The 202500-nt window shown below is 38.5% G+C and carries 163 protein-coding genes, 8 tRNA genes, 2 rRNA genes, 2 pseudogenes, 1 riboswitch and 1 other annotated feature (1 of these 177 cut by a window edge); of the genes and pseudogenes, 151 read left to right on the top strand and 24 right to left on the bottom strand.

Annotation, left to right across the window (positions count from 1 at the left end; all coding sequences use genetic code 11):
- Nucleotides 1-3 precede the first annotated feature (3 nt).
- From CYK55_RS13265 to gor, 13 genes are all read left to right on the top strand, one after another.
- Nucleotides 4-76, top strand: a tRNA-Lys gene (locus CYK55_RS13265).
- 7 nt (nt 77-83) lie between these two features.
- Nucleotides 84-165 (top strand) — tRNA-Leu (locus tag CYK55_RS13260).
- A gap of 26 nt (nt 166-191) precedes the next feature.
- Nucleotides 192-264, top strand: a tRNA-Thr gene (locus tag CYK55_RS13255).
- 10 nt (nt 265-274) lie between these two features.
- A tRNA-Gly gene (locus CYK55_RS13250) sits at nt 275-346 on the top strand.
- Nucleotides 347-363: 17 nt separating this feature from the next.
- Nucleotides 364-449: transfer RNA gene (locus tag CYK55_RS13245), tRNA-Leu, on the top strand.
- A 10-nt stretch (nt 450-459) separates the two neighbouring features.
- Nucleotides 460-533, top strand: a tRNA-Arg gene (locus tag CYK55_RS13240).
- 17 nt (nt 534-550) lie between these two features.
- Nucleotides 551-624, top strand: a tRNA-Pro gene (locus CYK55_RS13235).
- 63 nt (nt 625-687) lie between these two features.
- A tRNA-Arg gene (locus CYK55_RS13230) sits at nt 688-761 on the top strand.
- A 164-nt stretch (nt 762-925) separates the two neighbouring features.
- Entirely contained in the window at nt 926-1393 is a 468-nt protein-coding gene (locus CYK55_RS13225) for a CtsR family transcriptional regulator (protein ID WP_010733901.1), read from the top strand.
- Nucleotides 1394-1400: 7 nt separating this feature from the next.
- Nucleotides 1401-3875, top strand: coding sequence for an ATP-dependent Clp protease ATP-binding subunit (locus CYK55_RS13220; protein WP_034689529.1), 2475 nt, complete (start codon nt 1401-1403; stop codon nt 3873-3875).
- Between the two features lie 370 nt (nt 3876-4245).
- Nucleotides 4246-5169: a peptidase U32 family protein gene (locus CYK55_RS13210; RefSeq protein WP_034689553.1), complete on the top strand. Its 924-nt coding sequence runs from the start codon at nt 4246-4248 to the stop codon at nt 5167-5169.
- An 18-nt stretch (nt 5170-5187) separates the two neighbouring features.
- Nucleotides 5188-6429, top strand: a complete 1242-nt coding sequence (locus CYK55_RS13205) for a peptidase U32 family protein (protein ID WP_019723386.1) — start codon at nt 5188-5190, stop codon at nt 6427-6429.
- Nucleotides 6430-6574: 145 nt separating this feature from the next.
- The gene (gene gor, locus CYK55_RS13200) at nt 6575-7921 is read left to right on the top strand and encodes a glutathione-disulfide reductase (protein ID WP_034689525.1); all 1347 of its coding nucleotides are present in this window, start codon (nt 6575-6577) and stop codon (nt 7919-7921) included.
- A gap of 82 nt (nt 7922-8003) precedes the next feature.
- Here the strand turns inward: gor and CYK55_RS13195 are convergent, their stop codons facing one another.
- On the bottom strand, nt 8004-9434 hold the full coding sequence (locus CYK55_RS13195) for a helix-turn-helix domain-containing protein (protein ID WP_126134418.1): 1431 nt from the start codon (nt 9432-9434) through the stop codon (nt 8004-8006).
- A gap of 472 nt (nt 9435-9906) precedes the next feature.
- Here CYK55_RS13195 and CYK55_RS13190 point away from each other — a divergent pair, with 472 nt between their 5' ends.
- The 10 genes from CYK55_RS13190 to CYK55_RS13145 all read left to right on the top strand — a co-directional run bounded on the left by CYK55_RS13190 (nt 9907) and on the right by CYK55_RS13145 (nt 25355).
- Nucleotides 9907-11328 (top strand): helix-turn-helix domain-containing protein, encoded by a 1422-nt coding sequence (locus CYK55_RS13190; RefSeq protein WP_034689522.1) that lies wholly within the window; start codon nt 9907-9909, stop codon nt 11326-11328.
- Between the two features lie 530 nt (nt 11329-11858).
- The gene (locus CYK55_RS13185; protein ID WP_126134417.1) at nt 11859-14675 is read left to right on the top strand and encodes a hypothetical protein; all 2817 of its coding nucleotides are present in this window, start codon (nt 11859-11861) and stop codon (nt 14673-14675) included.
- Between the two features lie 66 nt (nt 14676-14741).
- Entirely contained in the window at nt 14742-16427 is a 1686-nt protein-coding gene (locus CYK55_RS13180; RefSeq protein WP_404830927.1) for a VirD4-like conjugal transfer protein, CD1115 family, read from the top strand.
- Between the two features lie 413 nt (nt 16428-16840).
- Nucleotides 16841-17068: a hypothetical protein gene (locus tag CYK55_RS13175; RefSeq protein ID WP_034689518.1), complete on the top strand. Its 228-nt coding sequence runs from the start codon at nt 16841-16843 to the stop codon at nt 17066-17068.
- A gap of 34 nt (nt 17069-17102) precedes the next feature.
- Nucleotides 17103-17927 (top strand): hypothetical protein, encoded by an 825-nt coding sequence (locus CYK55_RS13170; RefSeq protein WP_034689517.1) that lies wholly within the window; start codon nt 17103-17105, stop codon nt 17925-17927.
- Nucleotides 17928-17936: 9 nt separating this feature from the next.
- Nucleotides 17937-18287 carry a PrgI family protein gene (locus CYK55_RS13165; RefSeq protein WP_019722807.1) on the top strand — a complete coding sequence of 117 codons (351 nt, stop codon included), beginning with the start codon at nt 17937-17939 and terminating at the stop codon, nt 18285-18287.
- Complete coding sequence (locus tag CYK55_RS13160) at nt 18284-20626, top strand: VirB4-like conjugal transfer ATPase, CD1110 family (protein WP_034689516.1); 2343 nt, start codon at nt 18284-18286, stop codon at nt 20624-20626. The genes CYK55_RS13165 and CYK55_RS13160 overlap by 4 nt, the downstream gene beginning before the upstream one ends.
- Before the next feature lie 174 nt (nt 20627-20800).
- Complete coding sequence (locus CYK55_RS13155) at nt 20801-23743, top strand: lysozyme family protein (RefSeq protein ID WP_241234780.1); 2943 nt, start codon at nt 20801-20803, stop codon at nt 23741-23743.
- A gap of 61 nt (nt 23744-23804) precedes the next feature.
- Nucleotides 23805-24740, top strand: coding sequence for a hypothetical protein (locus CYK55_RS13150; protein WP_126134416.1), 936 nt, complete (start codon nt 23805-23807; stop codon nt 24738-24740).
- Nucleotides 24741-25355 (top strand): hypothetical protein, encoded by a 615-nt coding sequence (locus CYK55_RS13145; protein ID WP_126134415.1) that lies wholly within the window; start codon nt 24741-24743, stop codon nt 25353-25355. It abuts the gene before it with no gap.
- 54 nt (nt 25356-25409) lie between these two features.
- Here the strand turns inward: CYK55_RS13145 and menA are convergent, their stop codons facing one another.
- From menA to pplA, 3 genes are all read right to left on the bottom strand, one after another.
- A complete protein-coding gene (menA, locus tag CYK55_RS13140) occupies nt 25410-26363 on the bottom strand; it encodes a 1,4-dihydroxy-2-naphthoate polyprenyltransferase (RefSeq protein ID WP_034689511.1) in 954 nt (317 codons plus the stop codon).
- Between the two features lie 12 nt (nt 26364-26375).
- A complete protein-coding gene (locus CYK55_RS13135; protein ID WP_126134414.1) occupies nt 26376-27473 on the bottom strand; it encodes an FAD:protein FMN transferase in 1098 nt (365 codons plus the stop codon).
- A gap of 229 nt (nt 27474-27702) precedes the next feature.
- Nucleotides 27703-28641: an extracellular electron transfer flavoprotein PplA gene (gene pplA / locus CYK55_RS13130; protein ID WP_126134413.1), complete on the bottom strand. Its 939-nt coding sequence runs from the start codon at nt 28639-28641 to the stop codon at nt 27703-27705.
- A 305-nt stretch (nt 28642-28946) separates the two neighbouring features.
- On the opposite strand from pplA, the gene CYK55_RS13125 reads away from it, so the two are divergent.
- From CYK55_RS13125 to CYK55_RS13110, 4 genes are all read left to right on the top strand, one after another.
- On the top strand, nt 28947-30878 hold the full coding sequence (locus CYK55_RS13125) for an NAD(P)/FAD-dependent oxidoreductase (protein WP_034689508.1): 1932 nt from the start codon (nt 28947-28949) through the stop codon (nt 30876-30878).
- Nucleotides 30879-31120: 242 nt separating this feature from the next.
- The gene (locus tag CYK55_RS13120; RefSeq protein ID WP_034689507.1) at nt 31121-31531 is read left to right on the top strand and encodes a NusG domain II-containing protein; all 411 of its coding nucleotides are present in this window, start codon (nt 31121-31123) and stop codon (nt 31529-31531) included.
- Between the two features lie 12 nt (nt 31532-31543).
- Nucleotides 31544-32110: a Gx transporter family protein gene (locus CYK55_RS13115; RefSeq protein ID WP_010733918.1), complete on the top strand. Its 567-nt coding sequence runs from the start codon at nt 31544-31546 to the stop codon at nt 32108-32110.
- 22 nt (nt 32111-32132) lie between these two features.
- Entirely contained in the window at nt 32133-33122 is a 990-nt protein-coding gene (locus CYK55_RS13110; RefSeq protein ID WP_034689506.1) for a polyprenyl synthetase family protein, read from the top strand.
- A gap of 471 nt (nt 33123-33593) precedes the next feature.
- Here CYK55_RS13110 and CYK55_RS13105 read toward each other — a convergent pair whose 3' ends face one another.
- Nucleotides 33594-35000 (bottom strand): hypothetical protein, encoded by a 1407-nt coding sequence (locus CYK55_RS13105; protein ID WP_126134412.1) that lies wholly within the window; start codon nt 34998-35000, stop codon nt 33594-33596.
- A gap of 304 nt (nt 35001-35304) precedes the next feature.
- On the opposite strand from CYK55_RS13105, the gene CYK55_RS13100 reads away from it, so the two are divergent.
- A complete protein-coding gene (locus tag CYK55_RS13100; protein ID WP_034689502.1) occupies nt 35305-35538 on the top strand; it encodes a hypothetical protein in 234 nt (77 codons plus the stop codon).
- A gap of 690 nt (nt 35539-36228) precedes the next feature.
- On the opposite strand, the gene CYK55_RS13095 is transcribed toward CYK55_RS13100, so the two are convergent.
- Entirely contained in the window at nt 36229-37212 is a 984-nt protein-coding gene (locus tag CYK55_RS13095) for a biotin--[acetyl-CoA-carboxylase] ligase (RefSeq protein WP_126134411.1), read from the bottom strand.
- A 479-nt stretch (nt 37213-37691) separates the two neighbouring features.
- Here CYK55_RS13095 and rpoB point away from each other — a divergent pair, with 479 nt between their 5' ends.
- The 3 genes from rpoB to msrA all read left to right on the top strand — a co-directional run bounded on the left by rpoB (nt 37692) and on the right by msrA (nt 45855).
- The gene (rpoB, locus tag CYK55_RS13085) at nt 37692-41309 is read left to right on the top strand and encodes a DNA-directed RNA polymerase subunit beta (RefSeq protein ID WP_010733925.1); all 3618 of its coding nucleotides are present in this window, start codon (nt 37692-37694) and stop codon (nt 41307-41309) included.
- Nucleotides 41310-41389: 80 nt separating this feature from the next.
- The gene (rpoC, locus tag CYK55_RS13080) at nt 41390-45043 is read left to right on the top strand and encodes a DNA-directed RNA polymerase subunit beta' (protein ID WP_126134410.1); all 3654 of its coding nucleotides are present in this window, start codon (nt 41390-41392) and stop codon (nt 45041-45043) included.
- A gap of 287 nt (nt 45044-45330) precedes the next feature.
- Nucleotides 45331-45855 carry a peptide-methionine (S)-S-oxide reductase MsrA gene (msrA, locus tag CYK55_RS13075; protein WP_034689496.1) on the top strand — a complete coding sequence of 175 codons (525 nt, stop codon included), beginning with the start codon at nt 45331-45333 and terminating at the stop codon, nt 45853-45855.
- 86 nt (nt 45856-45941) lie between these two features.
- Here msrA and CYK55_RS13070 read toward each other — a convergent pair whose 3' ends face one another.
- On the bottom strand, nt 45942-46616 hold the full coding sequence (locus CYK55_RS13070) for a prepilin peptidase (RefSeq protein ID WP_034689494.1): 675 nt from the start codon (nt 46614-46616) through the stop codon (nt 45942-45944).
- Between the two features lie 56 nt (nt 46617-46672).
- On the opposite strand from CYK55_RS13070, the gene CYK55_RS13065 reads away from it, so the two are divergent.
- Together CYK55_RS13065 and CYK55_RS13060 are read left to right on the top strand one after the other, a co-directional pair.
- Nucleotides 46673-48223 (top strand): gluconokinase, encoded by a 1551-nt coding sequence (locus tag CYK55_RS13065; protein WP_126134440.1) that lies wholly within the window; start codon nt 46673-46675, stop codon nt 48221-48223.
- Nucleotides 48224-48388: 165 nt separating this feature from the next.
- Nucleotides 48389-48856 (top strand): Dps family protein, encoded by a 468-nt coding sequence (locus tag CYK55_RS13060; protein WP_034689491.1) that lies wholly within the window; start codon nt 48389-48391, stop codon nt 48854-48856.
- Nucleotides 48857-48908: 52 nt separating this feature from the next.
- On the opposite strand, the gene argH is transcribed toward CYK55_RS13060, so the two are convergent.
- Nucleotides 48909-50291, bottom strand: coding sequence for an argininosuccinate lyase (argH, locus tag CYK55_RS13055; RefSeq protein WP_034689490.1), 1383 nt, complete (start codon nt 50289-50291; stop codon nt 48909-48911).
- 101 nt (nt 50292-50392) lie between these two features.
- A complete protein-coding gene (locus CYK55_RS13050) occupies nt 50393-51604 on the bottom strand; it encodes an argininosuccinate synthase (RefSeq protein WP_023520555.1) in 1212 nt (403 codons plus the stop codon).
- A 378-nt stretch (nt 51605-51982) separates the two neighbouring features.
- Here CYK55_RS13050 and rplM point away from each other — a divergent pair, with 378 nt between their 5' ends.
- The gene (gene rplM, locus CYK55_RS13045; RefSeq protein WP_153830627.1) at nt 51983-52411 is read left to right on the top strand and encodes a 50S ribosomal protein L13; all 429 of its coding nucleotides are present in this window, start codon (nt 51983-51985) and stop codon (nt 52409-52411) included.
- Between the two features lie 15 nt (nt 52412-52426).
- Nucleotides 52427-52819, top strand: a complete 393-nt coding sequence (gene rpsI, locus CYK55_RS13040; protein ID WP_010733940.1) for a 30S ribosomal protein S9 — start codon at nt 52427-52429, stop codon at nt 52817-52819.
- A 378-nt stretch (nt 52820-53197) separates the two neighbouring features.
- Here the strand turns inward: rpsI (CYK55_RS13040) and CYK55_RS13035 are convergent, their stop codons facing one another.
- Entirely contained in the window at nt 53198-54361 is a 1164-nt protein-coding gene (locus CYK55_RS13035) for a site-specific integrase (protein WP_126134409.1), read from the bottom strand.
- A 254-nt stretch (nt 54362-54615) separates the two neighbouring features.
- On the opposite strand from CYK55_RS13035, the gene CYK55_RS13030 reads away from it, so the two are divergent.
- Nucleotides 54616-55191: a tyrosine-type recombinase/integrase gene (locus tag CYK55_RS13030; protein ID WP_126134408.1), complete on the top strand. Its 576-nt coding sequence runs from the start codon at nt 54616-54618 to the stop codon at nt 55189-55191.
- 14 nt (nt 55192-55205) lie between these two features.
- On the opposite strand, the gene CYK55_RS13025 is transcribed toward CYK55_RS13030, so the two are convergent.
- A complete protein-coding gene (locus tag CYK55_RS13025; protein ID WP_241234779.1) occupies nt 55206-56126 on the bottom strand; it encodes a hypothetical protein in 921 nt (306 codons plus the stop codon).
- A gap of 749 nt (nt 56127-56875) precedes the next feature.
- Here CYK55_RS13025 and CYK55_RS13020 point away from each other — a divergent pair.
- The 21 genes and pseudogenes from CYK55_RS13020 (at nt 56876) to tkt (ending at nt 80041) form a co-directional block, all read left to right on the top strand.
- Nucleotides 56876-57448, top strand: a complete 573-nt coding sequence (locus CYK55_RS13020; protein ID WP_086311790.1) for a recombinase family protein — start codon at nt 56876-56878, stop codon at nt 57446-57448.
- A gap of 200 nt (nt 57449-57648) precedes the next feature.
- Nucleotides 57649-57864, top strand: a complete 216-nt coding sequence (locus CYK55_RS13015; protein WP_126134406.1) for a preprotein translocase, SecE subunit domain protein — start codon at nt 57649-57651, stop codon at nt 57862-57864.
- 22 nt (nt 57865-57886) lie between these two features.
- Nucleotides 57887-59311, top strand: a complete 1425-nt coding sequence (locus CYK55_RS13010) for a hypothetical protein (protein ID WP_126134405.1) — start codon at nt 57887-57889, stop codon at nt 59309-59311.
- Nucleotides 59304-59540, top strand: coding sequence for a hypothetical protein (locus tag CYK55_RS13005; protein WP_061053476.1), 237 nt, complete (start codon nt 59304-59306; stop codon nt 59538-59540). Before CYK55_RS13010 ends, CYK55_RS13005 begins: the two co-directional genes overlap by 8 nt.
- A gap of 1180 nt (nt 59541-60720) precedes the next feature.
- Nucleotides 60721-62640, top strand: a complete 1920-nt coding sequence (locus tag CYK55_RS13000) for a helix-turn-helix domain-containing protein (protein WP_126134404.1) — start codon at nt 60721-60723, stop codon at nt 62638-62640.
- A gap of 423 nt (nt 62641-63063) precedes the next feature.
- The gene (locus tag CYK55_RS12990; protein WP_126134403.1) at nt 63064-63282 is read left to right on the top strand and encodes a hypothetical protein; all 219 of its coding nucleotides are present in this window, start codon (nt 63064-63066) and stop codon (nt 63280-63282) included.
- Nucleotides 63283-63363: 81 nt separating this feature from the next.
- On the top strand, nt 63364-63585 hold the full coding sequence (locus CYK55_RS12985; protein WP_126134402.1) for a hypothetical protein: 222 nt from the start codon (nt 63364-63366) through the stop codon (nt 63583-63585).
- A gap of 80 nt (nt 63586-63665) precedes the next feature.
- A complete protein-coding gene (locus CYK55_RS12980) occupies nt 63666-65189 on the top strand; it encodes a type I restriction-modification system subunit M (protein ID WP_126134401.1) in 1524 nt (507 codons plus the stop codon).
- Nucleotides 65179-66447: a restriction endonuclease subunit S gene (locus tag CYK55_RS12975; protein WP_126134400.1), complete on the top strand. Its 1269-nt coding sequence runs from the start codon at nt 65179-65181 to the stop codon at nt 66445-66447. Before CYK55_RS12980 ends, CYK55_RS12975 begins: the two co-directional genes overlap by 11 nt.
- Nucleotides 66447-67835 carry a PIN domain-containing protein gene (locus CYK55_RS12970; protein WP_126134399.1) on the top strand — a complete coding sequence of 463 codons (1389 nt, stop codon included), beginning with the start codon at nt 66447-66449 and terminating at the stop codon, nt 67833-67835. Before CYK55_RS12975 ends, CYK55_RS12970 begins: the two co-directional genes overlap by 1 nt.
- A gap of 24 nt (nt 67836-67859) precedes the next feature.
- Nucleotides 67860-70937: a type I restriction endonuclease subunit R gene (locus CYK55_RS12965; protein WP_126134398.1), complete on the top strand. Its 3078-nt coding sequence runs from the start codon at nt 67860-67862 to the stop codon at nt 70935-70937.
- Nucleotides 70938-71188: 251 nt separating this feature from the next.
- Nucleotides 71189-71305: pseudogene (gene rpsI / locus CYK55_RS12960) on the top strand (30S ribosomal protein S9); the annotation flags it as partial.
- A gap of 945 nt (nt 71306-72250) precedes the next feature.
- Nucleotides 72251-73735 (top strand): BglG family transcription antiterminator, encoded by a 1485-nt coding sequence (locus CYK55_RS12955; RefSeq protein WP_034690837.1) that lies wholly within the window; start codon nt 72251-72253, stop codon nt 73733-73735.
- A complete protein-coding gene (locus tag CYK55_RS12950; protein ID WP_034690834.1) occupies nt 73725-74135 on the top strand; it encodes a PTS sugar transporter subunit IIA in 411 nt (136 codons plus the stop codon). The genes CYK55_RS12955 and CYK55_RS12950 overlap by 11 nt, the downstream gene beginning before the upstream one ends.
- A gap of 30 nt (nt 74136-74165) precedes the next feature.
- Nucleotides 74166-74477: a PTS fructose transporter subunit IIB gene (locus CYK55_RS12945; RefSeq protein WP_019722933.1), complete on the top strand. Its 312-nt coding sequence runs from the start codon at nt 74166-74168 to the stop codon at nt 74475-74477.
- A 15-nt stretch (nt 74478-74492) separates the two neighbouring features.
- The gene (locus CYK55_RS12940; RefSeq protein ID WP_034690833.1) at nt 74493-74942 is read left to right on the top strand and encodes a fructose PTS transporter subunit IIA; all 450 of its coding nucleotides are present in this window, start codon (nt 74493-74495) and stop codon (nt 74940-74942) included.
- Nucleotides 74943-74962: 20 nt separating this feature from the next.
- Nucleotides 74963-75277 (top strand): PTS fructose transporter subunit IIB, encoded by a 315-nt coding sequence (locus CYK55_RS12935; protein WP_010734014.1) that lies wholly within the window; start codon nt 74963-74965, stop codon nt 75275-75277.
- A 24-nt stretch (nt 75278-75301) separates the two neighbouring features.
- A complete protein-coding gene (locus CYK55_RS12930) occupies nt 75302-76402 on the top strand; it encodes a PTS fructose transporter subunit IIC (protein WP_034690830.1) in 1101 nt (366 codons plus the stop codon).
- Nucleotides 76403-76433: 31 nt separating this feature from the next.
- Nucleotides 76434-77087, top strand: coding sequence for a fructose-6-phosphate aldolase (fsa, locus tag CYK55_RS12925; RefSeq protein WP_034690828.1), 654 nt, complete (start codon nt 76434-76436; stop codon nt 77085-77087).
- Nucleotides 77088-77777, top strand: coding sequence for a D-allulose 6-phosphate 3-epimerase (gene alsE, locus CYK55_RS12920; protein ID WP_034690825.1), 690 nt, complete (start codon nt 77088-77090; stop codon nt 77775-77777).
- A gap of 269 nt (nt 77778-78046) precedes the next feature.
- Nucleotides 78047-80041 carry a transketolase gene (tkt, locus tag CYK55_RS12915; protein WP_126134397.1) on the top strand — a complete coding sequence of 665 codons (1995 nt, stop codon included), beginning with the start codon at nt 78047-78049 and terminating at the stop codon, nt 80039-80041.
- Between the two features lie 118 nt (nt 80042-80159).
- Here the strand turns inward: tkt and CYK55_RS12910 are convergent, their stop codons facing one another.
- Entirely contained in the window at nt 80160-81311 is a 1152-nt protein-coding gene (locus CYK55_RS12910; protein ID WP_034688674.1) for an ROK family transcriptional regulator, read from the bottom strand.
- 257 nt (nt 81312-81568) lie between these two features.
- On the opposite strand from CYK55_RS12910, the gene xylA reads away from it, so the two are divergent.
- The 27 genes from xylA to CYK55_RS12780 all read left to right on the top strand — a co-directional run bounded on the left by xylA (nt 81569) and on the right by CYK55_RS12780 (nt 113632).
- A complete protein-coding gene (gene xylA / locus CYK55_RS12905; RefSeq protein ID WP_126134396.1) occupies nt 81569-82876 on the top strand; it encodes a xylose isomerase in 1308 nt (435 codons plus the stop codon).
- Between the two features lie 103 nt (nt 82877-82979).
- Nucleotides 82980-84587 (top strand): glycoside hydrolase family 43 protein, encoded by a 1608-nt coding sequence (locus CYK55_RS12900; protein WP_126134395.1) that lies wholly within the window; start codon nt 82980-82982, stop codon nt 84585-84587.
- Between the two features lie 49 nt (nt 84588-84636).
- On the top strand, nt 84637-86148 hold the full coding sequence (locus CYK55_RS12895; protein ID WP_126134394.1) for a sugar ABC transporter ATP-binding protein: 1512 nt from the start codon (nt 84637-84639) through the stop codon (nt 86146-86148).
- 41 nt (nt 86149-86189) lie between these two features.
- Nucleotides 86190-87155: an ABC transporter permease gene (locus CYK55_RS12890; protein ID WP_126134393.1), complete on the top strand. Its 966-nt coding sequence runs from the start codon at nt 86190-86192 to the stop codon at nt 87153-87155.
- Between the two features lie 25 nt (nt 87156-87180).
- On the top strand, nt 87181-88230 hold the full coding sequence (locus tag CYK55_RS12885; RefSeq protein WP_034688669.1) for a sugar ABC transporter substrate-binding protein: 1050 nt from the start codon (nt 87181-87183) through the stop codon (nt 88228-88230).
- 92 nt (nt 88231-88322) lie between these two features.
- Nucleotides 88323-89807: a xylulokinase gene (gene xylB, locus CYK55_RS12880; protein WP_126134392.1), complete on the top strand. Its 1485-nt coding sequence runs from the start codon at nt 88323-88325 to the stop codon at nt 89805-89807.
- Nucleotides 89808-89851: 44 nt separating this feature from the next.
- Nucleotides 89852-90466 carry a ThuA domain-containing protein gene (locus CYK55_RS12875; protein ID WP_235186327.1) on the top strand — a complete coding sequence of 205 codons (615 nt, stop codon included), beginning with the start codon at nt 89852-89854 and terminating at the stop codon, nt 90464-90466.
- A gap of 92 nt (nt 90467-90558) precedes the next feature.
- Nucleotides 90559-92208 carry a MutS-related protein gene (locus tag CYK55_RS12870; RefSeq protein WP_126134391.1) on the top strand — a complete coding sequence of 550 codons (1650 nt, stop codon included), beginning with the start codon at nt 90559-90561 and terminating at the stop codon, nt 92206-92208.
- Nucleotides 92209-92404: 196 nt separating this feature from the next.
- Nucleotides 92405-93346: an ABC transporter ATP-binding protein gene (locus CYK55_RS12865; RefSeq protein ID WP_034688663.1), complete on the top strand. Its 942-nt coding sequence runs from the start codon at nt 92405-92407 to the stop codon at nt 93344-93346.
- The gene (locus CYK55_RS12860) at nt 93339-94109 is read left to right on the top strand and encodes an ABC transporter permease (protein ID WP_034688661.1); all 771 of its coding nucleotides are present in this window, start codon (nt 93339-93341) and stop codon (nt 94107-94109) included. Before CYK55_RS12865 ends, CYK55_RS12860 begins: the two co-directional genes overlap by 8 nt.
- 437 nt (nt 94110-94546) lie before the next feature.
- The gene (locus tag CYK55_RS12855) at nt 94547-95512 is read left to right on the top strand and encodes a tRNA dihydrouridine synthase (RefSeq protein ID WP_126134390.1); all 966 of its coding nucleotides are present in this window, start codon (nt 94547-94549) and stop codon (nt 95510-95512) included.
- Between the two features lie 343 nt (nt 95513-95855).
- Entirely contained in the window at nt 95856-97346 is a 1491-nt protein-coding gene (locus CYK55_RS12850) for a phytoene desaturase family protein (RefSeq protein ID WP_034688658.1), read from the top strand.
- Entirely contained in the window at nt 97333-98229 is an 897-nt protein-coding gene (locus CYK55_RS12845; protein WP_034688657.1) for a phytoene/squalene synthase family protein, read from the top strand. The genes CYK55_RS12850 and CYK55_RS12845 overlap by 14 nt, the downstream gene beginning before the upstream one ends.
- 364 nt (nt 98230-98593) lie before the next feature.
- Nucleotides 98594-99484, top strand: a complete 891-nt coding sequence (locus tag CYK55_RS12840; protein WP_126134389.1) for an Rgg/GadR/MutR family transcriptional regulator — start codon at nt 98594-98596, stop codon at nt 99482-99484.
- A gap of 141 nt (nt 99485-99625) precedes the next feature.
- Entirely contained in the window at nt 99626-99919 is a 294-nt protein-coding gene (locus tag CYK55_RS12835) for a WXG100 family type VII secretion target (RefSeq protein ID WP_034688655.1), read from the top strand.
- A 252-nt stretch (nt 99920-100171) separates the two neighbouring features.
- Nucleotides 100172-103558 (top strand): type VII secretion protein EsaA, encoded by a 3387-nt coding sequence (gene esaA, locus CYK55_RS12830; protein WP_126134388.1) that lies wholly within the window; start codon nt 100172-100174, stop codon nt 103556-103558.
- Between the two features lie 13 nt (nt 103559-103571).
- Nucleotides 103572-104057: a hypothetical protein gene (locus tag CYK55_RS12825; RefSeq protein WP_034688653.1), complete on the top strand. Its 486-nt coding sequence runs from the start codon at nt 103572-103574 to the stop codon at nt 104055-104057.
- Between the two features lie 13 nt (nt 104058-104070).
- Nucleotides 104071-104346: a hypothetical protein gene (locus CYK55_RS12820; protein WP_034688652.1), complete on the top strand. Its 276-nt coding sequence runs from the start codon at nt 104071-104073 to the stop codon at nt 104344-104346.
- Nucleotides 104343-105515, top strand: a complete 1173-nt coding sequence (gene essB, locus CYK55_RS12815; protein ID WP_034688651.1) for a type VII secretion protein EssB — start codon at nt 104343-104345, stop codon at nt 105513-105515. Before CYK55_RS12820 ends, essB begins: the two co-directional genes overlap by 4 nt.
- A complete protein-coding gene (essC, locus tag CYK55_RS12810) occupies nt 105502-109911 on the top strand; it encodes a type VII secretion protein EssC (protein ID WP_126134387.1) in 4410 nt (1469 codons plus the stop codon). Before essB ends, essC begins: the two co-directional genes overlap by 14 nt.
- Complete coding sequence (locus CYK55_RS12805; RefSeq protein ID WP_034688649.1) at nt 109908-110309, top strand: DUF4176 domain-containing protein; 402 nt, start codon at nt 109908-109910, stop codon at nt 110307-110309. Before essC ends, CYK55_RS12805 begins: the two co-directional genes overlap by 4 nt.
- An 11-nt stretch (nt 110310-110320) precedes the next feature.
- Complete coding sequence (locus tag CYK55_RS12800) at nt 110321-110575, top strand: hypothetical protein (protein ID WP_034688647.1); 255 nt, start codon at nt 110321-110323, stop codon at nt 110573-110575.
- 9 nt (nt 110576-110584) lie between these two features.
- Complete coding sequence (locus tag CYK55_RS12795) at nt 110585-110935, top strand: hypothetical protein (protein WP_034688645.1); 351 nt, start codon at nt 110585-110587, stop codon at nt 110933-110935.
- Nucleotides 110926-111645, top strand: a complete 720-nt coding sequence (locus CYK55_RS14025) for a hypothetical protein (RefSeq protein ID WP_318036149.1) — start codon at nt 110926-110928, stop codon at nt 111643-111645. Before CYK55_RS12795 ends, CYK55_RS14025 begins: the two co-directional genes overlap by 10 nt.
- A 15-nt stretch (nt 111646-111660) precedes the next feature.
- The gene (locus tag CYK55_RS14020; RefSeq protein WP_318036148.1) at nt 111661-112230 is read left to right on the top strand and encodes a hypothetical protein; all 570 of its coding nucleotides are present in this window, start codon (nt 111661-111663) and stop codon (nt 112228-112230) included.
- A 222-nt stretch (nt 112231-112452) separates the two neighbouring features.
- Nucleotides 112453-113307 (top strand): DUF4176 domain-containing protein, encoded by an 855-nt coding sequence (locus tag CYK55_RS13555; RefSeq protein WP_164546253.1) that lies wholly within the window; start codon nt 112453-112455, stop codon nt 113305-113307.
- Nucleotides 113300-113632: a DUF4176 domain-containing protein gene (locus tag CYK55_RS12780; protein ID WP_034688679.1), complete on the top strand. Its 333-nt coding sequence runs from the start codon at nt 113300-113302 to the stop codon at nt 113630-113632. Before CYK55_RS13555 ends, CYK55_RS12780 begins: the two co-directional genes overlap by 8 nt.
- A gap of 170 nt (nt 113633-113802) precedes the next feature.
- On the opposite strand, the gene CYK55_RS12775 is transcribed toward CYK55_RS12780, so the two are convergent.
- Nucleotides 113803-115410, bottom strand: coding sequence for an SWIM zinc finger family protein (locus tag CYK55_RS12775; protein WP_034688641.1), 1608 nt, complete (start codon nt 115408-115410; stop codon nt 113803-113805).
- Nucleotides 115411-115581: 171 nt separating this feature from the next.
- Nucleotides 115582-116049, bottom strand: a complete 468-nt coding sequence (locus CYK55_RS12770; RefSeq protein WP_019723027.1) for an Rrf2 family transcriptional regulator — start codon at nt 116047-116049, stop codon at nt 115582-115584.
- 121 nt (nt 116050-116170) lie between these two features.
- On the opposite strand from CYK55_RS12770, the gene CYK55_RS12765 reads away from it, so the two are divergent.
- Together CYK55_RS12765 and CYK55_RS12760 are read left to right on the top strand one after the other, a co-directional pair.
- Nucleotides 116171-117016 carry an SDR family oxidoreductase gene (locus CYK55_RS12765; protein WP_034688639.1) on the top strand — a complete coding sequence of 282 codons (846 nt, stop codon included), beginning with the start codon at nt 116171-116173 and terminating at the stop codon, nt 117014-117016.
- Between the two features lie 331 nt (nt 117017-117347).
- Nucleotides 117348-118508: a glycoside hydrolase family 73 protein gene (locus tag CYK55_RS12760; protein ID WP_126134386.1), complete on the top strand. Its 1161-nt coding sequence runs from the start codon at nt 117348-117350 to the stop codon at nt 118506-118508.
- A 67-nt stretch (nt 118509-118575) separates the two neighbouring features.
- On the opposite strand, the gene CYK55_RS12755 is transcribed toward CYK55_RS12760, so the two are convergent.
- Nucleotides 118576-121470 carry a glucosaminidase domain-containing protein gene (locus tag CYK55_RS12755; protein ID WP_126134385.1) on the bottom strand — a complete coding sequence of 965 codons (2895 nt, stop codon included), beginning with the start codon at nt 121468-121470 and terminating at the stop codon, nt 118576-118578.
- 152 nt (nt 121471-121622) lie between these two features.
- Entirely contained in the window at nt 121623-122066 is a 444-nt protein-coding gene (locus CYK55_RS12750) for a hypothetical protein (protein WP_164546252.1), read from the bottom strand.
- Between the two features lie 216 nt (nt 122067-122282).
- On the opposite strand from CYK55_RS12750, the gene CYK55_RS12745 reads away from it, so the two are divergent.
- Complete coding sequence (locus tag CYK55_RS12745; protein WP_019723030.1) at nt 122283-122723, top strand: DUF2798 domain-containing protein; 441 nt, start codon at nt 122283-122285, stop codon at nt 122721-122723.
- Nucleotides 122724-122807: 84 nt separating this feature from the next.
- A complete protein-coding gene (locus CYK55_RS12740) occupies nt 122808-123116 on the top strand; it encodes a hypothetical protein (protein ID WP_034688677.1) in 309 nt (102 codons plus the stop codon).
- 180 nt (nt 123117-123296) lie between these two features.
- On the opposite strand, the gene CYK55_RS12735 is transcribed toward CYK55_RS12740, so the two are convergent.
- Together CYK55_RS12735 and proB are read right to left on the bottom strand one after the other, a co-directional pair.
- The gene (locus tag CYK55_RS12735) at nt 123297-124544 is read right to left on the bottom strand and encodes a glutamate-5-semialdehyde dehydrogenase (RefSeq protein WP_034688634.1); all 1248 of its coding nucleotides are present in this window, start codon (nt 124542-124544) and stop codon (nt 123297-123299) included.
- Nucleotides 124544-125347 (bottom strand): glutamate 5-kinase, encoded by an 804-nt coding sequence (proB, locus tag CYK55_RS12730; protein ID WP_034688632.1) that lies wholly within the window; start codon nt 125345-125347, stop codon nt 124544-124546. Before proB ends, CYK55_RS12735 begins: the two co-directional genes overlap by 1 nt.
- A 215-nt stretch (nt 125348-125562) precedes the next feature.
- On the opposite strand from proB, the gene CYK55_RS12725 reads away from it, so the two are divergent.
- The 12 genes from CYK55_RS12725 (at nt 125563) to CYK55_RS12670 (ending at nt 136070) form a co-directional block, all read left to right on the top strand.
- Nucleotides 125563-126090 carry a dUTP diphosphatase gene (locus CYK55_RS12725; protein ID WP_034688630.1) on the top strand — a complete coding sequence of 176 codons (528 nt, stop codon included), beginning with the start codon at nt 125563-125565 and terminating at the stop codon, nt 126088-126090.
- 65 nt (nt 126091-126155) lie between these two features.
- Nucleotides 126156-127526, top strand: a complete 1371-nt coding sequence (gene radA / locus CYK55_RS12720) for a DNA repair protein RadA (RefSeq protein WP_019723034.1) — start codon at nt 126156-126158, stop codon at nt 127524-127526.
- A gap of 26 nt (nt 127527-127552) precedes the next feature.
- Complete coding sequence (locus CYK55_RS12715) at nt 127553-128701, top strand: PIN/TRAM domain-containing protein (protein ID WP_019723035.1); 1149 nt, start codon at nt 127553-127555, stop codon at nt 128699-128701.
- A 326-nt stretch (nt 128702-129027) separates the two neighbouring features.
- Nucleotides 129028-130488 carry a glutamate--tRNA ligase gene (gltX, locus tag CYK55_RS12710; RefSeq protein WP_010734061.1) on the top strand — a complete coding sequence of 487 codons (1461 nt, stop codon included), beginning with the start codon at nt 129028-129030 and terminating at the stop codon, nt 130486-130488.
- Nucleotides 130485-130716: a binding site (T-box leader), on the top strand. It overlaps the preceding gene by 4 nt.
- Before the next feature lie 82 nt (nt 130717-130798).
- Nucleotides 130799-131347 (top strand): serine O-acetyltransferase EpsC, encoded by a 549-nt coding sequence (epsC, locus tag CYK55_RS12705; RefSeq protein ID WP_034688627.1) that lies wholly within the window; start codon nt 130799-130801, stop codon nt 131345-131347.
- Nucleotides 131331-132743, top strand: coding sequence for a cysteine--tRNA ligase (cysS, locus tag CYK55_RS12700; protein ID WP_034688625.1), 1413 nt, complete (start codon nt 131331-131333; stop codon nt 132741-132743). The genes epsC and cysS overlap by 17 nt, the downstream gene beginning before the upstream one ends.
- Nucleotides 132740-133144: a Mini-ribonuclease 3 gene (locus CYK55_RS12695; protein WP_010734064.1), complete on the top strand. Its 405-nt coding sequence runs from the start codon at nt 132740-132742 to the stop codon at nt 133142-133144. Before cysS ends, CYK55_RS12695 begins: the two co-directional genes overlap by 4 nt.
- The gene (gene rlmB, locus CYK55_RS12690; protein ID WP_126134383.1) at nt 133128-133997 is read left to right on the top strand and encodes a 23S rRNA (guanosine(2251)-2'-O)-methyltransferase RlmB; all 870 of its coding nucleotides are present in this window, start codon (nt 133128-133130) and stop codon (nt 133995-133997) included. The genes CYK55_RS12695 and rlmB overlap by 17 nt, the downstream gene beginning before the upstream one ends.
- Nucleotides 133994-134524, top strand: coding sequence for an NYN domain-containing protein (locus CYK55_RS12685; protein ID WP_010734066.1), 531 nt, complete (start codon nt 133994-133996; stop codon nt 134522-134524). Before rlmB ends, CYK55_RS12685 begins: the two co-directional genes overlap by 4 nt.
- Before the next feature lie 77 nt (nt 134525-134601).
- Complete coding sequence (locus CYK55_RS12680) at nt 134602-135177, top strand: sigma-70 family RNA polymerase sigma factor (protein WP_126134382.1); 576 nt, start codon at nt 134602-134604, stop codon at nt 135175-135177.
- A gap of 116 nt (nt 135178-135293) precedes the next feature.
- Nucleotides 135294-135539 carry a Veg family protein gene (locus CYK55_RS12675; protein ID WP_010734068.1) on the top strand — a complete coding sequence of 82 codons (246 nt, stop codon included), beginning with the start codon at nt 135294-135296 and terminating at the stop codon, nt 135537-135539.
- 93 nt (nt 135540-135632) lie between these two features.
- Nucleotides 135633-136070 carry a GNAT family N-acetyltransferase gene (locus CYK55_RS12670; RefSeq protein WP_034688621.1) on the top strand — a complete coding sequence of 146 codons (438 nt, stop codon included), beginning with the start codon at nt 135633-135635 and terminating at the stop codon, nt 136068-136070.
- 33 nt (nt 136071-136103) lie between these two features.
- Here the strand turns inward: CYK55_RS12670 and mscL are convergent, their stop codons facing one another.
- Nucleotides 136104-136568 carry a large conductance mechanosensitive channel protein MscL gene (mscL, locus tag CYK55_RS12665; RefSeq protein ID WP_034688619.1) on the bottom strand — a complete coding sequence of 155 codons (465 nt, stop codon included), beginning with the start codon at nt 136566-136568 and terminating at the stop codon, nt 136104-136106.
- A 223-nt stretch (nt 136569-136791) separates the two neighbouring features.
- On the opposite strand from mscL, the gene yfmF reads away from it, so the two are divergent.
- From yfmF to CYK55_RS12615, 10 genes are all read left to right on the top strand, one after another.
- Nucleotides 136792-138060 carry an EF-P 5-aminopentanol modification-associated protein YfmF gene (yfmF, locus tag CYK55_RS12660; protein ID WP_034688617.1) on the top strand — a complete coding sequence of 423 codons (1269 nt, stop codon included), beginning with the start codon at nt 136792-136794 and terminating at the stop codon, nt 138058-138060.
- Nucleotides 138053-139342 carry an EF-P 5-aminopentanol modification-associated protein YfmH gene (gene yfmH / locus CYK55_RS12655; protein ID WP_034688616.1) on the top strand — a complete coding sequence of 430 codons (1290 nt, stop codon included), beginning with the start codon at nt 138053-138055 and terminating at the stop codon, nt 139340-139342. The genes yfmF and yfmH overlap by 8 nt, the downstream gene beginning before the upstream one ends.
- Nucleotides 139343-139636: 294 nt before the next feature.
- Entirely contained in the window at nt 139637-140527 is an 891-nt protein-coding gene (locus CYK55_RS12650; RefSeq protein ID WP_034688613.1) for a helix-turn-helix domain-containing protein, read from the top strand.
- A 171-nt stretch (nt 140528-140698) separates the two neighbouring features.
- Entirely contained in the window at nt 140699-141277 is a 579-nt protein-coding gene (gene pgsA, locus CYK55_RS12645) for a CDP-diacylglycerol--glycerol-3-phosphate 3-phosphatidyltransferase (RefSeq protein ID WP_019723896.1), read from the top strand.
- Between the two features lie 228 nt (nt 141278-141505).
- On the top strand, nt 141506-142750 hold the full coding sequence (locus CYK55_RS12640) for a competence/damage-inducible protein A (RefSeq protein ID WP_126134381.1): 1245 nt from the start codon (nt 141506-141508) through the stop codon (nt 142748-142750).
- A gap of 105 nt (nt 142751-142855) precedes the next feature.
- Nucleotides 142856-143896, top strand: a complete 1041-nt coding sequence (gene recA / locus CYK55_RS12635; RefSeq protein WP_010734076.1) for a recombinase RecA — start codon at nt 142856-142858, stop codon at nt 143894-143896.
- A 286-nt stretch (nt 143897-144182) separates the two neighbouring features.
- Nucleotides 144183-145739 (top strand): ribonuclease Y, encoded by a 1557-nt coding sequence (gene rny, locus CYK55_RS12630; protein WP_010734077.1) that lies wholly within the window; start codon nt 144183-144185, stop codon nt 145737-145739.
- Nucleotides 145740-145874: 135 nt separating this feature from the next.
- Nucleotides 145875-146351 (top strand): hypothetical protein, encoded by a 477-nt coding sequence (locus CYK55_RS12625; RefSeq protein ID WP_126134380.1) that lies wholly within the window; start codon nt 145875-145877, stop codon nt 146349-146351.
- Nucleotides 146352-146555: 204 nt separating this feature from the next.
- Nucleotides 146556-146774 carry a hypothetical protein gene (locus tag CYK55_RS12620; protein WP_034688605.1) on the top strand — a complete coding sequence of 73 codons (219 nt, stop codon included), beginning with the start codon at nt 146556-146558 and terminating at the stop codon, nt 146772-146774.
- 578 nt (nt 146775-147352) lie between these two features.
- Complete coding sequence (locus tag CYK55_RS12615) at nt 147353-147706, top strand: hypothetical protein (protein ID WP_126134379.1); 354 nt, start codon at nt 147353-147355, stop codon at nt 147704-147706.
- A gap of 133 nt (nt 147707-147839) precedes the next feature.
- Here the strand turns inward: CYK55_RS12615 and proC are convergent, their stop codons facing one another.
- A complete protein-coding gene (gene proC, locus CYK55_RS12610) occupies nt 147840-148634 on the bottom strand; it encodes a pyrroline-5-carboxylate reductase (protein WP_034688601.1) in 795 nt (264 codons plus the stop codon).
- Between the two features lie 342 nt (nt 148635-148976).
- On the opposite strand from proC, the gene mprF reads away from it, so the two are divergent.
- The 9 genes from mprF to thiT all read left to right on the top strand — a co-directional run bounded on the left by mprF (nt 148977) and on the right by thiT (nt 159849).
- Nucleotides 148977-151547 (top strand): bifunctional lysylphosphatidylglycerol flippase/synthetase MprF, encoded by a 2571-nt coding sequence (mprF, locus tag CYK55_RS12605; RefSeq protein WP_034688598.1) that lies wholly within the window; start codon nt 148977-148979, stop codon nt 151545-151547.
- A gap of 112 nt (nt 151548-151659) precedes the next feature.
- Nucleotides 151660-152508 (top strand): 4-(cytidine 5'-diphospho)-2-C-methyl-D-erythritol kinase, encoded by an 849-nt coding sequence (gene ispE, locus CYK55_RS12600; RefSeq protein WP_034688596.1) that lies wholly within the window; start codon nt 151660-151662, stop codon nt 152506-152508.
- 534 nt (nt 152509-153042) lie between these two features.
- Nucleotides 153043-153981: a metal ABC transporter substrate-binding protein gene (locus CYK55_RS12595; RefSeq protein ID WP_034688595.1), complete on the top strand. Its 939-nt coding sequence runs from the start codon at nt 153043-153045 to the stop codon at nt 153979-153981.
- Nucleotides 153982-153999: 18 nt separating this feature from the next.
- Nucleotides 154000-154680 (top strand): metal ABC transporter ATP-binding protein, encoded by a 681-nt coding sequence (locus tag CYK55_RS12590; RefSeq protein ID WP_010734086.1) that lies wholly within the window; start codon nt 154000-154002, stop codon nt 154678-154680.
- Nucleotides 154653-155474, top strand: a complete 822-nt coding sequence (locus CYK55_RS12585; RefSeq protein WP_034688593.1) for a metal ABC transporter permease — start codon at nt 154653-154655, stop codon at nt 155472-155474. Before CYK55_RS12590 ends, CYK55_RS12585 begins: the two co-directional genes overlap by 28 nt.
- A 175-nt stretch (nt 155475-155649) precedes the next feature.
- Nucleotides 155650-156468, top strand: a complete 819-nt coding sequence (gene purR, locus CYK55_RS12580) for a pur operon repressor (RefSeq protein WP_010734088.1) — start codon at nt 155650-155652, stop codon at nt 156466-156468.
- Nucleotides 156469-156622: 154 nt separating this feature from the next.
- Nucleotides 156623-157996, top strand: coding sequence for a bifunctional UDP-N-acetylglucosamine diphosphorylase/glucosamine-1-phosphate N-acetyltransferase GlmU (gene glmU, locus CYK55_RS12575; RefSeq protein ID WP_034688590.1), 1374 nt, complete (start codon nt 156623-156625; stop codon nt 157994-157996).
- Nucleotides 157997-158085: 89 nt separating this feature from the next.
- The gene (locus tag CYK55_RS12570) at nt 158086-159054 is read left to right on the top strand and encodes a ribose-phosphate diphosphokinase (protein ID WP_034688588.1); all 969 of its coding nucleotides are present in this window, start codon (nt 158086-158088) and stop codon (nt 159052-159054) included.
- Nucleotides 159055-159077: 23 nt separating this feature from the next.
- Nucleotides 159078-159180, top strand: a riboswitch (TPP riboswitch).
- Between the two features lie 84 nt (nt 159181-159264).
- On the top strand, nt 159265-159849 hold the full coding sequence (thiT, locus tag CYK55_RS12565; protein ID WP_034688585.1) for an energy-coupled thiamine transporter ThiT: 585 nt from the start codon (nt 159265-159267) through the stop codon (nt 159847-159849).
- 54 nt (nt 159850-159903) lie between these two features.
- Here thiT and CYK55_RS12560 read toward each other — a convergent pair whose 3' ends face one another.
- Nucleotides 159904-160680: a hypothetical protein gene (locus CYK55_RS12560; protein WP_034688583.1), complete on the bottom strand. Its 777-nt coding sequence runs from the start codon at nt 160678-160680 to the stop codon at nt 159904-159906.
- A 227-nt stretch (nt 160681-160907) separates the two neighbouring features.
- On the opposite strand from CYK55_RS12560, the gene CYK55_RS12555 reads away from it, so the two are divergent.
- From CYK55_RS12555 to CYK55_RS12475, 17 genes are all read left to right on the top strand, one after another.
- On the top strand, nt 160908-162599 hold the full coding sequence (locus tag CYK55_RS12555; RefSeq protein ID WP_034688676.1) for a patatin-like phospholipase family protein: 1692 nt from the start codon (nt 160908-160910) through the stop codon (nt 162597-162599).
- Nucleotides 162569-162787, top strand: a complete 219-nt coding sequence (locus CYK55_RS12550) for a YdbC family protein (protein ID WP_019722353.1) — start codon at nt 162569-162571, stop codon at nt 162785-162787. Before CYK55_RS12555 ends, CYK55_RS12550 begins: the two co-directional genes overlap by 31 nt.
- Nucleotides 162788-162805: 18 nt before the next feature.
- Entirely contained in the window at nt 162806-163696 is an 891-nt protein-coding gene (locus CYK55_RS12545) for a YicC/YloC family endoribonuclease (protein WP_034688581.1), read from the top strand.
- Nucleotides 163697-163953: 257 nt separating this feature from the next.
- Nucleotides 163954-164568 (top strand): guanylate kinase, encoded by a 615-nt coding sequence (gene gmk, locus CYK55_RS12540; protein ID WP_034688579.1) that lies wholly within the window; start codon nt 163954-163956, stop codon nt 164566-164568.
- A gap of 4 nt (nt 164569-164572) precedes the next feature.
- Nucleotides 164573-164878 (top strand): DNA-directed RNA polymerase subunit omega, encoded by a 306-nt coding sequence (rpoZ, locus tag CYK55_RS12535; RefSeq protein ID WP_010734097.1) that lies wholly within the window; start codon nt 164573-164575, stop codon nt 164876-164878.
- Nucleotides 164879-165068: 190 nt separating this feature from the next.
- The gene (gene priA, locus CYK55_RS12530; protein WP_034688578.1) at nt 165069-167477 is read left to right on the top strand and encodes a primosomal protein N'; all 2409 of its coding nucleotides are present in this window, start codon (nt 165069-165071) and stop codon (nt 167475-167477) included.
- Nucleotides 167478-167490: 13 nt separating this feature from the next.
- A complete protein-coding gene (gene def / locus CYK55_RS12525; RefSeq protein ID WP_034688577.1) occupies nt 167491-167982 on the top strand; it encodes a peptide deformylase in 492 nt (163 codons plus the stop codon).
- Nucleotides 167975-168919 (top strand): methionyl-tRNA formyltransferase, encoded by a 945-nt coding sequence (fmt, locus tag CYK55_RS12520; protein WP_034688576.1) that lies wholly within the window; start codon nt 167975-167977, stop codon nt 168917-168919. Before def ends, fmt begins: the two co-directional genes overlap by 8 nt.
- Nucleotides 168919-170277: a 16S rRNA (cytosine(967)-C(5))-methyltransferase RsmB gene (gene rsmB / locus CYK55_RS12515; RefSeq protein ID WP_034688575.1), complete on the top strand. Its 1359-nt coding sequence runs from the start codon at nt 168919-168921 to the stop codon at nt 170275-170277. Before fmt ends, rsmB begins: the two co-directional genes overlap by 1 nt.
- A gap of 12 nt (nt 170278-170289) precedes the next feature.
- On the top strand, nt 170290-171030 hold the full coding sequence (locus CYK55_RS12510) for a Stp1/IreP family PP2C-type Ser/Thr phosphatase (RefSeq protein WP_034688574.1): 741 nt from the start codon (nt 170290-170292) through the stop codon (nt 171028-171030).
- Nucleotides 171027-173075, top strand: a complete 2049-nt coding sequence (gene pknB, locus CYK55_RS12505; RefSeq protein WP_126134378.1) for a Stk1 family PASTA domain-containing Ser/Thr kinase — start codon at nt 171027-171029, stop codon at nt 173073-173075. Before CYK55_RS12510 ends, pknB begins: the two co-directional genes overlap by 4 nt.
- A 151-nt stretch (nt 173076-173226) precedes the next feature.
- The gene (gene rsgA / locus CYK55_RS12500; protein ID WP_200868963.1) at nt 173227-174126 is read left to right on the top strand and encodes a ribosome small subunit-dependent GTPase A; all 900 of its coding nucleotides are present in this window, start codon (nt 173227-173229) and stop codon (nt 174124-174126) included.
- Nucleotides 174127-174138: 12 nt separating this feature from the next.
- Nucleotides 174139-174789: a ribulose-phosphate 3-epimerase gene (rpe, locus tag CYK55_RS12495; protein WP_010734105.1), complete on the top strand. Its 651-nt coding sequence runs from the start codon at nt 174139-174141 to the stop codon at nt 174787-174789.
- On the top strand, nt 174789-175427 hold the full coding sequence (locus tag CYK55_RS12490) for a thiamine diphosphokinase (RefSeq protein WP_034688570.1): 639 nt from the start codon (nt 174789-174791) through the stop codon (nt 175425-175427). The genes rpe and CYK55_RS12490 overlap by 1 nt, the downstream gene beginning before the upstream one ends.
- Before the next feature lie 159 nt (nt 175428-175586).
- On the top strand, nt 175587-176441 hold the full coding sequence (gene mreC, locus CYK55_RS12485; RefSeq protein ID WP_010734107.1) for a rod shape-determining protein MreC: 855 nt from the start codon (nt 175587-175589) through the stop codon (nt 176439-176441).
- Between the two features lie 3 nt (nt 176442-176444).
- Complete coding sequence (mreD, locus tag CYK55_RS12480) at nt 176445-176969, top strand: rod shape-determining protein MreD (RefSeq protein ID WP_034688569.1); 525 nt, start codon at nt 176445-176447, stop codon at nt 176967-176969.
- Between the two features lie 361 nt (nt 176970-177330).
- Nucleotides 177331-178833, top strand: coding sequence for a PcsB-like coiled-coil domain-containing protein (locus CYK55_RS12475; protein ID WP_126134377.1), 1503 nt, complete (start codon nt 177331-177333; stop codon nt 178831-178833).
- 122 nt (nt 178834-178955) lie between these two features.
- Here the strand turns inward: CYK55_RS12475 and CYK55_RS12470 are convergent, their stop codons facing one another.
- Nucleotides 178956-180755, bottom strand: a complete 1800-nt coding sequence (locus CYK55_RS12470; RefSeq protein ID WP_034688566.1) for a M3 family oligoendopeptidase — start codon at nt 180753-180755, stop codon at nt 178956-178958.
- 122 nt (nt 180756-180877) lie between these two features.
- On the opposite strand from CYK55_RS12470, the gene CYK55_RS12465 reads away from it, so the two are divergent.
- Complete coding sequence (locus tag CYK55_RS12465; RefSeq protein WP_126134376.1) at nt 180878-181384, top strand: VanZ family protein; 507 nt, start codon at nt 180878-180880, stop codon at nt 181382-181384.
- 48 nt (nt 181385-181432) lie between these two features.
- Here the strand turns inward: CYK55_RS12465 and CYK55_RS12460 are convergent, their stop codons facing one another.
- Together CYK55_RS12460 and CYK55_RS12455 are read right to left on the bottom strand one after the other, a co-directional pair.
- Entirely contained in the window at nt 181433-182833 is a 1401-nt protein-coding gene (locus CYK55_RS12460; RefSeq protein ID WP_034688562.1) for a L,D-transpeptidase family protein, read from the bottom strand.
- Between the two features lie 295 nt (nt 182834-183128).
- Nucleotides 183129-184103 carry an L-lactate dehydrogenase gene (locus CYK55_RS12455; RefSeq protein ID WP_019722338.1) on the bottom strand — a complete coding sequence of 325 codons (975 nt, stop codon included), beginning with the start codon at nt 184101-184103 and terminating at the stop codon, nt 183129-183131.
- Nucleotides 184104-184449: 346 nt separating this feature from the next.
- Here CYK55_RS12455 and pth point away from each other — a divergent pair, with 346 nt between their 5' ends.
- From pth to CYK55_RS12385, 14 genes and pseudogenes are all read left to right on the top strand, one after another.
- Nucleotides 184450-185010, top strand: a complete 561-nt coding sequence (pth, locus tag CYK55_RS12450) for an aminoacyl-tRNA hydrolase (protein WP_034688561.1) — start codon at nt 184450-184452, stop codon at nt 185008-185010.
- A gap of 17 nt (nt 185011-185027) precedes the next feature.
- Nucleotides 185028-188549 (top strand): transcription-repair coupling factor, encoded by a 3522-nt coding sequence (gene mfd, locus CYK55_RS12445; protein ID WP_126134375.1) that lies wholly within the window; start codon nt 185028-185030, stop codon nt 188547-188549.
- A 15-nt stretch (nt 188550-188564) separates the two neighbouring features.
- Nucleotides 188565-190161 (top strand): annotated as a pseudogene (locus CYK55_RS12440) (putative polysaccharide biosynthesis protein).
- Nucleotides 190162-190170: 9 nt separating this feature from the next.
- Entirely contained in the window at nt 190171-190446 is a 276-nt protein-coding gene (locus CYK55_RS12435) for an RNA-binding S4 domain-containing protein (RefSeq protein WP_019722335.1), read from the top strand.
- Between the two features lie 63 nt (nt 190447-190509).
- Complete coding sequence (locus CYK55_RS12430; RefSeq protein WP_034688558.1) at nt 190510-190935, top strand: FtsB family cell division protein; 426 nt, start codon at nt 190510-190512, stop codon at nt 190933-190935.
- A gap of 46 nt (nt 190936-190981) precedes the next feature.
- Nucleotides 190982-191452, top strand: a complete 471-nt coding sequence (locus tag CYK55_RS12425; RefSeq protein WP_010734120.1) for a S1 domain-containing RNA-binding protein — start codon at nt 190982-190984, stop codon at nt 191450-191452.
- A 78-nt stretch (nt 191453-191530) separates the two neighbouring features.
- A complete protein-coding gene (tilS, locus tag CYK55_RS12420; RefSeq protein ID WP_126134374.1) occupies nt 191531-192961 on the top strand; it encodes a tRNA lysidine(34) synthetase TilS in 1431 nt (476 codons plus the stop codon).
- Nucleotides 192961-193506 carry a hypoxanthine phosphoribosyltransferase gene (gene hpt, locus CYK55_RS12415; protein ID WP_010734122.1) on the top strand — a complete coding sequence of 182 codons (546 nt, stop codon included), beginning with the start codon at nt 192961-192963 and terminating at the stop codon, nt 193504-193506. The genes tilS and hpt overlap by 1 nt, the downstream gene beginning before the upstream one ends.
- 90 nt (nt 193507-193596) lie before the next feature.
- A complete protein-coding gene (gene ftsH, locus CYK55_RS12410) occupies nt 193597-195693 on the top strand; it encodes an ATP-dependent zinc metalloprotease FtsH (RefSeq protein ID WP_034688556.1) in 2097 nt (698 codons plus the stop codon).
- Between the two features lie 152 nt (nt 195694-195845).
- Nucleotides 195846-196733: an Hsp33 family molecular chaperone HslO gene (gene hslO, locus CYK55_RS12405; protein ID WP_034688555.1), complete on the top strand. Its 888-nt coding sequence runs from the start codon at nt 195846-195848 to the stop codon at nt 196731-196733.
- A complete protein-coding gene (dusB, locus tag CYK55_RS12400; protein WP_034688554.1) occupies nt 196734-197732 on the top strand; it encodes a tRNA dihydrouridine synthase DusB in 999 nt (332 codons plus the stop codon). It abuts the gene before it with no gap.
- 115 nt (nt 197733-197847) lie between these two features.
- Nucleotides 197848-199344 (top strand): lysine--tRNA ligase, encoded by a 1497-nt coding sequence (gene lysS / locus CYK55_RS12395; RefSeq protein ID WP_010734126.1) that lies wholly within the window; start codon nt 197848-197850, stop codon nt 199342-199344.
- 914 nt (nt 199345-200258) lie between these two features.
- A 16S ribosomal RNA gene (locus CYK55_RS12390) occupies nt 200259-201819 on the top strand.
- A gap of 230 nt (nt 201820-202049) precedes the next feature.
- Nucleotides 202050-202500, top strand: a 23S ribosomal RNA gene (locus CYK55_RS12385); it runs 2464 nt beyond the window's last position.
- The 16S and 23S rRNA genes sit together here, the layout of an rRNA operon.

Genomic DNA, 202500 nt, shown 5'->3' with positions numbered 1-202500 from the left:
TATGAGCCGTTAGCTCAGTTGGTAGAGCATCTGACTTTTAATCAGAGGGTCACAGGTTCGAGCCCTGTACGGCTCATATTTTTGCGGGTGTGGCGGAATTGGCAGACGCACTAGATTTAGGATCTAGCGCCTTACGGCGTGGGGGTTCAAGTCCCTTCACCCGCATCATATGATTTATTCTATTTTTTTACGCCGGCTTAGCTCAGTTGGTAGAGCATCTGATTTGTAATCAGAGGGTCGAGGGTTCAAGTCCTTTAGCCGGCATCGTAAATACGCGGAAATAGCTCAGTGGTAGAGCACCACCTTGCCAAGGTGGGGGTCGCGGGTTCGAACCCCGTTTTCCGCTTTGCCAATGTACTACGCGCCGGGGTGGCGGAACTGGCAGACGCACAGGACTTAAAATCCTGCGGTGAGTGATCACCGTACCGGTTCGATTCCGGTCCTCGGCATTACAAATATGCGCCCATAGCTCAATTGGATAGAGTGTTTGACTACGGATCAAAAGGTTAGGGGTTCGACTCCTCTTGGGCGCGTAGTCTTTTTATTTTTTCGGGAAGTAGCTCAGCTTGGTAGAGCACTTGGTTTGGGACCAAGGGGTCGCAGGTTCGAATCCTGTCTTCCCGATTTTTTTTATTTGTTGCAAAGTTATACGTTCTATTGTATGATTATTTTTAATTAATTGAATATGCGCCCATAGCTCAATTGGATAGAGTGTTTGACTACGGATCAAAAGGTTAGGGGTTCGACTCCTCTTGGGCGCGTTGGAATAACTGGGACTTCATTGAATTCCTAGTTTTTTTATTTACATAAAAAAATCGTCGCTTATCGTTATTCTTCGAATCAAATATCTAACAAGCGTTCTCCTTTCATTCTACCTGTAAATTCGCTATAATTAAGGTCAATATTAGTCAAAGGAATGAGTGGGATGGCACAACAAAATACTTCGGATCTAATTGAATCATATATAAAAAAGATCCTGGAAAAAAACGAGATGATCGAGCTTCGAAGGATTGAATTGGCAGATCTATTTAACTGCGTTCCTTCACAAATCAATTATGTGATCAATACACGTTTTACGATTCAACGTGGCTATTTGGTTGAGAGTAAACGTGGTGGTGGTGGGTATATCCGCATTGCTAAAGTGAGGATGTCGGATAAAAAACAAATGCTTGAACGAATCAACTTGCTATTTGGCGAAACAATCAATGAAAAAAATGCCTACGCCATTATTCAGAAACTATATGAAGACCAAATCATTACCAAAAAAGAGGGAAACTTGATGTTGAGTGCGATTGCTAAAAATACATTGAACATCAACGAGACAGAAGATTATACGCGTGCTCGAATCTTACGAGCCTTTTTAGAACGATTAAGCTATGAAGACGGGGAGTGAAATTTAAATGGCAGAAATATTTACAGAAAGAGCACAACGTGTGTTAGAAATTGCCCAAGAAGAAGCAAAACGCTTCAAACATCAAACGGTAAGTTCAGAACATATATTATTGGCTTTAGTGATCGAACCCAACGGGATTGCTGGGAAAGTATTACGAGATATGAAATTGAATGAAAAAGATATTTATGAAGAAATCGAGCATTTAGTCGGTTATGGTACAGTGAAAACTTATGCAAAAGGTGTATTTCTTCCTTATTCTCCTCGAATGAAACAAACTTTTGCTTTGGCAAATAGCGAAGTAAATAAAATGGGTGCAAAAAAAGTGGGGACTGAGCATATTTTACTTAGTCTACTAAAAGATGAGAGTATCATGGCTACTCGTATCATGATCAACTTAGGAATCAGTTTGAGCAAAGTTCGTCAGTCTTTGAAGCGTACGATGGGTACGGACACGAGTACCGGTGGTATTCGCCGTCGAAATCCACAAGAAAAGCGGACAATGACACAAGGTACTCCTACGTTAGATTCATTAGCTAGAGACTTAACTAAGTTAGCAAAAGAAAACAGATTAGATCCAGTCGTAGGGCGTTCAAGAGAAGTCAAACGGTTAATCCAGATACTTAGTCGCCGAACAAAAAACAATCCTGTTTTAGTTGGAGAACCTGGGGTCGGTAAAACTGCGATTGCAGAAGGGTTGGCTCAAAAAATCATTTTAGGTGAAGTACCTGAAGAGATGAAAGCAAAACGGTTGATGATGTTAGACATGGGGGCGTTAGTCGCTGGGACGAAGTATCGTGGAGAATTTGAAGATCGAATGAAAAAAGTCATTGATGAAATTTATCATGATGGTCAAGTTATTCTCTTTATTGATGAATTACACACATTGATTGGTGCTGGTGGTGCAGAAGGTGCCATCGATGCATCGAATATTTTGAAACCAGCGTTAGCACGTGGAGAATTACAGACGATTGGTGCGACAACATTAGATGAATACCAAAAATATATTGAAAAAGACTCGGCATTGGAGCGACGCTTTGCACGTATCCAAGTAGATGAACCAACAGCAGATGAAGCGGAAGAAATCTTACGTGGTTTACGTTCACGCTATGAGGAACATCATCATGTTGAGATTACCGATGAAGCAGTACGAGCGGCAGTCAATCTTTCTGTTCGATATATCACTTCCAGACAGTTACCAGATAAAGCGATCGACTTGATTGATGAATCGGCAGCGAAAGTTCGATTGGAACAAGCGGACGATTTGTCAGAAACGGCGATACTGAAACAAGAAATCGATCAAGTGAATAAAGAAAAAGAACAGGCGATTCAAAAACAAGATTTTGAAACAGCTGCGCATTTACGTAGACAAGAAAAAAGCATAATGAAAAAACTAGAAAAACGTTTAGCGATTGAAGCAAAACATAAAAATGGCTTTGCGGATCGAGTGACTGAAGAAGATGTAGCTACTGTTGTTTCGGAGTGGACAGGTGTACCATTGCAACAGTTAGAAAAGAAAGAAAGTCAACGATTACTTGAATTAGAAGCATTGCTTCACGAACGTGTTGTTGGACAAGATGAAGCAGTCAAAGCTGTTTCTCGTGCGATCAGACGGGCGCGTAGTGGCTTAAAAGATCCAAATCGCCCGATTGGTTCCTTCATGTTTTTAGGTCCAACAGGAGTCGGAAAAACAGAACTTGCGAAAGCATTATCAGAAGTAATGTTTGGTGAAGAGGACGCATTGATTCGTGTCGACATGTCTGAATTTATGGAGAAGTATAGTACGAGTCGTTTGATCGGTTCGCCTCCAGGCTATGTGGGTTATGATGAAGGTGGACAATTGACGGAAAAAATTCGTCAAAAACCTTACTCAGTTATCTTGCTAGATGAAGTGGAAAAAGCTCATCCAGATGTCTTCAATTTATTATTACAAGTGTTAGATGACGGTCATTTAACAGATGCGAAAGGAAGAAAAGTAGACTTTAGAAATACGATCATGATCATGACTTCTAATATTGGTGCTACTCAAATCCGTGAGGAAAAAAATGTTGGATTCAACGTCCAAGATATTACTAAGGATCATCAAGCGATGCAAAAACGGATACTTGAAGAGCTGAAGAAAGCTTTTCGTCCTGAATTCTTGAACCGTATTGATGAGACAGTCGTTTTTCATTCATTAACAAAAGATGAAGTCCATGCGATTGTTCAAATCATGAGCCAATCGGTCGTCAAACGGTTGAAAGAACAAGATATCTTAGTGAAAATCACGCCAGCAGCAGTTGATGTGATTGGGAAAGTCGGTTTTGATCCAGAGTATGGTGCACGACCACTAAGACGGGCATTACAAAAAGAAGTAGAAGATCGTTTGAGCGAAGCTCTGCTTGGAGGAGAAATCCATTTAGGCGATCAAATCACTGTTGGCGCTTCGAAGGGCAAAATCACAGTGAATGTGCGTGAACCTAAGAAAATAACTGCTAAAGTATAATGATAGAGTAAGATTGCAACAGAAATAGCTAGCTCTGATAGACAAGCCAGAAGAGGTCGGGACAGAAGTGTTCAGCCTCGAGAAATAAGGCGCCATCCACGAAATTGTTTTTCAAATTTTTGTGGATGGCGCCTTATTTTCGAAGAGGTTACTTCTGTTCCCGCCGTTTATTCGGTTATAGGTGAGGGAGGTGAACGAATGTCCCACTCCCTTTTTGTTTTTTCTAAAGGGTTATTTCTAAATCAATAGGGACACAATTGATAAGACAGAAATTATTTTACAGTATCGTTACAATCAATAATAAATGTAAGAAGTATTGGAAAGTTTTCAGAGCTGTGCTACTATTATGGAGTTGTAGGAGGAGGAAATGATGATCGAAATCATAACTACTATAGAATCAATGAAACAAGCAGAAGAATTGCTTGAAGCAGGAGTGGATACCTTATATTTTGGGGAAGAACGCTTCGGCCTACGCTTACCAGCTTCTTTTACAAGAGAAGAACAACGCGAATTAGTTGCGCTGGCACATCGGTACGGTAAAAAAGTAAATATAGCTGTCAATGGGATCATTCATCCTGAAAAAATGAAAAAAGTTCCAGAGTATCTGCAATTTTTAAAAGAAATCAATGTGGACATGATCACAGTTGGTGATACTGGGATTATCTATACCATGAGAAAAAATCCAGAGTTGAGTATCCCTTATGTTTTTGATGCAGAAACATTGGTTACGAGTGCACGTCAAATCAATTTTTGGGCAAAAAAAGGGGCGATTTCTGCTGTTTTAGCACGTGAAGTGCCATTTGATGAGATGAAAGAAATGGAAAATAAGTTACAGATTCCTGTGGAAACACTTGTGTATGGAGCTACATGCATCCATCAATCGAAACGTCCACTATTACAGAATTACTATAACTACACGCAACAGGACGAAAAAAAAGATCGTGAAAGAGGACTCTTTCTCGCTGAACCTAAAAAAGAAGATACACATTATTCGATTTATGAAGATTCACATGGTACGCATATTTTTGCGAATAATGATATCAATTTAAGTAATGAACTCCCACAGCTTTATGCCCATCATTTCCGTTCCTGGAAATTAGATGGCGTTTTTACGCCTGGTGAAGCATTTGTTGAGATCACTAAATTATTTGTTGAGGCAAAAAAAGCATTATTAGCAGACACATGGACAGAAACCTTAGCGCAAGAGATGACGAATAAGATCATCGGATTACATCCAACAAATCGAGGACTTGATACAGGTTTCTTTTATATTGATCCTGAATCTATCAAGTAAGGAGTATGGTGAAATAAAATGACAACAAAAAGAAAATTAAAACGTCCGGAAGTTTTAGCACCAGCCGGCACGCTTGAAAAACTAAAAACAGCTATCCATTATGGCGCAGATGCTGTGTATATTGGTGGTAATGCTTATGGGTTACGTAGCCGCGCAGGAAACTTTACCTATGAAGAAATGGCAGAAGGCGTTGCATTCGCAAAAGAGCATCAAGCGAAAGTGTATGTAGCAGCAAATATGGTCACACATGAAGGAAATGACGAAGGAGCTGGTGAATTTTTCCGTAACCTGCGCGATGTGGGGATTTCAGCAGTGATCGTCTCTGATCCAGCACTTATTGAGATCTGTGCCACAGAAGCCCCTGGCTTACCTATCCATCTATCGACTCAAGCTTCTGCTACCAACTATGAAACATTGGAATTCTGGAAAGAAGAAGGCTTGGAACGTGTAGTTTTAGCTCGGGAAGTTTCGATGGAAGAAGTTGCTGAGATACGTCGACATACTGATGTAGAGATTGAAGCCTTTATTCATGGAGCAATGTGTATCTCTTATTCAGGACGTTGTACGTTGTCGAATCATATGTCAATGCGTGATGCCAATCGTGGAGGCTGTTCACAATCTTGTCGTTGGAAATATGAATTGTATGATTTGCCATTTGGACAAGAGAGAAACTCTTTGACAGATGCTGGCGAAATCGAAGAAGAGTTTTCGATGAGTGCAGTAGATATGTCGATGATCGAACATATTCCTGACTTGATTGAAAATGGCGTGGATAGTTTTAAGATCGAAGGTCGAATGAAGTCGATCCATTATGTATCAACTGTCGCAAATGTCTATAAAGCAGCTGTAGATAGTTATATGGAAGATCCTGAAAACTATGTTTGCAAACAAGAATGGATCGATGAATTATGGAAAGTAGCTCAACGAGAACTGGCAACAGGATTTTATTACGATACACCTAGCGAAAATGAACAATTATTTGGTGAACGTCGTAAGATCCCTGTGTATAAATTTGTCGGAGAAGTCTTATCTTATGACGAGGAGACGAAACAAGCGACAATCCGTCAGAGAAACCTCTTTTCTGTAGGGGATGAAATCGAATTTTATGGGCCTGGTTTTACTCACTTCAGTCAAATGGTTGAAGTGATGCACAATGAAGAAGGAGAATCCATTGATCGCGCACCAAATCCTATGATGATTTTGACCATGCCAGTCACACAACCAGTTAAACCTGGAGATATGATTAGAAAAAGAAAATAATTTTTTAAGCAATCAAGCGAAATGAGCATCTCGTCAACAGAATGACTAGAAACGTGCTACACTTATTTTTTGTAAGAGCTGATAAAAAAGTTTATTAAAAAATAAGCGGTAGAATATAGTATCAGCTGCTAAAAGGAGGAACAAGATGAAAATATATGATTATATTGTCATTGGCGGAGGATCTGGAGGCATTGCTTCAGCGAATCGTGCCGGTATGCATGGAGCGAAAGTATTATTGATTGAAGGCAATGAACTAGGTGGCACATGCGTCAATGTCGGATGTGTTCCAAAAAAAGTCATGTGGCAAGCAAGTACGATCTTAGAAACGATCGAACGTGATGCTTCAAGCTATGGTATCCAAGCAGGTGTCAAACATGTTGACTTTAAAGAACTGGTAGAGAAGCGTGAGAAATACATTGATTTCCTTCATGGCGCTTATCAAAGAGGCTTAGATAGTAATAACGTTGAAGCAATCAAAGGATATGCTCGCTTTGTAGATAGTCAAACCGTCGAAGTAAACGGTGAAAGCTATCAAGCGGATCATATTTTGATTGCTACCGGTGGAAAACCAAGCAAGATGACGATTCCTGGCGGTGAATATGCCATTGATTCAAACGGATTTTTTGCATTGACAGAATTACCGAAATCGACGATCGTATTAGGTGCTGGTTACATTGCAGCTGAACTTTCAGGTGTGTTAAATGGCTTGGGAAGTGAAGTGATGTGGGCGTATCGTAAAGAACGTCCATTACGTACGTTTGATAAAATGTTATCTGATAACTTGATTGAGATGTATCAAGAAGCAGGAATCCACACTTATGCAAACTTTACGGCTAGTGAAATAACAAAGAACGGGGATGTCTACACCGTTATCTTTGAAAATGGGGAAACACTAATGGCAGAGTGTGTGTTATTTGCTGGCGGACGTGTACCGAATACAGATGCATTAGGCATCGAAAAAACGAACGTTGAATTAGATGAAAAAGGATTTATCAAAGTGGATAAATTCCAAAATACAACCGATTCACACATTTATGCCATCGGTGATGTAATTGGTAAAATCGACTTGACGCCAGTAGCGATTGCTGCAGGTCGTCGTTTGTCCGAGCGGCTGTTCAATGGAAAAGAAAATTCTTATTTAGACTATGATTTAGTTCCAACAGTCGTCTTTACTCATCCACCGATTGCAACTATCGGATTGACCGAAGAGCAAGCGTTGGCGACATACGGTGAAGGACAATTGAAAATCTATCGTTCACGATTCACGCCAATGTATTTTGCTTTAAACGATTATCGACAAAAATGTGAAATGAAATTGATCTGTGTGGGTGAAGAAGAAAAAATTGTTGGGCTGCATGCCATCGGTGTAGGTGTCGATGAAATGTTACAAGGTTTTGCAGTAGCGATCAAAATGGGAGCAACCAAAGCAGATTTTGACAATACAGTAGCCATCCATCCAACAGGTGCAGAAGAATTTGTTACAATGCGTTAAGTCGTTAGTAAGTTGAGGAAATACCCATATCGAAAAAGCAGACGGAATATCCGTCTGCTTTTTCTGATTTATGCAGATAAAACTATGTATAAAGAACTGTTTCAATGTTATTCCAAAATGAGGTTGTTGGTATTTTAGAAATTTTAATTATTTTAGCTTTCGTTTTAGCTTGGTTCAGTTCGATGTCTGTTAAAACTAAATCATATTGATTGACTGTGTCGTAGTTTACTTGAAAAATGTTATCAGTATATGTATGGATCCTATGAATCACAGGGATTTTTTTGAATAACAGTTGCTTATACAGTGCAAGTGTTCTTTCTTCCTGATAAGAAACAATCAAGATAGACACCTTCTTTTTGTAAGGAAAAACGGTCGTCAGTAAAGCAGGTGACAATGAAATCAATTCTAATAGTAACTCTTCATAGAGTAATTGATTCCGTTTGATCATCATTAATCCAGCATAGTCAATGGCTTGATTATATACTTTTAGTATCTGAGGCGAATGCGTAAATAGGATTTCAGATAAAATCTGTAGATACGTTGTTTTAAAGAATTGTCGGTTTTTATTGTAATTGATTAAATCATTCAATTTCTGAATACCTTCTTGATTCAAAGAGAAGTCTTGGGATAAGGAACGATAAAAGTGTTCCGAAAATTGTCGAATCCGTTGATATTCCCCCGGACTATTAGGTGCTGACTGAACACAAGGGAAATAGATTTTTTTTTCTAATAGATTTGAGACAGTTGTGGTTGTCACATTGAAACCGTATTCTTTTTCAATGATTGAACAAAACACAGTATTATTTTTTATTATTTCAAAAAAAGAAGGATCGATGATTGGCTTTTCTTGATTTGGTGGTAACAAATGACCTTGTCCAATCCGAATGATTGCTGTGTAAAGATAAAAACTATTTATAATCACTTTATATGTACTAATTGTTTGATGTGTTGCTTGCTTTTTATAGTAACGTTGTAACACATCGAAGATATGATAAAAATGGGGCAATTGTTGTGGTGTATATTGCTCACGAAACATACTACAGAAGAATTGCCTGATGTAACTTTCATCCCCAATAATTTTGAGTTTTGAGGAGATATGTATGGATAATGGCGCATTGATCTCGCTGAAATAAGTATTGATGTTTGTAATGATCCGGCGAATACTTGTTTCACTTAAATATAATTTATTTGCTAATTTAGATAACGTTGGCTCTACTTCAAAAATCGTCTGTAGTATTTGTACATTTGTTGATTGATTGAGTATTTGCTTGATTAAATCTTCCAAATTGATCTCTGGTGGTAATAGTAAAGAAGCTACTTGATATTTATCGGTGTTGATGCGTACTGGTGAATATGTATGGTTAAAAAACACAATATCGGACAATAAAGTTTTTTTTGTTACTCCAAGTTGTTCTGCTAAAGTCGAACAGTCAATGGCAGCCATGCCTAAGAGTAAAGCTAGTTTAATCTGCCTTTCAGAAGTCTTTTCAAGCATATTTGTTCGTTTTATCATACTTTTCAGATCTTCTAAAAATAGAAAACCTGTTTTTTCACACCCTTTATTAATTTTATAAACATTATTTTATCATATTTTTCTAATTATTCGAGTTTTTCTTTTTGTTATATTCAATGGTTATTTTAAAGTAAGATTACCTTTTTTATTTAATAGACATTATTAAATAAAAAAAAGCATAAGATAACCTAAATAACTAGAAGTGGTCATTTGATCCACATGAAAGTAAAGTTTTCTGATACATGTTTTTTATTTCTATGAGTTAAATTTTTTTATCGAACAAAAAAAATTAAGAATAACATGTATCTATGGACTAAATGGTCTATTTCACTTACAAATCTTTAACTATAACATCCGAGCAATGTGATTATTGAACATGTTTTTTATAAAACAGAAAAACTAATATTAAGAAATTATCGAAAAAGCTGTACGATACAGTATAGGTTTTTAAAATGAAAGGAGCTTGTTGATTATGGGTGTACTTGAGAAACAATTAGAGAGACAAATTTCATTGCTTTATTTGCTAAATATTGAGCCATCGAATATTAGTAACCTAGCCAAAGAATTGAGTATTACAGATAAGACGATTGCGGCAGATATCGATAGTTTTAATACGGCTTGTTTTCCAGCTCGTATTGAAACCAATCAGTACAAAGAGGTATCGCTTTCGATACCAAAGAAATTGAACTTGGATGATATATTTGTCAGGATACTTAATAATTCAACAAATGTGAAAATTTTGAAGTACATATTCATTACAGAACCTTCTCTATCTGAGATTGCGACGAAATTATTTTTAAGTAAAACGAGTATCCGCAGGATCGTTGTCAAAATGAATACATATTTCTTGAAAGAAAAAATCAATGTCCAAATTAAATTAGAGAACAAATTAACGATCACTGGAAATGAAATCGAGATTCGACGTTTATTTGCTAGTATGTTCAAGGAAATTTATAAAGTAAAAGAATTTCCTTACTTCGATACGATTTATCAGATGCTCAGACGTTGTTTGAAGGTACAAAAAAGAACAATTAGTACACCAAAAGTGATTTATTCGGTGTATTATATTTATTCTTCGATTATTCGAATTGGTAATAAACATCTTATTCCTGAGAAAGAATTGATCGACAACGAGCAGATCGTAGGTACCATCTTGGAGATCATCCAAAGTGATACAGTTTTTTGTACGTTGATGAGTCAAAAATATAAATTCAATGTCACACAAAAAAATGTTTCCAATATTCTCACTTCCTATTTTGGCCTAATGTTTACAGAGATCCAACATCGTGATCAGAGATTAGAGCAGAATATTGAAAGGTTTCTTCAAAGTTTTTACAGTCTATTAGCAATTGATATGCCGATCAACACTACGGAAATCGAATATTTTTTTGATTTTATCAATTTTTATAAAGAATTAGCCATCTTCAAAGTAAGCTATGCCGATATATTTTATAAAAAAATGATGGAGAACAATCCTAAGATCTGGCAAGCCTATCAAAAATCTTTGCAAATTGCGCAATTAAATTTTGTCGAGCAAAGCGAACTATTACATAAAGAATTATTACTCGAATTAATCATTTCTTCAAATGATTTGTTACGAATGATTGAACCCAAAATACAAGAGAAGTCGATTTTATTATTAAGTTCTCAAGAAGTTGGCTTATCTCTTTTATATAAAAATTTGATTCTACATAAGCATCCATTTTTAAAAAATATTGATATCTATGAAAAGGACGTTTTTTCTATTGATTATCAATTAATCAATCAATACGATTTGATTTTGACTGATCTATCCTTAAATTTTGATCGGATCACCTCCGAAATTTTGAAAATCTCTAAAGTTCCTACTTCTATTTTTTGGAATAATTTTGAGCAGTGTCTCTATTCTTCTTAATAGAAAATCGTTATGTTGGACGTTTTTTTCATCTTTTTATCAATTTTGAAAAAATAGATAGTAGAGGCAGTCGAAACTCAGGTACGCTTAAAGCATCTGCTAGTTCGAGTTGGTTAGGGTAGGGATATTATAAAGAAAGTGAGCTGGGGAATTAAATGAATAAGTTAGCGATTTTTTTACTGGTTGGGGTATATAGTTGTGCATTCAAGGCGTTATTTTTAACTTTTAAAATACTTTGGGTAGTCACCAAAGCAATTGGGAAGTTCATTGGAAAGATGTTAAAAAAAGGATGGGAAAAAAGGACACAAAAAAAAGCGTTTGTACGTTCGCGTGGAGTAGCTTCACAACAGAGGGAAAACAACTTAGATCGTATGTCAATCCGCTCAAACATATCGCAAGATAGTCGATTGAATACGCGAGTATCACAAGCCCGGCAACAAACGAATCAGCTGCGCACCTATTCTGGCCAATCTCTAACGACAGGACACTCGAGATAATGCAAAGGAAAATGAGAGAGGAGTGAGTGATGGATGTCTATAGAAGATGTATCTAAAGAAAAGATGCTTAGAGAAGACAAGCTTAAAGAAAATAATAAAAGTAATATCAATGAATCATTTCTGTCTATATTTTCATATAAAAATGAAGCGATTATCAACAAAATCATTGGATCTCCAATTGATGAAAAAATCAGAAATGAAAGCAAAGACATAAATTTTGATACGACGCATAATGAGTTGATTCGTGATAAGAAAGAAAATATTACCAAAGAGCTTAAAATCCTTGATTTCCAATCAGAAATTATTCGTCTAGAACGGGACATAGCGACCATCAATGGGATTGGAGTCATCAGCTCTTCTAAGCAACAGGCTATCGACGATATGTATACCGAAAAACACGCGGGATTAACAAAAGTTCAATCAACCCTGGAAGGTCATCAAAAAGAATTAGACAAATATGGAAGTGCTCAAAGTGTTTTAAAAGCAAATACAAAAGACCAGCAAGTTGATTCAGCAATCGTTCTCGCATTGATCAAAAAAGACGAATTTAAAAAAGAATTGACCGCCCATAGAGTAGGACTAGTAGCGAAAGAAAATGAGGTCAATAAGTTAAGGGCTGAGATTGGAAAAATAAAGAAAAGTAAAAAGACAGTCCTTGAACAAAAGGTTCAATTAGCTGAAGAGAAGGTTAAAAAAATTGAGATCGTCCAAAAAGAATTAAAGGATAAGATAGAGAAGGTTGCGGTAGACACAGATCAACCAGAACCTTTGCGACGTTCTCATTCTTTTTCTGAATTTACGGCAAATAAAAATGATTCAGACGAAGTGTTAGTGTCAAAACTTCAAGCAATTAGTGCAATAAAAGAAGGATTTCAAAATGAAATTGCTGAAACAAAAGGGCTGATTGACTATACAGATAAGGTTGAAATAGAAGTCGTTCGTTCGGTAGAAGTGAAAGCAGAGCAAGCAAAGGAAGCTGTTGTCCTAAGTAAGGCTGATCGTGAGGCGACTATTACTACATCTAAGATTGAACGCGAACCAAATCTAGTGGTTGCGGAAGAACCAAAAAAAGATGAAGTAGATCGCTCTACTGTTGAAAAAAATCCACCTCCGATCGAGGTCAATGTGATCATGAACGAGGTTCCCCAAAAAAAGAAGCTACAGAAACCAATCGTAGAAGAACCAATAAAAGAATCAGTTATACGTGAAAATCTTGAGAGCAAAAAAGCAGATCTTATCAAAGCATATGTTGAAAATCTTCAAGCAAAAGTTGAGTTGCTTGAAGCTAAAAACAAGAATGCTGATGTTTTATTGAAGCGGATCAAACAGAGAAACACGACCGAAGACGTGCCATTTGCAAAGGAACTTAAGGCGGTTTTAGCGGATCCTGAAAAATTAAAAAAAATGACCAAAGATTTATCTGCTGAAAGTATCAAACAGATGGATAAAGATATCAAAGGATTACAGGAAGAAACTCGAGGAATAAAAGAACAAACGAAAAAGTTGAGTGAATTAAATCACTCAAAATTAAAACAATCATTTTTCAGAAACTCCCGAAAAATTCGTGCAGCTAGGTGGTTGCTTAATCTATGGCCGATTGCCATGTTACCGTTTGCTGTATCATGGGTTGGATCTATTTTACCATCTACAGCAATGGCTATTTTTGGGCAACAGTTTGTGAACGCTGCAGTTGGTTTTGTCACTGCCAGTTTTTTTGGTTCAAAAGCAATTATTTATGCGAAAAAGAAAATTCCTCAGCTATTTAATAAGTTAGTACAGAAATTTCCAAGAGTATTTGGGCCAATGGCTCGTGGATTGGCGAAAGTACGTGAAAAATTGCCGTTTGGGAAACAAAAGCAGCCAGCGGAACAAATGAAAGAAGCAATTCCAGTAAATGAAAAATTGGCAGAAGGAATAGAGAAATCTGAAGTAACAAAAGAAGGGTTAACTTCTAAGGATCTCAAAGGAAAAGACAAACTTGTAGGAATAGAAGTACCAACCAAAGAAGGTGCAAGTACAGCTGAAATAGAAGAAAAACAATCAAAATCGAAACGTGCATGGGAAACAATTCGCCATGCACCAAAACGGATGTTTGATTATGTCATGAAAAATAAATTATCTTTATTTATCATGTTGGCTGTACCACTGGCTCTAGGAATAGGTGGAATGTTTGCTCTATCTGCGTTAGTACCAATGCTAACAACTTCTATGGCTGCGCCATTCTTGATGCAGTTAGGCGTCGTGGCTTTGATTGGTGTCAGTATTGGAATTGGGATCCAATTATTAGACAAATTTGTTTTCAAACGACTTGAAAGCCGTGTAGCCAAAAGAGAGGATCTGGCATTTGAAAAAAAAGTGAATGAAAAAATTTTAGAATGCCAAGAGCTCGGAAAGTGCCAATCTTTAGATTCAAAAGAATTTAGGGAGAAAGTCTCTGCCATTGCAAGTCTTGAAGAGAAAACGAAAGCACCTGAGCAAGTCCTGACCAATGAGCAACAAAAAACGACAGAAAGACCTGAACGAACCTCTGAGACGGCGAAAGAATCGAAAGTCATTGAGATGAAATCAAGGGATAGTACAATACTTCAGCCAAATACATCGCAAACGAAGGTAGAACCAACACCAGCTGGCTTGAAAGAACCAGTCGCATTGACAAATAGAGAACATCCGTCAATCGAACGTCGTGCAAGCTTTTCCGGTACGAGTCCAGATATCGGACGACAAGCAAGCTTTGAGTCATTAAGAAGAAATTCGTTGCAATTATCAAATGAGCGAAATAACCGAGCGCGTAGTCAGCAAGCCCAGGCTCAAATTCAAAATAATAAGAAAACTAAAACGACACAATTATAAAAAATAACTTTGACTGAAAGGAAATAAAAAAATTTGAAAAATTCCCGGCAGCTTATGGTAGTGCATGTGTTAGTAATTGGTATTCTGCTTTATGTGGGTAATCGTATTGGTTATTTATTTTTAGCAGAGAATACTGGGAATTTATCATTTGTAGATAATTTACTAACAGCATTCAACCGAACATTTGAAGAACTTTCTAGATTTGCCCCACAATTTTCTTATGAACCAATGTCATTAGGGATAGCAGCGGTTGCTGCTATTTCCTATGTACTTTTTGTCTTATATAAGACGTTTGATGAGAAGAATACCCGCCCTAATGAAGAATATGGAAGTGCACGATGGGGAAAGTACAGCGACATCCGTGCATTTCTTGATAAGAAAAAAGACTTCAATATCTTGTTGACGAAGAGTGAAAGCTTATCATTATCAGGACGTATGAAGATTACACGAAACGATAATTTTAATCGAAATAAAAATGTCGTTGTGGTGGGAGGAGCCGGTAGTGGTAAGACGCGATTTTATGTAAAACCTAACTTGATGCAAATGCATTCCTCTTATGTCGTCAGTGATTCTAAAGGCTTATTATTAGCTGAAACAGGCAAAATGTTTGAAGAAGCGGGTTATCAAATCAAGATTTTTGACTTGATCAACCGAAGAGATACGCATCAGTACAACCCGTTTCAATATATCCAAACAGAGGATGATATCTTGAAAATCGTGAACAATCTTATCAAAAATACGACGAACCCAGATAAAAAAGGCGGAGACGATTTTTGGGAAAAAGCTGAAACAGCCCTATTGATGGCTATTTTTAGCTTTTTGATCCAAGAAGTAACCGCAGAAGATCGGACGTTAGGAAACGTGATTGAATTAGTCCGTTTAGCAGATATTGAAGAAGATGTGCCTGGCTATGTCAGCCCATTAGATATTTTATTCAATGAGTTAGAACAAAAAGATCCGACAAACTTTGCGGTATCACAGTACAAGATTTTTAAACTTTCTGGTGATAAAACGACGAAAAGTATCTTAGTCAGTCTAGGCGTGCGGTTGTCACCATTTGATATCCCAAGTATCAAGGAACTCGTTTCACAAGATACACTTGAGCTGGATACAGTTGGTGATGTCAAAACGATCTTATATATCTTATTGCCTGATACAGATACCAGTTTCAACTTTTTAGCGAGTATGATGTATCAGCAATTATTTGACATGTTAGTTTATAAAGCCGATAACGTTTATAAGGGACGATTACCTTGTCATGTCCGTTGTATCCTAGATGAGTTTGCCAATATTGGACAAATTCCTGATTTTGAAAAAGTGATTTCGGTTATTCGAAGCCGTGAAATCTCCACAAATGTTATTTTACAAAATATCAGTCAGCTAAAAACCTTGTATAAAGATACGTGGGAAACAATTATTGGGACCAGTGATGTCTTTTTATATTTAGGCGGAATGGAACAAAGTACGCATGAATATATCTCAAAATTGCTAGGGAAACAAACGATTGAACAAAGAAATACAAGTGTCACCAAAGGAAGCAATGGTTCCTTTAGTGAGAACTTCCAGAAATTAGGACGGAACTTGATGGACCCTGATGAAGTAGCAAGTCTCAAAGGACAGGAGTGTATCTTGAAAATTCGCGGAGTTCATCCGTTTTTATCAAAGAAATATGATATTATGAAACATAAAAACTATAAGAAGTTAGGCGATGTAACAAATTCCTATATGTATGAACGAAATTTATCTGCTTAACTAGTTCGATCAATGAATCACTCATAAATAAATAGAGAGCACCTTCATTCGAATGTTAGTTTGAGAATGTGGTGCTTTTTAGTAGCTAAAAATCAAGGATCACTGAAAAGAACAATGAAATTTGTTTATTTTAGTGATCGGACGTTGAAGCAATATAGAAATAGTCAGTAAGAATAACATGTGGGCGGTTTATTATCGAAGGTTAATTGTAAAGGATGGTTCTAGTCCTTAAAACAAAATTCATTTGCTAATAGGCGATTATCCAGTTCATCTACTAAAGGAACGGGCTCTATTTATTCTAAAATTTCTAATGGAAGAAATAACTGATACAAGTAAACAGAGAATTTCGCATATACTAAATTTATGAAATAAAATAAAAAATTATTTTTACAAAAAAGGAGATTAGCAAAATTATGGATGCACAATTATTAGAACAAGTATTTGGATTAGTTTCACAGTTTACATTAATTGGTGGTGGACTATGGTTGATTTGGGGAACAATTATCCTCGCTGGTGCGTTAAAAGATAAAAATGGCCCTCAATTACAACAAGGGATTTGGCAGATTGTTGGTGGTGGATTGATTCTAGTCGCTGCGGGTTGGTTTGCTACTTCATTCAACATTGGATCATTTTTACCATAATCGTTGCGCAAAAAGAAGAGTAGGAGTATAGCATATGGAATCTGCAATTATGACTATCTTTGATCAAATCATGACATTTCTTAATGGGGACGATTTAAAAAATGTTTTAGGAATGGATTTACGAAGTTACATATATGATGCCTACAGTTTAGTGGAACGACTACAGCAACACGTAGTTGGGCCACTTGCTTTATCCATTCTAGCAATTTTTATTCTATTAGAGTTTCAAAAAATTTCAACGAAAGTTGAAGGTGCAGGTGGAGCTCCCATGTTAGGATTTGAGATGATTATCAAAGCATTGATCAAATTCGTCATTTGTTACATAGTTATTTTAAGAATTCAAGATATTTTAGATGGTATGGTTATCATTGCCGGCAATCTAACCACTAGGATTTTAACAATTGGAAATGCTTCAACTGTAAGAGATACAGCAGATGCAGTCAGACAAGCGGTCTCTCAACTAAGTTGGTGGTCACAATTAGTCGTATTACTCGTGATGTGTATCCTGTTTTTAGCATCACTTGTTGTGCGCGTACTGGTTCAAGTTACCATTTATCTTCGTTTTTTGGAGATGTATATATTTTGTGCGATGGCCCCAATTCCGATGAGTGCTTTACCGAGTCAAGAGTTTTCCGTGATGAGCAAGGGATTCTTCAAAAATTTCGCTGCACTCGGTCTACAGGGAACATTCATCGCGTTAGTATTGGTAATTTATCCAACGATTTTTCATCGTATCATGGAAGAAGTTGGTTCAGGAATTTTTGGGATTATTTTAGGTTTGACAGTTTACATGATTGCTTTATTGCTTTCTGTAAATAAAACTAAGGGATGGGCAAAAACATTGATGTCAGCATCGTAAGGAGGAACTATGGCAGTTGAGGTAAAGATACCAAAGGATATTAAAGAATATAAAGAAAAGGTAATTGCAGGAATGAATTTAAAGCAGCTGCTTTGTTTAGCTATTGCAGCTGGAGTAAATGTCTTGATCAGTTTGATTTTCATTGCAGGATTAAAGATTCCTATGGAAATCACAAGTTGGTTTATGATTCTTTCATCCATTCCAATCGTTTCATTTGGTTGGTTTAAAAGAAATGGGTTGACATTTGACATCTATCTTAAACAATTTTTCAAATACCACGTGGCACCAGGGACACGAAAAAAGAAGCCTAAGGAAGAAATGAATAAAGAAATTGAAGATGTAGGCGGGCAAGAAACATGATGAAGTTAAAAGCACTCAAAGCGTTAAAACCAACTAAAAAAACAAAAGATGAGGAAAAAGAATTTATTAGTAAACCTAAATCAAAGAAGAAAGAGGATATTGATCCTTTTAGAGATACGTTTAGGTTTGAAGAGATTTATGAAAGTGGTATTTGTAAAATCGATGAATTTACCTATTCATTAACGCTTGAGTTACAAGATATCAATTATCAATTATCTTCTGACGATCATCAAATTGAAATTTTCTCTCAATACTGCGACTTTTTAAATTCATTGAGTAGTAAAACAAAGTTGCAACTCACTGTTTATAAAAAGAAACGACCGCTTGCTGATTTGCAATCGGTTCTTTATTACAAGGCAAAAAATGATTTCCTCGATTCATATCGTGAGGAAATGAATCAAGTCATTTCAAGGAAATTAGATGAAGAAAAAAATGGCTTCAAAAAAACGATCTTATTTACTTTTGTGCAGAAACATCCTACGTTGGAGATTGCGCAAAAAGAATTAGAGATGGTAGCAGATCGTTTTGAAATGTTTGCTAGTCGCTTAGGCAGTCAAGCAAAAAAGGTAGAAAAAACAAAATTATTACATATGATTTCTGAAATTTTATTAACGAATGATAAGACGGTTAAGACAGAAGTCGACGAGGTACTACCTGAAGTCATGGAATTTAAGGAAAACAAAAACCACGTAAAAATAGATGATCACTATACAAAAACATTATATTTACAAGAATACCCTTCTGAATTATCAGATACGTTTCTTTTTGAAATGTTAGAAATCCCTCGTGAAATTGTTGTATCTTTACATATTGAACCAATGGATCAAGATGAAGCCTTTGATTTAGTGAAGACGAAATTGGCTTTTATGGAACAACAAAAAGTGGATGAGCAGAAGAAGGCATTACAAAGTGGATATGACTTTGAGATGCTCTCTTATGAACTCTCTTACTCATTAACAGAAGCCAAAGGACTGGTGGATGACCTACAAAACAGGGGACAAAAATTATATGCGATAACAGGATCTGTCTATTTCCATTCACCCACGAAAGAAAAATTGGCTGAGGTCCATGATGAAATAAACTCAGTGTCTCGTCGCTTTGGATTTAAACTCATTGAATTGGAGTTCATGCAAGAAAATGGCTTGAATGCAACATTACCGTTGGGAATCAATGCGATTCCATTAGATCGAACACTTTCAACAGCAAGTACCGCCATTTTTATCCCATTCACGATTTCGGATTTGATTCAAGAAAATGGGAAGTATTATGGTGTCAATGCGATTTCAAAAAATATTCTTTCACTCGATCGAAAATTATTAAAAGCACCGAATGGATTCGTTCTAGGAACACCAGGTTCTGGTAAAAGTTTCTCAGTCAAACGTGAAATCGTCAATGTACTACTGCGCGATGCAGATGATGAAGTCATCATTATTGATCCTGAGCGAGAATATTCTGTTATTGGTCAAAATTTCAACGGTGAGATCATCAAAATCTCGAGTGATTCACCGACAACGATCAATCCCATGGATATCAATGAGAACTATGGAGATGATACTGATCCGGTCGTGCTAAAATCAGAGTTCTTGATTTCGTTATTTGACCTGATCATTGGTGGTGCCTTGGGGCTAAGTTCGGCACAAAAAACGTTGATTGACCGTGTTTGTCGTCGAACATATGAAGTGTTGAATGACCGTACGCCAACCTTCATTGACTTTTACAATATTTTAAAAGAACAAGAAGAAGAAGAAGCCAAGCAATTAGTCATGGATCTTGAAATCTATATTGAAGGAAGTTTATCGGTCTTTTCTGCCGAGACAAATGTCGACATTACCAAGCGTTTAGTGATTTATGATATCAAGGATCTAGGAAAACAATTGAAAACGATGGGGATGCTGATTGTATTAGACCAAGTGTGGAATCGAATCACGACCAACCGTGAACGTGGTGTTCGTACGTGGTTATATATCGATGAAATGCAGCTTTTGTTTACGAATGAATATTCTGAGAACTACTTCTTTGAACTATGGAGTCGTGCACGAAAGTGGGGAGCAATCCCGACTGGCATTACCCAGAACGTCGAAACCTTACTATTGTCCGATTTAGCTCGACGGATGTTGTCAAATAGCGATTTTATCATGATGTTGAATCAAGCAAAATCAGACCGCACACAGCTAGTTAGACTGTTTGATATTTCAGAAGAACAAGAAAAATACGTAGTGAACTCTCCAGAAGGGTATGGTCTAATGGTGTTTGGGGATACAACGTTACCCTTTTATGATCATTTCCCTAAAGATACGCAGCTCTATAAGATGATGTCAACGAAACCTGGAGAAACTTGATAGGCATACGGGAAAGGAAACAGGAAAGTGGCTGATTCAAAAATTTTAGACAAGAACAGGGCAGGTAAGAATGCTACAACTACCAGCACAAATAATAAAAAAATGGTAGTAAGAGGTAGCAAACTATCTTTAAAAAAAGATAATTCTATTAGTACTTCTCGAAGAAAAAAGCTGATGAAGTTATTGAATGGGAACAATCCTCGTATCAAAAGAAACTCCCAGCAAGCAAGTTTTCAGAGAAAGCAAAGAAAAAACGATAAGAATAATGTGAATCCGGAACCTTCAGATAGTACCAATAAAGGCAAATCGGTCAATACCCAGAGCATCCATCGACGAAAAAGAGTTCGAGAGAGTCGAAGAGATGAGCTAAAGCAACAGCAATATGATTCAATGATGCGCCCTAATAAAGTCGATCCAACCATCGCTCCTGCTCCTGTTACTAATAACAACACAGATCAAAAAAAAGAAAAAGCGAACACTCAAGCAATTTTTAATCAAAAGAACCGCCATCAACAGATTCGTGAACAACAAAAGAAAAATACTACCTACAAAGGATACACCAGTAAAGCAAAACTGGAAAAGCAACAAGGACAACAAGAAAAAATTAGTTCTAACACAACAAATATACGTCATAAAAATCAGAAAAGAGCCTTGCATCTTTCTAAAAATGAACAGCTTGAAAAAAAGAAAAGAAACAATAAGCGAAAAGAAGGAAAAAAGAAGGTTGCAGTTAAAAGGGATATGCGGACCAAATTAGATAATATGTTGAAAAATCAAATTTCACCCAAAAATCCTTTTAAAAATAAAATCAAAGACTTGATTATTGATAAGGTTGGACGAGATGAAGAGGGGAATTTGAATCTGGTTGGGATGATCATAACTGTTCTTCTTATGCTACAGTTACCCTTATTATTAAAATTAATTATTATTATTTTGATTGTTGCCGTGGTCATTGCAATCATTTCGATCTTTGTTTCTTTTTGGACAACGATTTTAAGTTTATTCGTAGTAAAAACCGAGTCGATGATGATTACCGAAGCATACAACTATGTCACATGGTTAGATACTTATAAAAACAAGGAGGTCTATGATACATACAATCGACTAGTTGATGATTCAGAGCATGATGAGGTTTATTTTGAAGTAAATGGGATAGAATCTGATCCAGAGCAGTTTATGTATATATCCAACGGAGATAACTATATCTACTATTTAAATGCAAAATTTGAAGATTATGATATCGGTAATATTGCCATTGCTACCTATCGAAAAAGAGTGGCAGAAAAAACAGATGTCTGGATTCCGTGGTCATTGAGAAATAGGACATATGCCGTTTTTCATGATGCACCTCATCCATTATCATCTGAACCTATCAAAGTATTCACGGTAAAAGATGAGATCCATGCATTACATGATATGGTCTACAACTACACGACCGTCATTGAAAAGGATAAAGAAGTTGAGACCATTGTAATAACGGCCGATAAAGAAACAGGTGAAGAGCATACAGAAGTAAAACGTGAGAAAAAAAATGTGGCTACCGTCAAAATAAATGTACAAACGATTGGGGAAATGTTTGACTCTGAACCTGAAGTAGAGGTCTATGTGTCTAGGCGTTATTCTGGAGATGACGATTACTATGGACGAGTCATTGCCTTTGATGACGATGAAATAGATAAATATTACCCAATCATGGAAAAAGATCGCTTTGAAGATAAGATTTTTATGGCCAATCCATTTGGAAAGATGAACTATGCAAATGTAGTGGATAATTTTGGCTATCGTCGACGTGATCCCAATACGCAACATTACCAAATCGCTTTGGAAGCAGAACCAGGAACGCCTGTTTATGCCACTACATTTGAAGAAGTGGAAAGTATTAACTATGGCTATTATGCTGGGCATACCGATGGATCAGGAGCTAGGACGACGGCAATAGAAACGGATACTGGTCAATATTATGCCTATTATGTCAACATCGATCCAGTCGTGAGACCAGGAAGAAACTTAGAAGCAGGGGATTTGATTGGTTATACAAGAAATCAGTTTAATGGGAATTTATTAGTTGCAATGAAAGAATATCGTTTCTGGCATAAAGATCCGGATGTTTATCCAGCGATCTACATCGATAATTTAGCCTTTAGTACGGATACCAACTTAGCCTATATGCGTAATGGTGGTGGGTTACATGGGAATCTGATCAATCCCCCATTAGCAGTTACTAAATGGCAAAACAGAGTTGCAGAACAAACGAGTAAACATGGTATTGAAGCATATACGAATGCGATTTTATCTATGATTTGGGTGGAATCTGGTGGAAATGAAGCCATTCAGCCAGATATCATAAATGCGCAACTGGCACTATCATCTCTAGAAAAAATCACTACGCCAGAGGAATCGATTGAAAAAGGCGTCGAATATTTTGCTTATCTGCTCAAAAAAGCACAAAGTAATAATCTGAATGGTCTGGCAGCGGTTCAAGCCTATAATTATGGTGAAGCGTATCTTGATGATCTGATCAAACGAAATGCGCCCTATTCCTTCGAAGATGCACGATTGTATGCACAAATGAAAAGTAATAATCAAACCATGCCGTTCGATCATATTGTTGCGCAAGGATTGGGCTATAACTGGCGCTATGCTTTTGGCAATATGTTTTATACCACTATGGTTACAAGAAACATCATGGCAGATACAGGCAGATTAGCTGAGCTTGCTAGAAAAGAATTTGGCAATCCGAATGGTGAGAAGTATTGGCGATGGGCTGGATTCAACAATCGAATGGAGTGGTCAGCCGTATTCGTTTCATGGCTAGCAAATGAAGCGGGGTACTTGGAACAAGGACGAGTATTGAATACAGCAAATGTTCTTGATATGAAAGAATGGTTTGAAGCGAATGATAAGTTCAAAACACATAATGAAAATTATGTTCCTCAATCTGGGGACCTTGTATTTTTCGACTGGTCTGGTGAAAGAACAGGAAAAGATCATGTAGGAATCGTTGAATATTCTGGTGGAAATATTATTCAGGTCATCGAAGGTAACTCTGACAATCTAGTAAGAAGAAGAACTTACGCCATTGGAAGTAATGTTATTTCAGGATATGGCCTGCCATAAGAAGATAATACTGAAAATAATTAACAGAGATGGTTTAGAAGATATCTTGAAAGGAGGAAGTATGTTAAAAAATTTTTTAGAAACAGAGTCAGGTAAAAAAATAATTATCGGACTTGGATTGTTTGTTGCTGTGGTTGCTGGGCTCGTAGGATATTCATTAATGAATACTGCACAAGAAAATACAGGTAAATCAACAGACTCAACGACAGAAGAACAAGCAACAACAGAGTCAAGAGATCGTTTTAACGCAACGATCTACAGTGGCACCTGGTATTCTAATCTACCAGATGATACAGAAATCGTATTAGCAACTGATGGAACGTATAAAGTATCTAGTGAGTGGTTTGAATCAGGGATCTATTATTTAAATACAAGTGGGCAGGTAGTTTTAGAAAACGATAAGAAGCAAACCAAAGAATTTGCTCTACAAACCAAGATGGGAAACACGATCTTATATCGAGAAGATGATGGGGAAGATGTGTATCTTTATCCTACAGAAGAAGTAAAAGCGCAGTTAGAAGCAGAAATGTCTGAACAGATTGAAGCCGCGCAACAAGCAGTTTCGCAAATGTGGATGGATATCTTGATGCAAGGAACATGGGAAAATACGAACACTAGTCGTTCATTTACGTTAGAGTTTGGAGAAGATACATTTACTCAGAAAAAAAATGAAGAAGGAAAATCAGATGAAGAAGTAACGTTTGAGTATCGAATTGTTTCATTTGATACCGATCATGAGGGTGCCAACTTTGTTGTCAATCGAACAGACAGTGGGAATCTACAGAAAACAATCACTTTTAGAATCACTGAAGAAGCGAATAAATACAGGTTACTTGGAAATGAAGGAAGCTTCCAATGGAACACTCTATTTGAAAAGCCGTATGAGTCTGTACAAATGACACAAGATGGAACGAGTCGTTCAGACACCTCAAGAACACAAGAAACCACAGATGAAGAGGGTAATACAGTCACTATAACAGAAAGAGATGTGATCTAAATGCAAAATAACGCTGATAAAGATCCAGAAATCGATAAGATAGAGAATATTTTTAAAAGAATCTTTCAAAGAGGACCAATTTGGCTCTATAAATTCGTAAAAAAAGTTTTCCAATTAGGAATAAAAGTATTTCGAAAAGTCCAAGCATTTCGACAAAAACGTAAAGAAGCACGAGAAAATCCAAAAAGTAAAGATCCAAAAGAAAAAGGAATTCTAGCCAGAGCTTGGCGTTTCTTAAGACAAAAATACAGAACGTATCAGCAAAATCGTGCAGATGGAAGAGAAAAGTTAATAGACAAAGAGTCAAAAGATAAGGGAACTTTATCAAAAGCCTGGAACTTTGTTAAGCGGAAACTTGTTATTAGTAGAGACCACCTGACCAGAGAACAGGGGACTGCCTCAATGTCCCATGGACGAAGTTCAGCTGAAAAGCCCTTACTCTCTAGGAGTAATTCAGCTGAAAAAGGAGGCACTCCAGATGGAAAACCAAGACTATCCGCAATGACGAACAGAGCGAATAGTCAAGCAAAACTACACAATGATGCATTAATAAGTCAGGGATTGACAAGAAATCCACTAGCGAAAGGTAAAGGTACACCATTACCAACGAGATAGTCTGTAGATCTAGAGAAAAAAACAGGTGGATAATTTCCACCTGTTTTTTTATGTCTATAGTTGATTGAGAAGAATCGTTGCGAATAAACCAAGTGCATAACTACTGTTGAACAAAATCATATTTTTGATCGAATAGCTAAAACTGATAGGCTGCGGTAGACTCTCTTTGAATAGCTGAAGATTAAGATAGATTTTTGGTATAGTCAAGAAAGCCAGAAGGATTGGCCATTGAAAAATACCACTAATCAGTCCTACTAAAAGAATCAGATAGCACGCATACATCAAAAGTTGAAAAAGCATGATACCGATTGGGCGACCAATGTAGAAAACTAACGTGTATCGATGATTTTCAATATCTCGCTCCAAATCGCGTAAATTATTCGCTAACATAATATTGGCTATCGTAAAAACAAGTGGGAGTGCTGCAAGAAAGATGGTGGCTACTGCCCAGATATTGCCAGACAAATTGAAGGTGCCAGTTGCTAAAGACAGGGTTAAATCAAATAGATCGCTACGATGAGTGTTGATATAGATGACCATCGTAAAGATCCCTAAACCCATGGTAAAACCGCTGAAAATCTCTCCTAATGGCATACGTGATAAAGGGATAGGACCAAAAGTATAAAAAATCCCAATAAAACAACAAATCATGCCCATTAGCAACAATAACCAACCGGTCCGCAACGTCAGTAATATACCGATGACTAAGACAAAAGCAATCATCCCCAAAATCATGTTTCGTACGAGTTTTGGTGAAATACCAGTCCGTCCAATGACGTTCTCTTCATATTTATAAATTTCCGAATGTGCTTTTTCATAATCCATATAGTTATTGATTGCGGTAGTTGCTAAGTCAAAGATAAGCATACCAATAAAAAACAGTAAAGTGTTCAGCCACTGTATTTCGTGAAAAAAAGCGATAGAGAATAAAACCCCTATCGCAAAAGGAAATACACTAGCGACCTTCGTACGTAGTTCAACTACTTCTAAAAAGATTTTTAGTGTCATATCAGTTACTCCTTAGTTTAATTCAGAACGATCGCCCATAGTATATTTTGAATCTTCAGCGAGTTTGAAAGTGTCTTTGATTGGATCTGTCACATAGACCTTATCATCTTTTGTAACAAAAATCGCCTCAGTTCCGTCATTCAGTTTATCCTCGATGTAAGCCAAGCCATCTTTGACACCCATGGCGAAGACTGCAGTAGATAGTCCGTCTCCATCAATAGATTGATCGGTGATGATCGTGACACCAGCGATGTCATTGTCAAATGGATAACCAGTTTTTGGATCAAACAAGTGATGATATTTCACGCCATCGACTTCTAAATAGCGCTCATAGATTCCAGATGTGACTAATGTTTTATTTCGTTCTTTGATCGAGCCGAGGATCGAACCACGGGCAAGATTCGGATCTTGGATACCGACTGTCCAATCTTGATCTTCTCCTCTAGGACTGTGTCCAAGAACATAGACATTCCCACCTAGATCGACGATCGCAGTCGTTACGTCATTGTCTTTCAAGACTTTGACGACTTCATCGGTAATGAACCCTTTCGCAATTGCCCCTAGATCAAGGATCATGCCTTTTTCTTGCAAGTAAACAGTCTTTTCTTCATCATTGAATTTGACTTTATGGTAGTCGACTAACTTCAATGCTTCATCAATTTCTGCTTGAGATGGCTTACGGGCATCATCGAAACCGATACGCCATAGTTGCGTGATGGGACCGATCGCCATATCAAAGCCTCCATGTGAGTCTTCGCTGTACTCATATGCTCGTTTTAATAAACGGTACACATCGTCGGATACTTTGACTGGTTGGATTCCTGCTTGTTGATTGATTTCATCAACTTCGGAGCCGCTTTGATTGATTGTGATTTTATCGCCTAACTCTTTGACTCGGTCAAAAGCAGTTTTCAATACGTCTTCTTTCCCTTCATCGTAGATACGGATACGAACGTAAGTACCAAGCAAAAATTGTTCGTCTGTGTAAGGGTCAGAAAGCAGGGAAGTGTTATTCTCTTGTTTGTCTTCAGTCGTTGAATCTGTGCGACAACCAGCCACGGTCAATAGGCACAAAAACAAGACAAAAGGAAGTAATCGTTTCTTCAACATCTATTCCTCATTTCTTTTTATCTATTTCATGTTCCACATAAAGAGAAATCTCTAAGCGAAATCAAAAGTAAGTTCATGCTTTGTATTCTAATATAATCTGGCAGGAATGAACATCTTTTTTTCGGGGGGTGTAGCGTTTGTAGGGATAGCACAGAAAAAGAGATGTGACAGTTGCCACATCTCCAAAAGGATTATCGTAAAGGCAGATGAGCCTTCTGTTAGACAAAGTTTATTTTGTCACAATGTTATCGACTTCAATTGTTTGTGTATCGCCTTTTTCAGCAGCATTGACTAATTGTTGTGCGTACATGATGAATGAATGTGCACTGTGAGTTGCACCAGTAACAACTTCTACATCTGCTGGAGAACCATCTTCTTCGCCCATTACTGAAACAAGTTCATCGTTTAATTCTGGGATGTAAGTTTGAGGATCAGTACCAGATTTTTCTTTCATCTTTTCGTTGTACTCTGTATCATCTTGTTTTGATTTGCCATCTGCATCGATGTAATCAAAGTTTGATTCAATGACTTTGCCATCTGCAACAGTCAACTCAAATTGTACACGGTAACCATTCGAATAGTTTTTCTCTTCTAATTTGTATGTGCCGTCTTGTAATTCCGCGCCATTGTCGATTTCAATTGTTTCTGTGTTACCTGCTTGAGCCGCTTGGATCAATTGTTGTGCATAGTTTTGGAAGCTTTCTGATGAGTGTGTCGCACCAGTGATAACTTCTACATCGCTTGCACTTTGTGCGCTTACCAATTGATCGTTCAATTCAGGAATGAACGTTTCTGGTTTTGTGCCAGATTTTGCTTCCATCTTTTCGTTGTATTCCGCGTCATCTTGTTTTGATTTGCCATCTGCATCGATGTAATCAAAGTTTGATTCAGTGATCTTGCCGTCTTTTACAACGATTTCAAATACTGAACGATAACCATTAGAGTAGTTTTTTTCTTCTAACTTGTATGTACCGTTTTGTAATTCTCCACCAGCAACGATTTCTTTAGTTGATTCTGTTGTACTAGTTTCTGTTGTAGAAGATTGTGCAGTAGAAGTAGAAGAAGATGTACTACTTGAACTATCATTGTTATCTGATCCACAAGCTCCTAGCATCAATGTTGAGAATGCTAATACCGCAACCCCCGTAACAAACCGATTTTTCTTCATTTTTAACCCCACCATTTCATTTTTTTGTCCACAAATTCCTTGTGATTCATTATACATTCTAATGGATATCATCAATAAGTCAACCGTTTTACAAAAATAACGACAGTGATTTAATTGAGCGTTTTCTTTCTGGAAATTTCGTGAAAAATAGGCGTTTTTATTGTAACAAAAAAAACATAAAAAGGTGTTAGACAAATATACAAAACATCTATATAATGTATAAAGATTGTGTAATCATTATCAAATTGAAAAAACGATCAACTATTAATAATTTATATAGATGAAAAATAAGGAGCGGATATTCAATGACAAAGCAAAATATTGTCGTTGTGGGTGCTGGTTATGCGGGTGTTTCAGCTACAAAACACTTAGCGAAGAAACTGAAAAAAGAAGACGTAACAATCACATTGATTGATCGTCATTCGTACCACACGATGATGACAGAACTTCACGAAGTTGCAGGCGGACGTGTGGAACCAGAGGCGATCCAGTACGATTTACAACGATTATTTGCAAGACAAAAAAATGTAGACCTAGTGACTGATACAGTAATTGGCATCGACAAAGAGAAAAAAATCGTCAAAACCAAATTAGGCGCTTATCCATTCGATCAATTGATTTTAGGTATGGGTGGTGAACCAAATGATTTTGGTACACCAGGTGTTAAAGAAAATGGCTTTACTCTTTGGTCATTTGAAGATTCCGTTAAGATCCGTAAGCACATTGAGAAAACAGTCGAAAAAGCAGCATTAGAACCAGACGAAAATTTGCGTAAGGCAATGTTAACGTTTGTTGTATGTGGTTCTGGGTTTACGGGAATCGAAATGATTGGTGAGTTAGTGGATTGGAAAGATCGTTTAGCCAAAGACTACAAACTAGATGCAAATGAGATTACACTAATGGTTGTTGAAGCAATGCCAACGATTTTGAATATGTTGGATCGTAATGATGCAGCCAAAGCAGAACGTTATTTAAATAAAAAGAATGTTGAGCTATTGTTGAATGCGCCAATCGTTGAAGTCGCTCCTGACCATATCAAATTAAAAGACGGTCGTGAAGTGCCTACGCATACCTTGATTTGGACAGCAGGTGTTAAAGGAACAACAGATGCGGCTGATTTCGGATTAGAGACTGCACGTGGCCAACGTTTAGTAGCAAACGAATATATGCAAGCAAAAGGCTATGAAGAACAAAATATTTACATCATTGGTGATTTAGTGTATTACGAAGAATTCCCTAATACACCAACACCACAGATTGTTCAAGCCGCAGAACAAACAGGCCATACAGCTGCAGCGAATATCGTGGCTTCGATTAAAGGTGGCGAGAAACATAAATTTAAAGGAAACTACCAAGGATTTATGGTTTCTGTTGGTGCAAAATGGGGTGTAGCGAACCTTTTTGACAAAATCCATTTAAGTGGCTTTTTAGCAATTATCATGAAGCATATCGTCAACCTGAAATATTTCTTTGATATCCGTTCAGGTTATTATATGTTCCAATATATGATGCACGAATTCTTTCATATCAAAGATGATCGCAATGTGACTCGTGGACATTCTTCCCGTTACGGTAATGTTTTATGGAGTGTCCCATTACGAATCTTCTACGGTCTCGTTTGGTTAGTCGAAGCTTCTAAAAAAATGATCGGTAATGGTGAAGTATTAAAACCAAGCACTTGGTTTGGTGAAGGTTCATGGTTTACTGGGAACAGTGTGTTCCCTTGGACTTGGGAATACAATGTAGCAGATGTAGCAAGTGGTGCTTCAGCAGCAGGTGATGCAACAACAGCTGCGAGCGGTGCAGGTGCAACAACTGGAGAAGCAGCAACACAAGCGGCACATTTTGGCTTGAGCTACGCATATGGTGAAGAACCAATGGCAGTGATCGATAAATCACCAGACTGGTTCAACAGCATGATGCAAGTCATCATGCCAAATAACGATGTAGCGATGTTCTTCCAAAAATTCATGGTCTTCTTTGAAATCGCGTTAGCGTTGGCATTGATTGCCGGTTTATTCACTTGGTTATGCAGTGCGACAACGATTGTTTTAGTCATCACTTTCTGTATTTCTGGAATGTTCTACTGGGTAAACATCTGGTTCATCTTTGTGGCTTTCGCATTGATGAATGGTTCAGGTCGTGCGATCGGTTTGGATCGTTGGGTGATTCCTTGGTTACAGAAAACACTCGGTAATTGGTGGTACGGGAAACCAAAAGCACGTTACGGTGAATAGAGAAAGTTAACCATTCAAATAATCAAAAAGATTTTAGCAACTAAAATCATGTCATGAGAAGAAATAAGGAGGAGCTTGGGGTGTGCAAACATTCCAAGCTCGTCTTTTTCTTAAATAGGTTCGTATAAAAATGATGAATCGATCAAATCCTTGAATTAGCTGTGTTGTGCCTCTCATTCACAACTTTCGTTATTCATGGTAAAATTGGAGCAATCAAACGAGGAGAAAAAGGGAGTGAGTACTTGAAAGAATTTATTCAAAAAAGTTTATTAAAACCTTGGGATATCATCATTATTCTTTTGTTAGTCATGCTCTCCTTCTTGCCGGTTCTCATCTTTAGTTATCAACAAGTGGATGTAACACCAAATAAAGAAGCGGTGCTACGAGTCGATGGAACAGAAATCAAAACGTTTCCGTTGGTAACTGAAACCAAAGCTTATACCTATTTATACGAAGATGATCATGGCGACAAAAACGTGATCGAGATCGATGGGGAACGAATTCGGATCAAAGAAGCAGACTGCGACGACCAGATTTGCGTTCGCCGAGGATGGGCAACGAATAATGGTGAAACAATCGTTTGTTTGCCTCACAAATTAGTGATCGAAGTGCGATCAACAGACGGGAGTGGGGAAGACAGTCTGATTTATTAGACGGTTCACGTCATGAGTAAATTACAAAAAATGATCTATATATCTTTATTAGTTGCCCAAGGTGTGATCATCGGTTTATTGGAAAATATGATTCCTTATCCTTTCGCTTTTGCGCCAGGTGCAAAACTAGGATTGGCTAATTTGATTACGATTGTGGCAATTTTTACAATGAAAAAACGAGATAGCTTCTTATTACTTTGGTTGCGTTTATTTTTGACCACGTTATTAGGCGGCACGATTTCGACGTTTCTTTATAGTATGAGTGGGGCGTTGTTGAGTTATGTAGGGATGTTGATAGTCAAACAATTGGGCCCTAAAAGGGTTAGCATTATTGGTATCAGCGCGACAGGTGGATTTATGCATAATGTCGGTCAGTTATTGACCGCGTCATTTATCGCTCAATCATGGACAGTCATGCTCTACTTACCGATTTTATCATTTCTAGGTATTCTATCAGGATTGGCCATAGGGATAGCTGCTAATTATCTGCTGAAACATGTGAGAACACTTCAGCGTTTCCAAGCAGACTATGATCGACAGACCAATAGTCAATGGCAATCGGTATTTCTGAAAAAATAAGCGTTATGCAAGGAGTTTTTTTATGAAGTTACATCAAATGTGGGTGGACTATCCAACGATCCAAGTGGAATTGAATCAAACACTAAAAAAAATGGAAAGTGTTGTTCGGCTGAAAAACAAACCAGTAGAAGAAGCGATAAAAGAAACGATTCATGCAGGTGGAAAGTTACTGCGTCCGGCGTATCAATTATTATTTGCTCAATTTGGCCCGGAGCAAGATCGCGATAAAGCCATTTCGTTGGCAGCATCTATTGAGATGCTACACATTGCTACGTTGATCCATGATGATATCGTTGATGAAGCTGACTTACGCAGAGGAAAGCCTAACTTACGTAGCCGTTTTGGCAATAGTGTCGCTGTTTATGCGGGGGATTATTTATTTGTTTGTTGTTTCAAACTATTGTCCGAATATACCTCCTCCTTAAAGAGTATGCAATTAAATGCTCGAAGTATGGAAAAAGTATTGAACGGCGAGCTCGGGCAAATGGATGATAGATACAATGCCCAGTTGACGGTTGAAGAATACTTACAGAATATTTCTGGTAAAACCGCTGAACTGTTTCAACTGAGTTGTTTTGTAGGTGCATACGAAAGTGGCACAAGCGAACGTTTTGCAAAAAAAGCTGGGGATATCGGGTTAGCGATCGGCATGGCGTTTCAAATCATTGATGACATTTTAGATTATACAAAACAAAGTGATGAAATCGGCAAACCTGTATTAGAAGACGTTCGTCAAGGTGTGTACTCATTGCCGTTGATTTACGCCTTGCAAACGAATAAACGAGCGGAGTTACTCGGATATTTATCAAAAGGAAAACAGATGTCACAAACTGAAGCTGAGAAAGTTCAACAATTGGTAGTTGAAGCAAAAGGGGTTGTTAATGCTCAGAAACTGGCGAGAACCTATACAAAACAAGCATTAAAAGAAATCAAAAAACTACCAGATACGTCAACGAGAACCAAAGAAACATTGTTCGCATTGACGTCTTTGATTTTAAAACGAGCAGATTGACTACAGAAAATGAGTGTTATTAGTGTTACTTTCTAGGTAACGCTCATTTTTTTCTTTGGAAAGAAAAATCGGTTTTTCGCTGTCTAGGAGAAAGAGGTATGCTAAATAATAGGTATTGTGTAATTGCTTTTTTCAATTTAGCATTAAAACACGTATCAAACGTTTGTTGCTCTTCTTCGTGACTCATGGATTGGTCATCGGGAAGAGCAGGTACGTTACTTTATTTTATGGACCTAAGTACATAAGATGATGAAGGAAAAATAAGGGAGGGGTGCTAAAGGAAAAACTTAGAAGAAATATTACATAGTATAGAGTAAACTATGGACTAAACAAGTAGTTAAAACATTCATATTTTGTTTATTCTTATCAATCAGCTTTTTTACATTTTGGGGGAAACGTTACTGGATGATAGGAATAAATAAAGAAAAACAGAAAGATCCTTCCATTTGGAAAGAATCTTTCTGTTTTTCTTTATTTGACTAAACTCGGTTGAGGCTGCACACGTTCAGATCTTGTTTTTTGATGGTCTGGCTGTTTGGTTAGCTGAGCTTTTTGTTTTAAGTGAGCCCCTTGCACTTTTTCGCTAAGTGAGGGTTTCAAAATTCCTTTTTCCGGCTTCTTATACTCCTCTATTTTTCTTTCCAATTCCTTTTTTTGACGATGTAAGTTTCGTATCTTACTCATCCGAAAAAAATTAACAATCAATCCAGTTATACTGTTTTCATTTTTTTTATAAGGTGCCAATTTTGCATATACTTTCTCTAATTCTTTTTCAGCTGTCTTGTGATGTTCACTTTTTATTGGTTTTGTAGGTTTTTTATCACTAAATCTTGTTTTGGTTACTTTATCAGTTGTAGAATCGATAATGATATCTCCATAATGTTTGTCGTATTTTTCCTTCGCCACTTGTAACTTTGCTTGTGTCTCTTGTAGTTTTTTTTGAGCTTGGATTTCTTTTGGCGTTAATGGGCAGGGTAAATCACCATGTGGAGAATTAGCAAATCTCTCTTCTATCTTTTTTACCATATCAGGCGCAGATTTTTCAAGTTTATCATAAAAATAGTCTGCACGTATTCGCTGATCACCCATTTTTCTAGTCCATTCAGCATAGATTTCTTTTACATCAGGAGTACTTATCAGAGCGTCTCTTTTTTTAGCAAAGCCTTCTCTTTGAAGTTCTGCCTGGATAATTTGGTTTACCAACTTTTTTTCATTTTCTGTAAGTGCTCTTGGTTGTTTTTGAGTATGGTTTTTTAAGGGCTTCACTTTTTGCTGAGTTTCTGTTTTTTGATCAGCTGTTTTTTGGACTACTGATTGTTGCTGGGTAGAATGCCCCACAGCTTCCCGTTGGCTACTATTCGCTTTCTGTTGGTCTTGTACGCTGATCACATGTTTCATTCCGCGGTAACTATAGATTTGTGTTTGGCCCTTGGCTATTTTCTGATTTGCCTTGCGGAGTTTACTTTCTGCTTGGATATATGCATTTTCATCGCCGTGTTTGTTCCTATTCTTATCCATAATAGCCTTAAATTTCTTTACCTCAGCCTCTAACCTATTTTTTTCAGTAGTTAATTTTCCAATCTTAGCATTAATTTCTTGAATGGACATATAGACAAATTCTGGTTTGATAGTTTCTGTCTGTTTCGTGAATTCTCCAATAATTTTCAATTTTTTAGCAATTTTAGTTGAATCTTTTTCAGATATATTCGCATTTTTTAATTGTAATTTGAATGCTTGTTCTTTGATCATTAAATGTAACTTTAAACGAGAAGCGCTTTCTGGATCAAGTGTGGATAGATCTAACTTTTCTGTGGAGATTGCATTGTTTAAAAAAAGGATGATGTCTTTATTACTTTTCAATTCATTTAATTCAGGCATTTTTTTCTCCTTATTTATTTTATTGTATATTATGAAAATAGCATTTTTTACTTTGTGATTTACGCCGATATTTTCTATCTCAGGAAATTTATTGGTCTAGGTAATTTGAGTTGAACGTGTCATGTTTTATCTAGTGTATGTAAGGTACTTCATTGTCAGTAATTAGTATTGAAAGGGTTTGAAGATTATTAGTTTTTTTAGAGACGAAACAAACTTTTTTATTTTTGAAAAAAAGGGTCTAACAAAGGAAAAATTTCATGCTATATTTTGAATTAAAGAAAAAGATGAGTAAAGGAGAGTCTTTGTGAGAAAACAATATACAACAGAACTAACGAAACTAACAGTGATTGAGATTGTGACTAGATTAAGTGAAAAGAAGGAAAATTTTTCATTTCGTGATATTGAAGAAGAATATCAACAACCATTAACTCCAGCTGATAAATTTTTGATCCGTTGTTTGATCGTAAAAAATTTCAATTTAAAAATCGAGTATTTTACTTCTTCAAAAGCCCATCAATTACAATTCTGTCAAATTTGAAAGTAAAAATGAGAATGTCTTTAACTTGAGATTACTTGTATTTGACCTAAAAATAAAAAATGTTGTAATTCAATACAAAAGAATTCATTTATTTTCTTATGCGTTATGATACAAACAGAACGACAGCAAAACAAAAAAGGGGGCGTTAAATGGAAGAGGGGTATGGTTAGGAAGAAGTTGAGAAATCGATCGTTGGTCTTCAATAGATAAGCTTATGAATGACTTAGAAGTAGTAAATAGAGGAAACAACACACATAGAACGCCACTGGATTGCCGAAAACTATTTCGGGGAAAAATAGTTGCTCGGTCTCACCTACTTGACGACGTGCATCACAGATTGCGACAGCGCCTTTAGATAAAAGTGTAGGTAAATGGTATCAGGTGTCCATTAGTATTGCCAGGCAGTAGTTTGATTGTTCTACTGCTACTGACAATAGCACATAGTACTATCCTAATTTAAAAAGGATATCGAACATAGAACTAAAACATAGAACAAACATAGAAATTAGATGTAGACACAAAAGTAAAATAAAACACATAATGTAGTACCTCAAACATAGAATCAAGCACATAGTAGAAAAATAGAGTACATCGTAAAGAAGCTTGCATGTTTTCTCGTGACATCAAGCTTATGAAAATAAAGCGAGCATGACAAACCCACCATTGATAAAAAAGAGGCTAGGAAACGAACTAGCCTCTTTTTGCTGATGGTAGCCCATCGATTTCTGTTAAACTGACTTCCCCAGAGAGTAGTTGGAAGCGCTGGTTTGGCGTATCTACGATCAGTTCTCCTTTTGGACCGATTGCCTGGGCAATTCCTTGATAAGATTTTCCTTGTCGGGTAAAGCTGACAGACTTACCTAGGACAAATGACCGTTCTGTGTAAAGATCAAAATAGGTGTGCGAAGGGTCGGCTAAATACCTAAAGAAATGTTTCCAAATCGCGCAGATCAATTGATTTCTAGTAATCGATGCTTCACCATCAGGAAACAAGGAGGTCGCTTTTTGCTGGATCTCATCAGGAAATTGCGTTTGAGGGATCGAAAAATTCAAGCCCACACCAATAATCACCGAACGAAATTCACCACTTTCCATATCGCTTACCGCTTCAGATAAAATTCCACAAATCTTTTTCCCTTCAAGGTAGATATCGTTGACCCATTTGATCATTGCATGTTTTCCTGTCGTTTCTTGAATCGCTTTGACACATGCACTGGCAGCAATCAACGTATATTGTGGTAATTCCTCAAAATGCTTTTGTGGATGCAATAATAGGCTCATGTAGATTCCTTGACCTGGTTGAGCGAAAAAGGAACGTCCAAAACGTCCATGGGCTTGTTCTTGTGTATCCGCGATAAATAAACTAGGTTTCGTAGTATCCATATGAGATGCCGATTTAGCATCTTTCATAGTGGATTCAGATTGTGATAATACCTTCACTTGAACATCAAAAGAGGACAATGCTTGGGAAATCTCTACAGGATCTAATACATCGGAGGGGAGATAACGATACCCTTTCGCTTGATGGTCAAAGCGAAAACCTTCTTTTTCTAATTCTTTGATGGCTTTCCAAATACTAGTTCGGGAGACATTCAGTTGTTGGGCGATTTTTTCACCGGATAGAAATGTTTGAGTATTTTTTAAAAGGTGTAGTACCTTGGCTTTTGTCGTCATCGATCTATCTCCTTTCTACTATCTTATATATTAACAGATTTGCGATCGAATGAGGACAGCGCGTCATACTTTTTGTTTGAGTCTCTATAAAGACGAAAAGATTTTGTGAGGAAGAGTCATACAATTAGGAATGGACGAAATTGGAACAAAAAAGAAAGATTAAGAAACAATTACGAAAATTTACAGGAAACGCCAGGAAGTATTGACTTTTACGTTTAAACAGTGTATTATATGAAGTTGCAAAAACTATCTGATGAAGCGAAGGCAGAAACGAAATATTGTCCGTTTCGGCTTTAATATAAGGAAACAAAAGTAGAAGCTCACGTAGGCAAGTACTCAAGAGAACGTTCTATTTTTGGTTTTTTTTTGCCTAAAAGCCGCAAAAAATGTCTGTTGTTACCTAAATATAATATTTTTAATATTATTGTAACAATTGATCGGGTAGTCTTTTTGAATGACATTTTAGAGGGGTGAAGAGCTTGGCTGGACACGTAGTAAAATACGGAAAACATCGCGAACGTAGAAGTTTCGCACGAATCAGTGAAGTGTTGGAATTACCAAATTTGATCGAAATTCAAACAGACTCGTACCAATGGTTCTTGGATGAAGGACTAAGAGAAATGTTTGAAGATATTTTGCCAATCGATGACTTCAATGGCAATCTTTCTTTGGAATTTGTAGATTATGAGTTGAAAGAACCAAAGTACACAGTAGCAGAAGCACGCGCACATGACGCAAATTACTCTGCACCATTACATGTGACTTTACGTTTAACAAACCGTGAAACAGGCGAAATCAAAGCCCAAGAAGTATTCTTCGGTGATTTCCCATTGATGACAGAGCAAGGTACATTCATCATCAATGGTGCGGAACGTGTTATCGTTTCTCAATTAGTCCGTTCACCAGGTGTTTACTTCCATGGGAAAGTAGACAAAAACGGTAAAGAAGGATTCGGTTCCACTGTGATCCCTAACCGTGGTGCATGGTTAGAAATGGAAACTGATGCAAAAGACATCTCTTATGTACGTATCGACCGCACACGTAAGATTCCATTGACTGTATTAGTTCGTGCATTAGGTTTCGGTTCAGATGACACGATTTTTGAAATCTTTGGGGATAGTGAAACATTGCGTAACACGATCGAAAAAGATTTACACAAAAACGCAAGTGATTCTAGAACAGAAGAAGGATTAAAAGACATCTACGAGCGTCTTCGCCCAGGCGAACCAAAAACAGCAGATAGTTCACGTAACTTGCTGAATGCCCGCTTCTTTGATCCAAAACGTTACGACTTAGCAAATGTTGGTCGTTACAAAGTAAACAAAAAATTAGACTTGAAAACACGTCTATTGAACTTAACGTTAGCTGAAACGTTGGTTGATCCTGAAACAGGCGAGATCATTGTTGAAAAAGGAACAGCTTTGACCCATCAAGTGATGGAAACATTAGCACCGTTCATCGACAATGGTTTGAACTCTGTGACTTACTACCCAACAGAAGATGGCGTAGTCACTGATCCAATGACTGTCCAAGTGATCAAAGTCTTTTCACCAAAAGACCCAGAACGTGAAGTCAACGTGATCGGTAACGGCTACCCAGACACAACAGTGAAAACTGTTCGTCCAGCGGATATCGTTGCTTCAATGAGCTATTTCTTGAACTTGATGGAAGGCATCGGCAACGTGGACGATATCGACCACTTAGGAAATCGACGTATTCGTTCTGTCGGAGAACTTTTACAAAATCAATTCCGTATCGGATTAGCACGTATGGAACGTGTTGTACGTGAAAGAATGTCAATCCAAGATACAGAAACATTGACACCACAACAATTGATCAATATCCGTCCAGTTGTCGCAAGTATTAAAGAATTCTTTGGATCTTCACAATTGTCTCAGTTCATGGACCAAACCAATCCATTGGGCGAATTGACACACAAACGTCGTCTTTCTGCCTTAGGACCTGGTGGTTTGACTCGTGACCGTGCCGGCTATGAAGTACGAGACGTTCACTACTCCCACTATGGCCGTATGTGTCCGATTGAAACGCCTGAGGGACCAAATATCGGGTTGATCAATAGTTTATCTAGTTACGCGAAAGTAAACAAATTTGGTTTTATCGAAACGCCGTATCGTCGTGTTGATCGTGAAACTGGACGTGTGACAGAACAAATCGATTATTTAACAGCAGACATCGAGGACCATTATATCGTTGCCCAAGCAAATAGTAAGTTGAATGATGACGGTACATTTGCTGAAGAAATCGTCATGGCTCGTGCCCAAAGTGAAAACTTAGAAGTATCGATCGATAAAGTCGATTATATGGACGTTTCACCGAAACAAGTAGTTGCGGTAGCGACAGCATGTATTCCTTTCTTGGAAAACGATGACTCCAACCGCGCCTTGATGGGTGCCAACATGCAGCGTCAAGCAGTGCCATTGATCAATCCACAAGCGCCTTGGGTTGGTACTGGGATGGAATATAAATCAGCTCATGACTCAGGAGCTGCGTTATTATGTAAACACGATGGTGTAGTTGAATTTGTCGATGCTTCTGAGATCCGCGTTCGTCGCGACAATGGCGCATTAGACAAATACTCAGTGACAAAATTCCGTCGTTCAAACTCTGGAACAAGTTACAACCAACGCCCAATCGTTCATTTAGGTGAGAAAGTCGAAAAAGGGGATACCTTGGCAGACGGCCCATCAATGGAACAAGGTGAAATGGCTCTAGGACAAAACGTCTTAGTCGGTTTCATGACTTGGGAAGGATACAACTACGAAGATGCGATCATCATGAGCCGTCGTCTAGTAAAAGATGATGTTTACACATCGATCCATATCGAAGAATATGAATCAGAAGCTCGTGATACAAAATTAGGACCTGAAGAAATCACTCGCGAAATCCCGAACGTCGGTGAAGACGCATTGAAAGACTTAGACGAAATGGGGATCATCCGTATTGGGGCGGAAGTCCAAGACGGTGACTTATTAGTCGGTAAAGTAACACCAAAAGGGGTAACTGAACTTTCAGCAGAAGAACGCTTATTGCATGCGATCTTCGGTGAAAAAGCACGTGAAGTACGTGATACTTCTCTACGTGTACCACATGGTGGAGGTGGGATCGTTCACGATGTGAAGATCTTTACTCGTGAAGCTGGCGATGAATTATCACCAGGTGTCAACATGTTAGTTCGTGTGTATATCGTTCAAAAACGTAAAATCCACGAAGGGGATAAAATGGCCGGACGTCACGGTAATAAAGGGGTTGTTTCCCGTATTATGCCGGAAGAAGATATGCCATTCTTACCTGATGGAACACCGATCGATATCATGTTGAACCCATTAGGGGTACCATCACGGATGAACATCGGACAAGTATTGGAATTGCATTTAGGGATGGCTGCACGTCAATTAGGCATCCACGTTGCAACACCAGTATTTGATGGTGCAAGTGATGAAGACGTATGGGAAACAGTTCGTGAAGCAGGTATGGCTAGCGATGCGAAAACTGTTCTTTATGACGGACGTACAGGTGAACCATTTGACGGACGTGTATCTGTTGGTGTGATGTACATGATCAAACTAGCTCACATGGTTGACGACAAGTTGCATGCACGTTCAATTGGACCTTACTCACTCGTTACGCAACAACCATTAGGTGGTAAAGCGCAATTTGGTGGACAACGTTTTGGGGAAATGGAAGTTTGGGCACTGGAAGCATACGGTGCGGCTTATACCTTGCAAGAAATCTTGACATACAAATCAGATGACGTAGTCGGACGTGTGAAAACATATGAAGCAATCGTCAAAGGTGAACCAATTCCAAAACCAGGTGTACCTGAATCCTTCCGCGTATTAGTCAAAGAACTACAATCACTAGGATTAGACATGCGTGTTCTAGATATCCAAGACAGCGAAATCGAACTTCGTGACATGGATGACGAAGACGATGATTTGATCACAGTGGATGCTTTGACAAAATTCGCTGAACAACAAACAGCAAAAGAACTAGAAAAACAAGCTGCTGAACAAGTCGAAGATGAAAGACAAGACATCATCCAAAACTTTGAAACCGCAGAAGATAATTTAGACTAATCCGGTCTGAGATACTGTGAGGCGGTCGAAGATCAGCCGCCTTGCGGTTTTGCCATTAAATGAAATGGAGGGAACCCCTTTTGATCGATGTAAATAAATTCGAAAGTATGCAAATAGGTTTGGCTTCTCCCGAAAAAATCAGAAGCTGGTCTTACGGTGAAGTAAAAAAACCTGAGACGATTAACTATCGTACCTTAAAACCTGAGCGCGAAGGGTTGTTCTGTGAGCGGATTTTTGGTCCTACAAAAGACTGGGAATGTGCCTGCGGAAAATACAAACGTATCCGTTATAAAGGAATCGTTTGTGATCGCTGTGGCGTGGAAGTGACTCGTTCAAAAGTTCGTCGTGAACGCATGGGTCATATCGAATTAGCAGCACCTGTTTCACATATCTGGTATTTTAAAGGTATTCCTTCTCGTATGGGTCTTGTATTAGACATGAGCCCACGCGCATTAGAAGAAATCATTTACTTTGCCTCATATGTTGTTATTGAACCAGGAAACACAAGCTTAGAGAAAAAACAATTGTTGACTGAACGCGAATACCGCGAAAAACGTGAACAATATGGCCAGGAATTCCAAGCAGCAATGGGTGCAGAAGCGATCAAACAATTACTTGATAACGTTGATTTGGATGCTGAAGCAGCTGAGTTGAAAGAAGAATTGAAATCTGCACAAGGACAAAAACGTACACGTGCGATCCGCCGTTTGGACATTTTAGAAGCATTCCGTGCTTCTGGCAATGAACCAAGCTGGATGGTCATGGACGTTATCCCTGTCATCCCGCCAGATCTACGACCAATGGTCCAATTAGAAGGTGGACGTTTTGCAACAAGTGACTTGAACGATCTATATCGTCGTGTAATCAACCGTAACAATCGTTTGAAACGTTTGTTAGACTTGAATGCACCAGGAATCATCGTTCAAAATGAAAAACGGATGTTACAAGAAGCGGTAGATGCGTTGATCGATAACGGTCGTCGTGGCCGTCCTGTCACAGGACCAGGTAACCGCCCATTGAAATCTCTTTCTCATATGTTGAAAGGGAAACAAGGTCGTTTCCGTCAAAACTTACTTGGTAAACGTGTCGACTACTCTGGTCGTTCAGTTATCGTCGTAGGTCCTTTCTTGAAAATGTACCAATGTGGATTACCAAAAGAAATGGCGATCGAATTGTTCAAACCATTCGTGATGCGCGAATTAGTTCAACGTGAACTTGCTTCAAACATCAAAAATGCGAAACGCAAAATCGAACGTCAAGAAGATGAAGTTTGGGATGTCTTAGAAGACGTCATCAAAGAACATCCAGTTCTATTGAACAGGGCACCTACGCTTCACAGATTAGGTATCCAAGCATTTGAACCAGTTCTTGTCCAAGGGCGTGCGATCCGTTTGCATCCATTGGTATGTGAAGCATACAATGCCGATTTCGATGGAGACCAAATGGCCGTTCACGTACCGTTGAACGAAGAAGCACAAGCAGAAGCACGTATGCTGATGCTAGCTGCTCAAAACATCTTGAATCCAAAAGATGGTAAACCAGTTGTTACACCTTCTCAGGATATGGTTTTAGGAAATTACTACCTAACAATGGAAGAAGAAGGTCGTGAAGGCGAAGGAATGGTCTTTAGAGACCAAAACGAAGCAGTCATCGCATGGCGTAATGGCTACGTTCATTTACATTCACGTATTGGGGTGAACCCAACGACATTAGGGGACAAACCATTTACAGAATGGCAAAAAGAACGTACGATGATCACGACTGTTGGTAAGATCATCTTCAACGAGATCATGCCACCAGAATTCCCTTACTTGAATGAACCAACTGACTTCAACTTGACTGTCCAAACACCGGACAAATACTTTGTTGAAGCTGGAACAGATATTCCTGCTCACATCAAAGAACAAGAACTAGTTTTACCATTCAAGAAGAAAAACTTAGGAAACATCATCGCCGAAGTCTTCAAACGTTTCAAAGTAACTGAAACATCTAAGATGCTTGACCGTATGAAAGACTTAGGATACAAACATTCAACACATGCAGGTATCACTGTAGGGATCGCCGACATCAGTGTCTTGAATGAAAAACAAGTGATCATTGACGAAGCACATAAACAAGTAGAGTCGATCACGAAGCAATTCCGTCGTGGATTGATCACTGACGACGAGCGTTATGAACGAGTAATCGCTGTTTGGAACGCTGCGAAAGACAGCATCCAACAAAAACTGATGGAAGGTTTGGAAGCGAAAAACCCAATCTTCATGATGTCAGACTCTGGTGCCCGTGGTAACATCTCCAACTTTACTCAGCTTGCTGGTATGCGTGGATTGATGGCCGCACCGAATGGACGTATCATGGAATTGCCGATCATTTCGAACTTCCGCGAAGGACTTTCTGTCTTGGAAATGTTTATCTCAACTCACGGGGCTCGTAAAGGAATGACTGATACAGCCTTGAAGACAGCCGATTCTGGTTACTTGACACGTCGTTTAGTTGACGTTGCCCAAGATGTCATCATTCGTGAAGAAGATTGTGGCACTGACCGCGGTCTTGAGATCCAAGCAATCCGTGAAGGAAATGAAATCATCGAATCTCTTGAAGATCGTTTGATTGGACGTTACACACGTAAAGAAGTTCGTCATCCTGAAACCAACGAAATGATCATTGCCGGAAATCAATTGATCTCTGAAGATGTCGCAAAACAAATCGTTGATGCAGGTGTTGAAACTGTAACGATCCGTTCTGTCTTCACATGTAACACAAAACATGGTGTCTGCAAACATTGTTACGGACGTAACTTGGCAACTGGTTCTGACGTTGAAGTCGGAGAAGCAGTTGGTACGATCGCCGCTCAATCAATCGGTGAACCAGGTACTCAGTTAACCATGCGTACGTTCCATACGGGTGGGGTTGCCGGAGATGATATCACTCAAGGTCTTCCTCGTGTCCAAGAAATCTTTGAAGCACGTAATCCGAAAGGGCAAGCAGTGATCACTGAAGTAACAGGGGATGTCATCGATATCTCTGAAGATCCTGCTACACGTACCAAAGAAGTAACGATCAAAGGGAAAACAGATACACGTACGTATACAGTGCCTTACACTGCACGTATGAAAGTGGCTGAAGGCGATATGATCCATCGTGGTGCACCATTGACAGAAGGATCAATCGATCCAAAACAATTGTTGCAAGTACGTGACGTTCTATCTGTTGAAAACTATCTCTTACGTGAAGTACAACGCGTTTACCGTATGCAAGGGGTAGAAATCGGCGACAAACATATCGAAGTAATGGTTCGCCAAATGCTTCGTAAAGTGCGCGTCATGGACCCAGGTGATACAGAAATCTTGCCAGGTACACTGTTAGATATCGCAGACTTCAAAGACCAAAACTACAATACGTTAGTTGCTGGTGGCGTTCCTGCGACATCTCGTCCAGTCTTGCTAGGTATCACAAAAGCATCATTAGAAACAAACAGCTTCTTATCAGCTGCATCCTTCCAAGAAACAACTCGTGTCTTGACTGATGCTGCAATCCGAGGCAAAAAAGATCCACTTCTTGGTTTGAAAGAGAATGTTATCATCGGTAAGATCATTCCAGCTGGTACTGGTATGCCACGTTACCGCAACATGGAACCAAAAGAAGTTGGCGTTGCAAGTGAAAACGTGTATAGCATTTCTGACATCGAAGCACAAATGGCTGCCGAAGATGCAATGAATGAACAAACACGATAAACCATGAGTTCACAAAAAGAAGGTCAAGTTCCTGTTTCAGGGACTTGACCTTCTTTTTGTGGATAAACTAGAATCAAGGAAGTAGAAGGTAACTGTGGATAAAAGAAACGGCAATAGATATCCACAGGGGATAATTATTATGTATACCAAAACTTATCCACAAGTCCTCAAATAATAAAAGCAAAACAATAAAAATAGGCTGAAAATACCGGTAGGGGGTAAAATAAGCATATTACTATTTATTTCAATGAAAATGAGTATGATAAAACCAAAGGAGCTGATAAGAAATGGCAGTGAAAAAAGCTGTATTTGCAGGTGGCTGTTTTTGGTGTATGGTCAAACCGTTTGAAACACAACCAGGTATCCTCTCCGTTACGTCCGGTTATACTGGAGGACATGTACCAAATCCAACCTACGAACAAGTGACGACTGGAACAACAGGACATACTGAAGCGGTTGAAATCGAATATGATCCTGAAATCATCACCTATGCACAATTGGTCGAGATTTATTGGCAACAGACCGATCCGACAGATGCTTTAGGGCAGTTTGCTGATCGTGGGGACTCTTATCGTCCGGTCATTTATTATAGTGATGAAGCAGAACGTGAAGTCGCAGAAAACTCAAAACAACAGTTACAAGCAAGTGGCCGTTTCGATCAACCGATCGTCACAAAGATCGAACCTCGTACGACCTTTTATCCCGCAGAGGAGTATCATCAAGATTACTACAAGAAAAACAAAATCCATTATCAGTTGTATCGTGAAGGCTCTGGCCGGGCAGGGTTCCTTAGAAAAAACTGGAAAGACTAGTCTTTTAAGCATAAGTAGTCACGTATGATAGATGTAAGACAAGAGGAAGGACGGATATTTTCTCCGGGTACTTCTTCTTTTTTATGCTATCGAAAATGAAGAGTCAACCATAAAGCTATACTCAGAAAAGGAATGAAGGGCAGCTGTTTTCTTTTTTTATGAAGTAAGGCCGTGAGACCAAAATAACTGATTCCAAGGCAACTGGCGAGAAATAAAAGCATGATGAGCTGTGAGGAGGTGATCCCGCCACTCCAACTAAGCAAGAGTAACGTATCACCGGCCCCTAAATAGGCTTGACCATATCGCAGCAAACCGAAACTGATCAAGCTGAATAGTAAACTTGTACTGACTTGAAACTGATCGGTCAATAACCAGTAGACCCATAAGAACGTCCATGAGAAATAGAGGATACGAATGTCGATCGCAAGATGAAAAATATCCATCAGTGAAAATAAAAAAGCAATGGATAGCCAAATCAAATGGACTGTATCTGGCAAATAGCATTCTGCATACATAAATAGCGTACCGCTGATCAACTCAGCCAGTGGATACATGGGTGAAAGTTTGGTCTGACAAGAGCGGCAACGAAATCGTTGCATGAGGATCGAAAGTAATGGAATCAACTCATACCAACGCAATGTTTGGTGACAGTTGACACAATGAGAACGAGGGGAAATAATAGAAAGGTCTTTAGGAACACGTTGTGCGACCAAGCACAAAAAAGAACCAAAGCAACAACCAATGATAAAATGAAGAAACATCAGACCAACCTCCTTTTGGTTAAGATACGCAAAAAGGAGAAGAGAGGATGAAAAAAATGATTGCAGTTGGTGTTGACATCGGTACTACGCAAACGAAAGCAGTTGCATTCAATGAACAAGCAGAAGAAGTAGCTACAGCCTACTTTCATTACCCGCTGATCCAAGAAATCCAAGGAATGGCTGAACAAGATCAGGAATTGATCGTCCATGCAGTGTATACGGTCATAAATGAAGTGATCCAACAGTTACCCGCACAGACAATCCAATTCATCTCATTTTCAACAGCCATGCACAGCTTGATTTTATTAGATGAAAATAAAAAACCTTTAACTCGTATGTTTACTTGGGCAGATACTCGTGCCGTCAATGAAGCAGAAAAATTAAAAGCAACTGAAAAAGGTCGAGTAATCTATGAGCGGACGGGTACGCCGATCCATCCAATGACACCATTGATCAAAATCAATTGGTTGAAAAAGGATTTTCCTGATGTATTTGAGCAAGCGGCTTATTTTGTAGGGATCAAAGACTATCTTTTTTATGAGCTGTTTGCTGAATTAGTCAGTGATTATAGTACTGCTTCTGGCACAGGGTACTTCGATATCCACCATTTCCAATGGTCAGAGCCTATTCTTGAAGAGTTAGGGATACAAGAAGAGCAATTACCAAAAGTGGTACCTGCGACTACCCGGTTCACGAAATTAACAAAACAAGCCCGTACGAAGTTTCATTTTGATCAAGAAATCCCTTTTATTTTAGGTGGAGCGGATGGGCCATTATCCAATTTAGGCTTAGGTGCATTTGGTGAGACGACGGCAGCGCTGACTGTCGGTACCAGTGGCGCATTACGGTTTATTACAAATCGTCCAAAGCTTCATCCAACAATGGAAACCTTCTGTTACGTTTTGGATCAAACACACTGGGTCATCGGAGGAGCAACCAGTAATGGCGCAGGGATCTTTGATTGGGCGGTCCATACATTGATGCAAGATGTCGTTCAACGAGCCAAGGAACAAGGTGCAGATCCGTATCAAGCAATTCTTTCAGAAATCGCTTTTGTCCCGCCTGGAGCCAATGGACTGATTTTTCAACCGTATTTACTGGGTGAACGAGCACCTCTATGGGATGCGGAGGCATTTGGAAGTTTTATTGGTCTGCAACGATGGCATACGGAAAAAGACATGATGCGAGCGGTCCTGGAAGGGGTTTGTTTTAATCTCAAACGAATTTTGCGAGGTATCTGTCCACCCGATCAAGTCATTGAGTTACGTGCAACTGGTGGCTTTGCTCAGTCGGTTTTATTTCGGCAGATCATGGCAGATGTATTAGGGCAGCCCATCCGTTTTCCAAAAATTAAAGAAGCCTCAGCGTTAGGGGCAGTCATATTAGGTTGGCAGAGCCAAGGCAGAATCGAAACATTAGGTGAAGCTTCCGCGTATATTGAATTAGCACAACAAGTGACTGTTCAGAAAAAAGCCAGTCGCATGTACAACAAAATATATCCTTTGTTTGTTTCGACACAACAAGAATTAAGCCGCTATTCTCAGTTGTTTGCGGAACTACGAGAGGATCTATCAATAGAGATGATAGATGAAGAAGGCGAATCGTAAATGATAACATTAGTTATAATTTCTATTTAGTTAGCGGATTTTTTGCTATTAAAAAAAGCATTACTCCGGGGATGAAAATCGTTCTCAGTTAAAGGGTTTTAGTGTACTTTTCCCTCAAAGTTTACTATGATTTTAATATAGGCAAATGCGAGGAGGCAGAATTACATGAAATTTCAACAAACAAAAGAAGTATTGAATCAATTAGTAGCAGATTTAAGCCAAATGTCGGTGATCGTCCACCAAACACATTGGTATATGAGAGGTCCTGGATTCTTGACATTGCATCCAATGATGGACAGCTTCATGGACGACTTGAACGAACAATTAGATGAAATCTCAGAACGTTTGATCACATTAGATGGTTCACCTTATTCAACATTACGTGAATTTGCAGACAACACAAAAATCCCTGATGAAGTTGGTCGTTGGGATCGCACGATGGAAGAACGTTTAGAAACATTAGTCGCAGGTTACCGCTATTTAGCAGATCTTTTCCAAAAAGGAATCGAAGCTGCTGGTGAAGAAGGCGACGATCCTACGCAAGATATGTTTATTGAATTTAAAGCAGCAACAGAAAAACGCATCTGGATGATACAAGCACATCTAGGTAAAGCCCCAGGAATTGACGCATAAATTGAATTGAAAGACCCCTCACTTGAACGTAAGGATAAGTGAGGGGTCTTTTTTATTTCTCTGTTTGTAACTGTTGGCGTGCTTGATCGATCTGTTGTTGAACTTGATCAAATCCGGTCCCGCCGAATGAATTCCGACGTTTTACTGCTGTTTCTGGGTGTAAAGCATCATAGATATCCATCTCGATCAGTGGACTGATTTGTTGATATTCCGCAAAAGATACATCTTGAAGGGAACAGCCTTGTTGTGTACATTGTAAGACTAATTTGCCGACGATCTCATGTGCTTGACGGAAAGGTAAACCCTTCGCAGCCAAGTAATCGGCTAACTCAGTCGCATTGGAGAAATCTTTTTGCGTGGCCGCATACATTCGAGCTTTATTTACTGCCATGGTTTTGACCATGCCTTCCATGATTGAGAGGCTGGCTAAAATCGTTTCACTCGTATCGAACATGCCTTCTTTATCTTCTTGGAAATCTTTGTTATAAGCTAAAGGCAAGCCTTTCATCAACGTGAGTAAACCAAATAAATTACCATATACCCGACCAGTTTTTCCACGAATCAATTCCGCCATATCAGGATTTTTCTTTTGGGGCATGATCGAACTGCCTGTTGAAAAAGTATCCGAAAGTTCAATATATTGGCATTCATAACTACACCAAAAAATGATTTCTTCGCAAAAACGGGACAAGTGCATCATCAATAATGAAGCATTACTTAAAAACTCCAGAATAAAATCACGGTCACTAACGGCGTCTAAACTGTTTGCATAAACAGCAGAAAAGCCTAATTCAGTCGCGGTGAATGAACGATCGATAGGGAATGTCGTACCTGCTAATGCAGCACTGCCTAACGGTGAAATATCGATTCGTTTCAGGCTTTCTGTGAACCGTTCATGGTCACGGGTAAACATCTGATAGTACGCCAAGAGATGATGGCCAAAGGAAATCGGTTGGGCGTGTTGTAGATGAGTATATCCTGGCATAATCGTAGCCGTATGCTCCGCTGCTTTTTCCACGAACGTTTGGCGCAACGAATGAAGTTTGTCGATCAGTTCAAGGACCATTTCTTTCAGATACAAGTGCATATCTGTTGCGACTTGGTCATTACGGCTACGAGCAGTATGTAGTTTCCCAGCAACAGGTCCGATTTCCTCATGCAGGCATTTTTCAATATTCAAGTGGATGTCTTCATTTTCCACCGAAAAATGCAAAGTGCCATTCGTTAAGCGTGTTTGCAGTTTTTCCAAACCAGCGATGATCTGTTGCGCTTCTTCCACGGACAAAATCCCAGTATGGGCCAACATTTTCACATGGGCGAGACTACCTAAAATATCTTGTTCAGCTAATTTTTGATCAAAGGAGATCGAAGCACCGAATGCATCGATCCATTGTTCACTTTTTCCTTGAAACCGTCCACCCCAAAGTTTATCCATGTGATTCCTCCTATGTTTTGAATGAAAGAAAAGAAGGTAAAAGGTCCTGTTTGAGTTCGCACTCAGCTTTTACCTTACTTTTCTTTTGATTGCTTTACTCGCTACTCTGATCCTACGGCTGTTTGTTGTTGCGTTTGAACTTCCGCATAGACTTTCGATGGTAGACCCCAAAGCTTGATAAAACCGACAGCAGCTTGTTGATCGAAGGTATCCGCTGAAGTATACGTTGCTAGTTCTTCGTTATATAGACTATTGGCTGATTTACGTCCTTCAACGATGACATTTCCTTTGAATAGTTTGACACGGACAGTCCCATTGACCGCAGTCTGTGTTGCTTTCAAGAAAGAGATCAACGCATCGGTCAATGGATTGAACCAGAGACCATCGTAAATCATTTGGCTCAACTGTTGCTCGATCATTGGTTTGAAATGTGCTAATTCACGAACGAAGGTCAAATCTTCCAGTTCTTTATGTGCCTGCATCAAAGTGATCGCTCCAGGGCATTCATACACTTCCCGCGATTTGATCCCTACCAGACGATTCTCCACGTGATCGATCCGTCCGATTCCATGCTTGCCGGCTAATTGATTCAAAGACAAGATCAATTCAGATAAAGGTAAACTTTCTTGATTCAAAGCAACTGGTACACCTTGTTCAAAAGTGAGTTCAATGATATCCGGCTGATCAGGTGTATACTCCAAGGCTGTCGTAATATCATAAGCACCTGCTGGCGGAGTCGCCCAAGGGTCCTCTAACACACCACACTCACAAGCACGTCCCCACAAGTTTTGGTCGATAGAATATGGATTCTCCAAGTCTGCTGGAATCGGCACATCATTTTCCTTTGCATAGGCGATTTCTTCTTCCCGAGACCATTGCCACTGACGAACCGGTGCAATGATTTTCATTTCAGGTGCCAAGGCATTGATAGCCACTTCAAAACGAACTTGGTCGTTACCTTTGCCTGTACAGCCATGAGCAATCGTCGTTGCGCCAGTTTTTCGGGCTAATTCCACTAATTTTTTTGCGATCAAGGGGCGAGAAAGCGCAGAAACCAGTGGGTAAGACTGCTCGTAAAACGTATGACCTTGTAGCGCGATCAATGCAAATTCTTGAGCAAATTCCTCTTTGGCATCGATGGCATAAGACGCAATTGCGCCAACTTGAAGTGCTTTTTCTTTAATAAAAGCTGTATCTTTGCCTTCACCAATATCTAGGCAACAAGCAATCACCTCATAATCTTTTGCCAACCATTTGATTGCCACAGAGGTATCTAAGCCACCTGAGTAAGCCAATATAATTTTTTCTTTCATAAAATCGCCCCTTTATTTTTAAGTGTTTTCAAAATAGATGTTTCAAATGATAACACCATAAAAATAAAAAAGCAATCAATAAATTAAATAAATATACATAAAAAATAAATAAAATGAAAATAATATTCAAAAATAATGTAAATACACAATTTTTTATACAAAATTGGTTTCTTAGTCTAAAAGAAACCAAAATGATGAAAAAATAAAAATGAAAAAGAAATTTAATTTTTCAAAAGCACAGAAAAACGTTGACATTATCGGTATTTGCAGGTAATATGTTAAATGGTATTGTTTGCCCCACAAAGAGCCCCGGAAACTCGAAGTGTATGTCAAACATCAGAACTTAAATTGGAGGAAACTAACGTGCGTACAACATATATGGCCAAACCAGGCGAAGTAGAACGTAAATGGTATGTAGTAGACGCAACTGATGTTCCATTGGGACGTCTTTCAACAGTTGTTGCATCTGTACTACGTGGAAAAAATAAACCAACTTTCACCCCTCATTTGGATACTGGCGATTTCGTCATTGTTATCAATGCAGATAAAGTGAAATTAACAGGTAAAAAAGCGACTGATAAAATTTATTACCGTCACAGCAACTACCCAGGAGGATTGAAATCAATCTCAGCTGGTGAATTGCGTGCTAAAAATTCTCGTCGTTTGATCGAAACTTCTGTAAAAGGCATGCTACCTAAAAATACTTTAGGCCGCAAACAATTTACAAAATTGAATGTATACGGTGGAGCAGAACATCCACATGCAGCACAACAACCAGAAGTTTTAGACATCACAAACTTAATCTAATAGGAGGGAATTTCATTGGCACAAGTTCAATATATCGGCACAGGCCGTCGTAAAAATGCAGTTGCTCGCGTACGCTTAGTACCAGGAACTGGTAAAATTACTATCAACAAAAAAGATGTTGAAGAATATATTCCACATGCTGACTTGCGTGAAGTTATCAATCAACCTTTCGGCGTTACTGAAACAAAAGGCGCATATGACGTATTTGTTAACGTAAACGGTGGAGGCTACGCTGGACAATCAGGAGCTATCCGTCACGGAATCGCTCGTGCATTGCTAGAAGTTGATCCTGACTTCCGTTTAGCTCTTAAACGTGCTGGCTTGCTTACACGTGATGCCCGTATGGTAGAACGTAAGAAACCAGGGTTAAAAAAGGCAAGAAAAGCATCTCAATTTTCAAAACGTTAATCCTTATTACATCAAGGATTTCAAGACACTATCCATTTGGATGGTGTCTTTTTTTAGCTAAATTTCTTAAAAATTGGGTCTATTTTACAGACCCTTTTCTTAAAAGTACTGCTTTTGATATTTGATAATCATGTTATTTTAAATCTTATTTATTTCTAATATTGACTATATTTGTGGTAGTGTTAGGTAATGTGACTGCATAGATTAGTTATACAATAATGGATTTTGATTTGGGACGTAAAACATTGTGTTTTATGTGTCTTACGTTGATTTAGCATATATAGTAAGTCTTTAATAGGTGAACGGAAAATCGGTTTTTGTTGAAACTAAAAAAGAAGCTAATTCATACGAACTAACTTCTTCAAAAATTCAAATTTCTTAACTGTCTAAATATAATGCAAGTTTATTTGCTGTTTCTCTTTTAGCTTCAGTTGTGACATGAGTATAAATCTTTAAAGTTATATCACTATTAGCGTGTCCTAATCGGTCTTGAACTTCTTTGAGCGTTGCTCCTGCTTCAAATAATAGAGAACAATGAGTATGTCTAAATCCGTGAATTGTAATTTCTCTTATTTCTTTATTTTCTTTGGTTATTGTTTTCATACATCTATTAAGGTAATCTGGGTCGAATGGTTGGTCTTTTTCATTCTTTAATGGAATATCTCTTGTAAATACTAAATGATTGTCCTTAACATTGATATAGCGTGCCTGTTGTTTCTCTTTCCAAGTTTTTAAAATATTAGAAGTCGTAGGGTCGATGCTAATTACTCTATTGCTTTGTTCATTTTTAGTGTCTGATACGTAAGCAATGCGTTTAATCATCGTCATTGACTTATTTACGATAATACTGTCAGCACGTATATCTGACCATCTTAAAGCCATTAGTTCACCTTTTCGGATTCCAGTGAAAGCTAATAATCGAAATGCTGTAAACCACATATAATCATAATTTTGTTCTAATGTGTTCAAAAATTTATTCAATTCATCTTTATCGTAGTAATTTTCAACATTACTACTTGATAATTCGATGGTATTAGCAATATTCATTTGCGATTTGTTTATTTTTGGCATTTTACAAAGTTTCATAGGGTTTTTAATGATTAAATCTTTTTTGATTGCTAAATCTAAAACTTGTTGAGTGTATCCTTTTAATGATTTAAATCTATCATATTCCTTTGCCCATTTATTCAATGTTAGTTGGCAAAACTCTGTAGTTATTTCATCAACATATTTTTTACCAAAAACAGGTAATATTTTTAATCTAAACAAATCAATTGTTCTGTTGTATGTAACCAATCTGACAGAATCTTTATAGGTAATCAACCATTCTTTATACATATCTTGAAATGATAATTGAATGTATTTTTGTTCAGATTCTATTCTCCCTTCGATTTCTGCTAATTTTTCTAATGCTTGTTTTTTTGTTGAAAATCCAGACTTTTTAATATACTTTTGTTTTCCATTATAATCTAAGCCAAGGAAAATTCTGAATTTATAAGCAGTTTCTCCATTTTTTTTGATATATTTGTCTACTCTAGCCAATATAATCGCTCCAATTCTTCAGAAGTGTGCAGCGATTATACCTCACTTCAGAGTAGATATCGAGGATGTTCTACAAATTTGCAACCATCAAATTGTGATGCTATAACGGACCATGAAAGGGATACTTCTTCAATTAGTATCCATCACGAATCCTATTCTATTAGTGTTTCATTTTTGATTTATAGGGTGATGGATACTTTTGTATCAGAAATTAATAAAAGTATCCACCAAAATATAAATAAGGGAGGCAAATTATGGGACAAAAAATGATAAATGTAAAACCAATAAAAAATAAAGAGGTCCTGAACCAATTTGGAAAAGAGTTAAAAAAAGGGAAGCATGGAAAACGAGACTATCTAATCATGGCAATCGGAATTAAAACAGGGTTACGGATTTCAGATATACTTAATTTAAAGGTTTCTGACGTGAAAAATAAAACACAAACAGAAATTATTGAACAAAAAACAGGAAAAAGAAGAACGTTGCATTTAAACAGATTGACCGTATCTATTATTGAATATTTAAATGAAGAACATGATTTTCAATCAGAATGGTTATTTCCAAGTCCTTCAGATAGAAGTAAACCCTTGGCAAGTCATCAATATTACAAAATCATGCAAAAAGTAGCTGATAGTATGGGGTTAGATTATATTGGCACACATACACTAAGAAAGACTTTTTCTTATTTCTTTCTAAAGCATAATCGAGGAGATATTGTAACATTAATGAAAATTTTAAACCACAGTAGCCAAGCAGTAACTTTAAGATATGCTGGTATTGAAGAAGACGATATCAAAGCGAAATTAGAAGATTTTGACCCGTTTAAATAAAAAGGCACAGTCGATTAAGATTGTGCTTTTTGTTTGTCCTTTTTTATTTGGACAGTATTAAATTTTTGTTTGTTTTCCTCGCTTTTACGATACAAAGTGTGAGCATTGTCAAATTCATCTTTAGATAAAGAAAAATAGACAGAATCTTTCGAGTGAGAATATTTTGCTAAAAAGTAGTAAAAATCCATAATGGAAATTATTTGATTAAACTCATATTCTCTGTGTTCATTCTTTTTAAAATAAATAAGCTTATCTATTTGCTCAATGTAAACCAGGATATCTTCTCGGATATAATGGGTATTTCTCTCAATATTTCTGTAAGAAAAATCATCTAATTTTGATTTGAGAAAGGGAAGGAATTCAATAGTAGGAACTGTCAAAATTTCTATGGTATCTAAAGAAGCTGTATAGTAGCTGTTTTTCGATTCCTCCGTCATACTTGAAGCGAGGATAGGAAATTTTGTTAGTTCATTTTTTACACATTCGACGAAAAAATCAGATTCAGCAGACCCATATGGTAATTGATTAATGAGTTGATTAGCTTGTTGTTTTAACCTTGTTATTGTTTTAAAACAAGTTCTTCCTGACGAATGTGCTGATAGAAACAATTCTTTTTGTTTTTTTGAATTAGTAAAGACGGTTATCTTGTCTACATAGATATTAAATGTGTGTAATTTTTGAATAATGTTTGCTTGAGCATCTAATGTTTTTAAGTTCTTTAAGTCAAAGCTATTGGTATAAACAAATTGTTTGTGAAATCTCTCTTGTTGAATCCATTTTTGTCTTTTCAATGTGTCTAGTCGTGAGGCTAAACTGATTCGATTGCATAAAAGCATTTTTTCTAAAGTTGATTGATAAATCCCTTCAGCATTATTTATTATTTGAAATAATTCTTCTGAATCAATAGCTCTTTTGTTTACAATTGGTGTGTTCATGTTCACTCCCTCCATTATTTTTTATATAGTGATTAATTAGTTTTGTTATTTCAAAAACGAAAATAGTGATTCTCGAAAGAATCCTTTATTTTTATCCATCAGAAAAGCAGAGCAATAGGCTATTGGAATTTAAAGATTTTCCATTTGGCAGGCATTCAAAAAAATTATGGAGGTTTCCATTCGATTTTTTCAAAAACAGCATCAAAAATGACAGAGTTTTAAAAAAGTTATGCCAAAGTTATCTTTTTGTTATCATTTGATTTTTGAAAAACAGCCTTTTATTAAGGATGATGTAGGGGTTACGGAGCCTAAAAAGAAAGGGCAATGTAGGGCATGAATGATAGAATAAAGGAATTAGTTCTCGCAACTATCCCTCGAAAGTATCCCAAATTTAAAAGTATCTACCCCTTCATTCCCACTCCAGTATAGCATCATAAGAATAAAGATGAAAATTTGAATGTTGTGTTTCGAGTTGTTGACAAAATAAGAGTTTTTCTGCTAACAATTACTGAAAGCGGTATAAAATAACTTTAAATAGAACGTTTCCATATAAAAGTAAAGACATAAGTGATTTTCTCGACAACGGTGGGGGATGATGCAATAATTAAAGATAACCTTGATATAGAAGACAATCCAGAATACTATCACCTGTACTATTATTTTTAATCCCTGACTGTGATAGTCAGGTAATTTTTGAATTTGAATAGCGTAGCATACTAAAATTTATAGACGAAAGGAGGAGAATCATCATGACAAAAACAATCGGTTACATTAGAACTAGTAAAAATTCACAAAATTTAGGTGTAGAAGTTCAAAAAGAAGCACTTATTCGTTATAAAATTAATGTTTTTTTTATCGAACAAGTGTCAGGAAGGAAAGAGAATCGAAAAGAGTTAGATAAAGCTCTGAGGGAATTAGAAAAAGGAGATACGCTGATTATTTATAAGATAGACAGATTAGGACGTTCCACCAAGCAATTGGTCAATATCATGAGCGAGCTACAAGAAAGAGGAATCAATTTGATTAGTATCAAAGAAAATATTGATACATCGACACCGATGGGGAAGGTTATTTTTACTATATTATCGGCGATTGCCGAGCTTGAAGCCGATTATATATCGGAACGGACGAAAGAAGCTCTGGCAATTCTCAAAGAAAATGGCGTGAGATTAGGTAATCAGGGATTAGACCGAAGAACTGTCAATAAAATTAAAAAGTTATATACAGAAACTGATTTAACCCAGAAAGAAATTGCCGAAAAATGTCATGTATGTATTAAAACCGTGTATAATGTAAAAAAACGGTATCAATTGACCAGATAACGCTTTTCATTATTCTACTTAATTTGGTATAATAATTGCCGGTAAGAGACGTTCGTTTGTTACCGATAGAGCCTAAAAAAATATAAATACATAGAACAGTTGATAACTCTGATGTTTTCTTTTCAGAAGTATCAGCTTTTTTTGTTGGTCTTAAACGAACGTTTCATTCATGCAGCTAAAATAAAGAAAGGGTTGATTTTGTGGCATTAAAGGGTGGAAAAATCTTTCAAGAAATGATAGAGATTCCTGACAAACAGGAAGGCGGTTGTTTAACAGGATGTATAAGTTGGCTTATCGGGTTTGCTATTATCATTGGGATTTTGGTTTTAGGTTTCAATTTTTTGATGAGCCATCCAATTTTTTTATTTGGTTTTATCGCAGTAGCTCTATTTATCGGTGTGAAAGTAAGTAAATAATAAGATAGGTGTGGTGAATAAAATGAATAAATGGATAAAACTAACAAGTATGAGCTTATTAATACTTATTGTGTTAAGTGCTTGCGATAAAAAACAAGACACTCAAGAAAGTGAAGGAAGTTCTCAATCGTCAACGCTTGAATCGACAGAACAAATTAAGGAAAAAGAATCAATTATTATAGAAAAAACAGCTACAGATTATGATGCTATTTATGTTCAAAATGGTTTAGTTATTGCTCAAACTGGAGACGATAGTTCGTATAATTGGACGATTTATGATACGGAATTAAATGAAAAAAATTCTATTTTAAATGCTGATATGAAAAGAGATGAACTGGCTCATTCGTTAGAAACAGGTTATTCAAAAAAGGTAAATGGAACAGCAGTAATAGAACAGGATGTTCATGAAGCTGAAGTATATTCCACTTATTTAGATGAAAATGCTGAATTAGCAAAGATTAGTCTAGGGGAGCGAACAAATGATGATGTGTCAATAAATACATTAACTTCTGGGAAATATGAAATTATTCCTTATCGTGATTGGTCAGGAGTTACAATTAATTATTTAGCTAACGGATACAGAGAAAAGAGGTTTTCAACAGCACATGGAAGTATGTCGGGAGATATAAATAAAAATGGCTATTTCACACTTCTTGACCAAATGAATGATAAAAAAACAGTTAATGATACTTCTGTTCAGATTTATGATGCTAAATTAAAAGTTAGTGGTGATAACAGTAGCGGTGAAAAAAACATTGCTATTAAAATAATCAATACAGTGAAATTAGATACAGCAACAAATATAAACGATAAAAACCGTCTATTTATCAGACAATACACTACTGGATTAGTAGATGATCCTGCGATTTGGACATTTTATGATTTGGATTCTGATGTGAGCTACAATCATCCATCAAATATTAATATTATCAAATTTACTGACTATGGAATTGAAGAAAATATTGGTGATGGAGAATTTTTGGGAGATATTGGTGAAGCAGAAAACTATGTTTATGAAGATTTAAATGAAAAAGTAACACCTAATGATTCTACTCCTTCAAGTATAGATTTTACTCCACGCAAAAAAGGGATTATTTCATCCGATGGAACAGTTGTAAAAGAACCATTTGCCTTTGAAATTAAGAAACCAAATATACATGGAATTGCTCCATACAAATTAGAAAAAGATGACAAATATGGTTTGATTAATGTAAATACTGGTGAAATTGTCAAAGAGCCATTTGCTTATAACATTCAACCATATAACGACAATGGATTATCAGCAATGACAGAATCTGAAGGTGGGAATTGTAGCATAATTGATGAACAAGGGAATGTGTTGGAAGAAACAGAATATATTTATATATCCCCGCTAACCAATGACAATCTAGCCAGCTACGGAGAAGAAGTAAATGGTAGCCTAGGAGTATTGAAAATTAGTGGATGAATTAGCCAAAAAGAAATTTGTTCAACACAAGATTAGAAAAACGTATTATCAATCAAATGCAACAATTCCTAAAATTGTAGTGAATCAGTTGGCAAATGTGCTATATAAAGAATTTGAAGGATTAGCAGGAATTGAACAAGAAAAATTACTTTTGTCTGGAAAATTAGTCATGGCATTATGGAATAAATATATGGAAAGAGTGAATAGGGAATTGCTGGAAGAGGTGTGAGTAAAATCGTGCCTCTTTTTCATTCAAAAATTTATCTAAACATTTATGATAGAAACCACTTAAAAATCAGCATTGAAAAAAACCAATAAAATCAACTCGTTTCTCTTTATTGAAAAAAGCATTAGGATGTTGAAACATCAACATTTTAACGATTTATTTTTGGAAAAATCCCTCTCAGACAATACGAAGAAATATTTATGGGTGATGCACCGCTTAAACAGTTAATTTCGAATGTTTTAAGAAATTATTAAGAATGTTTAAAGTCGATAAAAAAGCATGAGTTTATAAAATTAATTTGAAAAGTGTAAATATAAATTTTTATTTGTTATTTTATTTCCGATGTTAGTCAACTGAAGATGGTATTTTTGACTTGTGTTAATTTGTTTTATTTAGCTGTAAACAAAACCTTTGTATATCTCACAGTAGTTTTATTTTGTAAACAAAAATGCGTTAATAAAAGGGTTTGTTAGACGTTTTTTCAAGTATTGACAATATATTTTTTTTGGTATAAATCGATTATACAAGAAATACACCATAAAAAATTTCTTGTATATAATTTAAAGTTAGCCATTTACAAAATCAATAATGATGTTATTATATAGGTGCGGATGGAAGTTTTTCAAACATAAAGAAAAGGAGGGACGTAGATTTTAATAAGGTCAAAAATTTTCCATCGTTAATAGAGTGCATATTATTGGAAAAAGTAAAGGTTGATAAAAAAATAATGTAAATAACTATTGATACTGTGCATCTTTTCTCATCCTGCACTTATACATATATGTATTCTCTAAAGAAATAAAATAAATAGTTAATAATAACTTATATGGAGGGAGTAATCATAAAAAATTTTGCAGAAGAATATGAAATGAGAATGGGGGAAAGAATACCTACTAGGAAATTAGGAGAATCAGATTTAGAATACTATGTTAGAAGATTAACCTATAACATGATATTTCATCGAATCATTAGTTATGAGATAAGAGATAGTGAAGGAAATGTTCATTATTAAAGTATTGATTTTCTCAATACAGAAGAAGCTCTGATAAATCTCGACTATAAAAATGTGTATGAAAATGTCTTTTTAAGCATTAATAGCTTTAGATATTGTTCCAGAAGAGAAGAAAATTTACGAGCGGTCAATGCGTTTTATTGCGATATTGATACGGAAAAGAAATGGTGTATGAAAAGCGAAGACTTTTGGCAACAAAAAGTAATACCTTTTTTAGAAGAAAAACAATTTCCTTTTCCCAGTTTAGTTGTCAATAGCGGTCGTGGGTTACATTTATATTGGATAATCACTCCTGTTGAAGTGAATCATCCTAGTGTGACATTTTTATATAAATCGATTCAAACAAAATTAAGCCGTTTATTTAAAGAGTTGAAAGCTGATTATTTGATTGATTGTAGCCGCCACTTACGAATTGCAGGCACAATAAATAAAAAAGAAGGAAAAGAAAATCAACACGTATCAATCATTTATGTAGACGATGAGAAAGACTATGAACTAAGCGTCTTTAGAGACTATTTTCAACTTCAATTTAATGCTGATATAGAAAAGCAAAAGAAGAAAAATAATATGATTCTAATTGATTATCCGATAAAAAGTAGCTATCGAAGTAAAAGAAAATCTCAGAAAAAAGATAGCGATACATTTTCTGGAGTAAGAAAAAAATTTAGTAAACGGAGCTTATATACCGCAAGAATCCATGATTTGAATCAGTTAATAAAACAAAGAAATTATCAATTGACAGGTCACAGAAATGATTTTTTCTTTATCTATGCCAATCTTTTAATGGAACTTCAGTATTCAGAAAAATCAATTATGGATACAGTTGAAAGCTGGAATGCCACGCTAGTGAATCCGTTATCTGATAGCGAGATAAAACGGATTGTAAAAAGTTCATTTTCTAAAAATGAAGCATATAAATTTACAAATACCTATCTGATTCAAAAATTAAATATTTCAGAAAAAGAACAAAATAGCTTTAAAACCATGATAAATCCTCAAATAAAAAAGAAAAGGAAAAATCAAAAAGAACGAGAACGATATGTTCAGAAGAAAAAAATAGAAGAAAAACGGCAAAAAGAGAATATGCGAAAAAAAGAAGCATATTTATCTACAAAAGCCATGAATCAAGAGAAAAAGCAAAAGTTAATTAATAGAGCAATAGAACTTCGAAAAAAAGGACTTACTATTTCAGCGATTGCTAAACAGCTGCATTTATCAGAAAGTACCATTAAACGCTATATAAAGGAAGGGGAAGTACTTGTGCTTAATCAAATACAACGAGATAGAATTTTAGGGAAAATGACGGATTCGCAAAGAAATGTTCTTTTTGAATACAAACTGAAAGATAGAAAAAACTATTTTTTGAATCAAATATATTTGAAAGATACTGATTGGGAATTTATAGATTATAAAGAAAGTTTGTATTATCAGGATAAGGGCGTAGCTAAAAAAGAACGGTTGTTTTGTCAGTGTGGCAGAGAAATTAAATATCAGTGTGTATTACGTTCTAATAAAAATGGTGAATTGATAAATTTGAGTTTACATCATTTAGAAAAACACACGTCGATTCCTAAAAATATCGCTAAGGAAATTGAGCAGGGGATACTAGAGCTTGATGAGGTATTAGACGGTATTTTACAGAAGTTTGACAATGGAGAAAGATTTCCTCAATGGTATAAATTTTTTTATCAAGTACATCAGTGTAGATTACAAGTAAGCGAACCTTATCGAGAAAGAATGAGAATGTTCATAAAAGAAGACTTACCTATATCAACCAGTGATGAACTGGAACTTCGTGAAAAATCCAATCTCTATCTTAAGGAATTAGAGAAGCCAATCGTTATTACAGATATTTCAGATAAACGATTATTAAAGGATATTGCAGATTATATAAATAGTAGAGAGAAAGGAGAATTTTATATATTGCGTGTGGCAGAGCATTTGTCTGCTAAAAATTATGACGGAGCTTTGGATTTTGAAGACATTAGTCAAGCTGTAGACATTTTAGCAGAACAATTTCCAACGATTTTAAAAACATTGTCACTTCCCATGAAAGAAAAAATTTCTGACGAGAAAATAATTATCTGGTAATGGATTTATTTTCCATTTGTTAGGAAAGGGTTAGAGAGTTGATATCTATAACTATATATTATCCAAAGCGTTGAAAAGACCGCAAGTTTTAATAACTTTGTGGTCTTTTTATTTATTCAAAAACTGGTTGCTACATAAAAAAATACCTCTCAGATAAAAGTTAGTGAGTAATTCCCCACAAAAATTTCTTTGCGTGGTGTGAGAGGTGTTTTTTGGGAAATAGTGCCTCGAAACATTGATATTTCAATAATTTGTTGATTTTGTCAACAATCATAAAACCATTGATAATATGGGCTTTTAAGTGGCTCGATTTTCAAGTCGATTTTATTGGAAATACGCAGATAATGTTACATAGCACATATTGACTATAGTTTTAAAGGATGGTAGTCTTCTGGACCTATAAAAGATAAGGAGGTCAATAACGTGAAGGAAACAGTAACAATTATTAAATCAAATTTGAATTATCAACAAGCTATCTTCTCTTTACTAGCGTTAGATTCATTGTCGAATGATTATATAGGTAATCAAATATTCAGAGAAAAGGTTCAAACGATTGTTGAAAAAACTTTAGAAAGTAACGGAAGTGAACTAATTATTATAGAAACTAATTTAAACGATAATGAAGCTATTGCGTATTTTTAATAAGAGAGACAAATTAATAAATTTGATTTATTGGTATTTATAGATATAATTGATTAAGTTAAATAAGGATGATGCATTAAAATGAATACAAAGCGTACTTACGTGGAAATCGAAAAAGATTTCCATCATTTGAGGAAAAAGAATTATTATCCAAAACAGTATAATGAGAAATTACAAGCATTGATGGATGAGTTAAAAGAAAACTATGATTTTTCAGTTTATACAGAGGAGAGTTCTAGAGCCATTGCTTTGCATTATCATATGTCTCAAAAATTTCAAACGGATAAACCCACTCTATTTTGAATGGGTTTTTTTGTTGTCCTAAAACTTCTTAAAAGCTGTTATAATAATAAAGTATGACAATGATTAGGAGGAAGTAAATAATGGTCTCAGCAGAACTTAAAATTGAAGATAAACTGTGGGCAGCTGCAGATAAACTAAGAGGAAGCATGGATGCTTCAGAGTATAAAAATGTCGTTTTAGGATTAATATTTTTAAAATATGTTTCAGACAGTTTTGAAGAAAAGTATGAAAAACTAACCAAAGATGAGTATGCGGATCCGGAAGATAAAGATGAATATTTGGCTGATAATATTTTTTGGGTACCTGCTGAAGCAAGATGGGAAAAAATTAATCGTGATGCCAAAACACCAAAAATTGGCGAAACAATTGATGAAGCGATGATTGCTATAGAAAAAGAGAATCCATCTTTGAAAAATGTATTACCTAAAAACTATTCAAGACCTCAATTGGATAAAACTCGTTTAGGAGAAACGGTTGATTTAATTACTAATATTAAAGTAGGGGATTCAGAAAACCGCAAAACTGACACTTTAGGAAGAACCTATGAGTATTTTCTTGGTAAATTTGCAAATGCGGAAGGAAAAGGTGGAGGGGAATTTTACACCCCACGTTCAGTCGTTTCGTTATTAGTTGAAATGTTAGAGCCATATGCAGGGCGTATTTATGACCCTTGTTGTGGAGCAGGGGGAATGTTTATCCAATCGGAAAAATTTGTAGAAAAGCATCAAGGGAAAATTGGCGACATTTCCGTTTATGGACAAGAATTTAATCCAACAACATGGCAACTTTGTAAAATGAATCTTGCAATCAGAGGAATTGACGGAAATATCGGCACCCATAATGCTGATACATTCCAAAATGATTTACACAAAGGGTTGAGAGCGGACTATATTTTGGCCAACCCTCCCTTTAATATCAGCGATTGGGGACAAGAAAAGCTACTAGAAGATTCTCGTTGGAAATATGGCACACCACCAAAAAATAATGCGAATTATGCTTGGATTCAACATATGGTGTCTAAATTAGCACCAGAAGGAACTGCGGGTTTTGTATTAGCCAATGGAAGTATGTCTACAGCGACAAAAGATGAGTTTGAAATTCGTAAAAATCTAATTGAAAATGATTTAGTAGAATGTATTGTGACCTTGCCAAGTCAAATGTTTTATAACACTCAAATTCCAGCATGTTTGTGGTTTGTAACAAAATCCAAAGCAAAAAAAAATGAACGCAATCATCAAGGTGAAATTTTATTTATTGATGCCAGAAATGAAGGGTTTATGGCTGATAGAACAACAAAAGAGTTTAGCGAAAAAGATATTAAAAAAGTGGCAGATGCTTATCATGCATGGAAGGGAACCAACGACAAAGATTATGATGATGTAGCAGGTTTTTGTTCATCAGCTTCATTGGAAACTGTTAAGGAGCAAGACTATATTTTGACTCCTGGTCGTTATGTAGGTTTAGAAGATGATGTAGCAGATTCTGAGCCATTTGAAGAAAAAATGGAACGATTAACTACATTGTTATCTGAACAATTTATTCAATCTCATCAATTAGAAGAAGACATCCGAAAAGCACTTGGAGGGATTGGGTATGATATATAATCCATTAATTAGCAACAATACACCTAATAGCTGGCAAGTAAAGCGTTTAGAAGAAGTATCAAAATTTGTATCCAGAGGGAAACAACCAAAGTATGTTGAATTGAGTAATATTTTTACTCTGAATCAAAAAGCTATAAGATGGGGTAGTATTCAACATGAAAATTTAAGATATCATAATCCAGATTTTCCAGTGGATGAAAAATATTTTATTAAAAAAAATGATATAGTTTTAAATTCGACAGGGGTTGGAACTGTTGGAAGGGTTTTCCATTTTTCCAATCATCCTAAAGTTAGAATGTTCGCAGACTCTCATGTGACGATTATTAGGTCAGAAGAAGAGGTATTGAGAAGTAAGTTTCTATATTATCAGCTTTCGGATGTAAGATTTCAATCATATATTTTAAATACTCTTTTAGCTGGTTCTACAGGTCAAGTTGAACTCAATAAATCAAAAGTCATGGGTATGGAAATTTTAATTCCAACTATTGAAGAACAAGATAAAATTGTAGATAAGTTAAGATATCTGGACTCCAAAATTGAATTAAACAATCAAATTATTTCTAACCTTGAAGAACTAGCCTCTACATTGTTCAAACGATGGTTTGTTGATTTTGAATTTCCTGATGAAAATGGAAATCCATATAAATCAAGTGGTGGAAAGATGGTTGATAGTGAATTAGGGGGAATTCCTGAGGGATGGCACGTTAATACAATTAGTAATCTAATGGAAAATTTTGACAGAAAAAGAGTACCACTTTCTAAGATGCAACGTGAGAAAAGAAATGGTGTGTATCCTTATTACGGCGCGGCCTCACTTATGGACTATGTTGATGATTTCTTATTTGAAGGGACTCATCTACTCCTTGGGGAAGATGGGACTGTGATTACCAAAGATGGCAATCCAGTTTTGCAATATGTTTGGGGAAAGTTTTGGGTTAATAATCATGCTCATGTCCTTAAAGGAAAGGGTGACGTATCCACTGAATGGCTGTATCTATGGTTTAAACAAACAAATGTTTCAGGAATTGTTACAGGTGCTGTGCAACCAAAAATATCGCAATCAAATTTAAATAGATTAAAAGTTGTTTCTCCCGATAAAGAACAGCTGATTAAATTTCAAAAAGATATCGGCATTATGTTTGATAAGTTAATCGTGCTATCCAATGAAATAAAGACACTGACGGAATTAAGAGATTCGTTATTACCTAAATTACTATCTGGTGAAATAGGACTAGTGGAAGATGGAGAGGTGTATTAATGAAAACATTTCTAATATTCGATTCTAACGCCTTAAGAGTGAGCGATAAGAATATGGAATACGGACATTTCGCCATCCATAATAGATTAATGGAGTTGATTAATAAAATAGAGAAAAATGATTTATCTGAGAATTATCAAATACTTATTCCTGAAATAGTTATTGAAGAATTGAAAAAGCAACAAGTAGAGAATTTCGAAGAATCTTATAAAGAGTTGAAAAATTTATACGAAAAAATGGAAACTTTGTATTTTATAGATTTAAATGAACCGTTGCAAATTAACTATTCCGAAAAAATTGAAGAATTAGTAACGGAGTTTATTAATGTTAATAGTATAGAAACTTTAAAAATTTGTAATGAAAATAAATTTTCAAATATTGTCAACAGAGCATTAAATAAAAAAGCACCTTTTAGAGGAACAAAAGGCAATTCAGATAAAGGGTTCAAGGATGCTCTTATTTGGGAATCTCTAATTGAATTCAGTCAGAAACATGTTGGGCAATATATATACATTACCAGAGACAGAGATTTTTTGATAAGACAAAAAGAGTTAGTTAGAGAATTCCTAGATTTAACAGATAAAAATATTATTTTTATGGAAGCTGAAGACTTAGAAAAAACTCCCAACATTATTGATGAAGCTGTAAATAACAAAGAAGAACTTTATAGGATTCAGTGTGTAAAAGAAGAATTCTTTTCTATCAAAGAATCATTTTTTGAAGAATTAAAGGCCATTAGTTTTCAAACTGTAGTGGTTTCTGGAAATGAATTTACAGAGATTAATCTTAAATTTTCAGATGAGTATTTTTTCTATGAAGTGAATGAATCATTGTTTCAATTGACTATTCCAGCAAAAGTCATTTTAGATGATGCAGGAATACACTATGAATTAGATGTTATGCTCAAGTTCGAACTGTCTTTTAGTGAGGAAATAAAGGATATTCACTTAATTGAAACCACTGCTAAATTACTTAATGGAAAGACTATTGAAGCTTTTGAGATAGAAGATTTTTCAATGACTTTTAGCGAGGAATACGATGTCCCTTCTTTAGAACCAAGTATTGATGCACCTACTAAAATGAGTGAAACACAAAAAAGAGATTCTGAAGATTACGTATCAGGAATATTAAAACCTGAAAAAATTAATTTCGTCATTTTAAAATTAGATGAGAAGGTTTTAACTAAGTCAGAGGAAATTATTGATGTTATAGAGAGGTCTGCTTCTCTGGATTGGTATATTTTTCCTAATAAAGAGTCCTTAATTAAAACAGACTTGAAGAAATTATTTAGAAGGAATCATGAGAATAAAGACATAATTAATAAGTTAACAGCTGATTTAATAGATTATGCGAAAAAAGCTTATAAAGAATACGATTTAATTAAATAACAAACATTCAAGGAGGTGTAATCTTTGACCGAAGAATACTATTTCAATGAAAATGAGTTAGAATTAGTCGCTTTACGTTGGTTAGAAGAAGTGGGCTATACTTCTGTTTCTGCTAAAAAATTAGAAGATAGCGGGATGTCTAAACGGAAAGATTACAAAGAAGTTGTTTTGATAGACCGTTTGAAAGAAGCTCTTGTAACAATTAATCCTGATGTACCGATGGCAGTAATTGATGATGCAATAAAGACGATTACTGTCCATAAACATCCCGATATGGCGGTCAATAATCAAACTTTCCATAGATATATTACAGATGGTATTGAAATCCCTACGCGAGAAGGTAGTCGGAATGTTACAAAACGCATTTTATTATTTGATTTTAATGAACCTAGAAACAATGACTTTTTAGCTGTCAATCAATTTATTGTAGAAGAGGATAATCAACGCAAAAGAACGGATATTATTCTATTTATCAATGGATTGCCTATTGTGCTGTTTGAATTGAAGAATGCTACGGATGAAGCCGTGGGTATTTCAGACGCTTATAACCAATTACAGACATATAAACAAGAAATTCCTTCACTGTTAACGTTTAATGAATTTATGGTTGCTAGTGATGGAGTGCAAGCAAAAGTAGGAACTTTATCAAGTAATGAAGAACGTTTCATGGTTTGGCGAACGATTGATGGAAAAGTGGAACATGGAACAGCTAGTAGTCAATTAGAAGTGCTAATCAAAGGAATGTGTAATCCAGAAGTATTACTTGATTTACTTCATCACTTTATCTTGTTTAAAACTGATGGGGATAAAACGATTAAGATTTTAGCAGCTTATCATCAATACCATGCAGTGAATCGAGCAGTAGAAGAAGCAAAATGTGCGGTTAGCACTGAAGGAGATAACAAAATTGGGGTTGTTTGGCACACTCAAGGTTCAGGTAAAAGCCTATCAATGGTTTTTTATACAGGGAAGTTGGTACAAGAATTAAACAATCCTACTGTCGTAGTTTTAACTGATAGAAATGATTTAGATGACCAATTGTTTTTAACGTTTAGTCAATCAAGTGATTTATTACGACAAACACCAAAACAAGCCAATGATGGGGATGAGTTAAAAGAATTACTGTCTGTCAATGCAGGTGGCATTGTGTTTAGTACCATGCAAAAATTTGCACCTAAAGAAGGCAATCAAATGGATGTATTAACTGATAGACGAAACGTTATTGTAATGGCAGATGAAGCTCATCGTTCTCAATATGGATTTAGTGCTGATGTGAATGCAAAAGATGGCTCAATTAAATATGGGTATGCTAAATACTTACGAGATGCGTTACCTAACGCTTCCTATATTGGTTTTACAGGAACACCTATTTCTAGTGCAGATAAGTCTACAAAAGCTGTGTTTGGGGATTATATAGACGTATACGATATGACCCAAGCGGTAGAAGATGGAGCTACGGTAAAAATCTATTATGAAAGCCGAATCATCCCTGTATCACTTCCTGATGGATTAAATATAGACGATTTAGTAGAAGATATTGTGGAAGGTCAAGAAGATGATGTCGCTTCAAAAACGAAAGCAAAATGGAGTCGGATAGAAGCTATCACAGGTTCACAACCTCGATTAGAAAAATTGGCTCAAGATTTTGTGAAACACTTTGAAACGAGACAAGAGGCTTCTTTCGGTAAATCAATGATTGTTACAATGTCTAGAAGAATTGCGATTGATTTATACCAAGAAATAATTAAACTTCGTCCTGATTGGCATTCTGATGATGATGATAAAGGGAAAATTAAGATTGTAATGACAGGTTCAAGTAGTGACCCAGATTATTGGCAACCTTTTATTGGGAATAAGACAAGACGTGATAAATTAGCGAAGCGAATGAAAGATGATTCTGATGAACTTCAAATTGTCATTGTTCGAGATATGTGGTTGACAGGTTTTGATGTTCCTAGCATGAATACCATGTATATTGATAAACCAATGCAAGGACATAATTTAATGCAAGCAATCGCTCGTGTAAATCGTGTATTTAAAGACAAAACAGGCGGATTGATTGTAGATTACATTGGGATTGCACCGAATTTGAAAAATGCTCTACAAGAATATACACCAAATGACCAAAAACAAGCAGGTATTGATACCCAAGTCGCTGTGAATTTAGTCAAAGAAAAATATGATTTGATTACCAATACGATTTTAGATAAATTCGATTATTCTGATTTCAATTCAACAGATTATACAAAAAAATTACAAGTTATTACAAATGCTGCAAACTATATTTTAGGATTAGATGATGTTGAAGATGTTAAGAGATTTAAAGATTTAGTAACGGAAATCACTCGAGCGTATGCTTTGTGTGTGACAGAGGAAGAAGTCCAACAATACAATGCTGAAATTGCCTTTTTTAAAGCTGTAAAAGTATATTTAATCAAATTGAACTTTGTAGATGGAGTTAAATCTCCTCAACAAATCGATGAAGAACTGAAGCAATTAATTTCTAAGTCTGTTGTAACGGAAGATATCGTGGATATTTACGATTCTCTGGGATTAGAAAAAGCTGAATTGTCTATTTTGTCTGATAAGTTTTTAGAAGAAATTAAAGAAATGCCACAGAAGAATCTTGCTTTACAACTACTTGAAAATTTATTAGCAGGAAAAATAAAGTCTATTCAAAAAACAAATGTTGTTCAAGCAGAAAAATACTCTGAACTATTGAAAAAATCCATAAATAAATACAATACTAGAGGAATTACTTCTGAAATTGCCATTCGTGAATTAATTGAATTGGCAAAAGATATGAAGACAATGAAAGAAGAAGGCGAAGAATTAGGCTTGACAGTTGAGGAAAAAGCTTTTTTTGATGTTATCTCTAAAAGTTCCGATGAAGACGAGCAAGTTCTAAAAGATATTGCAATAGGTATTGCTAAAACTATTGAAGAAAATATGACAATTGATTGGACAAAACGTAGTTCTGAGAAAGCTCGGATGAGAGTTGAAATCAAACGTTTTTTGAGGAAAAATAAATTTAAGACAGATTTAGAAACCATTGATTTAGTAATCACGCAAGCAGAGTTAATGGCAGAAAACTTGGTTTAAAGGTAAAAATAGAAAAGCCTTAGTTTTAGGCTTTTTTATTTTACCCACGAACATAGAAATTTTTTCATATTTTAATAAATTGGGTCTATTTTATTTTTGAAATGTTATCTAATCCCTTGATACATATGGCTAAACTCCATTTAATTTTTGGGTCTGGATTTTGAAATTTTGAGGTAAATCGAAGAATTTAGTACTGTATTCTAAAGGGGAATAAATGGTGAGAAAAACCATTATAAACGTTGATATATAAGGATTTCCGTTTAGCTCTTAAACGTGCTGGCTTACTTACTCGTGACGCACGTATGGTTGAACGTAAAAAACCAGGTCTTAAGAAAGCCCGTAAAGCTTCTCAATTCTCAAAACGTTAATTGCTGGAGTCGTTGCGAATTTATTCGCTTACGAATACAGTATGGGACGGAGATTTTTAAAGAAATCGAGTACCATTCAATTGAAACAATCAAGGCGTTTCGCAATTCAGTTTGCGAAGCGTCTTTTTTTGACTCTTATTTAAATAAATTTGGTGAGTTCAAATATCCGATAGTAGAGACATTACGTGATTTGTTTGCTCGCTTGTTTTACTTATTTGTAAATAATGAATAGGATAAGTTATCTTATTTAATGTTGTTAGTTATTTTAAATCTACTAGGTTGTTCAAGTGATTCATGTTGAAATCACGAGTAAATCAATGGAATGAACTCTTTGGTCAAAAACATTTTAAAAGGATTTTTTTGATGTTCGCTTTAAAAATAATGGCTAAAATGTTATGTTTTCATATAGTTATCTTTAGCTTCGAAAAATGTAACTATTTGGTTGTTAAAAAGCTTACTGCTCAGGTCAAAGCGCTTTTCTCACAACCTATGATAAACGGTGTTCGAAAGCCAGCTCTTTCAATAGTAAGTCGAAACGTGAAAAAACATGGAAAGCTATTTTCCCACGTTCCGCCTTACTATTCGGAGCTGACCAGCTTTCTTACAACCTGAAAAACGGTGTTCAAGAAGCAGCACTTCAATAATAAGCCAAAAAAATCAAAAATGAAAAAGCCATTTTCGATTTTCTTGTCTTATTACTCAGTGCTGATCGCTTCTTTCACAACCTAAATAAACGGTGTTCGAAAGTTAACTTCTACGATATTAAGCCAAAATTTGAAAAAATATGAGAAGCTTTTTTCTCAAATTATTTCTTAATACTCGGAGTTACCCAGCTTTCTCACAACCTTGTGTAACCGAATTCATTTTGTCCGCTGCAATGGACATTATGTAGTGAAGCAGAATAAAAAAAATCGCTTATGATAAAGATACAGGGGGGATAGAGCTATGACTAGTCAAATGGATCGAGGGAATAAATTAACGCTTCTTTTATCAAAACAACGAGATTATGTTACTGCTGAAGTGTTGGCAGAGTTAATGAGTACCTCTACCAAGACCGTCTATCGCTTAGTTAAAAAAATAAATGACGAGTTTTCGAATGGGCCACTGATTTTATCTGAAAAGGGTCGAGGGTACAAACTTGATTATGAAAAATATATTGCACAGACGAACCAAACGGTTGTGTCTTCTGTGGAAGTTCTACCGTCAGAACGGCAAAATAATGTGATGGAAGAATTATTATTATCCTCTCCTAAAGCACTTAAAGTCATTGATTTGTATCAAACGTATTATGTCGGTGACTCAGCCATTGCAAATGATGAAAAAATCATTGCCGAACGGATCGCAACCTATGATCTACAACTGATTCGTAAAAATCGGACACTAGCCATCGAAGGAAAGGAAGAGAATATCCGCCGTGCAATCACTGAATTGATTCAACGATTGAATATTTTCGATATTGATGAAATCGCTTTATCTGATGAGTTCGACTTCAATCGTTATGATGCGAATTTTGTCATCAAACAGATCAAGCTGATTGAAAAGAAACTCAATGGCACGATTCCTTATCCGTATAATATCAATATTTTCTCCCATTTGTACATTGCGATACGTCGAGCAAGGAAGACGAATTATCAAGCTATTGGTGAAAAATTAACGATGGAACAATTGCAATTTTTAGACAAAGAATCTGTGATTCGTGATATAGCAATCGAAGTGATCCGTCAAGTAGAAGTGTATCTGAAAACGAAATTACCAGTCAGCGAGATCTATTATCTCTATCAATATTTACTTTCTTCAAGAACAGACAATAATCAATCGCAAACACAAACGTTCACAAAAGAAGTGATTGAGATTACATCTTATTACTTGCATCAAGTCGGTGAGAAGCTAAATCTCAATGTAGCAAGCGAGATGATTTTTACAGATCTTGCTAATCATATCAAACCTTTGATCAATCGGTTGCGCCATCAAATCAGAGTGAAAAATAGTTTGTTGGATCAAATCCAATTAACGTATGAAACGATTTTTAATACGGTTGCTGAAGTATCAAAACAGGTGAGTCAAACATTTCAGCTTCCAACAATCACGCCTGATGAGATTGGGTTTATCACCTTGTATTTTGCACGAATGATCGAGACGCATCAATTTCCAATTCAAACGTTGATCATGTGTACGACTGGAGTTGGGACTTCTGAATTATTGAAGGTGAAGTTAGCCAAAAAATTTCCTGAACTAGAGATCGTGGATGTGATCAGTACGAAAAATTACCAATCAGTGTTCGAAAAGACGCCAGGAATCGAGTTGATTTTAACGACAGTTGGGTTGAAAGAAGCATTTCCTGTTCAATCTTTGATTGTTAGTGCGATGCTGACCGCTGATGACCAGTCAAGAATCCAAAAGAAAATCGAGGATATTTATCATGACAGATAATTTCGTGGAACTATTCGATCAGATGTCACTGGCTTCCAAAGTAGCGACTTATGAATGGATCAGTCAACAAGTCTTTCCTACCTCAAAAGAAAAGGCACAAGCGATCCAACAGGCATTGTTTGAGCGAGAAGAGGCAGGAGATATCCAAATTGAGGAAGGCGTGATTTTACCTCATCTTGAACATCCAGCGTTAGCCAACACACGAATTTGGCTGATCCGTCCGCAACAACCCATAACAGAATGGTCGGAACGAATCTCAAAAGTGGAATTGATTATCGTTGTCTTACTAGCAGAAAATGAAACACTGGCAGTCAAACAACAGCTTGCTGATTTTATGCGAAAACTGGCTGATCCTGATTATCTAGATGAATTGAAAGCTGGTAATTTCACAGAACGATAAAAATACTATCAAAAATTGGAGGAACCATTAATGAAAATCGTTGGAGTAGCAGCATGTACAGTGGGAATTGCCCATACGTATATTGCACAAGAAAAATTAGAGAATGCAGCGAAAAAAGCGGGTCATGAGATCCATGTCGAAACTCAAGGAACGATCGGCATTGAAAATGAATTGCCGCAAGAAGCCATCGATCAAGCCGATATCGTGATTCTAGCAGTGGATGTCAAGATCAGCGGACGGGAACGTTTCGAAGGAAAGAAAATCATCCAAGTACCAACAGAGATCGCGGTCAAATCACCGAATAAATTAATCGAAAAAGCAATGGAAGTTGTCAGTAACTAATGAGGAGTGAGGAAAATGGAGATCAAAGAAATCATTGATCCAACAATCATCAAAACGAACTTAGACGGGAAAACGAAAGATGAGGTCTTGTATGAATTAGCCAATCGCTTATATGAACAAGAATACATTACGGATGTCGAAGCATTTGTGAAAGATATTTATTTGCGAGAAGCGCAAGGTCAAACAGGGATCGGTAATTATATCGCTATTCCACATGGAAAAAGTGCGTATGTGAAGAAGGTCGGTGTGGCGATCGGGGTGACTGAAAATGAAATTCCTTGGGAGACACTAGACGGTAAGGGTGTGAAAGGCATCATCTTGTTTGCAGTCGGAGACGATACGGAAGGTGCGCAAAAACATTTGAAATTGTTGTCCTTATTTGCCCGTAAGTTAGGAAATGATGAAGTGGTGGAACGTTTGATTGCTGCAAGAGAAATCGATGAAGTAGTCGCTGCATTTGGATAGAGACTGAGGAGGAAGAAAAAATGAAAATCGTTGGAGTAGCAGCATGTACAGTGGGGATCGCTCATACGTACATTGCGCAAGAAAAGTTGGAGAATGCCGCAAAAAAGGCAGGGCATGAGATCCATGTGGAAACACAAGGAACGATCGGAATCGAAAATGAATTGACGGCAGAGCAAATCAGTCAAGCAGATGTCGTTATTTTAGCTGTAGATGTCAAAATCAGTGGTCGTGAACGTTTTGAAGGAAAACGAATCGTCCAAGTACCGACAGAAGTTGCTGTGAAATCACCGAGTAAGTTGATTGAAAAAGTAGAAGAAGTAGTCGTGCAACAATAATTACCAGAATGGGGGAGACAAAAAATGGAGGCAATTAAAAAGTTAAATTTAAAAGGACATTTATTGACAGCGATTTCATATTTGATTCCAATCGTATGTGGTGCCGGATTCCTGATTGCAATCGGCATGGCCTTTGGCGGAACAAGTCAAGGAACACTTGTACAAGGTGAGTTTTCGATTTGGGATGCTTTAGCAACGATGGGTGGTGCTGGTTTAGGGTTATTACCAGTTGTGATCGCTACTGGGATTTCTTATTCCATTGCAGCTAAACCAGGGATCGCACCAGGTTTCATTATTGGTTTAACAGCAAATGCAATTGGTGCTGGCTTTATCGGTGGGATTCTAGGTGGTTACTTAGCAGGTTATCTTGTTTTAGGTATTTTAAAACATGTCAAAGTACCAAAATGGGCAAAAGGATTGATGCCAACATTGATTATTCCATTTATTGCTTCAATTGTTGGTGGCTTAGTCATGGTGTATATCATTGGCGCGCCAATCGCAGCATTAACGCTATTATTAACGAATTTCTTGGATGGATTAGGCAATTCTTCCTTATTGATTTTTGGTGGTGTGATCGGCTTATTAAGTGGGATCGACTACGGTGGTCCAATCAATAAAACCGTATTTGCTTTTGTATTGACGATGCAAGCAGAAGGGTTGAATGGCCCGATCACAGCCTTGCAATTAGTCAATACAGCCACACCGATTGGCTTTGGATTAGCGTATTTTATCGCCAAAATGTTCCGCAAGAATATCTATACAAAAGTGGAAGTAGAGACATTGAAATCAGCCGTACCAATGGGTGTCATCAATATTGTTGAAGGTGTGATTCCTTTAGTCATGAATGATATCGTACGTGGCGTAGTTGCAACAGCAATCGGTGGATTTGCTGGTGGTGCAACTACGATGATCTTAGGTGCGGATGCAACGGTGCCGTTCGGTGGTGTCTTGATGATCCCAACGATGTCTCGACCATGGGCAGGTGTGATCGCAATCTTAGTGAACGTTTTAGTTACAGCCGTCGTTTTAGCTGTAATCAAAAAGAACGTGCCGGAAGAAGAAATGGACTTAGTAGTAGAGAAAGAGGAAGAAGATATCAGTTTAGAGGATATTCAGATTTTTTAAAATAAGTGTGTAAAAAAGAGGGGCAAAACCGATGAAATTTTTTCTAGATACAGCAGATGTAACAGCAATCAAAACAATCAATGCGCTAGGCTTAGTCGATGGAGTGACAACTAATCCGACGATCATTGCCAAAGAAGGTCGCGTGTTTGAAGAAGTCATCAAAGAGATTTGTTCGATCGTTGATGGGCCTGTTTCAGCAGAAGTGACTAGTTTGAAAGCAGACGGCATGGTCGCAGAAGCGAAAGAGATCGTCCAATGGGCGGAAAACATCGTGATCAAGATCCCTATGACAGAAGAAGGATTGAAAGCGACGAATGCATTATCTAAATTGGGGATCAAGACCAATGTCACATTGATTTTCTCTGTGGCGCAAGGATTACTAGCGGCAAAAGCAGGTGCGACCTTTATTTCACCATTTTTAGGCCGACTAGACGATACAGGAACAAGCGGGATCGAGCTTGTCGCAAAACTTCGTGAAGTACTAGATACTTACGGGTTTTCTACAGAAATCATTGCAGCAAGTGTCCGTAATTCGGAACATGTGGAAAAAGCGAGTTTAGTTGGCGCACACATTGCCACTGTACCGCCATCATTGTACCAAACGTTGTGGAGCCATCCATTGACAGATAAAGGGATTGCGCAATTCATGGCGGACTGGGAAAGCTTCCAAGGAGGGAACAAATAAATGGGAAAAGTGGAATTTTCACCTTCATTGATGACGATGGACTTGGATAAGTTCAAAGAACAAATCGAATTTTTAAATGATCATGTCGATTCTTACCATATCGATATCATGGATGGTCATTATGTACCAAATATCACATTATCTCCATGGTTCATTGATGAGGTACGTAAAATCAGTAATCTACCGATGTCTGCGCACTTAATGGTTAAAGATCAAAGTTTTTGGGTGAATCAATTAATCGAGCAAAAGTGTGAATGGATCTGTATGCACGCCGAATTATTAGATGGTTTAGCTTTTCGTTTGATCGATCAAATCCATGACGCAGGGTTAAAAGCTGGCGTCGTTTTGAACCCTGAAACACCGATCGAAGCCATCTTCCCATACATCGAATTGGTCGATAAAATCACGATCATGACGATCGATCCAGGATTTGCTGGACAACGGTTTATTGAAAGTACACTGGATAAAATCGTTGCTTTACGCGAACTACGCGAAGAAAAAGGGTATAACTATGTGATTGAAATGGACGGCTCTTCTAACCGTAAATCCTTCAAACGAATCGATGCAGCCGGACCAGATATTTATATCGTCGGTCGCAGTGGCTTGTTTGGCTTAGATGAAAAAATCGAGAAGTCATGGGAAATCATGAAAACCGATTATGAAGAAATGACTGGGAACACGATCGGGTAAGAGAAGGTCGTGAGAAAGTCGGTTAGCTCCGAATAGTAAGGCGGAACGTGGGAAAATAGCTTCACATATTTTTTCACGTTTCGACTTACTATTGAAGGAGTTGGTTTTCGAACGCCGTTTGTCTAGGTGGTGAAAGGAGCGGTCAGCGCTAAGTAATAAGACAGGAAAATCGAGAATGCCTAATTCATTTTTGATTCTTCTGTCTTATTTTCAAAGTGAAATTTAAAGAGTGGATATTATTTTATAGGAATGAACAAGGAGGAATTATATTGTTTGATAAAATTGATCAGCTTGGTGTGAATACGATCCGTACATTGAGTGTCGATGCAGTACAAAAAGCAAATTCAGGACATCCGGGGTTACCAATGGGTGCCGCGCCAATGGCTTATGCCCTTTGGACGAAACACTTGAAAGTGAATCCGAAAACTTCTAAAAACTGGGCAGACCGTGACCGTTTTGTCTTATCGGCAGGACATGGTTCAGCGATGTTGTACAGCTTGTTGCACTTAGCAGGGTACCAAGTAACGATTGATGACTTGAAACAATTCCGTCAATGGGATTCAAAAACACCAGGACACCCTGAGGTCAACCATACGGACGGCGTCGAAGCAACGACTGGTCCTTTAGGTCAGGGGATCGCGATGGCTGTGGGGATGGCGATGGCAGAAGCGCATCTAGCAGCGACCTATAACAAAGATCAGTTCAACGTCGTTGATCATTATACGTATGCGTTATGTGGTGATGGCGACCTGATGGAAGGTGTGTCTCAAGAAGCAAGTTCGATGGCTGGTCATATGAAATTAGGGAAATTAATCGTTTTATACGATTCAAACGATATTTCTTTAGACGGACCAACCTCAAAAGCCTTCACTGAAAATGTTGGCGCACGCTATGAAGCTTATGGTTGGCAACATATCTTGGTCAAAGACGGCAATGATTTAGAAGCCATCTCAAAAGCTATCGAAGAAGCGAAAGCCGAAACAGACAAACCGACATTGATCGAAGTGAAAACGGTCATCGGATTTGGTGCACCAAACCAAGGAACTTCTGCAGTCCACGGCGCACCACTTGGCTTAGAAGGCATTCAAAAAGCCAAAGAGATCTATGGTTGGGAATACCCTGACTTTACCGTACCAGAAGAAGTGGCGGAACGCTTCCGTCAAACGATGGTTGAAGAAGGCGAAAAAGCTGAAAATGCTTGGCGTGAGCTGTTCGCAGCATACAAAGCAGCGTATCCAGAATTAGCCCAACAATTTGAAGATGCCTTTGCTGGGAAATTACCAGAGAATTGGGATGCAGAACTTCCAACGTATGACGAAGGTGAAAGTCAAGCAAGTCGTGTCTCAAGTAAAGAAGTCATCCAAGAATTATCAAAAGCGATCCCAAGCTTCTGGGGTGGTTCTGCCGATCTATCTGGATCAAACAATACGATGGTCACAGCAGACAAAGACTTCACGCCTGAACACTATGAAGGCCGCAACATTTGGTTTGGTGTTCGTGAGTTTGCGATGGCATCAGCGATGAACGGGATCCAATTGCATGGCGGTACCCGGATCTATGGAGGAACATTCTTTGTCTTTGTCGATTATTTGCGACCAGCTGTGCGTTTAGCAGCGGTCCAAAACACGCCAGTCATTTATGTCTTGACCCATGACTCTGTGGCAGTTGGTGAAGATGGCCCGACACATGAGCCAGTGGAACAATTGGCTTCGGTTAGAAGTATGCCAGGTGTCCATGTCTTACGTCCGGCGGACGGGAACGAAACTCGTGCAGCGTGGAAAGTTGCGATGGAATCCACAGATACACCAACGATCTTAGTCTTGAGTCGTCAAAATCTACCAGTTCTTCCATCAACGAAAGAAGTGGCAGATGATATGGTTAAAAAAGGTGCCTATGTCTTGTCACCAGCTAAAGGGGAACAACCAGAAGGAATCTTGATCGCGACAGGTTCAGAAGTGGATCTAGCTGTCAAAGCGCAAAAAGTATTGGCGGAACAAGGAAAAGATGTCTCAGTGGTTTCTATGCCAAGTTTTGATTTGTTTGAAGAACAATCCGCGGAATATCAAGAAAGTGTTTTGCCAAAAGCAGTGACGAAGCGTGTTTCTATCGAAATGGCTGCTTCATTTGGCTGGGAGCGCTATACAGGGACAGCTGGGGCAATCATTGCGATTGATCGTTTCGGCGCGAGCGCACCTGGGGAAACGATCATCCAAAATTATCAGTTTACAGTGGAACATGTTGTTGAAGTGTTTGATCAATTGTAGGAAGTTTGTTATTCTTTTACTATTTAAAATTAAAGATACACGTACTTTATCTAAATAAAATCTGCCAAACTGGAACTCAACATTTTCCGGTTTGGCAGATATTTTTATTGATCCATGATTATTTTAATTTCAGGTGTTTGATTTCTAAAAAGTGTTGGAGATTTAAGACCAAACCTCCTAGAAGTGTCGCTTTTTCGTTCAAGGAGCTGTTGCGGACGACTAATTGATTCGAAAAATGATTGTGCAGATTCCCTTTTAATTGTTCGATCATATCAGGTATTTCGCGATAAAGTGAGCTATTCAAAATAATGATCGATGGGTCATAATGGGCGATCAAGTTGTTGATACCGATCGTCAAGTAGTTGATATTTTCTTCTACGACTTGTCGTGCATCACGATCCTGGTTTTGGTAGTATTCTCTAAGGATGATGGCATTGACATAGTCCAACTTTTTTTTCTGAGCAAATCGATCGTAGCAGACTTTGTTGGCAGCGTACATCTCCAAACAACCTCGGTTTCCACAGCGACATTCCTTACCGTCCATCACGATGATCTGATGACCGATTTCACCAGCAAAACCATGGGCACCAACCTCTAAATTCCCATTTTTGACGATTCCTGCACCAATGCCGCTGTGCATATTGATGCTGACAAGATTTTCCGAATCTGAGGTAAAGCTATACTCACCTAAAGCTGCAAGATTTGCTTCATTTTCCAAATAGACAGGATAGTTTCTCAGTTTTTCAGCTATTTTGCGAAAAGAAATGTGATCGAAATTGTAATGAGGGCCAAAAATTGGCTCACCATGGTAGACAGGGCCATGAACGGCTATTGCTACTCCAATAATGCCATATTCTGTCGTCGGAAGATGTTGCTCAAATAACGTGAAAATTTCTGAAAGATACAGATAGATGGCTTCCTCATCTAATGTGATTGGCTTTTTTTGGATATGTTGTATCTCTTCCCCGTCTAGATACGTAAGGAGACCATAGATGTAATTATAGCCGATGTCAATGGAAATAGAGAGGCCCGCTTTTCCATTATATTGAAGAATGATCGGTTTACGTCCACCGACATTACTAGATTCTCCAATGCCAGTTTCGATGACCAGTTGATCATCGATCAATTTTTTCACAATGGAGGACACAGTTGCTTTGGTTAGTCCAGTTATGGCTGAAAGCTCTGCACGAGAAAGAGCCGGTTGGTTCATAATCAATTCTAAACAGAGAGACTCATTTGGGCTCCGTCGAGTATACGTTGGATTTTTCAAAGTAAATCACTTCCTATTCATTATGTAATGAGGATACGTTCTAAAGTATACTGGTAATCTCATTATTTTTCTAGTTATTTATCTATAGCTATTTCGTTTTGTAAAGTAAATAAATTAACTTCATTCGAATGGAAATGCTTTGATAATAATGAAAAATCACTTGACTATGATTGTGAAAGCGTATACTATATGCTTGTTAAGTTGGTTTGTTAGATGAACTAACTAATGTAGAATGAATAAATTAGGAGGAATATGATATGAGCTATTTTCCACAAATAGAAAAAATCCAATATGAAGGAACAACGACAACCAATCCCTTTGCTTTTCGCCATTTTAATCCAGAAGAGGTAGTTGCCGGTCAAACGATGAAGGAGCATTTACGATTTGCTGTTGCTTACTGGCATACCATGACACAAGATGGCAGTGATCCATTCGGCTCACCAGTCAATCAAAGAACGTGGCTAGGTGCGACTGAAATGGAAACCGCAAAAAATCGAGTAGCGGCCTTTTTTGAGATTTTAGAAAAATTAGGTGTCGAATATTTTTGTTTCCATGATGTTGATATCGCGCCTGAAGGAAATAGTTTAGAAGAATTCTATGCAAACTTAGATGAAATCACAGATTTGATCAAGGAACAGATGGAGCGTACGGGAATCAAACTACTTTGGAATACTGCAAATATGTTCAGCCACCCACGCTACGTGAATGGTGCAGCTTCAACGAATCATGCGAATGTTTTTGCCTATGCTGCTGCTCAAGTCAAAAAAGGCTTAGACATCTCAAAAAAACTCAACGGTCAAAATTATGTATTCTGGGGTGGTCGTGAAGGGTATGAAACGTTGTTGAATACGGATATGGCGTTTGAACAAGAGAATATTGCACGTTTGTTCAAAATGGCGATCGCCTATAGTGAAAAAATCGGTCATATGCCACAATTCTTGATTGAACCAAAACCAATGGAGCCAAGTAAACATCAATATGATTTTGATGCTGCAACGGCTTTACAATTTATTCAAAAATATGGTTTACAAGAGAAATTCAAGCTGAATCTAGAGGCTAATCATGCTACGTTAGCTGGGCATACGTTTGAACATGAGATCGAAGTAGCACGGATCAACCACGCGTTAGGTTCTCTAGATGCGAATCAAGGGGATGTGTTGCTTGGTTGGGATACTGATGAGTTCCCAACGAACGTCTATGATGTCACATTGGCCATGTATGGTGTCTTAGAAAATGGCGGTATCGCACCAGGAGGAATCAATTTTGATTCGAAAGTCCGTCGTTCTAGTTTTGCCATGGAAGATCTATTCTTAGCGCATATCGCCGGGATGGATACCTTTGCTAGAGGGCTGAAGGCAGCGGCGAAATTAAAAGAGGATCGCTTCTTCGATACCTTAAAAGAGAAACGCTATGCTACGTTCCAAGAGGGCATTGGGGAATCCATTGTCAACGACAAGGAAGATTTGGAAAGTTTGACTGACTATGCATTGAAGCTGAAAGATATCAAGCTGGAATCAAGCCATATCGAATATGTCAAATCTTTTTTGAATGATTATTTAGTTTAATCCAACTTATGGAGAGTCTCATTCAGTTAGCTAAGGATAGATATCGCTGACTCCTTTGGATGGTTGAAAGGGATTCTCCTAAAAAAATAGAGTGAGGTGTACGATGAAAATTAAAAATCCAGTATTAACAGGTTTTCATGCTGATCCGTCTATTGTACGTGTGGGAGAAACATATTACATTGCCAACTCAACGTTTGAATGGTTTCCAGGCGTTCAGATCTATGAGTCGAAAGATTTGATGAACTGGCGATTGGTGACACGTCCATTGGCTTCTATCCAGATGTTGGATATGAAGGGCAATGAAGATTCAGGAGGGATTTGGGCGCCCGATCTCTCTTATGCGGATGGGAAATTTTGGTTAGTTTATACTGATGTCAAAGTGGTCAATGGAGCGTTCAAAGATTGTACAAATTATTTGACTACCGCAGAAGAGATCACTGGTCCATGGAGTCAACCGATTCGATTGAATGGTGTCGGCTTCGATGCTTCTCTTTTCCATGATGACGATGGCTGCAAATACCTAGTTCAAATGGAATGGGATCATCGCGAATACCATCATCCATTTAATGGGATCAAATGCACCGAATATTCAGTGGAAGAGCAACGTCTACTTCCGGAAACAGGTAAGATCATTTGGAAAGGAACTGACGTGAAATTAGTGGAAGGCCCACATCTGTATAAGTTATTTGGTTATTATTATTTGTTTTGTGCAGAAGGGGGCACCGTCTATACGCACCAAGAAGTGGTGGCACGTTCAAAAACTTTAGAAGGAGCTTTTGAAAGCCAAGCAGAGACCTTTTTAACTGCCTATGACTCTCCAGAAAATCCACTGCAAAAATGCGGACATGGTGCGTTAGTTGATACACCAGAAGGCGAATGGTATTTTGCTCATTTGACTGGTCGACCGTGGCATCATAAAAACGAATCCATCCATGATCCCCGTGGCTGGTGTACATTAGGCAGAGAAACAGCGATTCAAAAGGTGACATGGTCTGAAGCATTGTGGCCAGAAATCGTTGGTGGAAAGCAAGGGAGTATGGAGGTGGAAGCACCTAAAGGAGTGACACCTCACCCTTATGAAAAACTGCCAGAAAGGACTCACTTCGAACAAAGCGAACTGCCTCCACAATTTCAAACAGTACGTGTCCCTTTTACGAAGGATATCGGCATGTTGAAAGATGGAAAGCTGACATTACGAGGTGCCGGAAGTTTGGCCAATACACATGGAAACTCACTAGTTGCTAGACGTTGGCAAGCATTTGAGTTTGAAGCAGAAACTGCATTGAGCTATTCGCCAACGACCTTCCAGCAAATGGCAGGGCTGACGAATTATTACAATTCACAACATTGGTCGATGATCCAAGTGACTTGGCACGAAGAAAAAGGCTGTGTCATTGAACTCACTGAGAATAATCAAGGCGTATTCAAAAGTTATTTGCAGGAACAGGTCATTCCAATTCCAGAGGATGTAACAGTTGTTTATTTCAAAACGATCGTCAGAAGAGAAACTTACACATATGCTTATTCGTTTGACGGAAAAACATGGATCGAATTAGCGATCCAGTTAGATGCAAAAGTACTATCCGATGAATATGTCAACCAAACCCATGGTGGATTTTTTACGGGTGCGTTTGTGGGAATAGTCAACATCGATTACTCAGGATATGATTTGCCAGCTGTTTTTGATTATTTTGATTATCGAGAAAAGTAAAGTGAATAGAACAGTGTTGTCACTTCAGGAGTAAGAGGGGAGATCTTTCATGGAAAAAGAACGTTTATTTTCAATGTCTGATATTGAAAAAAGTTTTGGCCCTGTCCACGTCTTGAAAAAAGCAAGACTTGAGGTAAATAAAGGCGAGATCCATGCTTTTATGGGAGAAAACGGAGCCGGTAAGTCTACTTTAATGAACATTCTTGCTGGATTGATCGATAAGGACGAAGGAGAAATCATATTTGAAGGGAAAGAAATCCCTAAAATGACTCCTGACTTCGCACAAGAATTAGGGATTGCCTTTGTTCATCAAGAATTGAATCTAGCAGAAGATTTGTCTGTGGCAGAAAATATTTTTATTGGTCGTTTGCCCTATAAAAATAAGGCGTTAGGAATTGTTGACTTCAAAAAATTATATGAAGACACGCAACAATGGCTGAACTTAGTGGGATCTGCGATTTCTCCCACTGCACTGGTTGCTTCGTTGTCTACTGCCAATAAACAATTAGTTGAAATTGCCAGAGCGCTTAGTTTGAATGCCAAAGTGATCATTTTTGATGAACCGACAACTTCTTTGTCTGAAAAAGATGTCGAAGTTTTGTTTATTATTATTCGCAGATTGAAGGAAAAAGGCGTTTCAAGTATCTATATCTCTCATCGCATGAAAGAAATCTTTGAATTAGGTGAACGAATCACGATCATGCGCGACGGGGAATATATCTTGACCGATGAAGTAAAAAACTTGTCTGAAGAAGCGATTATCGCTCGCTTAGTTGGTCGAGAAATCAACGATCTGTATCCAAAACAACCGACCCACTTAGGAGAAACCTATTTACAAGTTACCAATCTTTCTGATTCTTTTGGGCGAGTTAAAAATGTCAGCTTCCAAGCAAGACGTGGGGAAGTGTTAGGCTTTGCGGGGTTAGTAGGTAGTGGTCGAACCGAAACGGTACGACTGATTTTCGGTGCAGATCGTGCAAAATCTGGTGAAATCAAATTGGCGAACCAGCCGGTAGTGATCAAGTCGCCGGTGGATGCGATTCGTCAAGGAATCGGATTATTAACGGAAGACCGTAAACATCAAGGCTTGTTTCTTGGTCTCTCAATCCAAGACAATATCACGATAACGAATCTAGGTGGATTTGTATTAAAACATGAATCACTTAATCAAACGGCTCATCAGTTTGTACAAGACGTGAAGATTAAGATCAGTGATATTGCGCGTCCAGTTGTCAGTCTCTCTGGTGGGAATCAGCAAAAAGTCGTTTTAGCAAAGTGGTTGAATACAACAAATCAAGTATATATTTTTGATGAACCGACAAAAGGTATTGATGTGGGGGCAAAATCAGAAATCTATACGATCATCAACGAATTGGCACGCCAAGGGAAAACGATTTTGATCGTCTCTTCGGAAATCCCTGAATTATTAGGGATCTGCGATCGGATCTATGTTTTTCGGGAAGGTGAGATTACAGGAGAAGTCGTCATCGCTGAGTATCAGGACAGAAAAGATGAGGCGCAAGAATTGATTATGACCTATGCAACGCTTAATGAGCATTAACGATTCTTCAGCTAGAGGATATGTAAACAAAGGAGAGAACGATGGAAAAACGAAACAAGTTAACGATCAAGTCACTTTTTATGAACTACTCTGTTTATTTAGTGTTAATTGCTTTAGTCCTATATTTTTCAATTGCAAATGCGAATTTTTTGAGCACATTCAATATTGAAAATTTCTTCCAACAAATTCCACCGGTAGGCATTTTAACTGTTGCTTATGCGATGATTTTGATTTGCGGCTATGTGGATCTATCAATTGGTTATGTTGGAATGGCGTCAGGAATGCTCGGTTTATATGTGGCAAATCAAGGAATGCCTGCACCAATCGTTGTGCTTCTGGCATTATTGACAGGGGCAATGTTAGGCGCGTTGAACGCTTTGTTGATCAAGAAATTTGATTTGCCTTCATTTATTTTGACGTTAGGAACAAGTTATGTCATCAAAGGAATGCTCGGCTTTTTCACGGACGAACAATTTATCGGTTCCGAAAACGAGTGGTTCAATCGCTTAGCGAAAATGCCAATCGGTACGGATATGTTCAAAAGCAATGCCTTGATTTTTTTAATTATCATTATTGTATTTGCTTTTATAATGAAAAATACGCGTTTGGGAAGATATACCTATGTGGTAGGGTCAAATCAAGAAGCAGCCAGGTTATCCGGTATCGATACGGATAAACATATCATTAAGATGTTTATGATTGAAGGAATGTTAGCAGCCATCGCTGGGTTGTTGATTGTTTCAAATTTAAATGGTGGCGCTTCCAAAGATGCGAATGGCTTAGATTTGTTCGCAATGGCGGCAGCTATCATGGGTGGTACATCATTTAGTGGTGGAATCGGCACGATTGGCGGAGCGGTTGCAGGTATCTTAACCTTACAAGTATTTAAAAATGGCTTGACATTGATGGGGGTAAATTCATTTTTACAAGATACAGTGACCGGTCTAGTCATTATTTTAGCAATCATCATTGATTATTTGAAACGTCGAGCAACTCGTCAGTCATAATTATAATCTAAGGAGTGAAAAGACCATGTTAAAAAAATCATTTTGGGTCATCAGTATGTTCGTTGCGTTATTATTAGTTGGTACAGGATGTAGTACAAGTGATTCTGCGGATGCAGATAGCGAAAAGACCTTGTATTTCATTCCAATCGTAGACACCGGGGCTTATTGGAACCCCATGAAAAAAGGAGCAGAGGATGCGGCACAAGAATTGGGTTATACATTGGTCACGAAAACATCTCCTTCTGCTGAACCAAGTAAGAAAGAGAAACATATCGGCTTTATCAGAGAAGCAGTTGCCAAAAACGTAGCAGGAATCGCCATTGCACCGATTGAGAAAAAAGCGTTTGTTGATCCAATCAAAGCAGCCATGGATAAAAATATTCCAGTCATCACCTTTGATGCCGATTTAGAAAATCCTGAAGATCGGACAGCTTACGTCGGTACAGACAATGTCTCAGCTGGAAAAGAATTAGGGTTACGTGCTGCTGAAGAAATGAAGGCAAAAGGCATTACCGGTGGTTCGATCGCCATCGTTTGTGTGGACGTCGCACAACCAACTATGATCGATCGTGAAAAAGGACTGAAAGAAGGTTTTGCAGAGATTTATGGAAAAGATGCTGAGAACTTTAAGTTTTTAGCGACGATTCAAGACAATGATCAACCATCAGAATCTAAAAAACAATTAGAAGGCTACATTGCGGCGAATAGAGACTTAGTCACTGTCTTTTCATTAGGTTCAGAAGGGCCGAATGTCGGTGTGATGAGTGCGTTAGAATCTCAAGGAAAAGCAGGACAGGTGCTTCATTATGGATTTGATTATACGGACACTTGGTTAAGCGGAGTAGCGGACGAACGAATCACAGCGATCGTTGACCAAGATGCGTACCAAATCGGCTATCAAGTGATCGAGAATTTAGTGAAAGCAATCGACGGTGAAACAATTGACACAACCATTCCGATCGATGTCAACTATGTGTTAGCGGAAGAGTTAGAAGAGTATGGAAAAGAAAAAAGTAAAGTGAAAACAGACTCAGTAGAAGATTCTTCGATAGAAAGTACAGAAGAATCAGAATAAAAAGCGTATATAATCATTGGAAAGGAACAGGCGGTGTCTTGATGGAACGGACTGTTTCTTTCGCTTGTTTTTGTTGGAAAGGGGAACGATTCATGTATGTATTAGGTTTAGATCTAGGAACAAGTGCTTTGAAGGGCCTAGTGTTTGATCGAAAAGGAAAATTAGTGGCAGAAGCAGTTGCTTCTTACCCTATGAGCAATCCACAGATGGGGTATAGCGAGCAACAACCGGCGGATTGGCTCAAAGCAGCAGATCAAATATTGAAAGAATTATTAGAGAAAGTAACTGATCTTAAAGATGAATTGGCAGGCATCAGTTTTTCTGGACAGATGCACAGCTTAGTTCTTTTGGATGAAGCAGATCAAGTTGTAAGACCAGCTATTTTATGGAATGATGTTCGTACGACACCACAATGTCAACGAATCACTGAAATAATGGGCGACAAGTTGTTACAGCACACGAAAAACAAAGTGTTAGAAGGATTTACACTACCGAAAATCTTATGGGTCCAAGAACACGAACCAGCGAGTTGGGAAAAGGTCAAACACATTCAATTACCGAAAGATTATTTACGGTTCTGGTTGACTGATTCGTATCATATGGACGAGTCAGATGCGGCTGGCACACTACTGCTGAATCAAGAAACGAAGCAGTGGGACGAAGAAATCTTAGAAGAATTTGGGATTGATCCAGCCATCTTACCTCCTTTAGTGGCTTCTACTGAAGTGGTGGGGACATTGAAAGAGGAATTTAAAGAAAGATACGGCTTTACCAAGCCAGTCAAAGTGATTGCAGGCGGTGCCGACAATGCCTGTGGCGCTGTTGGCGCTGGTATTTTAGAAGAAGGTCTGGGATTATGTTCCATCGGCACAAGTGGCGTATTCCTTCGTTACGAAAAAAATGTGGATAGAGACTATCAAGGGAAACTCCATCTCTTCCAACATGCCTCAGGTGCCGCGTATTCCATGGGTGTGACCTTAGCAGCTGGCGACAGCTTGAGTTGGTTCAAACAGCGCTTTGCTCCTGATCGTTCCTTCAACGAGTTGCTATCAGAAATCGGAAGTGTTGATGCAGGCAGTAATGGCTTATTATTCACTCCTTATATCGTAGGGGAACGCACGCCTTACAGTGATAGTCAAATCAGAGGAAGTTTTATTGGAATAGATACGCAACACGAGTTAAAACATTTTACCCGTAGCGTGCTAGAAGGGATTACCTTCTCTCTAAAGGACTCCCAAGCGATCATGGATGAGATGACCCAACAAAAAATCGAAACCATCGTGTCGGTAGGTGGCGGTGCAAAAAATCAGATGTGGCTCCAAATGCAAGCGGATATTTTTAATCGACCGATCGTTACTTTAACCACCGAACAAGGACCTGGGCTTGGTGCTGCCATGTTAGCAGCAGTAGGCTGTGACTGGTTTACTGATTTGAACGAATGTGCAAGTGTTTTTGTTTCCTACCAATCCCCTGTGCAACCGAACCCGCAACAAGTGGAAGTTTACCAAAAGGTGTATGCGCGTTATCGTAAAGTATACGAATGTACAAAGGAAATTTGTCACATGTATGAAAAATAATAAGCGAGTATCTAAGTGAAAGGAGTGTGTTCCTAGTGAAAAAAATGATCACGTTGTTAGGCGATTTTTACCATCCGCATGATCCGTTAGTCAACTATTTTCAGGGGATCGCTAAGCACTTCCCACAAGAATTAAAGATGACTGATCTGACGATCGAGCAACTAACCGAAGCATTACATGAGCAACCTGATTTATTCCTCCTTTCAAAGGAAAATCGGTTAGCACCCGAAAAAAATGACGCTGTTTGGTTAAATGAAACATATGATCAGTTGATCACCGAGTATGTAGCGGATGGCGGAAGCCTGATTGCCTATCATTCAGCACTTTCTAGCTACCCGATCCACTCTGCTTTTAGTGAGATGTTGCGGGGGCGCTTCCTTCATCATCCCAAACCTACAGAAGTAACCTATCGAGAATCAAATGGTAAGTCTTATAAAATATGGGACGAACACTATTTCACTGAAGTAGCTATAGGAGAAACGGAAGTTCTGATGCACAGCTATTCTCACTATGGTGAATCGATCGCCGCTTGGCGACATCTGTATGGTAAAGGTAAAGTTTTTTGTATGACTCCCGCACATTTTTCAGAAGGATTGCAACATGAAGGAAATCAAAAGGTACTTTTCGATGGAATTAGTTGGTGTCTAGAATCAACATGAATACGGCGAAAAAGAAGGATAGTTTTTTATAACTCCATTTATGTTTCCAATCAGTGCTATACTTAAAGTATTCAATAGATTGGAGAAATTTTATGAGTCAAACAGAATTTATCATGCTCCTGATTGTCGGTATCATTGGCATCTTAATTGTCTTAGAAATCAATTCGCGAAAAAAATTAAGAGCAGATGTCCGTTACAAATGGGGGAAGCTTCCATATCAAGTACGATTCGATAAGGAGGAGAGCTTAAAAGAAGCTTGGCAGACAGAAAAAAAGTTTCGCACGTGGGACAGTGAAGTCGATGACTTGACTTGGTATGACCTAGATATGTTTGAAGTATTCGAAACGGTCAATCATACGTATTCAAGTGTGGGTTCAGAAGCGCTTTATCAGCGACTGCGTAATTTTGATTTTGGACAAGATCAGCGTTTAGAAAAGTTGATTACTTTCTACCAAGAAAATCCTAAGTTGAGAGAAGAAATCCAATATCAATTTGCACGACTTGGAAAAAAAGACCGTAATTTTGCCAAACAATACTTAGCAGATGGCAAAAGCAAAAGAATTGGTCATATTGGGCTATTTGCCTTTTTAGGCATGTTACCACTCATTGGTTTAGGCTTGTTTTTGCTTGGACAAGTAATCGGCATTTATATCGCGATCATTAGTGTGTTATTCAATACGGTTTATTACTTGATAAAAAAGCAAACACTCGAAACAGAACTTAATAGTATGGGCTATCTTGTTTCTACGATTTCTGCGGCGAAAAAAATAGCCACGTTTGCTACACCATTGCAAGCAGAGTTGCAAAAAAATGTACAACCTTTAAAAGAAATCCCTAAGTTCGGTTTTTCATTTCGAGTGAAAAATGGCTCAGAAGCGGAGTTGTTTTTTGACTACTTGAATATGATGTTCATGTTGCCATTTATTTCGTATCATTTTGTCATTAGCCGATTGGAAAAGAAAACGGAACAAGCGATTGAATTATGGCAATTACTCGGAGAGTTAGAAGTAGCTGCGGCAGTGTTGAATTATCGCACCTACATGCCCTATTCTTGTCAACCAGTCTTTGCAGAAAGCGGGATCATGGCAGAGGATACGTATCACCCTCTGATTGCCGAGGCAGTCGTCAATCCGATCGATTGGCAACAGAACACATTGGTCACTGGCTCGAACGCTTCAGGAAAATCAACGTACGTCAAAAGTATTGCCATCAACGGTATCTTAGCGCAAACGATCCAAACTGCTTTAGCCGAATCTTTCACGATCCAACCCGGTCATGTCTTGACCTCGATGGCGATCGAAGATAATTTGTTTGAAGGCGATAGTTACTTTGTTTCAGAAATCAAATCGATCAAGCGCTTATTACAGCAAGTGGAAACAAAAGAACGTTGCTATTGCTTTGTCGATGAGATCTTGAAAGGGACAAACACCATTGAACGGATCGCGTCTTCAGCAGCTATCGTGAATTGGTTAAGCGACTACCCTTCTTTAGCTTTTGTCGCAACACACGACATCGAACTGACTGAGATCTTGAAAAAAGATTGTGCCAATGTCCATTTTGAAGAGCAAGTAACGCCTGAGAAAGGCATCAGCTTTGACTTTAAATTAAAACAAGGACCTGCAAAGACAAGAAATGCCATCGCGTTATTAGATGTGCTGAAGTATCCTACAGCAATCGTGAAAGAGGCGCAAGCAGAAGCTGCCTTTTTTGATCAACATCGCCGATGGCGGGTAGTGGAGTAAGAAATAAGCCCAAGCTGAAAGTATTTAATCAAAAACCATCATTGATAGTGAAAACCACAGAGACGACAGAATTATTTTCTGGAAGGACTTGTGGTTTTTTCATTTTCGTCTTACTGCATGGAGCTTAACGGCTTTCTCACAACCTCTTTACATGCTAAAATAGTAAATCAGACAAAATAAGGAGAGTTAGTAAAAAATGACATATGCTCTTGAGATAAATGAGTTAAGAAAAATATATGGGACAGGTGTGGAAGCACTCCGAGGCATCGATCTGACAGTTGAAGAAGGAGATTTTTATGCATTATTGGGACCAAATGGTGCAGGTAAATCAACAACGATCGGGATCATCACTTCATTAGTGAATAAGACATCGGGAAAAGTGAAAGTATTTGGCTATGATCTGGATACAGATTTAGTACGAGCAAAACAACAAATCGGCTTAGTGCCCCAAGAATTCAACTTCAATCCGTTTGAAACGGTGCAACAAATCGTCGTGAATCAGGCGGGTTACTATGGTGTATCTCGTAATGAAGCATTGAAACGTAGCGAAAAATACCTTAAACAATCTAATTTGTGGGAGAAACGCAATGTTCGTGCGCGGATGCTTTCAGGTGGGATGAAACGACGATTGATGATTGCCCGTGCATTGATGCATGAACCCAAATTATTGATTCTAGATGAACCCACAGCGGGTGTCGATATTGAGTTAAGACGAGAAATGTGGGAATTTCTACGTGAATTGAATAATGCAGGAACAACGATCATTTTGACGACTCATTATTTGGAAGAAGCAGAAATGCTTTGTCGAAATATTGGAATCATCCAATCGGGTGAATTGATTGAGAATACCTCTATGAAAGCCTTGCTTTCCAAATTACAATTTGAAACGTTTATCTTTGACTTAGCACCTTATGATAAAAAGCCAGAGATCATTGGCTATACAAGTATCTTAGAAGATGAACGCACACTTGCGGTTGAAGTGGAGCGTGATCAAGGAGTGAATGGGATCTTTGAACAGTTAAGTGCGCAAGGGATCAAAGTCTTGTCTATGCGCAATAAATCCAATCGCTTAGAAGAACTTTTCTTGAAAATTACGGAAGAAACTTATCATATGGAGGCAACGAAGAAAAATGTTTAATCTTTATTTTACTGCATTAAAAAGTTTAGCAATCAAAGAAACCAATCGCTATATGCGTATCTGGGTACAAACGCTAGTACCACCAGTGATCACTACGTCTTTGTATTTTATCATTTTTGGGAAAATGATCGGGGGACGGATCGGTGATATGGGTGGTTTCTCCTACATGGAATTTATTGTTCCAGGATTGATCATGATGTCCGCCATCACAAGCTCTTATTCAAATGTTTCTTCTTCATTCTTTTCACAAAAATTCCAAAAGAATATCGAAGAGATTTTAGTTGCCCCTGTACCAACACATGTTATCATCTGGGGATTTGTGATCGGTGGGTTGGGACGGAGTGTCTTGGTCGGCGCATTAGTCACAATGATTTCTCTATTTTTTGTACCATTACATGTCTATTCATGGACAATTGTTGTGTTGACGCTATTGATGACAGCCATCTTATTCTCTCTTGCCGGGCTGATCAATGGAATTTTCGCTCAATCTTATGATGACGTGTCCATTGTACCAACGTTTGTGTTACAACCTTTGACTTATCTTGGTGGGGTGTTTTATTCAATTTCGATGTTACCACCGGTTTGGCAAGCCATCTCAAAAGTAAATCCAATTGTTTATATGATCTCAAGTTTCCGTTATGGTTTCTTAGGCACCACCGATGTGCCAATATTCATTTCGATTGCGATCCTTGTACTGTTCATTGTAGTGCTTTATTCAACGTGTTGGTACTTGATCAATAAAGGTAGGGGATTAAGAAGTTAAACGAACGAGGCAAGCTAACTCCTTCAATAGTAAGGTGAAATTGAAAAAATATGAGAAGCTATTTTCCCAATTTCCGCCTTACTATTCGGAGCTGACCGGCTTTCTCATAACCTAGATAGCCGATGTTCAAAAAGATGACCTTCAACATTAAGCTAAAAAATTGCCAAATATGAGAAGCTATTTTCCAATTTTCGATCTTACTGTTCAGGTCAAAACGCTTTTTTCACAACCTATGATAAACGGTGTTCAAGGAGCAACACTTCGAACATAAGCCAGGAAAATCAAAAATGAAACAACCATTTTCGATTTTCCTGGCTTACGCCTTAGCGCTGATTGCTCCTTTCACAACCTCTACTTTGCTTCTTTTTCTTTTTCCTTGTATAATGGCAACAATGTTTTTGATGGAACTTTGTATATAGCGAAATGGAGTGTACTTGATGAAGAATAATTTTTGGGCTGAACTACCTACGCCCTTTTTTATATTAGCACCGATGGAAGATGTGACAGATGTGGTTTTTCGCCATGTTGTCCAAAAAGCTGGCGCGCCGGATGTGTTTTTCACCGAATTTACTAATTCAGATAGTTTTTGTCATCCAGATGGCAAAGAAAGTGTCAAAGGACGTTTGACATTTACTGAAGATGAACAACCGATGGTGGCACATATCTGGGGAGATAAACCGGAATTTTTCAGAGAGATGAGTATTCAACTAGCAGAGATGGGTTTTAAAGGAATAGACCTCAATATGGGTTGTCCGGTACCGAATGTGGCAGAACGTGGAAAAGGTAGTGGCTTGATCCTACGTCCTGAGGTTGCGGCAGAATTGATCGAAGCTGCAAAAGCTGGAGGGTTACCGGTAAGTGTGAAAACACGTATTGGCTACACAGAGCAAGCTGAAATGGTTGGTTGGATCAGTCATTTACTAAAGCAAGATATCGCGAATCTTTCTGTTCATTTACGTACACGCAAAGAAATGAGTAAAGTTGCAGCACATTGGGAACTAATTCCTGAAGTCGTTGCCTTGCGTGAACAAATTGCCCCACAAACGAAGTTGACGATCAATGGTGACATCCCTGACCGCCAAACAGGGCTTGAATTAGCGGCAAAATATGGTGTAGATGGCATCATGATCGGCCGAGGTATTTTTAAAAATCCATTTGCCTTTGAAAAAGAACCAAGAGAGCATTCAGCAGAAGAACTTATTGACTTACTGCGTTTGCAACTAGATTTACAAGACCACTATGCAAAGGAGATCCCACGTTCGATCACAGGCTTACATCGTTTCTTCAAAATCTACGTCAAAGGATTTCCAGGAGCTAACGATTTGCGTGTGCAATTGATGAACACGAAATCCACTGATGAAGTTCGTGCACGATTAGATGAATTTCAACATAAAACTGAATAAACAGTTGAGATTGTGACAAAAGTAATCAGTCAAAAAAAGCTGTGACATCTAAAAAATATGAAAATATTTTCGGATGTCATGGCTTTTTTTTGACTGAATTGGCTTTTGAAGGCTATTTATTCAGTTTTAACTGACAATGGCTATCTAGATTGTATATTTCACGCGTAAATAATACTGAGTGAAAAATGATAAAAAATAAATTAAAAACAAAGAAAAATGAAGAAAATTTAATGTAACGTATGTTATTTGAGCGTTTTATTTTATGACATCACAAATTTAATGATATCCTAAAATTTATCAGATGATAAAAATTTATAGAACAAGAATTGAGTAGGTGGATGTCATGAAAAAAGTCATTGTAACAGGTGCAGGAGTTGCGGGTTTATGTGCAGCTGTACGCTTGCAAAAATTAGGCTATGAAGTAACATTGTACGAAAAAGAAAGTGGCCCTGGCGGCAAGATGAATCAAATCAAAAAAGATGGGTTCACGTTTGATGTGGGGCCAACGATCGTGATGATGCCTGAAATCTATCGCGAAGTATTTGAATTTTGTGGGAAAGATCCGGATGACTACATTCCGATGGAAAAAGTCGATCCTATGTTGAAACTCTATTTCAATAAAGAAGAACCAATCGAATTTTCAAATGATCTCATTGAATTGACCAAAACGCTCGAAGCGATTTCCCAAGAAGATGCGCAAGGCTATTATGCGTTTCTAGCGGATATCTACAAGCGTTATCACATAGCCAAAGAAGCATTTATTACTAAATCCTTTCGTGGTTTTTGGGATTTCTATAATCCTAAATCACTATGGGCAGGGATTCGTCTAAGAACCTTTAGTGATGCGTATTCATCGATTGCTAAATTTGTTAAAGATGAACGTTTGCGAAAATCATTGGCGTTCCAAACCTTATACATCGGTGTTTCCCCATATCAAGGTCCATCGTTATACACGATTATCCCGATGATCGAACTTTTATATGGCGTTCATTTTATCAAAGGAGGTATGTATACTTTAGCAACCTCACTAGCTAACTTATTAGAAGAATTAGGTGGAACGATCCATTATAATACACCCGTTGATGAATTGATCATTGAAGATAAAGTGGCAAAAGGTGTTCGAATCGGACAAGAACGAATAGAAGCAGATGCGGTCGTTTGTGGTGCTGATTTTCCTTATGCAATGAAAGAGTTGATTCCTGATGAAAAGAATCGTGGGAAATATACGGATAAGAAAATCGATAAGATGGAATACTCTTGTTCTTGTTTCTTACTATATTTAGGTCTAGATAAAAAATATCCGGGGGATTATCTCCACAGCATCTATTTTGCAGATGACTTCAAACGAAATGTGGATGATTTATTTGAAGATGGTCGTTTACCGGAAGATCCATCCTTTTATCTATACCGTCCTACGATCATGGATGAATCATTAGCCCCAGAAAACCATGAAGGATTATATGTATTAGTACCAGTTCCAGAACTTTCAAAATACGAAGATTGGTCAGAAGCGAAAGTCCAAGAATATCGTCAAAAAGTATTGACATTATTAAAAGAAAAGACAGACTTTACTGATATTGAAGAGCATATCGTTTCAGAAAGTTTTTATACACCAAAAGACTTTGAACAACATTTCAATGCCTATAATGGTGCAACATTTGGGTTGAAACCAACTTTAAAACAAAGTAACTATTATCGACCTCATAATAAATTTGCTTCTGCTGAGAATCTTTATTTCTGTGGTAGCAGTACACATCCCGGAGCTGGTGTACCAATCGTGATGCAAAGTGCTAAGCTTGCGGTAGAGGAGTTGGTTAAAGATGACAAAAACTAATCAGGAACTGTTTGAAAAACACGCAGACGATTTTGCCTATTGTGAAACTGTGATAAAAAAATATTCAAAATCGTTTTACGCAGCGTTTTCTCAACTTCCTGAAGAAAAAGCAAAAAGTGTCTATGCCATTTATGCTTTTTGTCGCTTGGCAGATGATACAGTTGACTTAGCGCATAGTGAGGAAGAATTGTTGGCACTAAAACACCAACTAGATGCTTTCTCCATGGGTAAAATTCCTGATGAACCAATTTGGCGTGCCTTGTCAGTTGTTTTTTCCGTTTATCCCATGAACTTGTCTCCGTTCTACGACATGATCGCAGGTCAAAAGCAAGATTTAGTCTTTACACAGCCAGAAACATTGGCTGACTTAGAAGACTATTGTTACTATGTCGCAGGTAGTGTCGGCTTGATGTTGTTACCTTTATTATCTGACCAAGCAGAAAAAATCCAGTCACAGGCAAAAAGACTGGGTGAAGCGATGCAACTCACTAACATTTTACGAGATATCGGTGAAGATAATAAAATGGGACGAATTTATTTACCAAAGGAAATGATGCGTGCCCATGGTGTGACTGAAACCATGTTGCAAGCAGATAAACCTGCGAAGCCATTGATTGATCTATGGGAAGCGGTAGCTAATGAAGCAGAGAAAAAATATGAAACTTCTTTTACGATGCTGCCGTTTATTGACCGAAATTGTCAACTCGCATTAACTGCTGCTGCAACGATCTATAGGGAGCAATTAAGCGTAATCAGAGAAAATAACTATTTAATGTTAGATCGTAAAAACTATGTCAGTCAGATAAGAAAAATCCAACTGCTAAGAAAAGCCAAAAAATATGTAGAAACTCTAATAAATAGTCCACAACAATCAACATTATAATTGGTATGATCGCATTGATAATCTGATGCATCAGAAAACGGAATGAGCACTCGCGGAAAGTACCGTTGCGAGTGCTCATTCTTTTTTTATCATGACATTTTGAACAAAAAATATACTGTTTATTCCATCATTATCGCTCTTATAAATAACATCAATGTTTTTCTGTTCTGTTTTTTTGTATTTATTAGTAAAGTCTTTATGTTTAAAAACAATAGTTATTATAAATGAATGTAATATTCAAACGAGAATGATGGTAAGATTATAATAAACGGGGATTTTTAGCTTTATCAAATTTCAATCATAGAAGCTCTTTCTATAAAATCTTTGAGTTCAAGATTCAGTGAAAGAGGTCAGGAGTGAAAAAATGGAAGTATGGGAGATCGTTGAATTTGTCAGAAAGCAAAAAGGAATAACGATTGCAGAACTTTGTGGGGAGGAAGCTAGTCGCTCTGTTTATAAACGTTTTATTCAAAATAAAGCAGATACGACAGTCAGTAAGTTGACTTATTTTTTGAAAAAACTAAATTTGGACTATGATGAATTGCAGTTATTTAATTTTCCAAATGATTTATCCGAGGTCAATCGCTTGATGCAAGAATCGGTAGTCGCTTTTGAAAAGAAAGATAGTTTAGAATTACATAGTATTATCATGTTGTATGAAACAGAAGAACCTAATTCTCAAAGAGAACGTCATCTAATCAGTCTTTGTCGCTTGATGATCGCTCAATTAAAAGAGGAAAAAATCGATGTGCTATCTTCAGAGGTTTATCAGTATTTAATGAAGGCACAAACATGGACTCGCTACGAAATTTTTTTGTTTACTAATTGTATATATGCGTTCCATCCTAAATTTATCGATTTGATTTTAGAAAAGTCGTTTCTTAGGTTGGCGATCTACGAAGAAAACCGCAGTGGGCAAAGTGAGACATTTCGCATGTTGGCGAATGGCCTCATTCTATTTATTAAAAATCAGGATCTCCGCCTGGTTTGGAAATATGGGGCGAAGTTAGAAGAGTATTTCCTTGAAGAAGAACTATACTATGAGCGTAACTTGCAATTGTTTTTACAAGGCGTCTGGTATGTGATCAAAGGTAATAAGAAAGGGAAGTATCACGTGAAAAACGCTCTAGCAGTCAGTTGCTACTTGGATTCAAAGCAACAATATCAAAAAAAATACGAATTGTTACGCTTCGTGGAGCAGGCGTACCATGTTGATTTTGAACTCAAGAATGAGTTTCCCCCCGCTAGTAATTGAATGCTATCTTAAAATAACTAATCTTATACGAAAAGAATTGTGCGTATACGACGAAGATCAACCTTATTCGGCGTATTTTATTTTGACCAGTTGAAAATCAAGTATGATAAACTAGTCAAAAAAATTTTAGGAGGTACAAAAATGGCAGGAGTAATTGCAGTCACCCCCGAACAACTGAAGTCACAAGCACAGGTTTATTCACAGGCAGCCTCTCAGATCCAAGAGGCGATCCGTAAAGTAAATGCAATGAACCAACAAATCAGTCAACAGTGGAAAGGACAAGCATTTCAAGCTTATTTGGAACAATACCACCAGTTAGAAGGTAATGTTCGTCAAATGGAAGAGCTTCTTGAGAGCATCAATCAGCAGTTGAACAAGTATGCTGATACGGTTGCAGAACGCGATCGTCAAGATGCAGGTTCGTTTGGATTTTAACTTGATGTTCAAACAGAAGTCACTTTGCTAGATTTTCTTAAACGAATCACATGTGCAACAATACACAATGTACAACAGAGCATCTCAGCTATAGCCTAAAAAGAGGAAATGACAGAAGTGCACATCGCCATGATATAAGCGTCAAAATCCGAAATCAGCTAGCTATTTTTGGATTTTGATGCTTATTTTGAAAGGTAGAAATACAGACAAGTCACTTCTGACCCCATGCTCTTTTAGAAGGAGGAGAACAACTTGAAAAACCATTTGAAGCAAAAGCAGCCATTTATCCTTGCGGTCATCGCAAGTTTATCTTTGCTTCTTTTCTTTGCTTATATTGGCTTTAAAGAAAAGAGTATCATCACGAGCACCGCCAGCCCGACGACAAAAATGCAATATGTTTTGGTCAATGAGGATCGAGGAGCAGATTTCGAAGGTCAGCAGTACTTGTTAGGAACCGATTTTGTGACACTGATCAATAAAGATACTGCCAATCGTTGGGAAACGACTACGCGTAATATTGCAACAGCAGGACTAGAGAACGGCCAATTCGATGCAAAAATCATTATTCCCCAAGATTTTTCGGAAAAACTATTATCTTTACAAAGTATCAATCCAGAAAAAGCGATCATCGAATACCAAGTTCGAGATGGTCAAAATGAGATAACTAACCAAACGATCGAAGAACAAGTGAATCAGATTTTAACAAACTTCAATCAGCGTGTTGTGCAGATGTATTTCTCTAGTATTGTAGGAAATCTCTCTGAAGCGCAGCAAAACGTGAATAAAATGACGAATACACATAGCAATTACCAGCAAAATCTAGAAAATAGTATCTATCAGCCATTCCAAAATATTCCAGACAACTATGCGAGTGTATTAGAATCAACTAGTGTTTTAGATACAACAAATAGTGCATTCAAGGCACAACAACAGGCCTTTGTTGATTCGGTACAATCTCTTTTGGAGCGCAATAATACAAGTTTAGAAGAGACTCACAAAGAGACAGAAGATGTTCAGGCGACAATTGTTGATTATACAAAAGAAGCGAATGAAAAAATCACTGAAGCGATCGATCAATTCAATCAACAAGTCATCTTACAAAAAAATCAATTAACCACTCAGTTGGAGAACGCAACAGTTGATTATAGAAATCAATACGACTTGTTCAACGATGTGATTTTAGCTCAATTTAGTAACTTTTATACACCAAATGAACAAAATAGTTTCGGTATTTATTGGGATTTCTTGACTCAGGCAACGGCGTTTCAAACCAATCAACAAACCCGCATCGAAGAGATCCAACAACAAATTACTGAGTTGGAGAATCAAGTAGAACAGCTAGAACGCTTAAAAGGTCAAATTGCCAATGCGTATTATAATGATCCGACAAGTAAACCTGCAACTGCGACAGAAGTTCAAGTGAAAAATGCGATTATCAAATTGATGACAAATCAAAGTAATGAACCCAAATTAGATGGGACGTACGAATCAGTTATCGATGAGACATTGCCCCAGATCTCGGTGGATAGTTTAGCTCAATTATTAGTTGAATTACAAAATCAAGCAGTGATCAGTCAGGATCAGGCCACGATTTTCAATGATGAGCTAGCGATCGTTACACGCTATGCCCATGATTTTGACCGACCAATCGGAAGTGAAGCTTCGTTTGCTTATCTTGATCCGAAAGCACAACATGACGTAATGATTTCTTTACCCACCACCAATCAACAGCTGTCAATTGAGTTAAATCAAGCTACGTTCCTCTCGATACAAGCAGAAGAAGAGCAGCAAGGAATGCTCTTTTTTAATCCAACATATGATTTTAAAGAAATGGAAACCCAATTGAATCAGTTACTAGCCCCCTACAACTATGAAACAGCAATCCGAGTAGATACAAATCATTCATTCACAATCGTACAACCTTGGACGATTGAACCGGAGGAGGAAACGGAAGAGACATACCAGCGTATAGAATATCCTTCGCTACCAGATAAATTGAACTTTGAAGTAAGCATTCCTTTAAAGTGGCAGTTGACTCCAGAACAACAAACTACTTCATACAATCAGGTGTTTTACACATGGATGATCAATGAACGCGTACAACCAATGAGGGAATTCTCGGTATATCTTCCAATGGATCAGCCATTGATTGATGATGTGCCACAAATATTGGAACAGTTTCAACTATTAAGTACGACTGCGCAACAAATCGTTACGCTATTTGGTGCACCGCACCATTCTATAACGATACCCGGATATCGACAAATGATCGATCAACCAGAAAATGCAGGGAGATCCCTTATTGAATTAGCTGATTCTCGTTCGATCTACTGGCTATATAACAATCTTCAGGAAAGTGACAAACCTTCGATGATCAGTGAACAACTGTATCAGGAATACAAAAAAACAGGAGATCAGTTGTATAGCGATACCGAGAATCAAATCATTGCATTACAAGCAGTCATTGGTTCTCCAGGGACTAGAGAACCTGAAGAACTAAAACCAACCTTGTACGGTACCTTGCAACTAATGACATTACCACAAACATTTATGGAAGAAGCGGACAAATTAAACCACTGGTTCGTCTCTGCGAATCAACAAATCCATGCAGTATACGACAGTTGGCAGCAAACGACACAAACAGAAGCGGAATCCGTCATCTCAAAAGAAAATCCACATCCTAAAGAAAATGAATACGCTCTGATTGAAGCTCAAACAGCCAGTCTGATCGAAACGATGCAAGGATTGATGGTAAGTTCAAAAGCAGCAGCTGAAGTTACCGGTCAATCTGCGGCAGAAGTAGTTGATATCACACCTACGATCGATCAGCTAAAAGAATCGACCATCGAAGTACAAGAGAATGCCACCACTATTTTAAGTAATCTAAGTACCTCTCTTGATGAATCGGCACAGACTGTTTCTGAAAATCAAATGTATGCCGAATCATTTAGTCAAGTCCTTTCGAATACAAGGAGTGGAGGGGGCGACAATTCACATGTCTTTAATTTCTTAGCAAGTCCAATTTTAGGACAAGGAAGCTTTGGCCAAACAAGACAAAGCTCATTGACTCCTTACTATGTGACATTGATCGGTGGTTTTATGATTCTGTTAGTATCCTTTCAATTATCTAGCGTGATGAAAAGACGTGTAGTGACTTCTGTCGATTTGTTAGTCACACCGAACCGTATATGGAAAAACGTACCTAATATGGTGGCGGTACTCAGTGTAACGTTAGTTCTTTCACTTATTTACAGCGTTTTAACGACCACCGTATCAGGAGCCGCGCATTCTTTTGTTTGGTTCGTTTATGCATTTTTAGTCTTTGCTAGTGGTCAATTAATTCTTTTAGGGTTCATGCGTCAATTCAAAAAAATCACGTTGTATTTATGTGGTGGGATTTTTGGCTTGTTCTTCATGTTGACTCCTTTGTTGGGCGTAGCAATCAAAAATGACTCGTTGACAGAATGGCTCTATCGTCTGTCACCTTTACAGAATATTCAAAACGGGTTTAATGTGCTGATGAATGAGGGGGTCATCGGTCGGGGAAGTTATCTAATGCTCGTTTTCTTCCTGATATTTGGAGTGATACTGAATTTTATTGTCCGACCAGAAGAGAAAAAAGAACGGTCAAATGAATGAACGGAGGTATAAAATGGTTCAGAAAAAAATTGGGGGGCTTTTCTTTTTGTTGGTAGTTTTACTATTTTTAAGTCACCCGAATGACACAGTTTTTGCAAGTACACTCACTATCAATAACCATGTGATCTATCAAGAAAGGGAAGGCGTCGAAGATCATGGAACAACATTTATAGTGCACGATTTATTTTTAGAAGATAAAACAAAATTAGACCAAGAACATGTCCAACAACAAAGACAACAGATTTCTACTGCTCAGAACCTCGTCTTTGTGTCGGAAGCAACGCCACAGCCACAGGTCTTTGAGCAGACAATTACACCCAAATTATTCAAAGAAGGGCAAATGTCTGTAGGACATCAGTCGTCAGCTACACCAAATCACACAGCGATCCAGGGAAGAATTGTTTTGTGGAGCTTACTTCTACTAGGAAGTATATTACTGACTATTGGAGGCAATTATCTTGGTAAAAAGTTTTCACAGCAGAAATACAAAAATGATTAAAGGACTGTTGTAGTTGGATAGAAATCAAGCAATTGGGATAAGTTTACAAGTCAAAGAAGAAATCATTGACTTACAGATCCCGACCCAAGTAACGATTACACGATTAAAAGAATTATTAAAGAAATCTTTCATACAAAATGGTTCTTCTCTGCCAGATGTGTTCGACTTAGTGGTATTGAATAAACCGATCCGCTTAAAGGAAGAGGCATATGTGGCAGATTATCCATTAAGTGAAGGCGATCATTTACTGATCGATGAATCTCAACAAAAATCGGAGGAGCGAACGTGACCCACATAAAAGATATTTCTGAAACGATCATGATTGAGACAACAACTGATGCTGTCAAAGTGACACTTAATGCTAAGCAATACCAACTCGATCGTTTAGAACAGTATCAACTATTCTTAACACAGAAAAAGCACTTGCTCTCTGGACAGATCGTAGAATCTTCAGAGGAAAAACTCGTCATTCAATACCAGAAAAGTAAACAAATCTATTCTTTGCAAGAGTATCTTAAACGAACAGAACTTTTTCAACGATTATTACTTGCACAAAAAATCAATTTCTTATCCGAGTTTTTGAGTAGCCCAATCCAGCCATTCATCCATCCAGCCAATCTATTTCTATTTGGAGAAGAAATCATCGTAGCACATAGAGGTTTTGCGCATTCAATTATTCCTTATGAAATAACCGAAGAAGAATTTTTGAAGCAATATCGTGCATTGATCCTGACACTTTTACATCCTAAGTTCGATTATGAGCAACTGATTGAAGGAAATGGCACATTGAAGGACGAGTTTTCTAAACGAATCCAAAGAGCAAACACTGTCGCAGAAATCAACCGCATGATTGGCGAACAAGTCGTACAGCAGAAAACGAAACGTGCATCAGAAATTCGAATGGTGAACAAAAGAAGCTATTTTATGTTTAAGTGGGGCACGCTTTTATTAAGTATTTCAACAATAGGTTTAGCGCTTACAACAGGTATCTATGCGTTTGATAAACTTCCCGCACAAGAACGGATCAGTTCTGCTGAAACGCAATATATTGCTAATAATTATGCCGGTGTTTTGACCACATTAAAAGAGGATAAACCCGAAGATCTCCCTTCGGGTGCTCAATATGTCGCTGCAGTCAGCGCGGTACAGCTGGATAATTTGTCGAATGAGCAAAAGACGGCAATCTTAAATAACATTTCCCAAAAATCAAATGAGAATACTTTGCTTTACTGGATCTATATTGGACGGGGGAATTTTGAACGATCATTAGATATCGCACAAAACCTCGGCGATCATCAATACATTTTACATGCCTACACCAAATTATACGACGCGACGCGAGCAAACAACAAGATGAGTGGACAGAAGAAGCAAGAGTTATTAACAAGTTATGAGGAAGAAATCAATAAGTACTTAGAAATCTTAGAAAGCGAGACGGATAGTAATGAAGCAAACTAAGCCAATTTCAATGACTGATCAAATCCAACATTCCGTTTCAGTTCTTTATGATCTTTTTTACTTTGGTTCGACGTTTATTCATAAACAAATCACAGAAAAAAACAATCAAGTAATACTGGATGATCGAACACTTTCCTGTGAAGACGGACAGCTTTTTTGGGGAGGAGAATTAGTCAAGGATGAAAAGTTTCTCCTCGTTCATCATGAAAATTTGAAAACGGTAATCGTCAATAAGCCAAGGGAAAGCGTCTATCTATCAAATGCAAAAGACTCGGCGATCCGTATTGATTCGGATGCGTTGATTTTTATTGATCGTAATAGTACTGATGACTATCAAATAAAAATCTATCCTAGTAAGGCCAAGATTTATTACAATCACCAACGTGTAGAAAAAGGTGTATTTCCATTTTCTGTAGGCGATCAATTGATCATTGATTATCTGATGATTGAGATGCGTGAGAAACAATTAAAGATCTCAGAGTTAAAAAATCAGCTACATTTGGACCCCTGGCAGTTGCTCGAAGAACCCTACATTCCCGAGTATCCAGAAAATTTCCCAGCATTTAGGCGTAGTCCAAGAATCCATTTAAAAGAACCAAAAGAAAAAATAGAGATCCAATCACCTAAGCAGAAATCTAATGAAGGAAAGAATGAGTGGTTGAAAACCATCGTTCCACCATTAGGTATGGTCGTTTTGAGCGGTGCTACAAGTTTTTTGAGCGGGGGCAATCCAGTTATGTTGATTAGTATGGGAGGCGCTAGTTTACTTACAACAGGTTTTTCTGTGTCGAGTTACTTTACAAACAAAAAAGAAAGCAACAGAAAAAATCATATGAGAGAAGAGCATTTCCATCAGTATATGATTAAAAAAAAGTCAGAGCTTACTGTCTTACAGCAAACACAAAAAGCAGCATTAGAATATATGAATCCTTCACTGGATGAATTAGCATTGATGGCTAAAGATTATCATGCGAGGATTTATGAACGCATGACAGTGAACGAAGATTTTTTGACTGTCCGCTTAGGAATCGGCGAAATCAATGCTAGTTTTCAAACAAACTTCCAGCCGATAGAAGAGGATGAACTGAGTAATGAAGCGTTTGAGCATCTTCATAGTCCCTACAAACAACTTGGAGATGCCCCGATCATCGTTTCACTTTTGAAACAGACGGTTGGCTTAGCAGGAACATCTAGTATTTTACAAACAGCATTACAACTCCTATTATTTCAGTTATGTGTGTTGCATTCTTATCGAGACGTCGAATTCATTACACTGATCCCGTCGGAAGAGTACGAACAACATTGGCGAGAATGGCGTTGGTTACCTCATAATAAAATTCGTTCTTTAAATCTAAGAGGAATGGTACATACCCCCAAAAGTCGAGACATGATTTTGAATTCTTTTTATCAAATAGTGGCAAAAAGAAAACAACAAGTCCGTGAAGCTGAAAATGAAAAGGTACACTTTCAGCCACAGTATGTTTTTTCGATTTTGGATGAAAGTTGGTTGGCAGGTCATGGATTGAACGAGTTTTTAGCCGAAAACTTAGGAGACTATGGAATCACGGTCATTTGGGGAAAAGAAACGTTGAATATGTTGCCAGAAACAACGACTACTTTAATTGAATATCAAAGCAATAAAGCAGCAACGTTGATCAATCAGAACAATGAATATGTGAACCAGCGTTTTATTCCCAATCATTTGCCGACAACCTATCCAATCGAAAAAGCCATTCGGCGTTTGGCGAATCTTCATCATGTAGAAGTAGAGAAAAATGCCGCATCTGACAGCTTGAGTCTATTGGATCAATATGAGGTCAAGACAATTGAAGAACTAGCGATTTCAAATCGCTGGTCTACTGCGGAACCTAATAAATCGATTCGTTCATTAATTGGTTGGCGTGGAAAAAAAGATTTAGTTTATTGGGATCTACATGAACGAGTCCATGGACCACACGCCTTAGTTGGTGGTACGACTGGTTCAGGGAAATCTGAATTTTTAACGACTTACTTGATCGGCTTAGCAATCAATTTTTCGCCAGAAGATATCGGCATGTTGATTATTGACTGGAAAGGTGGCGGAATAGCCAATACCTTAGATCATTTGCCCCATTTTATGGGTGCAATCACTAATTTGGATGGTGCTGGAACTGCACGAGCCTTAGCGAGCATCAAAGCAGAGCTAGCGAAACGTCAAAGAGAGTTTGCCAAATATGGTGTAAATAATATCAACGGCTACATGACCTTGTATAAACAAAGAAAGACCCCAAAACCAGACGTTGTTTATCCGCAAAAACCTTTGCCCCATTTGATTTTAGTTTCGGATGAATTTGCGGAGCTTAAAGCCAATGTTCCAGAATTCTTAGATGAGCTCACTTCTGTTGCCCGAATCGGACGTTCATTAGGTGTCCATTTGATTTTAGCCACCCAAAAACCTTCTGGGGTAGTCAATGATCAGATCGAAGCCAATAGTACGAGTAAAATTGCCTTGAAAATGGCGAGTGTCCAAGACTCGAATGAGTTACTCAAAACGCCAGATGCCGCACAAATCACGAATCCTGGACGAGGCTATTTGAAAGTTGGCGAAAATGAGGTGTATGAATTATTTCAAAGTGGCTATGCGGGGGTTCCATATGATCCAGAACATTTGATTAAAGAAGTGATCGATGAACGGGTATGCAAAATCAATGAATTGGGCCAGTTAGAATTGCTCTATGATCCAGATATCGAAATCATTCAAGGAAAAGATACACGAGATTTGCCGACACAATTAGAAGCAGTGATTGATAAGATCAAGACAATCTTTACCGATTCTACCTACAAATTGCCGGATAAGCCGTGGCTACCGAACTTAGATAAGCAGATTATGGCGCCAAAAATAAAACAGTCAGAAGTTCGTAATCTAGCTATCCCATTTGGTTGTTTAGATATTCCTTCTGAACAAAAACAAATGAATTATACCTTCAATCTCGAAGAAGCGAGTCACACATTGATCGTAGCTAGTCCAGGCTATGGGAAGTCGACAGTGTTGCAAACTCTTGTAATGAACCTTGCCCGTCAAAACACCCCTGCAACGATTCAGTTTCATTTAATCGATTTTGGGAATAATGGTTTATTAGTACTCAGGGAATTACCCCATATTGCGGATATAGCGACTTTGGAAGAAGATGAAAAACTGCAAAAAATGCTTGATCGCATCGAAAAATTATTGGCAGAGCGCAAAAAATTGTTCAAGCAAGCTGGTGTCGCGTATCTAACGCAATACGAAACAAGAACAAGAGAAAAATTACCGATCTTAGGAATCATTCTTGATAGTTATGATGGCCTGAGCTTGGAAGATAAGCGCAAAGATAGAATCGATGAAGTACTTCTTCAACTACTAAGAGATGGTACCAGTTTGGGTATCTTTCTTGTGATGACTGCGAATCGTGCAGGAAGTATTCGGACGAACATGATGAGCAATATTGCCACTAAGATAACGCTATATTTAAACGATGAAAATGAAATAAACATGGTCATGGGCAGAAATGCTTTGTCACCTGAAGCAATCAATGGGCGCGGACAAGTCTTACTTTCTACGCCAACTACCATTCAGTTTTATCTGCCGATTAATGGGCAAAATGATGCTGAACTACTCCAAAATCTGGAAGAAGAAATTATAGAAATCAATCAAGCATGGACAGGCGAACGCCCAGATAAAATTCCAATGGTACCAGAAAACCTAACGCAAAAAAGTTTTGCTGCTTACCTTGAACAAGACGACCACACACTGTATTTGGGATTAAACAAAGCCACTTCTTCAGTAGAATCATTTGACTTGTTCCAGCGCATGAGATTAGGGATCTTTTTCAAATCCAATAAGCAACTTCGTGCGATGATGCCTTGGCTGCTTCAACAAATTTGTCAAGAAAGACCAGAAGAAGTGGTGTTGATCGATGCAAATGGAACACTCGAAACAGCAAAGCCGAAAGTTTCACTATATTTGGACCGTTCATGTCTTAGTGAAAAAGCAACAGCCCTAAAAGAGGCTTTAGAAGCTCTCTTAACAAATGAAACTGGCAAGAGAATCATCATTATCAATGGTATCGCAGACTTGGTCGATAAATTAACATTGAACCCTGAGGAAGTCACTGCTCTGCTAAGTGGAGGAAACGAGCATTTACAGTTTGTTTTTCTTGATCATATGACGAAGGTGGGTAATACCTTTGGCGGAATCACTATGTTTGTAAAAGAAAATATCGACCATATTTTATTTGGTGGAAGCTTACAAAATCAATTATTTATTGAAAATCTTTCTTATCAAGAAAAAAACGCAAGAGTTGCTAAAAACGTCCTACACAGTTTGAAGGATGAACAATGGGAAGTTTTGGTGTTTCCTACGGAGGAAGAAGCATGAGAGAAGAAATGATCACACCGTTTTTGCCATTAGGCAGTATCTTAAGTCTAGTAGGAACAGAGGATGACCAACTGCTCTATTTTGTCGTTGCTCGTGCCATCGCTAAAAATGAAGAAGAAAAAGTGATAGCGAGATATCGAGTAGCCCCCCATCCGTTTGGCGATGTGCCAAGCCAAGAAGTCTTTTCTATCCATGCGGATCAAATCACAGAAGTGCTTTTTGAAGGCTTTCAAAACCAAGACGATGAAGAATTTTTAGACGATTTGTTGAGGCAACTTAGGGATTCGTCAACTAGACCACTACTCGTGCAAGAGGAGCAACCTGTACCGATTGTAGAAACCATAAAAATTAATGAAGAAGAGACATTAAAAGAAGACCCATTCTATCAATTCAGATAAGGAGAAAAAAGATGCCGAAAATCGCTTCTCAGGAATCAACTGCAACAGCAGTCGTATCAGGAATAAAAAATGTATCTGTTAGTAGTAGCAAGCCAAGTTCTTTAAGCAAGAGCACGATCAGCAGTATGAAAACAGGTGTAGAGGTCAGCAACAAGCTACTCAATGATATTTCAATTCTAGTCACTTGTGTCAATGAACAGGCAAACAAATTCCCCCAGCTTGCTCAAGCAATCGCAGTCAGAGACAGTCAAACAAGATTCAAGTAAGGAGTCAGTATGGAAAAGAAAGAGTTACTCGCTGAATATGATCGTAAAATCAGCAACAATGAACAACGATTGGAGCGTCTGAGTAAAGAAAAACAGCAGTTAAAACAATGTATGTATTATTTAGAGATGGATATGCGAAAAAGCTTTCGAGAAATCCAACAATTCACAGAAGAATTAGTATCCCAAGGAAGCCAAGTTGCTCGTTGGGAGCAAAATGAGAATGAAGGGAAATCAACTTACTTCACGCAGTTGGTAGAAAACCAACAGCACCAACTAGATCAAGAATACTTAAAAGGTGTAATCAAACTTGAAGAAGAACGTACGGAACTTCAGAAAGAAAGGAATAAACGATGGGACTAATTTATTCAGCCACAGAGTCTTCTAATTTAATGAGCAATCTGACCACTAATTTATCGCTTGCTCGTACAACGATCACCCAACTACGAGCAGGTAGTCAACAAGTTGTTCACGCGGTTGATGGCAAAAAACTCTCAGGAGCTGCTTATCAAGCTGGGAAAGGGCTGTTTTCTGAGTTGATCATTCCTACGATCCATCGGGTAAACACTGCGGTACAAGGGATTCAGTCAGACTTGAATCTATACTCTTCCGCGCATCAAATGATTGCCAGTGAAGGATACTTGGATGAAGAGAATTTAAGCGGACAGATTCGTGCCAAAACATTCGCTAAACAATCAATCGATAACCACGCGCAGACGATTAGGCAGATCGCCAATACAAGCATATTACCAGGTATCACAGAAATGCTCAGTGATTTTCATCGAAACTTGATGCGAATGGCGGACAGCCTGCAAGAAGATATCTACAAGTTGCAACGCAAACAACACAAACTGCATGCCTTTAACTTCCAAACCAGTGGACTGTTCAATAACAGTCTACTGGAATTGAAACTCGCCATGCAAAGCGTATTAGTCTTGAACCAAACAACCATCAAGGCAGACGGTAGTTATGTATTGCCGAAAGGAGTGGATGGGAGTTGGTTTGAGAAGTACAAACCAAACGGAAAAGCTTTGTCGGAAGAATCTTCAAATAATGCCTACTTAGAAATGTAAGCGGAGATCGAAAAATTGGTCCAACCCCTGAAAGATGGGAAAACCGATGCAGTCAAGCGGTTCGAAATGTTGATCAAAAATTATCCGGGTGCATTAGTCAACAAATTGGCATCCAACGATGAATTTTTGATGCTTGCTAATCATCTACCATCAGGTATGAAAAATAAATTATTTAGCGGTCTTGCAAAATACGAAATGTTCGGTAAAGCCGTTGCCCAAGGGAAATGGATTCCTAAAATCGATACGCTAGGCAAGGCCTATCAAAATTTCACTAAATTTACGTCCCCTGTAAAAACCTACGTCAGCGAAGCCTTGAAGAAATCTCAATTTGTGCAAGGAGCTAAAAATTGGGGTGTTGCCAAAGGATTAGGAACGGCAGGCCAAGTAGCTACTTACGCGCAATTAGGCATCACTTTCACCGCCAATGCGGTGAATGAATATGGAAAAATAGGAAGTGTTGGCAAAGGAATAATAGGTGGTGGAATAGAGATGGTGAAGAGTATTGGACCGTTAGAGGGAATGACATTACTATCAGGATTAGGCCCATTAGGTATAGGAGCGGGCTTCCCTTGGTGGTATCAATAAATATGCTCAATACATGAATCCAGATGCATATGAAAATATTAAAGATGGCTTGTATAAATTGTATGATAAAACAGACATTATAGGAGATATATCGAAAAAAATAGAACAAAGCGTTAAAACAGTAAAGTATGTTTATAAGGATATACAACAAGTAGGTAAATCCATAGGAAAGGCACTATCTTCGGTGAAAATTCCAAAGATTAGTTTTTGGTGATAGAGAGTATGAAAAATCTGTTCAATGCATCATTTGAACAAAGTATTAAGTTGTTGGATGACCAATTAATAATATATATGATTGAGAAAGGAGATCCTAAATCACTTCGGAGTAGACCAATATTAAATACTTTTTTTTCAATAGTAATATTTAGCATTATTTATCTTATATCTAGACTGTTTTATCATCAAGATCCTAATAGTCCAGTGGGAAGAGCTGAAATCAACTTCTTCCCATCTTGGTTAGTGGATATTTTTTTATTTTTATGGTTACTATGTATCATTTTCATCAAAAGATTTATTTATAAGGAAATTAGTCAAGTTGTTTTTCTTCTAAATGCGAATAATCTATTGATAATAATGTTGTTAAGTGCAAACTTATTGTGTATTACATTTTTTCTTAAACCATTGACTCTAATAGGATTGACAGTGTTACTAGGATTAGTATTACTAGTTAGTTGTGTCATCTTTATAAATAAGAAGCGTTCAATTGAGTATGTTTTGTATGGAACAGGTAGAAAGAAAGCTATGTTGGCTATGTTAGTAGAGAAAGCAATAAAATATGGCTGGATAGTTGTCATTGTCGTCATGGTATGGAAGATCGTATTTCCGGATAGTGATGAGGTCCGAACAGATTTTGTTGGATTTATCAGTACTTTAGGTCTATGGATAGCTATGAATATCGTTATGATTTTCGGAGAAGCCTATCTATTCTTCCCGTATCTATTACACGGTTATTATAAACACAAATACTCAGAAGAATACCGTAATTTTGAAGGGAAAATACAATTAGAATGGTATGGAGAGAAATATTTTAACAAACATATCAAAGGAACTGACAAGGAGGAAATATATGATGAATGAGGGTAAAAAGTTATTATCATTAGGAAGTGTCGTGTTGCTTGAGGAAGGTTTACAAAAATTAGTCATCGTTGGAAGAGGTGCCGTATATACAGATCAACAGTCGAAAAAAGATACATTTGCAGACTATATGGCAGTACTTTATCCCTCAGGATTAAATCCTGAGACCACGATTTTTTTTGATCATAAAAATATCGATAAAGTTGTTTTTGAAGGATATAGTGATGAAGAAGAAGTGAGATTTTTAGAGATTTATAGCAAGTGGGAGACTGACGTGAAGCAAGCAACCAGTAAACCAGCCAAATCAATTCCGATTGGATTTGATTGACAGGTGAGATATCATGTTATTTAAAAGTGTTTGAAATGCTTTTTCTTTTTAGGAAAATATAGGAAATGGACAAATTTGTAATCGTCTATTCAAAAAAGCCGAATCAACGGCATTGCTTGTTGATTCGGCTTTTTGAAGTACGGACTGTGAATAGGGTCGCTACGGCTACATTATTTATACGTTTTTTCTAATTTTCTCAATTCTTCTAGCATCGCTTTTCTGCGTGGGTATTTTTCTTTTAGTTCTTTGATCAGTAATTGAACAGAGATGGTGCTACTAGGGAGGGTGGCCATTTCAGCGATCAACAAAGCCATTTTATGATAACGTAAACGTGTAGTCGTCTCAGCAGCCATCCGCCGTAATTCGTATTCATATTTTTGAAGAAGTGCTTCTGGAAATTGCTTTCTCAAGAAAGAAAAATAGCGACTTGCTTCTTCCAGTCCAGGTGACTTGAGGACATAATCCAACAATAAATCATAACGTCTTTCTTTTGAATAAAACAATCCAACGTCTGTACGATATTTTAATTTTTCAAATAAGTTTTCACGTACCTCTTCCCACTGATCAATCGAATATGTTTTTTTCAATTGATGGATCAAATTCATATCAACGGTCTCTCCCTCTAATAGAAGATGCAAGACTTGTTCCGCATACAGCTCTTTTTCCCCTAGTTTATGATAAAGATTTTTTAATGCATAGCGATGCAAGGTGACCATATCAGAAGAGTGTTGATCTAATACAATACTTTCATTCAAAACAGTGATTGCTTCTTCATATGCTTTCTTTTGTATCAGATAGTCAATATATTGTGAACGTATAGTTGGAGATTGCCAGCTTTCGCGTGCACGTTGATGAATTTGATTGTCTGTATAATTCAAATTTTCCATTTGGCGAATGGATAGAAGTCGTTTGTTTTTATAGTTTAAGTGTCCGTTATTTTCAGATGTTTGATCAAGTTTTTGCTGATCCTGATCAGAGAACTGTTCGGGGAATTCTTCATGTAAAATTTGTTGGATATAAAAACTAGATTGGCTTGCGTTATTTATTTTAGCCAAAAGTTTAGAATATATTCGTTGTTTTTCTTGCTCAGATGCATGTCTAAGTAATTTTTTCCATAGAGAGTAACATTGATGCATGATAAGGCTGATATCATTTTCTACATTATGTACCTTTGCTAAGTCAAAGTGTTCAACTATTCTGTTCATTAATTCGAATGCATGAAGGATCTGATTTTTTGCGATGGATGTATCAATAAGACTGTTTAAAAATTCAGACAGTTCTTTATTGATGTTTTGAAGTGTACGATCATGAATATTGCTTCCAGAATAATGGGTATGTTTTTCTAAAATAACAATCATTTTATCGTAATCGTCCATATTATTGATTGTAGTATGTTCTTGGAATCGTTGAGCTAGTTCTTGGTTCTCTTTTAAAAGAATTAAGAGAAAGTCTTGAATATCTTGTTCATTTGCATAAGAAATCAACTTAACCAGTTCATTTGCTTTTCTCTGCTCTTTTTCCTGTTCATATTTGAACAAGGTAGCCACGACATGAGGACAATGACCTGTGTCTTCGTGGGAGCAACTGCAAGACAGACCATAGAATTGGTCGTCGTCTGTTAACTGGATAAGTATGTCATACTCCTTCTTGTTTTCTTCTGTGACTTTTGCGATGATTTTTTCTTTTGTAAACAAACATCCATGAACACGTTTTTCAATAAACATTTCGTAGCCATGATCTAAATCAGATTCCCAAAAATCGTTTTTCCAATCTTTCATAAAATTTCCTCCTTTAGTTATCTTCATAGTTTGATTTTACCGAATAAATAAAAAGAAAACAGCAATTTTTTTCCAGTACGAAGATTATTTAATCTATTATAAAAGTAATAATAATATAAAACTGTTATTTTAATTTTTAGATAACTAAAAGTGACTCTGATTTACATCAAATTAAAGAAATTTTTCCACGAGCGGCTGGTTTTCTGGACGTTTTTCTTTTTCTGATAATGCAATCTGTTTAATGAGTCCATCTAAAGTGATTACTGCCATTTCTTCTTCCACTTTTTTTTGTAATCGAGAATAAGTTGCAGCCAAGACTTCTTGGATATTAGCGCCTACCACGCAATTCGGATTTGTTTTTGGATCTACTTGGATCAAATTCGTGTTGCCTTCAATACTTCGATAAATTTCCAATAAATTGATATTTTCGGGAGCTTTCGCAAGTACGGGTGTTGGTTTCCCGCTTGTTGTATGGATAAGATCTGCTTTTTTTAATTGACTCATGATTTTTCGAACATTTGTTGGATTCGTTTCAATGCTACTTGCAATCATGTCGCTTGAAAGTAAATCAGTTCCTTGAAATATGTGGATATAAGCTAAGATGTGGATCGCATCGCTTAATTGTAGAGAATATTTCATTAAAATCCATCCTTTCAACTTGATTTCTTGACTTATCTTAGCATACTCTTTATGATAATGGTGTATTTTAAAAATGTACAGCTATATGAACAAAAATAATTAATCAATAGGGAGTGGGAATATGACTTATTTAGTAACAGGAGCAACTGGAGGATTTGGACACTACGCTTTAGAAGAATTAAAGAAACTGGTTCCCTTGGAGGAAATCTATGTCCTTGCTCGTAATGAAGAAAAGGCACAGAAATTAATTGAAGCAGGTCTTCAAGTTCGTATCGGCGATTATGCTGATCGTGAGACGATGATACAGGTGCTACAAGGCATCGATCGTCTATTATTTGTATCAGGTGTACCGGGAAACCGACAAGCTGAACATCAACATGTTGTAGAAGCAGCAAAAGAAACAGGGGTTTCTTTTATTGCCTATACTAGTTTTGCGGATGCAGATCATTCGACTAGTATCTTGGCTCCAGACCATCAATTTACAGAAAAAATCATCAAAGAATCGGGTATTAAACATACCTTTTTACGAAATAACTGGTACTTAGAAAATGAGATGCCATTGATTGGCGTAGCATTGAAAACTGGTCAGTTTGTTTATGCAGCTGGCGAAGGGAAAACCGGTTGGGCGTTAAAGAGAGAGTATGCAGAAGTAGCTGCAAAAGTATTAGCAGGAATGGATTATCCTGAGGTCTTAGAATTATCTGGAAAACCAATCACCTATCAAGCCTTGGCAGAACAAGTTGCTAAAGTAAGTGGGAAATCTTTAGATATCCTTTCGTTGGCTCCAGGTGAATTTACAGACAAACTAACAGCGTCGGGATTTTCTCAAGGTGGTGCAGAAATGACGACTGCAATCCAAAATGATATTCGTAATAATCAGTTAGATGTAACTTCTGATGATTTTGAAAAAGTATTAGGACGCGAATTGACTTCGATAGAGGATGGGTTAAGGGAATTAGGTATCTAAATTAAGGACTAGTTTTTTCCACCAAATTTAATAGGAATGTTACTCTTAGAGCGCGCGTATGGGTTTGGAAATAGTAGATGTATTTCTAAACTATGCCGGCAAGCCTCTAAGAGTTTTTTATTTTTTGATTTGAGCCAATAATCATCGACTTCAAAAAATAGAAAGTTACAAAATGGCATAAAGACTCCTCTAAATCTTAAGAATTTATATACTGAAAAATGTTGAAATCTATGTATAATTAAAAAGTGTATGATGTTTAAAGAGAGTGTATATTTCTGTTATCATATGCAACACATTAAATTATTTTATTTTTAAGAATAAAGGAGAAGTAATGAAAGCAAAAAATTTATTATTTAGTGCAATTGTTCTGAGTAGTCTTGTGACTACCAACTTTACTGTATTTGCAGAAGAAGTAGGGATAAATAATTCTGTTGAAACCACCGTTTCGACACAAGCTGACGATGTGACAGAACAGCCTACGGAAAATGTGGAAAAAACTGAATCTATTACGAATCCTCTGACAAATGGGGAAGAACTAACACACACACATCAAGCGGATTTATCACAATTTGAAAATCCTGGCATAGCAGCATTTTCAGCACGTGGTTCTTCAAATGCGCAACAAGCGTTCATTGATAGCATTGCTGCAAGTGCACAGACCTTAGCAAGCGCGAATGACTTATATGCTTCAGTTATGATCGCTCAAGCGATTGTTGAAAGTGGCTGGGGGAAAAGTACGCTAGCTTCAGCACCTAATTACAATTTATTTGGAATAAAGGGAAGTTATAATGGGCAATCCGTGACAATGCCAACTTCTGAGTTTGTAAATGGGCAATGGATCACTGTAAATGCTGCTTTTCGTAAATATCCTTCGTACGCAGAATCTTTACAGGATAATGTAACTGTTCTTAAAACAACTTCGTTCCAATCAGGTGTGTATTATTACTCAGGTGCTTGGAAAAGTAATACCTCTTCGTACAAAGATGCCACAGCATGGTTAACAGGGCGTTACGCGACAGCACCAAACTATGGTTCAACATTGAATAATATTATTGAGACCTATAATTTGACACAATATGATACGCCAGACTCTAGTTCTTCACCGATGTATCGCTTATATAATAAAAGTACAGGGCAACATTTATACACATTAAATGCGGGAGAGAAAAACTATTTATCAACAGTTGGTTGGAAATACGAAGGAATTGCATGGCAAGCACCAAATAGTGGTCAACCAGTGTATCGTCTGTATAATCCAAATAATGGGGATCATCATTATACAATGGCTCAGTCAGAAATCAACTTCCTTACCCCACTAGGCTGGAGATATGAAGGGCTAAGTTTTTATTCTGGAGGTTCTAAACCAATTTATCGACTATTTAACCCAAATGAAACTATCGGAACACATCATTACACATTAAGTTCAGTAGAAAGAGATTCTTTGACACCATTAGGGTGGAGATATGAAGGAATTGGCTTTTATGCGAATTAATCAATAAAAAATATCTACTTGGCATTTTCAAACAATGCCAGGTAGATATTTTGTATAAAAGATCAGATCAATCAAACTGATCCAAACGCCAACGTTCAATGATGTTGTTCAATTTTGTGCCATAATTTGGATCAGTTGCATATGTTCCAGTTAAGGCTTGGGTCGCATCTCGATAAGAACGTGTATTAACTTTCCAAGTTCCACGATAGCGAACAGGATCCCAAGGTACGCCGTATTTTAATTTTACAGCATTGTCGATGAAAGATTCATCGGTACTTTGATAGACACGGAATTTCGAATTAACAGGTATCGTGATCCCATTGACAACTTCATTTGAGACATGCCAAACGTACTCATATTTTCCTTCATCTTCCCCATCTTTGAACTTCATTCCAAAGAAATTGTTCGCATTGCGTGCCAAGAAGCTTGTACCATAGCCGGTTTCTAAAATTGCTTGAGCAAGCATGACAGAAGTGTATAATCCGTATGCTGGAGCAACTCGATTTGCACTTTGTGTAATAGAATTGACAAATCTTCCTTCTGGTGTTGAAGTGTCAATTTGACCTAATATAGTCAGTTGATTTGCTTGGTAACCTGCTGGTTTTCGATCATTTTCTACAATCGTGACTTCAATTGCTTCGACAGGCAGACTCATTCCAACTGAGCCTGCCTTTTGACCATTTGAAGCCCAACCTAACCAACCGCGTGAACGGACGAATGAACGATAGTAAATATCGTATTTTTCAGATAATTCACCTGTTAATTGAAAAGAGAAGGCCTGGAGTGCACGACTATGTCCGACCGAACCTGATATTGCTCCATTCTCAACAGGATTCGTCCATCCACTTGATGAAATGTGTGAATCATATCTAATTCCACCAGAGTAATCACTTTGTTCTAATTGTGCACGAATTGCTTCAAATTGACGCCCTTGATTCGCATGATTGATTGAATTACTTAGACCATTGCGATTGACCCAACCAATACCAGACACATGACCATCAAAGGAAACCTTAGGTGGGGCAATTCGAAAGGCACGAGCTGTTTGACCTGGGGGAGCTTGCCCTTTTTCGACTAGTTTTATTTGTAAGCCCTCTGCACGATATGAGTAACCTTGTGTGCCAGCTGATTCTCCATTTTTTGCCCAGTCTAACCAGCCGAAGTGTTGGGAATGGACACGGTAATAAATATCATAGTGGTGACTGATATCACCGGTCAAATTAATTCGGACAGCTTGTAATGCTAAGCTTTGTCCAACGGTCCCTGAAGTTTGTCCTTCCTGAATCCATGAAGTTTCCCAACCACGATGTGCCAGGTGGGATTGGTAAACGATACCACCTTCATAACTGTTTTCCGTTAATTTTAATTGAAGTGCCTGTAAGCTAAGTCCTTGTCCGACCGTTCCAACTTGTGTCTCGGCTGTTTGTTCTGGTAGCCATCCTTTAGAGGCTACGTGAGCGTTCGCTAAGACAGAAGGAGTTTTTTCAACATAAGATTCACCCGTTGGTGGCCCAGTTTGCTCTTTGGGTAGCAGACGTATTTCGATTGCTTCAATACGATAACTGTACCCCAATGTACCAGCACTATTTCCATTTTCTGCCCAAGGTAACCAACCTAGATTTTGAGCATGGATTCGGTAATAAATATTGTAATGTGTTGCAAGTTCGTCTGTCAGTCGTATCCTGATTCCTTCAATCTGACGACCTTGTCCTTCTGTTCCTGATATCCCTCCATTTGATACCCAATTTTGCCAACCATGATTTTCAATATAGGAAGTATATTCGATTGATCCAGAAAAGGCAGAAGAGAGATTGACATGTAACGCTTCAATACGTAATCCTTGTCCTTCTGTTCCAGAAATTTCCCCATTCGAAGATTCAGGAAGCCAACCTTGCCCGCGTACATGCGTGGAATAATTTATAGATGCTCTTTGGACGTAAGAATCTCCAAGTTCAGGACCTTGTTGGGAGCGGCTAATTAATTGAATTTCGATAGCTTCGATTCGGAAACCAAAGCTGGATGTTCCAGAAGGATTTCCATTTTTTGCCCAGGGTAGCCAACCAAGTTTTTGAACATGAACTCGGTAATAAAGGTTATAATTTTCAGCCAATTCTCCTGTGAGCCGCATATTAATTCCTTCGATTTGAAGACCTTGCCCCTCCGTTCCTGATATTGCTCCATTTGATACCCAGTCTTGCCAGCCAGTTCCTTCAACATAGGAACTATACTCAATCGAGCCAGAAAGGGAAGAAGTAAGATTGGCACGTATTGCTTCAATGCGTAGTCCTTGTCCTTCTGTACCAGACAACTCACCATTTTTTGAGGTGGGCATCCACCCATGTCCACGCACATGTGTTGAGTAACTAATTGAAGTTTCTGTTCTTCTTTCGCTAGGTGAATGATTTGTATCATTGACACTACTATTCGAAGGTATAGTAGGTGTAATATTTTCTTTTTCAGTTGTGTCTGGATCACCTTGTCCTAATTTGTTGAAGTCGTTCTGATCAACATACCCCACCACAACATTGTCATGGGATATTTTATAAAATGAACGATTATTGATTTGTATTTGTTGATTTACTTCATAAAGTGTTTCAAGATCAGCTTGCATTGCAGATTTTTCAAGCCATGCATCATCTAAAGTGGAATAAATTTTTGCATGATTTTCTGTTAATTTTCCTTTTTCAGAAAGGTTTATTATTTTAGAAGCATGATAAGTTAAATTTTCTGCACAAATCCAACCGGACTGCGTAGCACTTTCGACAAAAAAGTATGTTTCCTGATTGGATAATACGATTTTTCGACTCAAAAGAATGTTTCCAGAGAATACTTTTTCATTAGGTTGTTGATTAAATGTATCAGTTAGTGATTGTTGTTGCACACTCCCATATTGATCAGTCAATTCCTCTATTTCTCGAATAGTGGTTTTTTCTGTGACCTGCGGATAATACTCTTGGATCAAAGCAAATAAACTATCTTCATTGATCGCTAAAGTTGGATCAATTGAAAGAATATCTGTGAGATTCTCGAGTGAGAGTTGATAAGTTTTAAACTGTTGTGCAAGATAATAAGCTAAAGTTTGTTTGGTTTGTGAGACATCTCCAGTGTAGACAGCTAACTGGATCGTGGATGAATCAGTAGTTCGGGGTTAGGGACTTGCACATCCGTGGAATTGATTTCATAGATTGTGTTTCCACTAATGTAGCTGTGTGTTGTTTTTTTGTTTTCCTCATCTTCAATAAATGTTTGTTGCATAGTTTCAGTCGCTGATAAGTTGATTCGTTTCGGTTTACTGACACCATCCTTATAGCTTTCTCCTATTAATTGGGGAGTTCCTATTATAGTTGGTGTGTCAGTGCTAGGTGGGGGTATCTCTTCATTGGTGGTTGAAATGGTAGTTGGAGATATTACATTCGTTGTTTTTTCGTCGGTGATTGAACTTGAGGTGGTTTCGGTTTGCTGATTATTGGTTGTTACTGTTTCTGCTAAAGCAATACATGGCGACAATAATGCGTTTAATAACATTATCGATGCAAGCAAAATCCTTACTTTCATCAAATATCCTCCTAATTATAATCTTTTCTTTATTTAATTGATAAGAAAATGTTATTTTTATTTCGGTGTTACTAATATTATTCTATCGTAAATCTAATTATTTTCCAATATATTTTCTAAATTAAGTCAAGAAATGTAGCTCAATGAAAAAATAAAATAAAAACTTACGAAAAAATTTCATTTATGCTATGCTGTTTTTCATGAAAAGGAGTGATTGAAGTGCCAACAAACAAAAAAGAAGGAATTATTTTTACAACGATGATGTGTTTCCTGATGGTTTTAGGGATGAGTATCTATAATCTATGGTTACATAATGCATTACATGTATCAAACTTATTCGTAGGCCTTATACCAGGATTTATCGTGGCATTTATCTTAGATGTTTTTATCGTAGGAGTAGTAGCGAAAAAGATTGCTTTCAAATTACCTATAAATAAACAAAATAAAATGCAAATGATCCTCACGATTTCATGTCTCATGGTTTTAGGTATGGTGACATGTATGTCATTATTCGGTATTGTTATTGAACAAGGGATCCCAGAACAATTTCTTTCTGCCTATCTTACAGCTTGGAAAATGAATGTGATCATGGCGTTGCCGTTACAGTTATTATTTGTCGGTCCAGTTTCACGTGCAGTTTTGGCGACGATCCAAAAATAAATAAAGAAGTCTCTATGTTGTCGCTAGCAACTTTCAGTTAGATAAGCTAAAATGCAAGCAAGACATAAATGTGAGGCTTAGATGATGATCGAAGAATATTTTAAAGAGGTAGGTTTGACGATGGTCGAACTACCTGTTGAATGGGTAGATGAACAGTTGATTTATCGGGGGTTGATCAAGGAGCTACCGACGATCAATGCGGAGGCTAATTCAAGGGCAAAAATACAACAACAGTTAGCAGAGACCTACCGAATCTATCGTGAACAACTTCTTCTTGAATCGGAAGAGGAAAAAGAAACTACCACAAATCTGACGAGTGAACAATTATTGCGCTATTACGATGGAGAAACGTTTGATGGCTTTTCTTTATTTGATCAATTAACGGAAGAATAGTCTATCAAGGGAGAATGTACTAATAGTATTCACTCTTTAGAAACAAGACGACATCCACGAAATTTATTTTAAAATTTTGTGGATGTCGTCTTATTTTTTTCTTTTAATAAAGAATAATCTGATTTTTACGTAACTTTATTATGAAAGACAACTCGCACATAAAATGTTTCCCGTGAAACATTATTTACGAATTTGTCCATCTCCATAGATGATGTATTTCGTCGTTGTTAACTCATTTAGCCCCATTGGACCTCTAGCGTGGAGTTTTTGTGTAGAAATACCGATTTCTGCACCGAAGCCAAATACTGCACCATCAGTGAAGCGAGTGGAAGCATTGACGTAAACAGCAGCTGCATCAACTTCATTTAAAAAGCGTTGGCTTGCTGTATAACTGTCCGTCACGATAGCTTCGGAATGTTGTGTATTGTGACGGTTGATATGTTCGATTGCTTCGTCCAAAGAATCAACGATCTTAACCGATAAAATATAATCCAAATATTCTGTATCCCAATCGGTTTCATCTGCTAAGGTTGCGGTCTCTAAATAATCTAACGCGCGAGCATCTGCATGTAGAGAGACACCATGTTCAACCAGTGCTTGCTCAATAGATGGCAAGAAGAAAGGCGCGATCTCTGAATGGATCAGCAAAGTCTCGGCAGCGTTACAGACAGAAGGGCGAGATGTTTTGGCGTTCACAATGATATCCACTGCCATGGCTAATTGTGCTTCTTTATCGATATAGATATGGTTGTTGCCGGTACCCGTTTCAATGATTGGTACAGTGGCTTGCTCTTTCACACGTTTGATCAACGAAGCACCACCTCGAGGAATCAATACGTCTAAATAATCCGTTAATCGCATCAATTCTGCAGCGGTCTCATGAGAGGTATCATCCACGAATTGGATCGCGTAAGGCGAAACTTCAGCATGTTCCAATGTTTCTTGAAGCAATTCAACCAACAGTTGATTGGAGTAGAAGGCTTCTTTTCCACCTCGTAAAATCACTGCATTTCCTGATTTAAATGAGAGACTGGCCGCGTCAGTTGTCACATTCGGGCGTGATTCGTAGATCATGCCGATGACACCTAGAGGGACACGTTTCTTGCCAATCAACAAACCATCTTCGTTTTGCCACATGTGATCGACTTTTCCGATTGGATCGTCTAGTTGCGCCACTTTAATGATTTCTTCCGCCATTGTATGGATACGTTCTGGTGTTAGCCGTAAACGATCTTGCATTGTTTCGCTAATATTATTTTCTGTCGCTTGATCTAAGTCTTTTTGATTGGCTTCAAGAATGGCTAGTTGATTTCTCTTGATTGTTTGTGCCATTTGCAACAATAAGTCATTTTTTTGTTTAGTCGGCATCAAAGCAAGTTCTCGTGCGCCTTTTTTTGCTTGTTTCCCAAGTAGGTTAAGATCAGTCATTATAAAACCTCCTTAAATAATGTTCCGATTTCTTTTCCAGCTAAAATATCAAAAATGATGGCTGGATTTTTTCCGTTTGCTAAGATCATCGGACGATTTGCTTCAAAGATCCTTAAAGCTGCTTTTAGTTTGCTTGCCATTCCACCAGTTCCGTAGGCACTACCAGCACCACCTGCTTGAGCCATCAGTTCATCATCGATCGCGGTAACTGTTTGATACATTTCAGCATCAGGATTGATGGTTGGATTATCCGAATAAAAACCGTCGATATCTGAAAGAATGATGAGTAGATCAGCGACAATCAGTTTGGTAACGATCGCAGATAACTGATCGTTGTCGCCAAATTTGGTGGGATGATCTAATTCATCAACTGCGACGGTGTCATTTTCATTGACGATCGGAATGGTTCCCATTGCTAGTAGCTGTTCTAATGTATTGACAACATTTTTTCGGCTTTCAGGGTAATCGATAACATCTCGCGTCACTAAGATTTGGGCCGTTTGTTGACCATACACACTGAACCGTTGATTATAGATATTCATCAATTCAGCTTGTCCAATTGCTGCAATCGCCTGTTGTGCGGGGATCGTAGTAGGACGTTTTGTTAGATTCATCTTGTGCATCCCAACACCTACTGCACCGGAAGAGACTAAGACGATTTCTTTCCCCTGATTACGAAGGTCAGAGAGAACAAAAGCGAGTTGATCGATCGCGCCCAAATTGATGTTGCCATTTGGGTAGATCAACGTGCTTGTTCCTACTTTTATAATAATTCGTTTTGCTTCTATTATTTCTTTTCGCATGGAGCACCTCAACTAATCTTTTTTACACAGAAATGATTTTGCTCTATTCTACTTGTTTTCAATCATAAAGTCATGTTTTAATAAACTTTTTTTTCAAAAAATCAATAAATTTGTTTCTTAAGTAGAGAAAGGAATTTCATGAAGAATTCGTTAACTTTGGGTATTCAGTCGCTTGGTATGTTAAAATAGAACTAGTTTACTCTGGGAGGGATTCGGTGAATAAAAGAGGTTTTGAAGTAATTACACGTTATCAGGATCAACAGATCCAATTGCCGCAAAGAGCGACTCATCACGCTGCCGGTTATGATTTTGAAGCAGCAGAAGATGTGGTGATTCCAAGTGTTTGGAAAGCCGGGTTCAAGCAAGGACTAACAGCTGTATCAGATGCGCTGATCTCTGAAATGTCAGCAGAGGAAAAGAAAATCAAACCCGTTTTAGTGCCTACAGGAATCAAAGCGTATATGGGTGAGGATGAGTTCTTACAATTAGCTAATCGTTCGAGCAATCCATTAAAACGTTTTTTGATTTTGACTAATGGTGTCGGCGTGATCGACAGTGACTATTATAATAACGAAGCAAATGAAGGGCATATCATGTTCCAATTCACGAATTTTGGTTTCAAAGATGTAGTGATCAAAAAAGGGGAAAGAATTGGGCAAGGAATCTTCCTACCGTTCTTAAAAGCGGACCAAGATCAAACCGCTAATGCTCGTCAAGGTGGATTTGGTTCATCCGACCAATAAGTAAAGTAGATTTAAGTTATCTTTAATTCAAGAAAAGTAAAATGAAAGACAGGTGGTACACCGAAATGGCCAAAAAAGCAAAAGTTCAATTTGTTTGTCAGAATTGTGGCTATGTGTCGCCTAAATTTTTAGGACGTTGCCCAAATTGTGGCAAATGGAATACCATGGTTGAAGAAATCGAACAAGATACAACGGACCGCAGAGTACGAACGAGTTTGACTGGAGAAAAAGCCAAGCCAACAAAAATCGCTGAGGTGGTTCCTAAGAAAGAACCACGAGTAAAGACGAAGTTAGAAGAATTGAACCGTGTTTTAGGTGGTGGTGTGGTTCCTGGCTCGATGGTTTTGATCGGTGGCGATCCTGGTATCGGAAAATCCACCTTACTCTTGCAAGTATCACAGCAACTGGCTGCTATTGGTGGAAAAGTCCTTTACGTATCGGGAGAAGAGAGTGCGGACCAAATCAAGTTGCGTGCAGAACGACTAGGTTCGATCGACACAGAGTTTTACTTGTATGCAGAGACAGATATGAATGAAATCAGTCGAGCCATCGAACAAATTTCACCTGATTATGTCATCATCGATTCGATCCAAACAATGACTCAACCTGATATTACGAGTGTTGCTGGGAGTGTTAGTCAAGTGCGAGAAACCACAGCTGAGCTATTGAAAATCGCAAAAACAAACGGTATTGCTATCTTTATAGTAGGTCATGTCACGAAAGAAGGCTCGATTGCAGGTCCGCGCATGTTAGAGCACATGGTTGATACGGTCTTGTATTTTGAAGGTGAGCAACATCATAGTTTTCGCATTTTGCGTGCCGTCAAAAATCGTTTTGGTTCCACCAATGAGATCGGTATTTTTGAGATGCACGCCCATGGCCTTGAAGAAGTAGCCAATCCTTCACAGATTTTCTTAGAAGAACGATTGGATGGGGCGACAGGTTCAGCGATCGTTGTCGCCATGGAGGGTACACGCCCAATCTTGGTTGAGATCCAAGCCTTAGTCACGCCCACGATGTTCGGAAATGCCAAACGAACAACGACTGGTCTAGACTTTAATCGGGTGTCATTGATCATGGCAGTCTTAGAAAAACGGGCAGGATTATTGTTGCAAAATCAAGATGCTTACTTAAAAGCAGCTGGTGGGGTAAAATTAAATGAACCTGCGATCGATTTAGCGATTGCAGTCAGTATTGCGTCTAGTTACAAAGAAAAAGGAACGCAACCAACGGAGTGTTTTATTGGAGAAATCGGTCTGACTGGTGAAATCAGAAGAGTCAACCAAATTGAACAACGAGTCAAAGAAGTACAAAAATTAGGTTTTACAAAAGTATATTTACCTAAAAATAATTTAGGTGGTTGGAATATTCCAGAGGGTATCGAAGTCGTAGGTGTTGCTACACTTGATGAAACTCTTAGACGAGTATTTCGCTAAAATCAAAATGAAATGGAGGAAACAGGATGCAAAAACGTGTCATCACCTTACTGATGATCATCGTTGGTGCCAGCTTAGGGATTTCTTTTTTACCTACAGCTTGGCAGGCGATCGGTCAACAGACGAATGGATGGCTGAATAACACCTTTACCAATAGCTTGTTAGGTGCACTTATTTTCTTTCTATTATCTTTGCTATTGGCAAAACATATAACAGCAGTCATCAAGCAAATCGAAGAAAAATTAAGTGAGGTCAGCTTGACGTATCTCTTATTTGGCGCAATCGGTGCAATTATTGGCCTAACGTTGGGGGTTGTGATCTCAACGCCACTTTACAATATTGAAATACCTTTTGTGAACAGTGTTTTACCCATCTTATTGATGGTGATCCTTGGCTATTTGGGCTTGCGAATGGGAACGACCCGCATCGAAGAATGGAAGAAAATATTTGGACCTAGAAGCAAAAAGGTGGAGCAAGAAACACCTAGTCAGGTGGAAAGTCAGTTATTAGAACGCAAATTAGATGATCATTTTCATAAATATAAAATTTTAGACACAAGCGTCATTATTGATGGACGTATTTACGATATTACAAAAACAGGATTTCTAGAAGGAACGTTGATGATTCCCAATTTTGTCCTATATGAATTACAATATATCGCTGATTCTGGTGATAGCTTGAAGCGGGTACGTGGGCGTCGCGGACTAGATATTTTGAACGCGTTACAAAAAGAAGAAGGTATTTCAGTTGAGATGTATGACGGTGACTTTGAAGACATCAGCGAAGTAGATAGTAAGCTGATCAAATTGGCAAAACTACTGGATGGCGTCATTGTGACAAATGACTACAATCTAAATAAAGTATCTGAGTTTCAAAATGTACCTGTTCTCAATATCAATGCACTTGCTAACGCAGTGAAGCCAGTTGTTATCCCCGGTGAGAACATGAATGTATTAGTAGTTAAAGCTGGTACCGAACGTCAACAAGGAGTTGCCTATCTAGATGATGGCACAATGGTGGTCGTGGAAGATGGGCAACATTACATGAATGAACGGATCGAAGTCGTGGTAACGAGTGCACTACAAACAGCTGCCGGACGAATGATCTTTGCAAAACCTGCTCATGCGGGTAGAGGAATCGACAATAAGCGTGAAAATGAGAAAAAAGCGAAATAAAAACGCAATATGGTAAATATGAGGCAGTTAGACATCGTAAGATTTTTTAGAGAGATGGTTTTTGCTTCCTCAGTTGTAGGTGGAGTAGGCGAGGATTGAAAAGTAGGTCAAGCTATTTTTTCGATTCCCGCCTTCTTACGTAGATTTGAATGACTTTTTCATAATCTCTTTACTATTTAACGTATAAAAGGTAAAATTTGTGCTGAGTAGCTTTAAATTTCAACATTTATCGCTAAAGGAGATCCAACCCAAAACAATCTGATAAGATATTGTATTGTCAGTTGTTTTTGGCGTCTCAAAGTCTAGTTTGAAAGAAGAGGAAGAAAATGACGAAAGTACGCGTACGTTATGCACCAAGTCCAACAGGGCATTTGCATATTGGGAATGCACGAACTGCATTATTCAATTATTTATTTGCCCGTCACAATGATGGAGATTTCATTATCCGCATTGAGGACACTGACCAAAAACGAAATATTGAAGATGGCGAAAAAAGCCAATTAGAGAATCTTGCATGGTTAGGGATGGAATGGGATGAATCACCTGAAAATCCAGGTGAATACGGTCCTTACCGTCAATCTGAAAGAAAAGAAATCTACCAACCATGGATCGATCAGTTATTAGCAAGTAATCGTGCTTACAAATGCTATTGTTCAGAAGAAGAATTAGAAGCAGAACGTGAAGCGCAACGTGCGCGTGGCGAAATGCCTCATTACGCTGGGACTTGTGCGAACTTGTCACCTGAAGAACAAGCGAAAAAAGAAGCAGAAGGCATTGTACCAGTGATTCGTTTCCGTGTGCCGCGCAATACAGAATATGCGTTTACCGACATGGTCAAAGGAGATATCACCTTTGAATCAGATAATATCGGTGGGGATTATGTCATCCAAAAACGCGATGGTATGCCAACCTATAACTTTGCAGTAGCTGTTGACGATCATTTAATGAAGATCACTCACGTATTACGTGGGGATGATCATATTGCGAATACACCAAAACAATTAATGATCTATGAAGCATTTGGTTGGACTGCGCCAACATTTGGGCATATGACCTTGATCATCAATTCTGAAACGGGCAAAAAATTAAGTAAACGTGATGAATCGATTTTACAATTTATCGAACAATACCGTGAATTAGGCTACCTACCAGAAGCGATGTTCAATTTTATTGCTTTACTAGGCTGGTCGCCTGTCGGTGAAGATGAATTGTTCAGTCAAGAAGAATTGATCAAAATGTTTGATCCACAGCGCTTGAGCAAATCACCAGCAGCATTTGACGCGAAAAAATTACAATGGGTGAACAACCATTACATCAAAGAAATGGATCTAGATGCATTGACAGAAATGTGTTTACCCTATTTGATCGCTGATGGTCGTGTGCAAGAAAATCCAGATGCACAAACAATCGAATGGGTGAAAAAAATTGTGCGTCTGTACCAACCACAAATGAGTTATGCAGCGGAAATCGTTGAGGTATCAACATTATTCTTTAACGAACACCCTGTATTAGATGAAGCAGCCAAAGAAGTATTAGCGGGTGAAACGGTTCCGACTGTGTTGAAAGCTTTCAAAGAACAACTTACTCAAATGGAAGTTGTAGATGCACCAACAGTCAAAGCAGCAATCAAAGCAGTACAAAAAGAAACAGGGGTAAAAGGAAAGAACCTGTTTATGCCGATCCGTGTCGCTGTTTCAGGACAAATGCATGGACCTGAATTACCAGAAACAATCGAATTGTTAGGGAAAGAAAAATCTTTAGCACATTTAAATCAAGTATTGAACTAAACACGATGAACAGAAAGAAGTAAAAAAAGAATGATTTCAAGAGAGTCAACGGGTGGTGTAAGTTGTCAATTGTTCTTTTTTGAAATGCCTCTGGGAGTGGTCTTGGCGAAGGGGATTGATCAATATCAATCCTTGAAAGTAGCGAAGAACGAATAGCAGACGTTACCTGTTAGAGATAATCATTTGATTATGAAAAAAAGTGGAACCACGCCTCATAGCGTCTTTTAATAAGGAAACTTATTAAAAGACGTTTTTTCGTTGTCTTTCATTGTTCTTACATACAGTCAAAAAAGGAAAGGAGAGGAAGTAGATGGAATGGTTTAAACGAGCTGTCGTTGCCGTAAAGAAAAATGATCCAGCAGCGCGTACCACAGCAGAGGTCATTTTGACCTATCCTGGGCTACATGCATTATTTTGGCATCGTTTCTCCCATTATTTATATCGCCATCGTCTCTATTTGATTGCCAAAATGAATGCCCAATTTTGGCGATTCATTACGGGAATAGAGATACATCCAGGAGCGACGATCGGAATGGGTGTATTTATCGATCACGGTATGGGGATCGTTATTGGAGAAACAGCAGAAATCGAAGATGATGTCGTCTTGTTTCATGGTGTCACTTTAGGGGGGACTGGAAAAGAAACGGGGAAAAGACATCCAACTGTCAAAAAAGGCGCAATGTTGTCCGCCAACGCCCAAATCTTAGGGCCGATCACCATAGGAAAAGATGCGAAAATCGGTGCAGGTGCAGTCGTCTTAAAAGATATACCTGATGGGGCAACTGCAGTAGGGATACCAGCAAAAGTTGTCCGAATCAATGGAGAGAAAGTAGGGGATGAGAATGATAAAGATCTATAATACGCTATCAAGAGAAAAAGAGACTTTTATTCCTTTAAAAGAAGGACAAGTTACAATGTATGTTTGCGGACCAACTGTTTATAATTATATCCACATTGGAAATGCACGAAGTACGATTGCGTTTGACACGATTCGACGCTATTTGGAATACCGTGGATACCAAGTGAACTACGTATCGAATTTTACAGATGTGGATGATAAAATCATCAAGGCTGCCAATGAGCTTGGGATCACGGCGCCTGAAGTTGCTGATCGTTTTATCAAAGCTTTTGAAGAAGATACGAAAGCCTTGAATGTACAGCCAGCAACGAGCCATCCAAGAGTAATGGATCACATGGAAGATATTCGTGTGTTCATCCAAACATTGATCTCGAAAGGTTTTGCCTATGAATCGAATGGCGATGTTTATTATCGTACGCGTAAATTTACTGATTACGGTCAATTGAGTGATCAATCGATAGACGAGTTAGAGATTGGTGCAAGTCAACGTACTGGCGCCGAACAGCAACAAAAAGAAGATCCTTTAGACTTTGCCTTGTGGAAAAAAGCAAAACCAGGCGAGATTTCATGGGAATCGCCATGGGGCGAAGGACGTCCAGGGTGGCATATCGAATGTTCTGTGATGGCAACGAAACATTTGGGTGAGACTATTGATATCCACGGTGGGGGCCAAGATTTGGAGTTCCCTCATCATGAGAACGAAATTGCCCAAAGTGAAGCGAAAACAGGTAAAAAATTTGCGAACTATTGGATGCACAATGGCTATGTGACGATTGGTGAAGACGATCAAAAAATGAGTAAGTCTTTAGGGAACTTTATCACTGTCCACGAAATGATACAAGAGGTAGACCCACAAGTGTTACGCTTCTTTATGGCAACCACACAATATCGTCGACCGATCCGCTATAGTGAAGCAACGATGAAAGAAGCAGCGACAAACTTACAACGATTGAAAAATACGTTTGATAATCTAAACTTCCGTTTTGAAAATGCGGTAGAAGCCCAGTCGGAAGATGAGAGTCTGGTATCAGAACTGGAACAATTAGAAACACGATTCATCAAAGAAATGGACGATGATTTCAATGCGGCTAACGGCATCACAGTTGTCTATGAATTAGCAAAATGGGTCAATACGTATTTGGAACAACCGACTGTCTCCAAAACGATCCTATCCAAAAGTGAGGCACTATTTACCCAATGGTTGTCGATCTTTGGTATCTTATTTACGACAGCAGAAATGTTGGATGAAGAAATCGAGCAACTGATTGAAGAACGAACACAAGCCAGAAAAAACCGAGATTTCGCCCGTAGTGATGAAATTCGGGACCAATTAAAAGAAAAAGGTATCTTGTTAGATGACACCCCACAAGGTACTCGTTGGAGAAGAGAAGCATGAGAGATCATACACAATTAAATGGTTTAGCACTTGCTTATGTTGGAGATGCTATCTACGAAATCTATATTCGAGATTACTTGATTGAAAAAGGTGAAACAAAGCCGAATAAACTGCACCGAGCAGCGACACACTATGTTTCGGCAAAGGCACAAGCTTTTTTGATCCAACAAATGTTGCAAGAAAACCTGTTAACAGAAAATGAAGAACTTTACTATCGCAGGGGTAGAAATGCCAAAAGCCATACGAGTGCAAAAAATGCAGATATTACAACTTATCGTGTTGCAACAGGGTTTGAAGCCTTGATGGGCTACTTACATCTAACAAAACAAACCGAGCGTATGGAAGAATTGATCAATTGGTGTATTGAGAAAGTAGGTGAAACCCATGAGGAAAGAAAATAAAGAACGTAATTATCAAAAACGAAACAAAAAAGATTCTCAACGTTTTACAAAAGGCAATGAGAAACGTAGTGCCAAGAAGGAAACAGTTTATGTTGGTCAAGAGGACACAACGAGTGAAGACAATTTTGTATTTGGTCATCATGCGACAGTTGAAGCTTTGCAACAAGGTCGTGGAAATAAATTGTTCCTTCAAGAAGATTCACGGGGCGACAAGGTTGAAGAGTTGAAAAATATTGCTCGAGAACAATCGGTGCCGGTCAAGTGGGTCCCTAAGCAGAAATTAGACCTACTGAGTGATCGTGGTGTTCATCAAGGGGTGGTATTGGCCATCACGCCTTATGAATATCTGACGTTGGATCAACTATTGGAACAGGCGAAGAGCAAAACGGAAACACCCTTTTTCTTGATCTTGGACAGTATCGAAGATCCTCACAATTTTGGTTCGATTTTACGAACGGCAGATGCCAGTGGGGTGGATGGTGTCATCATTCCTAAACATCGCGCAGTTGGAATCACGCCAATCGTGACGAAAACATCGACAGGCGCCGTTGAATACGTGCCAGTGGCTCGTGTGACAAACTTAGTTCAAACTGTCCAGCAGCTAAAAGAGCAACAATTTTGGGTATTCGGAACGGATATGGAAGGAACGAATTTCCAATCATGGAATGCAAAAGGATCGATAGCGTTAGTGATCGGTAACGAAGGTCGTGGCATGAGTGCAGGCTTGAAGAAAGAAATGGATGAATTGTTAACGATCCCTATGGTCGGTCATGTTCAAAGCTTGAACGCGAGTGTTGCGGCTGGACTACTGATGTATCAGGCTTTTTCTCAGCGTCAGGGGGATAAGGCATGAAGAAGCAGCTGTTGATCGTCGATGGCTATAATATGATCGGTTCTTGGCCGGAATTAGTGGCACTGAAAAAGCAAGATAAAATGGCGGATGCCAGAGAAGCCTTGTTGCATCGATTATCGAATTATGCAAAATATGAAGGCCTAGAAGTAATCGTTGTCTTTGATGCACAATTAGTGCCGGGAATCCAACAAAATTATCGAAAATACCAATTAGAAGTTGTTTTCACAAAAGAGGATGAAACGGCAGATACGTATATCGAGCGCATCGCTGGAGAGTTGAATACTCGTTTGACGCAAGTGACTGTCGCAACGAGTGACTTAGCAGAACAATGGGTGATTTTTTCACAAGGTGCCTTACGAACTTCCGCGTACGAATTATATAAAACAATCAAAAAAACAGAAAAAAATATTACCCAAGATAATATAAATATGCGTTTTATTGATTTTCGACGAAATTCTCCGTGGAATGAAGAACAATTAGAAAAATTGTCCCAAAAATTGGACGATTTAATGAGAAAAGAAAAATAACAGCCAAATACGATTAGTTATTCAATGAATTGATGGTAAGATTCCTCCATAATCGAAAGTTATGGAGGAATTATTTTATGTCCGAGGAGTTATTGTGCGCCGCCCGTAATGGAGATGAAGAAGCATTTTCTATGCTGTATCAAAAATATTTCCCGTTATTATTACGGTTGAAAAATATTTATTATCTAAGGAGTTATGTAAGTGAAGATTGGGAACAAGAAGCAAGGATTGCTCTATATCAAGCACTTAAAACGTACGAAAATAATAAAGGTGTCAGTTTTGGAAGTTATTACAAAAGTATTATCAGTAACCAAATCTACTCTTTATTGCGTAAGCAAAACGCGCTAAAACGTCGAGACCAAAAAAATGAAATTTCTATTGAGCAAAAAATAGCGACAGAAGGACCAGATTTTTTAGCCGAGATCACCATCCAAGAACCTGTTGCGATGCAACAATTACTATTAAAAGAAGCTTTCGAGGACTGCGATATCAAATTCTCATCAAAAGAGGCAAAAATCTTTCAACATTACATGCAAGGCAATGATTTTAGCGAGATGGAGAGAGAATTGTCAATGGATCTGAAGCAAATAAAAAGCGCTTACGGTCGAGTAAAATATAAGATAAAAAAACATCTGAAAGATTATAATGAGTGATTTTTTATAGCATTACTAATGTTTTTCTTACTTATTTCTATTGCATTTCTTTTTTTGATGTGGTAAACTTGAAAAATTTTACTATATATGGTATGATAGTAATTGAGGTGAATTGTATGCCACTAACTTTAGCTACAATCAAAAAAGATTTAGAAGGTCGTATCGGCAGCCAAATCATGTTGGTTGCACAGACCGGAAGAAAGCGTCAAACGGAACGCCGAGGCGTTTTAACAGAAACCTATCCTTCAGTATTTGTCGTAGACTTAGATCCTGAAGAAAATTCATTTGAACGAGTATCTTACAGTTATTCAGATGTACTTACTCGAACAGTTGAGATCGAATTTTTAACTGAAGCAGTTTAAAAAGCAAGCGGACCTAGATTATATATGAGGTTCGTTTGCTTTTTTGTATTTAACTCGTTATGCTATTAACAAGAAAGAACGGAGGTCCTGATGATGAAGCATTATGTTAAAAAATTTGCAGAACTAACAACAGCAGAATTTTATGCAATCGTGAAAGAGCGAATCGCTGTATTTGTTGTTGAACAAAATTGTCCTTACCAAGAAGTCGATGAGATCGATGAAATCGCATGGCATACTTATTTTAAAGATGAAGATGGTACGATTTTGGCATATACACGTATTTATGCAGAAGAAGACACAATTCATTTTGGACGAGTCTTAGTCAATCAGGCGCATCGCAAGTCAGGTTTAGGACAAAAAATCGTGGCACAAACATTAGCGGTGATCGAAGCCAATGCACCTGGACGTCCGATCGTGATCGGGGCACAAGAATATCTACAATCATTTTATGAATCCTTTGGTTTTCAGGCAATCTCAGAAGTATATTTAGAAGATGGGATTCCCCACTTAGACATGAGAAAACAAGCATAAAAAAACAGAAGGATTTCCTTCTGTTTTTTTATCTCACGCTTTAGGATCCGTGCTCTCAGAAGTGGCTTGGGCAGTTGGGCGCGCATTATTTTCAGCTGTTTGTTGTGCCAATAGATCACGGATATCACTAAGATAATCTTCCGCAGTGGGTTTGTCTTCCACCACTTCTTCTTCTTTTGGTCGTAAGTTTTTCGCATGATTGGCTGCTTTGACCACTAGGAATAGAACAAAACCAGTAATGACAAATGTAATAATTGCACTAATAACATTCCCAAAAGAAAAGGTGACCCCTTTCGCAGGTGACCAATCAAGAACAGACAATGCGCCATCTAAATCAGTGGTGCCTGTGATCATTGCAACAACCCAACCAATTAAGGGAGTAATCACGCCTTGAACGATTTGATTCACAATGCCCGTAAAAGCACTACCGATCACTACGCCGACAGCTAGATCTAGCACATCGCCTCGCATGATAAATTCTTTAAATTCTTTGATCATTGTTTTTCTCCTTTCTTGTTAATCCTAGTATATCGAAGAATAAAAAAATGTAAAAACAACACGCTTAATAATATCCCCACACGTTCGTTCACTCACTTGTATGCTATACTAGAAAGTGACTTTTAAAAAAATTGGACAAAAAAAAGAGAATTTTTATGTCGTTGAAACAACAACGATCATCGCTAAGAGATCCAAGGATCATGACAAAAAGGAGTAGTGATTTATGGCCTATCAATTGACAGAAGGTGTCAACCTTCATGTGCTACCAACCAAACAATTTAAAACGATCCGTATTTTTGTACGGTTCACCACAGCCTTAGAAAAAGATATCGTTACCAAACGTTCACTACTGAGTAGTTTATTAGAAACAAATAGCTTGAACTATCCGGATCAGACGCAATTAAGTGCAAAATTAGCTGATTTGTATGGAGCTGGTTTCGGTTTTTCTGTTCGGAAAAAAGGCAATCTACATTGGATGAATGCGGGAATCAGTTTCGTCAATGGTGCGTATGTCAAAGACAGCACGATTTTGGCGAATGCCGTTTCCTTTTTAAAAGAGGTAATATTCTTCCCTAACATCAAAAATCAAACATTTGATCAAGCAACATTTGATTTAGAGAAAAATAACTTAAAGCAATATTTGGAAAGCTTAAATGAAGATAAGCAAACAATGGCTTCATTAGCATTACAAGAATTATATTTTGAACAGTCAGATGCACAAAAAATCCCAAGTATGGGGTCCGTTGAGGAACTAGAAAATATCACATCAAGTGCCTTAGCAGAATATTATGCACGTATGATCAAAGAAGACCAAGTGGATATTTTTGTAGTGGGTGATATCGAAGAAACAATGGCAATCGAAGCGTTAAAAGAGCTTCCTTTCACTGAGCGAAAAGTGGTACAACCAGAAATCTTTTATCAACAAACACAAAACAACGTGATCAAGGAACGACAAATCCAAGAACCAGTGGTGCAAGCCAAACTGAACCTAGCCTATCAAACCAATGTTTATTACGATCAGCCAGAACGTTTTTCATTGATGGTCTTTAATGGCTTATTCGGAGGCTTCCCTCACTCCAAACTTTTCATGAATGTACGTGAAAAAGAAAGTTTAGCTTATTATGCGTCTAGTAACATTGATACTTTTCGTGGGTTATTGACTGTACAAACAGGCATTGAGACCAAAAATCGTAATCAAGTCTTGCACTTAATCCATCAACAACTAGCAAGTTTACAAAACGGCGAAGTCACTGAATTGGAGCTTGAACAAACTAAGGCAATGTTACGTAATCACTATTTGTTGTCTTTGGATTCGCCACAAGCTGCAATCGAATCCGCTTATTTAGCACACTGGCTTCCTGATACTGAACTATCGGACGAGGAATGGTTGGCTCGCATGGAACGTGTAACGATCGAAGATATTCAAGAAGTAGCAAACCAAATCGAATTACAAGCAATTTTCTTTTTAGCTGGAGGTGAGGAAAATGAATAAAGCAGAGTACAGTCAAATCAACGAAACACTCTATCACGAAGTCTTACCGAATGGTTTGACGGTCTATCTGTTACCAAAAAACGATTATCACAAAACATACGGTTTATTCAGTACGAACTATGGGTCGATCGACAATGAATTTATTCCCTATGGTGCAACGGAAAAAGTGAAAGTTCCTGACGGTATCGCACATTTCTTGGAACATAAGTTATTTGAAAAAGAAGAAGGCGATGTTTTCCAGTTGTTCGGTCAACAAGGAGCATCAGCAAATGCGTTCACGAGCTTTACAAAAACCAGCTATTTGTTTTCAACGACAGATCAAGTAGAAAAAAATATTTTGACGCTTCTTGACTTTGTTCAAGCACCTTATTTTACTGAAGAAACAGTAAATAAAGAAAAAGGGATCATTGGTCAAGAAATCCAGATGTATGAAGACGATCCGAATTGGCGGTTATTCTTTGGTATCTTAAACAATCTATACCCCAATCATCCATTACACATCGATATTGCAGGAACGGTGGAAAGTATTGCTGAAATCACAGCAGAGGATCTATATACTTGCTATCGCACCTTTTATCAACCAAGCAATATGGTGTTATTTGTAGTTGGTAATTTGGAACCAGAACAGTTGATGGAGCAAATTCGTCACAATCAAGCTGCCAAAGAATTTCCACCCGCTCAAAAAATCGAACGATTCTTTCCCGAAAATCAAGCGGATGTTCTGCCGATAAGTACCTTAGAAGCAGCGATCACACGAGAAAAATTTGTGTTAGGGATCAAAGGAATCGATGTGTTACCTGAAAATGGGAGAGAGTTGCTCAGATATAAAACAGCGATTCGTTTGTTACTACAATTACTTTTAGGCCCAACTGCACAAAACTATTTAGCCCTTTACAACGAAGGAATTATTGATGATAGTTTTGGCTTTGAGTTTAGTTTAGATCGTGAATTTCATTTTGCTGACTTCAGTGGCGATTCGGACCAACCAAAACTAGCAGTAAAAAAAATAAAAGAGATTCTATTGAACTTTGAACATGACGAAGGAATTACAGAAGAAAACTTGAACTTATTGAAAAAGAAAATGTTAGGGCAGTATTTCCAATCATTGAACTCCATCGAATACATTGCCAATCAATTTACACAAAGTCTATTTGGTGACCAAACATTGTTTGATCTGCCAGAAATCATTGAATCAATCCAGATGACGGATCTTCTTCAAGTAGGACGCTCTTTTATCAATGCTGACGTGTTTAGTGAATTTTATATGCAGCCAAAGAAGTGAAACAGTAAAAAAACTCTGAATTTATTGGACATACTCGCTGTTTCGTCATGCTTTTTGTAAGAATAAAAGAAAGTTTTAAATTTCACTTTAAAACAGATGAAATGTTATCCAAAGTAAGTTCGCTTTGTGGTATTCTTAAGTAGATTGAGTGCAAGATTGATCAATATAGAGGGAACACTATACATTGAGCAGGAATAAAGCAAAATTCAATGACAAGCAGTCAGAAAAAATGGTCGAACCTCAGTAGAGAAAGCACCTTCTGACTAGAATACACAGACTGGAGAAGATGAACGAGTGGCTTTTGAAACCATCGGGGAAAAATTACGGCAAGCCCGTTTAAACAAAAAAATATCATTAGATGAATTACAACAAATGACGAAGATCCAAAAACGTTACTTGGAATCGATCGATCAAAACGAATTTGATCAATTGCCAGGTAAATTTTATGTTCGTGCATTTATTCGTCAATATGCAGAAGCTGTTGGTGAAGATGGTGATTATTTAGTGGATGTTTTTGATGGGAAAAAATCTTTCGCAGATGAGACCATCAAAAAACGACCAGAACCAGAAACAGTGAGTGGTTCAAGAAAAGCCATGCACGAAGAAGAAAAGAATCTAACAAAATTCTGGACAAGTCTGCCAGTGATTTTATTAGGATTAGTCGCTGTAGCAATCATCACAGTAGTGGCATATATGTCATGGCAAGACCGTCAATCTGAGCCAATCATTGGTGGAACAGCTTCAACGGTATCTGTCGATGGTTCGATCACGGAAGAAAAACCAGAGACAAGTGAATCAACGGTTGAATCGACCGTGGAATCGACAACAAAATCAACAGAAGAAGAGAAAAAAATGACCATCACACCGGGGCAAGACACAGGAAGTGCGCTTTCAATCGAGGTGAAAGATGCGAAAAAACCGATCACATTAGAATTTACAGCAAGTGAACGTGTCTGGATTGGTGTCCAATTGAACAATACGTTTGACTATCACTATCAAGAAACCTTGGTTGCCAATGATACAAAAACAACAGAACTTCCAGAAAATACGACAAATGCAATGATCACACTTGGAGCAGCGAGTAATGCAACGGTCAAATTAAATGGCGAAGAACTGCCTATCAACGCAGGTCCAAATAATACGAGCCTGAAGAATATTTCGCTTTCCTTGCAGTATGCAGAATAACTAGGTTAAAAATCAACCGTGTAAAAGAGAGCCGAAATCTCGTCTTGGGCTCTCTTTTCTTGTTTTGATAGTAGGTTATAATGTAGTGAAAGATTTGTTTAGCAATTGAGAGACTATTGGTGGAAACTTTTGCTGGACTGACGTAAAATAGGAAAGAAAGGAGTCGTTCTTGTGAATTTACCAAATCAATTAACTGTACTTAGAATCTGTATGATTCCAGTGTTTATTTTAGTCGTCGGCCTTCCGTTAGATTGGGGGCAATTAACGGTAGGAACAACGTCATTAGCGATCACACAGCTAGTAGGTGCCATCATTTTTGCTTTAGCAAGTGTGACGGATTGGCTAGATGGGAAAATTGCTCGCTCCAGAGGATTAGTGACGAACTTCGGAAAATTTGCTGATCCATTAGCAGACAAAATGTTAGTGATGACAGCTTTTATCATGTTGGTAGGTCAAGGAAAAGCGCCAGCATGGGTGATTGCGATCATCGTTTGTCGTGAATTGGCTGTAACAGGGTTACGATTATTGCTTGTCGAGGATGGGGAAGTCATGGCAGCTGCTTGGCCTGGAAAAGTAAAAACAGCTACTCAAATGATTGCGATTATTTTATTATTTATCAATAATATCCCATTCAACTTGATCAATGTACCCCTTGATCAAATCATGTTATACGCTTGTCTGATTTTCACCATCTATTCAGGTGTCGATTACTTTATCAAGAATCGTGGCGTATTCAAAGGATCCATGTAAAATCATAGAATCACTTAGTGAAGCTTGCAATCAGATCGGTCATTCCCGGTCTGATTTTTATTTTTTTTTGACATAGACGCAATCACAGGAATAAATTGAGCAAGGAGAAATGATTCTATCAGCAAATAGCGTATACTATTTGGTAGAGACAATTAGTCGAACAAAGACTGATTTACAGATAAATAGAGATGTTGCAAAAGCAACCTCAACTAAAGGAAGCGATCAAATATGAAATCTGAAATCATAGCAGTAGGAACAGAATTATTACTTGGACAAGTCGTGAATACGAATGCGACATTTTTATCAGAGCAGTTAGCAGATCTAGGAATCGATGTCTATTATCACACAGTTGTCGGGGATAATCCGGCTCGTTTGGAGGAGTTACTCCAGTTAGCTGAATCAAGAAGTGAACTAATCATTTTATGTGGTGGATTAGGACCAACAGAAGATGATTTAACAAAAGAAGTTGTTGCAAAACATCTTGATAGAAAACTGATCCAAAATACAGAAGGTTACAAGAAACTGTTGGCATTTTTCGAAACGACCAAAAGAAAAATGACGGATAACAATTTACAACAGTCCCAAATCATTGAAGGTGGCACACCATTACCTAATCGAACTGGCTTAGCGTTAGGCACGTTTTATCAAACGAAAAGCAATGCCTATCTTTTACTTCCTGGACCGCCGAGTGAGTTGAAGCCGATGTTTGTAGAACAAGTACGTCCACTGTTAGAACAACAATTCCCTTCAGAAGAAAAACTGATTTCAAAAGTGTTACGCTTCTATGGCATTGGTGAATCACAATTAGTAACCGATCTAAAAGACTTGATTGCTACACAAATCAATCCCACGATTGCTCCTTATGCCAAACCAAATGAAGTCACACTGAGATTGACAGTCAAAACGTCAGACATCCATGCAGGGAATCAAGCGTTACACGCACTGGAAGAAAAAATCCAAGCCCGTGTCGGTGAATATTTTTATGGCTATGGGGATGCTTATTCGTTGCCACAAGCCGTCGTGGATCTACTGAAAGAACAGGAGAAGACAGTCACAGCAGCTGAAAGTTTGACAGCCGGAGGCTTTCAATCCGCACTAGGAGCAATTCCTGGCGTCTCTCAAGTCTTTTCTGGTGGTTTTGTGACTTATTCAGCAGAGACCAAAGCAAAGCTCTTAGGCATCGATCCAGACCTGCTAGAGCAGTTTGGCACAGTCAGTAAAGAATGTGCCGAACAAATGGCGATTCGAGCACGCCAACTCGTTGGTACAGATTATGCCGTAGCGTTTACTGGCGTAGCGGGACCCGACACATTAGAAGGACATCCTGCAGGTACAGTTTGGCTTGCCGTTGCATCAAAAGAAGGCGTAGAAACAAAAGAATGTCACTTCACGAGAGAGCGTTCGGCAATCAGAAATAGCGCGATTATGCAAGGATTTGATCTGCTAAGAAAGCAACTATTAAGAAAAAAATAAATGCGAATATTTGTTCGGTTTTTGCTTGCTTTTTATAAATAAAAAAGATATTATAAACGTAATGAAATGTTACTTTGAGTCGTAAAAATAAGGAGGATTATCGTATTGGCAGATGATCGTAAAGCAGCCTTAGATGCTGCATTGAAAAAAATTGAAAAGAACTATGGGAAAGGTTCAATCATGAAACTGGGCGAAAAAATCGACCAACAAATCTCGACAATTCCAAGTGGTTCTCTTGCACTAGATGTTGCTTTAGGGATAGGTGGCTATCCTCGTGGACGGATCATTGAAGTCTACGGACCAGAAAGTTCAGGTAAAACAACAGTTGCACTTCATGCAATCGCAGAAGTCCAAAAAAATGGTGGGACTGCCGCCTTTATTGATGCGGAACATGCCTTAGATCCACAATATGCCCAAAAATTAGGGGTAAATATCGATGAATTACTCCTTTCTCAACCGGATACAGGAGAACAAGGATTAGAAATCGCTGATGCTTTAGTATCAAGTGGTGCAGTAGATATTGTCGTTATCGACTCAGTGGCAGCTTTAGTACCACGTGCAGAGATCGACGGGGAGATGGGTGACTCACACGTAGGGTTACAAGCTCGTTTGATGTCTCAAGCCTTACGTAAACTGTCAGGATCGATCAACAAAACAAAAACGATCGCGATTTTCATCAACCAAATTCGTGAAAAAGTTGGCGTGATGTTCGGTAATCCAGAAATCACACCAGGAGGACGTGCGCTGAAGTTCTATGCAACGATCCGCTTGGAAGTACGTCGTGCTGAACAATTGAAACAAGGAACGGACATTGTCGGTAACCGTACAAAGATCAAAGTCGTAAAAAATAAAGTAGCGCCACCATTCAAAATCGCTGAAGTCGATGTCATGTATGGCTTAGGTATCTCTCAAGAAGGCGAGCTATTGGATATGGCAGTTGAAAAAGATATCGTTGATAAGAGTGGTGCATGGTATTCTTACAAAGAAGATCGCATTGGTCAAGGTCGTGAAAACGCGAAAATCTATATGTCAAATCATCCAGAGATGATGGCTGAAGTATCTACATTAGTGCGTGCAGCTTATGGCATCGGTGAGCCAGTTGATGTACCAGAAGAAGCACAAGAAGAATTACCACTAGATGAATAAAGAAATAAGCGGGTATCCGGTAGTTTAATAACTACCGGATGTTTTTTATTTTCTCTAGAATAAGAACCAAAAAATAAGCCGTCACTCGCTCAAAACCCCCCTTTTTTGAAAAGCAAGGAAGCCGTTTCTTTTCGTATTTAAAGTTGACACTACTGGAAACAAACATTAGAATAAACTTGTGCAGGTTTTTATGCACATATGCAACAGCATATTTATAGTTTAGAATAATTTATCATAGAAATTGGTAGATGATAAAAATGGAAAAGATAGTATGGAGGTGGATTTAATGGGACTCAACATTCTCCTCGCTATCATCGGTTTAATTGTCGGTCTTGGTTTAGGGTTTATGGTTGCGAAGTCACGTCATGAGAAAGAAATTGCTGGTGCAAAAACATCAGCTGCAAGTATTCTTGAAGGTGCAAAAAAAGAAGCAGAAACTCTAAAAAAAGAAGCATTGTTGGAAGCTAAGGAAGAAAATCAGAAATATCGTTCTGAAGTTGAAAGTGAGCTGAGAGAAAGTAAATTAGAGCTAAAATCTCAAGAAAATCGATTGATCCAACGCGAACAAACGTTAGATCGTAAAGATGACTCGTTAGAAAAACGAGAAAACTCACTTGAAAGTAAAGAAGAGGCACTTAGTTCAAAACAGCAATTAATTGAAGAGCGAGAAAAAGACGTTGAAAGATTGATTGAAGATCAACAAAAAGAATTAGAAAAAATTGCTGGTTTATCGAAAGAAGATGCAAGAGAAGTAATCATGAAATCAACCGAAGAAGAGTTGAATCATGAACTGACCTTGATGGTAAAAGAATCAGAACAACGTGCAAAAGAAGAAGCAGATCGCAAAGCGAAGAACTTGCTCTCATTGGCTATCCAACGTTGTGCAGCAGATCAAGTTTCTGAAACGACAGTGTCTGTCGTGACATTGCCAAATGACGAAATGAAAGGTCGTATCATCGGACGGGAAGGACGAAATATTCGGACCCTTGAGACTCTTACAGGGATCGATTTGATCATTGATGATACACCAGAAGCAGTCGTTCTTTCAGGATTTGATCCAATTCGTCGAGAAATCGCACGAATGACATTAGAAAAACTGATTCAAGATGGACGGATCCATCCAGCACGTATTGAAGAAATGGTTGAAAAATCACGCAAAGAAATGGACGAGCGGATCCGTGAATATGGAGAAGAAGCAGCCTTTGAAGTCGGCGCACATACGCTTCATCCAGATTTGATCAAGATCATGGGTCGTCTCCATTTCCGAACAAGTTATGGCCAAAACGTGTTGAAACACTCGGTCGAAGTAGCGAAATTATCAGGAATCTTAGCAGCGGAGTTAGGCGAAGATATCCAATTGGCGAAACGTGCGGGATTGCTGCATGATATTGGGAAAGCATTAGACCATGAAATTGAAGGCTCACATGTTGAGATCGGTGCCGAACTAGCAGCGAAATACAAAGAGAATCCAGTTGTGATCAACGCGATCGCCTCTCACCATGGCGATGTCGAAGCGACTTCTGTTATTTCCGTCCTAGTTGCCGCTGCAGACGCATTATCAGCAGCTCGCCCAGGTGCAAGAAGCGAATCATTGGAAAACTATATCCGTCGTTTGAGAAGCCTAGAAACGATCTCAAACAGCTTTGCCGGTGTTGAATCAAGTTTTGCTGTCCAAGCCGGACGTGAAGTACGCGTCATGGTCAAACCAGAAGAAATCTCTGATTTAGATGCGGTACGCTTAGTACGCGATATCCGTAAACGCATCGAAGATGATCTGGATTACCCAGGACACATCAAAGTAATCGTGATCCGAGAGACTCGTGCAACCGATTATGCGAAATAAAAAATAGTTCAAATATAGGATGACCCAACAGATTAGATTAGTCTGTTGGGTCATTTTTTTGATTCTAGGAATCACAGATCGTGAATAGGCATGTCAAACAAAGAGAGTGCAGGTTCAGCTCCTGGAGGAGCAGTTATGCAGAGGCGTGAGAATTCATTGTATCCGCCGTATAATACCCTTCCAGAATCCCCCAATCGATGGTGGGGTTGGTATAGCATGCTGAATGCAATCGAGTATTCGCCGCTACATGGGATTTCAAGGTTAGAAGATGAATTAGTTCCGCTTAAACCATTGGATAATTTTGTCCCAGAGCCACAAAGAATTATCGAACTTGCTGAGTGTCGCATCGTTATTGTAGCGGATGCTTTCCATAAAAGACCAGAAATTTTACAAGGAATCCAAATGGCAGTACCTCCAGAGAGAACGATCACACATGAAACCACACATATTGTTTCAAGAACATATGATATTGTTAGATATGGGCTAACGTCTACTGGATTTTTGCTGAGTGGACAAAATATGACAGATGATTTTCTTGAACGATACGTAGAGTATTTTGAACCTCCTAATTTTGATCAATTTGTTACAGCGGTAGCAAAAAAAACAAAATGACCTCGGTTATCTAAAAAAACTGTCAACAAAGCATTTCAAACAGACCCTTTATTATTTACTAACTTCAAATTGACGGATGCTCAATTGCTTGCAACGATTATAAGAGATTTTGCCAATCAAAATGGGTCCTATAACCAACCGCGTGTCAAAAGAGAAACAAAGGAAGAGGAATTGGGAGATGGCAAGCTATTCACTGTGTAAGCAATGATCCAAACAGGTAATTTCTTTGTTTTAGAACAAACCAAAGATTTAGAAAAAACGCAAGAATTGTCTGAAATGATGCCGACAGGTTCTACTCAAACAAGGGATGAAGTAGGGGATTTTGCAAGGACCATAAGCCCTGGAAAAAAGATTAATAAAGAGACCAACGCGACAATCACTTACCAGCAGTCTATCGTGAAGGGAAAACAAGTTAGTCCGTAAAACGAACAGTAAAGGACACTAGCCAGAAAAAGTTAGCACAAAGATAAAGTATAATTTTACTACTGTAAGTATTAGCTAAAACTAAAATAGGAAGAACAACCTCTTCGATCACTAAGACAGTAAGCATAAAAATATGCAGTCTTATTTTCGAAGAGGTTACGGATGTTCTCGGCGCTTATTCAGTTCTAAGGTGACAGAAAAAAGTGAATTTACAAGGATTTTTATGTATTATTGTTATTATTTAATTTGAAAATCAACGGATAAAGGACGTATTAACAATAGGTTATCGTATGTCGAATAGTAATAATAAAAAAACACAAATTGTTGAACACAGTACTCTAAATGAGTGGTTTAATGTTTACGAGCACTCTCATTAGATGTTAAAGGAGGAGTATAAATGATGAAATCTGAAATTTTTACCTTATCTACCACAATGAGTATGTTATCTAGTGGAGAAGCAAGTGCATCCTCTTTAGCTACTAGTAACATGACTGGATTATATGTTCGAGAAGTATAAAATGACTAACTCATGGAGGGGTACATCATGGAATGCAGTACAGAACGAGATGACTAATCTTATGAAGAAATACATCATTCAATTACTAGTTATATTTTTACTTGTATTAGCCTTTATCGGCTTGGTAGAGTTTTTATTGAAAGGAAATAAATCCATACTAATACCAACTAGCGGTTTAGGCTATGTTTTTGGAGTTCCATTTTTATCCATTAAACCGTTTAAGAATGAAACTAGAATAAGAAAAATCCAATATGTGGTTCTTCTATTCTTGTGTTTTTACTTACCACCTAAAATAGTAAGCTCATTTGGGGTTGAAAAATTTGAGATTACACGTTTTTTGTACGCTATATTAATACTTGTAGGAATACTAATTTTATATGGGGTAATTTTGTTTTCACAGCGAAACAAGAAATAATAGCAATTGTTCAATATAAACAAGCCGAAGAATCCAGAAGTAGGCCCAAGCGTTTTAGGATTCTTCGGCTTGTTTTGTTTTAACAATATTAAATTTTATTTTTTTTTAGTCTATCCTTGCATCGCTTCTTCGTTTACAACATTTCTTTATCTTTTTCGATTGTTTTCGTGATCCCTGTGATGATTGCAGGGATAAACCCAGCTTCTTCTAATGCGACGACACCGACAACTGTCGTTCCGCCTGGAGAAGATACTTGATCAACTAATTCCCAAGGATTTTCATCGCTTGCTAGGAACTTTTGGCAGGAACCTAAAATCGCTTTAGCGGCAATTTCTGTTGCTGTTTTTTTAGGTAGTCCATGTAAAACACCTGCACGTCCCATTGCATCGATCAACATATAAATAAAAGCAGGGGAGCTTCCAGCCAATCCGATAAATGTACTGAAATCATCTTCTGCTAAAGGGTAGACACTACCAATCGCTTCAAAGATTTGTGTCGCTTGTGTCAACTGTTCATTTGTTGCTGCTTGGTTTTTACAGATTGCAGAAACACCCGCGCCAACACTCACGTTGACATTGGGCATCACGCGAATGATAGCAGCTTCTGGATCCAGTGCTTGTTCTAGTGTTGCAAGCGATTTTCCTGAAGCAATTGAGATAAACAACTGTTGTTTACGATGGTCGCGTAATTCATGTAACACCTGTTCGATGATTTTTGGTTTCACTGCCAAAACAACGATTTCTGCTTTTTCAGCAATCTCTTGATTGGTTTGACAGGCATTGACCCCGACTTTACCAGCAAAACGTTGGGCATTTTCATAATGACCGCTTGAAACAAAAATATCTTCTTTAGCCACCAGATTATTTGCTAAGATACCATGAATAATTGCTTGTGCCATATTTCCTGTACCGATAAATCCGATTTTCATGTAATCCTCTCCTTTGGTTTTTAGCATAGCTTTCTTTCTCATAATCTGCAAGTCGAGAGACGAATCGATTTTTCAGTTTACTGCTCAGGTCAAAGCGCTTCTTTCACGACCTTGATAAACGGTGTTCAAGGAGCAACCTCTGATAAACAGTGTTCAAAAGCCAGCTCCTTCAATAGTAAGTCAAAACGTGAAAAATATGAGGAGCTATTTTCCCACGTTATGCCTTACTACTTGGAGCTTAACGGCTTTTTCACAACCTAATGCCCAAAGTGGAAAAATCAATGTAAATAAGATAACATGAGTGTATATGTTTAGAAAGTCTACAGGTGAGGAAGGGTGCCGGTGAAAAATAAATTACAGATCATGATCCAGTGGGTGAAAGCACATCAGTTGATTTTGAAGCTGATTTTCTTTGGATCGATCCTTGTTTTTGTGGCGAATCAAGTCGCAAACATTGCCCATGGGATGAGTTGGCAAGATGTCTGGCACACGATGGAACAACAAAGTCATGTCAAGTTAGCATGGATGATATTAGCAGGTTTGATTGGTGTGATGCCGATGTTACTTTATGATTGGGTAACGATTCGAGTATTGGAAAAACAAGGCAAGCCCAAAATGAGTCGTAAAGACTTTTTGTTATCTGCATGGATCACGAATACGATCAATAACTTGGCAGGATTCGGAGGGATTGTCGGAGCAAGCTTGCGCGCCAGTTTTTATGGCAAGCACACGAATCGGAAAATGGTGTTGGCAACAGTCTCTAAGGTTGCTTTGTTTCTATTGACTGGTCTTTCTATTTGGTCATTAGTGACATTCATCAATGTCTTCTTTCTTCAAACAGATAGTGTATTTCGCAGTTATTGGATTTGGTTATTTGGTGGTAGCTTTCTAGCACCGCTTATCTTTTTGTTTGCCTATTTGAAACGTAAAACACTATTTGCAGAATTTTATCCCAAAGGCTTGCTTGGCTTATTCCTAGCTTCCTTTGGACAATGGACTGGTGCCTTAGTAGTTTTCTTGTTGATTGGACACTTGATGGGCGTAGATATTTCTTTATGGTCTTTGTACCCTATGTTTATCATTGCCACGTTGATCGGAATGTTGACGATGGTACCAGGTGGTGTAGGAACATTTGATGTGCTGATGATCTTAGGAATGAGTCAACTTGGCGTGCGGCAAGATGTTGCACTTGTTTGGTTGCTTTATTATCGTTTGTTCTATTATGTTCTACCATTTCTTTCAGGAATCGTTTTATTTTTGACACACACAGGTGTCAAAATCAATCGATTTTTAGATAATATTCCCCGATTATTTTTTCAAAAAATTGCTCATTTGGTGTTAGTGTGTGCCGTTTATTTTGCGGGAATCATGATGGTCTTACTTTCAACGATCACGAATCTTTCGACTGTCAGTCGATTGTTTCAAATACTCTTACCCTTTTCGTTTGATTTTTTGGATCAGTCATTGAATCTGCTGGTCGGCTTCTTATTACTAGGCTTAGCCAGAGCTTTGGCGATGAAAGTCAAAAAAGCCTTTATCCCTACGATTGCTTTGCTCGCTTTTGGCATCATCAACACTGTACTGCGAACATTGTCTTGGGAACTGATCGTTGTTTACCTTTTGATTTTGCTAGCGGTTTGGTTATCCCGAAAAGAGTTTTATCGTGAAAAGTTTGTCTATTCTTGGGGAGCAATCATATTTGATGCGTGTTTGTTTGGCTTTTTATTTATTGTTTATGCAATCGCAGGCTATCACCGTGGAAGTTTTTGGGTAGGTGATATAACTGCGAATCGCTTTATACTCTTTCCATCTGAGGATGTTTGGTTTTCAGGACTGATTGGTTTAGGGATCTCATTACTTGCGTTAGTTGCATTGTACCAATATTTAGCTTCAGAGACAGGGTTTGGTGAACCTCTGGATCAAATGCGTTTAAATCGCCTTTTGACGGCCTATGGTGGAACCGCAGCTAGTCATTATCTGCACTTACCTGGATATACTTATTTTTATTATCAGGAAAATGGTCAAGATAAAGTAGTGTTTGGTTACCAAATCAAAGGGAATAAATGTTTTGTTCTTGGTGATCCGATTGGTGATCCAACGAAGATACGTACAGCTACACATGAGTTTTTGAAAAAAGCCGATTGTTTTGGCTATGAATTAGCTTTTTATAAAGTATCCGAAAGTTATGTCGTCATGCTTCACGAAGCGGGTTTTCACTTTACAAAAGTTGGAGAAGCAGCAATTACTGATCTTTCTTCAGGTGCGCTACACTGGCGCACAAGGCAGATCGAATTACAACGTTTGACGAATGAGGGGTACCATTTTACCTGGTATGACCAATTACCTGAAGAGTTGCTTGAACCGATTGAGGAAGTTTCTCAAAAATGGTTGAATGGCTCTCGTGAGAAGCATTTCTCTGTTGGTTATTTTAAGAAAGATTATCTTTTGATGAGTGGTATTGGTATTGTTCGGAAAGAGCAGAAAATCGTTGGGTTTATTACATCTCAACCAATCAATGACCGCCAAGCGGGGTATGATTTATTGCGGTATCTACCGAACCAGCCGAATAGTCTAGGTGATTACTTACTTGCAAATCTACTGGATGTCTATCGCAAAAATGGGTATGCAGAAGCGAATTTGGGACTGGCGCCACTTGCAAATGTCGGAGAAACTGATTTCTCATTCTTACAAGAAAAAGTGATGAGGATCATCTTTAATTACGGGAATTTTTTTTACTCATTCCAATTAGCTTACGAAGAAAAACAACGGTATGTTACTCATTGGGAGGGCCGTTATTTTGCTTATATGAAAGGAAGTAGCTTTACTTTAGCCACATTGCAGCTTTTCTTATTGATTGGTAAAGGGAAAGAAAAAGGAACAAGTCTAGCAGAAGAAGTTCTGACAGAATTGTAAAAATGATTGTAAAGCTGTAAGGAAAGTGTTTACGCATGTTGGTGGAAGCTATACTTTTATTTTCCCCTATGATAGAATACTTTCGACTTAGACTTTTCGAATGGGTGAGAGGATGGAATTGATTGAAAAAGCACCAGCGAAGATAAACTTAGGGTTGGATGTGTTATATAAAAGACCAGATGGGTATCATGAGTTGGAAATGGTGATGTCAAGTGTAGATTTAGCTGATCACTTGTTCTTTGAAGAGCTATCGGAAGATCGGATCATTGTTGAAACGAATAAAGCATTTTTACCGGTAGATCAGCGTAACAATGTGTATCAAGCAGCTTTGTTGTTGAAAAAGAAATATCAAATCAAAAAAGGCGTAAAAATCGTTGTGAAAAAGAATATTCCTGTTGCTGCTGGCCTAGGTGGTGGAAGTACAGATTGTGCTGCAGCGTTGCGAGGGATCAATCGGTTATGGGAGTTAGGCTGTAGCTTAGAAGAACTAGCAGAGATCGGCTTGGAAGTGGGGACAGATGTTCCTTACTGTGTTTATGGCCAAACTGCTTACGTAGGTGGAAAGGGAGAAATCGTCCAATTGTTGCCAGCGATGCCCTCTTGCTGGATCATCTTAGTAAAACCTAAAATGAGTGTTTCGACACGAACTGTTTTTCGAGAAATCGATACGCAAAAAATCCAACATCAAGATATTACTGGGTTGACTGATGCGCTTCGACAACAAGATTATCAAAAAATGTTGACGAAAATGGGGAATAGTCTTGAAGATGTGACAGGAAAACGCCATCCGGTCATTTATCAAATCAAAGAGCGAATGATTAAATATGGTGCAGACGCGGCCCTGATGAGTGGTAGTGGACCAACTGTTTTTGCCCTTTGTCAACACTATTCCAGAGCCCAACGCGTCTACAACGGATTAAAAGGTTTTTGTGAGGAAGTTTATCTTGTCAGAACGCTATAAACGCATGAAAAGAGACACGATGTCATGACGGAAATAGTCAGCTTCGAAAAATGTGCGGTAAAAGAGGTCGGAACAGAAGTGTTTAGCCTCGAGAAATAAGGCGTCATCCACGAAATTTGTTTTTCAAATTTTTGTGGATGACGCCTTATTTCCGGAGAGGCTACTTCTGTTTCTGCCGTTTATTCAGTTTTAGGAGATGTGAGAGGACTAATATCCCTGACATCATTCCCGCTTATTTCGTTTTAGAGGATGAAGGATCGTTACCTTCTTTTTTTGTTATCAATCTCAACCAATCGTTCATTATTATCGGAAAAAAATAATAGTGTTGAACAGTCACTTTTTGACCAAAGTTGAAAGAAAACGATTACGTTCGTTGTTGATATGACGGGTAATTCATTTGTTTTCCGATTTACAGGATAAGTTTGCATTTAAATCAGAAAATCAGGTTAAACTATTGACTGTTTTTTTTTAATTTGGTACATTAATCCTCGTTGGTAAATCGTAATATTACGATTTGTTTTGAAAGGAGCATATATGAAGAAATATTTATTAGCCGCATCTTTAGTAATAGGAGCTTTCCTATTTACAGCGTGTGGACAGACAGCCCAAGAATCGGCACAAGATGAGTTGAACGTTGTCGCAACGTTTTACCCGATGTATGAATTTACGAAAGAAGTCGTTGGTGATAGTGGGAAGGTCGAATTATTGATCCCCGCAGGAACGGAACCCCACGATTTTGAGCCAAGTGCAAAACAAAGTGCCACCATTGCGGATGCAGATGTTTTTGTTTATAACAGTTCAGATATGGAATTTTTTGTTGACTCATTGAAAGACACGGTCGATACCGATCAAACGTTGATGATCGAAGCTGCTAAGGGAATTGAACGTCTAGAGTCACAAGAAGAGCATGAAGAAAAGCACGAAGAGTCAGAAGGACATCAGCATGACCATGCCTATGACCCTCATGTTTGGTTAGATCCAACATTAGCGATCCAAGAAGTACAGACGATTGCTACAGAGCTCGGCAAGAAATATCCAGATAAAAAAGACACATTTGACCAAAATGCCGCAGCTTATATCAAAAAATTAGAAGCATTAGATCAGAACTATACAGAGGCGTTAAAAGGTGCAACCAATCGAACGTTTGTGACGCAACATGCTGCCTTTGCTTATTTAGCAAATCGCTACGACCTAAAACAAGTAGCCATCTCAGGAGTTTCACCGGATCAAGAGCCTACGCCTAGTCGATTGGCTGAATTGAAAGATTTTGTCGATCAAAATAAAATCGAAGTTATCTATTTTGAAGAAAATGCGTCATCTAAAGTAGCAGAGACATTATCAAAGGAAACAGGTGTAAAACTTGAAGTACTTAATCCCCTTGAGAGTTTGACGAATGAACAAATCAAAGCGGGTGAAACCTACATTTCTACCATGGAGAAAAACCTAGAGGCATTAAAAGAAAGCATAAAGTAAAGGAAGGGAGTCCTCTATGTGCGTTATATCGAAATAGCTGATCTTACTTTCTATTATGATGAAGAACCTGTGTTAGAAGGTGTTTCTTATCATGTAGATGCCGGTGAATTTGTGATTTTGACTGGTGAAAACGGGGCGGCAAAATCTACATTGATCAAAGCTTCTTTGGGGTTATTGAAGCCCTCTAAAGGGACCATCAAAATTGCAGGAAAAAATCAAGATGGAGACAAATTAAGTATCGGGTACATCCCACAACAAGTTTCTTCCTTTAATGCGGGTTTTCCTAGTACAGTCTTAGAATTAGTACGTTCTGGCAGATATCCGAGAGGTCGTTGGTTCAAACGGTTAAGCGAAAAAGACCATGAGCATGTCAAGCGTGCCTTAGAATCTGTTGGTATGTGGGATATGCGTCATCGTCGGATCGGTGAGCTATCTGGTGGTCAAAAGCAGCGAATCAGTTTAGCACGTATTTTTGCGACTGATCCAGATTTATTTGTACTTGATGAACCAACGACTGGAATGGATGAAGAATCACGAAATGAATTTTATCGTTTGTTGCGCCATAGCGCACACGACCACGGTAAAGCTGTATTGATGATCACTCATGATCACGAAGATATCAAACAATATGCGGATCGACAAATCCGTTTAGTGAGAAAGGAGGATTCTCAATGGCGTTGCTTTCATATGAATTCATGAGGCGGGCATTTCTTGCCGCGATCTTTATTGCAGGAATTGCACCGATGTTAGGAGTATTCTTAGTGATACGTCGGCAATCGTTGATGGCAGATACACTGTCTCATGTTTCTTTAGCAGGGGTAGCCTTAGGATTTTTCCTCAATCTCAATCCAACGATGACCACAATGGTGGTAGTCGTTATCGCTGCAATCATTCTAGAATACCTACGTTCGATGTATCGTACGTATTCAGAGATTTCCATTGCGATCTTAATGGCAGGCGGGCTTGCGCTTGCATTAGTTTTGATGAATTTGAGTGGGGGTAATTCTGCCACGAGCATCCAATCTTATTTATTTGGATCGATTGTGACGATCACTTGGTCGCAAGTTCTATTCCTAGGTATTTTGTTTGCAGTGATCGGTCTTTTATTTTTCTTATGCAAACGTCCGATGTACGTGTTGACCTTTGATGAAGACACCGCTCATGTCGATGGACTGCCGGTTCGTTGGATGTCAATGATGTTCAATATCATTACTGGGGTAGCAATCGCTGTGATGATCCCGATAGCAGGTGCGTTGTTGATTTCTGCTATTATGGTTTTGCCAGCAGCAATCGGGATGCGTTTAGGGAAAAGCTTCAATATTGTCATATTGATCAGTATCATCGTTGGTTTTATTGGTATGCTTTCTGGGTTGACTAGTTCATTCTACTTGGATACACCTCCAGGGGCAACTATCACGTTAGTATTTATCTTTTTATTCTTATTAGTCAACTTGAGTAAACGTATTTTATTAGGGATTAGAAGGAAAAAATAGCTCACTATTTTTAAAACAGGTAGTTATTTGAGACAAACAAATGTCTTAAATAGCTACCTATTTTTTTATAAATACCGAACTATTTTCTTAATTTTGGATAAAATGCTCGAATTTTCCCGAAAAAACTTATATAATGAAACACGATAAAATTTGTTGGAAAAAGGAGCTGGAATTTTTGAAAGTACGTCGCAGTGAGCGTCTTGTCGATATGACACAGTATTTATTAGATCATCCGCATGAATTGATTTCATTAACAAGCTTTGCCGAACGTTATGAATCTGCTAAATCTTCGATCAGTGAAGATTTGGGGATCATCAAAAAAACATTTAAAGAAAGAGGTTACGGAACGCTTGAAACAATCCCTGGTGCAGCCGGAGGTGTTCTATTCATTCCCGAGATTTCCTATGAAGAAGCAAAGAAATATGTTGAATCGCTAGCTGAGCGCTTGTCTGAACAAGACCGCTTACTCCCTGGAGGCTATGTTTACTTATCTGATCTATTAGGAGAACCTGAGCTATTACGTCAAGTAGGGAAAATCATTGCCTCAAAATATTTAGGAGAAAAAATCGATGCTGTAATGACTGTAGCCACAAAAGGGGTGCCAATCGCTCAAGCCGTTTCCTATTACTTGAACGCACCGTTTGTCATCGTTCGTCGTGACTCTAAGATTACAGAAGGTTCTACAGTGAGTGTGAACTATGTTTCAGGTTCATCTGAACGGATCGAAAAAATGGAACTATCAAAAAGAAGTTTGAAACGTGGTTCTCGCGTGCTTGTCGTCGATGACTTTATGAAAGGCGGCGGAACAGTGAACGGAATGAAGAGCTTGATTGAAGAATTTGAATCTGAGCTTGTCGGTATCACTGTGTTTGCGGAGTCAAAATTCAACGGACATCGCGCAATCAATGACTACACGTCACTACTTTACGTCAAAGATGTGGATACAAAAACGAAAAATATCACTGTAGTACCAGGCAACTATTTCGAAGAATAAAACAACGAAAACAGGGTACTATGGAAAAAGAAGAGGCGATGGATGATGTCTCTTCTTTTTTTGCGTCGTGGTTTCTAAAATGAACGTTTAGTTGAAAAAAAAGAGCGACTGGGCTAAACTAAAAATAATAAATCGTAATTTAGGAGTGACACATTTGGATGCACGTTATGCAATCATATTAGCCGCGGGTAAAGGTACTCGCATGAAATCAAAACTATACAAGGTCCTACACCCTGTTTCTGGGAAACCGATGGTCGAACATATCATCAACCGTGTAAGTGAGACAAACCCTGATCAAATCGTGACGATCGTTGGACACGGTGCAGAGAAAGTCAAAGCTCAGCTAGGCGAACGTAGCGAGTATGCGTTACAAGCGGAACAACTTGGGACGGGTCATGCGGTACTACAAGCAGCCTCATTTTTAGCAGGTAAGGAAGGCACGACGTTAGTTATCAGTGGTGACACCCCTTTATTGACAACTGAGACGTTGAACAACTTGTTTGAATACCATCAAGGGAAAAATGCAAGTGCCACGATTTTGACTGCACAAGCAGAAGATCCGACAGGTTATGGCAGAATCATTCGTGATCATGTAGGAATCGTCGAAAAAATCGTTGAGCAAAAAGACGCTTCGCCAGAAGAAGCGTTAGTTCAAGAAATCAATACAGGAACTTACTGTTTCGATAACAAAGCGTTATTTGAAGCATTGAATAAAGTAGGAACAGACAATGCACAAGGCGAGTATTATTTAACAGACATCGTTGAGATTCTGAAAGATGCTGGAAATCCAGTTGCTGCGTATCAGACGGAAGATTTCGATGAGTGTATGGGTGTCAATGATCGTATAGCACTAGCAAAAGCAAACGAGTTGATGCGCCAAAGAATCAACAAAAAACATATGGTCAATGGCGTTAGCTTTGTTGATCCTGCAACTACGTATATTGATGCAGATGTTGTGATTGGTTCAGATACAGTGATCGAAGCGGGCGTTCAGATCCAAGGGGAAACAGAAATTGGCGAAGATTGTTTTATTGGTGCACATTCACGTATTGTTGACAGCAAGATCGGTGACCAAGTAGTCATCGAAAACTCAGTGATCGAACACAGTTTGGTCAAAAGTAAAGCAGATGTAGGACCGTATGCCCATTTACGTCCAAAAGCAGAAATTGCAGAAGGCGTCCATATCGGCAACTTTGTAGAAGTGAAAAATGCGAAAATAGGCAAAAACACAAAAGTTGGTCACTTGACGTATGTCGGGGATGCAACACTTGGTGAAGAAATCAATGTGGGGTGTGGTGTCGTCTTTGTCAATTATGACGGAAAAGTAAAACATCATACAACAGTCGGTGACCATAGTTTTATTGGGTCAAATGCGAATCTTGTGGCGCCAGTGGAAGTGGCAGAAAATACATGTATCGCTGCTGGTTCGACGATCACTAACGATGTTCCTGAACATGCAATGGCTATCGCACGCGCTAGACAAGTCAATAAAGAAGGATACGCGAAGAAACTCCCATATTCAAATTGATACTTTTTGCAAAATCACTTGATTTATTCGGCAAATATGACTAGTATTTATTAGGTAGTAGAGTTGTGAAAAAGAAAGCGGAGGTCCTCATGTCCAAACATTACTTTGATCCAAGATTAAAAATATTTGCATTAAACTCAAATCGTCCATTGGCAGAAAAAATTGCTACAGCTGTTGGGGTTGAATTAGGAAAATCATCCGTCACTCAATTTAGTGATGGTGAGATCCAGGTCAATATCGAAGAAAGTATCCGTGGTTCACACGTATATGTTATTCAATCAACAAGTAGTCCGGTAAATGATAACCTGATGGAACTGTTGATCATGATTGATGCATTGAAGCGTGCAAGTGCCAAAACGATCAACGTTGTAATGCCGTATTACGGTTACGCACGTCAAGACCGTAAAGCGCGCGCGCGTGAACCAATCACTGCAAAATTAGTGGCAAATATGATCCAAAAAGCTGGAGCAACAAGAATGTTGACACTTGACTTGCACGCAGTCCAAATCCAAGGTTTCTTTGATATTCCGGTCGACCATTTGATGGGCGCACCACTGATTGCGAATTACTTCTTAGAAAAAGGGATTCAAGGCGATGATGTTGTCGTTGTTTCACCTGACCATGGTGGTGTTACTCGTGCACGTAAATTGGCTGAATTTTTAAAAGCACCAATTGCAATCATTGATAAACGCCGTCCAAAAGCAAATGTGGCAGAAGTGATGAATATCATTGGTCAAGTAGAAGGCAAAACGTGTGTCTTGATCGATGACATGATCGATACAGCTGGAACGATCACATTGGCTGCCAATGCGTTGAAAGAAGCTGGAGCAGTGAGCGTTTATGCGTCATGTACACATCCTGTGTTGTCAGGACCTGCTTTACAAAGAATCGAAGACTCTGCAATCGAGCGCTTAGTTGTAACGGATTCAATCTATTTGCCAGAAGATCGCAAAATTGATAAGATTGACGAAGTAAGCGTTGGTGGCTTGATGGGTGACGCAATCAAACGTATCCATGAAAACAAACCAGTTAGTCCTTTATTTGAAACAAAAAGATAAAGGAAAACAAAAACTAAATAATTACAATCACAAAGGGGAGTCCATTTTGGGCTGAGACTGAATATATTCTAAACCCTTCGTACCTGTTTCGGTTATGCGAGCGTAGGAATTGTGAATGAATAGCTAGTGTGAAAGCACGAAGCTGTTTGTAAAAAAAACAAACTTGCTTCCTCCTTTGTGATGTCCAATTATAAAGGAGGAAGCTTTTTTATGAATAAGAATCATCGTGTCTGGATCGAGGGAACAATCGTCGCAGCATTATCTTTAGTGTTGTCGATGATTCCTCTACAAATAGGTAGTAGTTTTGCAATCTCGCTCGGACAAATCCCTTTAACTTTATTTGCTTTGAGAAGGGGTTGGAAAGCTGGTATGGGATCGGCTTTTCTGTGGGGAATCCTTCATTTTCCCATGGGGACTGTCTATTACTTGAGTGTCATCCAAGTGTTGATCGAGTATCCGATCGCGTTTACGTTTGCTGGCGTTGCAGGGATTTTTTCGCAAAGAATGCAACAAAGTTATCTGCAAGGCAATCGTAAGAAAATGGCCTCAACGATCATTTTAGCGACATTCGTTGGTGTGACTGCCAGATATTTCTGGCATTTTGTCGCTGGGGTTGCTTTTTGGGGGAGTTTCGCACTATGGGGAATGAATCCATGGTTGTTCTCTTTAGTCATGAATGGTGCTAGTGGGTTAGCTACTGGGATTGTAACAACTATTGTCCTACTAGGTATCGAACAGACCGTTCCTTCTTTATTTGTAAGCGAAGGATTGCAAGTACGAAAAAGCAAAAATTAAAAAAAGGCGTAAAGGCAGCTGACCTTTACGCTTTTTTAGTGGAGTTGACTGTCATTATACAAATGTGTTGTAAACAAAATCAGAAACGTTGCCGTCTAGTTGCCAACGTTGTTGAGCGGCATGATAGACGAGAACAGCTACCGGTTTTTCTTCCAAGTAACGTGTTCCTTTTAATTTCCAAACGTAATCTTCAATGACATAAATCGGGATCTCATACTTGTCATCGACCAAACCTGCTTGATCAAACGAAAAAATGATTCCTTCTTGCATTAAATTACGCATCTTTTTCAGTATCTCTACACTGATTTTTTCAACAGGGATCTCTTTTCGAAAGAATGATTTTTTTTCGTTGATTTTTCCCGCCAAGATCGTGCTTAACTTGTTGGCAAAAATCCGATAAAATTCATCTAAATAACGATAATAGGTTCTACCTAGATGATCGCTCAAATCAAAATAAACAAAGTTATTTTGTAATTTATAGAAAAAAGGTGAATGGAGATGTGTTTTCATATGACCAAAATAAAGCAACTCTGAGATTTCTAAAGGACTTAATTCTTTTAACATCGTCAAATCCGTAAAATCGATCCATTTAAGATCCGTACTGTTGTTACGGCTACGAACGGTTTGGAAAAATCTTTGGATATTCTCAGTTCCCCGAATAACCTTCAAGCCTGTGTGTGATTCATATTCTCCAGCAGATGCGGAAGGGTCCAACAAAAGTAGATTTTGAGGAAAATGCACGATGTTATTTGAAAAATCATTGATAGTCAGCCCTTTGGTCAAAACGGCGTTACTAGTTGTATCGATATGTACATATACTGAATCACTCATCATGCTCCTCCTCCCCTGTATCTCATCCCTTTCATTTTACAACATTTACAAAAAAAAAGCTTGTTTCTTTTATTTTAAAATTCGATTACAAAGCAACTTTTTTTATGGATAAACGATGAATATAGAGTAAAAAAAATATATATAACACTGCTATCAGATGACTATTCACCCTCACCCTTTTTTCTGATTACTGATATAATAAAAGAAAAAGAGAATCCGAGGTGTCTATGAAAGTTCAAAAAGTCTATTGGTCGGAACGTTATCAGCAGAATCGAGTGCAGCAAGCAAAACAACTGTTTAGTTTTTTTACTACACATCAAGAAAGCCGGCAACATTTTTGGCAACAGGCAAAAAAACAACAGGCATGGAAGATCGTATCGAAAAGGCTGAACATTTACTTTACTGTAGAAATAACGAATGAAAAATTGATCTATACCAACGTGTTGATTGAAGAAGAATATTGGCAGTGGTCCGATATTTTCCTATTGTTAGAAAGTACGATTCGTTATTTTTTCAAAAAATACGGACTCGTCCGGTTTGATCATTCAATCTCACCGAACATGATCGACCTTTTCCACCGAAGTGGTTATTTGGGAACGCAATCGTTTGAGAAGAAAATATCCTATCATACCGGCCTTGTCTTAGGCGGGGGAGGGGCGCATGGTGCTTATCAAATAGGTGTTTGGAAAGCATTGAAAGAGGAAAATCTAGAGATTTCACTCGTTACTGGCACTTCTGTAGGTGCGCTAAATGGGGCATTGGTCGTTCAGGATCAACTAACACAAGCCATTGACTTATGGCAGGAACTATCAACCAATCAAGTATTGGCTTTGCCAGAGGTTGCCTTATCAGAAGAGTTGAGGCAACGTTATATCCAAGAAGCCAGCTTGATGACACGTCGTGCAGTAGTCGAAGGAGGAACCTCGATTGCACCGTTGGAAGCATTACTAGAGCAGTACCTAGATCCAGAAAAAATCAAATATACAGAAAAACCGCAACTCTATACAATCGCAACTAAAATCCCAGAATTTCAAGAAACAGTTACAAGGATCCAAGCATTAGAACCAACAGAAATCGCCGATTGGGTTCTCGCCTCTGCTTCTTTTTATCCTGCCATGGCTTATCGTCAGATCGACGGATCAAAATATGTTGATGGTGGCTATCGAAATAACGTGCCAGTAGATGTTGCGATCCAACAAGGTGCAACCGAAGTCTTGATTGTCGATGTCCAAGGACCGGGGGTGACAAAAAAATACAAGGAACCTGATGCTTTGGTGACCTGGAAATGTTGTTCAAACTGGTCTTTAGGTGGTTTCTTAGTTTTTGAGCGACAAAGAAACCAATTGAATATCCAATTAGGTTATTTAGAGGCTAAAAAGTGTTTAGGGATCTATCAAGGAAACTGGTATACGTTTGAAACAGCAAAGCCAGCTGAACGTTATTGGCGACGTTTCTTACGTTTCTTAGTCGAAACACTTGATTTAGACGTATCCTTTTTTTACAAAGAAAAATTCTGGCGGGACTTGCGTAATGTATATAAAGACAGGGTCACAAGTGAAACATGCGGATTGGCGATGCTTGAGCTACTAGCGAAACAAAAATTGATCTTACCGAATAAAGTGTATACTGTCGAAGAAATATTACCGCTCATTTGCCAAGAAAGTAAAATCGATGAAGCATTTTTAAAAAAGGTTGGTCAATTAAATGCCAGCGAATGGTTGAAGTTTCGAAAACTGGAACGAAATGCTAAAATACACGTAATGAAGGAACACGCGATCTACCAATACGTGAAAGAAAAAAAGCGTGATCGCTTACAACGACAACTCAATGCAGATACAGTAGAAACTTTGATGTATCTCTATCTTTATCATCTAAAGGAGGAACAAAAATGGCACAAGAATTCTCATATGAGATCGTAGAAGAAATTGCAGTTTTATCTGAAAACAATAAGGGATGGCGCAAAGAATTGAACTTAGTGAGTTGGAATGGCAGACCACCCAAATTTGACTTGCGGGATTGGGCACCGGACCATGAAAAAATGGGTAAGGGACTAACATTAACGAACGAAGAGTTTGAAGAGTTACAAAAAGCAATTAAAAATATGTAAAAGAAAGGACTCTGTCGCATGAAGAGCATGACTGGCTTTGGCAATGCCATCCGCGAAAAAAAGAACTATCAACTTGAAATCGAGATCAAAAGCGTCAATCAACGGTTTTTAGATATCCAGATACGTAGCCCTAAAGTATTAGGTTTTGTTGAAAATGAACTGAGACAATTGATCAAAACGAAGTTAAGTCGAGGTCGTGTCGATGTCTTTATTAATTTAACATACTTAGGTGAACAAGATAAAAAAGTGACGATCAATTGGCAACTGATCGATACGCTCTATACACAGATGACTACCGGTATTAAAGAAAGGTATGGCGAAGCGAACGCATTGTCGATCGGTAAACTGATCGAACGTTTTGCACTAAACGAAGAGTTTGTGACAATTGCTGAAGCAACGGAAGAGGATCAAGAATTACTTGCACAATTAGCGAAAGAAACGATGCAAACAGCACTTCGTTCAATCGAAGAAAGTCGGAGTATAGAAGGCCAAGCCTTGGCGAACGTGTTACTTCAACAAACCGCAGAATTAAAACAAAATATTGTTGGATTAACTAACTTTGTCGAGATTTATGAGCAGGAATTTCAGACGAGATACCAAGAAAAATTAGAAGCTTTTCTTGGTGCAGAAGTTGAGCGAGATCGTTTATTGACCGAAATAGCGATTCTTTTAGAGCGTGGCGATATCCACGAAGAAATCGACCGTTTAATCATCCATGCGCAGAAATTGGAAGAGCTACTTGAAGCAGATTATCCCATCGGTAGAGAACTAGATTTTCTTTTACAAGAGATGAATCGCGAAATCAATACGATCGGCTCAAAATCAAGCGCGATCGAAATCAAAAACCATGTCGTTCAGTCTAAAACGATTTTAGAAAAAATCCGTGAGCAAATCCAAAATATTGAATAAGTGTCCAGCCTGTCTAATTGATGACCTGTCCGTTAGGCAGGCTTATTTCCGAAGAGGTTACTCCTGTTTCCGCCGTTTATTCGTTTTTTAGGTATACAACAGAAGTAAATTTTACTTTTGTCTTGGACTCTTTAGTGGGAAGTAGACTAGCTTTTTCTAGTTTTTCTAGCTATAATAAAAAAATAGCCTTGAAAGTTGCAAGAAAAAAGTGCAAAATAAGCAATAGTATAAAAAAGACTAGTTGAAAGGACGTCGTCATGTCAGAGCGTGGATTATTAATCGTGTTGTCTGGTCCATCGGGTGTGGGAAAAGGCACAGTGCGAAAAGCAATTTTTGAGAGTGAGGATAATGATTTCCAATATTCGATTTCGATGACGACACGCAAGATGCGTGAAGGAGAAGTTGAAGGAGTCGACTACTATTTCCGAAGCCGTGAAGAATTTGAACAAATGATCGCTGAAGGCGAAATGTTGGAATATGCAGAATATGTCGGGAATTATTATGGTACACCACTATCATATGTCAACAAAACCTTAGACGAAGGAAAAGACGTTTTTCTTGAAATTGAAGTCCAAGGTGCACAACAAGTAAAAGAAAAAGTACCTGACGGCGTATTTATTTTCCTGACGCCCCCAGATTTAGCAGAATTGAAATCACGAATCGTTGGGCGTGGGACAGATGCAGATGAAGTAATCGAGGAACGAATGAAAGTCGCTAAGGAAGAAATCGAGATGATGGCACTGTATGACTATGCTGTTGTCAATGATGAAGTTCCATTAGCGGTCAACCGAATCAAAGATATTATTGCAAGTGAACATTTCCGTGTCGATCGTGTCATCGGAAAATATATCAAAATGTTAAAGGAGATGTAGTCTTATGATGTTAAAACCTTCAATCGACTCATTATTAGATCGTGTGAATTCAAAATATTCTCTAGTGATCTTAGCAAGTAAACGTGCACATGAATTAGATGCAAAAGCACAACCAACAATGGATTCATTTGATTCTGTCAAAAGTGTTGGACAAGCTTTAGAAGAAATCGAAGCAGGGAATGTGATCAGTGATCCACATCCTGAATTAAAACGTGAACGTCTACGTATGGAAGACGAAGAACGTCGTGCGCAAAAAGACCGTGCACAACAAGAATTAGAGTCTCGTATCCGTGACGAGCAAAAACTATAAAATCAACTCACTATTCCGCTTATGGATAGCAAAAGATTTGAGCTTGGGAAATGTTCCTAGGCTCTTTTTTTTCCTGCGTTAATTTTTTGTTAGGATTTGGCAGAAAGTAAGACAAAACAAGGAATCTCTAGTAAAATAGGCAAGAGCCATTTTGTGTTTAAATCCAAGATGAAGAAAGGAGAAGGAGTCCATGACTGTTATTGCGGATGTGATTGTCGATGTACCAACTATGCAAACCGATCAAGCATTCACCTACTTGGTTCCTTCTGAAATGGAAGCGGCTATCCAAGTCGGTATGCGTGTAGCGATACCATTTGGAAACGGCAATCGCCAAGTCCAAGGCTTTGTGATGGCGTTGACAGCCAACGAGCAACCTCTAAAACAAGAATTAAAGCCGATCCTTCAATTACTTGACCTGGCACCTGTTGTCAATCAGGAGTTGATGAGGTTAGCAGACTATATGAAAACCATTACGTATGCTTTTAAAATCACCTGTTTACAAACGATGCTACCAAGTGTCATGAAAGCAGAATACGATAAGCTCATTTACCCAGTGACCGATGAACCAGAAGTCGTTGCATTTTTCGCAGGTAGACAAGAGATTTCTTGGAAGGAAGCGGAAGAAACTGGGATCTTACCACAATTGATCCGTTGGCGTAAAAACAAGCTAGTTGATATCCGTTACGAAGTCCATACAAAAAACAAAGTGAAAACGATCCGTGTCGTTCACTCTCTTTTGTCAAAAGCACAACTCGATGAAGCTTGGGGCACCTTGAGACAAAATGCGAAAAAACAAAAAGAATTACTTCTTTATTTGTCAGAAATAGAAAAACCAATGTCTATTGCTTATTTCAAAGAAAAAGGAGTCAGTTCTGCCGTATTGAATCAAGGTAGAGATAAAGGTTGGTTGCGTATCGAAGAAGTTGAAAGTTATCGTGACCCTTATAAAGATCGGGTATTTGAACGAACGACTGCCTTACAATTGAATGAAGAACAACAATCGGCGGTTCAGCAGATCATCGAAGCCTGTCATCAGGAAAAGAATGAAACCTTTTTACTTGAAGGAATTACTGGTAGTGGGAAAACGGAAGTCTACCTTCAAGCCATTGCTGATGTCTTGGCAGAGAAGAAGACAGCGATCATGTTGGTTCCTGAAATCGCATTGACCCCTCAGATGGTCGAACGTTTTAAAGGGCGCTTTGGAGAATCCGTCGCAGTTTTACATAGTGGCTTGTCTCAAGGTGAGAAATATGATGAATGGCGTAAAATCGAACGCAATGAAGCGCAGGTCGTCGTTGGTGCACGTTCAGCGATCTTTGCCCCACTAGAGAATATTGGTTTGATCATCATTGATGAAGAGCATGAATCGAGCTATAAGCAAGATGAAACCCCGCGTTACCATGCCAGAGATTTAGCTATGTGGCGTGGGAATTACCATCATTGCCCGATCGTTTTGGGGAGCGCGACACCTTCCCTCGAATCAAGAGCCCGTGCACAAAAAGGGATCTATCGCATGTTACATTTGAGTCAGCGTGCGAAAATGAGTGCGCAATTACCTGAGATCGAAGTCGTCGATATGCGTGAAGAATTCGAAAAGAATCAGACATCGACGTTCTCTCAATTATTACAAGAAAAAATCCAAGATCGATTAGAAAAAAAAGAACAGACAGTTCTTCTATTGAATCGACGAGGGTATTCTTCCTTTGTGATGTGCCGAGATTGTGGCTTTGTCTTGCCTTGCCCAAATTGCGATATCTCATTGACTCTCCATATGGATTCTCGCTCGATGCGTTGCCATTATTGTGGACATGAAGAAGCGATCCCACATCGTTGTCCAAATTGTGGGGAAAACAAGATCCGGTATTATGGAACGGGAACACAAAAAGTGGAAGAAGAGTTAAAAGCACTTTACCCTCAAGCAAGAATCTTGCGGATGGATGTGGATACCACAAGAAAAAAAGGCGCGCATGAACGAATCTTACAAAAATTTGGGGACAAACAAGCGGATATTCTACTAGGAACGCAGATGATCGCAAAAGGGTTAGATTTTCCTGATGTGACCTTAGTCGGCGTTCTAAATGCAGATACTTCGTTGAACCTGCCAGATTTTCGTTCTAGTGAACATACCTTCCAATTATTGACACAAGTCTCCGGAAGGGCAGGAAGAGCCGAAAAAGCTGGGGAAGTCGTGATCCAAACATTTAATCCGAATCACTATGCGATAACTTTAGCAAAGGAACAAAATTATGAACGCTTTTATCAACAAGAAATGAATGTACGCCATCGTGGAGGCTATCCGCCTTATTATTTCACTGTGAAAATCACGACGAGTCATCCAGAAGAACAAGTCGCAGCCAAAAAAATCTTTCAGATCGCCAGTCAATTAAAGCAAGTATTAGGAACGAACAGCCTTCTGTTAGGTCCGGTACCTAGCACCGTTTTACGTGTGAAAAATCGCTATTACTATCAGCTGATCATCAAATATAAACATGAACCAGAACTGCCTAACGTTTTGAAAGAAATTTTGGATCAAAGTCAAAAAGAACAGCGACAAAATCTATTTGTTGCGATCGACAACGAACCGCTACATTTTATTTAAGAAAGGAAACACTATGCGTTATCCAATAATGATCCACCCAAATAAAAAATTGAATCGAAAAGCCCAACCCATCGATATGATCACTGATGAGACCATCGTCTTGTTAGATAACTTGTATGAAACAATGGTGGCAAATGACGGAGTCGGCATCGCCGCGCCGCAAGTCGGCAAAAATCAACGGATCGCTATTGTTGAAGTCGATGAAGGAGATAAGTTTGAACTCATCAATCCTGAGATCATCGAGGCAAAAGACGAAAGTATCGATGTGGAAGGTTGCTTAAGTATTCCGCATGTCTACGGTACAGTCAAACGTGCAGATGAAGTAACAGTTCGATATTATGATCGTGACGGAGAGGAAATCGAAGTTACCGCGTTTGGCTATCTTGCACGTGCCTTTCAACATGAGATCGATCACTTAGATGGGATTTTATTTATCGATAAAATGATCGAACAAATCCCCGAAGAAAAACTCGAAGAATACATGGAGGAACATTTAGATGACTAAAATCGTATTTATGGGAACCCCAGCATTTTCAGTTCCTGTACTAGAAGGGCTGATTGACCAAGGGTATGAGATTGTCGCTGTCGTGACACAACCTGATCGACCAGTGGGAAGAAAAAAAATCATTACCCCAACACCTGTGAAAGTGGCGGCGTTGAAGCACGATCTTCTTGTGCTACAGCCAGAAAAAATCACGGGTTCTCCAGAAATGCAAACAATCATTGATTTGCAACCAGATGTGCTGGTAACAGCAGCGTTTGGTCAATTCTTACCGGAGAAACTATTGCAAGTTCCAATACATGGAGCGATCAATGTTCATGCCTCTTTGTTGCCAAAATATCGTGGTGGTGCACCAGTCCATTACTCCATTATCAACGGGGAAAAAGAGACAGGTGTAACGATCATGGAGATGATCAAAAAAATGGATGCGGGTGGTATTTTCTCGCAAGCAAGCCTACCAATCACTAAACAAGATGATGTCGGTACGATGTTTGAAAAACTTAGTCTATTAGGCAAAGAGTTATTGCTAGAAACACTACCAAAGATCATTTCTGGCGAATTGACGCCTACGCCACAAAATGAGGATCAAGCAACGTTTTCACCGAATATCACACGTGAACAAGAAGCAATCAATTGGGAAAAAACAGCAGAAGAAATCGACTGCCAAGTTCGTGGCATGCGTCCATGGCCCATTGCTTTTACAACCTATGAAGGAACACGCTGGAAGCTCTGGGCAGTAGATGTGTTGGCAGATGAGACGACATCTGAAACACCAGGAACTATCATCCATAAAGATAAAAAACAATTATGGGTAGCTTGTGGGGAACAGACGGTATTATCGATCAAAGAATTGCAACCTGCCGGTAAAGCAAAACAACTAATACAAGAATTTCTAAATGGCAGTGGACAACAAGTCGCTGTAGGACAGCAGGTGAAATAATGGCGAAAATACCAAAAAAAATGAAACGTTCGGTTCGCTTTATGGCGTTGATGACATTAGAGCGTGTCAACAAAGGTGGAGCATACTCCAATCTATTGTTGAATGAGATGATCAATCAAGGCGACCTTAACCAAAAAGATATCGGTCTGTTTACAGAACTAGTGTATGGAACGATCAGTCGCCATCGTTTGATTGCATTTTATGTTGCACCATTGATTACAAATGCAAAAAAAGTGGATGACTGGGTCAAAACTTTGCTGTATTTGTCTGTCTATCAACTCGAATTTTTAGATAAAGTACCTGATCATGCAATTTTGAATGAAGCAGTAGAAATTGCAAAAATCAAAGGCAACCCCGGCACAGGGAAATTTGTGAATGGCGTATTAAGAAATTATTTACGTCAAGGAAAACCTGATCTGGAAACTATCACAGATGAAGTCGAACGTTTAGCCATTAAATTAAGTTTGCCGAATTGGCTGACACAGCGCTTGATTGACCAAATCGGCTACGAGGAAACAGAAAAGCTAGGTCTTTCATTGTATCAACCAAGTCATGTGAGTGGCCGTATTGATACCCGTAAACTTTCGCGTGAACAAGCACTGGATCAATTGAAAGAAGAAGGACTAGATGTAAAAGCAAGTCCAATAAGCCCATATGGTGTAATTGCTGAAAAGGGCAGACTCGCCTCTACGACACTTTTTCACGATGGATTGATGACGATCCAAGATGAAAGCTCGATGCTTGTTGCACCAGCGATGCAGATTGAGCCAGAACATCATGTACTAGATGCCTGCGCTGCCCCTGGTGGCAAAACGACCCACATCGCTACGTTCCTTGATCCAACTTGTGGAGGAGAAGTCGTGGCTCTAGATGTCCATGACCATAAAGTAAAACTAGTGGAAGAGAACGCTCGTCGTTTAGGAGTTGCCAACGCAGTGTTCGCACAAAAAATGGATGCACGTGAAGTCAAAGAACAGTTTGAAGCAGAACAATTTGACCGTATTTTAGTAGATGCTCCATGTTCCGGTTTTGGCTTGTTACGCCGAAAACCAGATATTCGTTATAAAAATAATGAAAAAGAATTAGCCAATTTACCGGCTATTCAACTAGCTATTTTGGAAAGTGTGGCTACAGCTCTTAAACCTTCAGGAATATTGACCTACAGTACTTGTACGATTTTGAAAGAAGAGAATCAAGAAGTTGTTTCAGCGTTTTTACAACGACATCCTGATTTTGAGAAGATTGATGTTTTAGTTGATCCTGTGCTACAATCATCAATCAAGGATAAGATGTTGACGTTGTATCCACATCAATCTTATACAGATGGCTTTTTCATTTGTTGTTTGCGCAAAAAGTAATGAGGTGAAAGTATGCAGATTGAATATCAATCAGATGTAGGAAGAAGACGTAATACGAATCAAGATTATGTCAGTGTATTTGAAAACCAAGTCGGTCTCACGCTGGCGGTTTTAGCAGATGGCATGGGTGGGCATCGCGCAGGCGATATTGCTAGTCAAATGGCCGTCACAAATTTAGGGAAAGCCTGGGAAGAGCAAGCGTTACTTGATGACGAAAAAATCGCGCAGTGGTTTATCCAAGCGATCCAAGAAGAAAACCGCGCGATTCATCAATTAGGACAAGAACAGCTTGAATATAACGGAATGGGAACAACAATCGTAGCAGCTGCCCTATCAGAGGAACGTTTTACGATTGCCAATGTTGGCGATAGTCGTGCGTATTTGCTTCGCGATAATCGGATCATTCGCTTGACGGAAGACCATTCTTTAGTAAATGAATTAGTCAAATCTGGTGAAATCAGCGAAGAAATGGCCGTCAATCATCCACGTAAGAATATCTTGACTCGATCTGTCGGTATGCCAGGATCATTAGAAGTCGATGTTGCAACGTATCTTTGGCAACTCCAAGATTGTTTGCTTCTATGTTCGGATGGTTTGACGAATATGCTGTCAGAAGAAACGATCGGTACGATCATCAATCAAGAAGGATCATTATCAGAAAAAGTAACGCAATTAGTGGACCAAGCAAATGAAGCTGGCGGAGCAGATAATATCAGCGTTCTTCTTATTGAATACAAGGAGGATGTTGCATGATTGAGCCAGGAAGAAAATTAAATGGTCGTTACCAAATTACCGGTAACATCGGTAGTGGCGGTATGGCAAATGTCTTTTTAGCCCATGACTTGATTTTAGATCGAGATGTTGCAATCAAAGTCCTACGCTTTGATTTCCAAAATGACCAAACGGCGATCCGTCGTTTTCAACGAGAAGCATTAGCGGCAACCGAATTAGTTCATCCAAATATCGTTAGTGTGTATGATGTCGGTGAAGAAGATAACATGCAGTACTTAGTTATGGAATATGTAAAGGGAATGGATTTAAAACGTTATATCCAAACGCACTATCCGATTCCTTATGAAACAGCAGTAAACATCATGCAACAAATCTTGTCTGCGATTTCTTTAGCACATAGCCATCAAATCATCCACCGTGATCTAAAACCACAAAATGTCTTGATCGATAATGAAGGTGTTGTGAAAATCACCGATTTTGGTATTGCGATTGCTTTATCTGAAACATCGATCACCCAAACGAATACGATGCTTGGTTCGGTTCACTACCTTTCACCAGAACAAGCAAGAGGTAGTATGGCGACAAAACAATCAGATATCTATGCGTTAGGGATCATTTTATATGAAATGCTGACAGGAAGCGTTCCTTTTGATGGGGAATCAGCTGTCACCATTGCACTGAAACATTTTCAAGATGACTTGCCTTCAATCAAAGAGTTAGATCCAGGGGCACCTCAGTCGTTGGAGAATGTTGTCTTGAAAGCAACAGCCAAAGAACCTGTCGACCGGTATAAAACGGCAGAAGAAATGGCAGATGACCTAGCAACTGTGTTGTCGTTAGAACGAGCAAACGAAGAAAGATGGCAACCCCAGGCGATGGACAACGAAACGAGAGTATTGACACCATTGACGGCAGAAACACCGATGCCAGATACCTTTAAGTCAATGCCTCTTCCCGAAGAGAAACCAGCGGAAGAATTACCAGATCCCGAAGAAACAATGCCAGATGTAAAGACTAAAAAAAGAAAAAAATGGTGGGTCATTTTGCTGGTCTTGCTTGCTTTGTTAGGGATTGGGACAGCGATTTTATTTGCTTCAGGTGGACGAGGAGAAGTAACGATTCCCGATGTATCGGGTCAATCCGAAGCCTCAGCAAGAGAAGCTTTGACACAAGCAAAATTAAAGGTAGCAACGAACACTGAAGAAATCGCTGACGATACGATTGAGAAAGGAAATGTGGTCAAAACAGATCCAGCCTCAGGAACAACAGTGAAACAAAATCGTGAAGTCACGCTTTATATCAGTACAGGTAAGAAGAAAATCCAACTCGATGATTTTACGGGTATGTCTTACGATGAAGCGCGCAAGCAGCTACTGGATTTAGGCTTCTCTTCAAGTAGAATCAAAAAAGAAGAAGAATTTAGTGATGAGGTCACTAGTGGAAATATCATCTCACAATCAGAAGATGAAGGAACAGAAGTCGATCCCACATCAGATACGATTACTTTTACTGTTAGTAAAGGAAGTCAGCCGACGATGAGCGATTACACTGGACAAAACTATGAAACAGTTCTTAGTATTTTGAGAACGAATGGCTATACGAATATCAGTGCAACGGACGATTATAGTGATACAGTCCCAGCCGGTGCTATCATCAGTCAGTCACCAAGTTTTGGGGAACCATTGACGGATGCGACATTTATTAGTTTCGTGGTGAGTCGAGGACCAGATGCGAAGACACTGAATGACATTTCTGGTTATACGAAAAGTGATGCGCAAAGTTACTTATCTGGTATCGGTGCCGACTACATTGGTCATGAAACTTATGAGTTTTCAGATACAGTAGAAAAAGACAAAGTGATCCGTACAGATCCAGGAGTAGGTGCATCGATCACATCAGGAACGATCGTCAATGTGATTTACTCAAAAGGACCAGACCCAGCGAAAGCATCATCAAGTTCTGAAAAAGATTCTTCCAGCAGTTCTTCTAGTAGTTCAAGCAGTAGTTCAAGTTCCGAAACAACTAGCAGTAGTACCACTACTCCGTCCTCGACGGATAGTGACTAGTAGACAGAATCAAACGAACTAAAACGACAATGATAAAAAATAGATCTGAGAATTCAAAATGTCGGCGGCATTTGAGGAAATTCTTAGGTCTATTTTTTGGTGATTTCTCCTAACTTTTGTTGTCCTATGGTAAAATATACTAAAAATGGAGGTGGGTTTCATTAAAGGGCAAATCAGAAAAGCAATAAGTGGATTTTATTACGTATATAAAGATGGAGAGACCTATCAGACACGAGGTCGAGGGAATTTTCGTAATCGAAAGATCACGCCCCTTGTTGGCGATCAAGTCGTATTTGAAAGTGAAAACAAGACCGATGGCTATCTACTAGAAGTTTTACCACGTAAAAATCAATTAGTACGACCACCAGTAGCAAATGTTGATTTAGGAGTTGTTGTGACGAGTTTGATCGAACCAACATTCTCTTATAATCTACTCGACCGTTTTTTAGTCATGTTGGAATATGAATCGATCGAGCCAGTGATCTATTTGACGAAAACGGATTTAGCTGTCGATTCTACACAAATAAAAGAAATTAAAGAGACTTACGAAAAAATCGGCTATCCAGTGATCGTGCCACGCACACAAGGTGATACTGATGAATTAGTTCGCTATTTTCCAGAAAGACTGACCGTTTTCATGGGACAGTCAGGTGCAGGTAAATCGACGTTACTCAACCAAATCTCACCAGAACTTGAGTTAGAAACAGGTGAAATTTCTGATTCTTTAGGACGTGGACGTCACACGACAAGACATGTCGAGTTATTACCACTCTATGATGGATTGGTTGCCGATACACCAGGTTTCAGTTCTATTGATTTCTTAGTCATCGAACCTGTCGAGTTATCCAAACAATTCCCTGAATTTCTCGATGCTTCTGTAGACTGTCGCTTTAGAGAGTGTATGCACGTAAAAGAGCCAGATTGTGAAGTCAAACGAAGAGTAGCGGCAAAAGAAATTGCACAGACTCGCTATGACAATTACTTGCAATTTTTGCAAGAAGTTGAAAACCGTAAACCGATGTACAACAAAAAAGAAACTAGAAGAAAGTAGGAGGGTATTTTTATGAAAATAGCACCATCGATTTTAAGCGCAGATTTCGCCAATCTCCAAGCAGACATTGAACGAGTAGAAAAAGGTGGAGCAGACTATATCCATGTGGACGTAATGGACGGCCAATTCGTTCCCAACATTACATTCGGATCGAATGTAGTGCAAGCAATCCGTCCGGTCACAAAACTACCGTTAGACGTTCATTTGATGATCATCAATCCTGAAAATTATATTGCTGATTTTGCAAAAGCAGGTTCAGATATCATTACGGTTCATGTGGAATCGACACCACATATCCATCGTGCGATCCAGATGATCAAAGATTTAGATGTCAAAGCAGGGGTCGTTATTAATCCTGGTACACCGATCGAAATGATCAAGCATGTTTTGCCTTTAGTTGATCAAGTGTTAGTGATGACAGTCAATCCAGGATTTGGCGGACAAAGCTTTATTACAGAAACAGTGGATAAAATCGCGGAGTTAGCGGAATTACGCAAGGTGAATGATTGGACCTATCAAATCGAAGTGGATGGTGGAATCGTTCCAGAAACTGCAAAAATTTGTCGTGAAGCAGGTGCAGACGTATTTGTTGCAGGCTCCTATGTCTATAGTGCAGAAGATCCAGCAGCTCAAATCGATCAATTGAAAAAGGCATTAGGCTAATGGAAGTATTACTTGTTGCAGGCGGCTCACCAGAAAATTGGCCAGACTTATCACAGCAATCATTTGATCGATACGTAGGCATCGACCGTGGGGCACTCTATTTGCTTGAAAAAGGCTATTCATTAGATCTAGCAATCGGTGATTTTGATTCATTGTCTTCATCGGAATATCAACGAGTATCCGCTAAAGCTGTCGAAGTACAACAAGCGCCAGCAGAGAAAGACGATACGGACACTCAGCTAGGTTTAGTAAAGACATTTGAACACTTTCCAGAAGCAAGCGTGACACTGATCGGTGCAACTGGTGGAAGATTGGATCATTTATTAGCTAATCTATGGTTAGCACTAGAACCACGGTTTCAGCCCTTTATACGACAGATTCAAATACAAGACAAACAAAACGTAATCACTTACTATCTACCAGGAGCTTACGAGATAAAAAAAATTCCTGAAATGAAGTATTTGGCATACTGTTGTTTGACACCTGTTAGTCAATTGACACTATCTGACAGCAAATATCAACTATCAAACGAGGAAGTATCTCGTCCAACTTCTTATGCAAGCAATGAATTTGTCACTGACAAAGCATCCTTCAGCTTCTCTGAAGGAATCATTTCAGTCATCCAAAGTAAAGATTGATGGATCGGTTCAGGACAAAGTAGCAAAAGAAATGAAGCGGAAAAATGACAGTTTAAATTATTTGCTAAAAAAAGCTTAAAAGAAGGGTCGAGCCTTTTGTTTCCCCTTATTTAATGATAAAATTACAGGTAAGAGTCTAATTTAATTCGAGGTGTCTTTGTGAAGAAGTTCAATCCTAATAAAAATATCATTATTACCTTAGTTATCGTTATTATTGTAGTAACGGTCCTAAGTGTGACAGCTGCCCAGCGAGCGAATGAAGGAAAGCCCAATTTCTTCCAATCTATTGTGAACGACAGTGTCTCTTTTGTCGATCGGACGATTTCTGCTCCGGTCAAATGGGTCCAAAATGGCGTGGATTCAGTACATCATCTTTTCACCACCTATTCAGAAAATGAACGGTTAAAAGAAAAAATCGACAGCTATGATGAGATAGCTCAAAAAAACAAGAACATGCAAAAAGAAATCGATGCGCTAAAAAGCGAACTCGATTTAAGCCAAACGTTGACGAGTTATGAAAGAGTCACAGCAAATGTGATCACTCGTTCACCTGACTCATGGCAAGATCTATTAGTCGTCGATAAAGGATCAAATGATGGAATCGAAGTCAATATGGCAGTCATGGCGCAAAAAGGTTTAGTCGGACGTGTCATTGAAGTCAATGCCACTTCTTCTAAAGTAGAATTGCTGACTTCATCAAACGTAAGTTCCAACCATTTCCCTGTCCGCGTATCTTCTGGAAACGGAGAATCTTTCGGTTTACTCAAGAATTATGACGAAAAGTTACAAGCGCTAGTTGTGACACAACTAACAGGTGACAGTGAAATCAAAGAGGGTGACGTAGTACAAACATCAGGTCTTGGAGGCAACTCGCCAGCAGATCTACAAATAGGTACAGTCATCAAAACAAAACCAGATAGTTATGGGCTAGATCGCGAAGTTTATGTCAAACCTTATGCGGATATGTATGATCTCCCAGTAGTAACGATCATCAAACGTCTTGTGGAGGAATAGTCCATGCTGAAAAAAGAGAAAATGACCATTTATTTGCCGTTCCTCCTGTTCTTACTCATGTTGATCGATGGGCACTTTACCCGAATGATGATCAGGTGGTCGAGCGGTGACTACATGGCAAGTGCGCATCTTTTGATATTGGTTTTACTATTTTGCAGTTTGAGTTTTTCCAAACGCTACTTACTGATTACGACATTAGTTTTAGGTATTATCTTTGATTCTTACTATATTGGTGTGATTGGTATTTACGCAGTTGCTTTACCTTTATTAGTATTTATTATGTATGGGATGAAATCGGTCATCCATGTAAATATTTTTACTGAGTTTTTTAGCCTCATCATTTTCATCACAGGCTATGAGTTGTTTACATTGATCGTACAAATGGTATTCAAACTTGCGAGTGTAGATAGTACGTACTTTATCACTAAATACTTAGGCCCAACATTATTATTGAATATGGTATTGTTCGCTCTACTTGTATTCCCGTTAAAGAAGCTATTCAAAGAAGGTCGGGACGTAACTGTTTAGTCTCGAAAAATAAGGCGCCATCCACGAAAATTGTTTTTCAAATTTTTGTGGATGGCGCCTTATTTCCGAAGAAGTTACTTCTGTTCCCGCCATTTAATCTCTTTTAGGTGGTGCGAGAAGCCCAATAGCTCAGCTTTTTTTATTTAATTTAAAACGGACATTATTTAATTGTTGAAAAATGTATTATGAAAATAACCATGTCATCTTACATTTCTGTCATTATAATCAGTTGTTTTGAAATGTTTTTGTAACATAACTATTATCTCATTGACATACTGCTATGGTACAATTTTGTTATCGTTAAGAAAGACTTAAATATTTTTAGATATTTATTAAATTAAGCCAGTCGGAGGAATGAAGAGTGAAAAAGAGTTTAGTATCAGCAGTAATGGTAAGTTCAATGGCCTTGACTGCCGTAGCATCACCGATCGCAGCCGCGGCGGAAGATTTTGATTCTCAAATACAACAACAAGATCAAAAAATTGCGGAATTACAAAACCAACAAGCAAGTGCCCAATCTCAAATCGAGGCATTAGAAGGTCAAGTCGCTGACATCAATACAAAAGCTGAAACTTTATTAGCTAATCAAGCAACATTACGTCAAGAGTCTTCTCAATTGACACAAGAAATTGCTGATCTACAAGAACGTATCGAAAAACGTGAAGCAACGATCCAAGAGCAAGCACGTGAAACACAAGTTAAAGGTACAAGCTCTAACTACATCGATGCAGTATTGAATGCTGAGTCATTCTCAGATGCTATCGGACGCGTTCAAGCAATGTCATCAATTGTACGTGCGAACCAAGACTTAGTGAAACAACAAAAAGAAGACAAACAGGCAGTTGAAGATAAAAAAGCTGAAAATGAAGCGAAGCTACAAGAGTTAGCAGAAAACCAAGCGGCTTTAGAATCACAAAAAGGCGACTTACTATCAAAACAAGCTGATTTAAATGTCCTAAAAACTACTTTAGCGGCTGAACAAGCAACAGCAGAAGATAAAAAAGAAGACTTGAACCGCCAAAAAGCAGAAGCTGAAGCAGAGCAAGCACGTATTCGTGAACAAGCTCGTTTAGCAGAGCAAGCGCGTCAACAAGCAGCACAAGAACAAGCTGAAAGAGAAGCACGTGAACAAGCAGCAGCAGTTGCCGCTGCAGCAGCACAAGAGCAAGCTTCTTCTTCATCAGTACAAGAATCAACAGAAGTTTCTGAATCAGCTACTTCAGAATCATCATCAAGTGCTGAATCTTCAACAGAACAATCTTCAGTTCCTGAATCATCTACATCAACAGAAGATTCAACAACTGAAAGTAGTGTACCAGAATCTTCAACAGAAGAATCTACTACTACACCATCTGTTCCAGAAACAACAACACCATCAACGCCGGAGTCATCAACACCTGCAACACCAGCTCCATCAACACCGGAGCCATCAACACCTGCAACACCAGCTCCATCAACACCGGAGCCATCAACGCCGGCACCATCAATTCCAGCACCAACGGCTCCATCTACTAATGGAGCAGCGATTGTAGCTGAAGCGATGAAATACATTGGGACTCCTTATGTATGGGGTGGAAAAGATCCAAGTGGATTTGACTGTTCTGGATTTACACGCTATGTGTACCTACAAGTAACTGGTCGTGACATCGGTGGTTGGACTGTACCTCAAGAATCAGCAGGAGCTAGAATCTCAGTTTCTCAAGCAAAAGCTGGAGACTTATTATTCTGGGGAGCAGCTGGTGGCACTTACCACGTAGCAATTTCTTTAGGTGGCGGACAATACATCCATGCACCACAACCGGGCGAAAGTGTTAAAATTGGCTCAGTTCAATGGTATGCACCTGACTTTGCTGTAAGTATGTAATTTATGAAGAACTAACTCTAAAGTGAGTTAGTTCTTTTTTTACGAAACTAAAAAGGATCGAACAAACAGTTTTGGTAACTGTCTGTTCGATCCTTTAAAATTTTCTTGCTTAGAAAGCATGATCAAATAAATTCTTCCGTCAATTCCATGAAGTTTTGGATATCTGCTAAGACCATGTTGATGCCTGCTTGCCAAAAATCTGGTTTCGTTAAGTCTACACCTAAGTGTTTTTGAGCCAATTCTTCCGTTGTCATTGAAGCAGTATCGCGTAGTAAGTCGATATACTCTTGTTCAAAACTTGAACCTTGCTCGTTAGCATAGGCGTAAATACCTAGACTGAACAGGTAACCAAAGGTATAAGGGAAATTATAAAACGGTACATCATCAATAAAGAAATGTAGTTTTGCTGCCCAGAAATAAGGATGATAAGTTGATAATGCATTTGCATAGCCTTCTTTTTGCGCTTCGATCATCATATCAGTGATCTCTTGTTCTGCCACTAGTCCTTTTTGTCGAGCAGTATAGAATTGATTTTCAAAGATAAAACGAGAATGGATATTCATGAACATAGCCAGAGCATTTTGTAGTTTCGTATCCAATAAATTGATTTTTTCTTCTTTTGTTGATGCCACTTTAAGTGTTGCATCAGCTACGATCAATTCTGCAAAGGTACTTGCTGTTTCAGCAACATTCATTGCGTATTCACGATTCAACGCTGGAAGATCCCACATCGTACTACTATGGAAAGCATGACCTAACTCATGGGCTAAAGTAGCGACTTCGTTAACTGAATTGCTATAAGTCATGAAGATTCTAGATTCTTGTGTTTCAGGCAATTCGGTGCAGTAACCACCAGGTCGTTTGCCAGGACGATCCTCTGCTTCAATCCAACTTTTGTTAAAAGCGTCTTGAGCAAATTCAGCCATTTTAGGACTGAATTTATTGAAATTCTCAATGATAAATGCTGCCGCTTCATCAAAGGTAAAGTTTTTTTCTTTCAAATCTCCTAGAATGATCGGTGCATCTTGGTCTTGCCATTCCATTTTTTCTTTACCGAAAAGATTGGCTTTTCTTGTTAAGTAATCGACAAGGGGTTGTTTATTTTTTTGGATCGTCTCCCACATTACATCTAATGTTTCTTTTTTCAAGCGATTATATTCTAAAGGCTTTTGTAAGAAATCTGTTGTACCGTGTAGTTTATAGGTGGATAGACGGAACCCATCTAAATGATTCAAGGTGTCTGTAAATAAAGGTGCTTTTTCTTGCCAAGCATTTTCCCAAGCTGTAAATAATTGTTTGCGGACTTCTGGATCAGGATCACCCATCATTTTATTGAATGCTTGACCAGCAGATAATTCAATGATTTCTCCCTCTTGTTCAAATGGTACAGTCAGACTAGCGACAATCGTATCATAATGACTACTCCAGGCATTCAAACCATCCAAAGATAATGTATTGATAATGTGCTCCTCGTTTTCAGATAACAAGCGTGCGCCATCGCGACGAATTTCGTTCATACGAAAAGCAATCGGAGCTAATTGATCTTGGGTAATCAAGTGTGTCCATTCATTGTCAGATATTTCTGCAAATTTTTTCGATAAGATCGTATCTGCTGCTTGCCAACGTGGTAATGAAGCGTAGAGTTTACCAGACAAAATCTTTGCATCGGAATCTTTTACATTAGCAGATAATAAAGCAGTAATATAACTATTACATTGGCTGAAGCCATTGGTTACTTTTTCTTGAAGTGCCAAAATCGTCACAAGAGAATCGATATCTTCGGATGAAAATGACCATTGATTGATTTGTTCGTAATATGTTTCTATTTGTCGTTCTAATTGAGCCAAACGTTCATTTAATTCAGTTGAAGCACTTCCTCCAGGAAAGATAGAATCTAAATCCCAGTTAAGCGAATAAGTCATCAAAAAACCCCTCTCATATTTATGGTACTATCTCTAGTATAGCATTTAAAGAAGGAATAAGTCTTGGAGAAATCATTGTTGTTTTATGAAAAAAAAGCTATCATAGAAAGAAGAGGTGACTTATGGAGTTTTTAAAAAAACAAAGAAAAAATGGGAATTTTTATTTAGTGTTTGCATTAATGATTATGGCTATTTTATTTTATAGCTCCTCGCAAACCTATGGACAACAATCGCAACTTTCAAGAATTGATGCGTGGTTTCCAAACCAACCCTTTAAAGAGGCATTGTCAGGTATCCAATTTACTTATGGAGAAAGTATTATCAGTATCGACCATTCTGGATACAGCAAATTCATTGAATTCTTTTTAAGAAAGGGCGCCCATTTTGGTACCTATTTTCTATTAGGAGGTAGTCTGTATCTAGGCGTATTCCCGAAAATGAAAATCTGGTGGTTAACGGGGGTTCTTGCTTGGTTATCTGCGACAGGATACGCCGGTTTAGATGAGTTCCATCAAATGTTGACAGGCGATCGTACACCAATGTTCCAAGATGTCATGCTTGATTCGATGGGAGCATTGACTGCAGTAGTTATATGTATTTTATTTACTTTTATAAAGAAGAGAAAGTAAAAAAGAGAGCACAGTTGCGTGTCTGCAACTGTGCTCTAGTAGTTACGATTAAAAAATCAAAACAGGCGTACCTTTTTCAACCATTCCAAATAATTCTTTCATGACACCTGGTGGCGTATTGACACAACCATGAGAACCTCGAGTTCGCCATAAGTCGCCGCCATATTCTGGTTGCCAATCCGAATCGTGGATACCGATACCTGTCCAATCGACTGGCATCCAATAGTTCACTGGACTTTCATATGGTGTACCATCATCGTTCGTTCCTCTTAATACAGCATTTTCTTCTTTATTCCAGACATAAAAGACACCAGGAGGAGTAGGGGTAGAAGGTTTTCCTGAAACGATATCTGTTTCAAGTGCTACTTTCCCGTCTTTGTAGAACCACATATGTTGATTCTCTAAATCGACCTCAATATACGTATCCTCAATCAATGGGTGATCGGCAGTTGTACTACCTTGAACAATTGGTGAACGTGTGAAATCTTGTCCTGCTAAAATCGCTTCTGTTAAAGCTGTTACTTCGCTATCTGTTTGGATCGTCCAACTGAATGTGCCAGCAGGAACAGTTACTTCTCCACGTTTGGTACTTTTGAATTTAGTATCATTCGTACTTGTATTGTATTTTTCGCCAAGTTCACTAACATATTGACGAACTTTTTCTGAATCAAGCACAGGTTTTCCATCTTCATAGGTGAGCCATTCAACGATGAGTGAAGAAGGGATCGTAACTGTTTCACCATTGATACTGTAAGTTCCTTTTACTTTAGCGATATTATTCATTGTCGTTAACTGCTCAGTCAACTTTTTATCTGTAGATGTGACCGTTGGTTCTTTTTGGAACTCAGTCAGATCAATTGTATCTTTTCCATCATTGACAACAGTTGTCAATTCCTTCGTAACGGCTTCGACATCGACCGTGTTCCCTTTTACTTCAGGCTTGATTTTAAATGAGTCACCAGACTTTTCAATCGTTGCATCGGCAGTAGGCGTACGGTCTTTATTCAATTCAGTCAATTCCGTAGACAATGTCTCGATTGTTTGATCCAGTTGTTCCCGTTCCGCACTTAATGGATCGATTTCTTGTTTTTCGGCCGCAGCTACATAGTTCATTCCCCAAGTCCAAGCATTTTGGTTTTTCAAGATGGAAGCTAGATCAGTTGAAAAATCCTTTTTATAACCAAGATCGGACTTTGCAATCTCTTTCCAAACCGTTCCGTTTTCTTTGATTGAAATCGTCTTATTGGAATAAGCTTCTTTTAGCTTGTCATTTGCTTGGTCGATAGTCAGGTTACTTACATTGATCGAATTGACTTCCGTTTTAGGAAGAAAACGATTCGTGTAATATGTACTACGGTAGGTGTAAAAGCCGATTAATACTAGAATCACACCGAGAACAGAAAGCAAACCAATACGCATTGATTTTTTTCGATGAGAAGATCTTGTCATATCTGCAACTCCTTAATAATAATAGTTATAGGGTGTAACGACTCTATCATAGCATAATTTACGGTAAAAGACGAAATGATGTCCCTCTTTATATAAAAATTAACATACTGCTTAGAAAAATAACGATAGTCAGGTAAGGATTTTATATCCGAAATGTATAAAAAACAGGAAATCCTAGAAAATGGAAGGTCGATTTTCAGGATTTCCTGTGAAGATGAGGTTGTTTTCGAAGACATTACTTCTGGAACAACGTGTATTCTTTTTTAGTGAGAACGATAGCGTCTCAAGTAATTAATTATTCAGCATCCAATTTAGCAAAAGCTTCATCTAAGATATCTTTTAATTGTTTTGCTGAAGCGGCCATACGATCTTGTTCGCTGTCGCTTAATGGAATTTCAATGACTTTTTGGATACCTTGACGGTTGATGACAGCAGGTGCGCCGATATAGATATCGTTTAGTCCATATTCACCATTCATATAAACAGATAATGGAAGAACTGCATTTTCATCGTCTAAGATCGCGCGAGTGATACGTGCTAAAGCTACAGCGATACCGTAGAATGTTGCGCCTTTTTTCTCGATAATCGTATAAGCAGCGTCACGTACACCGAAGAATAAGTTGACCATTGCTTCTTCATCAACGTCTGGATTATTTTTCACCCATTCATAGATTTGTAAACCAGCAACATTGGCATGTGACCAAACTGGGAACTCAGAATCTCCATGTTCACCTAAAATATACGCATGGACGTTACGTGCATCAACGTCAACTAATTCAGCAAGTGCTTGACGGAAACGAGCAGAGTCAAGTGAAGTTCCTGAACCGATTACGCGCTCTTTAGGGAAACCTGAGAATTTCCAAGTGGAGTAAGTTAAAATATCAACTGGGTTAGCAGCAACTAAGAAAATACCATTGAAACCTGAGTCAACGATTTGTGTAACAACTTCGCGGTTGATTTTTAAGTTTTTATTTACTAGATCTAAACGTGTTTCACCTGGTTTTTGTGGTGCACCAGCTGTGATAACGACTAAGTCTGCATCATGTGCATCAGCATAAGATGCTGAGTAGATTTTTTTAGGTGAAGTAAATGCTAGAGCGTGTGATAAGTCGATCGCATCTCCTTCAGTTTTTGCTGTATTGATATCGATGATACCAACTTCTTGAGCGATATTTTGTGTAACTAAAGCGAAGGCATAGCTAGAACCTACAGCACCGTCTCCAACAAGTATTACTTTTTGATGATCTTTTTTTTCTGCGTTTGCAGTCATTTGTATCAATCCTTCCATTGATTTGTTTTTCCCATGCCTATGCTAACATGGAAAAAGCTTGCTGTCACGCTATTTGGTTACAAAATATAACAGATAACAAGGTTGTACCATATGTAAAAGCTTACATGTGCGTTATTTCACTATTTAGCAAAACCAATGATTTCATTAGTTTTGAATTATAATTTTAATCATTTTTTCATTTATTAAATTTCACTTTTTAGCTGTAACAAAGGATTGTGTGTTATACTAATAGAAGCTAAAATAATAAAAAAATCGAGTCAAAGACTGGACCGCCTATGAGCAGTCCAGCCTTTTGTGCTGTTTATAAGATTGGATGAGCGCAGAAATGAAAATGATCGTAGGGCTTGGAAACCCAGGAACGAAATATGAACATACAAAGCATAACGTTGGATTTATGGTGGTGGATCGTTTGGCTGAAAAACACCAAGCGACCTTCAAGAAAAACACATTTGAAGCAGAAGTAGCTGAATTTTTCCATAAAGGTGAGAAAATTTTATTAGTCAAACCCCAAACATTTATGAATGAATCTGGTCGAGCGGTTGGGCCCTTGATGACTTACTTTGGGATCTATCCAGAAGAGTTGGTGGTTGTTTATGATGACCTAGATTTAGCAATCGGGAAAATCCGTTTACGACAAAAAGGAAGTGCAGGCGGACATAATGGGATCAAGAGTATCATCTCTCATTTGGATAGTACGATCTTTGATCGAATTAAAGTTGGTATTGGTCGACCAGAAGGTAAAAGAACAGTCGTCCAACATGTTCTCAGTCCCTTTAGTAAAGAGACGCAACCCTTGATCGAACAAAGTATCGATCAATCTGTCGCTGCTGTTGAATTTCTATTGGATAACCATTCATTTATAGATACAATGAATCAATTTAATTAAGAAAGGAGAATGAAACGATGGATATGATCCAATTGATTGGCAAAGATGCTCAAGTGGCTGAATGGTCCATGAATCTTGAACGACGGATGTCTAGACAGTTGATTACAGGTTTAGCTGGATCTGCTAAGACGTTGTTGTTTGCACATGCGTTTAAAAAACTGGATAAAAATCTGATTATCCTGATGCCGAATTTATATTACGTCAACCAATTGGCAGAGGATCTGCAACACGTTCTGCCGGCTGAAAGTATCCACTTATTTCCAGTAGATGAAGTGCTTTCCGCAGAAATGGCTTTTTCTTCTCCTGAAGCTCGGGCTGAACGTGTAGCGACGTTGAATCGTTTGCAACGAGATGAACCAGGAATCTATCTTCTTCCAGTGGCAGCATTGCACAAACGTCTTCCTGATAAAGAAACATGGAGCAATGCCCAATTACATTGGCAGATTGGCGACGAGATCGCCGTGGACTCATTACCGCAACAACTCGTCTTGATGGGCTACGAGCGGACAGAGATGGTCGCAAAACCTGGGGAATTTAGTATGCGAGGGAGTATTGTTGATATCTATCCTTTGACATTTGAATACCCTGTTCGTGTGGAATTATTTGATGTCGAAATTGATTCCATGAGATACTTCGAAGCTGATACGCAACGATCGATTGAAAAGATCGAAGAAGTGTGGTTGCCACCAACAAGTGAACAAATTTATTCTCAAGAGAATCTGCTTGACGGTATCAACAAAATAGAAAACCTCTTAGAAAAGAAATTAGCAACGACCGCAGAACCTACTGAACGACAATTTTTGCATGACTATTTCGGTCAGTTGATCTCGGAGTGGAAACGAAATGTCCCGACAGACGAAGCGAAGTTCTATGCGGATCTTTTGTATCCTGAACATTTATCGATTTTGGATTATTTTCCCCAAGATAGCTTGCTGATCGTGGACGATTACCAAAGAATCATGGAAACGAATCGCGAAATGGAGAGAGAAGCAGCGGAATGGCATACACAAAAAATCAGTGAGTTACGCGTATTCTCTGAACAACAATTTGTGGCAGATGTACATGGGATCATCCAAAAAGAGAAATTTGCGACCACTTTTTTCTCTTTATTCCAAAAAGGAATGGGAAATCTCAGGTTCCAAGCACTTTACCAGTTCCAGTATCGCACGATGCAACAGTTCTTTGGACAAATGCCATTGCTGAAAACGGAAATGGATCGTTGGCGCAAACAAGAGCAGACAGTCGTCATCTTTATTCCAACGAAAGAACGTATCCGTAAGGCGGAACAAATGTTGCGTGACGAAGACATATTAGTGGTAGAAACAGAAGCAGACCAACTGATCAAAGGACAAGTCCAATTAGTCGAAGGCGCATTGATGACAGGTTTTGAGTTGCCACAAGAAAAAATCGTAACGATCACGGAAAAAGAGATTTTTCAAAAGACAACAAAAAAACAGACACGTCGTCAAACGGTAACGAATGCAGAACGACTAAAAAGCTACAACGAATTAAAAGCTGGAGATTACGTTGTCCATGCGAATCATGGGATCGGGAAATATATCGGTATGGAAACCTTAGAAGTCGACGGTGTCCACCAAGATTATATGACGATCATTTATCAAAATGATGATAAGCTATTTATTCCTGTCACGCAGTTGAATTTGATCCAAAAATATGTAGCTTCGGAATCCAAAACACCACGAATCAACAAACTTGGTGGTAGTGAATGGACGAAAACGAAACGCAAGATCTCCTCAAAAATTGAAGATATTGCGGATGACTTGATCCAATTGTATGCAGTCAGAGAAGCAGAAAAAGGATACGCATTTGGTCCGGATGACTCGTATCAAAAAGAATTTGAGAATGCTTTTCCATATTCGGAAACAGATGACCAACTCCGAAGTGCAGCGGAAATCAAACGAGATATGGAAAAAGAAAAACCAATGGACCGCTTATTAGTGGGGGATGTTGGTTACGGGAAAACCGAAGTGGCGTTAAGAGCTGCTTTTAAAGCAGTCAAGGAAAGCAAACAAGTGGCCTTCCTTGTGCCGACAACAATCTTGGCGCAACAACATTACGAAACGATGTTGGAACGTTTTGAGGGATTCCCAGTGAATGTTGGTTTGCTGAGTCGTTTCCGAACAAAGAAACAACAAAAAGAAACAATCGAAGAATTACGCACAGGACAACTAGATATTGTTGTGGGTACTCATCGTGTATTGTCAAAAGATATTGAATTTAGTGATTTAGGTCTATTGATCGTTGATGAAGAACAACGTTTCGGTGTAAAACACAAAGAACGTTTGAAACAATTGCGTGCGCAAGTGGATGTGCTGACTTTGACAGCGACACCTATTCCACGAACGCTGCATATGTCGATGCTAGGCGTACGGGATCTATCAGTGATTGAAACGCCACCGGCGAATCGGTATCCGATCCAAACATATGTGATGGAAAAAAATCCAGGTGCGATCCGAGAAGCGATTCAGCGAGAGATGGGACGTGGAGGACAAGTTTTCTACTTATATAATCGTGTAGAAACGATTGAGCGTAAAGTAGAAGAAATTCAAGCATTAGTTCCAGAAGCGAGAATCGCTTATGCCCATGGACAGATGACGGAAGTCCAACTGGAAAACACACTATTCGACTTTATCGAAGGACAGTATGATGTCTTAGTGACGACGACGATCATCGAAACTGGAGTGGATATCCCGAATGCAAACACACTCTTCGTAGAAAATGCCGATTATATGGGACTATCTACGCTTTACCAATTACGAGGACGTGTCGGACGAAGCAATCGTGTCGCTTATGCTTATTTTATGTACGAACAGCAAAAAATCCTTAATGAAGTCAGTGAAAAGCGTCTTCAAGCAATCAAAGACTTTACGGAATTGGGTTCAGGATTTAAAATCGCGATGCGAGATTTATCGATCCGTGGTGCTGGTAACTTGCTAGGGGCGCAACAACATGGATTTATCGATGCTGTTGGTTTTGATATGTACTCTCAAATGTTGAGTGAGGCAGTCGCTCGTAAACAAGGTAAAAATCAGCAAACAGAAAAAACTTCTGTGGAGCTCGATCTAGGCGTCGATGCCTATCTACCAGAAAGTTATGTGTCAGATCAACGCCAAAAAATCGAAATCTATAAACGGATTCGCGAATTGGATTCACAAGAGATGTTGGAAGAATTAGAAGCAGATCTACTGGATCGTTTTGGTGAATATCCTGAAGAAGTCGCGCATTTGTTGACGATTGGACAAATCAAAATGGATGGCGATCGTGCATTGCTAGAGATGATTCGTAAGCAACAACAAACCATCGTGTTCAAGTTGAGCAAAGTGGGAACAAAACGCTACACGGTTGAACAATTATTTGAAGCGCTGACTGCCACAAAATTAAAAGCAGGACTTGGTGTGGAAAAAGAACAAATGATGATTCGTTTGACCTTGCCACCTCAAACAACGACTGCTGTTTGGCTGCAAGAAATCCAACAATTTGTCAAAGCATTGCGCGAACAGAAATATGCGACTGCATAGGAAGGGGCTGAACCTTTGGATCATAAAGAAATGCGTCAAGTGATGCATGGTGCCTTTGTGTTGACGCTTGCCTCTTTTATAGCAAAAGTACTCAGCGCACTATATCGGATTCCATTGCAAAACTTAGTGGGCGATGAAGGTTTTTATGTTTATCAACAAGTTTATCCTATTTATGGTATTGCGATGACACTCGCTTTGTCGGGGCTACCCCAGTTTATCTCTAAATATGTAGCAGAAAAAAAAGACCCTTTCGAACAAAGACAAGCATTGAAAAATCTTTATCCTCTTGTTTTTTGGTCAGGCTTTTTACTCTGGCTCTTCGTATTTTCATTTAGTCACTGGATCGCTCTCATGATGGGGGATCAACAATTGATGCCGTTGATTCGGATCGTCTCCTTCACGTTTTTGTTGATGCCAGGACTATCTTATTATCGTGGGAATTTTCAAGGTCGATTTTTAATGGAGCCCACAGCAGTTTCACAAGTCGTGGAACAAATTGTTCGTGTAGCAATCATTGTTTTTAGCGCGATTGCCTTTAAGCAATTAGGCTGGACAGTCTATCAAACAGGCACAGCGGCAATGAGTGGCGCAGTATTTGGTGGCGTATGTGCATATGGTGTACTGTATTATTATGAACAAAAAATCCATGGTGGTGCATTGAGCTTCCGCCACTTTCCAATTTTAAGAAGGCCAGCGAAATCACTCGTGCGCCGTTTCTTGGTTGAAGGGGATTAGTATCCATTTATAGTGGTCTATTGATCTTCTTCCAATTGATTGATTCTTTTTTTGTTAAGAATGCGTTACAAATCTATGGTTTATCCGAGCAAGCATCTAAAATAGCTAAAGGAGTATATGATCGTGGGCAACCGTTAGTTCAATTAGGATTAGTTATTGCTACAGCTTTAAGTGCTACGTTCTTACCCGCGTTGACCCGCTACCTAACGAGTGCAGTCAAAGGACAATTTTATTCCACAGCAAAAATTTACTTGCGTCTGACGACTGCATTGGCGTTGGCAGCTTCAGTAGGATTAGCTGTATTGTTGCCTTATATCAATTACGCATTGTTTAAAGATTATGCTGGGAATATGACACTAGTTCTATTTGTTTTTTCCATTGGACTAACTGCAATTATTCAAGCGTACCAAAGCATTGCTCAAAGTAAAAACTCTTTCCGCCCCTCACTAAAGGGTGCTGGTTGGGGCTTGCTTGCTAAAGCTTTAGCTACCCCCTTCTCACGAGTTATTTAGGAACAGTCGGTGCTAGTTTATCGACATTACTTGGACTATCAGTGACTTTATGGTATTTTGTCCGTACTGAAACTCCAGCAATCAATAGTTTTTGGCACGAACGAAAATTTGGTAAGAAATTGATCCAATGTTTAGGTTGTATGGTCTTAGCATTATTTGTGTATTATGGCTTCTTAAACTTATTGTTTGGTCCAGTGAACCATCGCTCGACTGCTCTTTTTGCCAGCCTAGGTGGTGTCATTATAGGTGTAGTCACATTTGTATATGCAGTGATCTGGACAAAATTATTTACGATCCGTGAATGGCTGTTACTGCCATTTGGTAAGAAAATCTTACGTTTGAAGAAAATAAAAAAAGAAAAGTGAGGACATGAGATGCGACTAGATAAATTTTTAAAAATCTCGCGAATCATCAAGCGCCGATCTGTCGCTAAGGAAGTGGCGGATAAAGGACGAATCAAAATCAATGGCAAACTAGCGAAATCTTCCAGTGATGTCAAAGTTGGAGACCAATTGGACATCCAATTTGGCAACAAGACGATGGAAATCAAGGTAGCAGAGTTACATGAGTCAACAAAAAAAGAAGATGCACAAAAAATGTATGAAGTCTTGTCAGAAACACGAGTACAAAACACAAGCGAAATAGATTAGACAAGCATTCAGGATGTTGGTATAATAAAGAATGACAATCAAAAAAGATTGGAGCGAATACAGGTGGCAAACAAAAGCAATAAAATCGCTGCACTAGACACAGAGTATGCAAAGAAAAAATATGTCGAATTTCAACAACAACAACGCCAATTGATTTTTCGTAGACGCAGGTTAGCAGCCATCTTTTTAGGTGCTTTGGTCATTTTCGCTGTAATAGGTTTCCAAATTTTTAATGATATGCAACGAATGAATCATTTAAATGAATTAAAAGTCGAAGCAGATACAGAGTTACAACTAATCAATAAAGATGTAGACCAACTCACAGAAGACGTGAAATTGCTTAAAGATGAAGATTATGTAGCAAAACTTGCTAGAAGCAAATTTTTCTATTCAAAAGAAGGGGAGCAAGTCTACCCGATACTTGAATCTACGACAGATAATTCAGCAGACACCGATGAACAAACAACGAGTTCAACAACTGCCCAATAAGCAGTAATATAAAAAAAGGGAAATAATTAGGAGGAACATTTTTTTTATGTCAATCGAGGTAGGAGCAAAACTGCAAGGAAAAGTTTCAGGAATCACAAATTTTGGCGCATTTATTGATTTAGGAGCTGGCAAAACAGGGTTAGTTCATATCAGTGAAGTATCAAACGGTTATATCAAGGATATTCATGATGTATTGAGCGTTGGTGATGAGGTAACAGTCAAAGTCATTACAGTCAATGATGATGGTAAAATCGGTTTATCTATCCGCAAAGCACAAGAGCAACCAGTAGAAACCAATGATGAAAATCGTCAAAAGAGATATCCACAAAAAGAAACTCGAGATAATCGAGGACGCGCACCGCAGAAAAAATCTTTTTCTCGCAGCCAACCTTCCAATACAAAAGAAGACTTCGATTCATTGATGAGCTCATTTTTAAAAGATAGCGATGATCGATTGACTTCCTTAAAACGCAACACAGAAGGAAAACGCGGAGGCCGTGGCGGTCGCCGTAGCTAAGCTAAGCGAAATTGAAGGGCAGGCAATTGTCACAGACTTTTGTCCGCTCTTTTTATTTTGTAAAAGGATGTGACACCAATGGATAGAAGAGCAAGTCAGTTTAAACAAGCATTTATAAAAAGAGGCTTACGCCGAGGCTATCTGTCTGAACATGCGAAAATACTAGTTGCTGTTTCCGGTGGTGTAGACTCGATGGTTTTACTCGATTGCTTAATGACCGCCCGAAAACAAATTGGCTTTCGGTTAGGGGTTGTCCATATCGATCATCGCTTACGGAGCGTTTCTGCGGATGAAGCAGCCCATCTTGCTGACTTTTGCGATAAAAACAATCTTACTTTCCACTTAGAAGTATGGGAGGATCCAGTGGAACAAGGAATTGAAACGGCTGCTCGAGCTTTTCGGTATGAGAAATTTGATGAGATCGTACGACATTATCATTATGATACATTGATGACAGCGCACCATGGGGATGATCAAATGGAAACAATTTTGATGAAAATCATTCGGGGTGGGCAGCTAGGTACGTATGCGGGAATCAAGGAAACGCAACCTTTTGCTGGTGGACGACTTATTCGACCGTTGTTGTCATTTAGTAAGGAACAATTGTATGCGTATGCGGAAGCAGAAGATTTACCTTTTTTTGAAGACCATACCAATCAGGAACTAACTGTCCAACGTAATCGACTTCGTCATTTAGTCGTACCACAATTGAAAAAAGAAAATAACCAGGCGATGGCTCATTTCCAAAAATTCTCGCAACAAATCCAATGGGCAGAACAATTTATCCGAAAAAATACTCATCAGATGATCACGGAATATCTTACGTATGGAGAAGAGCGCTTATCTATTCCGTGGAAGGTGATCGAAAGTTTGGAATCATTTGAACGTTACTTCTTCTTTTACACGTTCTTTGATTACGTTTTTCCAGTTACGAAAGTGACGATCAAAGAAAAACAAATTGATACGTTGTTACAACAATGTGAACAAGCCGCAGGACAATGGCAGATTGATCTGGGTAAACGCTGGGTGATCGAACGTTCCTATGAAGTACTTTATCTTTATGAAAGAAAAAAGGAACGATCAACTAATCACCAAAATACTCCGTTAAAAATCATACCGAATCAATCCATTCAGTTAGGAGAGTCGGAATGGTTAGGGATCTACACACCCGACCAACTGCCAGATTGGAAATTGGATGAAACAGGTGAAATCTTCACTCATGATCTATGGTTATCAGCCGAACAATCGCTTTGGGTCGATCGGCGAAAACCGGGAGATCGCATCCAATTGACGGAGACATTGAACAAAAAAGTGTCAAGATATTTTATCGATAAAAAAATATCTGTTGCACAACGAACAAATTCATGGGTTATTATAGATGAGGGGAGAAATCTATGGAGTTTAGTCCCTTTTGTCCATTCTTATTTGAGTATTGGTGTAGAAACTGATAAAATACACTACATACTTCTTTACAAATATCAAAAAGAAGCAATTGGAAGGAGAACCTGATGTTAGAAAAAGATATCGAGAGAGTATTGATCACGCAAGAAGAGATACAAGTTCGTTGTAAAGAACTAGGAAAAGAGTTAACTGAAAATTATCAAGATAAAAATCCCTTGGTTGTTGGTGTATTGAAAGGTGCTGTGCCATTCATGGCAGACATTATCCGTTCAATCGATGCTTACCTAGAATTGGATTTTATGGATGTTTCAAGTTACGGTAACGCAACTGTTTCATCAGGTGAAGTAAAAATCGTAAAAGACTTGGATACGAATGTGGAAGGCCGTGATTTATTGATCGTCGAAGACATCATTGATAGCGGAAGAACACTTGCTTATTTAGTCGATCTATTTAAATACCGTAAAGCAAACTCAGTCAAAATCGTGACACTCCTTGATAAGCCCGAAGGCAGAGTCGTAGATATCGAAGCGGATTACATTGGTTTCAATGTGCCAAACGAGTTTGTGGTAGGTTACGGATTAGATTATGCAGAAGCCTATCGAAATCTTCCATACATCGGTGTACTAAAACCGAGCGTTTATCAATCAAATTAATCATCTATCTTTCATAAATTATGTTACAATAGTATGGTCAGGATTGATAAAAGATTTATCAAGTAAAAATAACGCATAGGGAGGACAACTATGAACAAAAAAAACAATGGCATGATGAAAAATGCCTTGTATTATGTCCTCGTAATCTTAGCGATGGTAATGGTCGTCTACTTTATTTTTGGTAACAATGGCCAACGATCGTCAGATATCGAGTACTCAAAATTCACTGAACAATTACAAGAAGGCAAAATCAAAAGCTTTGAGGTGCAACCTGCTAATGGTGTGTATAAGATCTCAGGTGAATACAAAGAACAACAGACAGTTGCAAATAGTGGCGGTCTATCGATTCTAGGTACTACTGAGACATCAACTACGCACTTCACTACGATTATTTTGCCAAACGATACAACATTGAGCCAAGTCACAGATTTGGCAAAAGACAACAACGTAGCAACTACGATCAGAGAAGAATCAAGTAGTGGCGTGTGGGTATCACTCCTATTAAGCTTCTTGCCAATCGTGATCATCGTCTTCTTCTTCTATATGATGATGGGACAACAAGGAGGCGGCGGAGGCGGCGGAGGCCGTGTGATGAACTTTGGGAAATCCAAAGCAAAAGAAGCCGACAAAAAAGCAAATCGCGTTCGTTTCTCTGATGTAGCGGGTGCGGAAGAAGAAAAACAAGAACTTGTCGAAGTCGTTGAGTTTCTAAAAGATCCAAGACGCTTCATTGAATTAGGCGCACGTATCCCAGCCGGAGTTCTCTTAGAAGGACCTCCAGGAACAGGTAAAACGTTGCTTGCTAAAGCAGTTGCTGGTGAAGCTGGCGTACCATTCTACTCTATTTCGGGTTCAGACTTTGTTGAAATGTTTGTTGGGGTCGGTGCAAGCCGAGTTCGTGACTTATTTGAAACTGCGAAAAAGAATGCTCCAGCAATCATCTTTATTGATGAAATCGATGCTGTCGGTCGTCAACGTGGCGCTGGTATGGGTGGCGGACACGATGAACGTGAACAAACACTGAACCAATTGCTTGTTGAAATGGATGGATTCGATGGAAATGAAGGCGTGATCGTGATTGCAGCGACAAACCGTTCAGACGTATTAGATCCAGCCTTACTTCGTCCAGGACGTTTTGACCGTCAAATTTTAGTTGGTCGTCCAGATGTCAAAGGCCGTGAAGCGATTTTACGAGTTCACGCAAGAAACAAACCAATTGCTGACGATGTTGATTTAAAAGTCGTAGCACAACAAACACCAGGTTTTGCTGGTGCTGATTTAGAAAACGTCTTAAATGAAGCAGCATTAGTAGCTGCTCGTCGAAATAAGAAAAAAATCGATGCTTCTGATATCGATGAAGCAGAAGACCGCGTGATTGCTGGACCAGCGAAGAAAGACCGTGTCATCAGCAAACGCGAACGCGAAATGGTCGCATACCATGAAGCAGGTCATACGATCGTTGGGCTTGTCTTGAGTCGTGCCCGTGTCGTTCACAAAGTAACGATCATCCCGCGTGGACGTGCTGGTGGATATATGATCGCTTTGCCAAAAGAAGATCAATTCTTAATGACAAAAGAAGATATGTTTGAACAAATCGTTGGACTACTAGGTGGACGTACCGCAGAAGAAATCATCTTCAACGTTCAATCTACTGGTGCATCAAATGACTTTGAACAAGCAACAGCACTAGCAAGAAGTATGGTTACAGAGTATGGGATGAGTGATCGCTTAGGTCCTGTCCAATATGAAGGAAACCACCAAGTATTCGTAGGCCGTGACTATGGTCAAACGAAAGCATACTCAGAACAAGTTGCTTTTGAAATCGACCAAGAAGTACGCAAGATCTTGATGGAAGCACATCAAAAAGCACATGAAATCATCGAAGCACACCGTGCGCAACACAAACTGATCGCAGAAAAACTGCTTGAATTTGAAACATTGGATGCCAAAGCAATCAAATCTCTCTTTGAAAAAGGTGTAATGCCTGAAGGAGCAGAATCGGCAGACTTCCCTAGTGAAAAAGAAGCACAAACGTTTGAAGAAGCAAAACGTGCACTAGAAGAAAAAGATGCGGAAAAACAAGCAGAAGAAAAACATGAGTTTGATGAAGCGAAAAAAGAGTTGAATGATGACAATCAATCGACTTCAACGGATGAACAAAATCATTCAGATGATCAAAATAGATAAAGAAAGAAGCTGTGACGAAAGTCGCAGCTCTTTTTTTGTGTCTGACAATTAAAATAGAAACGTAGAATTTACAAATTCAAAAGTTGAAAAATTTGGAAGTTACTAGTATGATTCACTATGAGTTTTAAAATCGGGAAATGAGGTACATACAAATGGAAGATTATTTAGTGAAGGCATTAGCCAATGACGGGTTTGTTCGAGCATATGCTGTTCGTGCAACCAATACTGTCGCAGAAGCGCAGCAACGCCATGATACTTGGCATACATCATCAGCAGCATTAGGCCGTGCATTAGTTGGCAGTCTGCTTCTAGGTGCGACAGTTAAAGGAGAAGATAAATTAACAGTACGCATCCAAGGAGATGGCCCTGCAGGTGGGATCGTTGTTGATGCGAATGGTAAAGGTGATGTCAAAGGGTATATCAAAAATCCACACCTGAGTTTACCGCTGAACGCAGAAGGAAAAATCGATGTACGTGGAGCAGTAGGGACACAAGGGATGTTTAGTGTGACAAAAGATCTAGGTTTAAAAGAACCTTTTTCAGGACAAACACCGATTGTATCTGGTGAACTAGCTGAAGATTTCACGTACTATTTAGCGATTTCAGAACAAATCCCTTCAGCTGTAGGGCTAAGCGTCTTAGTCAATACGGATGATACCATCAAAACAGCGGGCGGTTTTATGATCCAGGTCATGCCAGGGGCAGACGAAGAAACGATTGCGAAAATCGAAGAGCAACTGAAAACAACACCACGTATTTCTACACTCTTAGATGAAGGGTTGACACCTGAAGAAATCTTGCAAGGATTGTTAGGAACAGACGAATTGCAAGTACTAGAAAAAATGCCTGTGCAATTTAAATGTGATTGTTCGAAAGAAAAGTTTGGCGCAGCAATCATTGCTTTAGGCGCAGCAGAAATCCAAGCAATGATCGATGAAGACCATGGCGCAGAGGCAGTTTGCTCATTTTGTAATAGTAAGTATACCTACACAGAAGGTGACCTAGCAGCATTGAAGACAGAAGCCTTGGGAGGATTATAAGTGGATCACACATGGAAAATCGGGAACGTTGAAATACCGAATCGCGTTGTTGTAGCACCAATGGCAGGGATCACGAATGCCGCATTTCGTGTAACCGTTAAAGAATTTGGTGCAGGAATGGTCGTTTGCGAGATGATCAGTGACCAAGGTATCCATTTCCGCAACAAAAAAACATTGGAAATGCTGCATATCGACGAAACTGAACATCCGTTAAGCTTGCAAATATTTGGTGGGAACAAAGACACACTAGTAGAAGCAGCACAGTTTGTTGAGAAACATACTACAGCAGATATCATTGATATCAATATGGGATGCCCAGTCAATAAAATCATCAAAGCTGAAGCAGGTGCAAAATGGTTATTAGATCCTGATAAAGTCTATGAAATGGTTCATGCAGTTGCATCGGCAGTTGATGTGCCAGTTACTGTGAAAATGCGTATTGGTTGGGACGAAGAACACGTTTTTGCTGTCGAAAACGCATTAGCCGCTCAAGCAGCCGGTGCCGGTGCCGTAGCCATGCACGGACGAACACGTGTGCAAATGTATGAAGGGAAAGCCAATTGGGAAGTGTTAAAGGAAGTCAAAAAACATCTAACGATCCCTTTTATGGGTAACGGAGACGTCAAAACACCAGAGGATGCAAAACGCATGTTGGAATACGTGGGTGCCGATGGCGTTATGATCGGCCGTGCTGCTCTAGGAAATCCTTGGATGATCCATCGGACACAACATTATTTAGAAACTGGAGAGCTGATTCCGGAACCAACCGCACGCGAAAAAATCACTACTGCAAAATTACATCTAGAACGTTTAGTTGATTTAAAAGGAGAAACCATCGCCTGTCGTGAGTTTCGGACACACGCTTCCTACTATCTAAAAGGTATCTCACGTGCAGCCAAGATCAAATTAGCGATCAATAAGACTGAGAAACAGTATGAAATCAATGAACTTCTTGACCAATTGATTGAAAAAAGTGAAAAATTATCACTTCAATCTTAGAAAGTTATTGTAAGTTTTTTGCGAAATTCAAGCCGAAACACTAAGTTCGGCTTGCTTTTTTTGCGTTTCATTGGCATTATAAGGAAGAGAATAAGATGAGAATGGAGGAACTTTTGTGACTGAGGAACAACAAAATCAATTAGAAGATTTAAACGATCAAATGATTGTTCGTCGTGAAAAAATGGAGCAATTGAGAGAAAATGGGATTGATCCATTTGGTAAGCGATTTGAGCGTACACATAATTCCCAAGAATTGCACGAATTATTTGATCCACGTACAAAAGAAGAATTGGCGGAGATGGCATTGACAGCGAGTGTTGCTGGCCGTATGATGACACGCCGTGGAAAAGGTAAAGCTGGATTTGCCCATCTGCAAGACAGAGAAGGCCAAATCCAAATCTACGTACGCAAAGACCGAGTAGGTGAAGAAGCTTATGAAGTATTCAAACATGCTGACTTAGGAGATTTCTTTGGCGTAACTGGAGAAATCATGAAAACTGATACAGGTGAGGTATCGATCAAAGCCTCTGAAATCGTCATCTTATCAAAAGCACTTCGTCCATTACCAGATAAATATCATGGATTAACGAACATCGAACAACGATACAGACAGCGTTACCTTGATTTAGTAAGTAATAGAGATAGTTTTGACCGCTTCATGAAACGCAGTCAAATCATTAGTGAGATCCGTCGTTATTTAGATGGGAACGGCTATATCGAAGTGGAAACACCAGTCTTGCATAATGAAGCCGGCGGAGCAGCAGCACGTCCGTTTATCACACATCACAATGCGTTAGATATGGATTTATATCTACGTATTGCGTTAGAACTTCATTTGAAACGTCTGATTGTTGGCGGTATGGAAAAAGTTTATGAGATCGGCCGTGTATTCCGCAATGAAGGAATCGATACGACCCACAACCCAGAGTTCACGATGCTTGAAGCATACACTGCATATACTGATTTTCAAGATGTGATGAACTTGACAGAAGGTATCATCCGTAATGCAGCTGAAAAAGTATTAGGAACAGCTAAAATCACTTATGCAGGTCAAGCAGTTGACTTAGAGAGTGATTTCAAACGTGTGCATATGGTCGATGCAATCAAAGAGCATACAGGTGTTGATTTCTGGAAAGAAATGACCTTAGAAGAAGCATTAGCGATTGCAAAAGAACACCAAGTTGAAGTGACAGAAGCAATGGGGGTTGGTCACGTCATCAATGAATTCTTTGAAGCGTTTGTGGAAGAAACCTTAGTGCAACCTACGTTTGTCTATGGACATCCAGTAGAAGTTTCTCCATTGGCGAAGAAAAATCCTGAAGACCCCCGTTTTACTGACCGTTTCGAATTGTTCATCACAGGAAAAGAATTTGCTAATGCCTTTACTGAGCTGAATGATCCAATCGATCAAAGAGAACGTTTTGAAGCGCAAGAAAAAGAACGCGAGCTTGGAAACGATGAAGCACATGGCTTAGACGAAGACTTCTTAGAAGCACTAGAATATGGTATGCCACCAACTGGCGGACTAGGTATCGGAATCGACCGTCTAGTCATGCTATTGACCGATGCTCAATCAATCCGTGACGTATTACTATTCCCAACCATGCGTTAAATCTGAAACATAACTAGAAACAACCTGTTCAGGGAACCAAACCGACAATAGCCAGAAATGATTTTTATTTCTAGCTGTTGTCGATTTATTTTTTAGAGAAAAAATGAGATAACTTTGCTTGGAATCTGGTTCTATATTTAAGATTTTATTGAAACTAATTTCTAAGTAAATGCGTATCAATGAACCTTTTCAGAGAAAGTTATAGCAAGGGGGAAGATAGATATAAAAAAAGAAAACGGAACCATTAGAAATGGGTCTACTTTATAGAAGTTTCACCATAATTGCAATGGCGAATGATTTGTAATAGATAAAGGTTTTCAACATCTTTATGCCGTGCAAAATGCGAACGTTTATATCGTTTTTTAGTATATTAATCGTATAAGTAAAAAACTTGAAAAAACACAAAAAAATTCGTTGACCAATAAGATTTTAGTTGGTATATTATTATTTGTTCAAAAGTTAAGTTTCATAACTTCTGAATGATCATAAAAAAGTTCTTGACGTGTGGGACAACACATGATAAGATAACCAAGTCGCTTGTGAACGACAATAGATAAACGTTGATTTCGCAAAGAAAAAAACAAAATTAACTATTGACAAATAACAAACGATGAGTTATGATAAGTGAGTTGCTGAGACAGCCTCGTGAAAAACGAGTTCAAAAAACTTTTAAAAAATAGTTGACAATCATCCGAGAGTTTGCTAAGATATAAAAGTTGCTACGGCAATCACAAATGATGAATTGAGACAGTTGTGTTTCAATTATCACGTAGACCTTTGAAAACTGAACAAAGTAAGACAAACCAAATGTGTAGGGCGTCTTGATTCAATTCAAGACAACAAACATTTTTAACAAGCAAGCAATATGCTAGCAAACAAATTGAGCTTAACAATCGCAAGATTGTTCTAACTTTTATTATGAGAGTTTGATCCTGGCTCAGGACGAACGCTGGCGGCGTGCCTAATACATGCAAGTCGAACGCCTCTTTTCCCACCGGAGCTTGCTCCACCGGGAAAAGAGGAGTGGCGAACGGGTGAGTAACACGTGGGTAACCTGCCCATCAGAAGGGGATAACACTTGGAAACAGGTGCTAATACCGTATAACAATCGAAACCGCATGGTTTCGTTTTGAAAGGCGCTTTACGGTGCCGCTGATGGATGGACCCGCGGTGCATTAGCTAGTTGGTGAGGTAACGGCTCACCAAGGCCACGATGCATAGCCGACCTGAGAGGGTGATCGGCCACATTGGGACTGAGACACGGCCCAAACTCCTACGGGAGGCAGCAGTAGGGAATCTTCGGCAATGGACGAAAGTCTGACCGAGCAACGCCGCGTGAGTGAAGAAGGTTTTCGGATCGTAAAACTCTGTTGTTAGAGAAGAACAAGGGTGAGAGTAACTGTTCACCCCTTGACGGTATCTAACCAGAAAGCCACGGCTAACTACGTGCCAGCAGCCGCGGTAATACGTAGGTGGCAAGCGTTGTCCGGATTTATTGGGCGTAAAGCGAGCGCAGGCGGTTTCTTAAGTCTGATGTGAAAGCCCCCGGCTCAACCGGGGAGGGTCATTGGAAACTGGGAGACTTGAGTGCAGAAGAGGAGAGTGGAATTCCATGTGTAGCGGTGAAATGCGTAGATATATGGAGGAACACCAGTGGCGAAGGCGGCTCTCTGGTCTGTAACTGACGCTGAGGCTCGAAAGCGTGGGGAGCAAACAGGATTAGATACCCTGGTAGTCCACGCCGTAAACGATGAGTGCTAAGTGTTGGAGGGTTTCCGCCCTTCAGTGCTGCAGCTAACGCATTAAGCACTCCGCCTGGGGAGTACGACCGCAAGGTTGAAACTCAAAGGAATTGACGGGGGCCCGCACAAGCGGTGGAGCATGTGGTTTAATTCGAAGCAACGCGAAGAACCTTACCAGGTCTTGACATCCTTTGACCACTCTAGAGATAGAGCTTCCCCTTCGGGGGCAAAGTGACAGGTGGTGCATGGTTGTCGTCAGCTCGTGTCGTGAGATGTTGGGTTAAGTCCCGCAACGAGCGCAACCCTTATTGTTAGTTGCCATCATTTAGTTGGGCACTCTAGCAAGACTGCCGGTGACAAACCGGAGGAAGGTGGGGATGACGTCAAATCATCATGCCCCTTATGACCTGGGCTACACACGTGCTACAATGGGAAGTACAACGAGTCGCGAAGTCGCGAGGCTAAGCTAATCTCTTAAAGCTTCTCTCAGTTCGGATTGTAGGCTGCAACTCGCCTACATGAAGCCGGAATCGCTAGTAATCGCGGATCAGCACGCCGCGGTGAATACGTTCCCGGGCCTTGTACACACCGCCCGTCACACCACGAGAGTTTGTAACACCCGAAGTCGGTGAGGTAACCTTTTTGGAGCCAGCCGCCTAAGGTGGGATAGATGATTGGGGTGAAGTCGTAACAAGGTAGCCGTATCGGAAGGTGCGGCTGGATCACCTCCTTTCTAAGGAATATTACGGAGACTACACACGTTTGTCGATACTTTGTTCAGTTTTGAGAGGTCTACTCTCAAAATTTTGTTCATTGAAAACTGGATATTGAAGTAAAAATGTAAGTAATACAAACCGAGAACACCGCGTTGAATGAGTTTTTTAATAAGTTCAATTGCTTATTTTTCTTGATTGGACTTCTATCGCTAGAAGAAAGATCAAAACCCAACCGTAAGGTTGATAAGGTTAAGTGAATAAGGGCGCACGGTGGATGCCTTGGCACTAGGAGCCGATGAAGGACGGGACTAACACCGATATGCTTTGGGGAGCTGTACGTAAGCTATGATCCAGAGATTTCCGAATGGGGGAACCCAGCATCTTTTATAGGATGTTACGTATACGTGAATACATAGCGTATACGAGGTAGACGCAGAGAACTGAAACATCTAAGTACCTGCAGGAAGAGAAAGAAAATTCGATTCCCTGAGTAGCGGCGAGCGAAACGGGAAAAGCCCAAACCAATGAGCTTGCTCATTGGGGTTGTAGGACTCCGATATGGTAGTTCTTTCAGATAGTCGAATGACTTGGAAAAGTCAGTCAGAGAGGGTGAAAGCCCCGTAGATGAAATTTGGAAGGCACCTAGGAGGATCCTGAGTACGGCGGAACACGAGGAATTCCGTCGGAATCCGGGAGGA

This window comes from Enterococcus mundtii, assembly GCF_003957375.1.
Classification (GTDB): Bacteria; Bacillota; Bacilli; order Lactobacillales; family Enterococcaceae; genus Enterococcus_B; species Enterococcus_B spodopteracolus.
This window is presented reverse-complemented; position numbering and strand designations above follow the sequence as displayed.

Bases quoted from the DNA above. Each gene is read 5' to 3' on its own strand.
- CYK55_RS13225 (WP_010733901.1), top strand. From the start codon at position 926: ATGGCACAACAAAATACTTCGGATCTAATTGAATCATATATAAAAAAG.
- CYK55_RS13220 (WP_034689529.1), top strand. From the start codon at position 1,401: ATGGCAGAAATATTTACAGAAAGAGCACAACGTGTGTTAGAAATTGCC.
- CYK55_RS13210 (WP_034689553.1), top strand. From the start codon at position 4,246: ATGATCGAAATCATAACTACTATAGAATCAATGAAACAAGCAGAAGAA.
- CYK55_RS13205 (WP_019723386.1), top strand. From the start codon at position 5,188: ATGACAACAAAAAGAAAATTAAAACGTCCGGAAGTTTTAGCACCAGCC.
- gor (WP_034689525.1), top strand. From the start codon at position 6,575: ATGAAAATATATGATTATATTGTCATTGGCGGAGGATCTGGAGGCATT.
- CYK55_RS13195 (WP_126134418.1), bottom strand. From the start codon at position 9,434: ATGATAAAACGAACAAATATGCTTGAAAAGACTTCTGAAAGGCAGATT.
- CYK55_RS13190 (WP_034689522.1), top strand. From the start codon at position 9,907: ATGGGTGTACTTGAGAAACAATTAGAGAGACAAATTTCATTGCTTTAT.
- CYK55_RS13185 (WP_126134417.1), top strand. From the start codon at position 11,859: ATGTCTATAGAAGATGTATCTAAAGAAAAGATGCTTAGAGAAGACAAG.
- CYK55_RS13175 (WP_034689518.1), top strand. From the start codon at position 16,841: ATGGATGCACAATTATTAGAACAAGTATTTGGATTAGTTTCACAGTTT.
- CYK55_RS13170 (WP_034689517.1), top strand. From the start codon at position 17,103: ATGGAATCTGCAATTATGACTATCTTTGATCAAATCATGACATTTCTT.
- CYK55_RS13165 (WP_019722807.1), top strand. From the start codon at position 17,937: ATGGCAGTTGAGGTAAAGATACCAAAGGATATTAAAGAATATAAAGAA.
- CYK55_RS13160 (WP_034689516.1), top strand. From the start codon at position 18,284: ATGATGAAGTTAAAAGCACTCAAAGCGTTAAAACCAACTAAAAAAACA.
- CYK55_RS13155 (WP_241234780.1), top strand. From the start codon at position 20,801: ATGAAGTTATTGAATGGGAACAATCCTCGTATCAAAAGAAACTCCCAG.
- CYK55_RS13150 (WP_126134416.1), top strand. From the start codon at position 23,805: ATGTTAAAAAATTTTTTAGAAACAGAGTCAGGTAAAAAAATAATTATC.
- CYK55_RS13145 (WP_126134415.1), top strand. From the start codon at position 24,741: ATGCAAAATAACGCTGATAAAGATCCAGAAATCGATAAGATAGAGAAT.
- menA (WP_034689511.1), bottom strand. From the start codon at position 26,363: ATGACACTAAAAATCTTTTTAGAAGTAGTTGAACTACGTACGAAGGTC.
- CYK55_RS13135 (WP_126134414.1), bottom strand. From the start codon at position 27,473: ATGTTGAAGAAACGATTACTTCCTTTTGTCTTGTTTTTGTGCCTATTG.
- pplA (WP_126134413.1), bottom strand. From the start codon at position 28,641: ATGAAGAAAAATCGGTTTGTTACGGGGGTTGCGGTATTAGCATTCTCA.
- CYK55_RS13125 (WP_034689508.1), top strand. From the start codon at position 28,947: ATGACAAAGCAAAATATTGTCGTTGTGGGTGCTGGTTATGCGGGTGTT.
- CYK55_RS13115 (WP_010733918.1), top strand. From the start codon at position 31,544: ATGAGTAAATTACAAAAAATGATCTATATATCTTTATTAGTTGCCCAA.
- CYK55_RS13110 (WP_034689506.1), top strand. From the start codon at position 32,133: ATGAAGTTACATCAAATGTGGGTGGACTATCCAACGATCCAAGTGGAA.
- CYK55_RS13105 (WP_126134412.1), bottom strand. From the start codon at position 35,000: ATGCCTGAATTAAATGAATTGAAAAGTAATAAAGACATCATCCTTTTT.
- CYK55_RS13095 (WP_126134411.1), bottom strand. From the start codon at position 37,212: ATGACGACAAAAGCCAAGGTACTACACCTTTTAAAAAATACTCAAACA.
- msrA (WP_034689496.1), top strand. From the start codon at position 45,331: ATGGCAGTGAAAAAAGCTGTATTTGCAGGTGGCTGTTTTTGGTGTATG.
- CYK55_RS13070 (WP_034689494.1), bottom strand. From the start codon at position 46,616: ATGTTTCTTCATTTTATCATTGGTTGTTGCTTTGGTTCTTTTTTGTGC.
- CYK55_RS13065 (WP_126134440.1), top strand. From the start codon at position 46,673: ATGATTGCAGTTGGTGTTGACATCGGTACTACGCAAACGAAAGCAGTT.
- CYK55_RS13060 (WP_034689491.1), top strand. From the start codon at position 48,389: ATGAAATTTCAACAAACAAAAGAAGTATTGAATCAATTAGTAGCAGAT.
- argH (WP_034689490.1), bottom strand. From the start codon at position 50,291: ATGGATAAACTTTGGGGTGGACGGTTTCAAGGAAAAAGTGAACAATGG.
- CYK55_RS13050 (WP_023520555.1), bottom strand. From the start codon at position 51,604: ATGAAAGAAAAAATTATATTGGCTTACTCAGGTGGCTTAGATACCTCT.
- rplM (WP_153830627.1), top strand. From the start codon at position 51,983: ATGGCCAAACCAGGCGAAGTAGAACGTAAATGGTATGTAGTAGACGCA.
- CYK55_RS13030 (WP_126134408.1), top strand. From the start codon at position 54,616: ATGGGACAAAAAATGATAAATGTAAAACCAATAAAAAATAAAGAGGTC.
- CYK55_RS13025 (WP_241234779.1), bottom strand. From the start codon at position 56,126: ATGAACACACCAATTGTAAACAAAAGAGCTATTGATTCAGAAGAATTA.
- CYK55_RS13020 (WP_086311790.1), top strand. From the start codon at position 56,876: ATGACAAAAACAATCGGTTACATTAGAACTAGTAAAAATTCACAAAAT.
- CYK55_RS13010 (WP_126134405.1), top strand. From the start codon at position 57,887: ATGAATAAATGGATAAAACTAACAAGTATGAGCTTATTAATACTTATT.
- CYK55_RS13000 (WP_126134404.1), top strand. From the start codon at position 60,721: ATGAAAAGCGAAGACTTTTGGCAACAAAAAGTAATACCTTTTTTAGAA.
- CYK55_RS12985 (WP_126134402.1), top strand. From the start codon at position 63,364: ATGAATACAAAGCGTACTTACGTGGAAATCGAAAAAGATTTCCATCAT.
- CYK55_RS12980 (WP_126134401.1), top strand. From the start codon at position 63,666: ATGGTCTCAGCAGAACTTAAAATTGAAGATAAACTGTGGGCAGCTGCA.
- CYK55_RS12975 (WP_126134400.1), top strand. From the start codon at position 65,179: ATGATATATAATCCATTAATTAGCAACAATACACCTAATAGCTGGCAA.
- CYK55_RS12970 (WP_126134399.1), top strand. From the start codon at position 66,447: ATGAAAACATTTCTAATATTCGATTCTAACGCCTTAAGAGTGAGCGAT.
- CYK55_RS12955 (WP_034690837.1), top strand. From the start codon at position 72,251: ATGACTAGTCAAATGGATCGAGGGAATAAATTAACGCTTCTTTTATCA.
- CYK55_RS12950 (WP_034690834.1), top strand. From the start codon at position 73,725: ATGACAGATAATTTCGTGGAACTATTCGATCAGATGTCACTGGCTTCC.
- CYK55_RS12945 (WP_019722933.1), top strand. From the start codon at position 74,166: ATGAAAATCGTTGGAGTAGCAGCATGTACAGTGGGAATTGCCCATACG.
- CYK55_RS12940 (WP_034690833.1), top strand. From the start codon at position 74,493: ATGGAGATCAAAGAAATCATTGATCCAACAATCATCAAAACGAACTTA.
- CYK55_RS12935 (WP_010734014.1), top strand. From the start codon at position 74,963: ATGAAAATCGTTGGAGTAGCAGCATGTACAGTGGGGATCGCTCATACG.
- CYK55_RS12930 (WP_034690830.1), top strand. From the start codon at position 75,302: ATGGAGGCAATTAAAAAGTTAAATTTAAAAGGACATTTATTGACAGCG.
- fsa (WP_034690828.1), top strand. From the start codon at position 76,434: ATGAAATTTTTTCTAGATACAGCAGATGTAACAGCAATCAAAACAATC.
- alsE (WP_034690825.1), top strand. From the start codon at position 77,088: ATGGGAAAAGTGGAATTTTCACCTTCATTGATGACGATGGACTTGGAT.
- xylA (WP_126134396.1), top strand. From the start codon at position 81,569: ATGAGCTATTTTCCACAAATAGAAAAAATCCAATATGAAGGAACAACG.
- CYK55_RS12900 (WP_126134395.1), top strand. From the start codon at position 82,980: ATGAAAATTAAAAATCCAGTATTAACAGGTTTTCATGCTGATCCGTCT.
- CYK55_RS12895 (WP_126134394.1), top strand. From the start codon at position 84,637: ATGGAAAAAGAACGTTTATTTTCAATGTCTGATATTGAAAAAAGTTTT.
- CYK55_RS12890 (WP_126134393.1), top strand. From the start codon at position 86,190: ATGGAAAAACGAAACAAGTTAACGATCAAGTCACTTTTTATGAACTAC.
- CYK55_RS12885 (WP_034688669.1), top strand. From the start codon at position 87,181: ATGTTAAAAAAATCATTTTGGGTCATCAGTATGTTCGTTGCGTTATTA.
- xylB (WP_126134392.1), top strand. From the start codon at position 88,323: ATGTATGTATTAGGTTTAGATCTAGGAACAAGTGCTTTGAAGGGCCTA.
- CYK55_RS12875 (WP_235186327.1), top strand. From the start codon at position 89,852: ATGATCACGTTGTTAGGCGATTTTTACCATCCGCATGATCCGTTAGTC.
- CYK55_RS12870 (WP_126134391.1), top strand. From the start codon at position 90,559: ATGAGTCAAACAGAATTTATCATGCTCCTGATTGTCGGTATCATTGGC.
- CYK55_RS12865 (WP_034688663.1), top strand. From the start codon at position 92,405: ATGACATATGCTCTTGAGATAAATGAGTTAAGAAAAATATATGGGACA.
- CYK55_RS12860 (WP_034688661.1), top strand. From the start codon at position 93,339: ATGTTTAATCTTTATTTTACTGCATTAAAAAGTTTAGCAATCAAAGAA.
- CYK55_RS12855 (WP_126134390.1), top strand. From the start codon at position 94,547: ATGAAGAATAATTTTTGGGCTGAACTACCTACGCCCTTTTTTATATTA.
- CYK55_RS12850 (WP_034688658.1), top strand. From the start codon at position 95,856: ATGAAAAAAGTCATTGTAACAGGTGCAGGAGTTGCGGGTTTATGTGCA.
- CYK55_RS12845 (WP_034688657.1), top strand. From the start codon at position 97,333: ATGACAAAAACTAATCAGGAACTGTTTGAAAAACACGCAGACGATTTT.
- CYK55_RS12840 (WP_126134389.1), top strand. From the start codon at position 98,594: ATGGAAGTATGGGAGATCGTTGAATTTGTCAGAAAGCAAAAAGGAATA.
- CYK55_RS12835 (WP_034688655.1), top strand. From the start codon at position 99,626: ATGGCAGGAGTAATTGCAGTCACCCCCGAACAACTGAAGTCACAAGCA.
- CYK55_RS12825 (WP_034688653.1), top strand. From the start codon at position 103,572: ATGGTTCAGAAAAAAATTGGGGGGCTTTTCTTTTTGTTGGTAGTTTTA.
- essC (WP_126134387.1), top strand. From the start codon at position 105,502: ATGAAGCAAACTAAGCCAATTTCAATGACTGATCAAATCCAACATTCC.
- CYK55_RS12805 (WP_034688649.1), top strand. From the start codon at position 109,908: ATGAGAGAAGAAATGATCACACCGTTTTTGCCATTAGGCAGTATCTTA.
- CYK55_RS12800 (WP_034688647.1), top strand. From the start codon at position 110,321: ATGCCGAAAATCGCTTCTCAGGAATCAACTGCAACAGCAGTCGTATCA.
- CYK55_RS12795 (WP_034688645.1), top strand. From the start codon at position 110,585: ATGGAAAAGAAAGAGTTACTCGCTGAATATGATCGTAAAATCAGCAAC.
- CYK55_RS14025 (WP_318036149.1), top strand. From the start codon at position 110,926: ATGGGACTAATTTATTCAGCCACAGAGTCTTCTAATTTAATGAGCAAT.
- CYK55_RS13555 (WP_164546253.1), top strand. From the start codon at position 112,453: ATGAAAAATCTGTTCAATGCATCATTTGAACAAAGTATTAAGTTGTTG.
- CYK55_RS12780 (WP_034688679.1), top strand. From the start codon at position 113,300: ATGAATGAGGGTAAAAAGTTATTATCATTAGGAAGTGTCGTGTTGCTT.
- CYK55_RS12775 (WP_034688641.1), bottom strand. From the start codon at position 115,410: ATGAAAGATTGGAAAAACGATTTTTGGGAATCTGATTTAGATCATGGC.
- CYK55_RS12770 (WP_019723027.1), bottom strand. From the start codon at position 116,049: ATGAAATATTCTCTACAATTAAGCGATGCGATCCACATCTTAGCTTAT.
- CYK55_RS12765 (WP_034688639.1), top strand. From the start codon at position 116,171: ATGACTTATTTAGTAACAGGAGCAACTGGAGGATTTGGACACTACGCT.
- CYK55_RS12760 (WP_126134386.1), top strand. From the start codon at position 117,348: ATGAAAGCAAAAAATTTATTATTTAGTGCAATTGTTCTGAGTAGTCTT.
- CYK55_RS12740 (WP_034688677.1), top strand. From the start codon at position 122,808: ATGATCGAAGAATATTTTAAAGAGGTAGGTTTGACGATGGTCGAACTA.
- CYK55_RS12735 (WP_034688634.1), bottom strand. From the start codon at position 124,544: ATGACTGATCTTAACCTACTTGGGAAACAAGCAAAAAAAGGCGCACGA.
- proB (WP_034688632.1), bottom strand. From the start codon at position 125,347: ATGCGAAAAGAAATAATAGAAGCAAAACGAATTATTATAAAAGTAGGA.
- radA (WP_019723034.1), top strand. From the start codon at position 126,156: ATGGCCAAAAAAGCAAAAGTTCAATTTGTTTGTCAGAATTGTGGCTAT.
- CYK55_RS12715 (WP_019723035.1), top strand. From the start codon at position 127,553: ATGCAAAAACGTGTCATCACCTTACTGATGATCATCGTTGGTGCCAGC.
- gltX (WP_010734061.1), top strand. From the start codon at position 129,028: ATGACGAAAGTACGCGTACGTTATGCACCAAGTCCAACAGGGCATTTG.
- epsC (WP_034688627.1), top strand. From the start codon at position 130,799: ATGGAATGGTTTAAACGAGCTGTCGTTGCCGTAAAGAAAAATGATCCA.
- cysS (WP_034688625.1), top strand. From the start codon at position 131,331: ATGATAAAGATCTATAATACGCTATCAAGAGAAAAAGAGACTTTTATT.
- CYK55_RS12695 (WP_010734064.1), top strand. From the start codon at position 132,740: ATGAGAGATCATACACAATTAAATGGTTTAGCACTTGCTTATGTTGGA.
- rlmB (WP_126134383.1), top strand. From the start codon at position 133,128: ATGAGGAAAGAAAATAAAGAACGTAATTATCAAAAACGAAACAAAAAA.
- CYK55_RS12685 (WP_010734066.1), top strand. From the start codon at position 133,994: ATGAAGAAGCAGCTGTTGATCGTCGATGGCTATAATATGATCGGTTCT.
- CYK55_RS12680 (WP_126134382.1), top strand. From the start codon at position 134,602: ATGTCCGAGGAGTTATTGTGCGCCGCCCGTAATGGAGATGAAGAAGCA.
- CYK55_RS12675 (WP_010734068.1), top strand. From the start codon at position 135,294: ATGCCACTAACTTTAGCTACAATCAAAAAAGATTTAGAAGGTCGTATC.
- CYK55_RS12670 (WP_034688621.1), top strand. From the start codon at position 135,633: ATGAAGCATTATGTTAAAAAATTTGCAGAACTAACAACAGCAGAATTT.
- mscL (WP_034688619.1), bottom strand. From the start codon at position 136,568: ATGATCAAAGAATTTAAAGAATTTATCATGCGAGGCGATGTGCTAGAT.
- yfmF (WP_034688617.1), top strand. From the start codon at position 136,792: ATGGCCTATCAATTGACAGAAGGTGTCAACCTTCATGTGCTACCAACC.
- yfmH (WP_034688616.1), top strand. From the start codon at position 138,053: ATGAATAAAGCAGAGTACAGTCAAATCAACGAAACACTCTATCACGAA.
- CYK55_RS12640 (WP_126134381.1), top strand. From the start codon at position 141,506: ATGAAATCTGAAATCATAGCAGTAGGAACAGAATTATTACTTGGACAA.
- rny (WP_010734077.1), top strand. From the start codon at position 144,183: ATGGGACTCAACATTCTCCTCGCTATCATCGGTTTAATTGTCGGTCTT.
- CYK55_RS12625 (WP_126134380.1), top strand. From the start codon at position 145,875: ATGCAGAGGCGTGAGAATTCATTGTATCCGCCGTATAATACCCTTCCA.
- CYK55_RS12620 (WP_034688605.1), top strand. From the start codon at position 146,556: ATGATCCAAACAGGTAATTTCTTTGTTTTAGAACAAACCAAAGATTTA.
- CYK55_RS12615 (WP_126134379.1), top strand. From the start codon at position 147,353: ATGAAGAAATACATCATTCAATTACTAGTTATATTTTTACTTGTATTA.
- proC (WP_034688601.1), bottom strand. From the start codon at position 148,634: ATGAAAATCGGATTTATCGGTACAGGAAATATGGCACAAGCAATTATT.
- ispE (WP_034688596.1), top strand. From the start codon at position 151,660: ATGGAATTGATTGAAAAAGCACCAGCGAAGATAAACTTAGGGTTGGAT.
- CYK55_RS12595 (WP_034688595.1), top strand. From the start codon at position 153,043: ATGAAGAAATATTTATTAGCCGCATCTTTAGTAATAGGAGCTTTCCTA.
- CYK55_RS12585 (WP_034688593.1), top strand. From the start codon at position 154,653: ATGGCGTTGCTTTCATATGAATTCATGAGGCGGGCATTTCTTGCCGCG.
- CYK55_RS12570 (WP_034688588.1), top strand. From the start codon at position 158,086: ATGTCCAAACATTACTTTGATCCAAGATTAAAAATATTTGCATTAAAC.
- thiT (WP_034688585.1), top strand. From the start codon at position 159,265: ATGAATAAGAATCATCGTGTCTGGATCGAGGGAACAATCGTCGCAGCA.
- CYK55_RS12560 (WP_034688583.1), bottom strand. From the start codon at position 160,680: ATGAGTGATTCAGTATATGTACATATCGATACAACTAGTAACGCCGTT.
- CYK55_RS12555 (WP_034688676.1), top strand. From the start codon at position 160,908: ATGAAAGTTCAAAAAGTCTATTGGTCGGAACGTTATCAGCAGAATCGA.
- CYK55_RS12550 (WP_019722353.1), top strand. From the start codon at position 162,569: ATGGCACAAGAATTCTCATATGAGATCGTAGAAGAAATTGCAGTTTTA.
- CYK55_RS12545 (WP_034688581.1), top strand. From the start codon at position 162,806: ATGAAGAGCATGACTGGCTTTGGCAATGCCATCCGCGAAAAAAAGAAC.
- gmk (WP_034688579.1), top strand. From the start codon at position 163,954: ATGTCAGAGCGTGGATTATTAATCGTGTTGTCTGGTCCATCGGGTGTG.
- rpoZ (WP_010734097.1), top strand. From the start codon at position 164,573: ATGATGTTAAAACCTTCAATCGACTCATTATTAGATCGTGTGAATTCA.
- priA (WP_034688578.1), top strand. From the start codon at position 165,069: ATGACTGTTATTGCGGATGTGATTGTCGATGTACCAACTATGCAAACC.
- def (WP_034688577.1), top strand. From the start codon at position 167,491: ATGCGTTATCCAATAATGATCCACCCAAATAAAAAATTGAATCGAAAA.
- fmt (WP_034688576.1), top strand. From the start codon at position 167,975: ATGACTAAAATCGTATTTATGGGAACCCCAGCATTTTCAGTTCCTGTA.
- rsmB (WP_034688575.1), top strand. From the start codon at position 168,919: ATGGCGAAAATACCAAAAAAAATGAAACGTTCGGTTCGCTTTATGGCG.
- CYK55_RS12510 (WP_034688574.1), top strand. From the start codon at position 170,290: ATGCAGATTGAATATCAATCAGATGTAGGAAGAAGACGTAATACGAAT.
- pknB (WP_126134378.1), top strand. From the start codon at position 171,027: ATGATTGAGCCAGGAAGAAAATTAAATGGTCGTTACCAAATTACCGGT.
- rpe (WP_010734105.1), top strand. From the start codon at position 174,139: ATGAAAATAGCACCATCGATTTTAAGCGCAGATTTCGCCAATCTCCAA.
- CYK55_RS12490 (WP_034688570.1), top strand. From the start codon at position 174,789: ATGGAAGTATTACTTGTTGCAGGCGGCTCACCAGAAAATTGGCCAGAC.
- mreD (WP_034688569.1), top strand. From the start codon at position 176,445: ATGCTGAAAAAAGAGAAAATGACCATTTATTTGCCGTTCCTCCTGTTC.
- CYK55_RS12470 (WP_034688566.1), bottom strand. From the start codon at position 180,755: ATGACTTATTCGCTTAACTGGGATTTAGATTCTATCTTTCCTGGAGGA.
- CYK55_RS12465 (WP_126134376.1), top strand. From the start codon at position 180,878: ATGGAGTTTTTAAAAAAACAAAGAAAAAATGGGAATTTTTATTTAGTG.
- CYK55_RS12460 (WP_034688562.1), bottom strand. From the start codon at position 182,833: ATGACAAGATCTTCTCATCGAAAAAAATCAATGCGTATTGGTTTGCTT.
- CYK55_RS12455 (WP_019722338.1), bottom strand. From the start codon at position 184,103: ATGACTGCAAACGCAGAAAAAAAAGATCATCAAAAAGTAATACTTGTT.
- pth (WP_034688561.1), top strand. From the start codon at position 184,450: ATGAAAATGATCGTAGGGCTTGGAAACCCAGGAACGAAATATGAACAT.
- mfd (WP_126134375.1), top strand. From the start codon at position 185,028: ATGGATATGATCCAATTGATTGGCAAAGATGCTCAAGTGGCTGAATGG.
- CYK55_RS12435 (WP_019722335.1), top strand. From the start codon at position 190,171: ATGCGACTAGATAAATTTTTAAAAATCTCGCGAATCATCAAGCGCCGA.
- CYK55_RS12425 (WP_010734120.1), top strand. From the start codon at position 190,982: ATGTCAATCGAGGTAGGAGCAAAACTGCAAGGAAAAGTTTCAGGAATC.
- tilS (WP_126134374.1), top strand. From the start codon at position 191,531: ATGGATAGAAGAGCAAGTCAGTTTAAACAAGCATTTATAAAAAGAGGC.
- hpt (WP_010734122.1), top strand. From the start codon at position 192,961: ATGTTAGAAAAAGATATCGAGAGAGTATTGATCACGCAAGAAGAGATA.
- ftsH (WP_034688556.1), top strand. From the start codon at position 193,597: ATGAACAAAAAAAACAATGGCATGATGAAAAATGCCTTGTATTATGTC.
- hslO (WP_034688555.1), top strand. From the start codon at position 195,846: ATGGAAGATTATTTAGTGAAGGCATTAGCCAATGACGGGTTTGTTCGA.